The following is a 176698-nucleotide window of genomic DNA, read 5'->3' as shown; positions in this document are numbered from 1 at the left end:
GGTCGCCCAGCACTGGAACAGCTGACCCACATAGAGCAACCTTGACCGCTGGCCGGCACCCGACACGGGTGCCGGCCAGCGGCATGTCTGGACCCGGGGTGGGAACCGGTCTGACCAGAGTGGTCTCAGACGCGGAAGCCGGCGGCGCGGGCTGCCTCGCGTTCCCGGCGACGTTCGGAGCGTCGGCGTACGAACCAGTAGACGAAGGCGACGAGGCCGAGCAGGAAGGCGAGCACCAGCACCGGCAGGATGATCGCCACCAGGGAGACCACCACGCTGGTGGCGTCCTCGGCGGTGCTGGCCACCGGGGCACCGAACCCGGCGGTGGTGGCGTTGACCACCGGCCGCGCCGCGGACTTGAGCAGGTGTACGCCCAACGCGAGCAGAACGCCGGCGACCACCGGCACCCACTGGTGCGACGAGAAGAAGCTCCCCGGGTCGCTGACCGTCACCGTCTCCGACGACGATCCGGCGCCGAAGGCCAGGCCGCCGGCGGTGGGGCGGACGACGGTCTGCACCAGGTCGTTGACGTGGTCGACCACCGGCACCTTGTCGGCCACCATCTCGACGGCGAGCAGGGCGGCCAGGATGACGATGACCCAGCCGTTACCGAGCCAGGTCCAACCGCTGGGCAGGTCGATCAGGTCGGTGTAGCGGGCGAGCAGACCGAGGGTGAGCAGGGGTATGTAGGCGTTCAGCCCCGCCGAGGCGGCGAGGCCGGTGCCGGTGAGGACTTCGAACACGGTCTCAGCATCGCACCGACGCGCCAGTGCCGCTCGCTGGCGACCGGTGGGTGCTCGGCTACCCTCGTCGGGTGCGGTTGGTCATTGCGAAGTGCTCGGTGGACTACGTCGGACGGCTCTCGGCTCACCTGCCGCTGGCCACCCGGTTGCTGATGGTGAAGGCGGACGGGTCGGTGTCCATCCATGCCGACGACCGGGCGTACAAGCCGTTGAACTGGATGAGCCCCCCGTGTCGGCTGGAGGAGGCCCCCGGCGTGTGGCGGGTGGTCAACAAGGCCGGCGAGGAGCTGCGGATCACCCTGGAGGAGATCTTCCAGGACACCTCGTACGAGCTGGGGGTGGATCCCGGCCTGCGCAAGGACGGGGTGGAGGCGCACCTGCAGGAGTTGCTGGCGGCCAACCCGGGCGCGTTGGGTGAGGGGTACACGCTGGTCCGCCGCGAGTACATGACGGCGATCGGCCCGGTCGACCTGCTCTGCCGCGACGCCAACCAGGGCGCTGTCGCCGTCGAGGTCAAGCGGCGCGGTGAGATCGACGGGGTGGAGCAGCTCACCCGTTACCTCGAGTTGATGAACCGGGATCCGCTGCTCAGCCCGGTGGCCGGGGTGTTCGCCGCGCAGGAGATCAAGCCGCAGGCCCGGGTGTTGGCCGCCGACCGGGGCATCCGGTGCGTGGTCGTCGACTACGACAAGCTGCGCGGCATCGAGAAGGACGAGCTGACCCTCTTCTGAGCGTCACCGCCCGTACATCACCTTGATGGCCTTGACCAGTCGGGCGACGTCGGTCGGGGTGCGCTCGAAGGTCATCGACGGCAGCAGGGACCGGGCCCGCCGCCGGGTGATCGCCTTGGCGCGGCCGAACTCGCGCAACCCGTCCTCGCCGTGGATCCGCCCGAAGCCGGAGTCGCCGACCCCGCCGAACGGCAGGGTGGACATCCCGGCGAAGGTCAGCGTGGAGTTGACCGACGCCATTCCGGAGCGCAGCCGTCTGGCGATGGCCACGGCGCGGCGCCGGCCGAAGACCGAGCCGCCGAGGCCGTACGACAGGGCGTTGGCCCGGGTGACGGCCTCGTCGGCGTCGCGGACCCGGCTGATGGTCAGCGTCGGCCCGAAGGTCTCCTCGCGGACGGCGGCCGACTCCTCCGGTACGTCCACGAGCACGGTCGGGTGCACGTACGGCGGCTGCACGGCGTTCGGCCCGCCGAGCACGGCGCGCCCGCCGGAGCTGACCGCGGCCTCGATGTGGCGGCGGATCACGTCGACCTGGGCGGGCATGGTGATCGGGCCGATGTCGGCGCCCTCCGGCCCGACGGTCAGCCGGGCCGCGCGTGCCACCACCTTGTCGACGAAGGCGTCGAAGATCGGGTCGACGGCGTACACCCGCTCGATGCCGATGCAGGTCTGACCGGCGTTGGTCATGCCGCCCCAGACGCAGGCCTCGGCGGCGGCGTCCAGGTCGGCGTCGCTGTCGACGATCATGGCGTCCTTGCCGCCGCCCTCGATGAGCACCGGGGTCAGCGTCTCGGCGCAGGCGGCCATCACCTTCCGTGCGGTCGCCGTGGAGCCGGTGAACGCCAGCTTGTTCACCCCGGAGCGGCACAGGGCCGCGCCCACGTCACCCAGCCCGTGCACGGCGGTGAACACCGGGTGCTCGGGGACGACCTCGGCGAAGGTGTCCACCATCCACTGGCCGACCGCGGGCGTGTACTCGCTGGGCTTGAGCACGACGGCGTTGCCGGCGGCGAGGGCGTACGCGGCGGAGCCGATCGGGGTGAAGACGGGATAGTTCCACGGCCCGATCACGCCGACCACACCGTACGGCTGGTATTCGAGGTGGCCGGAGAACTCGGCGAGGATCAGCCGGGACCGCACCCGGCGTGGGCCGAGCACCCGACCGGCGTTGCGGGCGGCCCAGTCGATGTGCTCGATCGCGGTGACGATCTCGACGATGGCGTCGGCGACCGGCTTGCCGCCCTCGACGTGCACCAGCTCGGCGAGCTGCTCGATCCGCTTGGCGAGCAGGGCGCGCCAGCGCAGGAGCCGTTGGCGACGACCGGTGAAGCCGAGACCGGCCCACCACTCGCTGGCGGCGCGGGCGGCCTCGACGGCCTGCCGCACGTCGGCGTCGGTGGCGACGGGAAGGCGGCCGGCCTCGACGCCGGTGGCCGGGCTGGTGGAGACCAGTTGGCCCGCCTCGATGACCGGGGTTCCCGGGACCTGCACAGCCGTCATGGCGGAAGTCTAGACCCGAGGATTACTCGCCGGTAGGGCCGCGATTCGGGCCGGCGGGACGGGAGTCGCTTCGACCGGGCCGCTCGTTGATCAGAGCAGGTCAGGCTCTTGATCGCAGACGCTGTCCGCCCGAATCGTGGATCGGGAGATGGCCGGGAGGTGGCGAGGAGCTGACCGCCGGGCGGTATTGACGATTACCGTCTGATGGCAGGCTGACGCGCGGAGTGATGGTGTGGGCTGGAGGGCTGACTGTCCATGGAGGAACATCCGGAACTGATGCCGCTGTTGACCGTCGCCGGTGGGCCGATGCGCGGGGCGAGCTTTCGACTGCGGGTCGAGCCGCTGGTGATCGGTCGGGCGCCGAACGGCCATGTCGTCATCAACGACGCGCACCTGAGCCGTCGGCACGCGGAGGTGTGGCTGGCCCCCGAGGGCCCGTCGCTGCGGGATCTGGGCTCCACCAACGGGACGTGGCTCAACGACCGCCGGATCACCGAGGTGGAACGGCTCTCCGACGGCGACGTGATCCGGCTCGGCCGCACCGAGCTCCGTCTGTTCGACCCGGGGGTGGCCCACACCGACCCGGTCGGGCTCAGCTTCGGCCCGTCCCGGCGCGACATCCGGCCGACGCTGCCCCTGCCGCTGGCCACGCCACCGACCGGACGCCGCTGACGCGCCTGCCGGCTATGAGCCGAGGGCGGTCCGGCACATCCGCGCCGGACCGGCGATGGCTGCCCGGCACATGGACGGGCGTCGGCGGGCGTGGCACCATCCCGCGCATGGAGACCGAGCAGCGGACCGTGACGGCGAACGGCATCACCCAGGCGGTACGGGTGGCCGGCCCGCCGGACGGCGTACCGGTGCTGCTGATCCACGGCAACTGCTCGTCCGCCCTGTTCTGGGAGCCACTGGTCCGGCGGCTGCCGCCGACGCTGCGGGTGGTCGCCCCCGACCTGCGCGGCTACGGCGACTCCGAGACCGCCCCGGTGGACGCCACCCGAGGGCTGGGGGACTTCGCCGACGACGTGGCGGCCCTGCTGGACGACCCGACGCTCTTCGGCGCCGACGCCCGCCCGGTGGTGGTCGGCCACTCCCTCGGCGGGGGCGTGGCGATGCGCCTTCTGGTCGACCACCCGCACCGCGTGGGCGCGCTGCTGCTCGCCGCACCCGTCTCGCCGTACGGCTTCGGTGGCACCCGCGACCTGGTCGGCACGCCGACCACCCCCGACTTCGCCGGGACCGGCGCCGGCACGGCGAACCCGGACTTCGTCGCCCGGCTGGCCGCCGGTGACCGGAGCGCGGACGCCCCGGCCAGCCCGCGCGCCGTGCTGCGGGCCACCTACGTGGCCGATCCGGCGTCGCTGGGCGAGGACGAGGAGTTGCTGCTGGACACGCTGCTCTCCACCGCGACCGGGGACGACAACTACCCGGGCACGTCGGCGCCGTCGGACAACTGGCCGGGCATGGCGCCGGGGGAGCGCGGGGTGCTCAACGCGCTCGCGCCGTCGTTCTTCCGGCTCGCCGACGAGCTGGTGGCCGTCGGCGAGAAGCCCCCGGTCACCTGGGTACGCGGCGACGCCGACGTGATCGTCTCGGACACCTCGCTGTTCGACCTGGCGTACCTGGGCTCGCTGGGTGTGCTGCCCGGCTGGCCCGGCGAGCAGGCCTGCCCGGCGCAGCCGATGATCGGCCAGACCCGGGCGGTGCTGGAGCGGTACGCGGCGGCCGGCGGTGCGTACCACGAGGTGGTGCTGCCGGGGTGTGGGCACAGCCCGCACCTGGAGCGCCCAGCGGCGTTCGTCTCGGAGCTGCTGGCGCTGACCGCCGTCCCGGCCGCCTGAGCGCTGGCCGACGGCGGCGTCGTGGGTGAAATATGCCACGGCGTCTCGACAACCGAGCGTCACGTGGCAGACTCGCGCGCATAACCTTAGCGGCCGTTCAGTGGTCGTGCGGACTGTCTGGGGAGGCCGGTCGTGGCGCGCGAGTTCAGCACCGTTGGCGTGGTGGGGCTGGGCACCATGGGTGCCGGCATCGTCGAGGTCTTCGCCCGTAACGGCATCGACGTGGTGGCGGTCGAGATCTCCGAGCCGGCGCTGGAGCGCGGCCGGGCCACCCTCACCGGCTCCACCGACCGGGCGGTGGCCAAGGGCAAGCTCGCCGCGGCGGACCGCGACGCCCTGCACGAGCGGGTGCACTTCGCGGTCGGCCTGGACGCGTTGCACTCCGTCGACCTGGTCATCGAGGCGGTGCCCGAGCACCTGGACCTCAAGCAGCGGATCTTCGCGGAGCTGGACCGGGTCTGCCGGCCGGAGACCATCCTGGCCACCAACACCTCGTCGCTGAGCGTCACCGAGATCTCGGTGGCCACCACCCGGCCCAACCAGGTCATCGGCATCCACTTCTTCAACCCGGCGCCGGTGATGAAGCTGGTCGAGGTGGTCCGCACGGTGGTGACCTCGCCCGAGGTGGTCGCCGACGTCGAAGCCCTCTGCGCCCGGCTCGGCAAGGTCGACGTCACCATCAACGACCGGGCCGGTTTCATCGCCAACGCGCTGCTCTTCGGCTACCTCAACCACGCGGTCGGGATGTTCGAGTCGCACTACGCGACCCGCGAGGACATCGACGCCGCCATGAAGCTCGGGTGCGGCCTGCCGATGGGTCCGCTGGCGCTGATGGACCTGATCGGCCTGGACACCGCGTACGAGATCCTGGACACCATGTACCGGCGCGGCGGGCGGGACCGCCGGCACGCTCCGGTGCCGCTGCTGAAGCAGATGGTCACGGCGGGGCTGCTCGGCCGGAAGTCCGGTCGGGGCTTCTACACCTACGAGCGGCCCGGCTCGCCGGTGGTCGTACCGGACGAGGCGACGCCGCTGGCCACGGAGGCCGCGCTCGCCGACGGCGCGCGGGCCATCACCAAGGTCGGCGTGGTGGGCTCCGGGACGATGGCGACCGGGATCATCGAGGTCTTCGCGAAGGCCGGCTACGAGGTCGTCTCGGTGACCCGGGGGGCGGAGAAGTCCGCGAAGGTCTGCGAGGCGGTGAAGACGTCACTGAACAAGGGCGTGGTACGCGGCAAGCTCGCCGAGGCCGACCGGGACGCCGCGCTGGGCCGGATCAGCTGGTCGGCGACGCTCGACCACCTCGCCGACGTCGACCTCGTGGTCGAGGCGGTGGTCGAGGAGTTGAGCGTGAAGAAGGCGCTCTTCGCCAGCCTCGACGAGATCTGCAAGCCCGGCGTCGTGCTGGCCACCACCACCTCGTCCCTGCCGGTCATCGACGTGGCGATGGCCACCCACCGGCCGGCCGACGTGGTGGGGCTGCACTTCTTCAACCCGGCGCCGGTCATGCCGCTGGTCGAGGTGGTCCGCACCATCCGCACCTCCCCGGAGACCACCGCCACCGCCCGGGCGGTCTGCGCCGCACTGGGCAAGACCGGCGTGGTCTGCGGCGACCGGTCCGGCTTCATCGTCAACGCGCTGCTCTTCCCGTACCTCAACGACGCGGTGAAGATGCTGGAGGCCAGCTACTCCACGGCCGACGACATCGACCACGCCATGAAGCTGGGCTGCGGCTACCCGATGGGTCCGTTCGAGCTGCTCGACGTGGTCGGGCTGGACGTCTCACTGGCCATCCAGCGCGAGTTGTACCTGGAGCTGCGCGAACCGGGCTTCGCGCCCGCGCCGCTGCTGGAGCACCTGGTCACCGCCGGCTACCTGGGCCGCAAGACCCGCCGGGGCTTCCGCGACCACTCGCACCGCTGATCGCGTCAACGTCGGACGCCGCTGGCGGCGTCTGAGAGATGTGACCTTCGAGGAGTACGTCAGCACGCGCGGGCCAGCGCTCGTCCGGCTGGCCCGGCTGCTGACCGGTGACGAGCACCGGGCCGAGGACCTCACCCAGGAGGTGCTGTCCCGGGCGTACGTGCACTGGCGCAGGATCTCCCGCGCCGACCGGCCCGACGTCTACGTGCGGCGGATGCTCGTCAACGCCAACAACTCCTGGTGGCGGCGCCGGTCGAACCGCGAGCTGGTCGTCGGCAGCGTCGACGATCGGCCGCACCGCGGCGACGTGGGCGGCGAGGCGGCCGACCGGGACGCGATGTGGCGGCTCATCCTCGGCCTGCCCGAGCGCCAGCGCGCGGTGCTGGTGCTGCGCTACTACGAGGACCTCGACGACGCGACCATCGCGCAGATCCTGGACTGCTCGCCGGTCACCGTCCGTACCCATGCGATGCGGGCGCTCGCCAACCTCCGGGAGCGCTGCGGTGCCCCGGCCACGAACGGGAGCAGACCGTGACCGACCTCGACGAACAGATCGCCCACACCCTGCGGGAACGCGCCGAGGGCGGCGTGGACACCGACCAGTTGCTGCGGCGTTCTCGTGCCCGGGGCCGCCGCCGACGAGTGCACCGCCGGGCCGCTCTGGGCACCGCGTTGTGCCTGGTCGGGGCCCTCGGCTTCGTCGGGGTGACCCGGCCGGGCCTCGACGGCCTGGCCGGCCGCGCGCCCTGGAGCACCGCCTCACCCACCGTGGTCCCGCCGGTGCCGCCCCGCGCCGGCGGCGTGCCCGGGGCCGCTGCCGATCCAGCGCTGGTGGGTGCCGATCCGCAGATCCTGCACTTCGGCCTGGACCCGGCTCGGGCCCGCTATCTGGGCGCGGAGGTCATCCGAGATCAGGTCGAGTCCTTACGGCTCAGCGTGGCAGGCAGCGAACCGGTTCGTGTCGACGTGAGCAGCTCAGCCGAGTTACCCATCAGCGTCGAGATCGACGGTAGGTCCTTTGACGTGACCCAATCCGGCCCCCAGACCTTCGACGGTACGGTTCGGCCGGCGAACGGCATGGCCCGTGGGCTGGTCAAGTTGTGGCAGCCGGCACCGGGCCTGTACGCCCGTGCCGTCATGCTGCACGGGGACGAAAGCGTGCTGAAGCAGGCGGTCAAAGCCCTGCGCTGGGACGAGGCCACCCGATGCGCCGCACCGCTACGGCTCGACGCCCTGCCCGCGGGTGCGAAGGTCATGAACTGCTCGGTGGACGTCGCCTCGTACCCGAGACTCGTCACCGCCCAGTTCACCGTTCAGCGGGCGGATACCGAGACCATGTGGGTGCGGTACCGGTACGCGAGCCAGGCGGGCACCCGTACCGAAACGAACCGGACCGTCGCTGGCCGACCCGCGTTCCTCTCCGCGAAGGGGATGAAATTGGAGCTGACCGGCATCCCTGGGACGACAATGGCTGTCGACTTCGGCTGGCCGTGGGACGGCCAGATCCCGTCGGCCATCTTCACCGAGGCGGACGCGACGACCCTGCTGGCGGGAGCGAAATTCCCTACGGACCCGACGCGGCCGCAGAGCTGGGAGTGATCTCAGCCGTCGGGCGGGCCGGCCGCGAGGTCGTCCCGCCCGGCGGACCGTACGCTTGGTTACTGTGAGCCCCCGTCGCAACCGCCCTCGCCGGGACGAGAACCCCAACCTGGACGACGACCGGGTCCGGCAGGGTGTCGCCTCCGTGCAGCAGTGGACCGACGGCGCCTGGCAGGTACGCGGGATCGGCGCGGGCGCGTCGGTCAAGACGTACCGCTGTCCCGGCTGTGACCAGGAGATCCGGCCCGGGGTGGCGCACCTGGTGGCCTGGCCGGCCGACGGCCTGGGCGACCTGACCGACCGGCGGCACTGGCACAGCGGCTGCTGGCGTGCCCGGGACCGGCGCGGCCCGGCGGTGCAGCGCGGCCGGGGCACTCCGCGCTACTGAAGCGACGCCGCGCTACTGAAGCGACCTGGATCACCCTGTTCGTGCCTGGGCGGGCGGCGGCGGCGAGTTCGCGACAGACTTGGGCGGTGAGCACACCGATCCGCGCGTCGTCGATCCTGCCCGGCCGGCGGGAGGACATCGAGCTGCACACCGCCGACGGTCTGCGGCTGGTCGGTGAGTTGGCCCTGCCGGCCGGCCGGCCGCCGGTCGCCACCCTGGTCTGCCTGCACCCGCTGCCCACCCACGGCGGGATGATGGACAGCCACGTGTTCCGCAAGGCGGCCTGGCGGCTGCCCGCACTGGCCGACCTCGCGGTGCTCCGGTTCAACACCCGGGGGACCAGCAGCCTGCGCGGCACCAGCGAGGGCGCCTTCGACGGCGCCGTCGGCGAGCGCTACGACGTGGCCGCCGCCATCGAGTACGCGGAGTTCGCCGAGCTGCCCAACATCTGGCTCGTCGGCTGGTCGTTCGGCACCGACCTGGCGCTCAAGTACGGCTGCGACCCGGCGGTCGCCGGGGCGATCCTGCTCTCCCCGCCGCTGCGCTTCTCGACACCCGACGACCTGGCCACCTGGGCCGGTTCCGGTCGGCCGCTGGTGGCACTGGTGCCCGAGTTCGACGACTACCTGCGCCCGGCCGAGGCTGGGGAGCGGTTCGCCGCCGTGCCGCAGGCCGAGGTGGTCGGGGTTCCGGGCGCCAAGCACCTGTGGGTCGGCGACGCGGAGACCGTGCTCGACGAGATCGTCCGCCGGGTCAACCCGGAGGTCACGGTGCCCCTGCCGACGACCTGGGACGGCCCGATGGAGGCCGGGGACGTCAGCGCGTACGCCGACCGGACGGTGGCGTCGTTCGCCGACACCCCCGTCCCCGGTCCGCTGGCCAACCAGGCCGACTGACCCGAGGCCCGGTCAGCGGGTTTCCTGCCGGGGGAGCACCACCTCGCGCAGGATCAGTTGCAGCGCGGCCACGGTGGGGATGGCGATCAGCGCGCCCACCACACCCAGCAGCGCCACCCCGAGCAGCGCGGCCAGCAGGGCGGCCACCTCGTTGACCTCCACCGAGCGTCGCATCACCTTCGGGTAGATCAGGTAGTTCTCCACCTGCTGGTAGATCAGGAAGAACACCGCGCAGGCGATACCCGTGGGCAGGTCGGTGGCGAAGCCCACCAGGCTCACGATCACCGCTCCCAGCGTGGCGCCGATCTGCGGGATCAGGTCGGTCACCGCGACCACCACGGCCAGCGCGAACGGGTACGGCAGCCCCACCACCAGCGCGAAGACGAAGGTGGTCGCGCCGGCCAGCACCGCGATGCTCAGCGCACCGACCATGTACGCGCCGACCTTGGCGAGGATCTCGTCGCCGATCAGCTGCACCCGCTCCCGCCGCGACCGGGGCACCAGCGCGTAGCCCAGGGAGCGCAGCCGGTTGAAGTACGCCAGGAAGTAGATGGTCAACACCAGCACGGTCAGCGCCCGGAACACCGTGCCGAAGATCAGTTGGGCGCCGCCGAGCACCCCGCCGAGGGCCCGGCCGACGTTGTCCGCGTTCGCCGCGCTCTGCGCCCGCTCCACCAGGCCGAACCGCTCCACCAGATCGTTGACCGTCGGGTTGCGGCGCAGCTCCTCGACGTAGCTGGGCAACTGGTCGATGAACTGCCCGGACTGCGTCACGATCGGCGGCACCAGCGCCACCACGCCGCCGCAGAGCAGCAGCACCACCGTCAGCGCCACCACCGCGACCGCCAGGCCGTGCGGCACCTTCCAGCCGCGCAGTCGGACCACTGCCGGGTTGAGGCCGACCGCCAGGAAGAGCGCGATCACCACCAGCACCAGGATGCCGCCGGCGTTGCGGACCCCCAGATAGAGCGTGTACGCCAGCAGCACGCCGACCGCGCCGGTGAAGCCGATCAGGAAGCTGTTGCGCCGCAGCGGACGCCCCGGCGTCCCGAACTTTCCCGACGGGACGGCCGGCGGCTCGTCCGGGTCGACCTCCGGGGTCGGGACCGGAACCGGGATGGGTGCGTCGCCGGCTGGGCGGCCAGGCGTCGCGTCCGGGTCGTCGGCCGGCTGGCCGTGCTGCGGCACCAGGACCTCCCGGGTCAGGCGGCGGGTCGACGGGCGGCGGCGACGAACGCCTGCCAGGCGGCCGGCGCGAAGACCAGCACCGGGCCGCTCGGGTCCTTGCTGTCCCGCACGCCCACCACCCCGGGCAGATTGTCCGCCACCTCGACGCACTCTCCGTTGCCGCTACGGCTGGACGTGCGCCACCGGGCGTCGGTCAGGTCCATGACGTTACAACTTCTTTCATCAGCTCGATCGACTGCCGGCGGGACAGGGCAGCGTTCCTGATCATCTCCCAGCGAGCCAGCAGTGTGGCCACCTCATGGTCACCGTCGACCACGAGGCCGTCAATCTGGTGTTCCATGTGCCCCACCCAACCACCGTCCGCACCGCGGGCCAGATTGAACGGCCCCGACAGGCCGACGTGCAGCCCGACGTCGGCCGGAACGATGTGCAAGCTGACATGTGGCTGCTCCAGGCTGGCAACCAGGTAAGTGATCTGCTCGACCATCAGCCCTCGGACGTCTTCCCCGGCGCGCCGCAACACCAACTCGTCGACGACCGCGATGAACTGCGGCGGTTCCGGCTGGACCAGCAGCGATTGCCTGTCCAGCCGTGCATGCACCCGTCGCTCCACCTCGCCGTCACTGAGCATGTCGTCGCAGCGGATGACCGCGCGGGCGTAGTTCTCGGTCTGGAGCAGGCCGGGGATGAGCGTGGGTTGGAAGCAGCGCAGTTGGCGGGCACCACGCTCGGCGTCCAGCCAGGGCCGGAACCAGCTCGGCTGGCCGTCCCGCTCGGCGAGCTTGAGCAGGTAGACCAGCAGGCCGCCGGTGGCGAGCACCTCGTCGGCGCGGGCCAGGAAGAGCCGGTCCAGAGGGCGCTGACCCAGCTCCAGTGCGGACACCATCGAACCGGAGTAGTGCACCAGTCGGCCGAACTCCTCCTGGCTCATCCCGGCGGCAGTCCGCAGCCGGCGCAACTGGGCGCGGATCATGTCGGCCGTCGGCGCGGCGTCGCCTTCCACAGTGCCTCCGCAAGTAAAGGTTCGTCTCCACCGGCCGGCCCGGCGGGTTGCGCCACCGACGCAGCTACGCCGCTGGTCGCGCCGATGCCTTCCGACCGTAGTGGTGCGCTCAGCAGACTGTCACGTACCGGATCCGTGGCCGTCGTTCCGGCCCGCCGCCATCCGGGCGCACGCGTCCCGTTTCCAGTCGAGGAGGTACCCCATGCCCATCTCCACCCGTGCCGGCCGCCGGCCGTCACAGGCCGTCGGGACGGCGCCGAGGTCGTCCACAGGCTGCTCGCCGGGTGCCGGTCGGCCTGGACGGGCGCGTACGCCGATGTGCGGACTGCCGCAGCCGCGGCTCGGGCCGTACCCCATGCATCCCCGACCCTGCGGGGCGCGGACGCCGCACACCCCGCTGCGGCCCATGTGGTGCTGCCGGGCGGATGGCCGGCCGTGGCCGTGCGCGGACGCGCGACTGCTGCTCAAGGCGGAGTTCGACGCGGACCCGGCGGCCCTGACCATCTACCTGGCCGGGCTCTATCACGAGGCGGCGCACGACCTTTACCAGCTCAACCCCTACGACGGGCCGACACCGCGGGAGCTGTTCGAACGCTTCGTGGCGTGGGGGCCGTTCCGTCGGCCGATCATCGACCCGCCCTCGGAGCCCACTCCATCCTGACCACCGTGCACGGCCGCAGATCGTGGACAGGTGCCGTCACCCGTGAACGGAAACTGTCCACGATTGCCGTGGCCGGTGCGCGGAAACCGTCATTCCTTCTCGACGGTGACCTTGCTGGGCTTGGCGCTGCGCTCGTCGGTGGTCGGCTTGGTGGGCCGCTTGCCGTTCTCGCCCGTGCTGGTGATCTTGGTGGGCTTGGCGCCCCGGCCACCCTCGCCCGGAACGGCGGCCACGGTCGGCTCGCCATCCACTCCGGCGCTGGCCGTCCCGCCGTCGACGGTGGTCACCGGCTCGGCCACCGGCCGGGTCGCGGACTGCCCGGCCGGCTCGGGACCCGCGTTCGCCGGCTGCCGGGTGTCGGCGGGCTCGGCCTTGAGCCCGCCGGCGGAGGCTCCGGCGGCCGCCGGAGTGGCCTCGGCGGTCACCGTGGCGGGCGCGGTCGGCGCGTCCTCCCCGGCCACCGGCGCGGTCGGGCCGTCCGCTGTGGCCGGTGCGGTCGGGCCGTCCGCTGTGGTCGGTGCGGTCGCCGTCGCCCCCTCACCGGCGGCCGGCACACTCGCGGCACCGGTGCCGGTCGGGACGGTGACGGTCTGCAACCGCAGCTCGGCCAACTGCCGCTGAAGCTCGTCGGACTCCTGCCGGGACTTCCAGGTCTCCTGCCGCAGGTCGGCGAGCTGCTGCTGGGCCTGGGCGATCTCCAGCATCACCTGGGCGAGCTGCTGCCGACCGGCGGCCGACTCCTGCTGGGTCGCCGCCAGGTGCTGCTGGGTGGTGGCGAGGTGCTGCTGCGTGGTGGCCGCGTACTCCTCGAACTGGCGGCGGGAGGCCGCGACGTGCTCGTCGGCCTTGCGGCGCTTGTCGCTCGCCTCGGTCTCGGCCCGGCTCAGCAGCTCAGCGGCCTCTTCCTCGGCCTGCCGGCGCATGGTCAGCGCATCCTGCTCGGCCGCGCTGCGGATCGCGGCGGCGCCCTGCTCGATCTCGTTCTTGCGGGTGGTGTATTCCGTCTCCAGCTCCTGCTGGCGGCTGCTGAAGGTGGTCTCCAGCTCCTGCTGGCGGCTCGTGAAGGTGGTCTCCAGCTCGTCCTGGCGGGACTTGTGCTGCTTTTCCAGCTCGTCGCGGCGCTTGGCGAACTCCTGCTCGGCGGTGGCCCGCCGCTGCGCCAGCTCCCGGTCGGCCGTCTCCCGCCGGGAGTTGACCTCCTGCTCCACACCGGCCCGCCAGGCGCCCAGCTCCTGCTGCGTCTGCGCCCGCGCCTGCTGCACGTACGCCTCGGTCTCGCTGCGCATCCGCTGCACGTACGCCTCGGTCTCGGCCCGGCTGCGCTTGGCCGACTCGGTGGCCTGCGTGATCAGCCGCTCCGCCTCCTGCTGGGCCTTCGCCCGGGTGGCGCGGCCGGCCATCGACGCGTCGTCGATGATCTGCTTGGCCTCCTGCTGCGCCTTGGCGTGGGTGGCCCGGCCGGCCTCCGTCGCGGTGTCGGTGAGCCGCTTGGCCTCCTGGAGGGCCTTGGCGTGCACCTCCTTGGCGGCGTCGCGCAGCTCGCCGGCCTCCTGCCGGGCGGTGGCCAGCGCCCCGCGGGCCGCCTCACGCAGCTTGGTGGACTCCTGCTGCGCCCGGGTGTGGATCTCCTTGGCCGTGTCCCGCAGCTGGGTGGCCTCCTGCTGGGCCTTCGCCAGCGCGTCCTGCGCCGCCTTGCGCAGCTTCGCCGACTCGTCCCTGGCCGACTGGAGGGTCGCGTCCGCCTCGGCGCGCCGGGCGGCGCTGTGCCGCTCCTCCTCGGCGCGCCGCGCGCCGAGGGCGATCTCGAAGTCCTTGAGTGCCCGCGCGGCCTGCTCGCGGGCCTCCTCGATGATGTTCTCGGCGGCGGCGCGACGGGCCTCGATCTCCTCGTTCGCCGCGGACACGATCGACTCGGCCTGCTCCTCGGCGAGGGTGAGGATCGACTCGACGCGGGGGCCGAGGTGGCGGAACGAGGCCCGGTCCACCACGTTCATCTGCTTGCGCACCTGGGTGAGGTCCCGCTGGAGCACCTCGACCTGGCCGGCGAGCTTGTGGATCTGTGTGTACGCCTGTTCCCGTTCGGCGGCGAGGGTCGCGATCTCGTGTTCGGCACGCGCGACGTACCGGTCGACCTGCTTCTTCTCGTATCCCCGCAGAGCGGACTCGAAGCTGGGCTCCGTCGTCACGTCCCCGCCGAGTGCGAACAGTTCCTCGCCGTGCGACATGCCCCCATCCTCACACGCATCGGCCCCTGCTGGGGCGATACGGACGCCCCTTCTGGGACCTACTTCACTCGGTTCGGGACGCGGCATGTCAAGGGTTGGGAAACGCATACGGCGCGAGGTCACACCGGTCACCCGGTGTCACCTCGCGCCGTCGATGCCCCGACCTGACGCCTCGCGTCAGCCAGTGGTCTCCGCGGTCACCCGCTCCTGAGGGCCGTCAGCCTTCTTGGCCTCCGGCTTGGCCGCGGCAGCCGCCGCCGGCGGCACACCGGGGACGATGCCAGCGAGCCCGGAGAGCATCTGACCGAGCTGCGAGGTGACCGCGTCCTTCTGCCGGGTGAGGTCCTCGACCTCCCGGCGGGCGGCCTGGGTGGTCAGCTCAGCCTCGGTGCGGGCCTCGGTGAGCAGGCGCTGCGACTCGGCCTTGGCCTCGTTGAGCGTCTTCTCGGAGTGCGCCTTGGCCTTGTCGAGCGTCTCGGCGGCGCTGCGCTCCGACTCGACCCGGCGGGCCTCGGCGCGCTGCTCGATCTCCTTCGCGCGCTCCTGGGCGGCGCGGGCACGCTGCTCGGCCTCGCTGACCATCTTCTGGGTCTGCGCGACCTGGGCGGCGTGCCGCTCGGACTCCTCGCGCTCGGCCTTCTCACGCCGCTCGGCGAGCTGGAGCTCCAGCGCCTGCAGGTCCTTGTCGCGCTTGTCCCGCGCGTCGGTGAGCAGCTTGGTCGCCTCGGCGCGCTTCTCCTCGGCCTCGCGGGCGGCCTTGGCCCGCTGCTGGGTGATCTCCCGCTCGGCGGTGGCCCGGAGGGTGGCCACCTCCCGCTCGACGGTCGACTTCAGCTCGGCCACCTCGTGCGCGGTGACGGTGCGCAGCTGCTTGGTCTCGCGGTCGGCGTCGGCGCGCAGCGTGTCGGCCTCGCGGCGGGCCTGCACCCGGACCTCGGCGGCCTCGCGCTCGGCGGCGGTGCGCAGGTTGCCGGCCTCGCGCTCCGCGCTGGCCTTCATCGCGGCGGCCTCGGCGCGAGCCTTGTCCGTGATCTCACGGGCCTCGAGGCGGGCGGCGGAGAGGATGCCCTCGGACTCGCGCTTGGCCTCGTTGCGGTGGTCGTTGGCCTGCTCCTCGGCGAGCCGGAGGATCTGCTCGACGCGGGTGCCGAGCCCGGAGAGGGTGGGCCGGCTGTTCTCTTCGAGCTGCTTGTTCGTGTCGGTGAGCTTCTGCTCCAGCGCACTCATGCGCTGCTCGGCTTGGCGGAGGCGACGCTGGGCGTCGTTCATCCGCTGCTCGGCCTCGGCACGGGCCTGCTCGGACTGGGTCAGCGCGGCGGTCATCCGGCCGAGGAAGTCGTCGACCTGGTGAGTGTTGTAACCGCGCAGGCCAACGGTGAAATCTGGCTGCGAGTTCGCGTTATCGAAGAACGCGAGAGGGGAGGACTGCTGCTGGGGCATTGGGACATACTGGCAGACGCCCCAGGGTGCTTCGCAAGAGCGGTGCGGAGCTTTCGTGTCCTCTTTACATGGTCAACTCCCGCTCTCGGCGAGGCCGGACCAATGGGCGATCTTGGCAGGTCCCGGGCGGGACGGACGCCACGCAGCGTGACGCGGAAAAGGGCCACGGGGGTGCCCCCGTGGCCCTTTGTTCGATCCGGCTGGCTATCCCGCAATTGAGGTGGAAGAACAATGCCCGTTCGCCGCATTGGCCATCCGGTGCTCGTCCGTCCGGCCGGTGGCCCGGTCAGTGCCCCCGGAACCGGTTGATCGCGTCCTCGTGCCGGGCCCGCAGCTCCCCGTCGCGTACGCCCAGACCGTCCGTGGGAGCGAGGCAGCGCACCCCGACCTTGCCCTGGTGGGCGTTGCGGTGCACCTCGTACGCCGCCTGGCCGGTCTGCTCCAGGGGATAGGTGCGGGACACCGTCGGGTGCACCTTGCCCAGCGCCACCAGGCGGTTGGCCTGCCACGCCTCGTGGTAGTTGGCGAAGTGACTGCCGACGATCCGCTTGAGGTGCATCCACAGGTAGCGGTTGTCGTACTGGTGCTGGAATCCGCTGGTGGACGCGCAGGTGACGATCGTCCCGCCGCGCCGGGCCACGTAGACGCTCGCGCCGAAGGTCTCCCGGCCGGGGTGCTCGAAGACGATGTCCGGGTCCTCGCCGCCGGTCAGCTCGCGGATCCGCTCACCGAAGCGCTTCCACTCGTTCGGGTCCTGGGTCTCCTCGTCCTTCCAGAACCGGAAGCCCTCCGCCGCCCGGTCGATGACCAGCTCCGCGCCCATCCGGCGGCACAGCTCGGCCTTCTCGGGCGAGGAGACGACGCAGACCGGGATCGCGCCGCCGTTCAGTGCCATCTGGGTCGCGTAGCCGCCGAGGCCGCCGGAGGCGCCCCAGATCAACACCACGTCGCCCTGCTTCATGTTGGCCCCGTGGTGCGAGACCAGTTGCCGGTACGCGGTGGAGTTGACCAGCCCCGGGCTGGCCGCCTCCTCCCAGGTCAGGTGTCGCGGCTTGGGCATCAGCTGGTTGGCCTTGACCACGGCCAGCTCGGCCAGCCCGCCGAAGTTGGTCTCGAAGCCCCAGATCCGCTGCTGCGGGTCGAGCATGGTGTCGTCGTGCCCGGCCGCGTCCTCCAGCTCGACGGAGAGGCAGTGCGCCACGACCTCGTCGCCGGCCGCCCACCGCGTCACCCCCGGCCCGGTGCGCAGGACCACGCCGGCCGCGTCCGAGCCGACCACGTGGTACGGCAGGTCGTGCCGGCGGGTCAGCTCGGAGACCCGGCCGTAGCGCTGGAGGAACTTGAAGGTGGACACCGGCTCGAAGATGCTGGTCCACACGGTGTTGTAGTTGATCGCGCTGGCCATCACCGCGACCAGCGCCTCGCCCGGCGCAAGCTCCGGCGTCGGCACCTCCTGCACGTGCAGCGCCTTGCGGGGGTCCTTGTCCCGGGTGGCCATGCCGTCGAACATCCGGGCCTCCTCGGCGCGGACGACGACACCCCGGTAACTCTCCGGTACGGGCAGCCCGGCGACACCGGCCAGCTCGCGGTCCGGATCGCTCGATTCCTCCGCCGCCATGATTGCTTCGAGGATGTCCTGCACGGTGACCTCCGGTTCGTCCGCACCCGCACGGGCCCGGGTGCTGCCATCGTCGGCGCCGGTGGGCACGACCGCCATGTCGGCATTCGACACATCCGGCACCGGTCGCGCTCCTGTGGGCCGGGACGTTACTGAACGGTAGCTAAAGCCGGAAGTCCTCTGTGAAAAACTGCATCGACCGATGCGTGAAGGTGTCCGACCACCCCGCCAACCGCGCACTGTCGTGCTTGCGGGGCCGCTCTCGGGGCCTCACTCGGTCCGTGGGGGCAACAACATCAGGGATGTAGTTGCCTCGCGGGACGGCGGAGGCCACTACATCCCTGATGTTGTGCGGATCTCGCGGCGCCGCGCGGCGTCCGCGGCGCGGGCGGTGCGGCGTTCGGCGGGTCAGCGCGTGGCAGCGGGTTCGACGAGTTCGACCAGGACGCCTCCGGCGTCCTTCGGGTGCACGAAGTTGATCCGGGAGTCGGCGGTGCCGCGCCGTGGGGCGTCGTAGAGCAGTCGCATCCCCCGCGCCCGCAACGCCGCGCAGGCCACGTCGATGTCCACCACGGTGTACGCGACCTGCTGCACGCCCGGCCCGTTGCGGTCCAGGAACTTCGCGATCGTCGACTCCGGGGTGAGCGGGGCGAGCAACTGCACGCAGCCGCCCTCGGCGGTCGGGCCGACGGCCAGCATCGCTTCCCGAACGCCCTGCTCGGCGTTGGTCTCGGTGTGTACGCAGCGCATCCCGAACGTCCGCTGGTAGAAGTCGATCGCGGCGTCCAGGTCGGCCACGGCGATCCCGACGTGGTCAATCTTGCGAAGCCCGATGTCTGTGACGTAGTCCGCACCGGGCTCGGCGGGGGAGTTCTCAGCCATGGCGCTAGTCTGACCGAACAATCGTTAAGGCGTACAGCTCGGCACCCCCCTCGGAGGCAGGCATGGCTTCGGTGATCGTCAGCGGCGCGCGGACCCCGATGGGGCGGCTGCTGGGCAACCTCAAGGACCTCCCGGCCACGAAGCTCGGCGGGATCGCGATCAAGGCGGCGCTGGAGCGGGCCGGGGTCAGCCCGGACCAGGTCCAGTACGTGATCATGGGGCAGGTGCTCCAGGCCGGTGCCGGTCAGATTCCGGCGCGGCAGGCGGCGGTCGAGGCCGGCGTGCCGATGTCGGTGCCGGCGCTGACCATCAACAAGGTCTGTCTCTCCGGCCTGGACGCGATCGCCCTGGCCGACCAGCTGATCCGGGCCGGCGAGTTCGACATCGTGGTGGCCGGCGGCATGGAGTCGATGACCAACGCCCCGCACCTGCTGCTGGGCCAGCGCTCCGGTTACAAGTACGGCGACGTGGTGGTCAAGGACCACATGGCGCACGACGGGCTCAGCGACGCCTGGGACTGCTGCTCGATGGGCGAGTCGACCGAGCGGCTCGGCGCCCGGCACGGCATCTCCCGCGAGGAGCAGGACGCCTTCGCCGCGGCCAGCCACCAGCGGGCCGCCGCCGCGCAGAAGAACGGCCACTTCGCCGACGAGATCACCCCCGTGGTGATCCCGCAGCGCAAGGGTGACCCGCTGGTGATCAGCGAGGACGAGGGGATCCGCCCGGACACGACCGTCGAGTCGCTGGCCAAGCTGCGTCCCGCGTTCGCCAAGGACGGCACGATCACCGCGGGCAGCTCGTCACCGATCTCCGACGGCGCCGCCGCGGTGGTCGTGATGAGCAAGGCCAAGGCGAAGGAGCTGGGGCTCACCTGGCTGGCGGAGATCGGCGCCCACGGCAACGTGGCGGGCCCGGACAACTCGCTGCACTCGCAGCCGTCCAACGCGATCAACCACGCCCTGAAGAAGGGCGGCCTGAGCGTGGCGGACCTGGACCTCATCGAGATCAACGAGGCGTTCGCCCAGGTCGGCGTGCAGTCCACCCGTGACCTCGGCATCGACCCCGACCGGGTCAACGTCAACGGCGGCGCTATCGCGCTGGGTCACCCGATCGGGATGTCCGGCGCCCGGCTGGTGCTCACCCTCGCGCTGGAGCTGAAGCGACGTGGCGGCGGCACCGGTGCGGCGGCGCTCTGCGGCGGCGGTGGCCAGGGCGACGCGCTGATCATCCACGTACCGGGAAACGCAGCGGCCGACCAGTGAGCGAAACGGTCGAGCACGTTCCGGCGTCGGGCACCTCGTCGGTGCGCCGGAGCCGGGACGTACCGCTGCTGGTCGAGCGGGCCCGCGCGGGTGACCCCCGCGCGGTGGCCCGGCTGATCACGCTGGTGGAGAACGGCGACGAGCTGCTGCCGGCGATCGCCGCCGCGCTGGCGCCGTACGCCGGGCAGGCACAGGTGGTGGGGCTGACCGGTTCACCCGGGGTGGGCAAGTCGACCACCACGAACGAGCTGGTCCGTGCGCTGCGGGCGCGCGGGCACCGCGTCGGCGTGCTGGCGGTCGACCCGTCCAGCCCGTTCACGGGCGGCGCGATCCTCGGCGACCGGGTGCGGATGCAGGACCACGCCACCGACCCGGGCGTCTACATCCGGTCCATGTCCAGCCGGGGACACCTGGGCGGGCTGGCCGCGGCGACTCCGCAGGCGGTTCGGGTGCTGGAGGGCGCCGGCTGCGACGTGGTGCTGGTCGAGACCGTCGGCGTCGGGCAGGCCGAGGTGGAGGTCGCCTCGCTGGCGGACACCACGCTGGTGCTGCTCGCCCCCGGCATGGGCGACGCGATCCAGGCGGTCAAGGCCGGCATCCTGGAGATCGCCGACGTCTTCGTGGTCAACAAGGCCGACCGGGACGGCGTCGACGCCACGGTCCGCGACATCCAGGGCATGATCGCCCTCGGTGAACGCGGCCCGGGGCAGTGGCGGCCGCAGGTCGTCCGGGCGATCGCCGCGCGGGGCGAGGGCATCGACGACATCGCCGCGGCGATCGACAAGCACCGCGGCTGGCTGGTGGAGCACGGCGAGCTGCGCCGGCGCCAGGAGGCGCGGGCCGCCGCCGAGATCGAGGCCATCGCGCTCGGCGTGCTCCGTGCGCGGATCGGTTCACTACGCGACGGTACGGAGCTGCAGACCCTGGCCACCAAGGTCGCCGAAGGCGCCCAGGACCCCTACGCGGCAGCAGACACCCTGCTGGCCCAGCTCGCCCGCTGACCCCCGACCGCCACGCCCATCCAGGGCTCGTCGTCGTCAGTGGGTCTCCACAAGCGACGATAGTGCCTAGATCCACGAGGCAGTAGGCTCGCGGACGCGCGGGTGGCTCGCGTGCGGCCGGAGGCCGGCAGGCGTTGGTGAGGGCGGGGAGCGGGACGTGAGCGACGAGGCGACGCGGGAGCTGAGCACGGTGTCGGCGGTGGCCGGCGGGACGACGCAGGTCTCCGACGAGGTGATCGAGAAGATCGCCGTGGCGGCGGCTCGGGCGGTGCCCGGGGTGGCCGAACTCGGTGGGGACGTCGCCCGCTTCTTCAACTCGGTCCTGGACAGGGTCGGGTTGGACCAGGTGGGCGACGCGCGGCGGGGCTGCTCGGCCCACGTGACCGGGGACGCCGCCGTGGTCAACCTGGTGCTGGTGATCCAGGCCGGCCAGCCGGTGCCGGAGGTGACCGGCCAGGTGCGGGCCCGGGTCACCGAGGCGGTCGAGGCGTACGGGCTGCGGGTCGACGAGGTCAACATCCGGGTCGACGACGTGCAGATCGACGGGCCGGCGACGCCGGCCGGCTGAGCGGTCGGCCCAGCTCAGGTTACCCGCCGGTACGGCGTGACTTAGCGATCGTTCAGGCCAGGGCTCTACACTCGACGTGCAGTCGAGGACCCGAGGAGGAGCCCTGCGCATGGACGCCGACGAGATCGCCGCCGGACGGGCACGCTGGCAGGCCCGGTACGACTCCGCGCGCAAGCGGGACGCGGACTTCACCACGCTCTCCGGGATGCCGGTCGACCCGGTCTACGGACCACCGGAGGGTGCCGCGTACCCGGGTTTCGAGCGGATCGGTTGGCCGGGCGAGTACCCGTACACCCGGGGTCTGCACCCGACCGGCTACCGCGGGCGGACCTGGACGATCCGGCAGTTCGCCGGCTTCGGCAACGCCCAGCAGACCAACGAGCGCTACAAGATGATCCTCGGCGCCGGCGGCGGCGGGCTCTCGGTCGCCTTCGACATGCCGACGCTGATGGGCCGCGACTCGGACGACCCGCAGGCGCTGGGCGAGGTCGGCCACTGCGGCGTCGCCATCGACACCGCCACCGACATGGAGGCGCTGTTCGACGGCATCGACCTGGCCGGCGTCACCACGTCGATGACCATCTCCGGCCCGGCCGTGCCGGTGTTCTGCATGTACCTGGTCGCCGCCGAGCGGCAGGGCGCCGACCTGTCCAAGCTGGACGGCACGCTGCAGACGGACATCTTCAAGGAGTACATCGCGCAGAAGGAGTGGCTCTTCGACCCCGAGCCGCACCTGCGCCTGATCGGCGACCTGATGGAGTACTGCGCCGGGGAGATCCCGCGCTACAAGCCGCTGTCGGTCTCCGGCTACCACATCCGCGAGGCCGGCTCGACCGCCGCGCAGGAGCTGGCGTACACCCTGGCCGACGGGTTCGGCTACGTCGAGCTGGGGCTGAGCCGTGGGCTGGACGTCAACGTCTTCGCCCCCGGGCTGAGCTTCTTCTTCGACTCGCACCTCGACTTCTTCGAGGAGATCGCCAAGTTCCGTGCCGCCCGCCGGATCTGGGCCCGCTGGCTGCGCGACGTCTACGGCGCCACCAGCGAGAAGGCCCTCTGGCTGCGGTTCCACACGCAGACCGCCGGGGTGTCGCTGACCGCCCAGCAGCCGGTCAACAACGTCGTACGCACCGCCGTGGAGGCACTGGCCGCGGTGCTCGGCGGGACCAACTCGCTGCACACCAACGCGCTGGACGAGACCCTGGCGCTGCCCACCGACGAGTCCGCCGAGATCGCCCTGCGTACCCAGCAGGTGCTGATGGAGGAGACCGGCGTGGTCAACGTGGCCGACCCGCTCGGCGGCTCCTGGTACGTCGAGGCGCTCACCGACAAGATCGAGGCCGAGGCGGAGGAGATCTTCGCCCGGATCCGGCAGCTCGGCGGGGAGGGCCCGCACCAGATCGGCCCGATGACCTCCGGCATCCTGCGCGGTATCGAGGACGGCTGGTTCACCGGGCACATCGCCGAGTCGGCCTTCGTCTACCAGCAGGCCCTCGAAAAGGGCGACAAGAAGATCGTCGGCGTCAACTGCCACACCGGCACGGTCGCCAAGGAGCTGGAGATCCTGCGCATCTCGCACGAGGTGGAGCTGGAGCAGCGTCGGGTGCTCGCCGAGCGCAAGAACGCCCGGGACGAGTCGGCGGTCCGCGCGGCCGTCGCCCGGATGGTCGAGGTCAGCCGCACCGACGAGAACATGATCCCCGCCATGCTCGACGCGGTCCGGATGGAAGCCACCCTGGGCGAGATCTGCGACGCGCTGCGCGCCGAGTGGGGCACCTACCGGGAGCCCGCGCGCTTCTGACCCCGGAGCCCCCGTGATCCTGCACTCTCCGCCCCGGCAGACGCCGCACGCGTCGCGTCCCGGGGACACAAAGTGCATGATCACGGGGGGTCGGGGGCGTGGCGTGAGAGTTGCAACGTCGGGGTTGCGGGTGAGCTGAGATCGGGGGCTCACGTGCGAGACTAGGTAACCATGAGCGACCCACGGATCACCTCGTCGATCTTCACCCGCGGCGCGGTCGACCTCAGCACGCTGCGCGGCCCCGCACCAGCCAGTACCCGCCCCGGCACACCCCCGCAGGGCGGCCCGTCCGCAGGCACCCCCGGCGCGCCCACCGCCGGCGGTAACGCCGCCATCGTCGACGTCACCGAAGCCACCATCCAGGCCGACGTGCTCGAACGGTCGATGGCCATGCCCGTCCTCGTCTTCTTCGGCGCGGCCGGCTTCCCGGAGAGCGACGAGTTCGCCCCGGTGCTGGAGCGGCTGGCAGCCGAGAGCGGCGGCACGTGGGTGCTCGCCCGGGTCGACGTGCAGGAAAATCCGCGGATCGCCCAGATGTTCCGGGTTCAGGGCATCCCCATGGTCTACGCGGTGGTCGGCGGCCAGCCGATCGACGCCTTCTCCGGCGTGGTGCCCGAAGCGCAGCTGCGCCAGTGGATCCAGGCCGTGCTCAAGGCCGGTGGCGTGGCCGTCGCCGAGCCGGAGGACCCGCGCCTCGACGAGGCGGACGACGCGCTGATGAGCGGCGACCTGGACGCCGCCGAGCGGGCGTACCGCAAGATTCTGGCCGACTCCCCGGCGGACGTCGCCGCCGAGGCGGGCCTGGCCCAGGTCGGGGTGGCCCGCCGGGTCGCCGGCGCCGACCCGGCCGCCGCGCTGGCCGCCGCCGAGAGCGCCCCGGACGACGTGGCCGCCCAACTGCTGGCCGCCGACATCGAGGTGCTCAGCGGCATGGCCGAGCAGGCGTACGCCCGGTTGGTCGGCCTGGTCCGGCGCACCGCCGGCGAGGACCGGGAAGCGGCACGCCAGCACCTGGTCTCGCTGTTCACCATCGCAGGCCCGGACGACCCGGCGGTAGCCTCGGCGCGCCGGGCACTGGCCAGCGCCCTGTTCTGAGTTCGTAGCACGCCAGCGCGGGCCGGCGTTCCGGCCGGCCCGCCCGACCACCGAGGACGGGAGCTCATGATGCGCCGGATCGCCGTCCTCGACGCGCCGACAAATCTCGGTCTGCGGCCGCCGACGTCCACGTCGGTGCCGGGCTGCGCCAAGGCGCCCGGTGCGCTGCGGGACCACGACCTGCTGGCCCGGCTGCGCGCCCGCGACGCCGGCTGCCTGACCGCACCCCGCTACGACCCGGGCGACTGGCGGCCCGGCGACGGGGTGTGCCACGCCCGGGAGATCGCCGACTACTCGCTGGCCCTCGCCGAGCGGATCGGGTCGATCATCGACCGGGGCGAGTTTCCGGTGGTGCTCGGCGGCGACTGCTCGGTGCTGCTCGGTTCGGCGCTGGCCATGCACCGCCTCGGTGAGGCGGTCGGCGGGCGGATCGGGCTGGTCTTCGTCGACGGGCACTCCGACTTCCGGCACCCCGGCAACGCCTCCTACGTGGGCGCGGCGGCCGGCGAGGACCTGGCCCTGGTCACCGGGCGCGGGCAGGCCGACCTGGCCGCGCTGGAGGGTCGTCGACCCTACTTCCGCGACGTCGACGTGGTGGTGCTGGGCATCCGGGCGCAGGACGAGTACCGGCTCGACCTCCAGGCGGCCGGGATCACCACCCGGCCGGTGCCGGCGCTGCGCGCCGAGGGTGCCGCCCGCACCGCCCAGTGGGCGCACGAGCAGCTCGCCGACTGCGCGGGCTACTGGGTGCACATCGACGTGGACGTCCTCGACCCGGCGGTGATGCCCGCCGTGGACGCGCCGGACCCGGGCGGGATCGCCTTCGCCGAGCTGGAGATCCTGCTCGCCGGCCTGGTGGACACCCCGCACTGCCTGGGTGTCGAGCTGACCGTCTTCGACCCCGACTACGACCCGGACGGCTCGTACGCCGCCGAGATCGTCAACACGGTGGTCGCCGGGCTGGCCCCGGTCACCGCCCCGGAGGCGGTGCCGCCCCGGTTGCTGTCGGCCCGGCCGGCCCCCACCCCGCGCGGCGGCAACGGGCGGTCCGGGAGCGGTATCGGGCGTTTCGACGCACCTCGACCCGCCGCCGCTGACCCGGTCGACGCCGAGCCCTCCGGCATCCGCCGTCCAGGGGACCGGGCTCCCCTCGGTGACCCGACCCCGACCGGGGCGGAGCCGCTCGACAGCCGGGCACCGGTGCACGCGGAGCCGGTGGGCGGCGGCCCGGGCCACGAGGGCCGAACGGACCGGGAGCACGTCGCGCACATCGCGGCTCCGGTCGAGCGGGAACCGGTCGGCCCGCCCGCGTCGGCCGGCCCGGGTCTGCTGCGGCGACCGACCGCCCCGGACCCCACCGACCGCCCCAACGCCGACACGGCCTGACCCACCCGCCAGCCCCTCTCCTGGCGGCGGGCGGTCAGGTCAGCGGGCCGGCAGGGCGCGCAGGAACCGCTCGGCGATCGGCACCGCCGAGGCGGTGCTCGCGCCGCCCTTCTCCACGAAGACGGCGAACGCGACGTCACCCCGCCAGCCGACGAACCAGGCGTGGGTGTGGGCCGGGTTGTTGTCGTACTCCGCGGTGCCGGTCTTGCCGTACACCTCGCCGCCCGGCACGTCCTTGAGCGCGGTGCCGGTGCCGGTGGTGACCACCTCGCGCATCATGGTGCGCAGCGCGGCGACCGACTCCGGCTTGAGCTGCTCGCCGGCCGCGGCCGGCTTGGCCGGCGCCGGGTCGACCAGCAGTTTCGGCTGCTCGAACCGGCCCCGGGCGACCGCGGCGGTGGCGCCGGCCATGGCCAGCGGGCTGACCAGCGTGGTGCCCTGCCCGAACGAGGCGGCGGCCTGCTCGGCCGGGCTGCCACCGGTCGACACCTTGCCGGTGAAGACGTCGGTGCCGAGATCCCACTGGCCCTCCAGGCCCAGCGAGCGGCCGGCGGCGGCCAGCCCGTCGCCGCCGAGCTTCGGCGCCAACGCCGCGAACGCGGTGTTGCAGGACTTGGCGAAGTCGGTGCGGAACGGCACCGAGCCCAGCTCGAAGTTGTCCGAGTTCTTGAAGGACCGACCGTCGACGGTGAAGGTCTTCCTGCACTCCACCGGCCCGTCCAGGGTGACCGCGCCCCGGTCCAGCAGGCCCAGCGCGCTGACCATCTTGAACGTGGAACCCGGCGGCACCTGGGCGGTGAAGGCCAGGTTCTCACCGGCCGGCCCGGGGCCGTTCGCGGCGGCGAGCACGGCGCCGTCGCTGATCCGCACCGCCACCAGGGCGGAACGGCGCGGCTCCGCCCGCAGCGCGCCGTCGGCCGCGTTCTGGGCGGCCACGTCCAGCGTGGTCTTCAGCGCCTGCCCGGGCTGCGGCTCGCGGCGGAACAGTTCGGTGCCGGTGGGTGCCAGCTTGCCGTCCTCGGCGGGCCGCTCGACCACGACGGTCACCCCGGGAGCGCCGCGCAGCCGCTCGTCGTAGCGGCCCTGGAGCCCGCCGTGCCCGACCAGGTCGCCGGCGAGGTACCGGTCAGGGTGCGCGGCGAGGTCGTCGGCCTGCGCCGGGTCGACCGAGCCGAGCAGCGCCCGGGCGAACTCCCGGGTCGGGGCCAGGTCCAGCTTGTCGGAAATGAACTTGGTGCCCGGCAGGTCGTAGATCCGTGGCTTGATCTGCTGGTACGCCTCCTCGCGCAGCGTCACCACCTCGACGAACGCGCCCGGCTCGGCCTTCGACACCCGCTCGGGCAGGTCAGCCAGGTCGACCGCGGGGACCAACGCCGGGCGGATCGCCTTGAAGGCCGCGTCGAGGTCCTTGGTCAGTTTCCTGATGTCGGCGACCCCGTTGGGCTGCACGCCCACCCGGACCACCGGGCGGGGGGCCACGATCGGCTGCCCGGCGGCGTCCAGCACCGCGGCCCGGGGACCGGTGACGCGGCGCAGCGCCATCCGGTCACCCTTCGTGAGCTGTTCGTGCAGCACCCGCGGCTCCCAGACCACCTGCCACTGGTCGTCCTCGCCGTGGACGAGCCGCACCTCCCGGTCGTACGCCCAGCGGGTCTGATCGGGCAGGGTCCACTCCACGCGGATGGGCGCGGTCGCGACGTCGGCGGTGACCTTCGGCTCGCCCCGTCGGGTCAGCGCCGGCGGGGTCGCCGCCAACTCGCCGGACAGCTCCTTGATCTCGCGGGCCACGTCGGCCGCCGGCAGCCGCCTGGTGCCGGCCGCGTCGACCAGGCCGACCGCCTTGAGGTCGCCACTGCGCCAGCCGGCAAGGAAGGCGTCGACACTGCGCTGCGGCCCGTCATCGCCGGAGCAGGCGGCCAGGAGGCCGGCGGAGAGCAGGGTCGCGGTGAGGGCGGCGACCCGCCGGCGGGTGCGGTTCGGCCGGTGGGACCGGGGGTACGACAGAGGCATGGAGCGGGTCCTTCCAATTGCGGACTGCCCTGCACGGTAGTACGCGAACGGTGTCCCCAACGTCCCGTGGTGGGCTCCGACGTGCGGAAAGGCGGACCGCGCCGGTGTGATGAACATCGCGTGGCGGGGTATCCCGCAACCGGCCAACCTCATGACCCGCAACGGGTGAAAGGACAGAGTCCCGATCCGGACGTCCGGCCGGTGGTCCGCCGACGATCGTGCAGAGCGGTAGGGCCTAGGCTTGGGCAGACTGACCCACAACGCGGTGGGTCGAGGGGAGTGGCACCGATGGACCGGCGTCCGGCGATCAAACCGGAACCCGACCTCCGGCAGGATGACTCCGGCCGGGACGACGACAGCTTCGATTCGGCGACCGACGGGGACGGCTACGGCCGACTCGACACGGGAGTGACCGGGCTGACCGGGTCGAGTATCGACACAATCTACGATCTGGGCCTGCCGACAGAGGCGTTGGCCGACGACGTGGAGGACGCCGAGCTCGACGAGCCGGTACCCAACGCGGAGCGCCTGGTGGCACAGGCCGTGGCGCTCGCCGGGGACGACCACGACGTCGCGACCCTGGTGGGGCGCTTCTGGCGGTTCGCCCCGGACGAGGAGCTGGTCGGCTTCACGGCGGAGGAGATGCTCGACGCGGCCCGGGCGCACCGGGACCTCGCCCAGCAGCGGGTGCCGGGCGAGCTCAAGCTCCGGATCCACGAACCGCACGCGGACCAGCACCACACGGTCGTCGAGATCGTCACCGACGACATGCCGTTCCTGGTCGACTCGGTGACCGCGCTGCTCAACTCGTACCACCTGGACGTGCACCTGCTGGTGCACCCGCTGGTCGTGGTCCGGCGGGAGCCGCTGGGCCGGCTCACCGAGGTCTCCGCCGATGTCGAACCGGACGACGCGATCGCCGGCGACATCATCGAGAGCTGGATGCGGATCGAGATCGATCCGGTCCGGGACGCGGAGGAACGGGAGCGGCTGCGCCGCGAGCTGCAGCGGGTGCTCACCGACGTGCGGGAGGCCGTGGAGGACTGGCCGAAGATGCGTCAGCGGGCGCTCGCGCTCGCCGACGAGCTGGCCTCGGCCCGCACCTCCGACAACCGTCCGCCGGTGCCGGAGAAGGACATCACCGACTCGGTGGAGCTGCTGCGCTGGCTCGCCCAGGACCACTTCACCTTCCTCGGCTACCGCGAGTACCGGTTGGTGGACGCCCCCGGCGGGGACAACGCGGACGTGGTCGACGGCAAGGCGCTGGAGGCGGTGCTCGGCACGGGTCTGGGCATCCTGCGCTCCGATTCGCCGGAGGCCCGGTCGCTGTCGTCGATGACGCCGGAGGCGCACGAGAAGGTGCTGGAGAAGCGCCTGCTCATCATCACGAAGGCCAATTCGCGGGCCACCGTGCACCGCTCGGCGTACCTGGACTACATCGGCTTCAAGATCTTCAACGAGGCCGGCGAGGTGATCGGCGAACGGCGGTTCCTGGGCCTGTTCTCCACCGCCGCGTACCGGACCAGCGTGCGAGAGCTGCCGGTGGTGCGCCGCAAGGTCGCCGAGGTGCTGGACCGCTCCGGCCTGAGCCGGCGCAGCCACTCCGGCAAGGACCTGCTCCAGATCCTGGAGACCTACCCGCGCGACGAGCTGTTCCAGATCAAGACCGACGACCTGTACCACGCGGTCATCGGCGTGCTGCGGATGGCCGGCCGCCGCCAGCTACGGGTCTTCCTGCGCCGGGACGCGTACGGGCGGTTCATCTCCTGCCTGATCTACCTGCCCCGGGACCGGTTCACCACGCAGAACCGGCTACGGATGCAGGACATCCTGCTGCGCGAGCTCAACGGTGTCGGGGTGGACTACACCACCCGGGTCACCGAGTCGATGCTGGCGCGGGTCCACTTCATCGTCCGCACCGACCCGACCCGGCCGCCCGGCGAGATCGACGCCGACCTGCTCGCCGAGGAGTTGGCCGACGCGACCCGGCTCTGGGACGACGACTACCGGCTGGTGCTGGAGCGCAAGCTCGGCGACGAGCAGGCCAAGCACCTCTTCGCCCGCTACGCCGACGCGTTCCCGGAGGGCTACAAGGACGGGCACACGCCGTACGAGGCCATGAAGGACCTGGCCAAGCTGGAGCTGCTGGAGGAGCCCGGCCAGCTGGAGATGCACCTGTTCCGCAAGCAGCTCGCGCCCCGCCCGGGCACCCGCGTGCCCGGAGCGGACCTGATCGAGGCGATGGACGTCCGGTTCAAGGTCTACCGGTACGGCGAGCCGATGATGCTCTCCGCCGTGCTGCCGGTGCTGCACTCGCTCGGTGTCCGGGTCGTCGACGAGCACCCGTACGAGGTGGACCGGATCGACGGTCGGGTCTACCTCTACGACTTCGGCCTGATGCTGCCCGAGGGGCACCAGGAGCTGGCCGAGGTGCGCCCGCACGTGGAGAACGCGTTCGCGGCCGCCTGGCGTGGCGAGGCCGAGGTGGACCGGTTCAACGAGCTGGTGCTGCGCGGTGGGCTCACCTGGCGGCAGGTGGTGGTGCTGCGGGCGTACGCGAAGTACCTGCGGCAGGCCGGCACAGTCTTCTCGCAGGACTACATGGAGCAGACCTTCATCGCGTACCCGAAGATCGCCGCGCTGCTGGTGGAGCTCTTCGAGACCCGGTTCGCGCCGGGCGAGCTGAGCACCGAGCAGCGTCAGCAGCGCAGCGGTGAGCTGGTGGAGACGATCCGGGGCGCCCTCGACGACGTGGCCAGCCTCGACCAGGACCGGATCCTGCGCTCGTACCTGACGCTGATCGAGGCCACCCTGCGGACCAGCTTCTACCAGAAGCGCGCCGACGGGCGGCCGAAGGCGTACGTGGCGTTCAAGCTCGACCCGCAGGCCATCCCGGACCTGCCCGCACCCCGTCCGAAGTTCGAGATCTTCGTCTACTCGCCCCGGTTCGAGGGTGTGCACCTGCGGTTCGGGCCGGTGGCCCGGGGCGGGCTGCGCTGGTCCGACCGTCGGGAGGACTTCCGCACCGAGGTGCTCGGCCTGGTCAAGGCGCAGATGGTGAAGAACACCGTCATCGTGCCGGTGGGCGCCAAGGGTGGCTTCGTGCTGAAGCAGAAGCCGGGGGACCGGGACGAGGCGGTCGCCTGCTACCAGGAGTTCGTCGGCGCGATGCTGGACGTCACCGACAACATCGTCAGCGGGCAGATCGTGCCGCCCGAGGACGTGGTCCGGCACGACGGTGACGACCCGTACCTGGTGGTGGCGGCGGACAAGGGCACCGCGACGTTCTCCGACATCGCCAACGAGATCTCCAAGGCCCACAACTTCTGGATGGGCGACGCGTTCGCCTCCGGTGGTTCGGCCGGCTACGACCACAAGAAGATGGGCATCACCGCCCGGGGCGCCTGGGAGTCGGTCAAGCGGCACTTCCGGGAGCTGGGCGTGGACACCCAGACCCAGGACTTCACCGTGGTCGGCGTCGGCGACATGTCCGGTGACGTGTTCGGTAACGGGATGCTGCTCTCGGAGCACATCCGGCTGGTGGCCGCCTTCGACCACCGGCACATCTTCCTGGACCCGGACCCGGACGCGGCCACCTCGTACGCCGAGCGCCGGCGGCTGTTCGACCTGCCCCGGTCGTCCTGGGAGGACTACAACCCGGAGCTGATCTCGGCCGGTGGCGGCATCTTCTCGCGTACCGCCAAGTCCATCCCGATCACGCCGCAGGTCCGGGCGGCGATCGGCCTGGACGAGGACGTCACGCAGCTGTCGCCGCAGGAGCTGATGAAGGCGATCGTCACCGCGCCGGTGGAGCTCTTCTGGAATGGCGGCATCGGCACCTACGTCAAGGCGTCGAGCCAGACCAACGCCGAGGTGGGGGACAAGTCCAACGACGCGATCCGGGTGGACGGGCGCAACCTGCGCTGCCGGGTGGCGGGCGAGGGCGGCAACCTGGGCTGGACCCAGCTCGGCCGGATCGAGTACGCGTTGACCGGTGGCCGGATCTACACCGACTTCATCGACAACGCGGCCGGGGTGGACACCTCCGACCACGAGGTGAACATCAAGATCCTGCTGAACACCGCGGTCGCCGACGGGGAGCTGACCACGGCCGAGCGGGACGAGCTGCTGGCCGAGATGACCGACGAGGTCGCGGAGCTGGTGCTGCGGGACAACTACGACCAGGCCCGGGCGATCAACAACGCGCAGGCGCAGGCCGCCTCGCTGCTCCCGGTGCACCGCCGGATGATCAATGATCTGGAGCGCTCCGGTGCGCTGGACCGGGCGCTTGAGGCGCTGCCGCCGGACGAGGAACTGGCGGTCCGCAGCGAGTCCGGGCTGACCGCGCCGGAGTTCGCGGTGCTCCTCGCGTACGTGAAGATCGTCCTGGAACGGGAGATCCTCACCGAAGGGCTGGCCGACGAGGAGTGGACGACCGAGGTTCTGGTCAACTACTTCCCGACCCCGATGCGCGAGCGGTTCGCCGACCGGATGGGCCGGCACCGGCTGCGCCGGGACATCGTCACCACGGTGCTGGTCAACGAGGCGATCAACCGGGGCGGCATCTCGTTCGTCTTCCGGGTGGTCGAGGAGACCGCGGCCAGCGCGGCCGACGTCATCCGGGCGTACGTGGTGGTCAGCGAGGTGTTCGGGCTGCGTGACCTGTGGGACGCGGTCGAGGCGCTGGACAACAAGGTCGCACCGGAACTGCAGACCAGCGTCTACCTGGACACGCGACGCCTGCTCGACCGCGCGGTGCGGTGGCTGGTGTCCAACCGGCGCTCGCCGATCGACGTACCGGGCGAGATCGCCCGGCTGCGCGACGGGGTGGCCCGGCTGCTGCCGGGGCTGGAGGAGCTGTTCTACGGCACCGAGCGGCAGGGCATCGTGGCGCACATCGACTCGATGACCGAGCGTGGGTTGCCCCGGGAGCTGGCGGAGCGCGCCACCCGGCTCATGTACAGCTTCGGCCTGATGGACGTGGTGGAGACCGCGACCCGCAGCGGGCGGGACGTCAGCGAGGTGGCGTCGGTCTACTTCGTGCTGTCCGACCTGTTCCGGGTGGACTCGCTGCTGTCGAAGATCTCCCTGCTGCCGCGGGAGGACCGCTGGCAGACGCTGGCCCGGATGGCGCTGCGCTACGACCTGTACGCCGCGCTGGCCGCGCTCACCGCGGAGGTGCTCGACTCGACCCCGGACGACCTGCCGCCGCACGAGCGGGTGCAGCAGTGGGAGCAGTCGAACGCCACCTCGATCCACCGTGCCCGCCGGGCGATGGGGGAGTTCGACGAGTCGCGGGCGGATCTCGCCGCCCTGTCCGTGCTGCTGCGCCAGATCCGCACCCTGGTGCGGACCTCCGCCGCGGCCTGAGTCGGTACGCCGGACGCGGTCCGGCCGGTCGGGGTCACACCCGACCGGCCGGGCCGCGTTCGTTCTGCCGGGTCACTCCACCAGGGTGGCGAAGACGACCACGTTGTCCGGGTAGCTCCGGACGGTCTCGTCGAACTGACCGCCGCAGGTCACCACGCGCAGACCGGGCCGGTCGTTCGGCCCGTACACCAACTCGGTGGGGAAGGCCGTCTTCGGGTACGACTTCACCGAGTCGACCCGGAAGGTAACCGGCTGACCGTCGGCCCGCCGCACCGTGACCGTGTCGCCCGGGACGAGGGAGCCGAGGTCGAAGAAGACGGCCGGGCCGAGCTTCGCCGAGTCCACGTGCCCGACGATGACCGCGTTACCGGTCTCGCCGGGGCTCGCCCCCGGCTCGTACCAGCCGGCCTGGTCGGCCTTCTCCAGCGGGGGGACCTGGACGGTGCCGTCCGGGTTGGTGCCCAGCGACATGATCGTCGCGTTGACGCCGATCCGGGGGATCTCGATGCTGGTCGGCGCGGAGCGGGCCAGTCCGGCGGGAACGTCTCCCTCCCCGACGGGCTGCCCCTGCACCGACGGGACGTCGGCGTCGGTGGCCGCCGGGCCGGTGACCTCGGGACCGGCCTGGGCCTGCGGCTGCGGCGGACGGGGGGCGGGCGGGGTCTTCAGCGAGGCGCCGATCATGCCGGCGCCGACCATGGCCAGGGTGACGACGACGACCGCGCCGGCGGCGCGCCACGGTTTCCCGTGACGGCCGCCGGCCGGTGTCGTCGTCACGTCAGACGAGCGAACCATCGGTCCGCCGACGACGCATCAGCACGATCCCACCCAGCGCGGCAGCGCCGAGCAGGCTCGCCCCACCGGTGGCCAGGCCACGGTCGGTGCCGGTGCTGGCGCCACCGTCACCACCGTCGACCCCGCCGCGGGGCAGGACGACGAGCTCACCCTCGCCGCACGAGCCCTTGAGCTCGTAGCGACCCGGACGGGCGTCCTTGTCGACCTTGGCCTCGCCGTAGTAGACGAACTCCCGCTCGCGGTCCCCGCGGTCACCGCGGTCCCCGCGGTCCTCGTCCCGGTCGTCCTTGCCGTAGCCACCACGGTCCTCGTCGCCGTAGTCGCTGTGGTCGTCCTTGCCGTAGCCGCGCTCGTCGGAGCCGTACTCCTCGTGGTCCTTGGAGTCGCGGCCGTTGTCCGAGCCGTACTCGGAGCCGTTGTCCTTGGACTCCCAGCCCTTGTCCGAGCCGTACTCGTCGGAGCCGCGCTCGTCGGAGCCGTACTCCTCGTGGTCCTTGGAGTCGCGGCCGTTGTCCGAGCCGTACTCGGAGCCGTTGTCCTTGGACTCCCAGTCCTTCTTGTCTTCGTCCTTGGACTCCCACTCCTTCTTGTCGCGGTTGTCCTCGGCGTCCTGGCCGTGCTCCTCGCCCTTCCAGTCCTTGCTGCCCTCGTCGCCGTAGGCGTCGGCGGCAGCGCCGCCGCCCTGGCCGCCCGGCTGGTCCTTGCCGTTCTCGTCCTTGCCGTTGTCGTCCTTGCCGTGCTCGTCCTTGCCGTTGTTGTCCTTGCCCTCGTGGTCCTTGCCGTTGTCGTCCTTGCCGTGCTCGTCCTTGCCGTTGTTGTCCTTGCCCTCGTGGTCCTTGCCGTTCTCGTCCTTGCCGTGCTCGTCCTTGCCGTTGTTGTCCTTGCCCTCGTGGTCCTTGCCGTTCTCGTCCTTGCCGTGCTCGTCCTTGCCGTTGTCGTCGTGGCCGGAGTTGTCCTCCTCGCGCCACTCGCCGCGGTCGTCACCCCGGTCGTCATGGACGGGCTTGAGCTTGACCTTGCCGGTGACCTTGGACCACACGAAGGCGTGTTCCTGTCGATCCGGGCAGATCTCGAGGAGCTTGACCTCGTCGCCGGCCTTCACGACGTGCGGCTTGGCGAACACCTTGCCGTCGCGGTCCCTGCCGTCGTCGTGGTGACCGTCGGCGAACGCGATTCCCGGCGCGAACACCAGGAGCGAAGCGCCCCCGAGCGCGGCCCCCGCAACGACCTTCCCGAGCATCTTCTTAGCCATGACCTGCGTCACTCCATCCCTGTTGTCCTGAGCCCGGCGACAACCGAGCTAAGACCGACGTTAGACCGTTTCATGACCTATGAAGGGAAAGATTCGTGTTTTGACCTTTACTGTTGGTAAGCGGCGAAGAGGTACTACGCGGCTTTCGCAGCGCTCGGCGCCGTCTCAGGCCGTGACAGCCCGTTGCGTGCGGCGCACGTCGTTCGGCTGCGGCCGTGCCTGCTGGACGTGCTCATCCGGAAGGGATGGGTAAGCGCCCGACTCGTGCGACTCGGGTGGCCTCGGCGGTATCGTCCGAACTCGGGCAAGGGGGCATCGCCCTCCCGAACGCATCGACCCATTGCCATGGAAGCGCTCCCATGCAAGAATCGGCGCACGCGGTTCGGGGAGCCACACCGCGCAGGCAGGGAGTCGAGGGCATCCGGTTCACCGGACGACATCCCGCCGCCGACCGGCTGTGCGCCGGCCGATCACCACCACCACCGCCCGTCCGGGTCGGGCACCCCCCGAAGAATCCCGTATGGCGCCGGCGGCCGTCCGAGTAGGACGCCCACCGGGCCGTCTCGCCGGGCCGTACGCGAGCCCGGTCTCGCCCAAGGAGATCAGTGGCATGAATGTGTGGAGAAGGCTGTCCGGCCAACGCCGGGCCCTCGCGCTCGCCGGCGCGGGCGCCCTGGTCGCCGGCGGGTTGGTGACCATCCCGGTCACCGTGGCGCATGCCGCGACGCAGTGCGACGTCGCTTACTCGACGAACGACTGGCCCGGTGGCTTCACCGCGAGCATCACCCTCAAGAACCTCGGCGACCCGGTCAACGGCTGGAGCCTCGGCTGGACCTTCCCGAACTCCGGCCAGCGGGTGCAGCAGGGCTGGTCGGCCGAGTTCACCCAGTCCGGCAGCCAGGTCACCGCGCGCAACCTGCCCTACAACGGCAGCCTGGCCACCGGTGCGTCGATCAGCCTCGGCTTCAACGGCGCGTGGAGCGGCAGCAACCCCAAGCCGACGTCGTTCACCCTCAACGGGGTGACCTGTAACGGCGGCACGACGACGCCGCCGACCACCCCGCCGCCCACCACGCCACCGCCGACGACGCCGCCGCCCACCGGTAGCAAGGTGGACAACCCGTACGCCGGGGTCCGGGGATACGTGAACCCCGAGTGGAAGGCCAAGGCGGACGCCGAGCCGGGCGGCAGCCGGATCTCCAGCAACCCGACCGCCGTCTGGCTGGACCGGATCGCCGCCATCAACGGCACCCCGGACAGCAGCTCCAACGGCGCCTTCGGGGTGCGTCAGCACCTGGACGAGGCGCTGCGCCAGGGTGCGGGCTACATCCAGTTCGTGATCTACAACCTGCCCGGACGGGACTGCGCCGCGCTCGCGTCCAACGGTGAGCTGGGCCCGAACGACCTACCCCGGTACAAGGCCGAGTACATCGACCCGATCGCCGCGATCCAGGGTGAGTCGAAGTACAGCAGCCTGCGGATCATCAACATCATCGAGATCGACTCGCTGCCGAACCTGGTGACCAACACCTCCGGGCAGGCCGGCGGCACGGCGATGTGTGACACCGTCAAGGCCAACGGCGCGTACGTCAACGGCGTCGGCTACGCCCTGGCCAAGTTGGGCGCGCTCGGCAACGTCTACAACTACATCGACGCCGCGCACCACGGGTGGATCGGCTGGGACACCAACTTCGGCCCCACCGCCGACATGCTCAAGAGCGCCGCGGTCGCCTCCGGCAGCACGGTGAACAACGTGCACGGGTTCATCGTCAACACGGCGAACTACTCGGCGCTGCGCGAGCCGTACATCAAGATCACTGACAACGTGAACGGCCAGACGGTGCGGCAGTCCAAGTGGATCGACTGGAACTTCTACGTCGACGAACTGTCCTTCGCCCAGGCGTTCCGCGACAAGCTGGTCCAGGTCGGCTTCAACTCCGGCATCGGCATGCTGATCGACACCTCCCGCAACGGCTGGGGCGGCTCCGCGCGGCCCACCGGGCCGGGCGCGACGACCAGCGTGGACACCTACGTCAATGGCGGCCGCATCGACCGTCGGATCCACGCCGGCAACTGGTGCAACCAGGCCGGCGCCGGCCTCGGTGAGCGGCCCCGGGCGAACCCGGAGCCGGGCATCGACGCGTACGTGTGGGTGAAGCCCCCGGGTGAGTCGGACGGCTCCAGCGAGCTGATCCCGAACGACGAGGGCAAGGGCTTCGACCGGATGTGCGACCCGACCTACACCGGCAACCCGCGCAACGGCAACAGCGCGACGGGTGCCCTGCCGAACGCGCCGATCTCCGGTGCGTGGTTCTCGGCGCAGTTCCAGGAGCTGATGCGCAACGCGTACCCGGCTCTCTGACCGGGGCGCTCCCGCACCACCCGCCGTCGGCAGTAGGTGAGGCACTGCCGGCGGCAGGTCCCCCGGGTCCCCGGTCCGACCGTCACGGTCGGGCCGGGGACCCACCCTGGTGCCCCGTGATCAGGGCACGGTGCGTTCGATCGCCGCCCGGCCGTGCTCGGCGAGGTCGCGGCGGGCCTTGTCCAGGTTCTCCGGGGTGAGGTCCTGCCCTCGGGCCATCACCAGGTCCTCCGGCTCCCAGGGCTGCTCCGCCCCGGTGCGGATGTTGTCCCCGCCGGCGCCGGTACCCGTCCCGGTCGCGCCGGTGCCGGCACCGTACGGGTCACCGATCAGGTCGTCGGTGTCCGGCGCGAGATCGCCGGGCCGGTCGCGGGGCTCGGTGAAGGCCGGGGTGTCCCGGTCGGGGCCGCCCCCGGTCCGCAGCTGCGCGACTGTGCTGTCGTCGTCCACCGCGGAGGCCACCTCCTGGCTCTCCTCCAGCGGCGGTCGGCGCTCGCGATCGGTCATGGTGCTGCCTCCTGTGTCCGACACGTTGCCTGATCCCCCTCGCGTACCCCCTGCGGCGGCGGCCATGCACGGCGCCGGCGGGGACCCGAGCGGCCGCGCGCCGACCACCCTCCCGGGGCGGCCGGCGCGCACGGCGGTCGGTCAGGTGCCGGGTTGCTTCTCGTTGGGCGCCGGCGGTTCGGCCGGGCGCAGCCACTGCCAGAGCAGCATGAACAGACCGAAGGCGAGCATCACCAGCCCGGCCCACAGGTTGATCCGAACGCCCTCGGCCTTGTCGATCTCCGCACGGCTGTCGAAGACGCCGATCAGCGCCACGATGACGCCGTACGCCACGAAGAGCCCACCGATCACCCGGCGGATGTCGAACAGCCTCGCGGCGGCGGAGCGGCGCTGCTCCTCCTGCGTCTCGTCGATCAGCGGGTCCTGTGCCGGCTGGCCGTCGTTGCTCATCTGCCGAACCCCTTTCCTAGAAGACCGGGATGTAGAACAGGGCGGCCAGCGCGACCGCGATCACGCCGAGCAGCACGGGGGAGCGGTACCAGACGGCGTCACCGGCGAGCACGTCGCCCTTCAGGTCGACACCGCCCATGCCGTAGACCAGCCCGCGCAGTTCCTCGTCGCGTTTCGGTGCCGTGAGCGGGGTGAGGATCGCGGCGACCACCACCGCCGTGGCGAACGCGAGGCCGGCACCCCAGAAGCTCTCCTCCAGGTCGGAGTTGAAGTGGACCACCCCGCCCTTGTAGAGCAGGTAGAGGCTCAGCGACACGAGGGTGCCCAGCAGCAGCGACCAGAAGCCGGCCAGCGCGGTCATCCGCTTCCAGAACATGCCGATGATGAACGTGGCGAACAGCGGCGCGTTGAAGACGGAGAAGAGCGCCTGGATGTAGTTCATGATGTTGCTGAACCCGGACGCGATGAACGCGGTGCCGATGCCGACCACCACAGCCGCGACCGTCGCCCACCGGCCGATCCGCAGGTAGTACTCGTCCGAGCGGTCGCGGCGGATGTACGCCTGCCAGATGTCGTAGGTGAAGACGGTGTTGAAGCCGCTCACGTTGGCCGCCATGCCCGCCATGAACGAGGCGAGCAGGCCGGTGACCGCCACGCCGAGCACACCGTTAGGGAGCAGGTCACGCATCAGCAGCGGGATCGCGTTGTTGTACTGGAGGTCGCCGCTCTCCGCGCCGAGGCCCTTCACCGTCACCAGGGCCACCAGGCCGGGGATGACCGTGACCAGGGGGATGAACAGCTTCGGGTACGCGGCGATGATCGGCGTACGCCGGGCGGCGCTCATGTTCTTGGCCGACAGCGCCCGCTGCACCTCGGCGAAGTTCGTCGTCCAGTAGCCGAAGGAGAGCACGAAGCCCAGCCCGAAGACGATGCCCAGCCAGTGCGCGCCCAGCGGGTTGGCGGTGGTGCCGGTGTTCTCCCAGGCGTGCAGACCCGCCTCACCGAGCTTCGAGTCGCGGACCGCGTCCATCAGCCCGTTCACCCCGCCGACCTTGACCAGGCCGATCACGGTGACCGGGATGAGGCCGGCCAGGATGACGAAGAACTGGAGCACCTCGTTGTAGATCGCCCCGGACAGACCGCCGATGGTGATGTACGCCAGGACGATCGCCGCGCCGACCACGATCGCGGTCCAGAGCGGCCAGCCGAGCAGTGCCTGCATCACCAGGGCCAGCGCGTAGAGGTTCACCCCGGCGATCAGCACCTGCGCGACGGCGAAGCTGAGCGCGTTCAGCAGGTGGGTGGGGCGGTTGAACCGCAGCCGCAGGTACTCCGGCACGCTGCGGACCTTGGAGCCGTAGTAGAAGGGCATCATCACGATGCCCAGGAAGACCATCGCCGGCACCGCGCCGATCCAGTAGTAGTGGACCGTCATCACGCCGTACTGGGCGCCGTTCGCGGCCATCCCGATGATCTCCAACGCGCCCAGGTTGGCCGAGACGAAGGCGAGACCGGTCACCCAGGCCGGCAGGGACCGGCCGGAGAGGAAGAAGTCCACGCTGGTCCGGATCGCCCGGCGGGCCGCGAAGCCGACCCCGAGGACGGTGACGAAATAGAGGGCCAGGATGAGGTAGTCCAGGCCGTTCATGTCGAGCCGGAGACCGCCGCCGTCTTCCATCCCGCCACCCCTCGTCCGCCGCCCGTGTCGGTTACGCGGGCGGCGTATTACCCCGCGCGGGTGGTTTCACGCCTCCGTGTCGCCTCCGGCGTGTTGTGGGCTGCTCGGGCCTTCTCGTCCGGCTTCGGTCCGCGACGAGAGGGCGCCCCGGCCGACCGGCCGGGGCGCCCCGTTGGTGCCGTCGCTCAGCGACCCAGCACGCGGTCCAGGAAGTCCCGGTAGCGGCGCACCGCCACCCGCAACTGCTCGGTGTCCGACGAGCCGGCGTCCTGCCACCCGCCGAGCGTGGTCTTCTGCGCCGCCAGCGCGGAGGCGAGTGCCTGGATGGCCTCCTCCACCAGCGCCTGTGCCTCACCGGCGGCGGCGTGCGGATCGTCCACGAAGCGCAGCTGCACGTCGCGCCAGCGGTCCCGGAACGCCTGTGCCGTGTCGGCGTCGAGCAGCGTGGCCGGCTCGGCCGCCACGGTCGACCCGGTCGGTAGCGCGGTCCCCGCGGAGTGCAGCGAGGTGCCGGAGGCCCGTCCGGCGAGCGCCGGGTCGGCGTCCGGCGAGACCGCGTCCGGGTCGACCATCTCCGGCGCGGCGCTGCCGTAGGCGGGCGCGGCCGGATCGGTACCCCGGTTGTCGTCGGTGTCGGTGTCGGTGTCGCGGCGGTGCAGCTCGGCCGTCGGATCGGCGCGCAGGCCCTCCCGCTCGCCGTCCTCGGCGCCGTCGCCCGGCGTGGCGGTCCGCTCGGCCCGGGGGTCCGGCTGGTCCTCGGGGCGCGGGCTGGCCAGCGCGGACGCCGCCACCGCGTCGGCCACGGTGGTGGCGCCGAACACGGTCGGCAGCGGCCCCGGCTCGTGGAACTCTCCCTCCTCGGCACGCTCGGCGGCCCTGTCGTCCCGACGGTCGTCCCGTCGGCCGGGGCCGTCGGTGCGCTCGTCGGCGAGGGACGGATCGTCGAAGGTGCCCCGGTCGTCCAGGACGTCCTCGGGCACGTCCGGGTGGCCGGCGGCCCGGTCACCGGTCGGGGGAACCGGAACCGGTGCGGACCGGACGGCCTCCGGATGGTCGTTGCTCACCTGCTGCTCTTCCTGGCGCATCGGTGGCCTCCTCAGCGGCTCGTGGCGTCGTGCGGGGTGTCCGGGTGGCGCTGTTCCGGCGTGCGGTGGCCGACCGGCTCCTCGCCGAGCAGGTCGGCGAAGAGTGCCCGGTAGTGCACGACCGCCTGGCGCAGTTCCTCGGTCGTGGCCTCGCCCCGGGAGTTGCGCAGGTGGATCTCGTGCGCGTCCCGGTAGTGGGTCAGCGTGCGGGCGTGCTCGACGGAGAGGTGGGCGGTCTGGTCGGAGAAGTCCCCGGTCGGGTAGCCCCGCTCCTCGACGAGTCGGGTGACCAGTTCGTCGGCGTCACCCACGGTCTCGCTCGGCGAGTCGATGAAGCGGACCTGAAGTTCCTCCCAGGCGGCGGCGTAGCGGGCCCGGGACTCCGGGCTGAGCGCGGTGAGTGTGAGTTCGGCGTGCCGGCGTTCCCGGTCGCGCAGCTCGCGCTCCGCGGCGGACCGGCTGTCCTGCTCGGCCACCACCCGGTCGTACTCCGGCCCGAACCGGTTGCGCAGGGCGCGGCGTCGGGCGAGCGACCGGGCGGCCACGGCCAGCGCCGCGACGATCACCAGCACGACGAGCACGATGACGATTATCTGCGTGGGCGACATGGGCTCCTCCTTCGTTACCCGGTATTCCCTCCGCGTACTGATCGCCAATCCCGATCGGGGGCACTTTCCTCGCCGGGCCGCGTCCGACGTCGGGAGTTTCCTGCCCGGCGGAGCGCGATGACGAGGCACACAGCGTCACGTCCGGCTAAAACTTGACTCATTCCAGAAAACGCGCTTGGGTGGTTGGAGCCGGTCGGATCCGACGGCCCGCCCCCCGCACCGAACAGAAACACCTGGAGGAGAGCGATGAGCGACCAGGCCGAGAAGCCGATCCTCACCACCCGGCAGGGTCACCCCGTGCACAACAACCAGCAGCAGCGGACGGTCGGCTCACGTGGCCCCGCGACGCTGGAGAACTACCACTTCCTCGAGAAGATCAGCCACTTCGACCGGGAGCGGATCCCGGAGCGGGTCGTGCACGCACGGGGTTTCGTCGCGCACGGCGAGTTCGAGGCGTACGGGACGATCGGTGACAAGCCGGCGGCGACGTACACCCGCGCCAAGCTGTTCCAGACCAGGGGCAGGAAGACCCCGGTGACCATCCGGTTCTCCACCGTCATCGGCGGGCGGGACTCCTCCGAGGCAGCCCGCGACCCGCGCGGCTTCGCGGTCAAGTTCCGCACCGAGGACGGCAACTGGGACATGGTGGGCAACAACCTCCAGGTCTTCTTCATCCGCGACGCGATCAAGTTCCCCGACGTGATCCACTCGCTGAAGCCGGACCCGGTGACCTTCCGCCAGGAGCCGAACCGGATCTTCGACTTCATGTCGAACACGCCCGAGTCGATGCACATGCTGACCTGGCTCTTCTCCCCGTACGGCATCCCGAGGAACTACCGCACCATGCGCGGCTCCGGCGTGAACACCTACCGTCTGGTCAACGCGCAGGGCGAGGCTGTGCTGGTCAAGTTCCACTGGATGACCCAGCAGGGCGAGCACAACCTCACCCAGGCCGAGGCCGACGCCATCCAGGCCACCGAGCTGGGCCACGCCTCCAAGGATCTCTACGAGGCGATCGAACGCGGCGAGTACCCGCAGTGGGAGCTCAACGTGCAGATCATGAGCGACGACGAGCACCCGGAGCTGGACTTCGACCCGCTCGACGACACCAAGATCTGGCCGGAGGAGCAGTTCCCCTACCTGCCCGTCGGCATGATGACGCTCAACCGCAACATCACCGACCACCACAACGAGAACGAGCAGATCGCCTTCGGCACCGGCGTCCTGGTCGACGGCATCGACTTCTCCGACGACAAGATGCTGGTCGGCCGGACGTTCTCCTACTCGGACACCCAGCGCTACCGGGTCGGCCCGAACTACCTCCAGCTGCCGGTCAACCGGCCACGCGAGGACGTCCAGGTCAGCACCAACCAGGGCGGCGGCCAGATGTCGTACGGGGTGGACAACCGCGGCGGCAACCCGCACATCAACTTCGAGCCGTCCTCCGTCGCCGGCCTCCAGGAGGCAGACGAGTCCTACCGGGAGTACCGGCCGTTCGTCTCCGGGCAGATCATGAAGGCCCCGATCGAGCGGCAGAACAACTACTCGCAGGCCGGCCGCCGCTTCCGGGAGATGGCGGACTGGGAGCGCGACGACGTGATCCTCAACCTGACCACGCTGCTGGCCCAGTGCGACAAGCACATCCAGGAGAAGATGGTCTGGCACTTCAGCCAGTGCGACGAGACCTACGGCCGACGGGTCGCCGAGGGGCTCGGCATGTCCGCACAGGCCTGAGCCGTACCGCACCACCGCGAGCGCCCCGCCGGTCCGCCGGCGGGGCGCTCGCCGTGCCGGGCGGGGTGCATTTCGGAGCGTCGATGTCGGCGCGACGGGCGGTAGTGCAACGGCCGACGATTACGTATCCTGCCCAAGGCGCCCGCGCCGGTGCCCGGCTTCCTGGCCGGGCGCAGCCGGCCGGCGCGTTGCCCGGCGGTGCCGGCGCCCCTCCTGCCACCCCTGTACGGGCGAGGTCTGATGAGAACCCGCGACTGGCCGATCCGCTCGAAGCTGACCGCGTTGGTCGTCGCGCCGGTGACGGCGCTGCTGGCGTTATGGATCTTCGCGACCACGCTGACCTTCGGTCCCGCCCTGCACCTGCTCTCCGCCCGCACCCTGCTCTACGACCTGGGCCGCCCCGGTGAGGCCGTGGTCACCGAACTGCAACGCGAACGCCGGCTCTCGGTGGTGCAGCTCGCCGGCACCACCGACCTGCCCGCCCTGACCGAGCAACGGCAGCGCACCGACCGGGCGGTCACCGAGCTGCGCCGCCGGGTCGACGGGGACGAGTTGCGCGACGCCGCCGACGACCTGCTCGACACCCGGGTCGACCAGCTGGTCACCGCCCTGGCGGCGCTGCCGGCCGGCCGTGACTTCATCGACGACCGCAAGGTCGACCGGGCCGGCGCGATCGGCCTCTACAGCGGCATGATCTCCTCGGCCTTCCAGGCGTTCGCCGGCATGGCGAGCCTGGACGACCCCGACCTCAACCGGCAGGCGCTGGCGCTCACCGCGCTGGGCCGGTCCCGCGAGCTGCTCGGCCAGACCGACGCCCTGCTGGCCGGGGCGCTGACCGCCGGCCGGTTCGCCGAGGGGGAGCACACCCAGCTCGTGCAGGCCATCGGCAACCAGCGGTGGCTCACCGAGAGCGCGGTGGCCGACCTGCCCGAGGCCGGCCGGTCCGCGTACCAGCGGTTGACCGAGGGTGCGGCGTTCGCCCGGCTGCGCACGATGCAGGACACGCTGGTGGCGGCCAACCGCACGGGCCGGCCGCCGGTGGACGCGGCGAGCTGGCAGGCCAGCCACGACGCGGTGCAGCAGCAGCTACGTGACTTCGAGCTGGCCGAGGCCGACGGGCTCACCGACCGATCGGTGCCGATGGCCGTCCGGATCCTGGTCCGCCTCGCCGCCGCCGGGCTGCTCGGGCTCGTCGCCGTGGTGGTCTCGGTGCTGGTGGCACTGCGGGTCGGCCGCACGCTGGTCCGACGGCTCAGCGGCGTCCGCACCGCCGCTCTGGAGCTGGCCGAGCACCGGCTCCCGGACGTGGTGACCCGGCTGCGCCGCGGCGAGCAGGTCGACGTCGCACGGGAGGCGCCCCCACTGGAGTACGGCCACGACGAGATCGGCGAGGTCGGGCGGGCCTTCACCGAGGTGCAGCGCACCGCCGTCCAGGCGGCGGTCGACGAGGTGACCCTGCGCCGCGGGCTCAACGAGGTCTTCCTCAACATCGCCCGGCGCAGCCAGGGCCTGGTGCACCGGCAGTTGCACCTGCTGGACCGGATGGAGCGACGCGTCGAGGACCCGGACGAGCTGGCCGAGCTGTTCCAGGTCGACCACCTCGCCACCCGGCTGCGCCGGCACGCCGAGGACCTCGTCATCCTCGCCGGCTCCGCGCCGGGCCGGGGCTGGCGCAACCCGGTCGCGATGGTCGACCTGATCCGGGGTGCGATCTCCGAGGTCGAGGCGTACGACCGGGTTGACATCACCTCCGTGCAGCCGGCCGGTGTGCTGGGCCGGGCCGTGGGCGACGTCATCCACCTGCTCGCCGAGCTGATCGAGAACGCCACCGCCTTCTCCCCGCCGGACACCCGGGTCACCGTGACGGGGGAACCGGTGGCCAACGGCTACGCCCTGGAGATCACCGACCGGGGGCTGGGGATGTCCGTCGCGGCGCTGGAGGCGGCCAACACGCGGCTGGCCAGCTCACCCGAGTTCGACCCGGCCCAGAGCGCCCGGCTCGGCCTGTTCGTGGTTGCCCGGCTGGCCGCTCGGCACGGCGTACGGGTGCGGCTGCGCCCGTCCGGGGAGGGCGGGGTGAGCGCCGTGGCCCTCATCCCCACCGACCTGGTCACCGCCGAACCGCCGGCCGGCCCCGACCCGACCGCGCCCGGCTCCGCGCCGGTCGGCCCGGACCGGCGGCTGACCCGCACCGGCCGTCGGGCCACCGTGCCCCGACCCAGAATGGGCCGCAACCGACCGGCCACCGCCGGTGCCCGGTCCACCGGCACGCCGGCTCCGGACGCGCCCCGCCCGAACGGATCGGCCGGCGGCGGGCAGGTCGATCACGAGTCGGAGGTCACCGTGCCGATCACCGTCGAGGGGGTCGGTGGCGGTGCGACCGACCGGGTGCCGCCCGCCGGCGAGACGGCGGACGAGCTGGACGGGCTGCCCCGCCGGGTACGACGGCGTACCCCCGCCACCCGGCCCCGGTCGACCGTCACCGACACCCCGACGCCCCGATCGCCGGAGGAGGTGCGCCGGGTGATGTCGGCCCTCCAGGCGGGCACCGCCCGGGGCCGCGCCACCGTTGTGCCCCCGGCCGCTCCGGCCGCTCCGGCCGCTCCGGCCGCTCCGGCCGCCCCGGCCGCGCCCGCCAGCCCGGACGCGCCCGCCAGCCCGGACGCGCCCACCGGGTCGGCCGCCGATCCGAAGCCCGCCTCACCCGCCGCCACAACCGGACCGGCGGCGGCATCCGAACCCCTGACCGCGAGTGAGAGGGACGCCTAGTGCGGCATTCGACGAAGCAGAGCGCCGGCCTCGACTGGCTGCTCGACGAGTTGGTGGAACGGGTACCGGCCGCCCGGGAGGCGGTGGTGCTCTCCGCCGACGGGTTGCTGCTCGGCTCGTCGGCCGAGCTGGAGCGCTCCGACGCCGAACACCTCTGCGCGCTCGCCGCCGGCTTCTCCAGCCTGGCCAGGGGCGCGAGCCGGCACGTGGACGGCGGGCCGGTGAGGCAGACCGTGGTGGAGATGGAGTCGGCGTACCTCTTCGTGACCGCCGCCGGGCAGGGCGCCTGCCTGGCCGTGGTGAGCGACGCCGACGCGGACATCGGGCTGGTCGCGTACGAGATGGCGATGCTCGTGATCCGGGTGGGAGAGAACCTGACAGCGTCGCCCCGGTCGTCGGCGGGTGCCGGTGATGCGGGCTGAGCCGCCCGGGCCCCAGCACGAGTGGCTGGACGGCGAAGCCGGCCCGGTAGTGCGCCCGTACACCCTCACCGGCGGCCGGGTACGCTCCGCCGTCGATGGGTTCGACCTGGTCGCGTTCGTGCTGGCCGCTTCGGACCTCGACCCCGCGGGCGACCCGCGGCTGCTTCCGGAGCACCGGCGGCTGGTCGCGCTGGCCCGCCAACCTGTCTCGGTCGCCGAGTTGGCGGCCGAGCTGGACCTCGCGATCGGGGTGGTCCGGGTGCTGCTCGGTGACCTCCTCGCCCAGGGCCTGGTCGCGGTGCACGAGCCGCCGGCCGCCGGCCACCTTCCCGACGACGACATCCTCAAGGCGGTGGTCAGTGGACTCCGTGCGTTATGACCATGCGGGATCCGACACCAGGATCCCGCTGGCACTGAAGATCCTCATCGCCGGAGGCTTCGGGGCGGGCAAGACGACGCTGGTGAGCGCGCTCAGCGAGGTCCGGCCGTTGCAGACCGAGGAGGTGCTGACCGGCGCCGGGATCGGCACCGACGACATCTCCGGGGTGGAGGGGAAGTCGACCACCACGGTGGCGATGGACTTCGGTCGGATCACCATCAACGAGGACCTTCAGGTCTACCTGTTCGGCACGCCCGGCCAGGACCGGTTCTGGTTCCTGTGGGACGAGTTGGCCTTCGGGGCGCTCGGCGCGGTGGTGCTCGCGGACACCCGCCGGTTGGCCGACTGCTTCCCCTCCATCGACTACTTCGAGCAGCGCGGCATCCCGTTCGTGGTGGGTGTCAACTGTTTCGACGATGCCCGGCGCTTCAACCTGGAGACCGTACGCCGGGCGCTCGACCTGGACCCGGACGTGCCGATGGTGCTCTGCGACGCCCGGGACCGGCAGTCGGGCAAGATGGTGTTGATCTCTCTGGTCGAGCACGTGGCCCGGCAGCGTGGGGAGCCGGTGCCGGCCGCCTGATCCGGGCACCGCAATGGCGGTTAAGGTGCCGGCTCGGCGGGCAGGCTCTGGTTGGATCGGGGGATGCCGGCGGAGGGGTGGGACGTGAGTGGTCAGGGCGAGGTCGTCCACATCGGGGGTTACACCGCGCAGAGCGGCGGGCGGGGCAGCGGCATCGTGGCGGCCCGCCGTGACCCGGCCACCGGCGCGCTGACCCCGATCGGCACGGTGGCGGTCACCCCGTCGCCCTCCTTCCTGGTCCGGCACCCCACCCAGCCGGTGCTGTACGCGGTCAACGAGCTGACCGATGGCGAGATCAGCGCCTGGCGGGTCGGGTCGGACGGCGCGTTGGATCCGTTGGGCAGCAGCCGGTCGACCGGCGGCGCCGAGCCCTGCCACCTGGCGGTGCTGCCCGACGGCGGCCACCTGGTGGCGGCCAACTACGGCGGCGGCAGCGTCGCGGTCTTCCCGCTGGACCCGCAGGGCGTTCCGGGGGAGCGCACCGACCTGGTGGTGCACGAGGGCCACGGCCCCGACCCGGAGCGCCAGGAGCGGGCGCACACCCACATGGTCTCCCCGGGGCCGGGCCGGGAGCCGCTGCTCGCGGTCGACCTGGGCACCGACTCGGTCTACCGGTACGACCTGGACGGCGCGAGCGGGCGGCTGGTCCCCCGCGGGCCACGGATGCACACGACGCCCGGCACCGGGCCCCGGCACCTGGCCCGCCACCCGGACGGGCGGCGCTGCTACCTGGTCGGCGAGCTGGACGCCTCGGTCACCGCGTACGAGCTGTCCGACGACGGCGCGCTGCACCAGCGCGGCCGGGTCGACGCGAGCGAGCGGACCGGCCACGTCCAGCCGTCGGAGGTTGCGGTCAGCCCGGACGGCCGGTTCCTCTACGTCGCCAACCGAGGGGTGGGTACCGTCGCGGTCTTCGCGCTGGCCGGCGAGCTGCCCGAGCTGGTGGCCGAAGTGGACACCGGTGGCGAGTGGCCCCGGCACTTCGCGATGATCGGGCAGCACCTCTACGTCGCGGACGAGCGGGCGGACATGGTGCGGGTCTTCCGGCGGGACGCCGACACCGGCATCCCGGTGCCGGTCGGGGAGCCGGTGCCGGTGCCGAGCCCGACCTGTGTGCTGCCGTGAGCCGCGTAGTCGACGGGCGGGACGTGAGGGTGACGCGGATTTGACCACACCACGGGGCCGCTCCGTCACTGTCTGTCGTTAAACGGCGATCAACTGTCTCTCCTGAGTAACTTTAGTCCGAACGGTTATGGCAGGGACGGCATCTATTACGCAAGATGGTCACCGTGTCAGCAGGCCGCCATCGCATGCGTTCGAAACTCCATCTAGCAGCCGCCGCCGCGACGGCGACGGTTCTCGTCGTCACGACCGGCGTCTGGTTCGGCTACCGCGAGCTGATCCAGCCCAGCTGTTCGGGGGAGATCCGGCTCGCCGTGGCGGTCGCCTCCGAGCTCGCGCCGGCGGTTGACGCCGCCGCGTCCCAGTGGACCAAGGACGGCGCAGCGGTAGGCGGCACCTGCATCCGGGTGGACGTCTCGGCGTCCGACCCGGTCGACGTGGCCGCCGTTATGGCGGCCAAGCACGGTGCCATCCTGGCCGGGGTCGGACAGGCCAGCGGCACCGCCGTCACCCCGGACGTCTGGGTGCCGGACTCCTCGATGTGGCTGCTGCGCCTCAAGAAGGAAGCGACCGCGTTCGCTCCGACCAACGGCGCGTCCATCGCGCGCAGTCCCATCGTCGTCGCGATGCCCGAGCCGGTGGCATCTCGGTTGGGCTGGCCCAACACGAAGTTCACCTGGACCGACCTGCTCAAGCAGGTCAACAGCAGCAAGCCGTTGCGCACCGGGATCGTCGAGCCCACCCGGGACGCGGCCGGCCTGTCCGGTCTGCTCTCGCTGACCACGGCCGCCAGCGCCGCCGGTGGCGACGCCCAGCGCAACACCGTCGGCGCGCTGCGGGCGCTGGCCACCGGGCGTTCCTCGCTCCGCAACGACCTGCTGGCCCGCTTCCCGACCGCCAAGGACCCGACGTCCATCGCCAGCGGTCTCGGTGCGGCGGCGCTGTCCGAAGAAGACGTGATGGCGTACAACAGCAAGGAACCGCCGGTCAAGCTCGCCGCGCTCTACATGGAGCCGGCGCCGATGCCGCTGGACTACCCGTACGCGGTCCTGCCCGGCATCGAGCCGTCCAAGGCGTCGGCGGCCCGTGTGCTGTTCGAGTTGCTCACCACCCCGACGTTCCGCAACCGGCTGGCGGCGCAGTCGCTGCGCGCGCCGGACGGCAACTGGGGCTCCGGCTTCAAGGCGCCGCAGGGTGCGCCGAGCCCGGCCGGCGGCGCGTCGACCGCGCCGGCGACCGGCGGCACCGCCGCGGGCGGCCTCGACCCGGCAGCCATACAGCGTGTCGTCACGAGCTGGTCGGTCGCCACCCAGTCCGGCCGGATGCTCTGCGTCATCGACGTCTCCGGCTCGATGAAGGACGAGGTGCCCAGCGCCAACAACCGCAGCCGGGAAGAGGTCACCGTGGACGCGGCCCGCCGCGGCCTCGGCCTCTTCGACGACTCCTGGTCGATCGGGTTGTGGACCTTCTCCACGAAGCTGGTCGGCAACCGGGACTACCGCGAGCTGGTGGGCATCGCCCCGCTCTCGGGCCAGCGGGCGCAGCTGGAGGCGGCGCTCGGCACGATCAAGCCGTCCAGCGGCGACACCGGCCTCTACGACACCATGCTCGCGGCCTACAAGACGGTGCAGGCGGACTGGCAGCCCGGCCGCGTCAACTCGGTGGTGCTCTTCACCGACGGCAAGAACGAGGACGACAACGGCATCAGCCAGGCCCAGCTGCTCGCCGAGCTGAAGCGGCTCGCCGACCCGGACCGGCCGGTCCAGGTCGTGATGATCGGCATCGGTGAGGGCGTCAGCAAGGCCGAGCTGGAGTCGATCACGAAGGTGACCGGCGGCGGCAGCTTCGTCACCAAGGACCCGACCGAGATCGGCTCCATCTTCCTCAACGCCATCGCGCTGCGCCCCCCGGCGCCGCGCTGATTCCACGCACAGCACCAAGGGGCCCGTCGTACCGCGATCCGGTACGGCGGGCCCCTTTTCGTCCCTCCAGGATTGCGGAAAAGTGACGGCAATACGTCGGAAGTAATCGGCGACGATAGTTGTCGGGGCAGGATGTCGACGTGTTCCGGCATTGTCGGTCCGCCTCCGGCCCGACCCGTCGACCGGGGCCGTCCTGAGCAGAGTGGGAGGGCCGGTGACCGCTGCGACACTGTTGACCCCCGCCAGCACGTCGGCGAAGCCGGACGGTCGTCCGGCCGGGCTGGTGGCGCGCGCCGACGAACGGTCCTACATCCGGATCCTGGTGGTGCTGGACACCACCATCCTCATCCTCGCGCTGCTCGTCGGGTACGTCGCCCGCTTCGGCGACGAGGAGCCCAGCGGCTCGAAGATCCCGTACGTGCTGGTGGCACCCGGTCTGGTGCTCGCCTGGCTGATCTCCCTGAAGGCGCTCGGCTGCTACGACGACCGGGTGATCGGCTACGGGGCGGACGAGTACCGCAGGGTCAGCACGGCCAGCCTGCGGCTCGCCGGGGCGATCGCCATCGCCGGGTACATCGCCGACGTCGGGGTGTCCCGAGGCTTCCTCGGCATCTCCTTCGCGGTGGGCACCGTCGGGCTGGAGGTCGCCCGCTTCGCCGCCCGGAAGCGCCTGCACCGGGCACGCTCGCGGGGCGCCGGTTGGTCCCGGAAGGTGCTGGTGGTCGGCGACACCGCGCACGTGCTGGAGCTGGTGCACACGTTGCGCCGCGAGCCGTACGCGGGTTACCAGGTGGTCGGCGCGTGCATCCCGGACGCGCTGCTGGCGCCGGTGGCGCAGCGGCTGGGGGACGTGCCGGTGGTGGGATCGTTCCGGGGCATCCCGGAGGCCGCCACGGCGATCGGCGCGGACACCGTCGCGGTCACCGCCTCCGGTGAGCTGACCGCCACCCGGCTGCGCCGACTCGGCTGGCAGTTGGAGGGGACCGGTGTCGACCTGGTCGTGGCACCCGCGCTGACCGACGTGGCCGGCCCGCGGATCCACACCCGTCCGGTTGCCGGGCTGCCGCTGATCCACGTCGAGGCGCCCGAGTTCCGCGGTGCGCGCAAGCTGGTGAAGGGCTTCGTCGACCGGTCCGCCTCGTCGCTGGCGCTGGCGGTGCTGCTGCCCCTGATCGCGATCATCGCGCTGGCCATCAAGCTGGACACCCGAGGCCCGGTGCTGTTCCGCCAGGTCCGGGTCGGCCGGGGCGGGCAGGAGTTCGGCGTGTTCAAGTTCCGCACCATGGTGGTGAACGCCGACGTGCTGCTCGGCGAGCTGGCCGCCCGCAACGAGACCGACGGCCTGATGTTCAAGATGCGCGACGACCCCCGGGTCACCCGGGTCGGCCGGCTGCTGCGGAAGTGGTCGCTGGACGAGCTGCCGCAGCTGGTCAACGTGCTGCGGGGGCAGATGAGCCTGGTTGGCCCGCGTCCGCCGCTGCCCTCCGAGGTGGCCCGCTACGACGGCGACGTGGCGCGGCGGCTGCTGGTCAAGCCCGGCATGACCGGTCTGTGGCAGGTCAGCGGCCGGTCCGACCTGAGCTGGGAGGACGGCATCCGGCTGGATCTCTACTACGTGGAGAACTGGTCCCTCGCCGCCGACCTCACCATCCTCTGGAAGACCTTCGGCGCCGTGCTGAAGAGCCGCGGCGCGTACTGACCGGCGGCGGGCGGGCCGGTCACGGCTGTGGGCCGGTCCAGTCCAGGCAGACCACCACCGCGTCGTCGACGAGATCGCCGGACACGAACGCGCGCAGGTCCCCGATCAGCGACCGTACGGCGTCCAGCGGCTCCATCGGGCCGGTGCGCCGTAGGAACCGGTCCAGCGCCGTCTCTCCGTAGCGCACGTCCCGCCCGGTGGCGTCCACCACACCGTCGCTGACCACGAAGAGCCGGTCGTTGCGCTCCAGCGTGATCCGCTGCTCGTGGTAGTCGGTGGCCTCGAACATGCCGAGCGGGAACTGCGCCTCCAGCGGTTGCTCGCTGACCTCGCCGTCGCGCAGCAGGACCAGGCGGGGCGAGCCGGCGTCGACCACGGTCATCGCCCCGGAGCGCAGGTCCAGCTCCATCAGCAGCGCGGACAGGTGCCGTTCACCCCGGTACTCGTCGTAGAGGGCCTGGTCGGCGAGGGCGGCCTGGTCGGCGAGGCTGAGCCCGGCCCGGCGGGCGTTGCGGAGCGCGTGGGTGGCCAGCGAGGTGAGCAGGGAGGCGGCGACGCCCTCACCGCTGCCGTTGACGGTGGACAACCAGAGCCGCTGCCCGTCGTCGGACCAGTCGAAGCTGTCGCCCCGCACCGCGTACGCCGGCTCCAGCTGCCCGGCCAGGCTGAACGAGGGCCGGATGCGGCTGCGGCCGGGCAGCAGGTCCCACTGCATCTCCGCAGCCAGGGTGAGCCGCTGGCTGCGTCGTGCCGCGCGGTACACGTCGGTGCCGGCGGACACGGCCGCCAGCTCGTGGGCGAGAGCGGTGGCGATGTCGGCCAGTTCGCCGAAGAGGGTGGGGTCGTCCTGGACCGGTCCCAGTCGCAGCACGCCCCGACGTTCGCCGCGCATGCTGACCGGAAACCAGGCGGTGTCGTCGGCGAGCACCGGTGACTGGTGGTCGAAGGCGCGCCAGGCGGGGTGCCCGGGACCCGTGATGGGGTCACCCTCGGTGAGCGGCAGGAGCTCCGAGAGCCGGTAGTCGACCTGGTACAGCTCCGCCTCGGTGATGCCGTACGACCCGGCCAGAACGTCCGCGATTCCGCCCACAAGTTGGTCGGCGGGTGTCTCGTTCAGGGTACGTCGTGCCCGATTGACCGGTTCACTCATCACCGCTCCCTTGATCAAAGCTCGACCACCAGTGGGTTCGGAGTAGTCTCGGGCCACCATGGCCGAACTGCACGGTCCACCGGACCCCGAGACGAGTATGGCTGCCGCACTGGACGCGGTGGCGGGAGCCCTGCTGTCCGTGTGGGAGTCCGCCCGGGAGGGCACCGCCAGCAGGGTGTCCGGAGCCCAGCTACGGGCTGTGATGGTGGTCGAGCAGTTCGACGGGATCAACCTGCGCCGGCTCGCCTCCAGACTCGACATGCTGCTCAGTTCCGCCAGCCGGCTCTGCGACCGTCTCGTCGCCGCCGGAATGCTGGAGCGCGAGCCGGGCCGCTTCGATCGGCGGGAGATCGCCCTGCACCTCACGCCCGAGGCTCGCCGGCTCCTGGCCGAGCTGCGGGCCGACCGTGAGACGAAGCTCGCCGTCGTGCTGGCCGGGATGACCCCGGCGGGCCGCGACGCGCTGCTGCGCGGCATGCGGGAGTTCGACGAGACCGCCCGCCGGCTGCAGGCCCCGAGCGTGCCGGCACCGGGCGGCCCGGACGGCCCGGACCGGCCGACCGGTCAGGGGGAGGACTGGCCGGAGGAGCCGGACCGGCCGACCCCGGCGGTGTGGCCGAGCCGCACCGCTGGCCCGGAGCGGATGGGCGCATCCCGGGAGCAGCCGACCGGCGAGCCGCCGGTGGCACGTACCGCCTGATCCCGCCGGCGGCCGTGGCCGGTCGGTCACGCCGACGCCGAGGCGCACACGACCAGCATCGCGATGTCGTCGTGGGCCTGCCCGTTGAGCCACTCGTCGACCAGCTGGAGCAGCCGGTCGACCAGTGCCGCCGGGGGCAGCCCGGCCGCCGAGAGGAGCGCGGCGCGCAGCCGTGCCTCGCCGAACACCTCCGCACCGCGCGGTCCGCCGCGCGCCTCGGTCACCCCGTTGGTGTACGCCAGCAGCAGGTCACCCGGGGCGAGACGCACCCGGGTCTCGGCGAACCGGGCGGCTGCCAGCGCGCCGACCGGCATTCCGCCGACCGGAACCGGGGTGACCGTGCCGGCAGTGGTCAGCAGCAGCGGCGCCGGATGGCCACCGCCGGCGATCCGCATGTCGACCCCGGCCGGTAGGCGGTCCAGCGAGCCGAGCAGCAGGGTGGTGAACTGGCTGCGGCGCGCCGCGTCGGGCGCGTCGAACAGTGCCCGGTTGAGCAGCCGGATCAACTCCAGCGGGCGCTGCTCGACCAACCGCAGCGTCTGCAACGACTGGCGGACCCGCCCGGTCAGGACGGCGGCGTCGACGCCCTTGCCGCACACGTCCCCGAGCGCGAACAGCGCACCGCGAGGGTGCGGGAACACCTCGTAGAAGTCACCGCCGATGCGCAGGGTGTCGCCCGCGGCCCGGTAGCCGCCGGCCATGCTCACCCCGGCCACCGGGGGCAACGCCGGCGGGAGCAGGCTGGTCTGCAGCACTCGGGCCAGGTGGGCCTGCTCGCCGTACAGCTCGGCGGCGGCCAGCGCGGCGCCGGCCCGGGTGGCGAATTCGCGGGCCAGCTCGACGTCGCGCCGGTCGAAGGCGGCCCACCCCGCCCGGCGGATCAACAGCAGGGCACCGGTCGGGCCGCCCGCGCTGAGCATCGGGCTGACCAGCACGGTGCCCGGCTGGCCGAATCCGGGCGGCAGCACGCTGGCCAGGTCGGCGAACTCCGCGTCCGACCACGGGCTCGGCTCGGTGGGCTTACCGTCCAGCGCCTCGCTCAGCCCGGGCACGCCGCCGGTCAGCGTCGGTTCGGCCAGCCCGGCGACCGGGGCCGGCTCGCCGTCGGCGTACCGGATCCAGTTGACGTGCGGCTCGCTCGCCACCGGCGGGCGGTGCAGCACCACGGCGGCGTCGGCGAGGTACGGCACGGCGAGTGTCGCGGTGGCCCGGAGCGTCTGGTCCCGGTGCAGGGTGAGCCCCAGCCGGCTGCCGACCTGGGCGAGGAAGGCGGTGCGGGAGCGCTCGGCCAGGAGGGCGTCGGTGCGGGCGTGCTCCTCGGTGACGTCCCGGATGTACCAGGCGTAGCGGCCGTCGGCGAGCTGTCGCCGGGCGCCGCGCAGTCGCCGGCCGCCGTGCTCGGCCTCGAAGGTCTCGGTGCCGTCGGCGATCGCACGGGCCAGCGACGGCACGGGGCACCGGGACAGGTCGACGCCTGCGGTGATCTCCGGGAGCAGCTCCGTCGCCATGGCGTTGACCAGGGTGACGCAGCCGTTCGCGTCGGTCGTCAGCACAGCCTCGGCGAGCCCGTCGAGCAGCTCACGGGCCAACCGGGGGTCGGCCGGCAGCGGACCGCCGGTGGACCGCCGGGTCGCTCGGCGGGACGCCTGGCCACCGTCGCTCGCCGGGCCGGTGATGCCGCCCCGTCGGGTCGTGGTCACCGCCCGACGCCGGCCCGCGTCTGACGACCTCTGCGCATGCTGCTCCTGGCTCCTCGCCTGGGGATCGTTGCGTGAGGGCAAGCGTACCGAGCCCTTCCGACCGCCGCCCAGAGCGGCGGGCCGGCTCAGCCGCAGCGGGCCAGCCAGCCGCCTGGTCGAGCGACGATCCGGCGGACCACCGAGCCGGCCGCGCCCACCACGGCGGCCTCCGCGCCGAGCGTCGACGGTCGGACCGTGACCGGTGACCAGGCGGCGGTGAGCACCCGGGCCGCGATCTCGGTGAGCACCGGCGGGCACAGCCAGGGTGCCAGCGGCGCGTACCCACCGCCGAGCACCACGGTGTCCAGGTCCAGCAGGTTGACCACGCCGGCCACCGCGACACCGAGCGCGGTCCCGGCGTCGCGCAGGGCCCGCAGCGCGGCGTCGTCGCCCGCCTCCGCCAGCTCGGCCAGCCGGACGGTCGCCGTGTCCGCGGGAAGCTCCGCCCGGGCCAGGCCGGCGGCGGCCACGATCGCCTCCTGGCCGGCGTACTGCTCCAGGCATCCTCGTCCGCCGCAGCGGCACGGGCGGCCCTGCGGGTGGACCGGCAGGTGCCCGATCTCGCCGCTCCAGCCGCGGACGCCGCGGAACAACGCGCCGTCCAGCACGATCCCGGCGCCGATGCCGACCTCGCCGGAGATGTGCAGGAAGCTGGCCGGGCCGGGTGGCCGGGAGTGCAGCTCGCCGAGCGCGGCGAGGTTGGCCTCGTTGTCCACCATCAGAGCCGGTACGCCGGGCACCTGCTCGGTCAGCCCCGGGTGCTCGGCGAGCAGCGCGGGCACCGCGACGTTGCGCCAGCCGAGGTTCGGCGCGAGCCGGACCAACCCGGCGTCGTCCACGAGGCCGGGTACGGCGAGCGCGGCCCCGGCCAGGGTGAGGCCCTGCCGGTCGGCGTCGGCCCGGGCCCGCGCGGCCAGCTCGACGAGTCGGGCGAGGGCGTCGGCGGGGTCGACCGGGCGCAGGTCGGCCCGGTGCACGGTGCGGTGCCGCACCTGCCCGGCGAGGTCCACGACGCAGACCGCCAGGTAGTCGACGTTGACCTCCAGGCCGAGGCCGGCCGGCCCCTGGTCGGCGAGCACCAGACCCCGGGCCGGTCGGCCGGCGCCGGTCCGGGGCGCCGGATCGGCCTCGCTGACCAACTGGCCGGCGAGCAGGTCCTCGACCACCGCGGAGACGGTGGCCCGGGTCAGGCCGGTCGCCGTGGCCAGGTCGGCCCGGGACGGGGGTCGGTCGGCGGCGGCGATCCGGCCTAAGACCAGGGCGAGGTTGAGTTCGCGCAGGCTGCCCTGACGGGCGGCGCCGGCCGGGGCGTGGGTGGGGCTCACCCCTTGACAGTGCCACAGGGTGGGCAAATAATTCAATCGTTGAACAAATAGCGGACACCACCACCCCGGAGGTTGCTCATGGCACCGCGTCCCACCCCCGCCGACAAGTTCTCCTTCGGGCTCTGGACGGTGGGCTGGCCGGCCCGCGACCCGTTCGGTGACGCGACCCGGCCCGAGCTCGACGCCGTCGAGGCGGTGCACCGGCTCGCCGAGCTGGGCGCGTACGGGATCACCTTCCACGACGACGACCTGATCCCGTTCGGGGCCGACGCCGCCACCCGCGACCACCACATCGCCCGGTTCCGCAAGGCCCTCGACGAGACCGGCCTGGTGGTGCCGATGGTCACCACCAACCTCTTCACCCACCCGATCTTCAAGGACGGCGGCTTCACCAGCAACGACCGCGACGTCCGCCGCTACGCGCTGCGCAAGGTGCTGCGCAACGTCGACCTCGCCGCCGAGATGGGCGCCAGCACGTTCGTCATGTGGGGTGGTCGCGAGGGCTCCGAGTACGACGTCGCCAAGGACGTCCGCGCCGCGCTGGACCGCTACCGCGAGGCCGTCGACCTGCTCACCCAGTACGTCATCGACCGCGGCTACAACCTGCGCTTCGCCCTGGAGCCCAAGCCCAACGAGCCGCGCGGCGACATCCTGCTGCCCACCGTCGGGCACGCGCTGGCCTTCATCTCCCAGCTGGCCCACCCGGAGATGGTCGGCCTCAACCCCGAGGTCGGGCACGAGCAGATGGCCGGGCTCAACTACGCCCACGGCATCGCCCAGGCGCTCTGGCAGGGCAAGCTGTTCCACCTGGACCTCAACGGCCAGCGGGGCATCAAGTACGACCAGGACCTGGTCTTCGGCCACGGTGACCTGATGAACGCGTTCGCCCTGGTGGACCTTCTGGAGAACGGCGGCCCGAACGGCGGCCCGACCTACGACGGCCCCCGGCACTTCGACTACAAGCCCTCCCGCACCGAGGACATGGACGGGGTGTGGGCGTCGGCGGCCGCCAACATGAGCACGTACCTGCTGCTCAAGGAGCGGGCGGCGGCGTTCCGCGCCGACCCGGAGGTCGTCGAGGCGCTGGCCGCGAGCAAGGTCGGCGAGCTGAGCACGCCGACGCTCGGCGCTGGCGAGGGATACGACGAGTTCCTCGCCGACCGGTCGGCGTTCGAGGACGTCGACGTCGACGCGGTGGCCGCCCGGGGCTACGCCTTCGTCCGGCTCAACCAGCTCGCCGTCGAGCACCTGCTCGGCGCTCGCTGAGGGCCCGGCCATGCCGCTGGTCGCGGGCGTCGACTCGTCCACACAGTCCTGCAAGGTGGTCATCCGGGACGCGGAGACCGGCACACTGCTGCGGCAGGGCCGCGCACCGCACCCGGATGGCACCGAGGTCGACCCGGAAGCCTGGTGGCAGGCGCTGCGCAGCGCCACCGACCAGGCCGGCGGGCTGGCCGACGTGGCGGCGGTCTCGGTCGCCGGCCAGCAGCACGGCATGGTCTGCCTCGACGAGGACGGCCGGGTGGTTCGTCCGGCACTGCTCTGGAACGACACCCGATCCGCCGATGCCGCCGCCGACCTGGTCCAGGAGGCCGGCGGCGGCGCGACGGGGCGCCGGTTCTGGGCCGCGGCCACCGGCAGCGTGCCGGTGGCCAGCTTCACCATCACCAAGCTGCGCTGGTTGGCCCGGCACGAGCCGGAACTGGCCGCCCGGGTGGCCGCCGTGTGCCTGCCGCACGACTGGCTGACCTGGCGACTGGCCGGCGCTCCGGGGTTGGCCGCGCTGCGCACCGACCGGGGTGACGCCAGCGGCACCGGCTACTGGTCGCCGGCCACCGGCGAATACCGACTCGACCTGCTGGAGCGGGCCTTCGGGCGGCGGCTGACGGTGCCCGAGGTGCTCGGTCCGGCCGAGTCGGCCGGCACCCTTGCCGACGGGCTGGGTGGGTCGGGCGCGTTGCTCGGCGCGGGCACCGGCGACAATGCCGCCGCCGCGCTCGGCGTCGGCGCCGGCCCCGGTGACGTGGTCGTCTCCATCGGCACCTCCGGCACCGTGTTCAGCGTCGCCGACGTGCCGGCCGCCGACGACAGCGGTGCGGTGGCCGGCTTCGCCGACGCGTCCGGCCGCTTCCTGCCGCTGGTCTGCACGCTCAACGCCGCCCGGGTGCTGGACGCCGCCGCCGCGCTGCTCGGCGTCGGCCTGGACGAGCTGGCCGAGCTGGCGCTCTCCGCGCCGGCCGGTGCGGACGGGCTGGTCATGGTGCCGTACCTGGAGGGCGAGCGGACACCGAACCGTCCACTCGCCACCGGCGCGGTGCACGGGTTGACCCTGCGCACCTCGACCCCCGCGCACCTGGCCCGGGCCGCCGTGGAGGGCATGCTCTGCGCGCTCGCCGACGGCCTGGACGCGCTGACCGCGCAGGGTGCCACCGTCCGCCGGGTCATCCTGGTCGGCGGCGGTGCCCGGTCCGCCGCGGTCCGCCGGATCGCACCGCAGGTCTTCGGCTGCCCGGTGGTCGTCCCGCCCGCCGGGGAGTACGTCGCCGACGGCGCCGCCCGACAGGCCGCCTGGGTCGCCCTGGGCGGTCCGACGCCGCCGGTGTGGGAGCTCAAGGGCACCGAGGAGTACGCGGCCGAGCCCGTGCCCGCCGTCCGCGAGCAGTACGCCGCAGCCCGCGGGTTGGTCCTCGACCGCCGCTGACCGTCGGGATCGACGCGGGTGGGTGCTGGTTGACGGTGACCGGCACCCACCCGCGTGACGACCGCCGCACCGGAGTCTGGTTGGCTGCCGGTCATGACGGTGACCAGTGGCGGGCCCGGCCCACGTCCGCCTGGCCGGGGCGGTGGTCCGGCCCACCGGTTGTACAGCGTCGTGGTGTTCGTGCTGCTCGCTTCCCTGGACAACGTGGCGATCGGGCTGGTCCCGCCGCTGTACGGCCCGATCTCCGACGCGTTCCAGGTGTCGGGACGGCTGGTGGGTCTGGTCACCGCGGTCAGCTTCCTGGTCAGCGCGGTGGCGGCGGTCGGCTGGGCGTACGTCGGCGACCGGACCAACCGCAAGCCGCTGCTCATGGTGGGCACGCTGCTCTGGGCGGCGGGCACCGGCGGCAGCGCGCTCGCCGGTGGTTACCTGACGTTCCTCGCCGCACAACTGGTCGCGGCGGTCGGCCTCGGTGCGGTCGGCTCCGTCGGGTTCTCGGTGGTCACCGACCTGATCTCACCGAACCGGCGCGGGTTGGTGATGAGCTTCTGGGGGCTCTCCCAGGGGGTCGGCACCCTGGCGGGCACGCTCGTCGGCGGGCTGCTCGGGGCGGCTGACTGGCGGCGACCGTTCCTGATCCTGACCGGCGTCGGCCTGGTCGCCGCCCTGGCGTACCTGTTCACGTACGACGTCCGCCGTGGCCAGAGCGAGCCGGAGTTGGCCGGCAGGCTGAACGCCGGCGCCGAGTACGACTATCGGATCAGCCGCGCCGACCTCCCGCGCATCCTGGCCCGACGGACCAACCGGTGGCTGATCCTGCAGGGCCTGACCGCGCAGGCCGCCTTCGGCTCACTGGTCTGGCTGCCGGTGCTCTTCGCCGAACGGGCCGAGGCCCAGGGATATTCGACGTCGACCGCGGTGGTGGTGGGCAGCGTGTTCGCCACACTGTTCCAACTCGGCGGCGTGCTCTCCATCGTGGGTGGCCTGATCGGCGACGCGGCGCAGCGGCGTACGCCGAGAGGGCGGGCCCTGGTCGCCGCGGTCGGCATCCTCGCCGCGCTGCCGTTCTACCTGGTGCTGTTCTTCGTCCCGGTGACCATCGACGTGCCGGACGGTGCGAGTGGCGGCGCGGTGATCGGCGCAGTGCTGGCCAGTGTCTTCACCGAGCCGTCGGTGGGGCTGAGCCTGCTCACCGCCATCGTTGCGCTCGCGCTGACCTCGGCCAACTCGCCGAACTGGTTCGCGCTGATCGCCGACGTCAACCCACCGGAGCACCGGGGCACCGTCTACAGTCTGGGCAACCTGGTCAACGGGGTTGGTCGCGCGGCCGGCAACGGGTTGGTCGGGGTGGCGTTCCAGGGGCTGCGAGCGGCATTCCCGCCGCCGTTGAACTTCGCCGTCGGGCTGGCCGCGTTCCAGCTCTTCTTCATCCCCACCGGCGTCATGTACTGGCTCGCCTCGCGGACCTCACCGGCGGACATCGAGAACGTGCACGACCTCCTGCACACCCGCGCCGACCGCCTCTGAGCCCGGCGCCGCGCGATCTTGGCATGCAGGTGCGGCGAGACGGCCGCGTCTGCCGGCGGCAAGGGTGTGGCGCGGGGCGTGGCGTGAAGGCGCCTGGGCGTGACGCCGAGGCGCGGCGGCGTGGAGCGGCGGCGCGCGGCGTCGTGCGGGGCGTGAATCGTTTACGACATCAGCTCCACAGCGACCCGGCCCCACCTCGACCGGCCCGCCCGTGAGCAACGCTCGGCGGGACGGGCCGGTCGGCTCAGGGTCAGCCGCGCAGCCAGACGGTCACGTCGGTCGGAACCGCGCCGTCGTCGTCCAGCGGTGCGCTGGCGGCCAGCACCTCGGCACCGGCCGGGACCGGCACCGGCGCGTCACCGAAGTTGGTCAGCACGGTCAGCTCACCGTTGCGGAAGGTCAGCACCTCGTCGCCGGAGGACAGCCACTCCAGCGTGCCGCGGCCCAGCCCGTGGGCGCGGCGCAGCCGCAGCGCCGTGCGGTACAGCTCGTACGTCGAGCCGGGCACGTCGCGCTGCCGGTCCAGGGCGTACTCCGCGAACACCGGCGGCTGCGGCAGCCAGCTGGCGTCGGTCGGGCCGAATCCGTACGACGGCGCGTCGGCCTCCCACGGGATCGGCACCCGGCAGCCGTCGCGGCCACGCTGGGTGCGCCCGCTCCGCTCCCAGGTCGGGTCCTGCCGGGCCTCGTCGGGCATCGTCGTGTGCTCGGGCAGCCCCAGCTCCTCGCCCTGGTAGAGGTAGGCCGAGCCGGGTAGGGCGAGCATCAGCAGGGTGGCGGCGCGGGCCCGGCGCAGGCCGAGCGCGGCGTCCGGCTGCGGGTCCCCGATTCCGATGCCGTTGGGCCGGACGGTGCCGATCGGCAGGCCGAGCCGGGAGGCATGCCGTACCACGTCGTGGTTGGACAGCACCCAGGTCGTCGGCGCGCCGACCGAGTCGGTCGCCTCCAGCGAGCGGGTGATCACCGCGTACTGGGCCGGCGCGGTCCAGGCGGCGAGGAGGTACTCGAAGTTGAACGCCTGGTGCATCTCGTCCGGGCGGACGTAGCGGGCCAGCCGCTCGGCCGGCTCCACCCACGCCTCGGCGACCAGCACGCGCTCGCCGGGGTAGCTGTCCAGGACCTGCCGCCACTGCCGGTAGATCTCGTGCACGCCCTCCTGGTCCCACATCGGCGGGCGCGGCTTGTCCACCTCGTTGCCGGAGAGGATCTCCTGCGGCTCCTGCCAGTCGGCCAGGTCGGCCTGCTTGACCAGGCCGTGCGCCACGTCCACCCGGAAGCCGTCCACCCCACGGTCGAGCCAGAACCGGAGCACGTCCAGGAACTCGGCGTGCACCTCGGGGTTGTCCCAGTTGAGGTCCGGCTGCCCGGTGTCGAACAGGTGCAGGTACCACTGGCCGGGCCGCCCGTCCGGCCCGAGCGTCCGGGTCCAGGCCGGGCCGCCGAAGACGCTCTGCCAGTCGTTCGGCGGCTGGTCGCCGTTCGGGCCGAGGCCGTCACGGAAGATGTACCGGGCGCGCTCCGGGCTGCCGGGCGCGGCGGGCAGTGCGGCCTGGAACCACTGGTGCGCCGAGGAGGTGTGGTTCGGCACCAGGTCGACGATCACCCGCAGGCCCCGGGCGCGCGCCTCGGCGATCAGCTTGTCCGCGTCGGCGAGAGTGCCGAACAGCGGGTCGACGTCCCGGTAGTCGGCCACGTCGTAGCCGGCGTCGGCCTGCGGCGACGGATAGAACGGGGAGAGCCACACCGCGTCCACGCCCAACTCGACGAGGTGGTCGAGGCGGGCCGTGATGCCCGGCAGGTCGCCGATCCCGTCCCCGTCCGAGTCGGCGAACGAGCGGGGGTAGATCTGGTAGATGGCGGCTTCGGTCCACCAACCGGTGATCGGGTCGCCGGAGGGGGTCTGCTGCGTGTTCAGGGTCGTCTCCCGTGTCGAGCTGTGTGGACTGCCGGGCGGTGCTGCTGCCGGCCACGTCGCCGCCAGCCGCCGGCCGACGGCGGATGGTTGGAGTTCAGTGTGCCCGGGGTGGTGCGGTCGAGTCCCGGACCACCAGTCGAGTGGGCAGGATCACCGGCGTCTCGCCGCCGGCGGTCCGTTGGCCGATGATCGGGCCGATGCTCGGGGCGCCGAGCGGGTCGAGCAGCATCCGGGCGGCCAGCCTTCCCTGCTCGGCGGCGGGCTGGGCGATGGTGCTGAGCCCGAGCACGCCGGCCAGGTCGTGGTCGTCGACGCCGATCACGCTGACGTCCTGCGGCACCCGCAGCCCCGCGTCGCGCAGCGCGGTCATCGCGCCCATCGCCATCTCGTCGCAGGCCGCGAAGATCGCCGTCGGTGGTTCGCCGCGGGCCAGCAACTCGGCTGCCGCCCGGTTGCCGCCGTCGATGGTGAACGTCGACTCCACGTCCAGGCTCGGGTCGGGCCGCAGGCCGGCGGCCCGCAGTTCCGCCTGGTAGCCCCGGCGTCGGTCGAGGTGGGTGGTGAAGGCCAACTCGTCGTCGGGGTCGCCGGAGATGTGCGCGATCCGGTGGTGGCCGAGGTCGAGCAGGTGCCGGGTGGCGGCCCGTGCGGCGGCCAGGTCGTCGATCCGTACGCACGGCCAGTTGGGCACCCTGGTGCCCGAGCTGATGGTCACCCCGGGCAGGTCCAGGGTGGCCAGTGCGGTCAGGTCGGCCGGCCGCAGCGGCGTGGCGACCAGCATGATGGCGTCCACCCGTTTGTGCAGGTTGGCGGTGCGCAGCACCCGTTGGCGGACCTGTTCCCGGCCGCCCAGGTTGTAGAGCAGCAGGTCGTAACCGGAGTCGTGGAGAAACTCCTCGACCGCCTCGACGACCGTGCTGAAGAACCAGCGGGTGATCCGGGGGACGACCACCGCCACCGTGCCGGTCCGGCCGCCGGCGAGCCGGGACGCGCTCGGTGAGACCTCGTAGTCGAGCTGCTCGGCGGCGGCGAGCACCCGGCGCCGGGTGGCGGCCGACACCGTCGGCAGCCCGCGCAGCGCCCGCGAGACGGTGGCCGTGGACACCCCGGCCAGCCGGGCGACATCATCAATCTTCGTCACGCTTCCCCCGCTCGGTACCCGGCGCCCGCCGCCGCCCGAGGGGCCAGGCGACGGCGGGCACGCGGGTCAGCCCTTGACGCTGCCGGCGAGCAGACCTCGCACGAAGTAGCGCTGCAGGGACAGGAACACGATGAGCGGTACGACGATCGACACGAACGCCCCGGCGGTCAGCCGCTGCCACTCGTTGCCCCGGGTGCCGGCCATCTCGGCGAGCCGGACGGTGAGCGGGGCCGTCTCGTCGCTGCCGCCCGCGAAGATCAGTGCGACCAGCAGGTCGTTCCAGACCCAGAGGAACTGGAAGATGCCGAGCGCCGCCAGCGCCGGGGTGATCAGCGGCAGCACGATGGTGCGGAAGATCTTCGGGTGGCTGGCACCGTCGACCCGGGCCGCCTCCATCAGGTCGCCCGGTAGCTGCGAGATGAAGTTGTGCAGCAGGAAGACGGCGAACGGGAGTGCGAAGCAGGTGTGCGCGAACCACACCTGGGCGAACTTCTGTTCGTCGACCAGGTCCCAGGCCGGCATGATGGTGACGCCGCCGAGGGTGACGCCGGTGGAGAAGAACCTCAGCAGCGGCACCAGGGCCATCTGCAACGGCACGATCTGCAGCGCGAAGATGGCGATGTAGAGCCAGTCCCGGCCGCGGAAGTTGATCCACGCCAGCGCGTACGCGGCCAGGCACGCGAAGGCGATCGGGAAGAGCACCGACGGGATGGTGATCGCCAGGGAGTTGATGAAATACCCGGCGAGCTGCCCCGACGAGGACGACCGCCCGAACAGCACCTGCTGGTAGTTCTCCAGGGTGAACTGCGGGTTGGTGAAGGCCGTCCACCAGCCGGTGGTCTTGATCTCGTCCTCCGGCCGGAGGGAGGAGACGAGCAGGCCGAAGGTCGGGATGGTCCAGACCACCGCGATGACGATCGAGACGAGCGTCGCGGTACGGCTGTTCAACCGCTTGCGAACCCGCCCGGCGGTGGACATGGGGCCGTCGGTCTTCTGCGTGCCGACGGCGACGGTGGGCGTTGCGGTCGTCATCTCAGCCCTCCCGCTGTTGACGGAGGTTGCGGATCTGGTAGATCACGATCGGGATGACCAGGATGAAGAGGAAGACCGCGAGCGCGGAGCCCTGCCCGTTCTCGCTGTACCGGAAGGCCTGGTTGTACATCTCGTTGGCGATCACGCTGGTGTCGTAGTTGCCGTTGGTCGAGGTCCGGACGATGTCGAAGACCTTGAGCGTGGCGATCGAGAGGGTCACCATCACCACGATCAGCGCGGGTCGGATGCTCGGCATGGTGATCTGCCAGAACATCTGCCACGGGCTGACCCCGTCGAGCCGTGCGGCCTCCACGATGTCGCCGGGGATGGCCTTGATCGCGGCGGAGAGCACCACCATGGCGAAACCGGCCTGGATCCAGATCATGATGACGATCAGCAGCAGTGTGTTCAGCGGTGACTCGAGCAGCCACTGCTTCGGCTCACCGCCGAGACTGACCACGATCTGGTTGAGCAGACCGATCTGGTCGCCCTCGCCGCGGTAGGCGTAGACGAACTTCCAGATGATGCTGGCGCCGACGAAGGAGATCGCCATCGGCAGGAAGATCAGTGACTTGGCCACCGCCTCGAACCGGGCCTTGTCCACCAGAACGGCGTAGATCAGGCCGAACGCGGTCGCCACCAGCGGGACCAGGAGCACCCAGATCAGGCTGTTGACCAGGACGCGGACGATCGAGTCGTCGGAGAACATCCAGCCGTAGTTGCGAAGCCCCACCCAGTCGTTGCTGTCCCGGTCCATCAGGGAGAGCAACGTGGTGCGGATGGCCGGTACGACCAGGCCGATGCCGAGCAGCAGCAACGTCGGCAGCAGGAAGAAGAGGGCGAAGAGGCCCTCCCGCTGCCTGGGTCGCCTGGTGATCGGCACCCCGCTCACGGAGGCGGCGACGAGCCGCGCCTCCTGTCGCCGGGCGAACCAGGCCGGCACGACGTCGAGCAGCAGAAGCAGACCGCCCACCACCACCACGAAGGCGACCAGCCCGTACATCAGCATGAGGAGCTTCGGCTGCTGATCGGCGAAGTCGAACTCCATCAACCCTCCCCTCTCGGGTCCGATCGGCCGGTGGCCCGGCCCGCACTCGCGGGCCGGGCCACCGCCGGGATCACTTAGGCCAGCTGCTCTCGATGCCCTGGAGCACCGGGGCGGTCGGCTTGCCGTTCAGCCAGTCGACCATGCCCTTCCAGAACGTCCCCGCCCCGACGCCGGCCGGCATCAGGTCGGATCCGTCGAAGCGGAAGACGCCGCTCTTGTCCTGCAGGATCTGGACGGAGAGCTTGTCGATCGGGCTGGCGACGTTGGCGATGTCCAGCTTGTTGTTCGCCGTGACCCAGTTGCCGAGCTTGGCGCGGCTGTTCACGTACTCGGCCGAGGCCAGGTAGGTCTGCACCGCCTGAACCTCGGGACGGTCGGCGTACGCGACGACGAACTCGCCGGCACCCAGCACCGGCTTGCCCTTGGCCGGGTCGATGGCCGGGAAGTAGAAGGCGAACGCGTCGCCGTCCTCGGCCACCTTGGTGCCCTCGGGGAACTGGTTGGCGTAGAACGACGCCTGGCGGTGCATGGCGCACTTGCCGTTGGTGACCGGCACGCCCGCCTCCTGGAAGGAGGTGGTGGTGATGCTCTTGACGCCGCCGAACCCGCCGTTCATGTACTTCTCGTTCTTGAGGATCGTGCCGGCGCGGTCGACCGCCTCGGCGACCCGCGGGTCGTTGAACGGGATGGCGTGGGTCGTCCACTGGTCGTAGACCTCGGGCGTCTGCGTGCGCAGCATGAGGTCTTCGATCCAGTCGGTCGCCGGCCAGCCGGTGGCGTCACCGGACTCGACGCCCGCGCACCACGGCTTCATGCCGCTGGCGGCGATCTTGTCGCTCAGGGCGATGAGCTGGTCCCAGCTGGTCGGAACCTCCCAGCCCTTCTCCTTGAACGTCTTCGGCGAGTACCACACGAAGGACTTCACGTTCGCGCCGAGCGGCACGCCGTAGAGCGTCCCGTTCACGGTGCCGTACTTCAGCCAGTCGGCCGGCATGTTCTGCTCGGCCAGGGCCTTGGTGTCGGCCCCGAGGGACTTCAGCTTGCCGGCGTCGGCGAACCGCTTCACCAGGCCCGGCTGGGGCACGAAGGCGATGTCGGGGGCGTTGCCGCCGTCGACCCGGACGGGGAGCTGCGCCTCGAACTCGCCGCTGCCCTCGTAGTCGATCTCGATGCCGGTGCACTCGGTGAACTGCGACCACGACCGCTCCAGCAGGTCGGCCTCCGCGTCACGGATGGACGCGTAGATGGAGACCTTCTTGCCGTCGTGGCCCTCGTACTTGTCGTATGCGGCACACTCCGCGGAGCCCGCGTTGTCGCTCTTCTTGTCGTCGCCGGTACCGCAAGCGGTGGCGCTGAGCGCCAGCCCGAGTACACCGGCGATCACGAAGGCCTGGCGTGGTCTGGCAAAGACCGCCATGCCGTCCTCCTTCCTAGCCGGCGCGGTCGTGCTCGATGACCCGTCGCCGGTCCGATTGGGCGTGCACACATGTAAGCGCTTGCATCGGGTCCGGTCCACCCCCTGTCAGACACGAGCGAGTAACAATCCAGAAACCTCCGGGCTGCCTCGTGGGCGCGCTCCCGGGCCAGATCTTCGACTCTTTCGAAGAATGACGATATCTGTCAGGCTGAGCGCACCACATCGAAGGTTTTCGACATAGGAGGAGCTGCATGCGTAAGCGGTGGATCAGCCTGCTGGTGACGGGTCTGCTCGTCGGGGGAGTCCTGGCACCGGCGAGCCCGGCGCTGGCCGCGCCGACCTTCAAGGTGCCATTCCCGTGCGGTCAGTCCTGGTCCGGGCAGACCCGGTCGGATCACAGCCCGGCGTACGCCGTCGACTTCAACCGCACCGACGACCTCGGCGATCCGGTGGTGGCCAGCGCGCCCGGCACCGTCGACCGGGTGACCGACCTCGGCGGCACCAGCTACGGCAAGTACGTCCGGATCAACCACGGTGGCGGCTACAGCACCTACTACGCCCACCTCAACGGTTTCAACGTCTCGGTCGGGCAGACGGTCGCCTACGGCAAGGTGCTCGGCTGGGTCGGCAGCACCGGCGGCTCCACCGGCCCGCACCTGCACTACGAGCAGCGCCTCAACGGCGCCGACATCCAGGTCCGGTTCAACGGCACCCTCGCCCTCTACTGGGGCACCAAGTCCTACAGCAGTGACAACGGTTGCAGCTCGGGTTCCGGCAACGGCACGGTCGACACCAGCGGCACCGCGTTGACCGTCCGCTCCGGCCCCGGCACGGGGTACGCCGCGGTGGGCACCGTCGCCGACGGCACCCGGGTGACCATCTCCTGCCAGACCAGCGGCACCACGGTCACCGGCACCTACGGCACCAGCTCGATCTGGGACCGGATCGGCAGCGGCCGCTACATCGCCGACGCGTACGTGTACACGGGTCACGACGGCTACATCCCGAACGTGCCCCGCTGCTGACGGGACAGCGACCACGGTTCCCGGCGGGCGGCGCCGCCGGGGACCGGTCGGTCAGGCGTTCAACCGCCAGATCGACGGGGGCGGCGCCGCCGCCCGGCCCGGGCAGGGCTCGCCCGGTGGGGCGCGGCGTCTCCGCCGGATGATCAACTCCTGGACAGCAAGGCGCCGGGGTCGCTGCGGCCGATGCCCCTGTCGGGAGGACGGAGCTTCGGTCGCGGCGACCCCGGCGGGTCCCGGTGTTACGAGATGCGAACGTCAATTGAAGATGCTGACACCACCCGGGCCGACCAACAGCCCGACGACGATGAGGACGATGCCCCACAGGATCTGCCGGCGGAACAGCGCGAGAATGCCGGCGACCACGAGTACGACTGCGAGAATCCAGAGAATCAGCTCCATGACCTCTGACTACCCGAGCTGCCGATCGGGGAAACCTGGTCGGTGTCCAGTTGATCGCCGACGTGGAACACGCTGTACGCCTGCTTGATCACCGGGTGCGCGACGTTGCGGACCCGTACGCCGCCGGGGGTGGTGCCACGCTCGGTGCCGGCGTGCGCGTGGCCGTGCAGGGCCAGCGCGGTGGGGGCGGAGTCGATGGCCTGCCCCAGCTGGTACGAGCCGAGGAACGGGTAGATCTCCAGGGGCTCGCCGGCCAGCGTGTCCGGCACCGGTGAGTAGTGGGTGAGCGCGACCAGCATGTCGCAGTCGAGCGAGCGCAGCGCGGTACCGAGCCGCTCCGCGCTGTCGTTGGTGGTCCGGACGAACGCCTTCATCTCCGGCTCGCCGAAGTCGCTGGCGCACCGCCCGGCGAACCCGCCGCCGAAGCCCTTGACGCCGGCGATGCCGAGCCGGCCGCCGGCGCAGTCCAACACCACGCCGTCGCCCTCCAGCACCGTGATGCCCGCGTCCTCGAGCACCTTGACCACCTGCGGCACCTGGTCGCACTGGTGGTCGTGGTTTCCCAGCACGGTCACCACCGGCACGGCCAACCCGCCGAACTCCTGCGCCACGCAGCGCGCCTCGGCCTCGGTGCCGTGCCGGGTCAGGTCCCCGGCCAGCAGCAGCACGTCGGCGCAGTCCGGCAGTTCCTCCAACGCGGGGCGGAACCGGCCGACCACGTCCTCGTCCAGATGCACGTCGCCCACGGCGGCGATCCGGATCACCATGAAACCTCCCTCAGGGCAGTTGCTCGATCTCCGTGGGCGCCTGGGCGCGGATCACCCCGATGTCGCTGGTGATCGGCACGTCCGGGAAGCGCTCCGACACCCGGCGCAGGATCTCCTCGCGCCGGTGCGGGCTCTCCACCTCGCCGTAGAGCACGAGGGCGCGTTCCCGCCGGACCACGGTGATTCCCTGTTCGGCGACGGCGGGATCCTCGGCGAGCAGCCGGTGGATCTCCGCCTCGACGTACTCGTCCGGTGGCCCGGCGCCACTGTCGCGATGGTGGGTCACGGTGTCCCCTCTCCTGCCTGGGTGCCGGTTTCCGGCACCACCTCCAGCCGGTCCAGCAGCACCAGGAACGCCTCGGCGTACGGCGAGTGCTGCGTCTCCTTGCGTACCCGTTCCCAGTCGATCTGCTCCCGCAGCGACCGGGCCAGCGGCAGGCCGCGGGCGAAGTCGCAGTAGTGCTGGGAGAAGCTGAGCAGCTTGTGCACCATCAGCTGGGTGGCGGACAGGACCGGCATGTGGATCGCGTCCACCGGCCGGACGACCGTGTCGGCGAACGTCTCCTCGGTCACCGGCGTCTCGATCGGCCGGTGGATCAGGTCCACCATCCGCCCGTCGTCGAAGACCTTCACCAACCAGTCCTCCGGCGGACGCTCGGCGACGAAGCCCGCGGCCACCAGGGCCTCCAGCGCCCGCTCGACGTCGGCCTCCCGGATCAGGAAGTCCACGTCGTGGTCGCTGGAGTGGCCGCCGTGGGCGTAGACGGCGAAGCTGCCGCCGAGCGCGAACGGAATCTCGGACTGCTTGAGCACGGCGGCGACCTTCTTGAGGGTGTGCACCAGACTCTCGTCCCCGCGCTCAGCCATCTGGGTCTCCCGTCGTCGTGTCGGTGGACAGGCGGTGGTTGGATTCGAACTCCCGTACCCGGCATTCCGGTCGCCCACACCTGGTCGGGTCTCGCTCGGGTGCCAACCGGGATCAAGCACCACAAACCACGCGGAGCCGAAGCGCGCGTCGGATAACCTGTCGAGGGTGGCCAGATCATCGGGGATGCGACGCGGCAGGGCCGGGCTGCGCACCGTCGCCCTGATCGGCATCGACGGTTCCGGCAAGACCACCCAGGCGCACCGTCTGGCCGACGCGCTGACCGCCGCCGGCCGCCCGGCCCGGTACCGCCGCAATGCGAGCGGGCGTCGCTGGCTCGGCCGGCTCGCCCACCGGTTCGGCCGCCCCGACGCGCAGCGACTCGTCGGGCGCGACGGCATGCTGGCGGTGGAATCCGTGCTGCGCTGGCTCGCCATCGCCGCCGCTCTGCTCAGCTGTCTGCTCACCGGCCGGACGGCGGTGATGGACCGCTACTCGGCCTGCCAGTACGCGAGCATCCGCGCCCATGGAGGGCACCGCTGGGAGCGACTGGCCCGCGTCGGCTACCGCTGCTTCCCGACGCCGCAGGTGACCTTCCTGCTCGCCGTCGACCCGGCCGAGGCGTACCGGCGGATCGAGGAGCGCGGCACCGACCACGAGACGATGAGCTGGCTGACCGCGGCCGACACCGCCTACCGCGCCCTGCCCGAGTACCCGACCTTCGTGCTGGTGGACGCGGGCCGCCCGGCCGAGGAGGTGACCGAGCAGATCCAGGCGCACCTGGCGACCTGGTTGCCGCCGGTCACCCGGCCCGACCCGGCTCCTCCGTCGGCCGCCCCGGTGGCGGGGGAGCGGACCGGCCGTGACGCCGCCGGGCCGCTGGTGGCTCAGGCCCGCCCGTAGACCGGGACGGTGGCGCCGCTGGTCGGCGCGGACTCCGCCGACGCGAGGAAGTGGATCACCGGCGCGATCTCGGCCGGGGTCACCCAGCGGGAGTGGTCGGCGTCGGGTTGCGCCGCCCGGTTCGCCGGGGTGTCGATGATGCTCGGCAGCACGGTGTTGCAGCGCACACTGCGGGACCGGTACTCCACGGCGACCGCGTTGGCGAAGGCGAGCACCGCCGCCTTGGCGGTGACGTAACCGGCCGCGCCGGGGAACGGGGCGACCGCCGCGCGGGCCGAGACGCAGACCACCGCGCCGCCTCCGGCCGCCACCAGATGCGGCAGCGCGGCCTGGGTGACCAGGTAGGTCGGCCGCAGGTTGGTGGTGAGCATCCGCTCGAACTCCTCGACCGGCGTCTCGTGCACCAGCCCGCCGCTGGCGTACCGGCCCACCAGGTTGACCACCGCCCGCAGCGGCGCCGTCGGCTCGCCGGACGCGGCCTCGACCGCGCGTGCCGCGCCGGCCGGATCGCTCAGGTCCGCGACCAGCCGGACCGGCCCGTCCGCAGCCGGCTCCGATCCGGGTCGGGCTTCCCGCTCCGGTACGACCACCCGCCATCCGGCCGCCAGGAAGGTGGCGACGACCGCCCCGCCGAGCCCGCCCGTACCTCCGGTCACCAGCACACTGCGATCCGCCATGCGCCTCACGCTAGCGGCCGCTTCGGCCACCGTCAGCCGCCGGCCCGCCGGAGGACGGGCGCGTGGCACCGGGTGCTCTGCCGACAGCAGAGCGGGTTGGTGAACCGCCCGCCGACAGCGCAGCATCGGCGCATGCGGATCCTCATTCTCGGTGGCACCCGGTTCCTCGGCCGCACCCTGGCGCGGCTCGCCGTCGCGCAGGGCCACGACGTGACCTGCGCCGCCCGTGGCGTCTCCGGCACCGCACCGGCGGAAGCCCGGTTCGTGCCGGTCGACCGGGACGACCCGGCCGGCCTGGCGCCGCTGGCCGGCGAGAGCTTCGACGCGGTGGTGGACGTCACCAGCCGGATCAGTCACGCCCGCCACGCGTTGGCCGCACTGGCCGGCCAGGTCGGCCACTGGTCGTTCGTGTCGACGATCTCGGTGTACGCCGACAACACCACCCCCGGCCAGACCGCGGCGGACGCGCCGGTGCTGGCACCCGCCCCGCCGGACGTGGACGGTCCGGTCGGCGCGGACCATCGCTGGTACGGCGAGTGCAAGGTGAGCATCGAGCAGGCGGTGCGGGAGCGGATGGGCGAGGATCGCTCGTTCATCTGTCGGGCGGGGCTGATCGTGGGGGCGGAGGACCCGAGCGACCGTTTTCCGTACTGGGTGCGGCGGCTGTCGGCCGGTGGGGAGATCCTCGCGCCCGGACGCCCGACCGACCGGGTGCAGTTCGTGGACGTCGCCGACCTGGCGGCCTGGTTGCTGCACGCCGCCGAAACCGGCCTCAGCGGCACCTACGATGGCACCGGCCCGGCGATGTCCCGGGCCGACCTGTTGGCCGGGGTGGCCGCCGGGCTGGGCGTCACCGATCCCGTCGTCACGTGGGTCGACCAGGATTTCCTGGTGGCCCGGGACGTACGCGAGTGGTCGGGGGAGCGGGCCCTGCCGCTCTGGGCGCGGCTGCCGGAGTGGGGCGGCCTGATGGACCGGGATGTCCGACCGGCGCGCGACGCCGGGCTGACGATCCGTCCGTTGGCCGACACCGTTCGGGCGACCGCGGCGTGGATGGCAGCAGAACCGGACGCCGTCCGGCAGGGCGGACTCGCCCCGGCGGATGAGGCGGCGGTTCTGGGGGAGTGGCAGGCTGTGCGGGACGGGTGATCCCGGTAGGCGGTACTTTTTCCCACCCCGGCCAGTCATGGTTGACGCTCACGCCTCATGAAAGTAAGTTTCATCCGTGGCGAAGAGTCCGAAGATTTCCGCGAGTCACGAGCCCGGTGGGCTGATCGTCCACATCAGTGGCCTGCTCCCCTCGCTGTCGCCGGCTGAGCAGCGGGTGGCGCGCCTGGTCGTGTCCGACCCGGCCGCCGCCGCCCGGCGGACCATTACCGACCTCGCCACCGCAGCCGAGACATCCGAGGCGACCGTCATCCGGTTCTGCCGGTCGGTCGGCATGGACGGCTACCCGCAACTGCGCATCCGGCTGGCCGCCGAGGCCGCCCGCCGGATCGAGCCACCGGACGCCCGGGTGGTCGGCGGTGACATCCCGCCCGGCGCCGATCTCGCCCAGATCATCGCCACCATCGCGTTCAACGACGCACGCGCGGTGGAGGAGACTGCCGAACAGCTCGACCCGGCCGTCTGTGAGCAGGTGGTCGAGGCGATCGCCAACGCCGGACGGATCGACATCTACGGCGCCGGCGCCAGCGGGTTCGTCGCCTCCGACTTCCAGCAGAAGCTGCACCGCATCGGCCGGATCGCCTTCTACTTCCCCGACGTGCACACCGCGCTGACATCCGCCGCCCTGCTCGGCCGCGGCGACGTGGCGATCGGCATCTCGCACACCGGCACCACCTCCGACGTGATCGAGGTGCTGGAGCAGGCCCGGACGAGGGGCGCCGCCACCGTGGCGCTCACCAACTTCCCGCGCTCACCGATCACCGACGTGGCCGACTTCGTGCTGACCACCGCCGCCCGGGAGACCACCTACCGGTCCGGCGCGACGGCCAGCCGGTTGGCCCAGCTGACCGTGGTCGACTGCCTCTTCGTCGGGGTGGCCGCGCGCAACCGGTCCCGGGCGCGCAAGGCTCTCGAGGCGACCGCGGAGGCGGTCCAGTCGCACCGGGTGGGTGCCAACCGGAGGCGAGGATGACGGCCGGCGCGGTGGAGCCGGACGAGGACATGCCAGCACCTCCCGCCCGCCCGGTTGTCCGGGTGGGCGCCCCCACCGAACGGCGCAACCCGCTCAGCGTCGACCTCGACCTGATGTCGACCCGGGACGTGCTCACTGTGATCAACGAGGCCGATCGGCGCGTTCCGGCCGCGGTCGCCGCGGTGCTCGACGAGATCGCCGCCACGGTCGACCTGGCGGTCGCGGCACTGCGTGGCGGCCACCGGGTGCACTACTTCGGGGCCGGCACCTCCGGGCGGCTGGGTGTGCTGGACGCCGCCGAGCTTGCCCCCACCTTCAACTCGCCCCGGCACTGGTTCTGCTCCCACCTCGCCGGAGGCCCGGACGCGATGTGGCGTGCCGTGGAGGACGCCGAGGACGACGAGCCCGGCGGCGCGGTCGAGGCGGCCGGATGTGTGCGCGCCGGGGACCTCGTGGTCGGTTTGGCCGCCAGCGGGCGCACCCCGTACGTCCTCGGGGCGCTCGCCGCGTCCCGCGCCAAGGGCGCCTCGACGGTGCTGCTCTGCGCCAATCCGGAGGCCGAGGCGGCCCGGTCGGTCGACGTGTTCATCGGGGTGGACACCGGACCCGAGGTGGTCACCGGGTCGACGCGGATGAAGGCGGGCACCGCGCAGAAGTTGGTGCTCAACACGTTCTCCACCGCCGTCATGGTGCGCCTGGGCCGGGTCTACTCGAACCTCATGATCGACATGGTGGCCACCAACGCGAAACTCCGCGGGCGAATGATCTCGATACTGGTCGAGGCCACCGGCTGCTCCGAGGAGATCTCCCAGCGGGCCCTCACCGAGGCCGACGGCGACCTGAAGACCGCGCTGGTCTCGCTGGTCTCCGGCGCCGAGGTGGCCGCCGCCCGGGCCGCGCTGGCCCGCTCCGCCGACCAGGTACGCGGCGCCCTGGCCCTGCTCTCCTCCTAGCGCCCACGCCCCTACCGGAGGATGGGAAGCGAACGGGGCTCCGGATTGTTCATCTGGGCGGGGGGTAATACCACCCCCGTGGATGAACCGACCGGTCCACCGGTGCGTATCTGGCAGTGACCAGGATCGCAGCGTGGTGGTGACCCGGGTCGCTGTGCCCCCGCGGCGGGCGGTGTTGCCATGGTTGCGGGCGTTCGGCGATCCGTCGACCCGCCAACCCGTACGAGGTGCCCAGCGGCGAGCCACCCGACGGGGTGCTGACAGCAAACGTGGACCGTGCTCTCAGCTACTACTCAGGCATTCGTGACACTTTCGACTCAGTACATGGAATCCCCGACACGTCTCATCTGTTGTGTAGGTGTCAGCACTGGTGGGCACAGCGGAAGTTACCGGGGAAGGGCTGACGGACGTGGGGACGGCAAGGAACCGGGCAACCGGCGCGAGCGAGGGGACCGTGGGCAACGTGGACAAGAACATCGGCATGCGGACCGACCAGGTCGCCGAGGAGCGCGACCTCGTCGGTGTCTACCTGCACGAGATCTCCCGGACGCCACTGCTGGACGCCGCTCGGGAGGTCGATCTCTCCAAGGCGATCGAGGCCGGCCTCTACGCTGAGCACCTGCTCGGTGAGGACAGCGTTCCAGCCGGTGTCGACCGGGATGACCTGGAGCGGCTGGTCGTCGAGGGTGAGCGCGCGAAGGACCTCTTCATCCGCGCCAACCTGCGACTGGTCGTGTCGATCGCCCGCCGTTACGTGCGCTCGGGCATGCCCATGCTGGACCTGATCCAGGAGGGCAACACCGGCCTCGTCCGGGCGGTCGAGAAGTTCGACTACGAGCGTGGCTACAAGTTCTCCACCTACGCCACCTGGTGGATCCGCCAGGCGATCAGCCGGGCGATCGCCCAGCAGGAGCGCACCGTGCGGCTGCCGGTGCACCTGGTGGAGGACGTCAACCGGATGCGCAACGTGGCCCGCCAGCTCACGCGTGAGCTGGGCAGCGACCCGGAGCCGGAGCAGATCGCGGCAGCCCTCGGCGTCACCGTCGAGCGGGTGAACGAGCTGCGCCGCTGGTCGCAGGACACCGTCTCGCTGGACACTCCGGTCGGTGACGACGGCGACACCAGCCTCGGCGACCTGGTCGCCGACAGTGACGCCCCGTCGCCGGAGGATATCGTCCTCTCCGGGTTGGAGCGGCAGCGCATCGAGGGGCTGCTGAACCACCTCGACGACCGGTCGGCGGGCATCATGCGGGCGCGCTACGGGCTGGAGGACGGTCGCGAGCACTCGCTCACCGAGGTCGCGTCCCGGTTCTCACTCTCCCGGGAGCGGATCCGGCAGCTGGAGATCCAGGCCCTCGGCCGGCTCCGTGAGCTGGCCCGCGCGGAGGGGCTGCAGGCAGCCTGACCTGGTAGTAATGACGGCGAGAGGCCGGCGTCCGATAGGGGGACGCCGGCCTCTCGCCGTGTCAGGTGGGGGCTAGCGGACCCGGCCGTAGCCCTGGATGGGCATCATGTTCATGCCCCGCTTGAGCACGTTGCGGCCGGCGCTGGGGGCGTCGATCACCTGCCCGCCGCCGACGTAGAGGGCGACGTGCCCGAGTCCGTTGTAGAAGATGAGGTCTCCGGGGCGTAGGTCGCCGCGGCTGATGTGGGCGACCACGCCCCACTGCATCCGGGTGTTGTGTGGCAGCGACTTCCCGGCCGCCCGCCAGGCCGCCGACGTCAGCCCGGAGCAGTCGTAGCCGTTCGGTCCGTCGGCTGCCCAGACGTACGGCTTGCCCAGTGCGCCGAAGGCGTAGCGCACCGCGGCGCCGGCGTCACCGGCGACGGCGGGTACGTTCGCGGCCTCGGCCGCAGCCGCCCTGGGCTCGGGCCGCTCGGTGGCCGCCCCGTACGCCTGCCGGCGCAGCTCGTACAGCTTGGACAGGTCCTTCTCGATCTGCTTCTTGGCCGCCGTGAGCTGGCGGGCCTGCGCGGCCTGCCGGGTCAGCGTGGCGTCCAGGCGGCTCTTCTCGTCGAGCAGCCGTTGCTGGTTGGCGGTGAAGCCGGAGATGCGTTCCTGCCGCTGGCGGGTGAGTTGGTCGAGCGTGCCGAGCCGGTCCAGCAGCGCGGCCGAGCCGCCGGGGCGCAGCAGCGCGTCCGCGGTCCGTAGGCCACCACTCTTGTACGCGGTCGTCGCCAGCTCGGCGACGTCGGCCCGGCTCTGCTCGACCTGCTGTTCGAGCGGGCCGATGCGGGCCTGTAATCGGGCTGCGGAGGTCTTGTTGGTTTTGATCTCCTCGGTGAGCTTGTTGTACGACTCGACGACCCGCTCCAGCTCGGCCGAGGACGTCTCGATCCGGCGGGTCAGGTCGGCGGGTGACGGCTCCGCGTAGGCCACCGCCGTCGGGGCGATGAGCGCGGCCGACATGCCGGCCAGAGCCATGGTGCGCAGCAGGTTTCTCAGGGATGACAAGAGCGGAAGGCCCCTCTCCCACGGCCGCCGTCGGGCTGCTGACGCCCTCGGCGACACCGGCCGGGGCCATCCGGGCGGACGGCGCTGGGCCGGACCGGCCTGCCCAACCTAACCCGGGACGGTTGTCGCCCGCAGTTGAAGCAGGGTCGAATGTTGGCGAAGTGACGGGAAGTGGTCCCTGCGGCTGGCGTCTCCACGGTGGCTGCCGACACCCACTGAGACCTCTCGGCTTGACGCCCTTCCTCCGGTTTGCGTGTTATGCGAGCTTCGTCGTTGTCGGCGTATGCCGCCGGATACCAGTGCGCCATAACCGATAAAACCTGAAATGGATGCTGTTTCTTGGCGATGTCTCCGGCAGGAGTGAACTGTCGGGAGCTTGTAAATGAGCCGGCGGACTGGCGGTGCCCCAACACAATGAAGGCCGGAGCCGGGAATCCCGTCGATCGGCAGCGGTGCCTCTGACCAGCGATTCCGCCCGGCCAACCGCCCCACGGGAGGAACCGTGAATCGTGAAGGCGCAACGACGCGACCGCAGCGAACGGTGCCCGGCGCCCGATCGACCCTGCTGTACGCGCGTCCCGGCATCATCGTGACCGTCGACCGGTTCACCGTCGGCCGGACCAGTTACCTGGTCGCCGACCTGACCCATCTACGCACCACCCGCGGCCCCCACGACCGCATCGCCGTCCGGGCCGTCGCCATCACGGGCAGCATGATCGGCGGCGTCGGGCTCCTGCTCGGCTTCACCGGCGGCCTGCAACGGCTGACGGCCGGGGCGTACCTCATCCTCGGGGCGGTGTTCCTGCTGCCGGCGGCGCTGGCCCTGGTCGGTGACCGCTGGCGGCCACCACCCTACGAGCTGTGGGGATGGCACCGGGGGGCCGAGATGCTGCTGTTCAGCGCCGACGACGAGCGGCAGTTCGGCCAGGTCACCCGGGCGCTGCTGCGGGCTCGGGAAGTGAACCGGTACGGCGGCTGGGTGGACCCGCTCGCCTCGGCCGACCCGTGGCGGCCCAGCCGCTGACCCGGAGCCGGGTCGGCCCTGCGGGACGTCGGTCGGACGCTCAGCCGGCGACCGGCTCCGGCGTACGCTCCGCCGGGCGGGCCAGCCACCCGGTGACCCGGCGCTCGGCGTAGAACGAGACGAACGGCACGGTGCCGGCCAGCATCACCAGGAGCATCCGCTTCAGCGGCCAGTCGGCCCGGCGGCTCAGGTCGAACGCGGCCACCAGATAGATCATGTAGAGGAAGCCGTGCGCCGGCCCCACCGTCTCCACGACGACCGGGTTGTCGAACGCGTACTTCAGCGGCATGCCGATCACGACCAGCAGGATCAGCACCACGCCCACGATCCAGGCGATCACGCGGTACCGGGTAAGGGCTGCGCCCACCTTCGTCCGTCCTTCCGAGCCCCGGCTCAGCCGGGATAGTCACCGGGCCGAGCGCCCGGATTGGCGTTCAACCATGACAGGTAGTGGTTGTAGGCGGCCAGGTCCGTGTCCTCGACGGCCTCGCCGGCGGCCGGCACCCGGGCAACCCGCACCGGTCGGCGCACCGCCGGTCGGGCTCCGGCGGTCACGGCCGGTGCCGGCTCGTCGGCCGACGCGTCCGTCAGGTCGGCCGGCGGCTCGGCGGCCGCCTCGGCGTTCCGGCGGGCCAGCCGCACCTCCCGCCACCAGACGTAGACCACGAAGCCGGCGAAGACCGGCCACTCGACCGCGTACCCCCAGCTCAGGCTGTTGCCGGCGGTGGCCCGGCTGATCTGCCACCAGCCCAGCCCGAGGAAGCTCACGACCAGCACGACCATGGCCACGTGACGCGCGATCCACGCCGGGGTCCAGAGCCACCTCATGGCATCGAGGGTACCGGGAAGGGCGCCGCTCTCCGACACCGTGTCGTAGTTGTCGCGTGGCCGGGATGGTTTGGCGTCACCCGGTGTGGGCATCCGTCTAGACGCCAGCCCAAACGAGACCAGGGGGGCGATGATGACCGGATCGGTACGCGAGGACGGCTTTCCGTCCAACGGCAGCACTGACATGAGCCCGGAGCAGCGGGTGCCCGAGTGGGGCGGTGACCACCTCGCCGACCCGGCGGGCGTCGGCCCGGACCTCGACGACGGCGACCTGCTCGGCGTCGACCCGACGGAGCTGACCGACGAGGATCTGATCCGCGAGATGCACAGCCTGCACCGCACCCGGTTGGACACGCTCCGGCACGCGGCGGACTCCGCGCTCGCCAACCATCTGCGGCGCACGGCGGAACTCGAAACCGAGTACCTGGCCCGTCACCCGGGCCGGGAGGTCGACCCGAGCCGCCTGCGGGACGCGTGATGCCGGCGCGCGCGGTGCGCGGCATGTCCGCGCCGCCCGAGGTGGTCTTCAACACGGCCACCGATCCCGCCCGCGCGTCGGCGTGGCTGCCGGAGCCGCTGCGCGGCGACGGCAGCCCCGCCGCCGAGATCAGCGGTGAGGAACTGCGGGCCCGCTGGGGCGACGGCCACGACGCCGACTGGTCCGCCGAGATCCGGGTGGAGCCGGCGGACTCCGGCGGCGCCCGCATCCAGCTCGACCTGGCCGGCGGGTCCGACGAAGATCCGGACCAGCTGGCCGACGAGGCGCTGAGCAACCTGGCCCGCGAGGTCGCCGACAACCTCCAGGCCGGCTGACACCGCCGGACGGCCGCTTTCGCACCACGACACAGGAGGAGACCGGGTGAGCGACACTGGCCTACGACAGAAGGCGGCGCGGCTGCGCAGGGCGTACGCGCCGCACGAGCACCGCCCGCTCGGCGGCTACCTGGCGGCGATGGGCACCTACGCCGGGGTTGCCGGGGCGCTGGCCGGCCTGGTCAAGGTGACCGGACGGCCCGTGCCCGAGCGTCCCGCCACCGCCGACGTGGTGCTGCTCTCCATCGCCACGCACAAGCTCAGCCGGCTGCTGTCCAAGGACGCGGTGACCAGCCCGCTGCGGGCGCCGTTCACCCGGTACGACCACCCGATCGGCAGCGGTGAGGTGATGGAGCAGGTCCGCGACTCGGGCAGCTCCACCCGGCACGCCATCGGCGAGCTGTTGAGCTGCCCGTTCTGCCTGGCGGTCTGGGTGGCCACCGGGCTGACCGGGGGCCTGGTGCTCGCGCCCCGGCTGACCCGGCTGGTGGCCACCGCGCTGACGGCGGTCGCCGCGTCCGACTTCCTCCAGATGGCGTACGCGACGGCCCAGCAGGCCGCCGAGGGTGGGCACGACGACGACTGACGAGTGGACGCGCGAAGGGGGCCGGCAGACACCGGCCCCCTTCGTCGTACGCCTCAGCGCTGCATGCCCGACCAGCCGTGCGGCGACTCCGGCTCCCGTTCGTCCTCGTCCGCCCCGGTGATGATCTCCCGATCCACGGCGGTGCGGTCGTGCTCGTTGGCGAAGTCCGGCTCGGGGGTGGTGTCCCTGCCCTTCGGGGGCTGACCCAGCGCCGGCACCTTCTCGTCGTGGTCCTCGTGGTGCGTCATGTCGGTGTCCCTTCTGCGGTCGCTCACGCGACGGAGCCGCCCAGCAGGTCGCTGGCCTCGTCCACCGCGTACTCGCCCTCGGGTAGCGCGTCGATCCGGGCGAGCAGGTCCGCCGGGAGGTCCGCGGCCACGGCCCGTCGGTAGATCTCCGCCTGCGTGACCCGCTCCTGACCTCGGTAGATGTCGTTGAGCAGGTCGTCGAGGGTCTGGGTGTCCGGCTCGTCGGCCACGGGTGCGTCGTCGGTCACGCTGATCAGCTACCCGGGTCGGAATCGGTCAAACGTCGCGCCGGTGGCCCACGTGCCGACAGCGCCGTCCGTACGACATCCGAGACCCAGTACAGACAGCGCCGCCCCCGGCCTTGTGGGCCGGGGGCGGCGCTGGTGTCGGTGTGCAGGTCGCCTCTCGGCGAGTGGCGCTACGCGGCTCCAGCCGGACGGTATTCCGCGAAGGCTATTTAGGTGAGGCCCGGGGACACTGGACGCACCGACACCTCTGTCAACGGACCGACCCCCGCCGCTGTTCCGCCGACATCCGTGTCCGCCGTCACAACCGGTGGCCGTCAGGCCGGAGTCGGCAGGGTGGCCCGACGGGCCCGCACGGCGGTGGCCAGGTGGTCGAGCACCTCGGCGGTGTCGTCCCAGCCGAGACAGGCGTCGGTGACCGAGCGGCCGTACTCCAGCTCCCGCGTCGGGTCGAGGTCCTGCCGGCCCGGCAGCAGGAACGACTCCAACATCACGCCGGTGATCCCGCGCTGGCCGGCGGCCAGTTGGGCGGCCACGTCGGCGGCGACCAGCGGCTGGTTGCGGTGGTCCTTGCCGCTGTTGGCGTGGCTGGCGTCGATCACCAGACGCTCCGGCAGGCCAGCGGCGCGGAGCAGGTCGAGCGCACCGGCCACCGACTCGGCGTCGTAGTTGGGCCGGCCACCGCCGCCGCGCAGCACCAGGTGCCCGTCGGTGTTACCCCGCGTGTGCATGATCGCCGGGGTGCCGGAGAAGTCGATGCCGGGGAAGACGTGGGGCACCCCGGCGGCGCGAATCGCGTCCACGGCGGTGCTGATGCTGCCGTCCGGGCGGTTCTTCATGCCGATCGGCATGGACAGGCCGGAGGCCAACTGCCGGTGCACCTGGCTCTCCACGGTCCGGGCTCCGATCGCGCCCCAGGCGACCGTGTCCGCGATGTACTGCGGAGTGATCGGGTCGAGGAACTCGCAACCCACCGGCAGGCCGAGACGCAGCACGTCGCGCAGCAGTGCCCGCGCGCGCCGCAGGCCGGTGTTGACGTCCCCGCTGCCGTCCAGCCCCGGGTCGTTGATCAGGCCCTTCCAGCCCACCGTTGATCGCGGTTTCTCGAAGTAGACCCGCATGACGATCAGCAGGTCGTCGGCGAGCCGGTCGGCGGCCACGCGCAGCCGCTGGGCGTAGTCGAGGGCGGCAACCGGGTCGTGCACCGAGCAGGGGCCGACCACCACCAGCAGGCGGTCGTCCTCGCGGTCCAGCACGCGACCCACCGCCCGCCGGCCGGTCAACACGTCCGAGGCGAGCGAGGCGTCCAGGGGCAGCTCGTGGTGCAGTAGCGCGGGTGTGGTCAGCGGCACGACACGGTCGATCCGCTGATCGCTGACCCGATCGGTCTCCGGGGTCGTCACGGTGGGAATCCTTCCGCCGACCGTGCCCGGGGCCGGTGCCCGGGAAGAGCCGGCTGCTGCTCGTACGCAAAAGGGCAGGAACGATAGCTCCTGCCCAGCCGGCTCGGTCCGTGGTGACGTCAGATCATGGTGAAGTCACCGGCTTGCGAGCCGGCTGCCTAAACCATCGATACGAACGCGTCACGGGCCCAGCGTACCCGACGCCGCCGGAACTCAGCGGGTCGTCCCAAGAGGCTGGACGATCACCGCGTGGCGGGGCCGGGGCCGGGGTAACAGGGGTGCCATGACAGACGAGCAGAACGATCAGGACCGCGTGGAGTCCCGCGCGCACCTCCTGCCCGAGGAGGCGGCGGTGGGCAGCGACGACCCGGAGGCGCAGGCCGAGGCCATCCTCGCCGACTCGGACATCCGCGAGGAGGACCAGAACGCCGCCCCGGACACGGTGCTGGAGCACCGCACCTCCGATCAGACGGTGGTCGCCTCCGAGCCGCCGGACTGACCGGCCGCCCCGCGAGCCCGGCGCGACCCTCGGTAGGTCTGGTCCCGCAGCCAGGCCAGCGGGCCGGCCGCCCGCAACTCCGGCGGCAGGTTGCCCACCGGGTCGAAGGCGAGCGCCGCGTCCTGACGTGCGTCGAGCTGGGCGCCGATGGTCACCTGCCCGATCGGCCGCCACGGCCCCACGGCGGACGCGACCGCGAGAACCAGGCGCGGCGCGTCCGTCCGGGCGGCCTCGGTCACCGTGGCCAGGCTGTCGCCGAGGTCGATCGACTCCGGGTCGGCCAGCGCCGCCAGCCAGAGCCGGCGCCTGCCCCGCCGGTAGCAGGTGATCGTGCTGTACGTCCCGGCGAAGCGGCGTCGGGGCAGCGGCAGGTTCCGCAGCAACGGGGCCGCGCCGCTGGAGCTGACCAGCAGGTCGAACGGTCGGCCGGCGTCGGAGTGCACGCGCACCGCCAGACCCAGCACGTCCGGCCAGCTGCCCGGCGTGGGCACCCCCTTGGAGAGCCGGACGGTCGCCCGGTAGCGGCCGGGGTCGTCGAGCAGGCTGACCCCGGTGGGTGGTCCGGGCGTACCCCAGATCATCACCTCGGCGGCGAACGAGCGGCCGGCGGGATGCAGCAGCCGACCGCGGCGCAGGCGGGTCAGGGCGGCGGCGGCGCCTTCGACGACGGTGGCGGCCCGCCCGGAGACACGGGGGGCGGGCGGGGTGGCGGTGGGTGCGGGCATGGCCCTCCGGTACCCCGACTGGCCGGCTCGATGCCGGTGGCCGGCTCGCCGGCGGCCGGCACGTCACCTTTCCGCCCCGGGAGATCGGATAGCGTCGTGGCATGCCCGACAGCGGTTACCCCTGGCCCATCGAGACGTCCCGACTGGACAACGGCCTGCGCGTGGTGGTGAGCGAGGACCGCACCGCGCCGGCCGTGGCCGTCAACCTCTGGTACGACGTCGGTTCCCGGCACGAGCCGGACGGGCAGACCGGCTTCGCCCACCTCTTCGAGCACCTGATGTTCGAGGGCTCGGTGAACGTGGCCAAGACCGAGCACATGAAGCTGATCCAGGGCTCGGGTGGCTCGCTCAACGCCACCACCAACCCGGACCGGACCAACTACTTCGAGACGGTGCCGGCCGAGCACCTGGAGCTGGCGCTCTGGTTGGAGGCCGACCGGATGGGCGGCCTGGTCCCCGCACTCACCCAGGAGACGCTGGACAACCAGCGGGACGTGGTGAAGAACGAGCGCCGGCAGCGCTACGAGAACGTCCCGTACGGAGACGCCTGGTTGCGGCTGCTGCCGCTGCTCTACCCACCGGGGCACCCGTACCACCACTCGACGATCGGCTCGATGGCCGACCTGAACGCCGCCGACCTCGCGACCTTCCAGGCGTTCCACGAGACGTACTACGCGCCCAACAACGCGGTGCTCACCGTGGTCGGCGACGCCGCGGCCGCCGAGGTGTTCGCGCTGGCCGACAAGTACTTCGGCGCGCTGCCCGCCCGCGAGGACATCCCACCGGCCCCCGACGGCCGGACCGTCCCGGCCACCGGGCGACCCGCCGTGGAGACCGTGACCGCCGACGTGCCGGCCCCCCGGGTGTACGTGGCGCACCGCGGCTACCCGTTCGGCAGCCCCGGCTACGACGTGCTCACCGTGCTCGCCACCGTCCTCGGCAGCGGTCGGGGCAGCCGGCTCTACCAGCGGCTCGCCGACGGCGAACGGATCGCCCAGCCGGACCTGGTCGGGGCGTACGGGGTGGACCTCGCGCACGCCCCGGCGCCGCTGATCGCCACCGCCACCGCGCGCCCCGGGGTGAGCGCGGAGCGGCTGGCCGAGGGGCTGGCCGAGGTGGTCGACGAGCTGGCCACCGTCCCGGTGACCGCCGCCGAGCTGGACCGGGCCAAGGCGTTGCTGAGCACCGCGTGGTGGCGGCAGATGTCGACCGTGGACGGCCGTGCCGACACCCTCGGCCGGTACACCACCCAGTTCGGTGACCCGGCCCGGGCCGCCGACCGGTTGCCCGCCTGGCTCGCGGTGACCGCCGAGCAGATCGCCGAGGCCGCAGCCGAGGTCCTCGACGCGCCCAACCGGGCGACCCTGACCTACGTGCCCGAGGAGACCGCATGACGCTGATCGCCGACCGTCCCGGCCCGGGTGCCGCCCGCCCGTACCGGTTCCCGCCGGTGGTCCGCCGTGCCGTGGCCGGCGGTCAGGTGGTCGCCGCGCACCTCCCCGGGCAGAACCTCGCCGTCGCGCTGCTGCTGCTCGACGCGGGTGCCGCCCGGGAACTGGCCGGCAAGGAGGGGCTGGGCGGGGTGCTGGCCAAGGCGCTGGAGGAGGGCACCGCGCAGCGGGACGCCACCGCGTACGCGCTGGCCATCGAGGCGCTCGGCACCGAGCTGGTGACCGGGCTGGACTGGGACTCGTTCCAGGTCAGCGTCCAGGTGCCGGTGGACCGGCTCACCGCAGCGGTGCAGTTGCTCGCCGAAGCCGTCCGGACGCCGAAGCTCGACCCGGCCGATGTCCGGCGGGTCCGTGACGACGAGGCGACCGCGCTGCGGATGGACTGGGCCAACCCGGGCCCCCGTGCCGACGCCGCCTTGCGCGCGGACCTGTTCGGCGCCGAGAACCGGTGGGGGCGCCCGATGTACGGCGACCCGGATTCGGTGGCGGGGCTGGACGTGGAGGACGTGACGGTCTTCCACTCCGAGTGGTTCCTGCGGCCCGGCACCCTGATCGTCGCCGGCGACCTGGACCGGATCGACCTGGACGCGCTGGCGGCGGCGGCGTTCAGCGGCACCGGAGGCGGCCCCGCCGACCGGGGCGGCCCGATCGACGTGCCGCTGCGCGGCGGTCGACGGATCATCCTGGTGGACCGTCCCGGCTCGGTGCAGTCCACGCTGCGGCTCGGCCACCCGTCGCCGCACCGGGCGCACCCGGACCACGTACCGATGACGCTCGCCGGCACCGTGCTCGGCGGGGCCTTCACGTCCCGGCTCAACCACCTGATCCGCGAGGTGCGCGGCCACACGTACGGCATCCGCGCCGACTTCGCCTCGTCCCGGCGGTTCGGCCGGTTCGCGGTCAGCTCCGGCGTCCAGACCGCGGTGACGACGCCGGCCCTGGTCGAGGCGGTCGGCGAGATCACCCGTACGCAGGTCGGCGGGGTGACCGAGGACGAGCTGGCGGTGGCGCGTTCCTGGCGGGCCGGGCAGCTCTCGGTCGAGTTGCAGAGCCCGCGGGCGATCGCCTCCGCGTTGACCACGCTGGTGGTGCACGACCTGCCGGACGACTATCACGCCCGGCTGCGCGAGGAGTTGCTCGCCGCCGACGTGGACCAGGTGTCCGCAGCGGCAGCCACCCACCTGCACCCGGACGCGCTGACCCTGGTGGTCGAGGGCGATGCGGCCGTCATCCGTGACGACCTGACGGCCGCCGGCCTGGGCGACCTGGTCACGCACCCCTGACCCCCTTCCTGTGGTGATCATGGGGTGCGCGGGGATTTCGATCACGTAATCCCCCGTCAACCCCATGATCACCGGTGCGCCGGATCGTGCGGGGGAGAGTGGTCGGGGGCAGGCTGGTGTGATGCGCGACCCGGGCGGTGGGAAAGGGGTCCCGGTTGTGGGGGTGGGCTGGGTAGCCTCGCGGGCATGAGGATCAGCATTGTGGGGGCCACCGGCCAGGTCGGTGGCGTGATGCGGCAGGTGCTGGCGGAGCGGGAGTTCCCGGCGGAGCAGGTGCGGTTGTTCGCCTCGGCGCGGTCCGCCGGGCGGGCGCTGCCCTGGCGCGACGGCGAGGTGATCGTCGAGGACGCCGCCACAGCGGACTACTCCGGCCTGGACATCGTGCTCTTCTCGGCCGGTAAGGGCACCGCCCGCGAGCTGGCCCCCCGGGTCGCCGAAGCCGGCGCCGTGGTGATCGACAACTCGTCGGCGTTCCGGATGGACCCACTGGTGCCGCTGGTGGTCGCCGAGGTCAACCCGCACGCCGCCGCCGACCGCCCCAAGGGCATCATCGCCAACCCCAACTGCACCACGATGGCCGCGATGCCGGTGCTGCGCCCGCTGCACGCCGAGGCCGGCCTGGTCGGCCTGGTCGTCTCCACCTACCAGGCGGTCTCCGGTGCCGGGCTGGCCGGCGTCGCCGAGCTGGACGAGCAGGTCCGCAAGGTCGCCGAGCACGCCACCGCGCTCGCCTTCGACGGGTCGGCCGTGGAGTTCCCCGCACCGCGCTCGTTCGCCGAGCCGATCGCCTTCAACGTGCTCCCGCTGGCGGGCTCGGTCGTCGACGACGGCTCCTTCGAGACCGACGAGGAGCAGAAGCTGCGCAACGAGAGCCGCAAGATCCTGGAGATCCCCGACCTGAAGGTCTCCGGCACCTGCGTCCGGGTGCCCGTCTTCACCGGCCACTCGCTCCAGATCAACGCCCGCTTCGCCCGGCCGCTCACGCCCCAGCGAGCCCACGAACTGCTCGCCGACGCGCCCGGGGTGGCGCTGACCGACGTCCCGACTCCGTTGCAGGCCGCCGGGCAGGACCCGACCTACGTGGGACGGATCCGCGCCGACGAGACCGCCGAGTACGGGCTGGCCCTGTTCTGCTCCAACGACAACCTCCGCAAGGGCGCGGCGCTCAACGCGGTGCAGCTCGCCGAGCTGGTCGCCGCCGAGCGTCGCTGACCGTCACGACACCCGAGGCCCCCGTCGGTGACCCGGCGGGGGCCTCGGCCTGCCGAGGGACGCTGCCACAGGGTTCGACGGGCGCGCCAACCGTCCGTCGTGCTTGGATGGACGAAGCCGACCGTGCCATCTGGAGGAGACCATGGCGGACGACCGCACCCAGCAGGCGTTGACCGACCTGATCGCCGGCCGTTCGATGGGTGTGCTGGCGACGATCAAGCGGGACGGGCGGCCGCAACTGTCCACCGTGGTCCACGCGTTCGACCGGGAGGCGGCGTTGATTCGCGTCTCGGTCACCGACGGCCGCGCCAAGACCGCCAACCTGCGGCGGGACCCCCGGGCCAGCTTCCACGTCAGCAGCGAGGACGGCTGGGCGTACGCGGTGGTCGAGGGGCGCGCCGAGCTGACGTCGCCGGCAGCCGAGCCCGGCGACGAGACGGTCGAGGAGTTGGTGGGGCTCTACCGGTCGCTGCGCGGCGAACACCCGGACTGGGACGAGTACCGCCAGGCCATGGTCGACGAGCGGCGGCTGGTGCTGCGCCTGCACGTCGAGCGGATCTACGGCATCCCGCCCCAGGGCTGACGCACGCCGACCCTGTCGGTCAGCCGGGCTCGACCACGGTCACACCCGGCCAGCGCTCCGCCGGCCGATGCCGGGCCAGCCGCCGCCGGGACCCGGCGACATCCACCCGGGCCGGATTGTGCCGCCATATTCCGCCCAGCAGGTCCGCCAGGCCGTACGGGGCGCAGACCACCAGCCGGTCGGCCGCATCCAGCCGGACGGCCACGGCGGTGGCGTACTCCGGCCAGGTGGCGACGGCCTCGGCCACGCTGCGGTACGGGGCGATCGGGTCGCCGCCGAACTTCGCCGCGTACCAGGTGTGCACCGCCGCCTGGTTGCGCGCCTGCCACGGCGGCTCCGCCCAGGCCGCCGCAAGCCGGGCGGTGGCCCGGTCGTCGTCCGTCCGACTCAGCGCCGTCGGGTGGAAGTAGACGACGTCCACGTCCCGGACCGTCGCCGGGTCGAACCCGTCGCCGTACCGCTCACCCCAGACCAGGTCGCGCAGGACGCCCGCGCCGATCCAGGCGTCCGGCAGGCCGGAGTCGCGCACCACGGTCAGCGCCCGGCTCAGCCATCCGCTGCCGGCGACCAACTCCCGCAGCTCGCGTTCGCCCGTCCTCATCCGCCCACCGTAGTCAGCGCAGCGCCGCCCCCGCTGTGGCGTTCCACCCGGCCGCCGCCGCCAGGTGGCGGTCGGCCGGGCCGCCCGCGTTACCCCGCCCCGGGCGGCGGGTAGACGGGCCGTGCCGACACCGAGAGGGGAGCACCATGACAACGGTCGGAGAGTTCATGACGACCCGGTTGGTGACGATGGACGGCAACGACACGCTCACCGCGGCCGCGCAGGAGATGCGCGACAGTGCGATCGGTGACGTGGTGGTGACTGATGGCGACAATGTGGTCGGCATCGTTACGGACCGGGACATCACGGTCCGGGGTGTCGCGGAGAGCATGGACCCGGGCTCGACCCGGCTGAACCAGATCACCACTCGCGATGTGGTGACGGTGAGCCAGTACGACGACGCGGTGGCCGCCGCGGACCTGATGCGTACCTACGCCGTACGCCGGCTGCCGGTGATCGACGACGGGCGTCTGGTCGGCCTGGTCTCGATGGGCGACCTCGCGGTCGAGCGCGAGCCGCAGTCGGTGCTGGCCGACATCAGCGCCGACGATCCGAACAACTGACCGTCCGCCGCGGGCGCGCCGGCTCTCCCCCCGTGGGGAGGGCCGGCGCTGCGTCATCAGCCCCGCTCGACCTGGACCCGTACGTCGGTGGCGGCGCGCGTGGCGGCCACCGTCGCGGCCTCGGCGTCGACCTCGCGCCGCAGCCGCGCCGACAGCGGCGACCACGGGCTGACCGTCAGCTCCAGCCGTCCCTTTCCGGCCTGCCGTGCCCGCCAGGTGCCCACCACCTCGCCGTCCGCCAGCAGCGCGCCGGGATTGCCGATCATCCGCCACAGCTGCCGCTGATGCTCGCGCTCCGGCACCAGCAGGTCACGGTCGCGGCCGGCGAGGAACGGGTCGCCCGGCGGCAGCAGCCGCACCAGCCGTGGCGCGGGTGCGCCGGTCAACGCGTCGAGCGCGTCGGCCGGCAGCCAGGCGGCCCGGCCGTCGACGCGTACCTCGGCCAGGCCCGCCGGCCAGACGCGGCGCAGCTCCGTCACGGCGCAGCCGAGGAAACCGGCCGCGTCGGCCGGGGTGGCGGGGCCGAGCAGCCGCAGGTAGGTCGTCACCACCTCGGCGGTGTGGGCCGCCGAGGCGGGCGGGCCGGGCCAGTCAGCCAACGGTGCGAGCCGGGCGGCGCGGCCGGCCACCACCAGGCGCACCCCGCCGGCGAGCCCGGCCTGCTGGAACACCGAACCGGAGATGTGCCGCGCCCCGCAGGGCCGGCAGTCGTAGGTCAGCTCGGCGGGAACCCGGTCGGAGACCGCCCGGCTGACCACGCCGCGCTCCAATTCGGTGGTGACCACCGCCCGGAACGCCTCGGCCGTGGCCCGGAACGCCGCCAGCCCGAGTCGGGCACCGGCACCGATCTGCCCGGGGATCCGGCGGGTGGCGTCGGCGTCGCTGAGCGGCCAGATGGCCGCGGCCAGGGTCGGCAGCTCGGCGCGCCGGTGCAGGTGCGGTGCACCGCGCATCGACCAGACCAGCTCCAGCCGATCGTCCGGCCCGGTTGCGCCGCGCGCCGCCAGCGCCTGCCGAGCCGCGCCGTAGGGCGTGTCCTGCACGCCGAGGGCCAGCACCGCCAGGTCGCCCGGCCGCCGGCCGCCGGAGCGGTCGAGCTGCTGGGCCGCCACCCGGTAGGCGAGCACCTGCCGTCGGTCGACCTCGGGTGTCCGCACCGTCATGCGCCCCTCCCGTCCCCGATGTCCCGTCGCTTCCGTTCCGATGCCCGGCACGCTACCCGGCCTGCCCGACACCGCCCGGCGGCTCACCCGATCCGGGCGAGGTTGACCGGGGAGCCGGCGGGGACCCGTGCGGGGACGTGCGAAGCCGGCCGTCCGTGCGACGCGAGCGCGCCGGGTGGGATCCCGGACCGGCCAACTGGGGAGGAGTGGACCCGATGGTGGACGCGACCACGAGGTTCTTCGAGGACCTGGACCGGCGGGGGTACGAACCCCTGCTGGCGAAGGCCTCCGGGACGCTGCGCATCGACCTGAACGAGGGGGCGCAGACCCGGCACTGGCTGCTGACGATCGACCACGGCCGGCTGAACGTGAGCCAGGAGGACCGGGAGGCCGACACGGTCATCGGGACCAGCCCGCAGCTCTTCGAGGACATCGCCGCGGGCCGCGAACACGGCCTGGCGGCCCTGTTGCGGGGGGACATGACGGTGCTGGGTGACGCCCGGCTGGTGGTGCAGGTGGAGAGGATCTTCCCGGGCTCCCCGGACGCTCGTGGGCCGCGCCGGCGCTTCACCGGGGAGGTGCACTGATGGGTCAGAGCAACACGATCCGGATCCTCGACGGCAACACGTTCGTCGTCTGCGAGGACACCGGCGACATCGAGGCGACGCCGAGCGAGCCGACCGGGCTGTTCTCCATCGACACCCGGTTTCTGTCCACCTGGGTGCTGACCGTCAACGGCGAGCGGCTCAACTCCCTGTCCTTCGACGACCTCCAGTACTTCGAGTCGCGGTTCTTCCTCGTGCCGGGGGTGGCGACCCACTACATCGACGCGAAACTGTCGATCATTCGGGAGCGGTCGGTCGGCGGGAGCTTCCGGGAGCAGATCACCATCTTGAACCACGACGAGAAGCCGGTCGACCTGGAGATCCGGATGGACGCGGCGTCGGACTTCGCCGACCTGTTCCAGGTCAAGGACGAGATCGTGAACAAGAAGGGCGAGATCTACTCCGAGGTCGAGGCGGACCAGTTGCGGCTGGGCTACCGCCGGGGCAACTTCGTACGGGAGACGTCGATCTCCTCGTCGATGGCGGCCCGCTACGACAGCAAGGGCTTCGCGTACACCGTCCACCTGGAGCCCAACGAGCAGTGGGAGACGGCGATCCAGGTCGAGACCCACGCGGTGGGACCCGGCGGCCGGGACCTGCGCTTCGGCCTGCGGGTGCACGGCGACGAACGGCTCGCCCTCCAGCACGACCTGGAGAGGTGGATCGCGGAGGCACCCAAGGTCAACAGTGAGCACGGCCGGGTGGCTAGCACGTACCGGCGCAGCCTGATCGACCTGGCGGCGCTGCGTTTCTCGCCGCTGTCGCTCGGCGGCGCCACCCTGCCGGCCGCCGGTCTGCCCTGGTTCATGACGATGTTCGGCCGGGACAGCATCCTCACCTGCCTACAGACGCTGCCGTTCACCCCGCAACTGTCCAAGACCACGCTGCGCATCCTGGCGTCCCTGCAGGGCAGCCGGTTCGACGACTTCCGCGACGAGGACCCCGGGCGGATCCTGCACGAGATGCGCTACGGCGAGACCGCCTCGTTCGAGGAGCAGCCGCACTCGCCGTACTACGGCTCGGTGGACGCGACGCCGCTGTTCGTCGTGCTGCTCGACGAGTACGAGCGCTGGAGCGGTGACGTCGCGCTGGTGAAGGAGCTGGAGCGGGAGTCCCGGGCGGCCCTGAGATGGATCGACGACTACGCCGACCTGGTGGGCAGCGGCTACATCTGGTACGAGCGGCGCAACACCGACACCGGCCTGGAGAACCAGTGCTGGAAGGACTCCTGGGACTCGATCTCCTACCGGGACGGCACGCTGCCGCCGTTCCCGCGCGCCACCTGCGAGGTGCAGGGGTACGCGTACGACGCGAAAGTCCGTGGCGCTCGCCTCGCCAGGGAGTTCTGGGACGACCCGGAGTTCGCCGACCAGCTGGAGCGGGAGGCGATGGAGCTGAAGCAGCGGTTCAACCGGGACTGGTGGGTGGAGGACGGTGAGTACTACGCCCTGGCCCTGGACCCGGACGGCCGCCAGTGCGACGTCCTCAGCTCGAACATCGGCCACCTGCTGTGGAGTGGGATCGTCGAACCGGAGCGGGCGGAGAAGCTCGCACAGCACCTGGTGGGGCCGCGGCTCTTCACCGGGTGGGGGGTGCGGACGCTGGCCGAGGGGGAGGCCCGGTACAACCCGATCGGCTACCACAACGGCACGATCTGGCCGTTCGACAACTCCTTCATCGCCTGGGGTCTGCGCCGGTACGGCTTCGCCGAGGAGGCGGCCACCATCGCCAGCGGCATCCTGGACGCGGCGACCTACTTCGACGGGCGGCTGCCGGAGGCGTTCGGCGGCTATCCGCGGGAGCTGACGAAGTTCCCGGTGGAGTATCCGACGGCGTGCAGCCCGCAGGCGTGGTCGACCGGTACGCCGCTGCTGCTGCTGCGCACCATGCTCGGCCTGGAGCCGCACGAGGGGCACCTGGCGGTCGAACCACGGCTGCCGGTGGGGATGGGCCGGATCGAGGTGCTGGACATCCCGGGCCGCTGGGGTCGGGTGGACGCGTTCGCCCGGGGCCGGCTGGACCTGCACAAGCTCACCGACTGACCCGCGCCGGCCAACCGGTCCGGACGCACCGGCGGCGACGCGCGGTCCGGCGTCGCCGCCGGTCGCCGCCCAGGCGATCCCCAGGCGGGCAGGGTAGATTCTGCGGATGCCGGAGCTCGTGTACCCGCCCGTTATCGCCGCCGCCAAGACGATGTTCCGGGTCCTCGACCTGAAGATCACCATCGAGGGCGCCCACCACGTACCCCGCACCGGCGGGGCCGTGCTGGCCAGCAACCACGTCAGTTACCTCGACTTCATCTTCGCCGGCCTGGGCGCGAACGCGTCGGGTCGGCTGGTCCGGTTCATGGCCAAGGAGTCGGTCTTCGCGCACCGCATCGGCGGCCCGTTGATGCGCGGCATGAAGCACATCCCGGTGGACCGGCAGGCCGGGGCGGCCTCGTTCCGCGCGGCCGTGGGCGCGCTCAAGCGCGGCGAGGTGGTCGGCGTCTTCCCCGAGGCGACGATCAGTCGGTCGTTCACCGTCAAGGAGCTCAAGAGCGGCACCGTGCGGATGGCCCGTTCGGCGAAGGTGCCGGTGCTGCCGGTGGCGCTGTGGGGCACCCAGCGGCTCTGGACGAAGGGCCGTCCACGCACCCTCACCCGCCGGCACACCCCGATCACCATCCTGATCGGCGAGCCGATCGAGCCGGCGGACTTCCCGGACCCGAACGTGCTGGCCGCCGAGCTGACCACCCGGCTCAGCGCGCTCGTCGACCGGGCCCAGCGGGAGTACCCGGACTCCCCGGCCGGCCCGGACGACACCTGGTGGCAGCCGGCGCACCTGGGCGGCAGCGCACCGACACCGGAGGAGGCCGCCGCCCTGGACGCCGCCGGTGAGCACCACGCCCCCAGCGCCTGACCGGGAGGTGACCGGATCGTTCCGCATCCGGGCATGATGGTGTCTGCCGTCGCGGCGGCCACCCCGCCAGGATCGGAACCATGAGCAGAGCAGCACTCGTCGTGATCGACGTCCAGGAGTCCTTCCGCCAGCGCCCGATCTGGGCGTACGGCTCCAACCCCGACCTGGTCCGGCAGGTCGACCGGCTGGTCGCCGCGGCGCGGGAACGCGGCGACCTGGTGGTCTGGGTCCTGCACGCCGAGCCGGGCACGGGCGGGGTGTTCGACCCGGCCAGTGGGCACGTACGGCTGATCGAGGGCCTGGCCCCGGTCGACGGCGAGCCGACGCTGGTGAAGACCGCGCACAACGCGTTCACCACCACGAACCTCCAGCAACTGCTCACCCAGGCCGGGGTGCACGACCTCACCGTCTGTGGCATCCGCACCGAGCAGTGCGTCGAGACCACCACCCGGGTCGGCTCGGACCTCGGCTACCGGATGACGTTCGTCACCGACGCCACGCTGACCTTCCCCATCCCGCACTGGGACCTGTCGGAGACCGCCACGGTCGAGGAGATCCTCGCCGACCCGCGCACCCTCGGCGTCGAGCAGATCGTCTCCCGCACCGAGTACGCGCTGGCCGGCCGCTTCGCGACCATCCGCACGGTGGACGAGTTGACGGCTGCGACCCTGACCGGCGCCCGAGGCTGACGAGATGACCCGGGTCGTCTTCCTGCTGGTCCCGCAGCTGCACCTGCTGGACCTCGCCGGGCCGGCCCAGGTCTTCTCCAGCGCCGCCGACCTCGGGTACGACTACCGGCTGCACTACGTCGCCGAGCGGGAGCAGGTGCCCACGGTGCAGGGCGTACCGCTGGTCGCCGAGACCCGGTGGCCCGAGCTGACCCCCGACGACCTGGTGCTGGTGCCCGGTTGGCGGCCCTCGGCGCACGGCCCGCAGGGGCCGGTGTCGCCGGCCGACCTGCGGAGGCTCGCCGACCACCACGCGGGCGGCGGCACCGTGGCCAGCGTCTGCGCGGGCGCGTACGCCCTCGGTCGGGCCGGGTTGCTCGACGGCCGGCGCTGCACGACCCACCACGAGGTGCAGGACGACCTGGCCCGCCGGCACCCGGCGGCCCGGGTGGCCCGTGACGTGCTCTACGTGGTCGACGACCGGGTCGTCACCTCGGCGGGCATCGCCAGCGGCATCGACGTGGCGCTGCACCTGGTGGCCACGCGGCACGGCCCGGCGACCGCCGCCCGGATCGCCCGCACGCTGGTCGTCTACGCCCGCCGCAACGGGCACGAGCAGCAGGCCAGCGCGGTGATGCGGCACCGCTCGCACCTGTCCGACGCGGTGCACCGGGTGCAGGATCTGATCGACAGCCGGTACGCCGAGCCGCTGCCACTGGCCGACCTGGCCGCGGCCGGCGGCGTGGCGGAACGGACGCTGACCCGGCTGTTCCGCGCGACCACCGGGCTGACCCCGCTCGGCTACCAGCAACTGCTGCGGGTGGAACGCGCCGAGCACCTGATCGGGCACGGCACGACCGTGGAGTCCGCCGCGCGGAGGGTCGGCTTCACCGACGCCCGGATGCTGCGCCGCCTGCGAGCCCGGTCCACGAGGTCGGCTCCGGCCCCGAACGGTAGTAGTCGTCCCGGGATCGGAACTCCACCGGCAGCGAGCCCGGCAGGGTGACCCGGCTGTCCCCGGCGAGCCACCCGGTGCCGGCCCGCAGCAGCAGCACGTCGCGCTCCTGGGCGGAGAGGTCGACCATCTGCGGATGGGTCAGCCGGAACATGGCCACCGCCCGGCGGACCTGCCGGGCCAGCGCGACGATCTCCGCGGTCGACCCGCCGAGGGCCAGCGCCGGCTGCTGGATGGTGCGCAGCGCGTCGCAGACGATCAGCAGCTGCGTCGTGCCGTCCGACCCGGCCGGGGGCAACTCCAACCGGGACGGCCACTGCCAGCGGATCTGCCCGCTCATCAGGCCGGCCAGCCGACCCACCGCTCGGATCGACCCGTCGGTGACCAGGGACATCTGCGACCCGGTGCCCACCCAGCAGATCCGCTGGTCGGTCACCGTCACCGTCACCGGCGCGGGCAGCCGCCAGCCACGCCACGACTCGGTGGGCCCGAGCAGGTAACCCGCCACGAGCAACCGGTACCGGCCGAGCACCCGCTCGCCGGGCACCGGGCGCAGGTCGTGACGACGGTCCAGGGCCGGCCCCACATCGTCGTCCGGCGCGTCGAACCGGTGGGGGCCGATGAAGAAGGGGGACGCGTCGGCGTGCATCGTCACGACCTCCCGGTCAGCTGGCTGTGGTGTGAAGCCTCGCGGATCCGGGAGCGGCTGTCATGACGCCCGTTAGGGGGTCGGCCGGTCGTACGTCGCGTGTGACCGGTAGATGCCGATCTCCTCCGGGCGGACGAGGCCGTCCTCGATCGCCCGGGCGAGCAGCGCCGCCTTTGTGGCAGCCGGCCGCCCCGCCCGGGTGTACTTGATCCGCGCGCGGTCGACGTACTGCTTGACGGTGTGTTCGCTGATCTGCATCCGGCGGGCCACCGACGCCTTGGACATCGACTGGAACCACAGCAGCAGCGCCTCGCGTTCCTTGTCGGACAGCATGGGCCGGTCCGGTCGCGGGTCGCCGACCATCGCGCCGGCCAGCGCCGGCGGCACGTACGGGCGGTCGCTCGCCGCCGCCAGCACGGTTGCCACGCAGTGCTCCCGCCCCTCGTGCTTGGCCAGGAACGCGACCGCCCCGGCGTCGAGCGCGGCGAGCATCGTCTCCGGGTCGGTGTGCTCGGAGTAGACCACCACCCGCCGCCCGGCGGCGCTCAGCTCGGCCAGCTTGCCCAGCGCCATCCGGCCGTGCAGCCGCAGGTCGAGCAGGACCACGTCGGCGTCCGGCGCCGCCCGCAGCACCTCGTCCGGGTCGTCACCGGTGGCCAGCACGGTCAGCCTCGGCTCGGTCGCGAGCCAGGCGCGCACCCCGTCGACCACCACCGGGTGGTCGTCGACGATGGCCACCCCGATCGGCCGTTCGCCGGTCACTTCCGCCACCGGGTCTGTGCCCATCTGATGTCCCCGTCCCGCTCGTAGAGGTGCTGTACCGGCCCGTCGTCGTGCTCCCAGGGCGGCGGGCCGGTCGACTCCGGCCCGTCCCGGTCCGGCGTGACCAGGCTGACGACCACCTCGTCGGGGCCGGAGACCACGGTCAGCCGGGCCCACTCCTGGGCGTCGGCGAGGAGGCCGGTGAGCGGGTCGGCCAGCCCGCGGCGGATCTCCACCGGCAGTGGTGGCGGACTGCCGATGGTGACCAGGTCGATGGGCAGTCCGTTGCGTTCGGCCAGGTCGGCCGCAGCGCGCAGTTCGTGCAGCAGGGGGTCGGGCACGTCGTCGGACTCGGCGATCAGGCGGCGCAGTCGAGCCGCCGCCAGCACGCACCGGCGCTGCACCTCCGGGTCGTCGGGGTCGGCCTGTCCGGCGGCGAGTTCCCCGAGCACCCGCCCGGCCGCCGCGGCGGCCAACGTGAGGCGGTCCCGGCGTTCCCGGAGGCCCCGCTCGGCGGCGGCCCGCTCCGCCGCTATCGCGTGACCGGCGGCCGCGGTGGCAGCCCGTTGCCGGGCCAGGCCGACGATCGCCGCGCTGCCCGCGAAGACCGCCACCGGCAGCGAGGAGGTGCCGTACGCGTACATCACGTAGCGGGCCAGGTCGGCCGTGTCGGGGCCGTGCCAGAGCACGGCGACCAGGGCGATCAGCGCGTGTGCGGCCAGCAGCGCGACGAGGCCGGCCACCTGCCGGCCCCACAGCGCCAGCACGAAGAACCACGCGAGCGTCCCCCAGACCCAGTTGGCGGCGGCGAACAGCTGCCGTTCGCCGACGGCGGCGAAGACGGCCGCGTCGACGGCGAGCAGCAGCCCGGCGAGCGGCCACGGTGGCAACGCCGCGCCGAGCAGCAGCCGTGCCCCGGCGACCGCGCCGGCGACCGCGACCAGGACCCAGCCGCCGAGCACCACCGCCGGCGCGGCGTAGTCCGCGCGGGCCGCCAGCACCGCCGGCAGGCCGATGGCGACGTGCCAGGCCAGCGCGATGGCGACGGCGGCGATCCGGGCACCACGGTCGGAGGCGTGCGCCACCGCCGCCGCCGGCGCGGCGGCGAGCGCCACCGACGGTGTCGGGGTTCGAGGCCCTGGCACGCTGGTCAGGCCCGGCTGGAGCAGCGGCACCGGAGACCACAGTGGTGCCTCCGGTGCTCCGGTGCGCTCCGCCGGAACCCCGAGGTCAGCCGACACCGGGCCACTCCAGCCGGATCAGGGTGCCCGCGCCGGGTGCCGAGCGCACCTCGGCCCGTCCACCGATCGCCGCCATCCGGCCGCGGACGGACTCGCGCAGCCCGTACCGGTGCGGTGGGACGCTGGCCGGGTCGAAGCCGGGGCCGTCGTCGGTCACCTCGACCACGACGGCGACCGCGTTCCGGGTCAGCCGCAGCGTGGCCTGCGCGCCCGGCGCGTGCCGGACCACGTTGGACAGCGCCGCGTAGGTGCTGTCGGTGATCGCGTCGGCCACCCCGGCGGGCACCGCGCACGACGCCAGCTCCAGGTGCACCCGTAGCTCGGGCAGCCGCTCGGGCACCGTCCGCAACCGCCCGTCCAGCGGCACCGGGCCGTCGCCGGGCACCGGCCCGACGTCGGTCAGTGCGACGAGGGTACGCAGGTCGGCGGCGCACCGTTCGCGGAATGCGACCGACGGCCCGGGTACCGCGCCGAGCCCCACCATGGTCAGCGTGCCGAGCACGGTGTCGTGCAGGTCGCGGTTCTGCCGCCGTTCGGCCTCCCGGGCGGCCCGGGCGACCAACGATTCCCCGGTCAGCCGCTGGTGTTCGGCGAACGCCCGGTCCGCCCGACCGATCCGGCGGCGCATCACCGTCGCCATCATCGCCGTGCAGGCGGTCTGCACCAGCAGGGTGGCCGCGTGTGCCCGTGCCTCGGCGGGATTGCCGGCCGCCTGCGTCCCGGCCACGTACGCGGCGGTGATCAGCAGCCCGGCCGGGATCGACCAGCGTGCCAGGGCGGTGGCCTGCGTGTTGATCACGGTGGTGCTGGCCAGCACCGCGATCCAGCTGCCCTCGCCGGGTAGCACCTCGGGCGCCACCAGGCGGGGGATGAGCAGGCAGGCCAGCACGGTGACCACGACGTCACCGGCGACCAGGGTCGGGGTGATCCCGTGGCGCAGCGCGCGGGCGGCGTACCAGACCGACCAGCCGGTCAACGCGGCCACGCCGGGCAGCAGGAGGGCCGGCTCGACCGGCGGGGTACGCACCGACAGCGCCACCACCGCCCCGACCAGCCCGCAGGTCAGGCGCAGCAGTGCCGGCAACGTGGTGAAGATGAAGCCGAGTGCGCCGCCGGCCGGGTTGTCCAGCGCGGGCGGCGGCACAGGCGGAGTGGCAACGGCCGGCATCGGGAGGTGTCCTTCCGACAACGACCCGGACCGGGTCCGCGCGGCGGATCGACATCGGAGAATAGCATGGCCGGCGGCAAGTAACGACGCATTATGTGCGGACTGTCGCCCGTGAGTCACGCTTTGTCGACCGGCTCGAGCGGGGTTGGACGGTTGTCGTCCGGTCGGCGGGAACCGCAGCGAGGCGTGGACCTCGCCGGCGCCCTGCCCTGTGGCACGATTTACCAGGTGAGCAGCAGATCCGACGCGACGCAGCGCCTGCGCGACCTCGCGCGGCTGCGCCGGGTCCGCGACCGGATCGACCGGGAGTACGCGCAACCGCTGGACGTCGAGGCGCTCGCTCGCGGCGCGCACATGTCGGCCGGGCACCTCAGCCGCGAATTCCGGCTCGCCTACGGCGAGTCGCCGTACAGCTACCTCATGACGCGGCGTATCGAGCGGGCGATGGCACTGCTGCGCCGTGGCGAGCTGAGCGTCACCGAGGTCTGCTTCGCGGTGGGCTGCTCCTCGCTGGGCACCTTCAGCACGCGCTTCACCGAGCTGGTCGGCGTGCCGCCCAGCACCTACCGCCGTCAGGTCCAGGACGCGGCGGCGGGCATGCCGTCCTGCGTGGCGAAACAGGTGACCAGACCGGTCAGGAATCGAGAAGCGCCGGCCGCCGGGCCGCGCCTAGCCTGACTGTCATGCACACGACCAGCGAGGCCACGCAGTCGCCTGAGCTGCACGCCGCCGACCGCCACGATCTGATCCGCGTGCAGGGCGCGCGCGTGAACAACCTCAAGGACGTCAGCGTCGAGCTGCCGAAGCGCCGGCTGACGGTGTTCACCGGCGTCTCCGGCTCCGGCAAGAGCTCGCTGGTGTTCGGCACGATCGCCGCGGAGTCACAGCGGATGATCAACGAGACGTACAGCGCCTTCGTGCAGGGCTTCATGCCGACGCTCGCGCGGCCCGAGGTCGACGTGCTCGACGGGCTGACGACCGCGATCATCGTGGACCAGCAGCGGATGGGTGGCGACGCCCGCTCCACCGTCGGCACCGCCACCGACGCCAACGCCATGCTGCGCATCCTGTTCAGCCGGCTCGGGCAGCCGCACATCGGCTCGCCCCAGGCGTTCTCCTTCAACGTCGCCTCGATCAGCGGTGCGGGTGCGGTGACGCTGGAGCGCGCCGGACGGACCGTGAAGGAGCGTCGCGAGTTCAGCATCACCGGCGGCATGTGTCCGCGCTGCGAGGGCCGGGGCAGCGTCTCCGACATCGACCTCACCCAGCTCTACGACGACTCCAAGTCGATCGCCGAGGGCGCGTTCACCATCCCCGGCTGGAAGTCCGACAGCTTCTGGACGGTGCGGACGTACGCCGAGTCGGGCCTCCTCGACCCGACCAAGCCGATCCGTACGTTCACCAAGAAGGAGATGCACGACTTCCTGTACCGGGAGCCGACCAAGGTGAAGGTCGAGGGCGTGAACCTCACCTACGAGGGCCTGATCCCGAAGATCCAGAAGTCGTTCCTGTCCAAGGACGTCGACACGCTCCAGCCGCACATCCGCGCCTTCGTGGAGCGGGCGGTGACGTTCACGTCCTGCCCGGAGTGCGGCGGCTCCCGGCTCAGCGAGGCGGCCCGGTCGTCGAAGATCGACGGGGTCAGCATCGCCGACGCGTGCGCCATGCAGATCAGCGACCTCGCCAAGTGGGTACGCGGTCTGGACAAGCCGTCCGTCGCGCCGCTGCTGGCCAAGCTGCAACACACGCTCGACTCGTTCGTCGAGATCGGGTTGGGCTACCTCAGCCTCGACCGGTCGTCGGGGACGCTGTCCGGCGGCGAGGCCCAGCGGACCAAGATGATCCGCCACCTCGGGTCGTCGCTCACCGACGTCACCTACGTGTTCGACGAGCCGACGATCGGGCTGCACCCCCACGACATCCAGCGGATGAACGACCTGCTGCTGCGGCTGCGGGACAAGGGCAACACCGTGCTCGTCGTGGAGCACAAGCCGGAGGCGATCGCGATCGCCGACCACGTCGTCGACCTCGGCCCGGGGGCCGGCACCGAGGGCGGTGAGGTGGTGTTCGAGGGGACGGTCGAGGGGCTGCGGGCCAGCGGCACCCTCACCGGTCAGCACCTGGACGACCGCGCCTCGCTGAAGCCGTCGGTGCGGACGCCGTCCGGGGCGCTGGAGGTGCGTGGCGCCAACGCCCACAACCTGCAGGACATCGACGTCGACATCCCGCTCGGCGTGCTGGTCGTCCTCACCGGGGTGGCGGGCTCGGGCAAGAGTTCGCTGATCCGTGGCTCAGTATCGGGCCGGGACGGGGTGGTGTCGGTCGACCAGGCGCCGATCAAGGGTTCGCGGCGCAGCAACCCGGCGACGTACACCGGTCTGCTCGACCCGATCCGCAAGGCGTTCGCGAAGGCCAACGGTGTGAAGCCCGCGCTGTTCAGCGCCAACTCCGAGGGAGCCTGCCCCGCCTGCAACGGCGCCGGCGTCATCTACACGGACCTGGCGATGATGGCCGGCGTCGCCACCCTCTGCGAGGAGTGCGAGGGGAAGCGGTTCCAGGCGTCGGTGCTCGAATACCACCTCGGCGGTCGCGACATCAGCGAGGTGCTCGCGATGTCCGTGACCGAGGCCGAGAAGTTCTTCGGCTCCGGCGAGGCGCACACGCCGGCAGCACACGCCATCCTCGGCCGGCTCGCCGACGTCGGGCTCGGCTACCTGAGCCTCGGCCAGCCGCTCACCACGCTGTCCGGCGGCGAGCGGCAGCGGCTCAAGCTGGCCACCCACATGGCCGAGAAGGGCGGCGTCTACATCCTCGACGAGCCGACCACCGGTCTGCACCTCGCCGACGTCGAGCAGTTGCTCGGCCTGCTCGACCGGCTCGTCGACTCCGGCAAGTCGGTCATCGTCGTCGAGCACCACCAGGCGGTCATGGCGCACGCCGACTGGATCATCGACCTTGGCCCCGGCGCCGGCCACGACGGCGGCCGGGTCGTCTTCGAGGGCACACCGGCCGACCTCGTCGCCGCCCGCTCCACCCTCACCGGCGAGCACCTCGCGGCGTACGTCGGCGCCTGAGGGAACCCGGCGCGCCGACCGTCCGTCCCATCGCCTGGAGGAGAGGCGGTGGGACGGGTGCGTTCGGTGCGGACGGTACTGGTGACGGCACTGGTCGGCGCGGCGCTCGGCGGCTGCGCGGGCCGCGACGGCGGGCCAGCGGTGACGGACGATCCCGGCCCGGCGCGGATCGTCGAGAAGTGGACGTCCTGCGCCGAGGCGGCACCGCGCTCCGCTGAGCTGCCGGCGCCGGAAGGCGACGACCCGGCGGTCGGGCGGATCGACCCGGCGTTCACCCCGGTCGCCGCCGTGGTCTGCGGACGGGAGATCCAGCCGCGCCCCGGCGGCGGTCGCGACCAGGTGGCCACCGAGCGGCGTGCCGAGGAGATCGCTCCGCTGGTCGCCGCGCTGCGCCTGCCCGACAAGCGGGCGGACGGGGAGATCGCCTGCACCCTCGACATGGTCGTCCCGCCCTGGCTGGCGCTGCTGGACGAGCGGGGCCGCTGGCTGCGGCCGTACCTGCCGACGGACGAATGCCGCAAGCCGCGCGCCGAGGTGCTGGAGGCGCTGGGCGCGCTGCCGCTGACCACGGTGGACACCCGTACCGTCGGGCAGGTCGAATCCGCGGCGGCGGAGGCCGCCGGGTGCGAGCAGCGCTGGGCGGACATGGTGTGGGTGGAGAGCACCATGGGACGGCCCGGACCGCCCGCACCGGCGTCGGTCCCGGACGCGGGGCCACTGCGCCTCTGCGTCTACCAGGTGCCCGCGTCGGAGCAGGGCGGCGGCAAACCGGGCGGCGACTTCGCGTACGGCGGGCCGCTGCCACCCGACCGTCAGGCGGCCGTGCTCCGCATCCTGGCCAAGGCCGGGCCGGCGGCCGAGTGCGCCACCCCGGCGTCCCGCTTCGCGGTGCTGCGCCCGCTGCACGGCACCGGCGGACCCGACCGGTACGTGGAACTCGACGGCTGCCGCCGCTTCCTGGTGCTGCCGACGGCCGGTGGGTCGCAGCTCGGGCAGGGCGACGCCACGCTCGCCGAGATGCTGAGGCGCGGCTGAGCGGCTCTTTCGCCGATCCCGCGTGGGCGGAGCTGACCCGGGTCAGCCGACCGGCAGCACCGCAGGGCCGCCGCCGGCGATGGAGCGGGTGAACGTGCGGCCACCGGACCAGAAGTAGCAGCGCACCCCCCGATCGCCACGCGCCCACAGCTCCGGGGAGGGGAAGCGGTACGCGGTGCCGGTGCGGTAGCGCAACTTGGCGTCGATGGGCACCTTGGCGTAACGGCCGACCACCGTACGGCAGGCGGAATGGATCGGATCCTCGTCCCGGACGGCATCCTCGTAGGAGCGGTCCGGCGCGGTCCAGATGCCCGCGAACTCGAACTGGTGCGCGGCGGTGCAACTGGCCGAGCGCAGCCGGTCCCACTCATCCTCGTTCATGCAGCCGTAGGTCAGCGGCGAACGGCTGCCCACCGCGTCGCGCAGCGTCCCGGCCCGTTGGATCGCCCGGTCGCCGTCGCCGTTGGCGCCGTCGACCTCGTCCAGCTCGAAGATGTCGCACCGGTACCAGCGGCTGCCGCCCGTCCAACCGGCCGGTGAGGTCGGCGCGACCTGCACCGACAGGCGGGCGGTGCGCCAGTCGCCACCGACGAACTGCCTGGCTCGGGTGTCGCAGTCGGCGAAGACGGCGCGCATCGCCGCCGACTCCACCTTGGGCGGGGCGGTCCGCGCGGCCAGGGCGCCGGTGAAGATGCCGACGTGGAAGGTCTCCACCAGGTGCGTCTTCGCGCAGTCAACCGGGGCGTAGCTGGTGAGGTACGCGCTCGGCTCGGGAATCAGGTGGCACTCGCCGGCCTTCGGGCTGAACTGCTGCGCCTCGGCCATCGGCTTCCAGTCGTCGGACAGGTCACCGTCCGTGCCGGTCGGCGTGCCGCAGCCGGCAAGCGCCACCGCGATGATGGCGGCAGCGACCGCTGCCCTGGCGTGGCGTCGCATGTGTTTCTCCCCGTGGCCCCGTGCCGACGCGCGCAGCATATGGCACCGGCGGAACCGTCGGGCACCTGCGTTCGGCCGGACCGGCGCCACCTCTGGAGGCGAGTCCGGTGGCGGCGATCGGGTTCGAGGCGCGTCGGGCGACAGTCAGAGGTGCGTCGTATCGTCCGGGCATGGCTGCCCGCATTGATCTGACCCTCGACTCGAAGGACGCACCGGTGCTCGCCGCGTTCTGGAAGACGGCCCTCGGCTACATCGACGAGCCACCGCCCGTTCCCTTCGCGACACGTGAAGAGTGGCTCGCGCAGCTCGACCCGCCGGAGGACGACGTCGCCGACGACGGCGCGTGGCTGTGTGATCCCGCCGGTGTCGGCCCCAACCTCTCCATCCTCAACGTCCCCGAGCCCAAGACGGCGAAGAACCGCCTGCACATCGACATCCGCGTCCCGGGTCATGGCAGTCCCGAGGAGCGGTGGGCACGGATCACGGCGGAGGTTCAGCGTCTGGTGCAGGCGGGCGGGAGGGTCCTGGAGGACGTCGAAGGACACCACGTGGTGATGGCCGACCCGGAGGGCAACGAGTTCTGCGTCGCCGCGACCTCACCGTGACCGACGAGGAGTGAGTTCCACACCACCAGGCCGAGCAGCACCAGCACCCCACCGGCCACCGAGAGGGCGTACGCCCGCGGGTCGCGGCTCCTGGTGTTCCGCACCGTCTTCGTCATGCTGGTCCCCTCGGTTGTCGGCCTCGCCGGGCCGCGCCGCCGGGGTTGTCGCTATTTCCACTTGTCGTCCTTGAACCGGACGACCAGGACCACCAGGACCGTTCCGAGTGCGGCGAACAGCAGTCCGGCCGGGATCGTGGTCCACGACATCAGGAACGACAGCGAGCCGGAGGTGTGCCCGTTCTCCGCCACGAACGTGCCCGGGTCGTTCGGGTCCACCCACACCGCCATCTTCGGCCCCGGAGTCCTGCCGCAGCCGGTCACACCGGCGCAGGGGATCCAGGTGGTGTACTGCCTCGACTCGTACAGGTAGGAAAGTTCGATGCGGTCGATACCGCTGCCCCGGCCGCCACCCCCGGCCCGGTCGGAGACATAGGCGGTGACCGGCACGCCGTCGGCTCGCAACCGGTCCGCCTCAGACGACACGTGCCAGCGGTAGGCCACGGCACCACCGGCCAGGCCCAGTCCCGCCAGCAGTGCGACCAGCCCGGTCACCAGCACCTTCATCCGTGGACGCATACCGCTGCGCGGTGGTGCGGGCGCAACGCGCCGTCGCTTCGTCACCGGTCCACTCTCCATCAGGGACGCAAACCTGTTGCCCGGCGAGGGATCGGACCATCCACGAACCCGTCAGACCGGCGGGGTAGCTAAGATCCACCGCCGTGAGCTCTCCAGATCAGCCCTCGGCCTCGGCGTCGCGCCGCCCTAGTCGACGGATCGTCATCGTCGTCGCGGCGGTACTGGTCCCCGTTCTGCTGGTCGCCGCAGGTGTGGTCACCTACTTCATGGGGGGATTGAACGACGACGGTCAGTTCCGCGCGGAACCACCGGCCTGCGAGACGGTGCAGCCCAGCCTGCACCTGCTCGCGACCGCCTACGCCGTGCGACTGGAGGGATCGAACAGCTGCTCGGTGTTCCTGCCCAAGGATCACCCGGCCTACATCCCGACTCCCGTGATGACCATCGACTACTACGTCGCGACCCCTCAGCGGGAGGACGCGCCAGACGCCGCCAGTGGCGTCCTGCGCAAACTGGGGTCGGAGGTCAAGCCGCTGTCCGGCGTCGGTGACGAGGCGTACTCCCGGAACCGGAGTGTCTACGTGCGAGTCAGCAACCTCGTCGTGGGGGTCACGGTGTTCCCCCTTGCCCCGAGCCCGGAGTCCCAGATCCACGACTTCGCCGCCGACCTGGCCGAACGTCTGCGGCGGAGCTGATTCGACGCGTTGTCAGCCCACCGCGCGCTTGCGGCGACGCCCCCGGTTGCGATTGTGTGCAGACATGCCGGATCACTCCGACCGTGTCGACTCGTACCTGATCTGCGGGACTCCTCGCACCGGCAGTTCGCTACTGCTCGGATTGTTGGAATCGACCGGTGTCGCCGGTCATCCGCAGGCGTACTTCCGTTCACCCGACGAGCCGCTGTGGGTCGAACGCTGGCAGATCCGCCGCACCGCCGGGGGCGGCTTCGACTACGCGGACTACGTGCGGGCCGCGCTGGCCGCCGGCCGGACGGACAACGGCGTGTTCGGTGCGAAGCTCATGTGGGGAACGCTGGACGAGGTCGTCGACAAGCTCGCGAGCGTCCACCCGGACCTGGCTGGCAACGACGTCGCACTACTGGACCGGGCATTCGGCCGTACCCGGTTCGTCTTCCTGCGCCGCGACGACGTCCTGGCGCAGGCGGTGTCCTGGCTGCGCGCGGAGCAGACAGCCAGGTGGTTCATCGGCGGCAACGGTGAGATCGGCGGCGACGCCGGCAACGGGCAGGCACCCCGCTTCGACGCGGACGGCATCACGCACCTGATCGAGACGATCAGAGAACACAACGCGGCCTGGGAGTCGTGGTTCGCCACGTGGGAGATCCAACCGCTCGTCCTGCGCTACGAGGAGCTCGACACGGACATGGTCGCCGCCACGCGCCGCGTCCTCGACTTTCTCGGCCTCCACCTGCCCGAGGGGAGCACCATCGTCGCCCGGCACCAGCGCCAGGCCGACGAGCTCAACCGTCAGTGGGTCCAGCGGTACCGCGAAGAGGTGACCGATGGCCGGGGAGACAAGCCGCTGAGCTGAGGTGATGGTGGCGCGCCCGGCAGGATTCGAACCTGCGGCCTTGGGATTAGAAGTCCCCTGCTCTATCCGCTGAGCTACGGGCGCATGGCGTGGATGTCGCGCCAAGAGGGTACCGCCGCCCGCTCGGCCGGCGGGGAAAAGGGTGCCCGCGTCCACGTTGCCGAGCAGGGTCTCACGGGGGCCGGCGGGCCGGCATCCGGGTTCCCCGGGACCGGCCCGGCGCTGGACCGTACCCTCGGCTGGTGCTGCTGGACTCCGACGCCGAGAACGACGTCGCCTACGAGCTGTGCCAGATCGTCGGGCGCGCCATCCTGCCGTACCGGTCGTCGGGCGCCCTCGACCACGGATTCGGCACCGCGTTCTTCTTCCAGGGCGCCGACGACCCGGTGGGGGAGTCGCTGCTGACGGCGGCCGACCTCGTCGGTGGCCAGGGCGGGGAGTTGAGCCTTCGGGGGAGCGTCACCGAGCCGGCCGGGGTCGCCCCGGCCGTCATCGCGGAGGGCGACATCAGGCCCGGCTGGGCCCGCTTCCCGGGCGACGGCGTGGCCGTGCTCCCCACCGCCGGGCTGCACCGGTACGCGGGCGACGGCGGCTGGCGGTGGCGGGTGCAGCCGGTGCCCGCCGGGATCGCCGCCGGGCCCGAGGTGGTCGCCCGCCTCGGCGCCGACGCCGGTTCCGCCTTCGTGCTGGCCCACGGGGTACGCGAGGACGGGTCCCGGCCGCTGGAGGTGGCCATCGAGCGGGTGGTCCGTGACGGGGACACCGTGCGGATCACCACCGAGCTGCCGCCGGGGTACGTCGGGGCGCCGGTCTTCGTCGTGCAGGCCGACGCCGCCGGGGAGGTGTCGCTGTACTGCCTCGGCCTCGTGCTGCCCGGCGTCGGCGGTCACCCGGTGGCGACCTTCGACCGGATCCGCGCCGTCCTCCCGTCCACGGCCGGCGACGCCTGAGACAGACAGCCTCGACCTGCGGCGGCCCTGGCTGCCGTGGGCGAGCCGTCGGCTTCAGTCGCCGGCCGTCGTCGCATCGGCCGGATCGGTCGCCGGACGGCGAGTCTCCGGCAGTCGGGATGCACCGCCGGCCTCCCTCGAGGCGGCACCGGACGAAGCGACGTTGACCGGCGTGGGACCGGCCGGGGCGGTGGGGCCGGCGGCGAGGAACGCCTCAGCCCACCGGCCGACCTCGTCGAAGACCTTCCGGCGTACGGCGGGGCCGGAGAGCGTGAGGTCGTGCAGCCCGCCGTCGAAGCGGGCCAGGGTGACGTGGCGGCCGAGCCGGGGCGCGTACCGGACCATGTGCTCGACGTCCAGCACGGCGTCGGCCAGGGTCGCGTTGTCGTGCCACCGGGTGCCGCGGAAGGAGCGGGTCGAGCAGGCCAACAGCACCGGCACCTGGATGTCCAGCCCGGCGCGCAGTCGGCGCTGGCCGCTGCGGATCGCGTTCAGCCAGCCGGCCCGGACCGGGAACCCGGCCAGCGGCTTCCACGCCAGGTCGTAGGTCCACTCGCCGCGGTGGTCGGCGTGGATGCTCTCGCCGTACACCGTGCCCAGCCCGAACGGCAGGATGCGGTGCGGCGCCCTGCGGCCCAGCCGGGAGGCGGCGGCCGCGAGGGGTCGACGCACGGCCCAGGGGGCGTTGAGGTCGAAGAAGGGGCTGTTGAGCACCAGGCCGTCGATGGTGTCGGTGTCGCGGCGGGCGTCCGCCCAGAGCGAGATGATCAGGCCGCCGGTGGAGTGGCCCATCGCCAGCAGGGTGTCATGCCCGTCGTCCCCGCGGATGATCTCGGCGGCGGCGTCCAGCTCGGGGAAGTAGTCGCTGATGTCCTGGCAGAAGTTCGGGGTCTGGTGCGGGAGCAGGCTGCGGCCGTACTTGCGCAGGTCGAGGGCGTAGAAGTCCCAGCCCCGCTCGGCGAAGAAGTCGGCCAGGTGGGTCTGGAAGAAGTAGTCGACGAAGCCGTGCACGTAGAGCACGGCCCGCCCGGTGGGGCGCTCGGCCCGCCGCCGGACCAGGGTCGCGACGACCGGTCCCTCGTCGTCGGTGCCCAGGTCGATCGTCTGCCGCTCGTACGGCGGCCCCAACACGTCCGGTTCCACGCTCGCGACGCTACGCCGGGACGCTACCCAGCGGTAGCCCCGCGCCTGCCCGCCCCGCGCACCTCTCCGCGCCGCGATCTTGCACTTGCTGCCTCCTCATAGCGCGTGAAAGGCGCGAAACGAGGTTCGAAAGTGCAAGATCGCGGGACGCGGCGAGGTCAGGCCGTTTCCGCGTCGGCTCGGATCGGGTCGGCGGCCGGGAGAGCCTCCGGGTCCTCGGCCGGGTCGATCTGGTCCTGCGGCTGGCTGACGTCGCGCAGGTGCTTGTTGTGCCGGGGCTCCTGGCGGGTCTTCGCGTCGTTGAGCCGCCGGCGCAGGTCGTCGCGGACGTCGTTGAGCGCGGCGTGCAGGTCCTCCTCGGCCGAGGTGGTGACGATCTTCTGCCGGCCGGCGATCCAGCACTCAAGGGTCACCTTCTGCCCCCGAGCCTCCCGGTCCTTCACCGACACCTCCAGCTCGGTGGCGTCGGCGTGGAAGCCGGCGAGCCGGGAGTCGAGGGTGGCGAACTGTTCGGCGATCCAGTTGCGGTCGCCCTGCGAGAACCCGGTGCCCACCCGCAGGCACTCGGCCACGGTGGCCGGGTTCGCCACGGCGCTCATCGCCGCGCCTCGGAAGCGGTTGCGGAGCCGATGGTGGTGATCATCATGGCGCTGACCTCTCGTCGACGTGGAGCTGTCGGTGGTGCCTTGATCAAGTCCATACCCAGTTCGGTCGGATCCGGAACCGCCGGGTTGGCCGTACCACATCGGGGCGTGATCAGGGCGTTGTCCACAGGCGGCTTCGTCGTCCACAGATCGGGGTGGGGGTGCTGGTGGCCGCCGCCCGTACCGCCCAGGCTCGGTGTCGAGTCGACTCGCGCTGGCAGGCCCCCGATCCCCCTGGAGGGACGATGTTCGACACCTACGTAACGATTGTCGGCAATGTGCTGACCACGCCCGAGTGGCGGCGTACCACCCAGAGCAACACCCTGGTGGCCAACTTCAAGGTCGCCTCCACCGCCCGCCGGCTCGACCGGGACTCCGGCCGCTGGGTCGACGGCAACTCGCTCCGCGTCCGCGTCAACTGCTGGCGCAAGCTCGCCGAAGGCGTGGCGGCCTCGGTGATGGTGGGCGACCCGGTGGTGGTCTGCGGCCGGCTCTACACCCGCGACTGGACCGACGACGCCGGCAACCACCGCACCCTCTACGAGCTGGAAGCCGTCGCCGTCGGTCACGACCTGTCCCGGGGGCGTGCCCGGTTCCTGCGCAACCGGCCCAGCATGACCACCAGCACGGTGGAGGACGCGGACGCGGAGAGCCGGGTGCACGGCGAGCCCACGGAGCCCGTGCCGGCCGGGCAGGCGCCCGTCCTGCCCGACGACCGCCCGCTGGACGACGACTTCGAGTTGCCCGACTTCGGAGCGCGGCACACCGGCCCGTTCACCGCCGGCCCGCTCGACGACGACCCTGTCGGCGCCGACGGTGCGCAGGGCGGTGACGCTGACGACGAGCTGGCCATGTCGCCCGGGGTGGACGACGACGACCCCGACGGCGACCCGGACGACGAGTTGGCCCCGGTGCCGGACGAGGCGGGCCCCACGCCGCCCGCCCGTGGGCGTCGCGGCCGGGGGAGGGTGCCACAGCCGGCGTGACCCTCGGCCCGCCCAGTTCCGACGGCACGTCACGACGGGGGCGGGGTGGCGACGCGACCGGCGTCGTCACCCCGCGTGACAGCGGGGCCGAGGCTCGGCTCGCGCCGGCGGGGCGGTTCACGGATGCGCCGGGCCGGGTCGCCGTTGCGGCGGCTCGCCGTGCGAACGACGGTCCGTGGGATCACGGAACGCGGCTGGCCCGGTCGGTTCCCGGGGTGCTCGTCTAGGCTGGCCGGCCGGAGGTGGTGCGCGTGCGACGGACAGCACCGGTGGCGAACGCGGTGGGGCTGCTGGCCGGGTACGCGCTGGACAGGCTGCTCGGCGACCCTCGCCGGTGGCACCCCGTGGCCGGCTTCGGGCAGGCCGCCGGCGCGCTGGAGCGTCGGCTCTACCGGCCGGACCGGACGGCCGGTGCGGCGTTCACCGTGCTGGCCGTGGGCGGGCCGGTCCTGCTCGGAGCGGTCGCCGCGGCGGCCACCCGGCACCGGCCGGTGACGCGGGCGGTGCTCGTCGCCGCCGGCACCTGGACCGTGCTCGGCGGCCGCACGCTGCGGCACGAGGCCACGCTGATGGGCCGGACGCTGCGCGACGGTGACCTGCCGGCCGCCCGCCAGCGGCTCGGACACCTCTGCGGCCGGGACCCGTCGACCCTCGACGAGTCGGAGCTGGCCCGGGCCACCGTCGAGTCGGTGGCGGAGAACACCTCCGACGCGGTGGTCGCCCCGCTGGTCTGGGGTGCGGTCGCCGGCCTGCCCGGGCTGCTCGGCTACCGCGCGGCCAACACCCTCGACGCGATGGTCGGCCACCGGTCGGCCCGCTACGCCCGGTTCGGCACCCCCGCGGCCCGCCTCGACGATCTTCTCAACCTGGTGCCGTCCCGGCTGACCGGGCTGCTCACCGTCGCCGTCGCGCCGGTCGCGAATGGCGACCGGGACCGGGCCTGGCGGGTGTGGCGGCGCGACCGCAACGACCACCCGAGCCCCAACGCCGGGCAGTGCGAGGCGGCGATGGCCGGTGCCCTCGGCGTCCGCCTCGGTGGCCGCAACGTCTACTTCGGGCGCTCCGAGGTCCGCCCGTTCCTGGGTGACGGCCCGCGCCCCGAGGCGCGGCACCTGAAGCGGGCCGCCCGGATCTCCGGCGCCGTCGGCCTGGCCGCCCTGGGGCTGGCCGCCGCCTACCCGTTGACCGTCGGACGTCTGGCCGGCGCCATCGGCCGGCGCGCGCTGATCGCCACCGTCGGTGGGCGTGGATCGGGCGGTGTCGTCGACCGACGTGGGCCGGGCGGTTCCGGCGGGCGATCCCGCGGACGGGGAGTCGTCGCGGCGCGGCGGGGGAGCGGGTGGTGAGCGGCGGGCTGCTGGTCGCCGGCACCACCTCCGACGCCGGAAAGAGCGTGCTCACCGCCGGCATCTGCCGCTGGCTGCACCGGCAGGGCGTGAAGGTGGCGCCGTTCAAGGCACAGAACATGTCGAACAATTCGGCGGTCGTGGTCGGGCCGGACGGACGCGGCGGCGAGATCGGCCGGGCCCAGGCGATGCAGGCCGCCGCGTGCGGGCTCGCCCCGGACCTGCGCTTCAACCCGGTGCTGCTCAAGCCGGGCAGCGATCTGGCCAGCCAGGTGGTGCTGCTCGGCGAGGCGGTCGACACGATCACCGCCGGCACGTTCCGGCAGCTGCGGCCCCGGCTCGCCGAGACCGCGTACGCGGCGCTGGCCGAGCTGCGGGAGGCGTACGACGTGGTGATCTGCGAGGGCGCCGGCAGCCCGGCGGAGATCAATCTGCGTGCCGGTGACTACGTCAACATGGGGCTGGCCCGGCACGCCAACCTGCCCACCATCGTGGTCGGCGACATCGACCGGGGCGGTGTGTTCGCCTCGATGTTCGGCACCGTGGCCCTGCTCGACCCGGCCGACCAGGCGCTGGTCGCCGGCTTCGTCATCAACAAGTTCCGGGGTGACCTCGGCCTGCTCCAGCCGGGGCTGGACATGCTGCGACACGTCACCGGCCGCCCCACGTACGGGGTGCTGCCCTGGTCGCTCGACCTGTGGCTCGACGCCGAGGACTCCCTCGCCTACGGCCGGGTGCTCGGTCGGCCGGCGGCCCCGCACGGCACCGAATGGCTGGACGTCGCCGTCGTCCGGCTGCCCCGGATCAGCAACGCCACCGACGTGGAGGCGCTGGCCACCGAGCCGGGCGTCCGGGTCCGCCTCACGGTCGAACCGTCCGAGCTGGCCGCCGCCGACCTGGTCGTCCTGCCCGGTTCCAAGTCGACCGTGGCGGACCTCGCGTGGCTCCGGGAAACCGGTCTGGCCGACGCGGTCGTCGCGCACGCGGCGGCCGGCAAGCCACTGCTCGGCATCTGCGGCGGCTTCCAGATGCTCGGCCGGGCCATCCACGACCCGGTGGAGAGCCGCCAGGGCAGCGTCGCGGGCCTCGACCTGCTACCCATCGAGATCACCTTCGATCCGCGCAAGACCGTCCGGCAGTCGGTGGGCACCGCTGGCGACGGCCTGCCGGTGCGCGGCTACGAGATCCACCACGGGTACGTCTCCCACGCCGATCCCGCCCTGACCCCGCTGCTGACCCAGGCCGGTGGCGCCGGCGAGGGTGCGGTGCTCGGCGCCGTACACGGCACGCACTGGCACGGCACGTTCGAGTCCGACGGGTTCCGTCGCCGATTCCTCACCGAGGCGGCCCGGCTGGCCGGGCGCACCGGGTTCCGGGTCGCACCGGACACCAGCTTCGCCGCCGCCCGGGAACGCTCGCTCGACCTGCTCGGTGACCTGGTCGAGGAACACCTCGACACCGACGCACTCTGGCGCCTCGTCGAGACCGGCCCACCCCCCGGCCTGCCCTTCATCCCGCCCGGTCCGCCGCCGGCCTGACCGGCTCGGGTGTCAGAGGCGGATGTCGGCGGGGCGGTCGGTGGTGGGGAGACCGGCGGCGAGCCACGCGTCGACGCCGCCGATCATGTCGGTGGCGCGGCGCAGCCCGAGGGTCTGCAGGCTGGCGGCGGCCAGGCTGGAGCTGTAACCCTGCCGGCACACCAGCACGATCTCCCGGTCGTAGGCGGTGGCCTCGGGGATGCGCCAGGCGCTGGCCGGGTCGAGTCGCCATTCCAGCACCGTCCGGTCGATGACGACCGCCCCGGGCAGGTCGCCCTGTTCGCGGCGCTGCATCTCGGTACGGGTGTCGACCAGCAGCGCGCCGCTGCGGACCGCCTCGATGGTCTGCTGCGGAGTCAGTCGGTGCAGCCCGGCGCGGGCCTGTTCGAGCAGGGCGTCGATACCGGGGCTCATCACGTCTCGGAGCACCACCCGATCATGCCGATTCGGGTGCACGTCCGGCGGCGAACGGGGCGCGCATCACCCGTCGTCGCACCAAATCCCCCGGACGTGACGGTGCCCGGCGGTGGCGGTCGGCCGGACGGGTGAGCGGCCAGCGCGGACCGCGACCGCGCCGTGATCAACTCGCCTCTCCCGATATCGGGGTGTTCCTGTCGACCTGACACCGCGTTGTCCATGACGTGGAGTCGACAACGCCGACTTTCCGCAGCGTCCGACCGCCACGTCGGCGAGGGTCATACTTCGGTCGTGCACCACGTCGCCAACGGAGGAGGCCGCGAGCCGGTGGACGTCGGCGGGGCGGCCGCAAGGGCCTCGGTCGACGTACCGACGGTGGTGGTCGTCGAGGCGTACGCCGAGCTGGCCCGTCGGGTGCTCGCGGGCCCGGCGCGGTTGGGGCGGACCCGGCTGGTGGCGGTCGACGGGCCGAGTGGCGCGGGCAAGAGCAGCTTCGCCGCGCACCTCGCGGATGCCGTGGCGGTGCTGGCCGGCGGCGGTCGGCCGCCGGTGGTGCACACCGACGACCTGCTCGACGGTTGGGACGACCAGCTCACCTTCTGGCCCCGCCTGGACGAGCAGGTGCTGACCCCGCTGCGCGTCGGGCGGCCCGGCGCCTACCGGCGCTACAGCTGGGTCCGGCGCTGCTTTCTGCCCCGCCCGGTCCCGGTGCCGGCCGCGCCGGTGATGATCCTGGAGGGCGTCAGCGCCGCGCGCGCAGTCGTCCGGCCGGAGCTGAGCCTGGCCGTCTTCGTGACCGCGCCCGCGCCGCTGCGGCTGGCCCGCGCGGTCACCCGGGACGGGCAGGAGATCCTGCCCGAGCTGCGCCGCTGGCACGAAGGGGAGCGGGCGCACTTCGCCGCCGACGACACGGCAGACCGCGCCGACCTGGTGATCGACGGCGCGCCGGTCCTGCCACACGACGCGAACCGGTACTACGTGCGGATCCGCTGAGCGGGGCATGGACGTCCGCCACCAGCTGCGGCACGATGCGTGAAGGCCCAGGGCGCGGCGAACGGGGGACTCATCATGTCGGCAACGGACACGCCCGCGCGGCGCCGGATAACCCTCACCGGCATCAGCTCGCGGGCCTGGGAGCATCCGGCCGACCGCGGCGCCCTGGTGGCGCTGCGCGAGCTGCGCGGGTTCGACGACGTGGTGCGGGCGTTCTTCGGCATGTGGAACGAGCGGGGCTTCCGGCTCTCCGTCCTGGCCTCCGGCATCCGCGTCGACCACCGGCAGTATCCGGCGGTGTGGCAGCGCTACACCGAGGCCGCCGCGGCGCTCGACGTGGCCGAGCTGCCCGAGTTGTACGTGACCCAGTCGCCCTGGCTGGGCGCGGAGGCGGTCGGCCTGGAACGGCCGTTCGTCGTGCTGAACTCCGCCTGCGTCCAGCAACTCGACGAGGACGAGCTGCGCTGCCTGCTCGGCCACGAGTTGGGGCACGTGGGCAGTGGGCACGCGGTCTACAAGACCATGCTGATGATCCTCACCAGGTGGGCGGCCAACCTGAGCTGGCTGCCGGTCGGCGCGATCGCGCTGCGGGCGATCATCGCGGCGATGCTGGAGTGGTGGCGCAAGGCGGAACTCTCCGCCGACCGGGCCGGCCTGCTCGCCGGGCAGGACCCGGCGGCCGCGCTGCGCCTGCTGATGAAGCTCGCCGGCGGTGGCGACCTGTCGCAGATCGACACCACCGCCTTCCTGGAGCAGGCCGCCGAGTACGCCGGTGGCGGCGACCTGCGGGACAGCCTGCACAAGATCCGGATGACGGCGTGGAGCACCCATCCGGCGCCGGTGGCGCGGGCTGCCCAGTTGCGGCAGTGGATCGACTCCGGCGCGTACGGGCGGGTGCTGGCCGGGGACTACCCGCGCCGCGACGACGACGGCTCGACCAGCGTCTCGGAGGAGATCAGGGCGGCCGCCGACTCGTACCGGGAGGAGTTCAGCCGGTCCACCGACCCGCTGGTCGGGTTGCTGCGTCGGCTCGGCGACGGCGCCAGCGACGTCGGCGAGTGGGTGGGCGGCACCGCCGGTCGGGCCCGTTCCTGGATGGATGCCGCCACCGAGGCGGCCGCCCGCGCACACCGCGCCGGCCGGGCAGCGCCGGGTGCCCCGGCGGGTGCCGCCTCCCCGGGCGCCGGTGACGGTACGGGCTCGGCCGGCACGCCGGGGTAAGGCCGGCATACGATGCCGGTCATGACCACACCGATCATGTCCGAGTCCGAGGTGCGGGCCGCCGTCGAGCGGGAGATGCCCGGCGTACGGGCCGACCTGGAACGCCTCGTCCGCATCCCCGGCATCGCCTTCGAGGGCTTCGACCACTCGCACGTGGAGCGCTCCGCCGAGGCGGTCGCCGAGCTGCTGCGCGGTTGTGGCCTGGACGTCGACATCGTGCGTTCCGGCGGGCAGCCCGCGGTGATCGGCCGTCGGGCCGCCCCGCCCGGAGCGCCCACCGTGCTGCTCTACGCCCACCACGACGTGCAGCCGATCGGCGACCGGTCGCTGTGGGAGTCCGACCCGTTCGAGCCGGTGGAGCGGGACGGCCGGCTCTACGGCCGGGGCGCGGCCGACGACAAGGCCGGCATCATGGCGCACGTCGCGGCGCTGCGCGCGTACGGTGACGCGCTGCCGGTCGGCGTGGTGCTCTTCATCGAGGGCGAGGAGGAGTACGGCTCCGACTCGCTGGAGCGGCTGCTGGCCGAGCACCGCGACGAGATCGCCTCGGACGTCATCGTGATCGCCGACTCCGGCAACTGGGACATCGGCGTACCGGCCCTGACCACCTCGCTGCGGGGCATCGTCAACTGCTTCGTCGAGGTCCGCACGCTGGACCACGCGGTGCACAGCGGCATGTTCGGCGGTGCCGTCCCGGACGCGCTCACCGCGCTGGTGCGGCTGTTGGCGACGCTGCACGACGACGCCGGTGACGTGGCGGTGGACGGGCTGGTGGGCCGCGAGGGCGCCGTCGTCGACTACCCCGAGGACCGGGTCCGGGCCGAGGCCGGGCTGGCCGAGGGTGTGCGGTTCATCGGCACCGGCCGGATCACCGACCGGCTCTGGACCAAGCCCGCGCTGGCGGTGCTCGGCGTCGACGCGCCGTCCACCGGTGAGGCGCCGAACGCTCTGGTCCCGTCGGCGAAGGCCAAGCTGAGCATCCGGCTCGCTCCGGGCGACGACCCGAAGCGGGCGTACGCCGCGGTCCGCACGCACCTGGAGGAGCACGCGCCGTGGGGCGCGCAGGTGACGGTCAGCTTCGAGCACGACGGTGACCCGTGCGTGATCGACGCGTCCGGGCCGATGTTCGACGCCGCCCGCTCGGCGTTCCGCACGGCCTGGGACGGCACCGACCCGGTGGACATCGGCGTCGGCGGCTCGATCCCGTTCATCGCGACCTTCCAGGAGATGTTCCCGAAGGCGGCGATCCTGGTGACCGGTGTGGAGGATCCGCACGCCCGGGCGCACGGCCCGAACGAGAGCCTGCACCTCGGGGAGTTCGCCCGAGTCTGCCTCGCCGAGGCGCTGCTGCTGGCCAAGGTGGCCGCGGCGGGCACGAACGGGAGTTAGGTGTCGGAACCGTAACTTCCGGTCTGATCTGGGAGTTTGCGGTGTGTCGCGCGCGGGGCTGTTATAGCCTTTCGAACATGAGTACGAACGAGGTGATGGCCCGGTTGGGGGCCGCCGTCAGCGCGCTGGGGGACGTCGACGTCTCCGCGTGGTCCGAGGACACGCTCAACGAACAGCTCGGTGAACTCTCCGCCGCCCTGGTCGCCCTCGACTCGGCGCTCTCGCGGGTCGCCGGCGAGGTCCGCGCCCGGGGGCTGCGCATCGAGGAACCGGTTCCGGCCTGACCCGCCGCCCGTCTGGGTGGCGGCGCTCCCGCCGACACCGCCCGGGCACGGCAATGCCCGGGCGGTGTCGGGGGCGGCTGGCAGGATGGGCTCCGTGCGGTTCATCGACCTGGCAGCCACCTCCGCCGCCGTCGGCGCCACCAGCGGCCGGCGGGCCAAGGTGGAGCTGCTCGCCGACGCGCTGCGCCGGCTCGACCCGGCCGAGGTGGAGCCCGGCGCGGGCTACCTGGCCGGTGAGCTGCGCCAGCGGCAGACCGGCGTGGGATATGCGAGCCTGCGGGACCTGCCGCCACCGGCCGCCGAGCCGACGCTGACCGTGGCCGCCGTCGACGCGGCCATCGAGCAGATCGCCGCCGTGCAGGGCGCGGGCTCGCAGGCCCGGCGCCGGGCGTTGCTCGGTGCCCTCTTCGCGGCGGCGACCGCCGACGAGCAGCGGCTGCTCACCAATCTGTTCAGCGGCGAGCTGCGCCAGGGTGCCCAGGCCGGGCTGCTCGCCGACGCGGTGGCCCGCGCCGCCGACGTGCCGGTCGCGACGGTCCGGCGGGCTCTGCTGCTCGCCGGTGACCTGCGTGCGGTGGCGGTCGCCGCGCTGGCCGGAGGTGCCGCCGAGCTGGCCGGGTTCGGCCTGCGGGTCGGCCGGCCGCTGGCGCCGATGCTCGCGCAGAGCGCACCCTCGGTGGACGAGGCGCTGGTCGCGACGGGCACGCCGGCCGTGGTCGACGTGAAGCTCGACGGCATCCGCATCCAGGTGCACCGCTCGGGCAGCGACATCGCCGTCTTCACCCGCAGCCTCGACGAGATCACCTCGCGGGTGCCCGAGGTGGTCGCGGCGGTCCGCGCGCTGCCCGGCCGGGAGTTGGTGCTCGACGGCGAGGCGATCGGCCTGGACGAGACCGGCCGCCCCCTGCCGTTCCAGCAGACCTCCAGCCGGGCCGCCCGGCGCACCACACCCAGCACAACGGGTCGCACCCCGGTCGCCCCCGCGGTGCTCGCGGCCGCCGCCACCACCGGCCAGACCGTGCTGACGCCGTACTTCTTCGACCTGCTGCACCTCGACGGCACGGATCTGATCGACCTGCCCGGCCGGGAGCGGTGGGCGGCGCTGGCCGGGGCGGTCGACGAGTCGCTGCTGGTCGGTCGGCTGGAGGTCGACGGTCCGGAGCAGGCCGGGGCCGCGTTCGCCGCCGCCATCGACGCCGGCCAGGAGGGCGTCGTGGTCAAGGCGCCGGACGCCCCCTACGACGCCGGCCGGCGCGGCGCGGCCTGGGTCAAGGTCAAGCCCCGGCACACGCTCGACCTGGTGGTGCTCGCCGTCGAGTGGGGCAGCGGGCGGCGGCAGGGCTGGCTGTCCAACCTGCACCTCGGCGCCCGCGATCCGCGCACCGGCGACTTCGTGATGCTCGGCAAGACGTTCAAGGGTCTCACCGACGAGCTGCTGCGCTGGCAGACCGAACGCTTCCTCGACCTCGCCGTCGAGCGCGGCGACTGGGTGGTCCGCGTCCGCCCCGAGCAGGTGGTCGAGATCGCCTTCGACGGGGTGCAGACGAGTTCGCGCTATCCGGGCGGGATGGCGCTGCGGTTCGCCCGGGTGGTGCGGTACCGCGACGACAAGTCCGCCGCCGAGGCGGACACCATCGACGCCGTCCGCGCCATCCACGCCGGGCGCGCCACCGGCTGACCGGGCGTCAGGCGGACGGGCTCGGCGTTGGCTCCGCGGCCCGGTCCAGCGGTTTCGGGGCGGTGCCGATGCCGGCGGCGCGCCGCGCCTCCCGCCGGGCCACCCAGCCGTAGCCGAACAGGGCCATCACGGCGAAGAGCCACCACTGCACGACGTAGCCGAAGTTCTGCCAGTTGTTGGCGTGCCCGACCGGCACCGCCTTGAACACCGGGTCGGCCGCCGGGGTCTGCTCGTCCAGCAGCAGGTAACCGCCGTACACCGGGTAGGGCAGTTCGCGGGCCAGCCGCGGCACGCCGATCCGTCGGGTCTCCAACCGACCGTCGCGCCGGTCCACCGCGCCGGCGCCGCTCTCGGTCTCGTGCACCCGACCGACGACCGTCACGTCGCCGCTGGGCACGGCGGGCACCGGTGGCTGCGCCGTCGCCCCGCCCGGCGCCGGCGGGATCCAACCCCGGTCCACCAGCAGCGCCGTGCCGTCGGCGAGCACCAGCGGGGTCAGCACCTCGAAGCCGACCCGGCTGTCCACCGTCCGGCCACGGACCAGGACGGTGTTCGTCGGGTCGTACCGGCCGGTCGCCGTGATCCGGGTCCAGACCTTGTCCTCGGCGGGGGCCGGGCCAGCCGTTCCCGCGCCGCCGGTGGGGGCGCGCAGCGCGTCGCTCAGCGGCGCCGGTGCCATCCGCTGGCCGGCGTCGATCCGCTCGTTGACCTCGGTGCGCCCTCGGTAGCGGTCCAGCTGCCAGTTGCCGAGCAGCACCATGACCGCCGCGCCGACCAGGGTCAGCGCGAGAGCGCCCAGCCAGCGTGGGCTCAGCAGGAACCGGTACACGGCACCGAGGCTACCCGTATGACGGGGGCCACTGACCTCGGCCGGGGCCGGGACGGGACAACCGGTGCGGGTTGGCGGTGCTCGCGCGTCCGACCGGGCGGGTATCGTCACGCGGACGGACCGGCCCCCCGGTCGGCCGTCGGTACCCCGCCGCCCCCGCGAGGAGTCGATGATGACCGTCGTGCCGCGCCTGGTGCTCAGCGCGCCGTCCTCCGGGCATGGCAAGAACGCGTTGGCGATCGGGCTGCTCGCCGCCCTGGCCGACCGGGATGTCGACGTCGCCGGGTTCAAGCTCGGGCCGGACCACGTCGACGCCGCCTACCTCGGCCTCGCCGCCGGTCGGCCCGGCCGGGTGATCGATCCCCGGCTGGTCGGCCTCGACCGGCTCGCCCCGCTGGTCGCGCACGGAGCCACGGGCGCCGGGCTCGCCGTGGTGCAGGGCAGCATGGGTCTCTACGACTCGGTCGGTGGTCGCCCGGAGCAGGAGTCCACGGCCGCCGCCGCGGCCGCGCTGCGCAGCCCGGTGGTGCTGGTGGTCGACGTGGCCGCGATGGGTCAGTCGGTTGCCGCCCTGGTGCACGGTTTCCGCTCGTACGACGAGCAGCTCTGGCTCGGCGGGGTGATCCTCAACCGGGTGGCGTCCTCCCGGCACGAGGCCATGCTGCGCGAGGCGCTGGACGACGTGGGCGTGCCGGTCTACGGCGCGCTGCGCCGGCAGGACCTGCCGGCGGTGCTGCCGTCGCGCCGGCACGGTGTGGCGCCGGTCGTCGACGGGTCCGCCGACGCGATCCGCGCGGTCCGCCGGCTGGGCGAGGCGGTCGCCGCCACGGTCGACCTGGAGCGGCTGCTCGGCTTGGCCCGCTCCGCCCCGCCGCTGCCCGCCGCCGCGTGGTCGCCGGAGGAGGCGCTCGGCCCGGTGCCGGCCCCGGCCGACCGTCCGCTGGTGGCGCTGGCCGGTGGGCCGGGCGGCAGCTTCAGCCACCCGGAGACCGCCGAGCTGCTGCGGGCCGCCGGCGCCGAGGTGGTCATGGTCGATCCGCTGCGCGACGAGGCGCTGCCGGCCGGCACGCGTGCGCTGGTCGTCGGCGGCGCGCTGCCCGAGGCGTACGCCGAGCAGCTGTCGGCCAACCGCCGGCTCTGCATAGCCGTGGCCGAGTTGGCCCGCACCGGGCGTCCGGTGGTCGCCGAGGGCGCCGGCCTTCTCTGGCTGGCCCGGGAGCTGGACGGGCTGCCGATGTGCGGGGTGCTGGACGCGGTCGGCGTCAGTCGGGACGGCCTGGTGGTGGGCTACCGGCAGGCGACGGCACAGACCGACAGCGTGGTCGCCGCCAGCGGCACGCTCCTGGTGGGGCACAAGGAGCACCGCGCGGTGCTGACTCCGCGGGCCGGTCAGCGCCCGGCCTGGAGCTGGGACGGCGGCGCGCCGGAGGGCTTCGTCTGGCGCAACGTGCACGCCTCCCAGCTCACCCTGCACTGGGCCGCGCACCCGGCCACCGCTGCCCGGCTGGTCGCGGCGGCGGCGGAGCCGGCAGCGTCGGCGGAGCCGCCGGCCGAGGCAGTGCCCTCGCAGCCCGGTGTGGTGCCGGCGTGATCGGTCAGGTGGCGGTTCGCCGCTTCCCGTCGTTGACCGTCTCCACCCCGCGCACCGAGGTGCGGCGGCTCACCGCCGCGGACGCGGCGGCGGTCGGGGAGATCTTCGCCGACAAGCTCACCCGACGCTGGCTGCCGCTGGCCGACGACTCCGGTCCGATCGACGGGCACGCCTGGTGCACGGATCTGGCTCGGCAGCGACGCGACAGCGGCGAGGGGGACCACTACGCGGTGCTCCGCCGGGAGGACAACCAGGTGGTGGGCTCGCTGTGGACCCGGCGCACCGACTGGGGCGCCCGGCTCACCGAGGTGTCCTACGCGATGGCCCCGCACGCGCGTGGCTTCGGGCTGGCCGCCGAGGCGGTGGACGCGGTGGCCATCGCGCTGATCCTGGAGCACGACTTCCAGCGGGTCGAGCTGCGGGTGGCACCCGGCAACCTGGCCTCCTGCCGCGTCGCGGAGAAGGCCGGGTTCAGCTACGAGGGGCTGCTGCGCAACGCGGGTTTCGTCCGCGGCGGCCGGGTCGATCTGGAGCTGTGGTCTTTCGTGGCGGCCGATCTGCGGTGACCTTCCCGGTCACCCCACGATGGCGTCCGACGGTGGGGTGAACTGGCGGGTGGGTTGGCCCTTCAGTCCGTCGCGGAGGGTCTCCGCGACCGCCGCGATCGGGATCTGGGACTGTCCGTCTCCCACGGCGTTGAACGGATTGTCGGGGTCGGAGATGAAGCTGGCCGCTGCCAACTCCGGGGTGTAGCCGACGAACCAGGCCGACCGGGTGCTGTCGGTGGTACCGGTCTTGCCGGCCACCGGGCGGCCGACCGTACCCCGGACGCTGTCGGCGGTGGACCAGCCGCCGCACCCTCCACGCGCCGGGGTGTCCCCGGTCGGGCAGCGGGCCGCGTCGGTGGCCGCCCGGGCGGCGTCCGCGCTGACGACCTGCCGGCAGCGCGGCTTGGCAACCTCACGGTGGATGCCGCCGGGCGTGACGTACGTGGCCGGCGTGCCGTCCCGGGTCATGATCGCCGACACGGGGATCGCCTCGCAGTAGCGGCCGTCGGCCGCGATGGCGGCGTAGGCGTTCGCCATCTCCAGCGGGGTGGCGTCGGAGACGCCCAGGGTGAACGAGCCCCACTTCTTCGCCTTGGCCGGGGACGCCTGTTCCCGGTCGACGTCGGTGCGCCAGCGCAGCCCGAGCTGCTCGGCGAGCCGCACGGCCCGGTCGGCGCCGACCTTCTCCTCCAGCCACACGAAGTACGTGTTGACCGACTTGCCGAAGCCGGACCACATGGTCTGCTGCCCGGTCATGGCACCGCTGGCGTTGGACGGCGCCCACCCGTCGTAGACGGCCGACTTGTACCGGTACGGCGCGTTGAACGAGGTGGAGAGGGTCATCCCGGAGTCCAGGGCGGCGAGCATCGGGAACATCTTGAACGTCGACCCGGCCTGGTAGCCCGGCAGGTCACCGCCGCCGAGCAGGGGCGCCACGGTGTTCGGGTAGTTCGCCTTCACCTTCGGCCCGGCCTCGGGGTTGGAACTCTGCGGGTTCTCGCTCAGGTCCAGTGAGTACGTCCGGTTCACCGCCATGGCCTTGACCCGCCCGGTGCCGGGCTCGGAGACCACGATGCCGTTGGCGAACGGGCTGCCGGTGCCCTCCTTGGCGCCGACGTTCTTCTCCGCCGCCTCCTGGATCTTCGGGTCGATGCTGAGCACGATCCGGTAGCCGCCCCGGCGCAGCTTGTCCATCCGTTCCAGCCGGTTCGCGCCGAACGCGGGCTGCGCGCTCCACCAGTTCTTCAGGTAGTCGCAGGCGAAGCCCCAGCTGTTGTACTTCTCCGGCACGGCCGCGCAGTCGTTCGGCGGGTTGGTCAGCTTCAGCCGGATCGGCTCGGCCTTGGCGGCGGCGGCCGAGTCGGGGGAGAGGTACCCGAGCTGGCTCATCCGGTCCAGCACGTAGTTGCGCCGTCCGGTGGCCTCCTTCTGGTCGGAGTCGGCCGGGTCGTACTCCGACGGTGACTTGACCAGCCCGGCCAGGGTGGCCGCCTCGACCTGGGTGAGGTCCTTGGGGGTCTTGGAGAAGAAGATCTCGCTGGCCGCGTAGATGCCGTACGCGCGGTGCCCGAAGTACGCCGAGTTCAGGTAGCGCTCCATGATCTGTTCCTTGCTCAGCTCCTTCTCCAGGTCCAGCGCCATCCGCATCTCCTTGACCTTGCGCAGGCTGGTCTGCTGGGTGGCTTCCTGGACCTCCTTGGGCGTGGTCGCGCTGTCCCGCAGGGCCATCCGGACGTACTGCATGGTCAGCGTCGACGCGCCCTGGGAGACCCCGTTGGAGCGGGCGTTGGAGACGAAGGCCCGGGCGACGCCCTTCGGGTCGACGCCGTGGTGCTGGTAGAAGCGGGAGTCCTCGGCGGCCACGATCGCCTGCTGGATGTTCGGCGACATGTCCGACAGCTTGGTGTACTGCCGGTACTCCTCGTAGAACATGGTCAGCACGGTCTTGCCGTCGGGGGCGTAGAGGTAGGAGGTCTCGGCGGGCAGGGCGGTGGTCAGCAGCTTGGTCTTGTGCTCCATGGCGTGCGCGGTGGCCTTCGCGCCGAGCCCGGTGAGGGCGACCAGCGGGTAGGCGGCGGCGGCGATCACGATGCCGGCGATCAGCCCGGCGCGGAGAAGAGGAACGAGTCGACCAGCGGCAGCAAGGGGTCGGTTGCTCACGTGGTCAAGTTATGACAATTCCGATTCGAATATGAGAAGAACTCATAAACCGGCCGGTGGTGATGCGTCTTACGTCGCGATCGACTGTCCCACCGGCCACCTTCCCGGCAGGATCGCGGACATGTCTGATCAGCCGAGCTCGCCGGCGCCGGCCGCCGGGTCCGCCCCCGAGCCGGACCTGGCGCACCACGGCGACGTGGAGGCGAGCGCCGGCCTGATCGACCTCGCCGTCAACGTCCGCCGGGCACCCCTGCCGGGCTGGCTGGCCGGCCCGATCGCCGCCACCCTCACCGATCTGGCCCGCTACCCGGACCCGGCGCCCGCCCGCGCCGCCGTCGCCGCCCGGCACCGGCGTCACCCGGACGAGGTACTGCTCACCGCCGGCGCCGCCGAGGGCTTCGTGCTGATCGCGCAGGCGCTGCGGGGCGTCCGCCGCCCGGTGGTGGTGCACCCCCAGTTCACCGAGCCGGAGGCGGCGCTGCGGGCCGCCGGGCACCCGGTCGAGCGGGTGCTGCTGGACCCCGCCGAGGACTTCCGGCTCGACCCGGACCGGGTGCCGGCCGACGCCGACCTGGTGATGATCGGCAACCCGACCAATCCCACCTCGGTCCTGCACCCGGCGCGGACCCTGGCCGCGCTGGCCCGCCCGGGCCGGGTTCTGGTGGTCGACGAGGCGTTCGCCGACACCACCGCCGCCGCCGGGCATCCCGGTGAGCCGGAGTCGCTGGCGCAGCGGCCCGACCTGCCCGGGCTGCTCGTGCTGCGCAGCCTCACCAAGACGTGGGGACTGGCCGGGCTGCGGATCGGCTACCTGCTCGGCGCGCCGGAGCTGCTGTCCCGGCTGGCCGCCGTCCAGCCGCTCTGGGCCGTCTCCACACCCGCGCTGGCCGCCGCGTCGGCCTGCGCCACCCCCGTCGCGGTCCAGGCCGAACGCGCGATCGCCGCCGAACTCGCCGCCGACCGCGACCACCTGGTCGCCCGCCTGGCCGACCTGCCCGGGGTACGCGTCGCCGGCCGCCCGGCCAGCGCGTTCGTGCTGCTGCACCTGCCGGGCGCGACCCGGATCCGGGCGGTCCTGCGCGACCGCGGCTGGGCGGTACGCCGGGGCGACACCTTCCCCGGCCTCGGCCCGGACTGGCTGCGGGTGGCCGTGCGCGACCGATCCACCACCGACGCGTTCGTCGAGGTGCTGCGCGAGACCATGGAGGAATGATGCTGGAGACCACGATCGCGGCGATCCGGCCGCTGGACGAGTCGGCCATGGCCGACGCCCGCGAGCTGCACGGCCGGCTGACCAAGCCGGCGGGGTCGCTGGGGGCGTTGGAGGAGCTGTCGGTACGCCTCGCCGGCCTGGCCGCGGCCTGCCCGCCGCCGGTGCCCGAGCCGGCCGCGGTGGCGATCTTCGCCGGTGACCACGGGGTGCACGCCCAGGGGGTGACCCCGTGGCCGCAGGAGGTCACCGGACAGATGATCGGCAACTTCCTGGCCGGCGGGGCGGTGGTCAACGCGTTCGCCCGGCAGGCCGGCGCGTCGGTCACCGTGGTCGACGTCGGCGTGGCCGCCCCGCTGCCGATCGCGCCCGCCCAGCCCGCCGCCGAGGCGGCCATCCTCGACCCGTCCGTGCCCCGGTTCGTCGCGGCGACCGTGCGCCAGGGCACCCGGGATCTCGCGTTGACCGCCGCGCTGACCCGGGACGAGGCGCTGGCGGCGGTGCAGACCGGCATCCGGATCGCCGACGAGCTGATCGACGCCGGAGCCGGCATCCTGCTCACCGGGGACATGGGCATCGGCAACACCACGCCGGCCGCCGCGCTGATCGCCGCGTTCACCGGCGCCGACCCGCTCGACGCCACCGGGCGGGGCACCGGGGTCGACGACCCGACGTACGCCCGCAAGGTGGCGGTGGTGCGGGCCGCGCTGGCCCGGCACACGCCCGACCCGGCCGACCCGCTGGGCGTGCTGGCGGCCGTCGGCGGGCTGGAACACGCCGCGCTGGCCGGGCTGATCCTGGGTGCCGCGGCCCGCCGCACGCCGGTGCTGCTGGACGGCGTGATCGCGGTCTCCGCCGCGCTGGCCGCCGCGGCGTTCGCCCCGGACGCGGTCGGCGCCATGGTCGCCGGTCACCGCTCGGCCGAGCCGGGCGCGACGGTCGCGTTGCGCCACCTCGGCCTCGACCCGCTGATCGACCTGGGGCTGCGCCTCGGTGAGGGCACCGGCGCGCTGCTGGCGCTGCCCGTTGTGACCGGCGCCGTCCGGGTGCTGCACGAGGTGGCCACCTTCGACTCCGCCGGTGTGGCCGAGAAGTGACCAGCAGTCCGTACCCTCTCGGCCTGCGGCTGGACGGGCGGCGGGTGGTCGTGGTGGGCGGCGGCGCGGTCGCCACCCGGCGGGTGCCGGCGTTGCTGGACGCCGGCGCGGACGTCCTGCTGGTGGCACCGGAGCTGACCCCGGCGCTGCGCGCCCGGGCGGACGCGGGCCGGCTGCGCTGGCTGCCGCGCCGGTTCGCACCCGCGGACCTGGACGGGGCGTGGCTGGTGCAGGTGGCGATCGACGACCCGATCGCGGCGGCGTCGGTGAGCGCCCTCGCCGCCGAGCGGCGCATCTTCTGCGTCCGCGCCGACGACCGGATGGCGGCCACCGCCTGGACCCCGGCGGTGACACGGCACGGGCCGGTCACCGTGGCGGTGCTCGGCGGCGGCGACCCACGCCGCGCGATGACCGTCCGCGACGCCATCCGCGACCTCCTCGACGCCCGGAAGGCGCCTGCGGTGGAGGACGGGTCCCTTCCGGACGTCGCGGGCGGACGGGTGGCGCTGGTCGGGGCGGGACCGGGCGACCCGGAGCTGATCACCGTGAAGGGCTGGCGGCTGCTCACCGAGGCGAACGTGGTGGTCGCCGACCGGCTGGTCCCCGGGCTGCTCCTGGACGAGTTGCGCCCCGACGTGGAGCTGGTGGACGCCTCGAAGATCCCCTACGGCCCGTCCCGCGCCCAGGAGGAGATCAACCAGATCCTGGTCGATCGCGCCCGTGCCGGGGCGCAGGTGGTCCGGCTCAAGGGCGGCGATCCGTACGTCTTCGGTCGGGGCGGCGAGGAGTTGCTGGCCTGCGCCGCCGCCGGTGTGCCGGTGACCGTGGTCCCCGGGGTGACCAGCTCGATCGCCGCCCCGGCCGCGGCCGGCATCCCGGTCACCCACCGGGGGGTGGCGCACGAGTTCACCGTGGTCTCCGGGCACGTCGCGCCCGACTCGCCAACCTCGCTGGTGCGCTGGGAGGCGCTCGCGGGCCTGCGCGGCACCCTGGTGATCCTCATGGGGCTGAAGAACCTCGCGGCCATCACGGCCACCCTGATGGCGCACGGCCGGTCGCCGCAGACGCCGGCCGCCGTCGTCCAGGAGGGTACGACGGGCGCCCAGCGGGCACTGCGGTCGACCCTCGGCACGGTGGCCGACGACGTGCTCGCCGCCGACCTGCGCCCGCCCGCGGTCGTCGTGGTGGGCGACGTGGTGGACGCGCTCGACGCGCTCGACGCCTGAGGAGCGGGCGTGCGGGCCCCGGCGCTCCTTCCACGAGGATGAGGTCGCGTCTCCGCCGGCACGAGGATGGGATGGTCCCTGCCCGCCCTTTGCTCTGCTTCACCCGAGGCAACACAAACATCGTCGCCGTGTTGCGTGCGGTGAAGCAGAGCAAAGGATGCGCCGAGGGCGAGGTGGCGGCGGCGCTCGGGTGACCGCTACCCGCCGGCGCGGCCACCGACCGACAGCGCCCGATCGACGACGGGGCCGGAGCAGAAGCTCCGGCCCCGTCGTCGTACGTGCGTCGACTACTGCTTGAGCATGTTGTCCAGCAGCAGGGCACAGCGGATCAGACCGAGGTGGCTGTACGCCTGCGGGTGGTTGCCCAGCCCGCGCTCCGCGAGCGGGTCGTACTGCTCGGGCAGCAGCCCGGTCGGGCCGGCGGTGAGCACCATCTGCGCGAACAGCTCCTCGGCGTCGGTGCGGCGGCCGGTGCGCAGGTACGCCTCGATCAGCCACGCCGTGCAGATGTGGAAGCCGCCCTCGCGGCCGGGCAGGCCGTCGTCCCAGTGGTAGCGGTAGACCACCGGGCCGCTGCGCAGGTCCGCCTCGATCCGCAGCACGGTGGACAGGAAGCGCGGGTCGTCGCCCGGAAGCAGGCCCGAGAGCCCGATCCAGAGCGACGAGGCGTCCATGTCCTCGTCGCCGTACGCGACGCTGTACGCCTCGACCTCCTCGTGCCAGCCGTGCTCCAGCACGTTGGCGCCGATCCGGTCGCGCAGCTCCACCCACTCGGGGCGGTCCTCGCCACCGTGCTGGCGCATCACGTGCAGCGCCCGGTCGACGGTCATCCAGCACATCACCTTCGAGAAGATGTGGTGCCGGGGTGGCAGCCGAGCCTCCCAGATGCCGTGGTCGGGCTCGTGCCAGCGGCGGCGGACCGCCTCGACCATGTTGTCCAGGACCCGCCACTCGTCCTCGCGTACCGAGCCGCGGGCGTCGGCGACGGCCGCGATCAGGTCGGCGATCGGGCCGAAGACGTCCAGTTGGAGCTGGTGGTTGGCGAGGTTTCCGACCCGGACCGGCCGGGAGCCGGCGTACCCGGGCAGGGTGTCGATGACGGCCTCGGCGCCCAACTCGTACCCGTCGATCGTGTAGAGCGGGTGGAGCCGCTCGGGGTGCCCGCCGGTGCGCTCGATGCAGCCGTCCACCCAGAGCAGCAGCGCCTCGGCCTCGCTGAGGGAGCCCAGGTCGACCAGCGCGCGGGCGGTCAGTGCCGCGTCGCGGAGCCAGCAGTAGCGGTAGTCCCAGTTGCGGACGCCGCCCAGTTCCTCGGGGAGCGAGGTGGTCGCCGCGGCCAGGATCGAGCCGGTCGCCTCGTGGCAGAGCCCGCGCAGGGTGAGCGCGCTCCGGGCGACCAGGTCACGGGCGGTGGACGGCAGCCGCAGCGAGGCGACCCAGTCCTTCCACGGCTGCTCGGCCGCGGCCTGCCGCTCGTGGATCGGCACCCGGTGGTGGTCCAGGCTGTGCGTGCCGAAGCGCAGCTCCAGCACGACCTGCCCGCCGGCGGCGGAGAGGTCGACGACCGCCTTGGCGGTCTGGTAGCCGGCGTCGTTGCTGACCTGCCACTGCACGCCGGGGGAGTAGAGCGCGACCGGCTCGTTGGAGCCCAGCACCAGCAGGCCGTCGCCGAGCGGCTGCAACTGCACGGCGACCTGACCGAACTCGGGTCGTGGCGCGAACTCCACCCGTGCCCGGCCGCTGCCGGTGAGCACCCGGATCAGGGTCGAGTCGCCGGTGACCGCCACCGGGTCGTCCGGCGCGGTCTCCCGGGCCGGCTTGTCCAGCCAGTCGGTGACGGTGAGCCCGGACCAGCGGGTCTCCACGGTCATCGTGCCCGAGCGGTAGCGCTGGCCCAGCGGGATGCCCCCGCGTTCCGGCGCGATGCTGAAGTGCCCGGCCGGGCTGCCGCCGACGAGGTCGGCGAAGATCGCCGCCGAGTCCGGTTTGGGGTGGCAGAGCCAGCTGACCTTCGCCTCGGGGGTGAGCAGCGCGACGGTGCGGCCGTTGGCCAGCATGGAGTGCCGCTCGATCGGCACCGCCCGCTCGCCGAAGAGCCAGTGTCGCCGGGTCTCCAGCAGCAGCGCGAGCGCGCGGGCCGCCTCGAGGGGATCGGCCACCCGGTAGTCGGCCCGGGTGTCCCCGGGCCCGATCTTGATGCCGAGGTCCGGCCCGTGCAGGTTGCCGAAGGCGTTCTCGTCGGTCACGTCGTCGCCGATGAAGAGCACGGCGCTGGCCGAGAGCTGGGTCCGCAACTGGTCGACCGCGGTGCCCTTGTGGGTGGCCACCACGGAGAGTTCGAAGACCTCCTTGCCCTGGGTGACGGTGACGCCGTCCCAGGTGGCGGGGCCGTTGCGGACGGCCTCGATGGCCGCGGCCGCGATCTGCGGGTCGACCCCGCGGGTGTGCATGGCGACGCTGGCCGGCTTGCGTTCCAGCCGGATGCCGGGGTGCTCGGCGGCGATCTCGCGCAGCGCGTTGCGGACCCGGGTGCGCACCGCGACCAGCTCGGGGGAGAGCCGCTCGACGAAGCCGATGTCGAACTCCGAGCCGTGGCTGCCGACGAGGTGCACCTCGCTGGGCAGCCGGGAGAGCGCGGCCAGGTCGCGCAGCGCCCGGCCGGAGACCACCGCCACGGTGGTCTGCGGCAGTGCGGCGAGCGCGCGGACCGCGGCCACCGACTCGGGCAGCGGTACGGCCTTGCTCGGGTCCTCCACGATCGGCGCCAGTGTGCCGTCGTAGTCGCAGGCGATCAGGAGTTGGGGGACCCGGGCGATCCGGCCGATGGCGGAACGCAGCTCGGGGTCCATCACCCCGGTGGCCGTCGCCGCTCCGTCGTTGACGGACGTGTTCACGCGGCCTCCGCCTCGGGAACTCCGAGTTCGGAGAGGAAAGACTTGGCCCAGTGACCCACGTCGTGGGTACGCAGGTGACGTTGCATTGTCCGCATCCGGCGGCGTGCCTCGGTTTTCTCCACGTGCACGGCCCGGAGGAGGGCGTCCTTGACCGCGTCCGGGTCGTGCGGGTTACACAAAAATGCCTGACGCAGCTCGGTGGCGGCGCCGGCGAATTCACTGAGCACAAGCGCGCCACCCTGGTCGGCGCGCGATGCGACGTACTCCTTGGCTACCAGATTCATTCCGTCTCGCAGCGGGGTCACCATCATCACGTCGGCAGCGACGTACATCGCGGCCAGTTCACTGCGACTGTACGACTGATGCAGATAGTGGACCGCAGGCACGCCGACCCTGCCGAATTCGCCATTAATCCGACCAACCTCGCGCTCCACCTTGACGCGAAGTGCCTGGTAATGCTCGACGCGCTCCCGACTCGGTGTGGCCACCTGCACCATGACGGCGTCCGGAACTGTCAACTTTCCGTCAGCCAGCAGCTCCCGGAAGGCCTTGAGCCGCAACTCGATGCCCTTGGTGTAATCCAGCCGGTCCACGCCCAGGATTATCGTCTTCGGATCGCCCAGCTCGGCACGGATCTGCTTGGCCCGCGCCTGGATCGCCGGGTCGGCGGCCATCCGCTCCATCTCCTGCGTGTCGATCGAGATGGGGAAGGCACCCGCCTTCACCTGCCGTCCGTCGACCTGGATCATCTGCCCCTCGTAGCGCAGACCGAGCAGGTGCCGGGCCAGCCGGACGAAGTTCTGCGCGGCCAGCCGCTGCTGGAAACCGACCAGGTCGGCGCCGAGCAGACCGCGCAGGATCTCGGTCCGGAACGGCATCTGCATGAACAGCTCGATCGGCGGGAACGGGATGTGCAGGAAGAAGCCGATCCGCAGGTCCGGCCGCAGCTCCCGGAGCATCGCCGGCACCAGTTGGAGCTGGTAGTCCTGCACCCAGACCGTCGCGCCCTCGGCCGCCACGTCCGCCGCGGCCTCCGCGAACCGCGCGTTGACCAGGCGGTACGCCTCTCGCCAGCGACGCTTGTAGGCCGGCGTCTCCACCGCGTCGTGGTAGAGCGGCCAGATCGTCGCGTTGGACTGGCCCTCGTAGTACCGCTCCAGCTCCTCGGCGCTCAGCGGCACCGGGTGCAGCCGGATCCCCTCCAGGTCGAACGGCTCGGGGGCGGCACCGGTGCCGCCGGCCCAGCCGACCCAGGTGCCCTGGTGTTCGGCGAGCACGGGATGCAGCGCGGTGACCAGCCCGCCGGGGCTGCGTCGCCACTGCCGTCCCTCGGGTGTGCTCACCTCGTCGACCGGCAGGCGGTTCGCCACTACGACAAAGGAGCTACGGACGGTCACGATCGGCCACCTCCGGGTACTGACGGGTCCACCGCGATGAGCGTACTGAGCGTAGCTGCGGCCTCTGGTGCCCCGTGCCGGAGTTCCCTACCCGCCCCACGCATGCTCAATCCGGGTCGTGATCTTGTCAACAAGCTGGCTCCTCGGGCGGCACGGCGTACTCCTGGGGCGGGGTGATGTGGGCGAAGCGGGCCGAACCTGTCAGGATTGACGATGGCGTGCGCGCGGCCGGCCCTCCGGCCGGTGGCGGCGGGCGGTCCTCGCAGCCCGCGTCGCGCCGCCCATCATGCGACAGCAACCGACGGAGGTAGCCCGCACCGTGGCCCAGTTCATCTACGTCCTGGAAAAGGCGCGCAAGGCGCACGGCGACAAGGTCGTGCTCGACAACGTGACGCTGAACTTCCTGCCGGGGGCCAAGATCGGTGTGGTCGGCCCGAACGGCGCCGGTAAGTCCAGCCTCCTCAAGATCATGGCAGGGTTGGACAAGCCGAGCAACGGCGAGGCCCGGCTGATGCCCGGCTACACCGTCGGCATGCTCGCGCAGGAGCCCCCGCTCAACGACGCCAAGACCGTTCTCGGCAACGTCGAGGAGGCCGTCGCGGAGACCAAGGCCAAGCTGGAGCGGTTCAACAAGATCGCCGAGCAGATGGCCACCGACTACTCCGACGAGCTGATGGAGGAGATGGGCAAGCTCCAGGAGGAGCTCGACCACCTCGACGCGTGGGACGTCGACTCCAAGCTCGAACTGGCCATGGACGCCCTGCGCTGCCCACCGCCGGACGCCGATGTGACCCAGCTCTCCGGTGGTGAGCGCCGCCGCGTCGCGCTCTGCAAGCTGCTGCTGGAGGCGCCCGACCTGCTCCTGCTCGACGAGCCCACCAACCACCTGGACGCCGAGAGCGTCTCCTGGCTGGAGCAGCACCTGGCCAAGTACGCCGGCACCGTCATGGCGATCACCCACGACCGGTACTTCCTGGACAACGTGGCCAACTGGATCCTGGAGCTGGACCGCGGCCGGACGTACCCGTACGAGGGCAACTACTCCACCTACCTGGAGAAGAAGGCGGCCCGGCTGGCCGTCGAGGGTCGTCGCGACGCCAAGATGAAGAAGCGCCTCACCGAGGAGCTGGAGTGGGTCCGCTCCAACGCCAAGGCCCGGCAGACCAAGTCCAAGGCCCGCCTGGACCGGTACGACGAGATGGCCACCGAGGCGGAGAAGACCCGCAAGCTGGACTTCGAGGAGATCCAGATCCCGCCGGGCCCGCGCCTGGGCAGCACGGTCATCGAGGCGTCCCACCTCACCAAGGGCTTCGGCGACCGGATCCTGATCGACGACCTGTCGTTCTCGCTGCCCCGTAACGGCATCGTCGGCATCATCGGCCCCAACGGCGTCGGCAAGACCACGCTCTTCAAGACGATCGTCGGGCTGGAGGAGGCGACCAGCGGCGAGGTCCGGGTCGGCCCCACCGTCTCCCTGTCGTACGTCGACCAGAACCGCGAGGGCCTCAACGGCGACAAGACCGTCTGGGAGGTCGTCTCCGACGGTCTGGACTACCTGATGGTCGGCAAGGTCGAGATGCCGTCGCGGGCGTACATCGCCGCGTTCGGCTTCAAGGGGCCGGACCAGCAGAAGCCGACGAAGGTGCTCTCCGGCGGCGAGCGCAACCGGCTCAACCTGGCGCTGACGCTGAAGATCGGCGGCAACGTCATCCTGCTCGACGAGCCGACCAACGACCTGGACGTGGAGACCCTCTCCAGCCTGGAGAACGCGCTGCTGGAGTTCCCCGGCTGCGCTGTGGTCATCTCGCACGACCGGATGTTCCTGGACCGGGTGTCCACGCACATCCTGGCGTGGGAGGGCGACGACCAGAACCCGGCCAAGTGGTTCTGGTTCGAGGGCAACTTCGACGCGTACGAGAAGAACAAGATCGACCGCCTCGGCGCGGAGGCCGCCCGGCCGCACCGGGTGACCTACCGCAAGCTGACCCGCGACTGACCGGCCGAGAAGGTGTCTGACCGGTTCGTCTACCACTGCACGCTGCGGTGGTCCGACCTGGACGCGTACGGCCACGTCAACAACTCGCGCTTCCTCACGCTGTACGAGGAGGCGCGGGTGGCGTTGATGTTCGCCGGCGGCCGGGCCTGGGGGGTCGGCTCGTTCGCCGACGGGGTGGTGATCCGCCGGCACGAGGTGGACTACCTGCGCCCGGTCGACTACGCGCTGGGCCGGGCCACCGCTGAGGCCGCGCCCACCGTCCGGATCGAGCTGTGGGTGGAGGAGATCCGGGCCTCCCGGTTCACCGTCGCCTACGAGCTGTACGACGGCGAGGTGCTGGCCAGCCGAGCGCGTTCGGTGCTGGTGCCGTTCGACCTGACCCGCCAGGTGCCCCGGCGGATCACCACGGAGGAGCGGGACTTCCTGCTCACGTACGCCCCGCAGGGCGGCGGGGCGTGACCCGGCCGGGCACGGCCGGACCGGACCGGGTGGCGGCGTCGGTGCCCGGCCACGGCATCGCCGGCGTGGCCGACGCGGGCGCCTTCCTGGCCCGGCTGGTCCGGCTGGATCCGGTCGCGCCGGTCCGGCTGCGGCCGGCCGGCGCCGCCGGGCGGGTCGCCCTCTGGGCCCGGCTGCCGTGGCAGGTGCTGGTGGTGCGGACGGTGGATGGCGGTCCGGCCGACGGTGCCGCCGAGGACGTCACCGTGGCCGCCGCCGAGCTGCTGGCGGAGCTGGAGCGCGGCGGTCCGGCTCTGCCGGCGCGTCGGGACGCGCAGTGGCGGTGGCCACTGCCGCCGGCCCGCAGCCGGCCGGTCGAGGCGCTGCCCGCCGCCGAACTGCGGCGGATCGCGGACGCGGCGGCGGGCACCCTGCGGACGGCGAGCGAGCACGGGGTCGCCGGCCGCGCGGTGGGCCAGCGGGTGCTGCGAGACGCGCTGCTCGACCACGTGGCCGTGCTGGTCACTCCGGACGGCCCGCCCGGCCCGCCGGTGGAGGTGCCGCAGCGGCTGGTGCAGGGGCTGGTCCGGATGGGCTTCCTCGGGCCGGCTGGCGGCACGCCCGGCGCCCCGGGCGACGCTGCCGTCCAGGTGCGCGTGGCCGGCCGTTGGGTCGGCCTGGTGGGACCATACGGAGCGGCCTGGTTGCAGAAGGCCACCGATCTCGCCGTGACGCCCCTGGCTACTCGTCCGAACGGATGACCCCTGGTCATTCTTCTGGGCTGGGGCGGTCGTTGGGGGGATGCTTCAACCCGGCTGTCCGGGTACCGTCCATCCTCGGATCCAACGCACCGTAGGCGGCTGGATCCGCTGGGGAGTGAGGTGCGCGAGCGATGCCGTGGTGGTCATGGCGCCCCGGTCCCGCCGACGGCGGCGATCCGGAAACCCGAAGCGGGATCACAGTGGAGAGCGCGGTCCGGGTCGGACCGCCCAACCCTCGCCAGCCGGGGGACGACTGCCCGTCCAACGAGCGGCCCGTGCTGACCGAGATGCCGGCCACCATCGAGCCGGTGAGCCTGCGCCGGGTCTGTGACGCACTCGACCTGCTCGACGTGCGATACCTGGCCGACGGCGACGGCAACCTGCTGGCCATGTGGGAGCGGCACGCCGTGCTGGTGACCCTCGAGGGCCCGGAGGACGAGATCCTGGTGATGCGGGCCCGTCCGCACGCCACGGTGCCGCCCGACTGGGCCGACCGGGCCTACCGGGTGGTCAACGAGTGGAACCACACCCGACGGTTCTGCAAGGCGTACATCGGTGACCCGACCGAACGCGGCCAACTGCCGATCTACGCCGAGCTCCAGGTGCCGCTCGGTGCCGGCACCCACGACGCGCTGCTGGTCGAGATGCTCGACTGCGGCGCCGCGGTGGCCACCAGCTTCGTGGACTGGCTGCACGACGAGGGCGCGCTGCTCTGAGGCTGCCGCGGGCCGGGTGCCCCGGGCCGGGCCGTCAGGCGTCGGCCTGGTCCTCCATGGTGTTGACCATGAAGTACGCGGCCCGCTCCAGGTAGTCCCAGAGCGCGCCGGCGACCTGCGGCTCCAGGTCGAGCCGGTCCACGGCGTTGCGCATGTGCCGCAGCCAGGCGTCCCGCTCGGCCGCGCCGATCCGGAACGGGGCGTGCCGCATCCGCAGCCGCGGGTGACCACGCTGGGCGGAGTACGTGTTCGGCCCACCCCAGTACTGCATGAGGAACAGCGTCATCCGGTCCGCCGCCGGGGCCAGGTCGTCCGGGTACATCGGCCGCAGCAGAGGGTCGGTGGCGACGCCGGCGTAGAACTCATCCACCAGCTTGCGGAAGGTGGGCTCGCCGCCGACCGCTTCGAAGAGGGTCGTCGACGCACCGGGACGGTCGGAGTCACCTGCGGGAGTCACCGTTCCATCCTGCCAGGCGTGCCCGGTGGCGGCCCGACCCGGACGCCGTGCGCCCGGTCACGCCCGGCTGGCGTTCGCGTCCCGTCGAGCGAGGGGTTGGCGGACCGGGTCAGCTGACCGCGTGCCGCCGGCGGCCGTCACCGGTACGCGGCTCCGGCGGGCCGGCCGGCGTGCCGCCGGGCGCGGGGCCGGCCTGGCCGGCCGGGGATGCGGCGTTCGCCGCGGAGGCCGCCGCGATCGTGCTGGCCACGGTCTGGTGGTCCGGCCAGCGCAGCGAGGCCACCACCATCAGCAGCACACCGGCCGCGCTCCACACGCCGACCACCAGCGGAATGGAGAACCGCTCGGCGAGCACCCCGGTGATGAGCACCGCCAGGCCCTGGGTGACCTGCACGCCGGTGGCCATCACACCGAAGGCGCGGGCCCGGAACTCGCCGGGCAGCGCCTGGACGAACAGCCCGTTGGCCATCGGCAGCATGCCGGCGACCGCGAACCCGCAGAGGGCGGCGAGCAGCGCCACCACGAGCGGGGGCGGGTCGAACAGTGCCGGCACCAGCGCCAGCGGGGCGAAGATCGCCAGCGGTCGCATCAGGGCCAACCGGCGGCTGGGGCCGAACAGCCGGCTCACCAGCAGCCCGCCGAGGATGAACCCGAGCGGGTTGGCCATCATGATCACCGCTTGCGCCAGGCCCGCGCCCAGGTCACCGCCGCCATTGCGGTTGGCCCAGCCGGCGGCCAACCCCTCGGGGACGATCGAGAAGAGCATCGCGCTGAACACCAGCACCGCGATGGCGCGCAGCACCGGTGTGCCGAACACGATCTGGAACCCCTGACCGGTCTCCCGGAGCAGGTGACTGCGGTGCGCGGTGGTCATCACCGGTGCCCGGTCGCGGACGCCGAGGCGGACCAGCAGCGCCGAGAGGGCGAAGGTCACCGCGTTGATCAGCAGCGCGAGGGCCGGGTCGATCGCGGCGACGGCGGCGCCGAGCAGGTAGCCGACGACCTGGGCGGCCTGCCCCACACTGCTGTTGAGCGACAACCCGACCACCAGCCGATCCCCGGCCAGGATCTGCGGCATCAGCGCGGACTTCGCCGCCTGACTGGGCGGGTTGGCCAGCGTGGCCGCGAAGATGAGCACCATGACGGCCTGGACCGGCAGGTCCGGAAGGGCGATGAGCAGCATCAGCGCCATCCGGATCACGTCACACGCCACCATCACCCGCCGGTACGGGTACCGCTCCGCCAGCGCGGCGAGCAGGGGGCCGCCGAGCAGCCACGGCAGGTAGCTGACCGCGAAGGCGGCGGCGGAGAGCGCGACGGACTCGGTCTGCTGGTAGACGAGCAGGGTGACGGCGGCCTTCGCGACATAGTCGCCGACCCAGGAGAGCGCGCCGGCCGCGAAGACAGCCCGAAACTCGTGCTGGGCGAACACCTCGCGAAAAGTGGCCGGGCCTTCCGCAGAAGGTCGCTCGTCGGGCACCGTCGCCTCCATCGGCCCCCGGGGTGGCCGCTCGTGGCAGCCGGCCGGGAACGCTCGTCAGATCTACGGATCAGCGAGGATGTGACCACGTTCCAGCAGGAACGCGTGCTCCGGATTCTGCCCGATCGTCTGACAACTAGCTAGGGCGAACGGGTCGTTCGTCGCATCCCCGACTGAACGAACGGACGATACCTGAGGGGCCGGGTGGCTCGCGACCCCTGGATCGCCGGACACCGTCGCCCCCGTCAGGTGGCGCCGCCCTGACCGGTCTCGCCGTCGGCCAGCGGCCGGGCCGCGACGCCGGGATAGATGCGGGTGGCGGCTATCTGGGCGGTGATCCCCGAGTTCTCCAGCGCCTCCGCCAGCCGACGGCGCAGCTCCCGACCGACCGCGAACTGCCCGTCGGCGGTCGTCTTCACCACCGTCCGGATCACCGCCCCGTCCACCGTCATCTGCTCGACACCCAGGACCTCCGGCGCCTCCACGATCTCCGGCGACAGTTCCGGGTCCACGGCCAGCGAGGCGGCCGCGGTCCGCAGCACCGCCGTGGCCTCCTCGGTGCCGCTGAAGCCGATCGGCAGGTCCACCACCACCAGGGCCCAGCCCTGGCTCTTGTTGCCCACCCGGACGATCTCGCCGTTGCGGATGTACCAGAGCACGCCCCGCCCGTCACGCACCGTGGTGACCCGCAGCCCGACCGACTCGACCACACCGGTCGCCTCGCCCAGGTCGACGGTGTCGCCCACGCCGTACTGGTCCTCGATCAGCATGAACAGCCCGGCGATCAGGTCCTTGACCAGGCTCTGCGCGCCGAAGCCCAGCGCGACGCCGGCGATACCGGCGCTGGCCAGCAGCGGAGCCAGGTCGAAACTGAACTCACGCAGGATCATCAGCAGCGCGATGCCGAAGACGAACGCGGTGGTCAGGCTGCGCAGCACCGAACCGATCGCCTCGGCCCGCTGGCGACGCCGCTCCGGTACGAACTCGGTCGGGTCGACCGCCGCCGTGGGCACCCGCTCGCGCAGGGGCCGCAGCATCGTCGGCACCGCACCGTCGGTGGTGGTCCGGACCAGCCGGTTGATCGTCCGGTGCAACGCCCACCGGGCGACCATCGCCAGCGCCACGATCAGCAACACCCGCAGCGGCTTGAGCAGGATCCAGTAGCTCCCCTCGGCGAACCAGGCCGAGTGGGTCATGTCGTACAGCCATTCGCAGGAGGTACTGCCCTGACAGTCCGGCGGGGCGGCGGTGGACAGGGCGGGGGGCATCAGGCTGGCGGCGCTCACCCTGTCTTCGTACCGCAACGAGCAGGAGGAGCCGTCGGCGACCCACCGGCCGGGTGACCTGCCGCCGAGGGCGGCGCCGGACCGGGGCGAACCGGCCATCGTGACAGGTGCGGGAAAGAGCTTCATGTCGGACCCCGGATTAGTACGTGCAATCCGGGGTCCGATCAGGGACTATTGGCGCAACGGACGTCGGTGATCGGCCGGCGTCGACCGTGTGGGCCGTCGTGCCCGGCCCCGGTCGGCGGCGGTACGCAGCAGCCGCTGAACCGGGAGGGTGAGCGCGATGCCTGACATACGACCCACGGTGGGCTCCGGCGCGTTGGTCCTCAACGCCACCTACGAGCCGCTGTGTGTCGTGTCGGTGCGTCGAGCCGCGATCCTCGTCCTGTCCGCCAAGGCCGTCTGCGTCGCCGACGGTGACGGCATCCTGCACAGTGCCCGGGACGCCCTGCCGGTGCCGTCGGTCGTCCGGCTGACCCGCTTCGTCCGGGTGCCCTACCGCACCCACGTCGGGCTGTCCCGGCGGGCGATCTTCGCCCGGGACGGGTGGCGGTGCGCCTACTGCCGGGGCCCCGCCGAGACCATCGACCACGTCTTCCCGCGCAGCCGCGGTGGCCGGCACGCCTGGGAGAACGTGGTCGCCGCGTGCGCCCGCTGCAACCACACCAAGGGCGACAAGACCCCCGCCGAGCTGGGCTGGCGGCTGCACGCGCTGCCGGCCGCGCCGAAGGGCACCGCCTGGCGGGTGCTCGGGCACCGCGCGCCGGACCCGCGCTGGGCCGACTGGCTCGACCTGCGCGAACCCGAAGCGGCCGCCTGACCCCGGCTCCGGCAGACCCGACCTCAACCGGACCGAGCCTTGGTCAGCGAGGCGAAGACCACCACGTTGTCCGAGTAGCCGGTCTCGCCACCGACCCATTGGCCGCCGCAGGTGATCAGCCGCAGGCTCGGTCGGCTGAAGTCGCCGTACACGTCCTCCACCGGCAGTTTCTCCTTGTCGAAGCGTTCCACCGAGTCCACCTCGAAGACCGCCACGCTCCCGTCGGAGCGGGTGACCTCGATCCGGTCGCCGGACCGCAGGTCCCGCAGCCCGTGGAAGACGGCCGGCCCGCTGGTCGTGTCCACGTGTCCGACGATCACCGCCGGGCCGTACTGCCCGGGCGTGGGGCCCTGGTCGTACCAGCCGGCCTCCTGGGCCCGGGCCGCGTCCGGCACCGCGATGGTGCCGTCCGGGGCGATGCCCACGTCGTGCACCGGGGCCTGGAGGTCCAGCGTGTCGATGGCGAGACCCACCGGGCGGCTGGCCGGCAGCACCGGGAACTTCTTGGGCGGTGGCCGCAGGCCGGCGGTGATCCGGTCCGGCAGCAGGCTGACCCCGGTCACCTGCTCGATGCCGAGCATCGCCACGATCAGCACCATCAGCGCGGCGACGGCCAGCACGGGCACTCCCGGTCCGGTGCCGAACCGGCGTCGTAGCAGTGGCTGGCCGGCCGGCCGGCGCGGCGGCAACGGGCGGGCGGCCGGGTCGGTGGTGGCGACGCTGGCCGACACGGCCTGCCCGGCGACCCTGCGCAGCCGGCCGGAGGCCCGGGCGACGAGCCGGCCGGAGGCCCGCAGCGCCGCCACGGACCGGGAACGGGCGTCGCGGTCCGGCCCCGCACGCGCGGAGGATCGGTTCATGACGTTTCGGGCTCAGGAGCCCGCCCCGGGACGCCGCCGGCCACCGGCCATGCCGAGCGCGACGGCGGCTGCCACCAGTGCCACGCCGCCGAGCACCAGCAGTGATCCGGTGCCCCGGCCGCCGGCGGTGCCGCCGCCCCCGGTCGCCGGTCCCTTGCTGGGCGAGGCCATGTTCAGCACGGTCAGAGTGGTCGACGCCGTCTGGCCGTTGTCGCAGCGCAGGTCGACCGGGTATTCGCCGGGCTGCTTGTTGCCCGGGATCGTCACCGACCCGGTCAGGAAACCCTTGTCCGGTCTGAGCATCACGTGCCCGAACGCGTCGGAGTGCACGTTGGCCTGGCTGTTGTTGTCGTTGTCGCAGCTCGCCCGGATCTGGACCCGGCTTCCGGCCTGGGCGCTGTTCGGTGTCACCTCGATGAAGGTGTTCTCACCGGCGCGCGCCGGCGCGACCGACAACAGGACGAATGCCCCGACCAGCCCCACCAGTGTCAGGACGGCCGAGAGCGCGCGGTTGATCGTGCGAAGTCCCTGCATGATTTCCCCCTACCGGCGACGACCGCCGGAACCCTCCCCTGGGCACGGGCGCTGATTTCCCGCTGGCCGGGGGGCAAACCCGCAGGGCGGGCAGGGTGGGGTCGGTCAGCGACGGCGGGGGACGGTGCCGGCGGACGGGAGCGGCGTGATCGGCTGCCAGTCCAGCGGGGAGGACAGGACCATCGTGCTCGACGGCTGGCCGTACGGGGCGAGCCGGTCGATGACCGCCTCGAACTCGCCGATGGAGCCGGCCGCCACCTTGAGCATGCTGCAGGCGTCTCCGGTGATCCGGTGGATTTCCAGGATCTCCGGCCAGCCGGCCACGGCGGGGTCGTGCAGGATGCACCGCGCGCCGTAACAGGACATCCGGATGAGCGCGACCACGGTGCGGCCGGCCCGGGTCAGGTCGACCTGGGCGTGGTAGCCGGTGATCACCCCGGTCTCCTCGAGCCGGCGGACCCGCTCGGCCACGGCCGGCGGCGACAGGTGCACCCGCCGGGACAACTCGCTGAAGGAGAGGCGGGCGTCGGCCTGCAACTCGCGCAACAGCGCCCAGTCCATGTCGTCCACGCTCAGACCTTACTTTCGTGAACCCGATTCGCCCAGCTGCCTTTGGTCTGTCGGCTGAGGCGGCCAAGTGCCGTTGATCCGGCATTCCGTAGGCCGTTCGACCGCGGGATCATGACGTCGGCAGTCGGGAGAGGGAGAACGATGGTGGACAAGACGGAGCGGCGGGCGCCGAGCCGCGCGGCCACGGTGCGACCGGTGACCCCGCGACAGCGGGCCGCGCGCGCCGCGCGCAACGGCGGAGAGCCCACGTTGGAGTTCGCCGAGCGGGTGCCCTACGACGCGTACGTGCAGGCCAGCACCCTGCACCAGTTGCAGCAGCCGCTCAGCGACGACCCGGGCGAGATGTCCTTCCTGATGGTCAGCCAGATCATGGAGCTGTACTTCGGGTTGACCTGCCACGAGCTGCGGGAGACCCAGCGACTGTTGCGCGCCGACCGGGTCTGGGACGCGCTGGCCCCGCTGCGCCGTGCCGCGTTGCACCTGGAGGGGCTCAACGCCGCCTGGCAGGGTCTGCGCTGGATGACCCCGGCCGACTTCAACCGGTTCCGCAACCTGCTCGGCGAGGGCTCCGGCTTCCAGTCGGCGATGTACCGGCACCTGGAGTTCCTGCTCGGGCTGCGCGACCCGACCCTGATCCGGCCGTTCCGCCGGCAGACCGAGGTGTACGCCGCGCTGACCGCGACGCTGGCCGCCCCGAGCCTCTGGGACGACGTGATCGCGCTGCTCGCCCGGCACGGCTTCGACCTTCCCGCCGAGCTGCTGGACCGGGATGTGGCCGTCGAGCACGACCCGCAGCCGGCGGTCGAGGCGGCCTGGGTGCGGATCTACGCCGACACCGGCCCCGACAACCACCTCCGGCTGCTCGGCGAGGCGCTGAGCGGAGTCGCCGAGGAGTTCGGCGACTGGCGGTGGAACCACGTCAAGGCGGTGCAGCGGACAATGGGCGCCAAGGTCGGCAGCGGCGGTTCCGCCGGACTGGCGTGGTTGCAGCGCAGCATGGCCCGGGTGGTCTTCCCGGAGCTGTGGTCGGCCCGCACCGCGATGTGACCGGAGAGCGAGACACCCCTGTGCACACCACCGAAACCGAGCCGCTGGGCTTCGCCGCGGGCGAAGCGCAGGCCCGTCGCCTCGACGAGGCCGACCCGGGCCACCGTCACCTTTTCCACGTGCCGCCGGCGGACGGCGGCAGCCACCCCGAGTCGGCGTACCTCGCCGGCAACTCCCTGGGCCTGCAGCCCCGGGCCACCCGCGACGAACTCCTCGCCGACCTGGACGCGTGGCAGCGGCTGGGCGTCGAGGGGCACCTGGAGGCGGAGCGGGCCTGGCTGCCGTACCACGAGTTGTTGACGGCGCCGGCCGCCCGGCTGGTCGGCGCCCGGCCCGCGGAGACCGTGGTGATGAACTCGCTCACGGTCAACCTGCACCTGCTGATGGTCAGCTTCTACCGCCCGGCCGGCGCCCGCACCCGCATCGTCATCGAGGACTCGGCGTTCCCCTCGGACAGCTACGCGGTGCGCAGCCAGGCCCGGTTCCACGGCCTGGACCCGGACGACACGGTGGTCCGGCTGCGCCCGCGCCCCGGCGAGGACACCCTGCGCACCGAGGACGTGACCGGCTACCTGGCGGCCGAGGGCGACCGGGTGGCGCTGGTGCTGCTCGGCGGGGTCAACTACCTCACCGGCGAACTGCTCGACATTCCGGCGATCACCGCCGCCGGACGGGCGGCCGGCGCCGTGGTGGGCTGGGACCTGGCACACGCGGTCGGCAACGTGCCGCTGGCGTTGTACGACTGGGACGTCGACTTCGCCGCCTGGTGCTCCTACAAGTACCTGAACTCCGGGCCGGGCGCGCTGGCCGGCGTCTTCGTGCACGAGCGGCACCTCGGCGACCCCGACCTGCCCCGCTTCGAGGGCTGGTGGAGCACCGCGGCCGCCACCCGGTTCGAGATGACCCCGGTGTCGCGGCCACCGGCCACCGTGGAGGCCTGGCAGATCTCCAACCCACCGATCTTCGCGATGGGTCCGGTGCGCACCTCGCTGGAGTTGTTCGACGCGGTCGGCATGCCGGCGTTGCGGGCGCGCAGCCTGCGGCTCACCGGCTGGCTGGAGCGGCTGTTCGACGAGGTAACCGCCGACCGGCCACTGCGCGTGGTCACCCCGCGTGACCCGGCCCGGCGGGGCTGCCAGCTCTCGGTGCGGATCGGCGCCGGCAACGCCGCCGAGCTGACCAAGCGGCTGCGGCACGAGCACGGCGTGATCGCCGACGCCCGCGAACCGGACATCGTCCGGTTCGCCCCGGTGCCGCTCTACTCCACGTACCACGACTGCTGGCGGGCTGCGACGGCGCTCGCGGCGACCGTGGGGCGGGTGACCTCATGACGGCCCGGCGTGACGAGATCGCGATCATCGGTGCCGGCCTGGCCGGTTGCCTGGCGGCCTGTTTCCTGGCCCGCCGCGGTTACCCGGTGGCTCTCTACGAGCGCCGGCCCGACCCGCGCACCGGCACGGCCGAGCGGGGCCGCTCCATCAACCTGGCGCTCTCCGAGCGCGGTCTGGACGCGCTGCGCCGGATCGGCCTGGCCGAGCAGGTGATGACCGACGCGCTGCCGATGCGCGGCCGGATGATCCACCCGGTCGAGGGGGAGCCGCAGTTCCAGTCGTACAGCGCGGCCGGCGACCGGGCGATCAACTCGATCAGCCGGGGTGCGCTGAACAACGCGCTGCTGGACGCGGCGGCCGCGCTGCCCGGGGTACGGATCGTCTTCGACCACCGGCTGGTCGGGCTCGATCCGGCCGACGGCGGCCTGAGCTTCGACACCCCGCAGGGTGCGGTCAGCGCCAAGGCGTCGGTGGTGCTGGGCGCCGACGGCGCGGGTTCCGCCGTGCGTGGCCAGCTGCTGGAGCACGGTCTGCTGCGCGAGAGCGTGGACTTCCTCGACTACGGCTACAAGGAGCTGACGATCCCGCCGCTGGGCGGGGACTTCGCTCTGGACCCGGACGCCCTGCACATCTGGCCGCGCGGCACCTCGATGATGATCGCGTTGCCGAACCCGAACCGCTCCTTCACCTGCACGCTGTTCTGGCCCAACCAGGGCACCGGCAGCTTTGCCGCACTGGACAGCCCGGCCGCCGTCGAGCGGCACTTCGCCCAGCACTACCCGGACGTGGTCCCGCTGGCGGCGAACCTGGTGGACGACTACCAGCACAACCCGGTGGGCGTGCTCGGCACGGTCCGCTGCACCCCCTGGCAGGTCAACGGCACCGTCGGTCTGCTCGGCGACGCGGCCCACGCCATCGTGCCGTTCTACGGCCAGGGCGCCAACTGCGCCTTCGAGGACGTGGTGGAGCTGGACCGCTGCCTGGACGAGTGCGCCGACGACTGGTTGGCGGCCCTGCCGCTGTTCCAGCGGCGGCGGCAGGAGAACGCCGAGGCCATCGCCCAGATGGCGTTGACCAACTTCGTGGAGATGCGCGACAGGGTCGCCTCTCCGGTCTTCCAGCTCGGCCGGCGGGTGGAGCACGCACTGGAACGGGCGCTGCCCGGCCGGTACGTTTCCCAGTACGAGCTGGTGTCCTTCTCCACCACGCCGTACGCCGAGGTTCGTCGCCGGGTCCGCCGGCAGCACCGGGTGCTCGGCGCGCTCGCCGGCGGTGCCGCGCTGCTGCTGGTCGGCGCGATCGGCGCGGCGCTCAGCCGAGGGAGGCGCGCATGACCGGCAGCTGGGATCCGCGGTTGATGGGCGGTCGAGCGCCGGCCGGGCCGGGGCGGTTGCGCAACTTCGTCGGCGGCGAGTTCGTCGACGGCGGGCCGACGTTCACCAAGGCCAGCCCGGTGACCGGCGAGCCGGTCTTCGAGGTGGTCGAGGCATCGCAGTCCACGGTGGACGACGCGGTGGCCGCCGCCCGGGCGGCGCTGCGCGGGCCGTGGGGCCGGATGGGGGAGCGGGAGCGCGCCGAGGTGCTGCGCCGCGTCGCCGACGAGTTGGAACGCCGCTTCGACGATCTGGTCACCGCCGAGGTCGCCGACACGGGCAAGTCCATCGCCCAGGCCCGCACCCTGGACATTCCTCGCGGCGCCGCAAACTTCCGGGCGTTCGCGGAAATCGTGGCGACCGCTCCCACCGAGTCGTTCACCACGGTCACCCCGACCGGCGGTCGGGCGCTCAACTACGCGCTGCGCAAGCCGGTCGGCGTGGTCGCGGTCATCGTGCCGTGGAACCTGCCGCTGCTGCTGCTCACCTGGAAGGTGGCCCCGGCGTTGGCCTGCGGCAACGCCGTCGTCGTCAAGCCCAGCGAGGAGACGCCCGCCTCGGCGACGCTGCTCGCCGAGGTGATGGCCGCCGCCGGCGTACCGGCCGGGGTGTTCAACCTGGTGCACGGCTTCGGTCCGGACTCGGCGGGTGAGTTCCTCACCCGCCACCCGGGGGTCGACGCCATCACGTTCACCGGCGAGTCGGCGACCGGCGGCGCGATCATGCGGGCCGCCGCCGACGGGGTGAAGGCGGTGAGCTTCGAGCTGGGCGGCAAGAACGCCGGCCTGGTCTTCGCCGACGCCGACCTGGACGCCGCGGTGGCCGGTTCGGTGCGCTCCAGCTTCACCAACGGCGGGCAGGTCTGCCTCTGCACCGAGCGCATCTACGTGCAGCGCCCGGTCTTCGAGGAGTTCACCGCCCGGCTGGCGAAGCGGGCCGGCGAGCTGGCGTACGGGTGGCCGACCGACGAGGCCACCGCCACCATGCCGCTGATCTCCCACCAGCACCGGGCGAAGGTGCTCGGCGCGTACGAGCTGGCCCGCGCCGAGGGCGCCGAGGTGCTCACCGGCGGCGGCACGCCCACCTTCTCCGACGCCCGCGACGGCGGGTCGTACGTGCAGCCCACGGTGCTCACCGGGTTGGGCCCGGACGCCCGCACCAACCGCGAGGAGATCTTCGGCCCGGTGGTGCACGTGGCACCGTTCGACATCGAGGACGAGGCGTACGCGCTGGCGAACGGCACCGAGTACGGCCTCGCGGCGACGGTGTGGACCCGCGACGTGGGCCGCGCGCACCGGGCCGGGGCACGGCTGGACGCCGGCATCGTCTGGGTCAACACCTGGTTCCTGCGCGACCTGCGCACCCCCTTCGGCGGGGTGAAGGCGTCGGGCATCGGCCGCGAGGGCGGCGTGCACTCGCTGAACTTCTACTCCGAACTCACCAACGTCTGCGTGGACCTGTCGTGAGCCGTGGCGAGGGAGCCGGTATGGAAGCTGACATCGAGGCCGCCAACCGGGAGTTGGCCGACGCGCGCAGCACCGGCAAGCCGTGCCCGCCGCTGCGTGGCCGGTTGCTGCCGGAGGGGGACGTCGAGTCCGCGTACCGCGTGCAGCAGCTCCAGACGCGGGCCTGGCAGGGCCGCGGCGAGCGCCGGGTCGGCGCGAAGATCGGGCTGACCTCCCGGGCGGTGCAGGAGACCTTCGGGGTGTTCCAGCCGGACTTCGGCATGTTGACCGACGCGATGGCCGTCGGCGACGGGGTCGAGGTGGAGATCGACCGGCTGCTCCAGCCGCGGGTCGAGGCGGAGATCGCGTTCGTGCTCGCCAAGGACCTGCCGGACCCGCAGATCACCACGGTCGACCTGATCCGCGCCGTGGACCACCTGCTGCCCGCCATCGAGATCGTCGATTCGAGGATCGCGGCCTGGGACATCTCCATCGTGGACACCGTTGCCGACAACGCCTCCAGCGGGCTCTTCGTGCTCGGCACGTCACCGCGCCGGCTCGCCGACGTCGACCTGCGGCTCTGCGGGATGGTGCTGGAGCACGCCGGTGAGCCGGTGTCGGTGGGGGCGGGCGCGGCCTGCCTGGGCAACCCGCTGCACGCCCTGCAGTGGCTGGCCGGCACCCTCGCTCGCGCCGGTGACCCGCTGCGCGCCGGTGACGTGGTGCTCTCCGGGGCGCTCGGCCCGATGGTGCCGGTCACCCCCGGCGGCGCGTACGAGGCGCGGATCTCCGGGCTCGGCTCGGTGCGGATCTGTTTCGGAAAGGACGGCGGCCAGTGACGACCGGTGTGGCGGTGCTCGGTTCCGGCAACATCGGCACCGACCTGATGATCAAGGTCCTGCGGCTCAGCGACAGCCTGCGGATGGTCGCGATGGCCGGTATCGACCCGGCCTCCGACGGCCTGGCCCGGGCCCGCCGGCTCGGCGTGGCCACCACCGCGGACGGCGTGGACGGGCTGGTCGCGATGCCCGAGTTCGCCGACGTCGAGCTGGTCTTCGACGCCACCTCGGCCGGCGCGCACCGCCGCCACGACGAGGTGCTGCGGGCGCACGGCCGAACCGTCGTCGACCTCACCCCGGCCGCGCTCGGCCCGTACGTGGTGCCGCCGGTCAACCTGGACGAGCACCTGCACGAGCCGAACGTGAACATGGTGACCTGCGGCGGGCAGGCCACTGTGCCGATCGTCGCCGCGGTGCGCCGGGTCACCCCGGTGGCGTACGGGGAGATCGTCGCGTCGATCGCGTCCCGCTCGGCCGGCCCGGGCACCCGCGCCAACATCGACGAGTTCACCGAGACCACCGCCCGGGCCATCGAGGTGGTCGGCGGTGCCGAACGGGGCAAGGCGATCATCGTGCTGAACCCGGCGGACCCACCGCTCTTGATGCGCGACACCGTCTACTGCCTCTGCCCGGACGTCGACGCCGACACCGCCGCCATCGCCGCCTCGGTGGCGGACATGGTGACGACGGTGCAGGAGTACGTCCCCGGCTACCGGCTCAAGCAGGACGTGCAGTTCGACCGGGTGCAGGCGTACGTGCCGACGCTGGGGCGGCAGCTCACCGCGCTGCAGGTGTCGGTCTTCCTGGAGGTCTCCGGTGCCGGGCACTACCTGCCGGCGTACGCCGGGAACCTGGACATCATGACGTCGGCCGCGCTGCGCACCGCGGAGCGGCTGGTCGCGCTGCGGGAGGTGATCGCCCGATGACTGACCTGTACATCCAGGACGTGACGTTGCGCGACGGCATGCACGCCATCGCCCACCGCTACACCGTCGAGCAGGTGCGCACGATCGCCGCCGCGCTGGACGCCGCCGGGGTGGCTGCGATCGAGGTGGCGCACGGCGACGGGCTCGCCGGTTCCAGCGTCAACTACGGCCACGGTGCCGCCAGCGACGCCGAGTGGATCTCCGCAGCGGCCGAGGTGCTGACGTCGGCGAAGCTGACCACCCTGCTGCTGCCGGGCATCGGCACCATCGCCGACCTGAGGGCGGCGAAGGCGCTCGGGGTGACCAGCGTCCGGATCGCCACCCACTGCACGGAGGCGGACATCTCCGCCCAGCACATCACCTGGGCGCGGGAGAACGGCATGGACGTCGCCGGGTTCCTGATGATGTCGCACATGAACGACCCCGCCGGGCTCGCCGGGCAGGCCAAGCTCATGGAGTCGTACGGGGCGCACTGCGTCTACGTCACCGACTCCGGTGGCCGGCTGCTGATGTCCGACGTGGCACAGCGCGTCGACGCGTACCGGCAGGTGCTGGCGCCGGAGACGCAGATCGGCATCCACGCCCACCACAACCTGTCGCTGGGCGTGGCCAACAGCGTGTTGGCTGTCGAGCACGGCCGGGTCACCGGGTCCGCCCCGGCGGGCCCGGACGCGCCCCACGGCCGGACGGTGCGGGTGGACGCCTCGCTGGCCGGCATGGGCGCCGGGGCCGGCAACGCACCGTTGGAGGTCTTCGTCGCGGTCGCCGAGCTGCACGGCTGGAAACACGGCTGCGACGTGTTCGCGCTGATGGACGCCGCCGACGACCTGGTCCGCCCACTGCAGGACCGGCCCGTCCAGGTCGACCGGGAGACGCTCTCCCTCGGGTACGCGGGGGTCTACTCCAGCTTCCTGCGACACGCCGAACGGGCCTCGGCGCGCTACGGGGTGGACGTGCGCTCGATCCTGGTCGAGCTGGGCCGTCGCCGGATGGTCGGCGGCCAGGAGGACATGATCGTCGACGTGGCGTTGGACCTGGCCGGTCGGCGCGAGGAGGAGATCGCTCAATGATCGGCGTGGACACCGTGGGCGTCGCCGCGAAGCTCGGTGCGGCGGCGGACAACGCCACCGCCATCGCGCAGCTCGCCGACGAGATGGGGCTGGACGTGCCGACCGCGTACGGCGTGCAGGCCGCGCTGGTGCAGCGCCGGCTGGACCGTGGCGAACGGTTGGTCGGGCTGAAGATGGGCCTGACCAGCAGGGCGAAGATGGCCCAGGTCGGCGTGGACGAGGTGATCTGGGGGCGGCTCACCGACGCGATGCGGGTGCCCGACGGCGGCACCGTCGACCCGGCCGCGTACATCCACCCCCGGGTCGAGCCGGAGGTGGCGTTCCTGCTGGACCGGCTGCCCGAACCGGGTGAGCCGGTCGGCGACTTCGCCACGGCGGTTCGAGCGGTCGCCCCGGCCATCGAGTTGATCGACTCCCGGTACGCCGACTTCCGTTTCTCGCTGCCGGACGTGATCGCCGACAACACGTCGGCCGCCGCGTTCGTGATCGGGCCGTGGTCGCCGGTGCCGGCCGGCCTGGACAACCTGGGCGTGCTGCTGGAGGTGGACGGGCGGGTGGTCCAGGTCGGCTCGACGGCGGCGATCCTCGGCGATCCGCGTCGGGCCCTGGACGAGGGCATCCGGCTGGCCGGCCGGCACGGGGTGCGGCTGGAGTCCGGCTGGGTCTTCCTCGCGGGCGCCGCCACCGCCGCGGTGCCGCTGCGCCCGGGCGCGCACGTGCGGGCCGTGGTGGAGAAGCTCGGCACCGCGTCGCTGAAGGCGTCGGCATGAGCGGCGGCGCGCGGGTGGTGGCCGGCAAGGCCGTCCCGCGCGGGGCGTTCCCGCACGTCAAGGTGGCCGGCGGGTTCGTCTTCGTGTCGGGTACGTCGTCGCGCCGGCCGGACAACAGCTTCGCCGGCGTCTCGGTCGACGAGTTCGGCACGACCGACCTGGACATCCGGGTGCAGACACGGGCCGTCATCGAGAACATCCGGGACCTGCTGCGCTCGGTCGGCGCCGACCTGACCGACCTCGTCCAGGTGACGTCGTACCTGGTCAACATGAATGACTTCGGTGGTTACAACGAGGTGTGGGCGGAGTTCTTCGACGCGTCCGGGCCGACCCGCACGACGGTGGCCGTGCACCAGTTGCCGCACCCGCACCTGCTCATCGAGATCCAGGCAGTGGCCCTTCTTCCCTCGGGAGGTCAGTCGTGAGTGAGATTGCCGAGCCGTTCAGTTTTCCGGGATGGATCGCGGACAACCAGCACCTGCTGAAGCCGCCCGTCGGCAACAAGGAGATGTTCCCCGGTGGGGACGACTTCATCGTGATGGTGGTGGGCGGTCCCAACCAGCGCACCGACTTCCACGTCGACCCGTACGAGGAGTTCTTCTACCAGGTCAAGGGCAACATGCACATCAACCTGATGACCCCGGAGGGGCCGCGTACGGTGCACGTGCGCGAGGGTCAGATGTGGATGCTGCCGCGCAACACCCCGCACTCGCCGCAGCGGCCGGAGGCCGGCTCGATCGGTGTGGTGGTGGAGCGGGTCCGCGAGGAGGGCACCCTGGAGACGTTCCAGTGGTACTGCCCGGAGTGTGGGCACAAGGTGCACGAGGTGGAGTTGCAGGTCCGGGACATCGCCGCCGACCTGCCGCCGGTGTTCCAGGCGTTCTACGCCGACGAGGCGGCGCGTACCTGCGCCAACTGCGGCACCCTGCACCCGGGTAAGGGCTGATGCCTCCAGGTGTGGTCGACGTGCACACGCACGTCGTACCGAAGGGATGGCCGGATCTCGGCGCCGCGTGCGGCGGGTCCGACTGGCCGTGGCTGCGGGTCGACTCCGAACGAGCCGCGATGATCATGGTGGGGGAGACCGAGTTCCGCCCGGTCGGCGCCGAGTGCTGGGACGCCCCGACGCGCCTGGCCGACATGGACGCCGACGGCGTGGCCGTGCAGGTGGTCTCCCCGACCCCGGTCTTCTTCAGCTACGACCGCCCCGCCGACCAGGCGGTGAAGGTCGCCCGGATCTTCAACGACCTGACCCTGGAGGTCACCGCGGCCGGCGGAGACCGGCTGGTGCCGTTCTGCCAGGTGCCGTTGCAGGACGCGGACGCCGCCTGCGCCGAGCTGGACCGCTGCCTGGCCGCCGGGCACGTCGGCGTGGAGATCGGCAACCACGTCGGCGACCGGGACCTGGACGACGCCGGCGTGGTCACCTTCCTCCAGCACTGCGCCCAGGTGGGTGCGCCGGTGTTCGTCCACCCGTGGGACATGCCGGGCGGCCCCCGGCTGGAGCGCTGGATGGCCCGCTGGCTCACCGGGATGCCCGCCGAGACGCACCTGTCGGTGCTGGCGATGATCCTCGGCGGGGTCTTCGACCGGGTGCCGGAGACACTGCGGATCTGCTTCGCGCACGGCGGCGGCAGCTTCCCGTTCTGGCTCGGCCGCGCCGACAACGCCTGGCACCGCCGCGGCGACCTGGTCCGTGGCGCGTCAGTCGGCCCGCCCAGCAGCTACGTCGACCGGTTCAGCGTCGACTCGGTGGTCTTCGCGCCGCCCGCGCTGCGGCTGCTGGTCGACACCATGGGGCCCGACCGGGTGCTGGTCGGAAGCGACTACCCGTACCCCCTCGGTGAGCGGCCGGCCGGCGCGGTCGTCCACGCGGCCGACTTCCTCACCGCCGACCAGCGCGACAAGCTCCTCTCCACCAACGCCCTGCGCTTCCTGCACGGCTGACCGCAGCCGGCCCGCTGGTCCGTGGGCGTTTCGCCCACCGCCGGTGACGGCCTGTCCGCGGTCCGACCGGGGCGGGGCAACAGGAGGCGGACCGTTACCGATCGTCGGCGCGTGACAAGTGCACCGCGGGCCGACGGCCGGCAGGATGACGGGATGGCCGACATGCACGACCTGACCGCGTTGGAGCAGGCCGACGCGGTAGCCCGTGGCGAGCTGTCCAGCGCGGACCTGGTCGAGCACCACCTACGCCGGGTGGCGGCGATCGGCGACACGGTCGGCGCGTTCGTCACGGTCACTCCGGAGCTGGCCCGGGAAGCCGCCCGCGCGGCCGACGCCGTGCCCACCGAACGGCGCGGCCCGCTGCACGGCGTACCGACCGCGATCAAGGATCTCACCCTCACCGCCGGGGTGCGCACCACCTTCGGCTCGGCCGCCTTCGTCGACTTCGTCCCGCCGGTCGACGCCGACGTGGTCCGGTTCATCAAGGCCGCAGGGCTGGTCAGCCTCGGCAAGACAACCACCTCCGAGCTGGGCTGCTCGCTCTACTCCGAGGGCCGGGTCGCGCCACCGGCCCGCAACCCGTGGCAGCTCGCGTACACCGCCGGCGGATCCAGCGGCGGCGCGGCGGCGGCGGTGGCGGCCGGGCTGGTCCCGGTCGCCCAGGGCTCCGACGGTGGCGGCTCGCTGCGCATCCCGGCGTCGCTCTGCGGCCTGGTCGGCTACAAACCCAGCCGTGGCCTGGTCTCCGGCGGGCCGCTCGGCTCCGGCGCGTTCGGCCTGCCCACCAGCGGGCCGCTCGGGCGGACCGTCACCGACGTCGCCGCGCTGCTCGACGTCATGGCCGTTCCGGTGCCCGGCGAGCCCTACCTGCCGCCGGTCGCCCCGGCCGGCGGTTACCTGGCCGCCGCCCGCCGGGCCGAGCCCGGCCGGCTGCGGATCGGTCGGTTCACCACCCCGATGCTCGCCGACGAGCCGGTGCACCCCGACTGCGTGGCCGCCGTGGACCGGGCCGCCGCGCTGCTCACCGCCGCCGGCCACGAGGTGGTCGAGGTGCCGCCGCCGCTCGGGCCGGAGGCGTGGCCGCTGTTCGAGATCATCTGGTACGTGCTGGCGCTCGCCCCGGTGCCGCCGCAGAGGGAGGCGGAGCTGCTGCCGCTGACCCAGCTGCTGCGGGCCCGGGGCGCCGAGGTGTCCGCCGGCACCCTCGCCGCCACTCTGGGCGAGCTGCAGGCACAGGTCCGCCTCGGCGTTCACCGCACGGCCGGCTTCGACCTGCTGCTCTGCCCCACCCTCGCCGCGCCGCAGGCGCCCGTCGGATGGTTCACCGCCGACGGTGACCCCGCGGCCGATTTCGACCGGCAACGCCGCTTCTCGCCCTACTGCGCCATCTTCAACGTCACCGGCGACCCCTCCGTCTCGCTGCCGGTGGGCACCACGGCCGAGGGGCTGCCCGTCGGGGTGCTGCTCACCGGCCGGTACGGCGACGACGAGCGGCTCATCGCGACCGCTGCGCAACTGGAGAACTCCAGTGGCGGATGGGATCGGCACCCCGCAATCTGGCGGGCCGTCGACTCCGCTAACGTGAATGGCGACGGAGTCGGGCGGTCGGCGTCATGATCGTCCATCCGGCCCGGTTTTTCGAGGTCCTTCTTCCGCCTGGGGGCGTTGGGATTGTCTGTTACCGAGACGTTGCTGGTCTTCGTCGGCATCCCGGCGGCCGCCGTGCTGCTGATCGCCGGTCTGGCCTACGCCGGTAGCCGCGGCGATGGCACCGGTGGTGGCGGTGGCGCCAAGCGCTACCGGCCGGGCCGGCCCTTCGACTTCACTCCGGTCTGGTTCCTGGCCCGTCCGGAGCAGCTGGCCGACTCGGCCGGCACGGCGCTGACCGCGGGCGCGCAGGCGCCGGCGTTGACCAGCCACAAGCTTGAGAAGGCCAGCGTCGAGGCGCCGGCCGGCGGAACCGGAGGCGCAAGTGACCGTTGGTGAGGAGCAGACGAGGACGGAGAATCCGCCCGAGGTGCTGGACGGGCCGTTCTCGACCCGTCAGCTGCTGCGCATCGACGAGGCGCTGCGCCTGGCCGACCAGGGCACCGGCCTGGTCTTCTCGGTCTTCGTCGGTGGTCTCGACGAGCCGATCCGGGAGCACGCCCAGCGGCTGCACCGCCAGCTCGCCGACCCCGACAAGTCGGTGCTGATCGCGGTGTCGCCCAACCAGCGCCAGCTGGAAATCGTGACCGGACGGCACGCCCGCAAGCGCATCCCCGACACGTACGCCAAGCTGGCCGCGCTCTCCATGGTCGGCGCGTTCAGCGGGGGCGATCTGGCCGGCGGGATCATCAACGGTCTCGACCAGCTCGCCAGCCACGCCGGCAAGGGCTGAGCACCACTCGTACGACGAACCCCGGTCCGCATCGCGGGCCGGGGTTCGGTCTGCCCGGGCTGGTCAGCGCGGCCAGGCGCTCGGGTCCAGCGTCATCGGCCACGGCTCGCCCACGTTCACCGGATCATCCGGCCCCACGGTGCCCAGCAACTCGTAGTGCTCGTCCTTGCCCAACTGGTAGCGGTACACCACCGGGCCGAAATCGCCCCGCTCCACCCGCCAGTAGGACCGGATGCCGGCCTCGGCGTACAGGGCGGGCTTCGTGAAGCGGTCATGCCGCCGGCTATTGGGCGACTCGACCTCGACGACGAGCGCGATGTCCGTCGGCTCGGCCCACATACGGCTCAGGGGAGCGCCGGGCTTCAGCACGGTGATGTCCGGGATCAGGTTGCCACCGGGTACCCGTATCCCGATCTCGCGGATGACCCGCCAACCCGGCGGAGTGGTCTGCCGAACCGCCATGCGGATGTCGTCCGCCAGCTCGTGATGGTCAGGGCCGGCGGGTGGAGTCACGTGCAGGCTCCCGTCGATGATTTCGTAACGGTTCCCGTCCTCCGGAAGGTCGAGCAGATCCTGCTCGCGCCAGCTCCGTTCGGGTGGCCGCCACTCATACGTCGGCTGTGCCATCACGTCCACCTCCTCTCGACACGATAACGCCGGGGGGTCGGCACGGGCTCCCGCCCACGCCGACCCCCCCGGTCGCGTACCGCCGATCAGGCGCCCTGGGCGTCCTTCGCGCGGGCCTTGAGCGCCCGCACCACGCCGTCGCGGCCCTCGGCGACCAGCCGGCGCAGCGGGCCCGGGTGTCCGTCGCCGGCCAGCCACGCGTCGGTGGCCGCCACCGTGTCGTCCTCCACCAGGTAGGTCGGGTACGCCAACTGCGCGAACTCCTGCGCCGGCTCGCTGTCCCGGGTGGCCCACACCTGGCCGACCGCCGTGAAGTACCGCTCCCGGTACGGCGCGACCAGCTCCACCTGCGCCGGGTGGGCGAAGCCCTGCAGCAGCGCCCGGTGCCGCCAGTTGGGCAGCGCGTCCGGGCCGGTCAGCAGCGCCCACACGGCGGCCTTGTTCTCCGCCGTCGGCACCAGCGCGTGCACGTACGCGGCCTCCCGCTCGCCGCTGGCGGTGCGGTCGCCGGCCAGCTCCGCCTCGATCTCGGCGGCACCGGCCGCGCCGTTGGCCACGAGCGCGCCGAGCACCGTCCACCGCAGTTCGGTGTCCACCGTCAGCCCGGCCGGCACCGAGCCGTCCAGCCAGCCGCGCAGGGTCGCCAGGTCCTCGTCGGAGCGGGCAGCCGAGGCGTACGCCCGGGCCCAGGCCAGTTGGAACCCGCTGCCGGGCTCCGCCGCGGCCAGGGCGTCCTTGGCGGTGCGGGCCAGGTCGGCCCAGCCGATCGGCGCCCACGCCGGGTCGGCGTAGAGGGTCAGCGTCGTGGTCGCCTGCCGCAGGGTGGCGGTGACCAGGTTGATGTCGGTCTCGCCCGGCAGGCCGGCCAGCACCAGCGCCACGTAGTCGCGGGCGGGCAGCTCGGCGTCACGGATCATGTCCCACGCCGCCGTCCAGCACAGCGCACGGGCCAGCGACGACTCGAAGCCACCGATGTGCTGCACCACCGCGGCCATCGAGCGGTCGTCGAGGCGCAGCTTGGTGTAGCTCAGGTCGTCGTCATTGAGCAGCAGCACGTCGGCCGCCCGGACACCGCGCAGCTCGGCGAGGTCGCTGCGCTCACCGGTCACGTCCACCTCGTACCGCTCGCGGCGCACCATCCGGCCGTCGGTCAGGTCGTACAGGCCCACGCCGATCCGGTGCGTCCGCAGCGTCGGGAACGCGGCCGGCGCCTCCTGCAGGACCACCACGTGCTCGTACGTGCCGTCCGCGCCGATGGTCACCTCCGGCCGCAGCGTGTTGACCTGCGCGGTCTCCAACCACTGCGCGGCGAACTTGCGCAGCTCCCGACCGGAGGCCGCCTCCAGCTCGGTGAGCAGGTCGTCGAAGGTGGCGTTGCCCCAGGCGTGCTTGCCGAAGTACGCCCGCAGCCCGGCCACGAACGGCTCCTCACCCACGTAGGCGACGAGCTGCTTGAGCACGCTCGCACCCTTGGCGTAGGTGATGCCGTCGAAGTTGACCTCGACGGCCTCCATGTCCGGCATCTCGGTGTAGACCGGGTGCGTGGAGGAGAGCTGGTCCTGCCGGTAGCCCCAGTTCTTCCGGATCGACAGGAACGTCGTCCACGCCTCGGTGAACCGGGTGGCGTTGGTGTTGCACCAGTGGCTGGCCCACTCGGCGAACGACTCGTTGAGCCACAGGTCGTTCCACCAGCGCATGGTGACCAGGTCGCCGAACCACATGTGGGCCAGCTCGTGCAGGATCGTGTTGGCGCGCTGCTCGTACTCGAAGTCGGTGACCTGCGAGCGGAACAGGTAGTGCGACTCGGCGTGCGTCACGCAGCCGAAGTTCTCCATGGCGCCGGCGTTGAAGTCGGGAACCCAGAGCTGGTCGTACTTCGGCAGCGGGTAGCGCACCCCGAACTTCTCGTGGAAGAAGTCGAAGCCCTGCTTGGTGATGAGGAACAGGTCGTCCGAGTCGAGGTAGGCCGCCATCGACGCCCGGGAGAACACACCCAGGTCGATGCCGTCGTGGGTGTCACGCACCTCGTGGTACGGCCCGGCGCACATCGCCGTGATGTAGGTGCTCATCCGGGGGGACTCGGTGAAGTGCAGGGTCTTGAGCCCCTCACCCGCCGGCTCCTCACGCTCCACCGGCATGTTGGACACCGCCCGCCAGTGCGCGGGCACGGTCGCGTGCCAGGTGTAGACGCTCTTCAGGTCGGGCTGGTCGAAGCAGGCGAACACCCGCTGCGCGTCGGCCGTCTCGAACTGGCTGTAGAGGTAGGTCTCGCCGTCCACCGGGTCGACCGTGCGGTGCAGCCCCTGCCCACTGCTGGAGTAGCCGAAGTCGGCGTCGACCACGAGGACGTTCTCGCTGTCGAGCCCGGACAGCGTCAGGCCCTTCTCGGCCGACCAGTCCGACAGGTCGACCGGAGCGCCGTTCAGCGTGGCGGAGCGCACCGAGTCGGCGGCCAACTCGATGAAGGTGCTCGCACCCGGCTCGGCGCAGCGGAACCGGACCTCGGTCGTCGACCGGAACGTGCGGCCGTCGGCCGCCAGCACGGCGCTCGACAGGTCCAGACTGATGTCGTACCCGGTCACGTCGAGCAGGCGTGCCCGCTCGGTCGCCTCGACCTGCGTCAGGTTGCGCACTCCCGGCACTGTTCGTCTCCATCCCACATCTCGCCGTACGCCCGGCGGCGCCCGTCCGTCGACCGCTCGTGGCAGCCGGCCCGGACCCGAGTCTTCCATGTACCGCCATTCGGCGGTGGCCGAGGTCACGCTCTGATTCGGGTGCCGTCCGGCGCGAGCGGGGGTGAAGATTCGGGGAGACGCCGGATTGCCGGCGCCACCCTGTCGCGAAGGGACCTCACCGTGACCGAACGTGTCACCGCCGACATGTGGTTCGACCCGGCCTGCCCGTGGGCGTGGATCACCTCCCGCTGGCTGCTGGAGGTCGAGCAGGTCCGTGACGTGGACATCCGCTTCCACGTGATGAGCCTGGCCGTGCTCAACGAGGGTCGGGACGAGTTGTCCGAGGAGTACAAGTCGTTCCTGAGCACCGCCTGGGGCCCGGTGCGGATCTGCATCGCCGCCGAGCAGCGGTACGGAAACGACGTCCTGCGCAAGCTCTACACCGCGCTCGGCACCCGGATCCACCTCGGCAAGGAGGAGCGGGGTCCGGAGCTCTACGTCGCCGCGCTGACCGACGCCGGCCTGGACCCGGCGCTGGCCGCCGCCGCCGACAGCACCGACTACGACGAGGCACTGCGGGCCAGCCACGAAGCCGGCATGCGCCCGGTCGGGCAGGACGTCGGCACCCCGGTCGTCCACGCGCCCGGCCCGGACGGCAGCCCGGTCGCGTTCTTCGGTCCGGTGATCACGCCGGCGCCGAAGGGCGAGGCGGCCGGTCGGCTCTGGGACGGCGTGCTGCTGGTCGCCGGCACCCCGGGCTTCTACGAGCTGAAGCGCACCCGCGAGCAGGGCCCGATCTTCGACTGATCCACGACCACCACGCGCCCCCGTTCCAGGCATCGTCGACTGCCCGGGCCGGGGGCGCGTCGCGTTCGCCGCCGGGTGCGCTCCGGGTCGACGGCGGTCGCTGCGTCACCGGTGGGCGGGCGGCGTCGTTTCCCTCGGTGTCCGCCGCAGCGACCCGCAGGGCCGCACCCCGCAGCTCGTGGAGGCAATCCCGATGGCCAAGCACCGTGCGTCCGGTGACGATCAACTGACCCGGCAGGGGGTGATCGAGACTCCCGGCGCGGCCTACTGGTCGGTCGACGACTCCCGCTGGCCGTCGGTCCGTCCCGACCTGCCCGCCCACCTGGTGGACCTGCTCGCGCCTCCCATCGTGGTCGGCGTGGCCCGGGTTCCGGTCACGTCACGCCTGACCCCGCCCGGGCCGCCCGCCGAGACCGGGCCGGTCGGGCCGCCGACGTCGGCCGCGTGCCCCGTGCCGGCCGAACTCGCGACACCACCCGCGGATCTCGCGCCGGGCAGCGCGCCGACCGATCTTCCGGCATCGCTCGGGGCCTCGGTGCCGGCCGTACCGCCGGCGCCGCCGTCGGCCGTGCCGTCGGCCGCCGCACCGGCCGAGCCCGCGCCGCCACCGCCGGCGCCCACCACGCCTCGGCCGGTGCCGACGCCGCCGCTGAGCCCCCGGCCCGTCCCGGCACCGCCGCTCGAACCGCGTCCCGTGCCCGGCCCCCCCGCGGCGCCCCGCCGCAACGCGACCACCGGGCCCGCCGCGACCGGCCGCCGGGGCAACGGCGGCCCCGCCGCCGGTCGGCACCGCCGGCACAACGGCACCTCGGGCCGCGCCGGCTGACAGGCGTCGGCACTTTCATCTGGTGGACGCCGTGCGGGTCCCCGTCGGTGGCGACGCCGTCGCCGGTAGCGTCAACGGGCATGACGGTCGTGCATCCGATCGCCCGGGCCTGGATCACCACTGGCGGCACCGGCGCGCAGAACTACGACGAGTTCGCCGACGACGCGGAGATCACCGCGATCATCGAGGCGAACCCGCACAGTGCCCTCGGCATCGAGATGCCGCACCGGGCGCCGGACAGCCAGGGGAAGTCCTTCCTCGACGCGCTGCCCGACGCGGTGGCCCGCTTCGCCGAGGCCCGGGCGGACGGCAGCTACACCCCGGCCGAGCAGGTGACGGTGCTCTACCGGATCAGCGCGCCGGGCGAGGAGCCCGCGTACGGGCTGTTCGCGATGGTGGACACCGACCAGATCTCCACCCGGGCCGACGAGCCGGGCCTGGTCATCCGCAACGAGGACGTGTTCATCGCCAAGGTGCGGGAGCGGGTGGCGCTGGCCGAGGCGCTGGGTCACCTGCTCTCACCCGTACTCCTGCTGCAGACCGGGTGCGGCGACGAGCTGCACGCCGCGCTCGCGGCGGCGACCGACGCGGCCGGCGCTCCCGCCGCCACCGACACCGACCAGGCGGGGCGCACGCACGCCATCTGGCTGCTCGGCCCGGGCCCGGAGCAGGACGCCCTGACCGCACTCGCCGGCGGGGGCGACCTGGTCGTCGCCGACGGCAACCACCGCAGCCTGGCCGCCCAGACCGGCGGGCTGCGACAGTTCCTGGCCGTGATCACCACCCCGGCGTCGGTGGCGATCCAGCCCTACAACCGGTTGGTCAGCGAGCTGACCACCACGCCGGAGGACCTGCTGGACCGGCTGCGCGCGGCGGGTGCCGAGATCGAGCCCATCGACGGCCCGGTCGAGGTCCCGGAGGCCGGCGGCACCGTCCACCTCCGGCTCGCCGGCCAGGGGTACGCGGTGCGCCTGCCCGCCACCGCCGAAGGCCCCCTGGAGAACCTGGACCACGCCCTGGTCGAGCGGCTGCTGCTGCGCGACGCGCTGGGGCTGGACCCGGGCGACAAGCGGATCACGTACGTCGGCGGGGACTACCCGGCGAGCTGGCTCACCGGCGAGGTCGACGCCGGCCGGGCCGAGCTGGCGATCCTGATCGCGCCGGTGACCGTGGCGGACTTCGTGGCGGTCAACCTGGCCCGCGAGAAGATGCCGCGCAAGAGCACCTGGTTCACCCCGAAGGCACGCGGCGGCCTGGTGGTCGCCGAACTGCCCCGCTGACCGCCGCACGACCGTGTGACGAACCCGGCTCGGGGACGCCGCCCCTGCGGCGTCCCCGATCACGGCCTGACAGACTGCCCGGTATGCGCGTCTACCTGGGATCCGATCACGCCGGTTTCGAGTTGAAGGTGCACCTGGCCAACCATCTGGCCAAGCAGGGGTACGACGTGGTCGACGTCGGGCCGCACAGCTATGACCCGGACGACGACTACCCGACGTTCTGCCTGCACGCCGGCGACCGCGTGGTGGCCGACGAGACCGCCCTCGGGGTGGTCATCGGGGGGTCCGGCAACGGTGAGCAGATCGCCGCGAACAAGGTCGCCGGGGTTCGCGCCGCGCTGGCCTGGAGCGTCGAGACCGCACAGTTGGCCCGCCAGCACAACGACGCCAACGTGGTCGCGGTCGGCGCCCGCCAGCACACCCTGGACGAGGCCACGGCCATCGTCGAGGCGTTCCTGAGCACCCCGTTCTCCGGCAACGAGCGGCACGCCCGCCGGATCGCGCAGGTGGCGGCCTACGAGCTGACCCGGGAGCTGCCCGACCTGCCCTGACCGGCTCGGCGGGCGGTCAGCGTGGGGGGCGGGGGAGTTCCTCGCGGGGCACCCAGTTGCGGCGGACGACCACCACCCGGGCCTCGGCCTCGGCCAGATCGTCGTCGGTGGGCCGGGCCGCGTCCCGGGCTCGCAGTGCGGCGCTCAGCCCCACCTGTGACGAGCCGGAGCCGACCAGCCCGCGCAGCCCCCGCTCACCGTCGCGTTCGTCGCCCGCCGGGCCGCGTTGACCGCCGGAGCCGGCCGAGCCCCGGCGGCGGGGCGGCGGCTCGGCGGCGTCGTGCACGCCTGCCGTGCTGGCCGTGGGGCTGTCGGCGCCCCGTCCGGCCGCTTCGGAGTCGGGGTGGTGGCGCAGCCGCCGCCGTCGTCGGTCCGGGTCACCCATCCGCCGACCGTACCCCGCCCGGTGTGGGATCCGGCACCGTCGTGCCCGGCTCGCGCCGGACGGGCTCGGCGCCCCGTTTGTCGGCTGGCTACCCTCGGATCCAGGCGGCGGCGTTGTGCCGTCGGTCAGGGGGAGGACGAGATGGCAGACCAGACGCAGCCGTGGGCGGAGCGGACCGTGGAGGTGCCACCGCAGGCCGGCGTCGGGGTGCCGCCGCAGCGGGACGGGTTCCGCCGGGGCGTGGCGCCGGTGGGTCAGCGGCGCAGCCCGCGGACCGAGCCCTTCCCGGTGGTCGAGCAGGACCCCACCGGCACCGGCTGGCCGGGCGGCCCGGTGCCGCGCAGGCCGCTGAGCTGGCATCTGGCGCAGTTGCGTCGCGGCGGCGAGTGGAGCGCGGCGGCCGGGCTCTTCGCGTTCGTGTGCTGGGGGATCTGGGCGCTCTCCGGCCAGGGTGACCTGAGCGGCCCGCTGCTGGTGCTGGTGCTGAGCCTGCTGGTGGCGGTCGGCCTGTTCGCGTTGTCGCGGCTGATTGGCCGGGTCGTGCTGGAGCGGCAGCTGGGACGGGTCCGGCGCAGCGCGCGGGGCGCGCACCTGGCGACCGCGGTCTTCCTCGCCGGTCTGGGTGTGGCCTGGCTGCAGCAGACCGAGTGGGTCGTCTCGGCCTGGAACTGGATCTCCTCGAACTGATCCGGGGCACGCCCGGGCGGGCCGGCCAGCGCCGCCCGCCCGTGCGCCCGTTCGCGGCCACGCCGCGACACCGGTCGTCTCCCCACCAGGCAGGGCCGCTGCTTACCCGGCCGGCCACGGTTCATCCGTGGCCGGCCGGTCCGATTGTCCGCGCCCGGAAGTGTGCTCCCGTCGGTGTCGCTGTCAGTGGGTGCCGCCGTGCCCCTCGGCGTCGGCGCGTGGGGAGGCGACCCGAGCCGCCGGGTCCTCGACGCCGGGCTCGCCGCCGTCCGGGGCGACCATCCCGTCGTAGTTGTAGAGCGGCCCGCCGTCGTCGTGCTGCTTCGTGGTCCTGATGTAGCGGTGCATCATGCCGTCGATCTCCACCTCGACGAGGGCGCTGCCGCCCGTGTCGTGGGTGCTTCCGTCGCGGGGGCCGCCAACCAGGTGTGCCGTCGTGTTCGTGTCCATACCGACGCCGTACCCGGCGGCCGTCGCCCGGAAACGGCGGAAATGCGCTCCGGCCTGCGGTCGGCCTCACCGGCGGTGCCGCGCCCGGGCACCCGGACGCGGCACCGCCGGAAGATCAGCCGGTGGCGGCCTGGGCGGCGGCGTAGTCCCGGGCAACCCGGACCATCTCCACCAGCCCGCCCGCGTACTCCTGTGCCTCACCGTGGGCCTCGTCGAACGGCGGCTGGAAGCCGACGCCCTCCCACGCGCCGGTGGTCGGGTTCCACCGGTCGTTGCCGACCTCGAAGTCCCAGGCGAAGATGCCCAGCTCGTAGTAGAGCTGATCGGCGGAGTTGCCGGCGGCCGAGTAGAGCACGTCCGCGACCGGGCCGGTCTGCGACGGCCAGGTGACCGTGCCCCGTTCCTGGGCGATGGCGCCCACGATGCGCCGGGCGCTGTCCAGGAACATCTTCGACTCGTCGATCGACGGCCGGGGCAGGGTGATCCGCCCGTCCGCCCTGTACGCCCCCGGCGGCCACATGAAGTACCCGCCGTACGAGTGCACGTTCATCGCGAACTTGATGTTCGAGTGGGCCTGCGCCAGCGCGATGACGTTGCGGCTCTCCGCCTCGGACAGCTCGCCGGTGCCGGCGTAGTTGCCGGAGAGGCAGTTGGCGCTGGCGCCCACGTAACCGTCGAAGTAGGACCCGACGGTGTAGTTGCGGTTGATGTCGACGCCCCACGAGGTGCGGTAGCGAGGGTCCCGCGACGGCCCGGTGCAGTGGTTGACCAGGTTCTTCCGCTGGAAGTTGTAGTCGTTGAACGAGTAGTTCGCGCCGTCGGGGTTGACCATCGGGATGACGAAGATGTCGACCTGCTCCAACAGCTCACGGGTGGCCGGGTCGGTGCGGGCGTTGGCCAGCATCCGCTCGGCGAACTCCAGCGTCACCAGCGGCGTGGCCCACTCCCGGGCGTGTTCCTGGGAGTACGCCAGCACCCCGATCCGGGAGCCGTCCCGGTGCACGCCGAGGCGCAGCGCCTGCACCGTCCACGGCCGCGCCGGCACCTCGGTGCCCTGGAGGCCGTCGTCGAGTCGGGCCGGACCGGCGACCGGCATCGGCAGCCCGGCCGAGCCGTCCTCGACGGTCGCCCGGAACCGGTTCGACTGGCGGGCGTTGATCGCCGCCGCGACCTCGTCGGTGGTGCTGACCGTCTTGCCACCGCTGTCGGTGGCCAGCGAGACGGTGAGGACGCGGTCGCGGTAGCCGACGGTCAGCGGCCGGTTCGACCGGCCCGGGTCGACCGTCCGCACCTGCACGCCGTTCATGCCCTGGTCGCCGAAGCGGACCGACTCGACCACCACGGCGGCCACCGCCGGATCGCCCAGGTACGCGGCGGCGGTGCGCCGGTAACCCTGGGTCGTGTTCGGCAGGTCGATCACGTCCACCAGGTCCCGGTACTGGCGGGCCAGCCGCTTGATCCGGGCCTGGATGTCCACGGGCGTCAGGTACGCGTCGATGAAGTCCTTCTGGTAGCCCGCCGGCAGCGGCGGCGGCGACGCGTTCGGCCACAGCGCCGGGGTGACCGCCCGGCTGACCCCGCCGAGGCTGGAGGTTGCGGTCAGCTGCGTCGGTCGGCTCGGCACCGGCTGGGGCAGCGCGTAGTGGTACTGGTACTCGCCGGAGTCCTCGAACCGGAACAGCGGGAACGAGCCGGTGGCGCCGTCCGCCGTCCGCCAGCCGACGGTGATCTCCACGTCGGGATCGTCGGTGGCGGTGGTGGCCACCTGGGCCTGTAGGAACGTCTGCCCACCCGTGGTCCACCAGTACGCCTGCTGGACCTGGAGGGTGTCCACGGCCGCCGCGGCGGCCGTGGACCGCTGGCCGGGGGCCGCAGCGCGCAGCCCGGCGGCCGTGCGGGCCTGTGCCGCGCGGACGCTCTCGGCGTGGTGCCGGCTGCCGTCCCCGGGGCGCTGCACGATCTGCACGGCGGTCGCGCCCTGCGCGGTCAGGTCGGCGAGCTGGGCGCCGGTGAGCACCAGGTCGGCGAGGATCCGCCCGTCCCGGGTCCGGGGGCGGTTGGCCAGGTCGGCGCCGGCGGCGACCAGCCGGTCGAGCTGCGCCTGATCACGCATCTGCACCCGGACCAGGGCGGTCTCGGTGCTGGTCAGGGTGATCGGTGCGGCCGGGGCGGCGGGTGCCGCGGTGCCCGGACCGGGATGGGACAGCACCGCGCTGATCAGGATCGCTGTGGTTGCGGCGGCTGTCCACCGTCGTCGGACGATCATGTGCCCTCCTGACGGACGTCGATGTCACTGGTTCCCACACCAGTGCACAGATCGACAACTGTCAACAACTTCCGGCGGAAAGACGGCGGTTTCCGCAACGACACGCGTCGTCGGGTGGCGGATACTGCGCCGTATGACTCTGTCGACGCCGAAGCCGGACGTCGCCGGTCCACCCCGGCCCGACCCGAGGGCCCCGTTCCTGGTGATGGCCGGCTGGTACGGCGTGCTCGTCGCGTCGTACGGCGTTTACCTGGGCTCGCTGTCCGGGGACGTCCCGGCAGGGTGTGGCGAGGGCTGCGACTCCGACCGGTCGAGGATGCTGCTGTTCGGGCTCTACACGGCCACGCCGGCGCTGTTCCTCGCCCTGCTGATCAGTCTGGTGGCGCTCTGGCTGCTGACCACCCGCGGCCGGACGCGCTCCGCGCTGCTGGTGGGCACCCTGGCCGCCGCCCCCGCACTGGTGGTGGCCGGCATCGTCGCTGCCATCGCCCCACCGTCCTGACACACCTGGCCCGCCTCCGCTAGTGGGTACGCCAGTCCATGGCGTCGAGCAGGGTGGCTGCCAGGGCCGACCGGTTCGTCGCGCCGATCCCGTCCAGCGCCCTGCGCAGCACCTCGTCGGCGTCCTCGGACAGTTCCTGCGGACCCAGCATCGGCAGCATCAGGATGAGCCGCTGCGCCCAGGTCAGCCGCTCGTCCGGCAGCGCCGCCGCGGCGAGCAGCTCGGCCCAGGTCATCGCCGACGTGAACCCGTGGCCCTCGACCGAGGTGACCACCTCCGCCGGCCGGCCCGGCCGCTGCTCCACGAAGTCGAGTCCCGCCTCATCCTCGACGTTGCGGTACACGATCCGTAGCCACGCTTCTCCGTCGAGCCGCACCGAGACGACCGGCCAGCGCTCCGGGTCGTCGAGGACGGCACGCATCGCGTCGTCGTCGGCGCTCGGCACCTCGAAGGCGGTCTCCGACTCCGGGTAGGCACCCAGTGGTCCCGACAGGTAGTGCCACCAGAAGGCGGGGCATCCCACCACACCATCTGCCGCGTACACGGTCGCATCGTGCTCGATGTCGTAGTCAGGCGGTGCCAGGGTGGTATAGCCGGGGATCGTGAACGCGGGTCCGATGGTGAGGGACATGGCCCGCATTCAACACGGGCCAGGTCGAGATCACCGCGCACCGCCTACGCGGTCGTCTGGCGCTCGGCGTCGCTGCGCAGCACGCAGAACTCGTTGCCCTGCGGGTCCGCCATCACGACCCAGCCGCTGCCGTCCGGATCACGCTGATCGTCGACGACGGTGGCACCGAGCGCGCCGATACGTTGGACCTCCTGATCGCGTGGCACCTCGGGCTGTAGGCAGATGTGCGCACGGTTCTTGACGGTCTTCGGCTCCGGTACCCGCTGGAAGTAGAGCCGGGCGCCCCCGGGCGGCTCGATGACCACCTCGTCGTCGTCGGGGGTGAACTCGGCATCGACCGGGCAGTCGAAGACCCTGGCCCAGAAGTGCGCCAGCTCGTACGGGTCGGCGCAGTCGAACGCGAAGTTTCGGATGACGGTCCCCATCCGGTGAGCCTCATGCCTGCCCGGCGTACGGGTCAACTCGTGTCGACAGGCGAAGGCGTCCTGTCCGATCATCAGTGGCCGGCACCGTGAAAAGGGGTAGACGACGTGACTGCTGCTCAGCTGGATGAGCTTGTCCGGATCATGCCGCCGACCCACGGCGCCGACGAGGAGGTGGACTGGGATGCCGCCGAGGCGCAGTTGAACGTCCGCCTGCCGGCCGACTATCGGGCCTTCATGGCGGTCTACGGTGGCGGCAGCATTGGCGGCGAACTGAACATCCTGCTGCCGCTGCCCGTCGACTCGGTGTGGAGCGGTGGGACGATCGCTGGCGAGACTCCCAACCTGCGCTACCAGTGGGAGGCGGAGGGCGGGGTGGCAGGGATCGACCGTGGCGCGGATGCCGTGCTCGCCTGGGGCGTCGGCTGCAGCAACGGCGACCTCCTGGGCTGGCTGATGACCGGCTCGGATCCCGACCGGTGGCCGGTGGTGGTGTACCGGCGCCACCACGCGTGGGGCGAGTCGAGCTTGGCGCTGGTGGAATGCGGAATGGTGGAGTTCGTCCGGCGGCTGTTGCTCGCGGAGTTCGCTGGGTGCCCGCTCAGCGATGTTTCCCTGTGGGGCCGCATCCAGCCTTTCGTGCACTGGCGTGAACAGGACCGCCGCTTCCTGGCCGGCCTTGATCCCAACACCGGCGAGCCCGACCCGTACGCAGGCATGTTCCAAGGCCGGGACCGGCCGTAACCGCGCCGCACGACCTGCGTCCGACGCCCGGGGACAGCAAGAGGCCCAGGTGCCGCGATCGTGCGGTCTGCCTGGGCCTTTGTGGGTGGAGCGGGCGACGGGAATCGAACCCGCACCGTCAGTTTGGAAGACTGAAGCTCTGCCATTGAGCTACGCCCGCGTGCACCCCGCGGGAACGGGACGCGCCGACAGCGTACCCAATGCCCGTGGCGGATGCGCAGCCGCGCCACCGCCGGCCGCGCCGCGCCCGCGGCCGCGCCCTCGTCAAGATCCGCGCAACATCAGGGATGTAGTGGCCTCCGCGCGGCGGGAGGCCACTCTTTCCCCGATGTTGCGCGGATCTTGCCCACCGCGCGGCGTGTAGCCGGCGGTTGGCGGCGGCGGAAAGGGAGGTTTCGGGGATTGTGTCCGGGTGAGAGGTGGCCCCGGCACCGTCCGGGGCGCGCCGACGGCATAGACTGCACGTCGCCACGGGGTGTGGCGCAGCTTGGTAGCGCACTCGCTTTGGGAGCGAGGGGCCGTGGGTTCAAATCCCGCCACCCCGACTGTCGTCCGCGGCCGGGCAGCCCGGGTGCCGCCGAGTTTTCCGTGCGGTCCCCGGGCGATGCCGGAGCGTCAGGCCGGCTCACCTACACTCGATGGGCTGAATCACGCCCAGACTTAACTGAGATCCGTCAAGGAGTACGCCTGTGAAGAGCACCGTCGAGACTCTGAGCCCGACGCGCGTGCGGCTCGCCATCGAGGTGCCGTTCGTCGAGCTCGAGCCGAGCCTCAAGAAGGCGTACCGCGAGATCGGTTCGCAGGTCCAGGTCCCGGGCTTCCGCCGGGGCAAGGTGCCGACCGCGGTGATCGACCAGCGGGTGGGCCGGGGCACCGTCCTCAACGAGGCGGTCCAGGACGCCATCCCGGAGAACATCCTCGCCGCGGTGCGCGAGCACGACCTCAAGACGCTGGGGCGTCCCGAGGTCGAGATCACCGAGTTCAACGACGGTGACTCCCTGAACTTCACCGCCGAGGTCGACGTCCGGCCGGAGATCACCCTCCCCGACGCCGCGACCATCGAGGTGACCGTCGACGAGCTGCAGATCGACGAGAGCGAGATCGACGAGCAGGTGAAGAACCTGCGCGAGCGGTTCGCCACGCTCAAGACCGTCGAGCGCGCCGCCGCCGAGGGCGACTACGTCCAGATCGACCTGAACGCCACCGTCGACGGCGAGGACGTGCCGGGCGGCCAGGCGAGCAACATCTCCCACGAGGTGGGCAGCAAGCAGCTCCTGCCGGGCCTCGACGAGGCCGTGGTCGGCCTCGCCGCCGGCGACAGCACCACCTTCACCACCCAGCTGGTCGGCGGCGACTTCGCCGGCCGGGACGCCGAGGTGGCGGTGACCGTGCGCACGGTCAAGGAGAAGGAGCTGCCGGAGCTGAACGACGAGTTCGCCCAGATGGCGAGCGAGTTCGACACGATCGAGGAGCTGCGCGGCGACCTGCGGGCGCGGGTCACCCAGGGCAAGCAGGTCGAGCAGATCTACGCGGCTCGGGACAAGGCCCTGGCGGAGCTGGTCGAGGCCGCCGAGGTGCCGGCGCCGGAGGGTGTCGTCCGCGAGGAGGTGGCCAGCCGCAAGCAGGCCATGATCGACCAGCTGGAGCGGATCGGCGCCTCCCTGGACGAGTACCTCGCGGCCGAGGAGAAGACCGAGGAGCAGATCGACGCCGAGCTGACCGAGGCGGCGACCGAGGGCGTCAAGGTGCAGCTGCTCCTGGACACTCTGGCCGACGCCGAGGACGTGCAGGTCTCCGACGACGAGTTCGGCCACGAGATCGTCCACCGGGCGCAGCGCGCCGGGATGGCCCCGCAGCAGTACTACGACCAGCTCATGCGCTCCGGCGCGGCCGCCGCGGTCTTCGGTGACGTGCGCCGGGGCAAGGCGCTCGCCGCCGTCATGGAGCGGATCAAGATCAAGGATTCGGCCGGCAACGAGGTCACCCTTGACGCCCTGCGCGCCGCCAACGAGGCGGAGCACAACCACGAGCACTGATCGTCGGGTGCGGCCGCCGTCCGTCGCTGCGCGGTGGACGGCGGCCGAATCCTTTTCCGGGTACGCCCGGAAGCCCGCGCCGCGGGTACGCCCGACAGGCTGCGCTGAGAGCGAACAGTGCCCCGACCGGGACTCTGCCGCCCCGCACAGCGGTTAGTGTCGGGAAAGACGGTACGGAGAGCGAAGGGCTGCCATGACCGACATGCACATCCCCAAGAAGTCGCTCCGGGCGATTGACGCGCGCGGTGGCGACTCCATTGGCAACCTCGACGACTCGGTCTACAACCGGTTGCTCAAGGAACGCATCATCTTCCTGGGCAGTGAGGTGACCGACCAGGTCGCCAACCGCATCTGCGCGCAGCTGCTGCTGCTCGCCGCGGAGGACCCGGACCGCGACATCAACCTGTGGATCAACTCGCCGGGTGGCTCGGTCTACTCCGGCATGGCGATCTACGACACCATGCAGTTCATCGACAACGACGTGTCGACCGTGGCGATGGGCATGGCGGCCTCGATGGGCCAGCTGCTGCTCTGCGCGGGCACCAAGGGCAAGCGGTACGCCCTGCCCCACGCCCGGATCATGATGCACCAGCCGTCCGGTGGCCTGGGCGGCACGGCGTCCGACATCGCCATCCAGGCGGAGCAGATGCTCTACACGAAGCGGATGTTCCAGGAGCGGGTCGCGCACCACACCGGCCAAGCCCAGTCGCAGATTGAGGCGGACTCGGACCGGGACCGTTGGTTCACCGCCCAGGAGGCCATGGACTACGGCTTCATCGACAAGGTGATCATCGGGGCCGCTCAGGTTCCGGATGGCGCCGGGACCCTGAGCTGAGGAGCTGACGATGACCGATCTGAGCTTGCCGCCCCAGTTCGCGGCCGTGCACAACCGGTACGTGCTGCCGTCGTTCGTCGAGCGCACGTCGTACGGGGTCAAGGAGTCGAACCCGTACAACAAGCTCTTCGAGGACCGGATCATCTTCCTCGGCGTCCAGGTGGACGACGCGTCGGCCAACGACGTGATGGCCCAGCTGCTGACGCTCGAGGGCACCGACCCGGACCGCGACATCATCATGTACATCAACTCGCCGGGTGGTTCGTTCACCGCGATGACGGCGATCTACGACACCATGCAGTACGTCCGCCCCGACATCCAGACGGTCTGCCTCGGGCAGGCCGCCAGCGCGGCGGCGGTGCTGCTGTCGGCCGGGACGCCGGGTAAGCGGATGGCCCTGCCGAACTCGCGGATCATCATCCACCAGCCGGCCACCGAGGGCGGCTACGGGCAGGGCTCGGACATCGAGATCCAGGCCCGGGAGATCCTGCGGATGCGTACGCAGCTGGAGGACATGCTGTCCCGCCACTGCAACCGCCCGATCGAGCAGGTTCGCAAGGACATCGACCGTGACAAGATCATGACGGCCGAGGAGTCCAAGGAGTACGGGCTGGTCGACACGATCCTGACCAGCCGCAAGAAGGGTCTGCTGGCCGCCCAGGCCGCCAGCTGAGCAGTACCGGGTCAGAGGTTGGCCGGGGCTCCGTTCCCGGCCGACCTCTGACACACCCGTTTTGGGGGTCGGAGAATGCCCCGGCAGCGGGTAACGTCGGGTCCGTACCGCTTCGCCGGTTGGTCCGGCGGGGTGAACGGAGCCGGACGGCGCGCAGCGTCCGCAGGTCAGGGCCGGGTCTCCGGCCGATGAGTGCAGGGAGAACGTAGGTGGCACGGATCGGTGACGGCGGCGACCTACTGAAATGCTCCTTCTGCGGCAAGTCGCAGAAGCAGGTGAAGAAGCTCATCGCGGGCCCAGGGGTCTACATCTGCGACGAGTGCATCGATCTCTGCAACGAGATCATCGAAGAGGAGCTGGCCGAGTCCGGCGAGGTGAAGTGGGAAGAGCTTCCCAAGCCGATGGAGATCTGCCAGTTCCTCGACAACTACGTCGTGGGGCAGGACCAGGCCAAGAAGGCCCTCGCCGTCGCGGTCTACAACCACTACAAGCGGATCCAGGCCGAGGCGGCCAACGCGCCCGGCTCCGGCACTGATGCCGTCGAGCTGGCCAAGTCCAACATCCTGCTGCTCGGCCCGACCGGGTGCGGCAAGACGCACCTGGCGCAGACCCTGGCCCGGATGTTGAACGTCCCGTTCGCCATCGCCGACGCCACGGCGCTGACCGAGGCGGGCTACGTCGGCGAGGACGTGGAGAACATCCTCCTCAAGCTGATCCAGGCCGCCGACTACGACATCAAGCGCGCCGAGACCGGCATCATCTACATCGACGAGGTCGACAAGATCGCCCGTAAGTCGGAGAATCCGTCGATCACGCGGGACGTCTCCGGCGAGGGCGTGCAGCAGGCCCTGCTCAAGATGCTCGAAGGCACGGTGGCAAACGTGCCGCCGCAGGGTGGCCGCAAGCACCCGCACCAGGAGTTCATCCAGATCGACACCACCAACGTGCTGTTCATCTGCGGTGGGGCGTTCGCGGGGTTGGATCAGATCATCGAGTCCCGCACGGGGCAGGGCGGCACCGGCTTCGGTGCGCGGCTCCGGTCGGTGTCGGAGCGGTCGACCGATGACATCTTCAGCCAGGTCATGCCGGAGGACATGCTCAAGTTCGGGCTGATCCCCGAGTTCGTCGGCCGGCTGCCGGTGATCACCAACGTGCGCAGCCTGGACCGCAGCGCCCTCGTGCGGATCCTCACCGAGCCGCGCAACGCCCTGGTCCGGCAGTACCAGCGCCTCTTCGAGCTGGACGGGGTCGAGCTTGAGTTCGACGAGCCGGCGCTGGAGGCGATCGCCGACCAGGCGATGCTGCGCGGCACCGGTGCCCGTGGCCTGCGGGCCATCATCGAGGAGGTCCTGCTCTCCGCGATGTTCGAGGTGCCGAGCAACCCCGACGCCGCCCGCGTGCTGATCACCCGTGAGGTGGTCCTGGAAAACGTCAACCCGACCATCGTGCCGCGCGAGTTCACGGGCCGTCGCGCCCGGCGGGACCGCGAGGAGAAGTCGGCCTGATCGTCCTCGCGTCGCGCCGGCCGCTCAGTTCCGACGCGGCCGGCGCGAGCGGGTCCGCCAGTCCGATTCGCCCGACGGCGTGACCGTCACCGTTATCAGCCGGGCTGGTGCGTCGCTGACTGACGCTGTCGGCACCGACCCCTCGGGCCGTACCCTTGGACTCATGCGTGTCGCCGTCTGCCAGCTGAACGCCCGGGACGACCGCAAGGCCAACCTGGCCGCCGCGGAGGCCCTGCTGGAACGCGCCGCCGCCGGCGGCGCGGACCTCGCCGTCCTTCCGGAGTACGTCGACTACCTCGGTCCCGCCGCGGGGTTGCCCGAGCCGGAGCCGGTGGACGGCGAGGTCGGCACCTTCTTCGCCGACGTCGCCCGACGGCTCGGCATCTGGTTGGTGGCCGGGTCGTTCCACGAGGCCGGCCCCGACCCGGAGCACACCTGGAACACCTCGCTGGTCTTCGACCGGTCCGGCAGCCTCGCCGCCAGCTACCGCAAGATCCATCTGTACGACGTGGAGATCCCCGGCCGAGTCTCCTACCTGGAGTCGGCAAGCGTCGCCGCCGGTGTGCAGCCCGTGGTGGTGGACGTCGAGGGCCTCCGCGTCGGCCTGTCGATCTGTTACGACCTGCGTTTCCCGGAGTTGTACCGGCGCCTGGCCACCGAGGGAGGCGCCCAACTGCTGGTGGTTCCGGCGGCGTTCATGCTCCACACCGGGCGGGATCACTGGGAGGTCCTGCTCCGGGCCCGGGCGATCGAGAACCAGTGCTTCGTGGCGGCCGCCGGCCAGACCGGCGACCACGAGCCCGGCCGTACCTGTTTCGGGCGCAGCATGGTGGTCGACCCGTGGGGGACGGTCCTCAGCCAGGTGCCGGACGGCCCAGGGGTGTCGGTCGTCGACCTGGACCTGGACCGGCTCGCCATGATCCGCGCAGAGCTGCCGAGCCTGGCCAACCGCCGGCTCTGAGCCGTCAGCCCTCGAGCAGGACACCGATCGTCGCGAGGCCGGCGATGGCGGCGGCGGTGACCAGCAGGGCGGTGGTCATCCGGGATCGGCCCCGCCGCGCCAGCCGCCCCACCGAGAGCACCAGCACGACCAGCACGACCGCGCCAATGACCAGTTGCCAGAACGGCAGGAGAAGGCCGAGCAGCGCCTCCTCGGCGAACACCGTGGCGCCGAGCCCGGACTCATCCATGCCTGACACTCTGGCACGTCCGTGGGCTCGGCGTCGCCAGCTGGGCGGGGACGAGGGGTTGTAGCTCCCGGTCTAAGCGGGACCAGGGGAATCGGGGTCGGGCCGAGGTCGTTGCACAGGGCATGCCGGCGTAGCCCCGTCGAGCGGGGCAGCCGCCGGGGAACACCTGGTGGTCCGCCACGGTTGTGCCCCGTGGACAGCCGAGAGGCCAGGGCTCAACTCCGGTCGACCCGATCAAGTGATGAACCCTGATTTGCCTTCTCCGGGCCGTCCGCGTAACTTTCTCTCTGCACGGGGGAGGCCGGACAAACCGGCCGAGAACGGGCGCCAGGCTCGTGGCGGGAACGCCGAGCGGGACTGGATCGGGCGGTGCGGATCACCCCGGAAACGGGGTTGCGGACGCGAAGCCGACCGGGTAAGGTTTTGAAGCCGGCAGGAGCCGGGCGGAGAGCCGCGAAGCGGCGATCGGCCGGTCTGCGGCTTCCCACGATAGTAACGACCGCCGGGTACGGCGTGCGTCATCGTGGGCCCGGACGAATCATTGATCACCTCGGACACGAGGTTGACAATGAAAGTCCAACCAAGTAAGTTTGAGCGGTTGCCCCGAAACGGGGTTCCACTGAGTGGGGCTTC

Annotated in this window: 166 protein-coding genes, 3 tRNA genes and 2 pseudogenes; 103 read left to right on the top strand and 68 right to left on the bottom strand. The window is 72.4% G+C overall.

Features of this window, described 5'->3' with window-relative positions; all coding sequences use genetic code 11:
• Positions 1–125 precede the first annotated feature (125 nt).
• Positions 126–743, bottom strand: coding sequence for a DUF4126 domain-containing protein (locus ACTWLT_RS18935; RefSeq protein WP_445319519.1), 618 nt, complete (start codon positions 741–743; stop codon positions 126–128).
• Between the two features lie 71 nt (positions 744–814).
• Between ACTWLT_RS18935 and nucS the strand changes: the two genes are divergently transcribed.
• The gene (gene nucS / locus ACTWLT_RS18930) at positions 815–1474 is read left to right on the top strand and encodes an endonuclease NucS (RefSeq protein ID WP_252418760.1); all 660 of its coding nucleotides are present in this window, start codon (positions 815–817) and stop codon (positions 1472–1474) included.
• A 3-nt stretch (positions 1475–1477) separates the two neighbouring features.
• Here the strand turns inward: nucS and ACTWLT_RS18925 are convergent, their stop codons facing one another.
• Positions 1478–2974, bottom strand: coding sequence for an aldehyde dehydrogenase family protein (locus ACTWLT_RS18925; RefSeq protein WP_445319518.1), 1497 nt, complete (start codon positions 2972–2974; stop codon positions 1478–1480).
• A 255-nt stretch (positions 2975–3229) separates the two neighbouring features.
• Between ACTWLT_RS18925 and ACTWLT_RS18920 the strand changes: the two genes are divergently transcribed.
• The 7 genes from ACTWLT_RS18920 (at position 3230) to ACTWLT_RS18890 (ending at position 9621) form a co-directional block, all read left to right on the top strand.
• Positions 3230–3646 carry an FHA domain-containing protein gene (locus ACTWLT_RS18920; protein WP_445319517.1) on the top strand — a complete coding sequence of 139 codons (417 nt, stop codon included), beginning with the start codon at positions 3230–3232 and terminating at the stop codon, positions 3644–3646.
• Positions 3647–3753: 107 nt separating this feature from the next.
• On the top strand, positions 3754–4815 hold the full coding sequence (locus tag ACTWLT_RS18915; RefSeq protein WP_445319516.1) for an alpha/beta fold hydrolase: 1062 nt from the start codon (positions 3754–3756) through the stop codon (positions 4813–4815).
• Between the two features lie 132 nt (positions 4816–4947).
• Entirely contained in the window at positions 4948–6738 is a 1791-nt protein-coding gene (locus tag ACTWLT_RS18910) for a 3-hydroxyacyl-CoA dehydrogenase family protein (RefSeq protein WP_445319515.1), read from the top strand.
• A 40-nt stretch (positions 6739–6778) separates the two neighbouring features.
• Complete coding sequence (locus ACTWLT_RS18905) at positions 6779–7273, top strand: SigE family RNA polymerase sigma factor (protein ID WP_445319514.1); 495 nt, start codon at positions 6779–6781, stop codon at positions 7271–7273.
• Positions 7270–8337, top strand: a complete 1068-nt coding sequence (locus ACTWLT_RS18900; protein ID WP_445319513.1) for a hypothetical protein — start codon at positions 7270–7272, stop codon at positions 8335–8337. The genes ACTWLT_RS18905 and ACTWLT_RS18900 overlap by 4 nt, the downstream gene beginning before the upstream one ends.
• 64 nt (positions 8338–8401) lie before the next feature.
• The gene (locus ACTWLT_RS18895) at positions 8402–8725 is read left to right on the top strand and encodes an Rv1322 family protein (RefSeq protein WP_445319512.1); all 324 of its coding nucleotides are present in this window, start codon (positions 8402–8404) and stop codon (positions 8723–8725) included.
• A gap of 86 nt (positions 8726–8811) precedes the next feature.
• Positions 8812–9621 carry an alpha/beta hydrolase gene (locus tag ACTWLT_RS18890; RefSeq protein WP_445319511.1) on the top strand — a complete coding sequence of 270 codons (810 nt, stop codon included), beginning with the start codon at positions 8812–8814 and terminating at the stop codon, positions 9619–9621.
• A 12-nt stretch (positions 9622–9633) separates the two neighbouring features.
• Here the strand turns inward: ACTWLT_RS18890 and ACTWLT_RS18885 are convergent, their stop codons facing one another.
• From ACTWLT_RS18885 to ACTWLT_RS18875, 3 genes are all read right to left on the bottom strand, one after another.
• Positions 9634–10740, bottom strand: coding sequence for an AI-2E family transporter (locus tag ACTWLT_RS18885; RefSeq protein ID WP_445319534.1), 1107 nt, complete (start codon positions 10738–10740; stop codon positions 9634–9636).
• A gap of 83 nt (positions 10741–10823) precedes the next feature.
• The gene (locus tag ACTWLT_RS18880) at positions 10824–11012 is read right to left on the bottom strand and encodes a DUF397 domain-containing protein (protein WP_445319510.1); all 189 of its coding nucleotides are present in this window, start codon (positions 11010–11012) and stop codon (positions 10824–10826) included.
• Entirely contained in the window at positions 11003–11782 is a 780-nt protein-coding gene (locus tag ACTWLT_RS18875; RefSeq protein ID WP_445319533.1) for a helix-turn-helix domain-containing protein, read from the bottom strand. The genes ACTWLT_RS18880 and ACTWLT_RS18875 overlap by 10 nt, the downstream gene beginning before the upstream one ends.
• 385 nt (positions 11783–12167) lie before the next feature.
• On the opposite strand from ACTWLT_RS18875, the gene ACTWLT_RS18870 reads away from it, so the two are divergent.
• Positions 12168–12473, top strand: a complete 306-nt coding sequence (locus ACTWLT_RS18870) for a hypothetical protein (protein WP_445319509.1) — start codon at positions 12168–12170, stop codon at positions 12471–12473.
• A gap of 89 nt (positions 12474–12562) precedes the next feature.
• Here the strand turns inward: ACTWLT_RS18870 and ACTWLT_RS18865 are convergent, their stop codons facing one another.
• The 4 genes from ACTWLT_RS18865 to mce all read right to left on the bottom strand — a co-directional run bounded on the left by ACTWLT_RS18865 (position 12563) and on the right by mce (position 18638).
• Complete coding sequence (locus ACTWLT_RS18865; RefSeq protein ID WP_445319508.1) at positions 12563–14698, bottom strand: coiled-coil domain-containing protein; 2136 nt, start codon at positions 14696–14698, stop codon at positions 12563–12565.
• Positions 14699–14875: 177 nt separating this feature from the next.
• Complete coding sequence (locus tag ACTWLT_RS18860) at positions 14876–16138, bottom strand: DivIVA domain-containing protein (protein ID WP_252418770.1); 1263 nt, start codon at positions 16136–16138, stop codon at positions 14876–14878.
• A 286-nt stretch (positions 16139–16424) separates the two neighbouring features.
• Positions 16425–17780: a crotonyl-CoA carboxylase/reductase gene (gene ccrA / locus ACTWLT_RS18855; protein ID WP_252418827.1), complete on the bottom strand. Its 1356-nt coding sequence runs from the start codon at positions 17778–17780 to the stop codon at positions 16425–16427.
• A 384-nt stretch (positions 17781–18164) separates the two neighbouring features.
• Entirely contained in the window at positions 18165–18638 is a 474-nt protein-coding gene (mce, locus tag ACTWLT_RS18850; protein ID WP_445319507.1) for a methylmalonyl-CoA epimerase, read from the bottom strand.
• A gap of 62 nt (positions 18639–18700) precedes the next feature.
• On the opposite strand from mce, the gene ACTWLT_RS18845 reads away from it, so the two are divergent.
• The 7 genes and pseudogenes from ACTWLT_RS18845 (at position 18701) to ACTWLT_RS18815 (ending at position 25748) form a co-directional block, all read left to right on the top strand.
• Positions 18701–19900 carry an acetyl-CoA C-acetyltransferase gene (locus tag ACTWLT_RS18845; RefSeq protein ID WP_252418772.1) on the top strand — a complete coding sequence of 400 codons (1200 nt, stop codon included), beginning with the start codon at positions 18701–18703 and terminating at the stop codon, positions 19898–19900.
• A complete protein-coding gene (gene meaB, locus ACTWLT_RS18840) occupies positions 19897–20901 on the top strand; it encodes a methylmalonyl Co-A mutase-associated GTPase MeaB (RefSeq protein ID WP_252418773.1) in 1005 nt (334 codons plus the stop codon). The genes ACTWLT_RS18845 and meaB overlap by 4 nt, the downstream gene beginning before the upstream one ends.
• Before the next feature lie 157 nt (positions 20902–21058).
• A complete protein-coding gene (locus ACTWLT_RS18835; RefSeq protein ID WP_252418774.1) occupies positions 21059–21469 on the top strand; it encodes an Asp23/Gls24 family envelope stress response protein in 411 nt (136 codons plus the stop codon).
• 109 nt (positions 21470–21578) lie between these two features.
• Positions 21579–23267, top strand: a complete 1689-nt coding sequence (icmA, locus tag ACTWLT_RS18830) for a coenzyme B12-dependent isobutyryl-CoA mutase large subunit (protein ID WP_445319506.1) — start codon at positions 21579–21581, stop codon at positions 23265–23267.
• 171 nt (positions 23268–23438) lie between these two features.
• Positions 23439–24362: a tetratricopeptide repeat protein gene (locus ACTWLT_RS18825; RefSeq protein ID WP_445319505.1), complete on the top strand. Its 924-nt coding sequence runs from the start codon at positions 23439–23441 to the stop codon at positions 24360–24362.
• A gap of 66 nt (positions 24363–24428) precedes the next feature.
• Positions 24429–25452, top strand: a pseudogene (locus ACTWLT_RS18820) (arginase family protein); the annotation flags it as partial.
• Between the two features lie 110 nt (positions 25453–25562).
• Positions 25563–25748, top strand: coding sequence for a hypothetical protein (locus ACTWLT_RS18815; protein WP_445319504.1), 186 nt, complete (start codon positions 25563–25565; stop codon positions 25746–25748).
• 39 nt (positions 25749–25787) lie between these two features.
• Here the strand turns inward: ACTWLT_RS18815 and ACTWLT_RS18810 are convergent, their stop codons facing one another.
• The gene (locus ACTWLT_RS18810; protein WP_252418780.1) at positions 25788–27758 is read right to left on the bottom strand and encodes a penicillin-binding transpeptidase domain-containing protein; all 1971 of its coding nucleotides are present in this window, start codon (positions 27756–27758) and stop codon (positions 25788–25790) included.
• Between the two features lie 288 nt (positions 27759–28046).
• Here ACTWLT_RS18810 and ACTWLT_RS18805 point away from each other — a divergent pair, with 288 nt between their 5' ends.
• Positions 28047–33128: an NAD-glutamate dehydrogenase gene (locus ACTWLT_RS18805; RefSeq protein ID WP_445319503.1), complete on the top strand. Its 5082-nt coding sequence runs from the start codon at positions 28047–28049 to the stop codon at positions 33126–33128.
• 72 nt (positions 33129–33200) lie between these two features.
• Here ACTWLT_RS18805 and ACTWLT_RS18800 read toward each other — a convergent pair whose 3' ends face one another.
• On the bottom strand, positions 33201–33905 hold the full coding sequence (locus ACTWLT_RS18800; protein WP_445319502.1) for a class F sortase: 705 nt from the start codon (positions 33903–33905) through the stop codon (positions 33201–33203).
• Between the two features lies 1 nt (position 33906).
• Positions 33907–35175, bottom strand: a complete 1269-nt coding sequence (locus ACTWLT_RS18795; protein ID WP_445319501.1) for a hypothetical protein — start codon at positions 35173–35175, stop codon at positions 33907–33909.
• A gap of 610 nt (positions 35176–35785) precedes the next feature.
• On the opposite strand from ACTWLT_RS18795, the gene ACTWLT_RS18790 reads away from it, so the two are divergent.
• Positions 35786–37537, top strand: coding sequence for a glycoside hydrolase family 6 protein (locus ACTWLT_RS18790; RefSeq protein WP_445319500.1), 1752 nt, complete (start codon positions 35786–35788; stop codon positions 37535–37537).
• 120 nt (positions 37538–37657) lie between these two features.
• Here ACTWLT_RS18790 and ACTWLT_RS18785 read toward each other — a convergent pair whose 3' ends face one another.
• From ACTWLT_RS18785 to ACTWLT_RS18765, 5 genes are all read right to left on the bottom strand, one after another.
• The gene (locus tag ACTWLT_RS18785; RefSeq protein WP_445319499.1) at positions 37658–38044 is read right to left on the bottom strand and encodes a hypothetical protein; all 387 of its coding nucleotides are present in this window, start codon (positions 38042–38044) and stop codon (positions 37658–37660) included.
• A gap of 141 nt (positions 38045–38185) precedes the next feature.
• The gene (locus ACTWLT_RS18780; protein WP_252418790.1) at positions 38186–38494 is read right to left on the bottom strand and encodes a hypothetical protein; all 309 of its coding nucleotides are present in this window, start codon (positions 38492–38494) and stop codon (positions 38186–38188) included.
• A gap of 16 nt (positions 38495–38510) precedes the next feature.
• Positions 38511–40172, bottom strand: coding sequence for a sodium:solute symporter family protein (locus ACTWLT_RS18775; protein ID WP_252418792.1), 1662 nt, complete (start codon positions 40170–40172; stop codon positions 38511–38513).
• Positions 40173–40357: 185 nt separating this feature from the next.
• Positions 40358–41257: a hypothetical protein gene (locus ACTWLT_RS18770; RefSeq protein WP_445319498.1), complete on the bottom strand. Its 900-nt coding sequence runs from the start codon at positions 41255–41257 to the stop codon at positions 40358–40360.
• An 11-nt stretch (positions 41258–41268) separates the two neighbouring features.
• The gene (locus ACTWLT_RS18765; protein WP_445319497.1) at positions 41269–41865 is read right to left on the bottom strand and encodes a hypothetical protein; all 597 of its coding nucleotides are present in this window, start codon (positions 41863–41865) and stop codon (positions 41269–41271) included.
• 246 nt (positions 41866–42111) lie between these two features.
• On the opposite strand from ACTWLT_RS18765, the gene ACTWLT_RS18760 reads away from it, so the two are divergent.
• The 8 genes from ACTWLT_RS18760 (at position 42112) to ACTWLT_RS18725 (ending at position 52495) form a co-directional block, all read left to right on the top strand.
• Positions 42112–43599, top strand: coding sequence for a catalase (locus ACTWLT_RS18760; protein ID WP_445319496.1), 1488 nt, complete (start codon positions 42112–42114; stop codon positions 43597–43599).
• 240 nt (positions 43600–43839) lie between these two features.
• A complete protein-coding gene (locus ACTWLT_RS18755; RefSeq protein WP_445319495.1) occupies positions 43840–46368 on the top strand; it encodes a sensor histidine kinase in 2529 nt (842 codons plus the stop codon).
• Entirely contained in the window at positions 46368–46790 is a 423-nt protein-coding gene (locus ACTWLT_RS18750; protein ID WP_445319494.1) for a roadblock/LC7 domain-containing protein, read from the top strand. Before ACTWLT_RS18755 ends, ACTWLT_RS18750 begins: the two co-directional genes overlap by 1 nt.
• Positions 46780–47169, top strand: a complete 390-nt coding sequence (locus ACTWLT_RS18745) for a DUF742 domain-containing protein (protein ID WP_445319493.1) — start codon at positions 46780–46782, stop codon at positions 47167–47169. The genes ACTWLT_RS18750 and ACTWLT_RS18745 overlap by 11 nt, the downstream gene beginning before the upstream one ends.
• Positions 47150–47752, top strand: a complete 603-nt coding sequence (locus ACTWLT_RS18740; RefSeq protein WP_445319492.1) for a GTP-binding protein — start codon at positions 47150–47152, stop codon at positions 47750–47752. The genes ACTWLT_RS18745 and ACTWLT_RS18740 overlap by 20 nt, the downstream gene beginning before the upstream one ends.
• An 84-nt stretch (positions 47753–47836) precedes the next feature.
• Positions 47837–48877, top strand: a complete 1041-nt coding sequence (locus ACTWLT_RS18735; RefSeq protein ID WP_445319491.1) for a lactonase family protein — start codon at positions 47837–47839, stop codon at positions 48875–48877.
• Positions 48878–49041: 164 nt separating this feature from the next.
• The gene (locus ACTWLT_RS18730; protein ID WP_445319490.1) at positions 49042–50796 is read left to right on the top strand and encodes a substrate-binding domain-containing protein; all 1755 of its coding nucleotides are present in this window, start codon (positions 49042–49044) and stop codon (positions 50794–50796) included.
• Between the two features lie 214 nt (positions 50797–51010).
• The gene (locus ACTWLT_RS18725; RefSeq protein WP_445319489.1) at positions 51011–52495 is read left to right on the top strand and encodes a sugar transferase; all 1485 of its coding nucleotides are present in this window, start codon (positions 51011–51013) and stop codon (positions 52493–52495) included.
• A 19-nt stretch (positions 52496–52514) separates the two neighbouring features.
• Here the strand turns inward: ACTWLT_RS18725 and ACTWLT_RS18720 are convergent, their stop codons facing one another.
• Complete coding sequence (locus tag ACTWLT_RS18720) at positions 52515–53645, bottom strand: PP2C family protein-serine/threonine phosphatase (RefSeq protein ID WP_445319488.1); 1131 nt, start codon at positions 53643–53645, stop codon at positions 52515–52517.
• Positions 53646–53703: 58 nt separating this feature from the next.
• Here ACTWLT_RS18720 and ACTWLT_RS18715 point away from each other — a divergent pair, with 58 nt between their 5' ends.
• Positions 53704–54345: a MarR family winged helix-turn-helix transcriptional regulator gene (locus ACTWLT_RS18715; protein ID WP_445319487.1), complete on the top strand. Its 642-nt coding sequence runs from the start codon at positions 53704–53706 to the stop codon at positions 54343–54345.
• Positions 54346–54371: 26 nt separating this feature from the next.
• Here the strand turns inward: ACTWLT_RS18715 and ACTWLT_RS18710 are convergent, their stop codons facing one another.
• Together ACTWLT_RS18710 and ACTWLT_RS18705 are read right to left on the bottom strand one after the other, a co-directional pair.
• Complete coding sequence (locus tag ACTWLT_RS18710; protein WP_445319486.1) at positions 54372–56045, bottom strand: PP2C family protein-serine/threonine phosphatase; 1674 nt, start codon at positions 56043–56045, stop codon at positions 54372–54374.
• Between the two features lie 125 nt (positions 56046–56170).
• Entirely contained in the window at positions 56171–57409 is a 1239-nt protein-coding gene (locus tag ACTWLT_RS18705; protein ID WP_445319485.1) for an ROK family transcriptional regulator, read from the bottom strand.
• Positions 57410–57487: 78 nt separating this feature from the next.
• On the opposite strand from ACTWLT_RS18705, the gene xylA reads away from it, so the two are divergent.
• From xylA to ACTWLT_RS18690, 3 genes are all read left to right on the top strand, one after another.
• Positions 57488–58675: a xylose isomerase gene (gene xylA / locus ACTWLT_RS18700; protein WP_445319484.1), complete on the top strand. Its 1188-nt coding sequence runs from the start codon at positions 57488–57490 to the stop codon at positions 58673–58675.
• Positions 58676–58685: 10 nt separating this feature from the next.
• Entirely contained in the window at positions 58686–60110 is a 1425-nt protein-coding gene (xylB, locus tag ACTWLT_RS18695) for a xylulokinase (protein WP_445319483.1), read from the top strand.
• Positions 60111–60203: 93 nt separating this feature from the next.
• On the top strand, positions 60204–61637 hold the full coding sequence (locus ACTWLT_RS18690) for an MFS transporter (protein ID WP_445319482.1): 1434 nt from the start codon (positions 60204–60206) through the stop codon (positions 61635–61637).
• 250 nt (positions 61638–61887) lie between these two features.
• Here ACTWLT_RS18690 and ACTWLT_RS18685 read toward each other — a convergent pair whose 3' ends face one another.
• From ACTWLT_RS18685 to ACTWLT_RS18665, 5 genes are all read right to left on the bottom strand, one after another.
• Complete coding sequence (locus ACTWLT_RS18685; protein ID WP_445319532.1) at positions 61888–63519, bottom strand: glycoside hydrolase family 13 protein; 1632 nt, start codon at positions 63517–63519, stop codon at positions 61888–61890.
• A 127-nt stretch (positions 63520–63646) separates the two neighbouring features.
• Complete coding sequence (locus tag ACTWLT_RS18680) at positions 63647–64693, bottom strand: LacI family DNA-binding transcriptional regulator (protein ID WP_445319481.1); 1047 nt, start codon at positions 64691–64693, stop codon at positions 63647–63649.
• Between the two features lie 66 nt (positions 64694–64759).
• Positions 64760–65725: a carbohydrate ABC transporter permease gene (locus ACTWLT_RS18675; protein ID WP_445319480.1), complete on the bottom strand. Its 966-nt coding sequence runs from the start codon at positions 65723–65725 to the stop codon at positions 64760–64762.
• Between the two features lies 1 nt (position 65726).
• Positions 65727–66773 carry a carbohydrate ABC transporter permease gene (locus ACTWLT_RS18670; protein ID WP_445319479.1) on the bottom strand — a complete coding sequence of 349 codons (1047 nt, stop codon included), beginning with the start codon at positions 66771–66773 and terminating at the stop codon, positions 65727–65729.
• 70 nt (positions 66774–66843) lie between these two features.
• Entirely contained in the window at positions 66844–68190 is a 1347-nt protein-coding gene (locus ACTWLT_RS18665; RefSeq protein ID WP_445319478.1) for an ABC transporter substrate-binding protein, read from the bottom strand.
• 251 nt (positions 68191–68441) lie between these two features.
• On the opposite strand from ACTWLT_RS18665, the gene ACTWLT_RS18660 reads away from it, so the two are divergent.
• Complete coding sequence (locus tag ACTWLT_RS18660; RefSeq protein WP_445319477.1) at positions 68442–69215, top strand: M23 family metallopeptidase; 774 nt, start codon at positions 68442–68444, stop codon at positions 69213–69215.
• A 255-nt stretch (positions 69216–69470) separates the two neighbouring features.
• Here ACTWLT_RS18660 and ACTWLT_RS18655 read toward each other — a convergent pair whose 3' ends face one another.
• The 4 genes from ACTWLT_RS18655 to ACTWLT_RS18640 are packed head-to-tail and all read right to left on the bottom strand — an operon-like array spanning position 69471 to position 71479.
• Positions 69471–69614 carry a GPGG-motif small membrane protein gene (locus tag ACTWLT_RS18655; RefSeq protein WP_007464364.1) on the bottom strand — a complete coding sequence of 48 codons (144 nt, stop codon included), beginning with the start codon at positions 69612–69614 and terminating at the stop codon, positions 69471–69473.
• On the bottom strand, positions 69605–70381 hold the full coding sequence (locus ACTWLT_RS18650) for a metallophosphoesterase family protein (RefSeq protein ID WP_252419652.1): 777 nt from the start codon (positions 70379–70381) through the stop codon (positions 69605–69607). The genes ACTWLT_RS18655 and ACTWLT_RS18650 overlap by 10 nt, the downstream gene beginning before the upstream one ends.
• 10 nt (positions 70382–70391) lie before the next feature.
• Complete coding sequence (locus tag ACTWLT_RS18645; RefSeq protein ID WP_252419653.1) at positions 70392–70667, bottom strand: BON domain-containing protein; 276 nt, start codon at positions 70665–70667, stop codon at positions 70392–70394.
• Positions 70664–71479, bottom strand: coding sequence for a nucleotidyltransferase family protein (locus tag ACTWLT_RS18640; protein WP_445319476.1), 816 nt, complete (start codon positions 71477–71479; stop codon positions 70664–70666). Before ACTWLT_RS18640 ends, ACTWLT_RS18645 begins: the two co-directional genes overlap by 4 nt.
• On the opposite strand from ACTWLT_RS18640, the gene ACTWLT_RS18635 reads away from it, so the two are divergent.
• A complete protein-coding gene (locus ACTWLT_RS18635) occupies positions 71433–72149 on the top strand; it encodes a nucleoside/nucleotide kinase family protein (RefSeq protein ID WP_445319475.1) in 717 nt (238 codons plus the stop codon). The two genes, ACTWLT_RS18640 and ACTWLT_RS18635, sit on opposite strands and share 47 nt — an antisense overlap.
• On the opposite strand, the gene ACTWLT_RS18630 is transcribed toward ACTWLT_RS18635, so the two are convergent.
• A complete protein-coding gene (locus ACTWLT_RS18630; protein WP_445319474.1) occupies positions 72134–72826 on the bottom strand; it encodes an SDR family NAD(P)-dependent oxidoreductase in 693 nt (230 codons plus the stop codon). The genes ACTWLT_RS18635 and ACTWLT_RS18630 overlap by 16 nt on opposite strands.
• Before the next feature lie 132 nt (positions 72827–72958).
• Between ACTWLT_RS18630 and ACTWLT_RS18625 the strand changes: the two genes are divergently transcribed.
• The 4 genes from ACTWLT_RS18625 (at position 72959) to ACTWLT_RS18610 (ending at position 77324) form a co-directional block, all read left to right on the top strand.
• Positions 72959–73975, top strand: a complete 1017-nt coding sequence (locus ACTWLT_RS18625) for an NAD-dependent epimerase/dehydratase family protein (protein WP_445319473.1) — start codon at positions 72959–72961, stop codon at positions 73973–73975.
• A 76-nt stretch (positions 73976–74051) separates the two neighbouring features.
• Positions 74052–74966, top strand: coding sequence for a MurR/RpiR family transcriptional regulator (locus ACTWLT_RS18620; RefSeq protein ID WP_252419657.1), 915 nt, complete (start codon positions 74052–74054; stop codon positions 74964–74966).
• Positions 74963–75919: an N-acetylmuramic acid 6-phosphate etherase gene (gene murQ / locus ACTWLT_RS18615; RefSeq protein WP_252419658.1), complete on the top strand. Its 957-nt coding sequence runs from the start codon at positions 74963–74965 to the stop codon at positions 75917–75919. The genes ACTWLT_RS18620 and murQ overlap by 4 nt, the downstream gene beginning before the upstream one ends.
• A gap of 454 nt (positions 75920–76373) precedes the next feature.
• Positions 76374–77324, top strand: a complete 951-nt coding sequence (locus ACTWLT_RS18610) for a sigma-70 family RNA polymerase sigma factor (protein ID WP_252419659.1) — start codon at positions 76374–76376, stop codon at positions 77322–77324.
• A 72-nt stretch (positions 77325–77396) separates the two neighbouring features.
• Here ACTWLT_RS18610 and ACTWLT_RS18605 read toward each other — a convergent pair whose 3' ends face one another.
• Positions 77397–78374 (bottom strand): C40 family peptidase, encoded by a 978-nt coding sequence (locus ACTWLT_RS18605; protein ID WP_445319472.1) that lies wholly within the window; start codon positions 78372–78374, stop codon positions 77397–77399.
• Between the two features lie 541 nt (positions 78375–78915).
• Here ACTWLT_RS18605 and ACTWLT_RS18600 point away from each other — a divergent pair.
• The gene (locus ACTWLT_RS18600) at positions 78916–79398 is read left to right on the top strand and encodes a DUF6232 family protein (protein ID WP_252419661.1); all 483 of its coding nucleotides are present in this window, start codon (positions 78916–78918) and stop codon (positions 79396–79398) included.
• A 40-nt stretch (positions 79399–79438) separates the two neighbouring features.
• On the opposite strand, the gene ACTWLT_RS18595 is transcribed toward ACTWLT_RS18600, so the two are convergent.
• Together ACTWLT_RS18595 and ACTWLT_RS18590 are read right to left on the bottom strand one after the other, a co-directional pair.
• Positions 79439–79765 carry a DUF3817 domain-containing protein gene (locus ACTWLT_RS18595; RefSeq protein ID WP_252419662.1) on the bottom strand — a complete coding sequence of 109 codons (327 nt, stop codon included), beginning with the start codon at positions 79763–79765 and terminating at the stop codon, positions 79439–79441.
• Between the two features lie 26 nt (positions 79766–79791).
• A complete protein-coding gene (locus ACTWLT_RS18590) occupies positions 79792–80226 on the bottom strand; it encodes a hypothetical protein (protein WP_445319471.1) in 435 nt (144 codons plus the stop codon).
• Positions 80227–80356: 130 nt separating this feature from the next.
• Between ACTWLT_RS18590 and ACTWLT_RS18585 the strand changes: the two genes are divergently transcribed.
• From ACTWLT_RS18585 to ACTWLT_RS18575, 3 genes are read left to right on the top strand one after another with little or no spacing between them, the layout of a single operon-like run.
• Positions 80357–80704 carry a DUF6158 family protein gene (locus ACTWLT_RS18585; RefSeq protein WP_252419664.1) on the top strand — a complete coding sequence of 116 codons (348 nt, stop codon included), beginning with the start codon at positions 80357–80359 and terminating at the stop codon, positions 80702–80704.
• Entirely contained in the window at positions 80704–81039 is a 336-nt protein-coding gene (locus tag ACTWLT_RS18580; protein WP_252419665.1) for a hypothetical protein, read from the top strand. Before ACTWLT_RS18585 ends, ACTWLT_RS18580 begins: the two co-directional genes overlap by 1 nt.
• A gap of 46 nt (positions 81040–81085) precedes the next feature.
• Positions 81086–81625, top strand: a complete 540-nt coding sequence (locus tag ACTWLT_RS18575) for a DUF1360 domain-containing protein (protein ID WP_445319470.1) — start codon at positions 81086–81088, stop codon at positions 81623–81625.
• A gap of 53 nt (positions 81626–81678) precedes the next feature.
• Here the strand turns inward: ACTWLT_RS18575 and ACTWLT_RS18570 are convergent, their stop codons facing one another.
• The 3 genes from ACTWLT_RS18570 to ACTWLT_RS18560 form a co-directional block, all read right to left on the bottom strand.
• Entirely contained in the window at positions 81679–81873 is a 195-nt protein-coding gene (locus ACTWLT_RS18570; RefSeq protein WP_252419667.1) for a hypothetical protein, read from the bottom strand.
• Positions 81874–81896: 23 nt separating this feature from the next.
• Positions 81897–82130, bottom strand: coding sequence for a hypothetical protein (locus ACTWLT_RS18565; RefSeq protein ID WP_445319531.1), 234 nt, complete (start codon positions 82128–82130; stop codon positions 81897–81899).
• 305 nt (positions 82131–82435) lie between these two features.
• Positions 82436–83530 (bottom strand): 3-deoxy-7-phosphoheptulonate synthase, encoded by a 1095-nt coding sequence (locus tag ACTWLT_RS18560; protein WP_252419743.1) that lies wholly within the window; start codon positions 83528–83530, stop codon positions 82436–82438.
• Positions 83531–83804: 274 nt separating this feature from the next.
• Here ACTWLT_RS18560 and ACTWLT_RS18555 point away from each other — a divergent pair, with 274 nt between their 5' ends.
• Positions 83805–84020: a hypothetical protein gene (locus ACTWLT_RS18555; RefSeq protein ID WP_445319469.1), complete on the top strand. Its 216-nt coding sequence runs from the start codon at positions 83805–83807 to the stop codon at positions 84018–84020.
• Here ACTWLT_RS18555 and ACTWLT_RS18550 read toward each other — a convergent pair.
• Positions 83987–84745: a phosphodiesterase gene (locus tag ACTWLT_RS18550; RefSeq protein WP_445319468.1), complete on the bottom strand. Its 759-nt coding sequence runs from the start codon at positions 84743–84745 to the stop codon at positions 83987–83989. The genes ACTWLT_RS18555 and ACTWLT_RS18550 overlap by 34 nt on opposite strands.
• 101 nt (positions 84746–84846) lie before the next feature.
• Between ACTWLT_RS18550 and ACTWLT_RS18545 the strand changes: the two genes are divergently transcribed.
• The 4 genes from ACTWLT_RS18545 to ACTWLT_RS18530 all read left to right on the top strand — a co-directional run bounded on the left by ACTWLT_RS18545 (position 84847) and on the right by ACTWLT_RS18530 (position 89274).
• Entirely contained in the window at positions 84847–86139 is a 1293-nt protein-coding gene (locus ACTWLT_RS18545) for a M16 family metallopeptidase (protein ID WP_445319467.1), read from the top strand.
• On the top strand, positions 86136–87479 hold the full coding sequence (locus ACTWLT_RS18540; RefSeq protein ID WP_445319466.1) for a M16 family metallopeptidase: 1344 nt from the start codon (positions 86136–86138) through the stop codon (positions 87477–87479). The genes ACTWLT_RS18545 and ACTWLT_RS18540 overlap by 4 nt, the downstream gene beginning before the upstream one ends.
• Positions 87480–87665: 186 nt before the next feature.
• Positions 87666–88691: an aspartate-semialdehyde dehydrogenase gene (locus ACTWLT_RS18535; protein ID WP_445319465.1), complete on the top strand. Its 1026-nt coding sequence runs from the start codon at positions 87666–87668 to the stop codon at positions 88689–88691.
• A gap of 142 nt (positions 88692–88833) precedes the next feature.
• Positions 88834–89274 (top strand): PPOX class F420-dependent oxidoreductase, encoded by a 441-nt coding sequence (locus tag ACTWLT_RS18530; protein WP_445319464.1) that lies wholly within the window; start codon positions 88834–88836, stop codon positions 89272–89274.
• A gap of 19 nt (positions 89275–89293) precedes the next feature.
• Here ACTWLT_RS18530 and ACTWLT_RS18525 read toward each other — a convergent pair whose 3' ends face one another.
• On the bottom strand, positions 89294–89875 hold the full coding sequence (locus tag ACTWLT_RS18525; protein WP_445319463.1) for a nucleotidyltransferase family protein: 582 nt from the start codon (positions 89873–89875) through the stop codon (positions 89294–89296).
• Positions 89876–90021: 146 nt separating this feature from the next.
• Here ACTWLT_RS18525 and ACTWLT_RS18520 point away from each other — a divergent pair, with 146 nt between their 5' ends.
• Complete coding sequence (locus tag ACTWLT_RS18520; protein WP_252419675.1) at positions 90022–90438, top strand: CBS domain-containing protein; 417 nt, start codon at positions 90022–90024, stop codon at positions 90436–90438.
• 56 nt (positions 90439–90494) lie between these two features.
• On the opposite strand, the gene ACTWLT_RS18515 is transcribed toward ACTWLT_RS18520, so the two are convergent.
• Positions 90495–91601, bottom strand: coding sequence for a DNA glycosylase AlkZ-like family protein (locus tag ACTWLT_RS18515; RefSeq protein ID WP_445319462.1), 1107 nt, complete (start codon positions 91599–91601; stop codon positions 90495–90497).
• Between the two features lie 215 nt (positions 91602–91816).
• On the opposite strand from ACTWLT_RS18515, the gene ACTWLT_RS18510 reads away from it, so the two are divergent.
• From ACTWLT_RS18510 to ACTWLT_RS18490, 5 genes are all read left to right on the top strand, one after another.
• Entirely contained in the window at positions 91817–92188 is a 372-nt protein-coding gene (locus ACTWLT_RS18510) for an SCP2 sterol-binding domain-containing protein (protein ID WP_445319461.1), read from the top strand.
• The gene (locus ACTWLT_RS18505) at positions 92188–94248 is read left to right on the top strand and encodes an amylo-alpha-1,6-glucosidase (RefSeq protein WP_445319460.1); all 2061 of its coding nucleotides are present in this window, start codon (positions 92188–92190) and stop codon (positions 94246–94248) included. Before ACTWLT_RS18510 ends, ACTWLT_RS18505 begins: the two co-directional genes overlap by 1 nt.
• A 106-nt stretch (positions 94249–94354) precedes the next feature.
• Complete coding sequence (locus ACTWLT_RS18500; protein WP_252419679.1) at positions 94355–95107, top strand: lysophospholipid acyltransferase family protein; 753 nt, start codon at positions 94355–94357, stop codon at positions 95105–95107.
• An 80-nt stretch (positions 95108–95187) separates the two neighbouring features.
• Positions 95188–95796, top strand: a complete 609-nt coding sequence (locus tag ACTWLT_RS18495; protein WP_445319459.1) for an isochorismatase family protein — start codon at positions 95188–95190, stop codon at positions 95794–95796.
• A 4-nt stretch (positions 95797–95800) separates the two neighbouring features.
• Complete coding sequence (locus tag ACTWLT_RS18490; protein ID WP_445319458.1) at positions 95801–96781, top strand: GlxA family transcriptional regulator; 981 nt, start codon at positions 95801–95803, stop codon at positions 96779–96781.
• Here the strand turns inward: ACTWLT_RS18490 and ACTWLT_RS18485 are convergent.
• From ACTWLT_RS18485 to ACTWLT_RS18470, 4 genes are all read right to left on the bottom strand, one after another.
• A complete protein-coding gene (locus tag ACTWLT_RS18485; RefSeq protein WP_445319457.1) occupies positions 96663–97379 on the bottom strand; it encodes a hypothetical protein in 717 nt (238 codons plus the stop codon). The two genes, ACTWLT_RS18490 and ACTWLT_RS18485, sit on opposite strands and share 119 nt — an antisense overlap.
• Before the next feature lie 72 nt (positions 97380–97451).
• Entirely contained in the window at positions 97452–98165 is a 714-nt protein-coding gene (locus tag ACTWLT_RS18480; protein ID WP_445319456.1) for a response regulator transcription factor, read from the bottom strand.
• On the bottom strand, positions 98138–99286 hold the full coding sequence (locus ACTWLT_RS18475) for a hypothetical protein (RefSeq protein WP_445319530.1): 1149 nt from the start codon (positions 99284–99286) through the stop codon (positions 98138–98140). The genes ACTWLT_RS18480 and ACTWLT_RS18475 overlap by 28 nt, the downstream gene beginning before the upstream one ends.
• Positions 99287–99371: 85 nt before the next feature.
• Positions 99372–100550: a sensor histidine kinase gene (locus ACTWLT_RS18470; protein WP_445319455.1), complete on the bottom strand. Its 1179-nt coding sequence runs from the start codon at positions 100548–100550 to the stop codon at positions 99372–99374.
• Positions 100551–100778: 228 nt separating this feature from the next.
• Between ACTWLT_RS18470 and ACTWLT_RS18465 the strand changes: the two genes are divergently transcribed.
• Genes ACTWLT_RS18465 through ACTWLT_RS18455 form a run of 3 tightly spaced genes read left to right on the top strand, consistent with a single transcriptional unit; the run spans position 100779 to position 104659 of the window.
• The gene (locus ACTWLT_RS18465; RefSeq protein WP_445319454.1) at positions 100779–101228 is read left to right on the top strand and encodes a helix-turn-helix transcriptional regulator; all 450 of its coding nucleotides are present in this window, start codon (positions 100779–100781) and stop codon (positions 101226–101228) included.
• A 5-nt stretch (positions 101229–101233) separates the two neighbouring features.
• Complete coding sequence (locus ACTWLT_RS18460) at positions 101234–103624, top strand: ATP-binding cassette domain-containing protein (protein WP_252419687.1); 2391 nt, start codon at positions 101234–101236, stop codon at positions 103622–103624.
• A gap of 48 nt (positions 103625–103672) precedes the next feature.
• Entirely contained in the window at positions 103673–104659 is a 987-nt protein-coding gene (locus ACTWLT_RS18455) for a hypothetical protein (protein ID WP_445319453.1), read from the top strand.
• Positions 104660–104701: 42 nt separating this feature from the next.
• Here ACTWLT_RS18455 and ACTWLT_RS18450 read toward each other — a convergent pair whose 3' ends face one another.
• Entirely contained in the window at positions 104702–105595 is an 894-nt protein-coding gene (locus tag ACTWLT_RS18450) for a septum formation family protein (protein ID WP_445319452.1), read from the bottom strand.
• A 170-nt stretch (positions 105596–105765) separates the two neighbouring features.
• On the opposite strand from ACTWLT_RS18450, the gene ACTWLT_RS18445 reads away from it, so the two are divergent.
• Complete coding sequence (locus ACTWLT_RS18445; protein WP_445319451.1) at positions 105766–106200, top strand: VOC family protein; 435 nt, start codon at positions 105766–105768, stop codon at positions 106198–106200.
• A gap of 167 nt (positions 106201–106367) precedes the next feature.
• Here ACTWLT_RS18445 and ACTWLT_RS18440 read toward each other — a convergent pair whose 3' ends face one another.
• Entirely contained in the window at positions 106368–106823 is a 456-nt protein-coding gene (locus ACTWLT_RS18440; RefSeq protein WP_445319450.1) for a hypothetical protein, read from the bottom strand.
• A 155-nt stretch (positions 106824–106978) separates the two neighbouring features.
• On the opposite strand from ACTWLT_RS18440, the gene ACTWLT_RS18435 reads away from it, so the two are divergent.
• The gene (locus tag ACTWLT_RS18435) at positions 106979–107530 is read left to right on the top strand and encodes a hypothetical protein (protein WP_445319449.1); all 552 of its coding nucleotides are present in this window, start codon (positions 106979–106981) and stop codon (positions 107528–107530) included.
• Positions 107531–107594: 64 nt separating this feature from the next.
• On the top strand, positions 107595–108386 hold the full coding sequence (locus tag ACTWLT_RS18430) for a Stf0 family sulfotransferase (protein ID WP_445319448.1): 792 nt from the start codon (positions 107595–107597) through the stop codon (positions 108384–108386).
• An 8-nt stretch (positions 108387–108394) separates the two neighbouring features.
• Here ACTWLT_RS18430 and ACTWLT_RS18425 read toward each other — a convergent pair.
• Positions 108395–108470, bottom strand: a tRNA-Arg gene (locus ACTWLT_RS18425).
• A gap of 158 nt (positions 108471–108628) precedes the next feature.
• Between ACTWLT_RS18425 and ACTWLT_RS18420 the strand changes: the two genes are divergently transcribed.
• Positions 108629–109336: a hypothetical protein gene (locus ACTWLT_RS18420; protein ID WP_445319447.1), complete on the top strand. Its 708-nt coding sequence runs from the start codon at positions 108629–108631 to the stop codon at positions 109334–109336.
• A gap of 54 nt (positions 109337–109390) precedes the next feature.
• Here ACTWLT_RS18420 and ACTWLT_RS18415 read toward each other — a convergent pair whose 3' ends face one another.
• Positions 109391–110479, bottom strand: a complete 1089-nt coding sequence (locus ACTWLT_RS18415) for an alpha/beta hydrolase (RefSeq protein WP_445319446.1) — start codon at positions 110477–110479, stop codon at positions 109391–109393.
• Positions 110480–110637: 158 nt separating this feature from the next.
• The gene (locus tag ACTWLT_RS18410; protein WP_445319445.1) at positions 110638–111078 is read right to left on the bottom strand and encodes an HPF/RaiA family ribosome-associated protein; all 441 of its coding nucleotides are present in this window, start codon (positions 111076–111078) and stop codon (positions 110638–110640) included.
• Positions 111079–111368: 290 nt separating this feature from the next.
• Here ACTWLT_RS18410 and ACTWLT_RS18405 point away from each other — a divergent pair, with 290 nt between their 5' ends.
• The 3 genes and pseudogenes from ACTWLT_RS18405 to ACTWLT_RS18395 all read left to right on the top strand — a co-directional run bounded on the left by ACTWLT_RS18405 (position 111369) and on the right by ACTWLT_RS18395 (position 114993).
• Entirely contained in the window at positions 111369–112109 is a 741-nt protein-coding gene (locus ACTWLT_RS18405) for a single-stranded DNA-binding protein (protein WP_445319444.1), read from the top strand.
• 251 nt (positions 112110–112360) lie between these two features.
• Positions 112361–113356 (top strand): annotated as a pseudogene (locus ACTWLT_RS18400) (cobalamin biosynthesis protein); the annotation flags it as partial.
• 95 nt (positions 113357–113451) lie between these two features.
• Complete coding sequence (locus tag ACTWLT_RS18395; RefSeq protein WP_445319443.1) at positions 113452–114993, top strand: cobyric acid synthase; 1542 nt, start codon at positions 113452–113454, stop codon at positions 114991–114993.
• 12 nt (positions 114994–115005) lie between these two features.
• Here ACTWLT_RS18395 and ACTWLT_RS18390 read toward each other — a convergent pair whose 3' ends face one another.
• Positions 115006–115407 (bottom strand): rhodanese-like domain-containing protein, encoded by a 402-nt coding sequence (locus tag ACTWLT_RS18390; RefSeq protein ID WP_445319529.1) that lies wholly within the window; start codon positions 115405–115407, stop codon positions 115006–115008.
• Between the two features lie 330 nt (positions 115408–115737).
• Here ACTWLT_RS18390 and ACTWLT_RS18385 point away from each other — a divergent pair, with 330 nt between their 5' ends.
• From ACTWLT_RS18385 to ACTWLT_RS18365, 5 genes are all read left to right on the top strand, one after another.
• Complete coding sequence (locus ACTWLT_RS18385) at positions 115738–116403, top strand: uridine kinase family protein (protein WP_445319528.1); 666 nt, start codon at positions 115738–115740, stop codon at positions 116401–116403.
• A gap of 75 nt (positions 116404–116478) precedes the next feature.
• Positions 116479–117624: a M48 family metallopeptidase gene (locus tag ACTWLT_RS18380; RefSeq protein ID WP_445319442.1), complete on the top strand. Its 1146-nt coding sequence runs from the start codon at positions 116479–116481 to the stop codon at positions 117622–117624.
• Positions 117625–117660: 36 nt separating this feature from the next.
• A complete protein-coding gene (locus ACTWLT_RS18375) occupies positions 117661–119013 on the top strand; it encodes a dipeptidase (RefSeq protein ID WP_445319527.1) in 1353 nt (450 codons plus the stop codon).
• 77 nt (positions 119014–119090) lie between these two features.
• Positions 119091–119297, top strand: coding sequence for a hypothetical protein (locus tag ACTWLT_RS18370; protein ID WP_252419701.1), 207 nt, complete (start codon positions 119091–119093; stop codon positions 119295–119297).
• An 85-nt stretch (positions 119298–119382) separates the two neighbouring features.
• A complete protein-coding gene (locus ACTWLT_RS18365; protein ID WP_445319441.1) occupies positions 119383–120975 on the top strand; it encodes an ATP-dependent DNA ligase in 1593 nt (530 codons plus the stop codon).
• Between the two features lie 7 nt (positions 120976–120982).
• On the opposite strand, the gene ACTWLT_RS18360 is transcribed toward ACTWLT_RS18365, so the two are convergent.
• Positions 120983–121804: an SURF1 family cytochrome oxidase biogenesis protein gene (locus tag ACTWLT_RS18360; protein WP_445319440.1), complete on the bottom strand. Its 822-nt coding sequence runs from the start codon at positions 121802–121804 to the stop codon at positions 120983–120985.
• Between the two features lie 172 nt (positions 121805–121976).
• Between ACTWLT_RS18360 and ACTWLT_RS18355 the strand changes: the two genes are divergently transcribed.
• Positions 121977–123395 (top strand): cobyrinic acid a,c-diamide synthase CobB, encoded by a 1419-nt coding sequence (locus ACTWLT_RS18355; RefSeq protein ID WP_445319439.1) that lies wholly within the window; start codon positions 121977–121979, stop codon positions 123393–123395.
• Positions 123392–123961 (top strand): GNAT family N-acetyltransferase, encoded by a 570-nt coding sequence (locus tag ACTWLT_RS18350; protein WP_445319438.1) that lies wholly within the window; start codon positions 123392–123394, stop codon positions 123959–123961. Before ACTWLT_RS18355 ends, ACTWLT_RS18350 begins: the two co-directional genes overlap by 4 nt.
• A gap of 9 nt (positions 123962–123970) precedes the next feature.
• On the opposite strand, the gene ACTWLT_RS18345 is transcribed toward ACTWLT_RS18350, so the two are convergent.
• Positions 123971–126103, bottom strand: coding sequence for a transglycosylase domain-containing protein (locus ACTWLT_RS18345; protein WP_445319437.1), 2133 nt, complete (start codon positions 126101–126103; stop codon positions 123971–123973).
• A gap of 121 nt (positions 126104–126224) precedes the next feature.
• Between ACTWLT_RS18345 and cobC the strand changes: the two genes are divergently transcribed.
• The 3 genes from cobC to cobA are packed head-to-tail and all read left to right on the top strand — an operon-like array spanning position 126225 to position 129636.
• Positions 126225–127316 (top strand): Rv2231c family histidinol phosphate aminotransferase CobC, encoded by a 1092-nt coding sequence (gene cobC, locus ACTWLT_RS18340; RefSeq protein WP_445319436.1) that lies wholly within the window; start codon positions 126225–126227, stop codon positions 127314–127316.
• Complete coding sequence (gene cobT / locus ACTWLT_RS18335) at positions 127316–128410, top strand: nicotinate-nucleotide--dimethylbenzimidazole phosphoribosyltransferase (protein ID WP_445319435.1); 1095 nt, start codon at positions 127316–127318, stop codon at positions 128408–128410. The genes cobC and cobT overlap by 1 nt, the downstream gene beginning before the upstream one ends.
• The gene (cobA, locus tag ACTWLT_RS18330; protein ID WP_445319434.1) at positions 128407–129636 is read left to right on the top strand and encodes a uroporphyrinogen-III C-methyltransferase; all 1230 of its coding nucleotides are present in this window, start codon (positions 128407–128409) and stop codon (positions 129634–129636) included. Before cobT ends, cobA begins: the two co-directional genes overlap by 4 nt.
• A 287-nt stretch (positions 129637–129923) precedes the next feature.
• On the opposite strand, the gene otsB is transcribed toward cobA, so the two are convergent.
• Both otsB and ACTWLT_RS18320 read right to left on the bottom strand, forming a co-directional pair.
• Positions 129924–132485, bottom strand: coding sequence for a trehalose-phosphatase (otsB, locus tag ACTWLT_RS18325; RefSeq protein WP_445319526.1), 2562 nt, complete (start codon positions 132483–132485; stop codon positions 129924–129926).
• A gap of 41 nt (positions 132486–132526) precedes the next feature.
• The gene (locus tag ACTWLT_RS18320) at positions 132527–133927 is read right to left on the bottom strand and encodes an alpha,alpha-trehalose-phosphate synthase (UDP-forming) (protein WP_007464229.1); all 1401 of its coding nucleotides are present in this window, start codon (positions 133925–133927) and stop codon (positions 132527–132529) included.
• A gap of 319 nt (positions 133928–134246) precedes the next feature.
• Here ACTWLT_RS18320 and ettA point away from each other — a divergent pair, with 319 nt between their 5' ends.
• The 4 genes from ettA (at position 134247) to ACTWLT_RS18300 (ending at position 137838) form a co-directional block, all read left to right on the top strand.
• Positions 134247–135923 (top strand): energy-dependent translational throttle protein EttA, encoded by a 1677-nt coding sequence (gene ettA, locus ACTWLT_RS18315; protein WP_445319525.1) that lies wholly within the window; start codon positions 134247–134249, stop codon positions 135921–135923.
• 12 nt (positions 135924–135935) lie between these two features.
• Positions 135936–136382, top strand: coding sequence for an acyl-CoA thioesterase (locus tag ACTWLT_RS18310; protein WP_252419710.1), 447 nt, complete (start codon positions 135936–135938; stop codon positions 136380–136382).
• Positions 136379–137122 carry a DUF8185 domain-containing protein gene (locus ACTWLT_RS18305; protein ID WP_445319433.1) on the top strand — a complete coding sequence of 248 codons (744 nt, stop codon included), beginning with the start codon at positions 136379–136381 and terminating at the stop codon, positions 137120–137122. The genes ACTWLT_RS18310 and ACTWLT_RS18305 overlap by 4 nt, the downstream gene beginning before the upstream one ends.
• 131 nt (positions 137123–137253) lie before the next feature.
• Positions 137254–137838, top strand: a complete 585-nt coding sequence (locus ACTWLT_RS18300; RefSeq protein ID WP_109817147.1) for a type III secretion system chaperone family protein — start codon at positions 137254–137256, stop codon at positions 137836–137838.
• Between the two features lie 34 nt (positions 137839–137872).
• Here the strand turns inward: ACTWLT_RS18300 and ACTWLT_RS18295 are convergent, their stop codons facing one another.
• The 3 genes from ACTWLT_RS18295 to ACTWLT_RS18285 all read right to left on the bottom strand — a co-directional run bounded on the left by ACTWLT_RS18295 (position 137873) and on the right by ACTWLT_RS18285 (position 141043).
• Positions 137873–138295, bottom strand: a complete 423-nt coding sequence (locus ACTWLT_RS18295) for a globin (protein WP_445319432.1) — start codon at positions 138293–138295, stop codon at positions 137873–137875.
• A 109-nt stretch (positions 138296–138404) separates the two neighbouring features.
• Positions 138405–139787, bottom strand: a complete 1383-nt coding sequence (locus tag ACTWLT_RS18290; RefSeq protein WP_445319431.1) for an MFS transporter — start codon at positions 139785–139787, stop codon at positions 138405–138407.
• 233 nt (positions 139788–140020) lie between these two features.
• Positions 140021–141043, bottom strand: a complete 1023-nt coding sequence (locus ACTWLT_RS18285; protein ID WP_445319524.1) for a mechanosensitive ion channel family protein — start codon at positions 141041–141043, stop codon at positions 140021–140023.
• Between the two features lie 301 nt (positions 141044–141344).
• Between ACTWLT_RS18285 and ACTWLT_RS18280 the strand changes: the two genes are divergently transcribed.
• The gene (locus ACTWLT_RS18280) at positions 141345–141881 is read left to right on the top strand and encodes an HNH endonuclease (protein WP_074313833.1); all 537 of its coding nucleotides are present in this window, start codon (positions 141345–141347) and stop codon (positions 141879–141881) included.
• A 23-nt stretch (positions 141882–141904) separates the two neighbouring features.
• Here ACTWLT_RS18280 and ACTWLT_RS18275 read toward each other — a convergent pair whose 3' ends face one another.
• The 3 genes from ACTWLT_RS18275 to ACTWLT_RS18265 form a co-directional block, all read right to left on the bottom strand.
• Positions 141905–142741 (bottom strand): class F sortase, encoded by an 837-nt coding sequence (locus ACTWLT_RS18275; RefSeq protein ID WP_510182487.1) that lies wholly within the window; start codon positions 142739–142741, stop codon positions 141905–141907.
• A 12-nt stretch (positions 142742–142753) separates the two neighbouring features.
• Positions 142754–143275, bottom strand: a complete 522-nt coding sequence (locus ACTWLT_RS18270) for a hypothetical protein (RefSeq protein WP_445319430.1) — start codon at positions 143273–143275, stop codon at positions 142754–142756.
• A gap of 105 nt (positions 143276–143380) precedes the next feature.
• Positions 143381–143845, bottom strand: coding sequence for an Lrp/AsnC family transcriptional regulator (locus ACTWLT_RS18265; protein ID WP_252419714.1), 465 nt, complete (start codon positions 143843–143845; stop codon positions 143381–143383).
• Positions 143846–143989: 144 nt separating this feature from the next.
• On the opposite strand from ACTWLT_RS18265, the gene ACTWLT_RS18260 reads away from it, so the two are divergent.
• The 14 genes from ACTWLT_RS18260 to ACTWLT_RS18195 all read left to right on the top strand — a co-directional run bounded on the left by ACTWLT_RS18260 (position 143990) and on the right by ACTWLT_RS18195 (position 156973).
• Positions 143990–144892, top strand: coding sequence for a tryptophan 2,3-dioxygenase (locus ACTWLT_RS18260; protein ID WP_445319522.1), 903 nt, complete (start codon positions 143990–143992; stop codon positions 144890–144892).
• Between the two features lie 20 nt (positions 144893–144912).
• The gene (kynU, locus tag ACTWLT_RS18255; protein ID WP_445319429.1) at positions 144913–146223 is read left to right on the top strand and encodes a kynureninase; all 1311 of its coding nucleotides are present in this window, start codon (positions 144913–144915) and stop codon (positions 146221–146223) included.
• Entirely contained in the window at positions 146220–147557 is a 1338-nt protein-coding gene (locus ACTWLT_RS18250; protein ID WP_445319428.1) for an FAD-dependent oxidoreductase, read from the top strand. Before kynU ends, ACTWLT_RS18250 begins: the two co-directional genes overlap by 4 nt.
• A 23-nt stretch (positions 147558–147580) precedes the next feature.
• Positions 147581–149062, top strand: coding sequence for a 2-hydroxymuconic semialdehyde dehydrogenase (locus ACTWLT_RS18245; RefSeq protein ID WP_445319521.1), 1482 nt, complete (start codon positions 147581–147583; stop codon positions 149060–149062).
• Positions 149063–149082: 20 nt separating this feature from the next.
• A complete protein-coding gene (locus tag ACTWLT_RS18240; protein ID WP_445319427.1) occupies positions 149083–149880 on the top strand; it encodes a 2-keto-4-pentenoate hydratase in 798 nt (265 codons plus the stop codon).
• The gene (locus ACTWLT_RS18235) at positions 149877–150806 is read left to right on the top strand and encodes an acetaldehyde dehydrogenase (acetylating) (RefSeq protein ID WP_445319426.1); all 930 of its coding nucleotides are present in this window, start codon (positions 149877–149879) and stop codon (positions 150804–150806) included. Before ACTWLT_RS18240 ends, ACTWLT_RS18235 begins: the two co-directional genes overlap by 4 nt.
• Positions 150803–151876 (top strand): 4-hydroxy-2-oxovalerate aldolase, encoded by a 1074-nt coding sequence (dmpG, locus tag ACTWLT_RS18230; protein ID WP_445319425.1) that lies wholly within the window; start codon positions 150803–150805, stop codon positions 151874–151876. Before ACTWLT_RS18235 ends, dmpG begins: the two co-directional genes overlap by 4 nt.
• Positions 151873–152646: a 2-keto-4-pentenoate hydratase gene (locus ACTWLT_RS18225; RefSeq protein WP_445319424.1), complete on the top strand. Its 774-nt coding sequence runs from the start codon at positions 151873–151875 to the stop codon at positions 152644–152646. The genes dmpG and ACTWLT_RS18225 overlap by 4 nt, the downstream gene beginning before the upstream one ends.
• Positions 152643–153071 carry a RidA family protein gene (locus tag ACTWLT_RS18220; RefSeq protein WP_252419720.1) on the top strand — a complete coding sequence of 143 codons (429 nt, stop codon included), beginning with the start codon at positions 152643–152645 and terminating at the stop codon, positions 153069–153071. Before ACTWLT_RS18225 ends, ACTWLT_RS18220 begins: the two co-directional genes overlap by 4 nt.
• The gene (locus ACTWLT_RS18215; RefSeq protein WP_151491805.1) at positions 153068–153592 is read left to right on the top strand and encodes a 3-hydroxyanthranilate 3,4-dioxygenase; all 525 of its coding nucleotides are present in this window, start codon (positions 153068–153070) and stop codon (positions 153590–153592) included. The genes ACTWLT_RS18220 and ACTWLT_RS18215 overlap by 4 nt, the downstream gene beginning before the upstream one ends.
• Positions 153592–154593: an amidohydrolase family protein gene (locus ACTWLT_RS18210; RefSeq protein WP_445319423.1), complete on the top strand. Its 1002-nt coding sequence runs from the start codon at positions 153592–153594 to the stop codon at positions 154591–154593. Before ACTWLT_RS18215 ends, ACTWLT_RS18210 begins: the two co-directional genes overlap by 1 nt.
• Positions 154594–154746: 153 nt before the next feature.
• The gene (locus tag ACTWLT_RS18205) at positions 154747–156210 is read left to right on the top strand and encodes an amidase (RefSeq protein ID WP_445319520.1); all 1464 of its coding nucleotides are present in this window, start codon (positions 154747–154749) and stop codon (positions 156208–156210) included.
• Between the two features lie 54 nt (positions 156211–156264).
• Positions 156265–156579 carry an aa3-type cytochrome oxidase subunit CtaJ gene (gene ctaJ / locus ACTWLT_RS18200; RefSeq protein WP_445319422.1) on the top strand — a complete coding sequence of 105 codons (315 nt, stop codon included), beginning with the start codon at positions 156265–156267 and terminating at the stop codon, positions 156577–156579.
• On the top strand, positions 156566–156973 hold the full coding sequence (locus ACTWLT_RS18195; protein WP_109819634.1) for a DUF5130 family protein: 408 nt from the start codon (positions 156566–156568) through the stop codon (positions 156971–156973). The genes ctaJ and ACTWLT_RS18195 overlap by 14 nt, the downstream gene beginning before the upstream one ends.
• 63 nt (positions 156974–157036) lie before the next feature.
• On the opposite strand, the gene ACTWLT_RS18190 is transcribed toward ACTWLT_RS18195, so the two are convergent.
• Both ACTWLT_RS18190 and pepN read right to left on the bottom strand, forming a co-directional pair.
• Positions 157037–157600: a Uma2 family endonuclease gene (locus ACTWLT_RS18190; RefSeq protein WP_445319421.1), complete on the bottom strand. Its 564-nt coding sequence runs from the start codon at positions 157598–157600 to the stop codon at positions 157037–157039.
• Between the two features lie 86 nt (positions 157601–157686).
• Positions 157687–160233 carry an aminopeptidase N gene (pepN, locus tag ACTWLT_RS18185; protein ID WP_445319420.1) on the bottom strand — a complete coding sequence of 849 codons (2547 nt, stop codon included), beginning with the start codon at positions 160231–160233 and terminating at the stop codon, positions 157687–157689.
• A 222-nt stretch (positions 160234–160455) separates the two neighbouring features.
• Between pepN and ACTWLT_RS18180 the strand changes: the two genes are divergently transcribed.
• The 4 genes from ACTWLT_RS18180 (at position 160456) to ACTWLT_RS18165 (ending at position 163739) form a co-directional block, all read left to right on the top strand.
• Positions 160456–161082: a mycothiol-dependent nitroreductase Rv2466c family protein gene (locus ACTWLT_RS18180; protein WP_445319419.1), complete on the top strand. Its 627-nt coding sequence runs from the start codon at positions 160456–160458 to the stop codon at positions 161080–161082.
• A 193-nt stretch (positions 161083–161275) separates the two neighbouring features.
• Complete coding sequence (locus tag ACTWLT_RS18175) at positions 161276–161908, top strand: hypothetical protein (RefSeq protein WP_445319418.1); 633 nt, start codon at positions 161276–161278, stop codon at positions 161906–161908.
• Between the two features lie 80 nt (positions 161909–161988).
• Complete coding sequence (locus ACTWLT_RS18170; protein WP_445319417.1) at positions 161989–163188, top strand: DUF1015 family protein; 1200 nt, start codon at positions 161989–161991, stop codon at positions 163186–163188.
• Positions 163189–163271: 83 nt separating this feature from the next.
• Positions 163272–163739, top strand: coding sequence for a ribose-5-phosphate isomerase (locus ACTWLT_RS18165; RefSeq protein WP_252419726.1), 468 nt, complete (start codon positions 163272–163274; stop codon positions 163737–163739).
• A gap of 16 nt (positions 163740–163755) precedes the next feature.
• Here the strand turns inward: ACTWLT_RS18165 and ACTWLT_RS18160 are convergent, their stop codons facing one another.
• Positions 163756–164124, bottom strand: coding sequence for a hypothetical protein (locus ACTWLT_RS18160; RefSeq protein WP_445319416.1), 369 nt, complete (start codon positions 164122–164124; stop codon positions 163756–163758).
• Between the two features lie 141 nt (positions 164125–164265).
• On the opposite strand from ACTWLT_RS18160, the gene ACTWLT_RS18155 reads away from it, so the two are divergent.
• On the top strand, positions 164266–164811 hold the full coding sequence (locus ACTWLT_RS18155; protein WP_445319415.1) for a hypothetical protein: 546 nt from the start codon (positions 164266–164268) through the stop codon (positions 164809–164811).
• 183 nt (positions 164812–164994) lie between these two features.
• Here ACTWLT_RS18155 and ACTWLT_RS18150 read toward each other — a convergent pair whose 3' ends face one another.
• Together ACTWLT_RS18150 and ACTWLT_RS18145 are read right to left on the bottom strand one after the other, a co-directional pair.
• Positions 164995–165261 carry a hypothetical protein gene (locus ACTWLT_RS18150; RefSeq protein ID WP_445319414.1) on the bottom strand — a complete coding sequence of 89 codons (267 nt, stop codon included), beginning with the start codon at positions 165259–165261 and terminating at the stop codon, positions 164995–164997.
• A 115-nt stretch (positions 165262–165376) separates the two neighbouring features.
• Positions 165377–167527, bottom strand: a complete 2151-nt coding sequence (locus tag ACTWLT_RS18145; RefSeq protein ID WP_445319413.1) for a M14 family zinc carboxypeptidase — start codon at positions 167525–167527, stop codon at positions 165377–165379.
• Between the two features lie 133 nt (positions 167528–167660).
• On the opposite strand from ACTWLT_RS18145, the gene ACTWLT_RS18140 reads away from it, so the two are divergent.
• On the top strand, positions 167661–168029 hold the full coding sequence (locus tag ACTWLT_RS18140) for a hypothetical protein (RefSeq protein ID WP_445319412.1): 369 nt from the start codon (positions 167661–167663) through the stop codon (positions 168027–168029).
• 19 nt (positions 168030–168048) lie between these two features.
• Here ACTWLT_RS18140 and ACTWLT_RS18135 read toward each other — a convergent pair whose 3' ends face one another.
• On the bottom strand, positions 168049–168660 hold the full coding sequence (locus tag ACTWLT_RS18135; RefSeq protein ID WP_445319411.1) for a hypothetical protein: 612 nt from the start codon (positions 168658–168660) through the stop codon (positions 168049–168051).
• Positions 168661–168704: 44 nt separating this feature from the next.
• A complete protein-coding gene (locus tag ACTWLT_RS18130; RefSeq protein WP_445319410.1) occupies positions 168705–169085 on the bottom strand; it encodes a VOC family protein in 381 nt (126 codons plus the stop codon).
• A gap of 105 nt (positions 169086–169190) precedes the next feature.
• Between ACTWLT_RS18130 and ACTWLT_RS18125 the strand changes: the two genes are divergently transcribed.
• Entirely contained in the window at positions 169191–169826 is a 636-nt protein-coding gene (locus ACTWLT_RS18125; protein WP_445319409.1) for an SMI1/KNR4 family protein, read from the top strand.
• Positions 169827–169912: 86 nt separating this feature from the next.
• Here ACTWLT_RS18125 and ACTWLT_RS18120 read toward each other — a convergent pair.
• Positions 169913–169986 (bottom strand) — tRNA-Gly (locus ACTWLT_RS18120).
• Positions 169987–170297: 311 nt separating this feature from the next.
• On the opposite strand from ACTWLT_RS18120, the gene ACTWLT_RS18115 reads away from it, so the two are divergent.
• The 6 genes from ACTWLT_RS18115 (at position 170298) to ACTWLT_RS18090 (ending at position 175836) form a co-directional block, all read left to right on the top strand.
• Positions 170298–170371, top strand: a tRNA-Pro gene (locus ACTWLT_RS18115).
• Positions 170372–170515: 144 nt separating this feature from the next.
• Entirely contained in the window at positions 170516–171862 is a 1347-nt protein-coding gene (gene tig / locus ACTWLT_RS18110; RefSeq protein ID WP_252419735.1) for a trigger factor, read from the top strand.
• A gap of 193 nt (positions 171863–172055) precedes the next feature.
• The gene (locus tag ACTWLT_RS18105; protein ID WP_252419736.1) at positions 172056–172697 is read left to right on the top strand and encodes an ATP-dependent Clp protease proteolytic subunit; all 642 of its coding nucleotides are present in this window, start codon (positions 172056–172058) and stop codon (positions 172695–172697) included.
• Positions 172698–172707: 10 nt separating this feature from the next.
• Complete coding sequence (locus tag ACTWLT_RS18100; RefSeq protein ID WP_088988028.1) at positions 172708–173370, top strand: ATP-dependent Clp protease proteolytic subunit; 663 nt, start codon at positions 172708–172710, stop codon at positions 173368–173370.
• Between the two features lie 209 nt (positions 173371–173579).
• On the top strand, positions 173580–174875 hold the full coding sequence (gene clpX, locus ACTWLT_RS18095) for an ATP-dependent Clp protease ATP-binding subunit ClpX (RefSeq protein WP_252419737.1): 1296 nt from the start codon (positions 173580–173582) through the stop codon (positions 174873–174875).
• A gap of 163 nt (positions 174876–175038) precedes the next feature.
• Positions 175039–175836 (top strand): carbon-nitrogen hydrolase family protein, encoded by a 798-nt coding sequence (locus ACTWLT_RS18090; protein ID WP_445319408.1) that lies wholly within the window; start codon positions 175039–175041, stop codon positions 175834–175836.
• Between the two features lie 4 nt (positions 175837–175840).
• On the opposite strand, the gene ACTWLT_RS18085 is transcribed toward ACTWLT_RS18090, so the two are convergent.
• Positions 175841–176065 carry a hypothetical protein gene (locus ACTWLT_RS18085; RefSeq protein WP_252419739.1) on the bottom strand — a complete coding sequence of 75 codons (225 nt, stop codon included), beginning with the start codon at positions 176063–176065 and terminating at the stop codon, positions 175841–175843.
• Between the last annotated feature and the right edge of the window lie 633 nt (positions 176066–176698).

It is taken from the genome of Micromonospora yongxingensis (assembly GCF_052601155.1).
The sequence above is the reverse complement of the archived record's forward strand: the minus strand, read 5'-3'. Positions and strand labels throughout refer to the sequence as shown.

What these genes read in the sequence shown, in the direction of transcription:
- ACTWLT_RS18925 (WP_445319518.1), bottom strand. Translation starts at nt 2,974, where the DNA reads ATGACGGCTGTGCAGGTCCCGGGAACCCCGGTCATCGAGGCGGGCCAA.
- ACTWLT_RS18920 (WP_445319517.1), top strand. Translation starts at nt 3,230, where the DNA reads ATGGAGGAACATCCGGAACTGATGCCGCTGTTGACCGTCGCCGGTGGG.
- ACTWLT_RS18915 (WP_445319516.1), top strand. Translation starts at nt 3,754, where the DNA reads ATGGAGACCGAGCAGCGGACCGTGACGGCGAACGGCATCACCCAGGCG.
- ACTWLT_RS18880 (WP_445319510.1), bottom strand. Translation starts at nt 11,012, where the DNA reads ATGGACCTGACCGACGCCCGGTGGCGCACGTCCAGCCGTAGCGGCAAC.
- ACTWLT_RS18875 (WP_445319533.1), bottom strand. Translation starts at nt 11,782, where the DNA reads ATGATCCGCGCCCAGTTGCGCCGGCTGCGGACTGCCGCCGGGATGAGC.
- ACTWLT_RS18870 (WP_445319509.1), top strand. Translation starts at nt 12,168, where the DNA reads ATGCATCCCCGACCCTGCGGGGCGCGGACGCCGCACACCCCGCTGCGG.
- ACTWLT_RS18865 (WP_445319508.1), bottom strand. Translation starts at nt 14,698, where the DNA reads ATGTCGCACGGCGAGGAACTGTTCGCACTCGGCGGGGACGTGACGACG.
- ACTWLT_RS18860 (WP_252418770.1), bottom strand. Translation starts at nt 16,138, where the DNA reads ATGCCCCAGCAGCAGTCCTCCCCTCTCGCGTTCTTCGATAACGCGAAC.
- mce (WP_445319507.1), bottom strand. Translation starts at nt 18,638, where the DNA reads ATGGCTGAGAACTCCCCCGCCGAGCCCGGTGCGGACTACGTCACAGAC.
- ACTWLT_RS18845 (WP_252418772.1), top strand. Translation starts at nt 18,701, where the DNA reads ATGGCTTCGGTGATCGTCAGCGGCGCGCGGACCCCGATGGGGCGGCTG.
- icmA (WP_445319506.1), top strand. Translation starts at nt 21,579, where the DNA reads ATGGACGCCGACGAGATCGCCGCCGGACGGGCACGCTGGCAGGCCCGG.
- ACTWLT_RS18825 (WP_445319505.1), top strand. Translation starts at nt 23,439, where the DNA reads ATGAGCGACCCACGGATCACCTCGTCGATCTTCACCCGCGGCGCGGTC.
- ACTWLT_RS18810 (WP_252418780.1), bottom strand. Translation starts at nt 27,758, where the DNA reads ATGCCTCTGTCGTACCCCCGGTCCCACCGGCCGAACCGCACCCGCCGG.
- ACTWLT_RS18805 (WP_445319503.1), top strand. Translation starts at nt 28,047, where the DNA reads ATGGACCGGCGTCCGGCGATCAAACCGGAACCCGACCTCCGGCAGGAT.
- ACTWLT_RS18795 (WP_445319501.1), bottom strand. Translation starts at nt 35,175, where the DNA reads ATGGCTAAGAAGATGCTCGGGAAGGTCGTTGCGGGGGCCGCGCTCGGG.
- ACTWLT_RS18790 (WP_445319500.1), top strand. Translation starts at nt 35,786, where the DNA reads ATGAATGTGTGGAGAAGGCTGTCCGGCCAACGCCGGGCCCTCGCGCTC.
- ACTWLT_RS18785 (WP_445319499.1), bottom strand. Translation starts at nt 38,044, where the DNA reads ATGACCGATCGCGAGCGCCGACCGCCGCTGGAGGAGAGCCAGGAGGTG.
- ACTWLT_RS18780 (WP_252418790.1), bottom strand. Translation starts at nt 38,494, where the DNA reads ATGAGCAACGACGGCCAGCCGGCACAGGACCCGCTGATCGACGAGACG.
- ACTWLT_RS18775 (WP_252418792.1), bottom strand. Translation starts at nt 40,172, where the DNA reads ATGGAAGACGGCGGCGGTCTCCGGCTCGACATGAACGGCCTGGACTAC.
- ACTWLT_RS18770 (WP_445319498.1), bottom strand. Translation starts at nt 41,257, where the DNA reads ATGCGCCAGGAAGAGCAGCAGGTGAGCAACGACCATCCGGAGGCCGTC.
- ACTWLT_RS18765 (WP_445319497.1), bottom strand. Translation starts at nt 41,865, where the DNA reads ATGTCGCCCACGCAGATAATCGTCATCGTGCTCGTCGTGCTGGTGATC.
- ACTWLT_RS18760 (WP_445319496.1), top strand. Translation starts at nt 42,112, where the DNA reads ATGAGCGACCAGGCCGAGAAGCCGATCCTCACCACCCGGCAGGGTCAC.
- ACTWLT_RS18755 (WP_445319495.1), top strand. Translation starts at nt 43,840, where the DNA reads ATGAGAACCCGCGACTGGCCGATCCGCTCGAAGCTGACCGCGTTGGTC.
- ACTWLT_RS18745 (WP_445319493.1), top strand. Translation starts at nt 46,780, where the DNA reads ATGCGGGCTGAGCCGCCCGGGCCCCAGCACGAGTGGCTGGACGGCGAA.
- ACTWLT_RS18720 (WP_445319488.1), bottom strand. Translation starts at nt 53,645, where the DNA reads ATGAGTGAACCGGTCAATCGGGCACGACGTACCCTGAACGAGACACCC.
- ACTWLT_RS18715 (WP_445319487.1), top strand. Translation starts at nt 53,704, where the DNA reads ATGGCCGAACTGCACGGTCCACCGGACCCCGAGACGAGTATGGCTGCC.
- xylA (WP_445319484.1), top strand. Translation starts at nt 57,488, where the DNA reads ATGGCACCGCGTCCCACCCCCGCCGACAAGTTCTCCTTCGGGCTCTGG.
- xylB (WP_445319483.1), top strand. Translation starts at nt 58,686, where the DNA reads ATGCCGCTGGTCGCGGGCGTCGACTCGTCCACACAGTCCTGCAAGGTG.
- ACTWLT_RS18690 (WP_445319482.1), top strand. Translation starts at nt 60,204, where the DNA reads ATGACGGTGACCAGTGGCGGGCCCGGCCCACGTCCGCCTGGCCGGGGC.
- ACTWLT_RS18675 (WP_445319480.1), bottom strand. Translation starts at nt 65,725, where the DNA reads ATGACGACCGCAACGCCCACCGTCGCCGTCGGCACGCAGAAGACCGAC.
- ACTWLT_RS18670 (WP_445319479.1), bottom strand. Translation starts at nt 66,773, where the DNA reads ATGGAGTTCGACTTCGCCGATCAGCAGCCGAAGCTCCTCATGCTGATG.
- ACTWLT_RS18665 (WP_445319478.1), bottom strand. Translation starts at nt 68,190, where the DNA reads ATGGCGGTCTTTGCCAGACCACGCCAGGCCTTCGTGATCGCCGGTGTA.
- ACTWLT_RS18660 (WP_445319477.1), top strand. Translation starts at nt 68,442, where the DNA reads ATGCGTAAGCGGTGGATCAGCCTGCTGGTGACGGGTCTGCTCGTCGGG.
- ACTWLT_RS18655 (WP_007464364.1), bottom strand. Translation starts at nt 69,614, where the DNA reads ATGGAGCTGATTCTCTGGATTCTCGCAGTCGTACTCGTGGTCGCCGGC.
- ACTWLT_RS18650 (WP_252419652.1), bottom strand. Translation starts at nt 70,381, where the DNA reads ATGGTGATCCGGATCGCCGCCGTGGGCGACGTGCATCTGGACGAGGAC.
- ACTWLT_RS18635 (WP_445319475.1), top strand. Translation starts at nt 71,433, where the DNA reads ATGCGACGCGGCAGGGCCGGGCTGCGCACCGTCGCCCTGATCGGCATC.
- ACTWLT_RS18640 (WP_445319476.1), bottom strand. Translation starts at nt 71,479, where the DNA reads ATGCCGATCAGGGCGACGGTGCGCAGCCCGGCCCTGCCGCGTCGCATC.
- ACTWLT_RS18630 (WP_445319474.1), bottom strand. Translation starts at nt 72,826, where the DNA reads ATGGCGGATCGCAGTGTGCTGGTGACCGGAGGTACGGGCGGGCTCGGC.
- ACTWLT_RS18625 (WP_445319473.1), top strand. Translation starts at nt 72,959, where the DNA reads ATGCGGATCCTCATTCTCGGTGGCACCCGGTTCCTCGGCCGCACCCTG.
- murQ (WP_252419658.1), top strand. Translation starts at nt 74,963, where the DNA reads ATGACGGCCGGCGCGGTGGAGCCGGACGAGGACATGCCAGCACCTCCC.
- ACTWLT_RS18590 (WP_445319471.1), bottom strand. Translation starts at nt 80,226, where the DNA reads ATGAGGTGGCTCTGGACCCCGGCGTGGATCGCGCGTCACGTGGCCATG.
- ACTWLT_RS18585 (WP_252419664.1), top strand. Translation starts at nt 80,357, where the DNA reads ATGATGACCGGATCGGTACGCGAGGACGGCTTTCCGTCCAACGGCAGC.
- ACTWLT_RS18580 (WP_252419665.1), top strand. Translation starts at nt 80,704, where the DNA reads ATGCCGGCGCGCGCGGTGCGCGGCATGTCCGCGCCGCCCGAGGTGGTC.
- ACTWLT_RS18570 (WP_252419667.1), bottom strand. Translation starts at nt 81,873, where the DNA reads ATGACGCACCACGAGGACCACGACGAGAAGGTGCCGGCGCTGGGTCAG.
- ACTWLT_RS18555 (WP_445319469.1), top strand. Translation starts at nt 83,805, where the DNA reads ATGACAGACGAGCAGAACGATCAGGACCGCGTGGAGTCCCGCGCGCAC.
- ACTWLT_RS18550 (WP_445319468.1), bottom strand. Translation starts at nt 84,745, where the DNA reads ATGCCCGCACCCACCGCCACCCCGCCCGCCCCCCGTGTCTCCGGGCGG.
- ACTWLT_RS18545 (WP_445319467.1), top strand. Translation starts at nt 84,847, where the DNA reads ATGCCCGACAGCGGTTACCCCTGGCCCATCGAGACGTCCCGACTGGAC.
- ACTWLT_RS18540 (WP_445319466.1), top strand. Translation starts at nt 86,136, where the DNA reads ATGACGCTGATCGCCGACCGTCCCGGCCCGGGTGCCGCCCGCCCGTAC.
- ACTWLT_RS18535 (WP_445319465.1), top strand. Translation starts at nt 87,666, where the DNA reads ATGAGGATCAGCATTGTGGGGGCCACCGGCCAGGTCGGTGGCGTGATG.
- ACTWLT_RS18530 (WP_445319464.1), top strand. Translation starts at nt 88,834, where the DNA reads ATGGCGGACGACCGCACCCAGCAGGCGTTGACCGACCTGATCGCCGGC.
- ACTWLT_RS18525 (WP_445319463.1), bottom strand. Translation starts at nt 89,875, where the DNA reads ATGAGGACGGGCGAACGCGAGCTGCGGGAGTTGGTCGCCGGCAGCGGA.
- ACTWLT_RS18520 (WP_252419675.1), top strand. Translation starts at nt 90,022, where the DNA reads ATGACAACGGTCGGAGAGTTCATGACGACCCGGTTGGTGACGATGGAC.
- ACTWLT_RS18515 (WP_445319462.1), bottom strand. Translation starts at nt 91,601, where the DNA reads ATGACGGTGCGGACACCCGAGGTCGACCGACGGCAGGTGCTCGCCTAC.
- ACTWLT_RS18510 (WP_445319461.1), top strand. Translation starts at nt 91,817, where the DNA reads ATGGTGGACGCGACCACGAGGTTCTTCGAGGACCTGGACCGGCGGGGG.
- ACTWLT_RS18505 (WP_445319460.1), top strand. Translation starts at nt 92,188, where the DNA reads ATGGGTCAGAGCAACACGATCCGGATCCTCGACGGCAACACGTTCGTC.
- ACTWLT_RS18500 (WP_252419679.1), top strand. Translation starts at nt 94,355, where the DNA reads ATGCCGGAGCTCGTGTACCCGCCCGTTATCGCCGCCGCCAAGACGATG.
- ACTWLT_RS18495 (WP_445319459.1), top strand. Translation starts at nt 95,188, where the DNA reads ATGAGCAGAGCAGCACTCGTCGTGATCGACGTCCAGGAGTCCTTCCGC.
- ACTWLT_RS18490 (WP_445319458.1), top strand. Translation starts at nt 95,801, where the DNA reads ATGACCCGGGTCGTCTTCCTGCTGGTCCCGCAGCTGCACCTGCTGGAC.
- ACTWLT_RS18485 (WP_445319457.1), bottom strand. Translation starts at nt 97,379, where the DNA reads ATGCACGCCGACGCGTCCCCCTTCTTCATCGGCCCCCACCGGTTCGAC.
- ACTWLT_RS18480 (WP_445319456.1), bottom strand. Translation starts at nt 98,165, where the DNA reads ATGGGCACAGACCCGGTGGCGGAAGTGACCGGCGAACGGCCGATCGGG.
- ACTWLT_RS18470 (WP_445319455.1), bottom strand. Translation starts at nt 100,550, where the DNA reads ATGCCGGCCGTTGCCACTCCGCCTGTGCCGCCGCCCGCGCTGGACAAC.
- ACTWLT_RS18460 (WP_252419687.1), top strand. Translation starts at nt 101,234, where the DNA reads ATGCACACGACCAGCGAGGCCACGCAGTCGCCTGAGCTGCACGCCGCC.
- ACTWLT_RS18450 (WP_445319452.1), bottom strand. Translation starts at nt 105,595, where the DNA reads ATGCGACGCCACGCCAGGGCAGCGGTCGCTGCCGCCATCATCGCGGTG.
- ACTWLT_RS18445 (WP_445319451.1), top strand. Translation starts at nt 105,766, where the DNA reads ATGGCTGCCCGCATTGATCTGACCCTCGACTCGAAGGACGCACCGGTG.
- ACTWLT_RS18440 (WP_445319450.1), bottom strand. Translation starts at nt 106,823, where the DNA reads ATGAAGGTGCTGGTGACCGGGCTGGTCGCACTGCTGGCGGGACTGGGC.
- ACTWLT_RS18430 (WP_445319448.1), top strand. Translation starts at nt 107,595, where the DNA reads ATGCCGGATCACTCCGACCGTGTCGACTCGTACCTGATCTGCGGGACT.
- ACTWLT_RS18410 (WP_445319445.1), bottom strand. Translation starts at nt 111,078, where the DNA reads ATGAGCGCCGTGGCGAACCCGGCCACCGTGGCCGAGTGCCTGCGGGTG.
- ACTWLT_RS18405 (WP_445319444.1), top strand. Translation starts at nt 111,369, where the DNA reads ATGTTCGACACCTACGTAACGATTGTCGGCAATGTGCTGACCACGCCC.
- ACTWLT_RS18390 (WP_445319529.1), bottom strand. Translation starts at nt 115,407, where the DNA reads ATGAGCCCCGGTATCGACGCCCTGCTCGAACAGGCCCGCGCCGGGCTG.
- ACTWLT_RS18380 (WP_445319442.1), top strand. Translation starts at nt 116,479, where the DNA reads ATGTCGGCAACGGACACGCCCGCGCGGCGCCGGATAACCCTCACCGGC.
- ACTWLT_RS18375 (WP_445319527.1), top strand. Translation starts at nt 117,661, where the DNA reads ATGTCCGAGTCCGAGGTGCGGGCCGCCGTCGAGCGGGAGATGCCCGGC.
- ACTWLT_RS18370 (WP_252419701.1), top strand. Translation starts at nt 119,091, where the DNA reads ATGAGTACGAACGAGGTGATGGCCCGGTTGGGGGCCGCCGTCAGCGCG.
- ACTWLT_RS18365 (WP_445319441.1), top strand. Translation starts at nt 119,383, where the DNA reads ATGGGCTCCGTGCGGTTCATCGACCTGGCAGCCACCTCCGCCGCCGTC.
- ACTWLT_RS18355 (WP_445319439.1), top strand. Translation starts at nt 121,977, where the DNA reads ATGACCGTCGTGCCGCGCCTGGTGCTCAGCGCGCCGTCCTCCGGGCAT.
- cobC (WP_445319436.1), top strand. Translation starts at nt 126,225, where the DNA reads ATGTCTGATCAGCCGAGCTCGCCGGCGCCGGCCGCCGGGTCCGCCCCC.
- cobT (WP_445319435.1), top strand. Translation starts at nt 127,316, where the DNA reads ATGCTGGAGACCACGATCGCGGCGATCCGGCCGCTGGACGAGTCGGCC.
- otsB (WP_445319526.1), bottom strand. Translation starts at nt 132,485, where the DNA reads ATGGACCCCGAGCTGCGTTCCGCCATCGGCCGGATCGCCCGGGTCCCC.
- ACTWLT_RS18300 (WP_109817147.1), top strand. Translation starts at nt 137,254, where the DNA reads ATGCCGTGGTGGTCATGGCGCCCCGGTCCCGCCGACGGCGGCGATCCG.
- ACTWLT_RS18290 (WP_445319431.1), bottom strand. Translation starts at nt 139,787, where the DNA reads ATGGAGGCGACGGTGCCCGACGAGCGACCTTCTGCGGAAGGCCCGGCC.
- ACTWLT_RS18285 (WP_445319524.1), bottom strand. Translation starts at nt 141,043, where the DNA reads ATGCCCCCCGCCCTGTCCACCGCCGCCCCGCCGGACTGTCAGGGCAGT.
- ACTWLT_RS18280 (WP_074313833.1), top strand. Translation starts at nt 141,345, where the DNA reads ATGCCTGACATACGACCCACGGTGGGCTCCGGCGCGTTGGTCCTCAAC.
- ACTWLT_RS18275 (WP_510182487.1), bottom strand. Translation starts at nt 142,741, where the DNA reads ATGAACCGATCCTCCGCGCGTGCGGGGCCGGACCGCGACGCCCGTTCC.
- ACTWLT_RS18270 (WP_445319430.1), bottom strand. Translation starts at nt 143,275, where the DNA reads ATGCAGGGACTTCGCACGATCAACCGCGCGCTCTCGGCCGTCCTGACA.
- ACTWLT_RS18250 (WP_445319428.1), top strand. Translation starts at nt 146,220, where the DNA reads ATGACGGCCCGGCGTGACGAGATCGCGATCATCGGTGCCGGCCTGGCC.
- ACTWLT_RS18245 (WP_445319521.1), top strand. Translation starts at nt 147,581, where the DNA reads ATGGGCGGTCGAGCGCCGGCCGGGCCGGGGCGGTTGCGCAACTTCGTC.
- ACTWLT_RS18240 (WP_445319427.1), top strand. Translation starts at nt 149,083, where the DNA reads ATGGAAGCTGACATCGAGGCCGCCAACCGGGAGTTGGCCGACGCGCGC.
- dmpG (WP_445319425.1), top strand. Translation starts at nt 150,803, where the DNA reads ATGACTGACCTGTACATCCAGGACGTGACGTTGCGCGACGGCATGCAC.
- ACTWLT_RS18225 (WP_445319424.1), top strand. Translation starts at nt 151,873, where the DNA reads ATGATCGGCGTGGACACCGTGGGCGTCGCCGCGAAGCTCGGTGCGGCG.
- ACTWLT_RS18220 (WP_252419720.1), top strand. Translation starts at nt 152,643, where the DNA reads ATGAGCGGCGGCGCGCGGGTGGTGGCCGGCAAGGCCGTCCCGCGCGGG.
- ACTWLT_RS18210 (WP_445319423.1), top strand. Translation starts at nt 153,592, where the DNA reads ATGCCTCCAGGTGTGGTCGACGTGCACACGCACGTCGTACCGAAGGGA.
- ACTWLT_RS18205 (WP_445319520.1), top strand. Translation starts at nt 154,747, where the DNA reads ATGGCCGACATGCACGACCTGACCGCGTTGGAGCAGGCCGACGCGGTA.
- ACTWLT_RS18190 (WP_445319421.1), bottom strand. Translation starts at nt 157,600, where the DNA reads ATGGCACAGCCGACGTATGAGTGGCGGCCACCCGAACGGAGCTGGCGC.
- ACTWLT_RS18175 (WP_445319418.1), top strand. Translation starts at nt 161,276, where the DNA reads ATGGCCAAGCACCGTGCGTCCGGTGACGATCAACTGACCCGGCAGGGG.
- ACTWLT_RS18170 (WP_445319417.1), top strand. Translation starts at nt 161,989, where the DNA reads ATGACGGTCGTGCATCCGATCGCCCGGGCCTGGATCACCACTGGCGGC.
- ACTWLT_RS18165 (WP_252419726.1), top strand. Translation starts at nt 163,272, where the DNA reads ATGCGCGTCTACCTGGGATCCGATCACGCCGGTTTCGAGTTGAAGGTG.
- ACTWLT_RS18160 (WP_445319416.1), bottom strand. Translation starts at nt 164,124, where the DNA reads ATGGGTGACCCGGACCGACGACGGCGGCGGCTGCGCCACCACCCCGAC.
- ACTWLT_RS18155 (WP_445319415.1), top strand. Translation starts at nt 164,266, where the DNA reads ATGGCAGACCAGACGCAGCCGTGGGCGGAGCGGACCGTGGAGGTGCCA.
- ACTWLT_RS18150 (WP_445319414.1), bottom strand. Translation starts at nt 165,261, where the DNA reads ATGGACACGAACACGACGGCACACCTGGTTGGCGGCCCCCGCGACGGA.
- ACTWLT_RS18145 (WP_445319413.1), bottom strand. Translation starts at nt 167,527, where the DNA reads ATGATCGTCCGACGACGGTGGACAGCCGCCGCAACCACAGCGATCCTG.
- ACTWLT_RS18140 (WP_445319412.1), top strand. Translation starts at nt 167,661, where the DNA reads ATGACTCTGTCGACGCCGAAGCCGGACGTCGCCGGTCCACCCCGGCCC.
- ACTWLT_RS18135 (WP_445319411.1), bottom strand. Translation starts at nt 168,660, where the DNA reads ATGTCCCTCACCATCGGACCCGCGTTCACGATCCCCGGCTATACCACC.
- ACTWLT_RS18130 (WP_445319410.1), bottom strand. Translation starts at nt 169,085, where the DNA reads ATGGGGACCGTCATCCGAAACTTCGCGTTCGACTGCGCCGACCCGTAC.
- ACTWLT_RS18105 (WP_252419736.1), top strand. Translation starts at nt 172,056, where the DNA reads ATGACCGACATGCACATCCCCAAGAAGTCGCTCCGGGCGATTGACGCG.
- ACTWLT_RS18100 (WP_088988028.1), top strand. Translation starts at nt 172,708, where the DNA reads ATGACCGATCTGAGCTTGCCGCCCCAGTTCGCGGCCGTGCACAACCGG.
- ACTWLT_RS18090 (WP_445319408.1), top strand. Translation starts at nt 175,039, where the DNA reads ATGCGTGTCGCCGTCTGCCAGCTGAACGCCCGGGACGACCGCAAGGCC.
- ACTWLT_RS18085 (WP_252419739.1), bottom strand. Translation starts at nt 176,065, where the DNA reads ATGGATGAGTCCGGGCTCGGCGCCACGGTGTTCGCCGAGGAGGCGCTG.